The sequence below is a fragment of the Paenibacillus sp. SRL342 genome (assembly GCF_984798905.1).
Genome location: NZ_OZ481790.1, coordinates 3,343,265 through 3,573,950, shown reverse-complemented (window position 1 = coordinate 3,573,950; position 230,686 = coordinate 3,343,265). Strand labels below are relative to the sequence as shown.

At 44.7% G+C, this 230,686-nt stretch carries 198 protein-coding genes and 1 riboswitch (1 of these 199 only partly in view); of the genes, 42 read left to right on the top strand and 156 right to left on the bottom strand.

Features of this window, described 5'->3' with window-relative positions; genetic code table 11:
* Positions 1-124 precede the first annotated feature (124 nt).
* Entirely contained in the window at positions 125-1,519 is a 1,395-nt protein-coding gene (locus AC4E8D_RS15700) for an MFS transporter (RefSeq protein WP_221821131.1), read from the bottom strand.
* 109 nt (positions 1,520-1,628) lie between these two features.
* Here AC4E8D_RS15700 and AC4E8D_RS15695 point away from each other — a divergent pair, with 109 nt between their 5' ends.
* Positions 1,629-2,504 (top strand): LysR family transcriptional regulator, encoded by an 876-nt coding sequence (locus tag AC4E8D_RS15695; RefSeq protein WP_339185401.1) that lies wholly within the window; start codon positions 1,629-1,631, stop codon positions 2,502-2,504.
* 30 nt (positions 2,505-2,534) lie between these two features.
* On the top strand, positions 2,535-3,101 hold the full coding sequence (locus AC4E8D_RS15690; protein ID WP_490206449.1) for a GNAT family N-acetyltransferase: 567 nt from the start codon (positions 2,535-2,537) through the stop codon (positions 3,099-3,101).
* A gap of 88 nt (positions 3,102-3,189) precedes the next feature.
* Here the strand turns inward: AC4E8D_RS15690 and AC4E8D_RS15685 are convergent, their stop codons facing one another.
* From AC4E8D_RS15685 to AC4E8D_RS15670, 4 genes are all read right to left on the bottom strand, one after another.
* The gene (locus tag AC4E8D_RS15685) at positions 3,190-4,161 is read right to left on the bottom strand and encodes a hypothetical protein (RefSeq protein ID WP_221821129.1); all 972 of its coding nucleotides are present in this window, start codon (positions 4,159-4,161) and stop codon (positions 3,190-3,192) included.
* On the bottom strand, positions 4,161-4,652 hold the full coding sequence (locus tag AC4E8D_RS15680) for an RNA polymerase sigma factor (RefSeq protein WP_036615805.1): 492 nt from the start codon (positions 4,650-4,652) through the stop codon (positions 4,161-4,163). The genes AC4E8D_RS15685 and AC4E8D_RS15680 overlap by 1 nt, the downstream gene beginning before the upstream one ends.
* A gap of 170 nt (positions 4,653-4,822) precedes the next feature.
* A complete protein-coding gene (locus AC4E8D_RS15675) occupies positions 4,823-6,403 on the bottom strand; it encodes a histidine-type phosphatase (protein WP_490206448.1) in 1,581 nt (526 codons plus the stop codon).
* A gap of 241 nt (positions 6,404-6,644) precedes the next feature.
* A complete protein-coding gene (locus AC4E8D_RS15670; protein WP_237175352.1) occupies positions 6,645-7,067 on the bottom strand; it encodes a DUF3237 domain-containing protein in 423 nt (140 codons plus the stop codon).
* Positions 7,068-7,217: 150 nt separating this feature from the next.
* Here AC4E8D_RS15670 and AC4E8D_RS15665 point away from each other — a divergent pair, with 150 nt between their 5' ends.
* Both AC4E8D_RS15665 and AC4E8D_RS15660 read left to right on the top strand, forming a co-directional pair.
* Positions 7,218-8,420, top strand: coding sequence for an MFS transporter (locus AC4E8D_RS15665; RefSeq protein WP_405132337.1), 1,203 nt, complete (start codon positions 7,218-7,220; stop codon positions 8,418-8,420).
* A gap of 16 nt (positions 8,421-8,436) precedes the next feature.
* A complete protein-coding gene (locus AC4E8D_RS15660) occupies positions 8,437-9,057 on the top strand; it encodes a TetR/AcrR family transcriptional regulator (RefSeq protein WP_490206447.1) in 621 nt (206 codons plus the stop codon).
* Positions 9,058-9,230: 173 nt separating this feature from the next.
* Here AC4E8D_RS15660 and AC4E8D_RS15655 read toward each other — a convergent pair whose 3' ends face one another.
* The 17 genes from AC4E8D_RS15655 to AC4E8D_RS15575 all read right to left on the bottom strand — a co-directional run bounded on the left by AC4E8D_RS15655 (position 9,231) and on the right by AC4E8D_RS15575 (position 34,496).
* Positions 9,231-9,788, bottom strand: coding sequence for a PTS sugar transporter subunit IIA (locus AC4E8D_RS15655; RefSeq protein WP_076210790.1), 558 nt, complete (start codon positions 9,786-9,788; stop codon positions 9,231-9,233).
* Between the two features lie 264 nt (positions 9,789-10,052).
* Entirely contained in the window at positions 10,053-12,464 is a 2,412-nt protein-coding gene (locus AC4E8D_RS15650) for a helix-turn-helix domain-containing protein (protein WP_076210792.1), read from the bottom strand.
* 426 nt (positions 12,465-12,890) lie between these two features.
* Positions 12,891-14,306 carry a glycoside hydrolase family 1 protein gene (locus AC4E8D_RS15645; RefSeq protein ID WP_218639188.1) on the bottom strand — a complete coding sequence of 472 codons (1,416 nt, stop codon included), beginning with the start codon at positions 14,304-14,306 and terminating at the stop codon, positions 12,891-12,893.
* Between the two features lie 22 nt (positions 14,307-14,328).
* On the bottom strand, positions 14,329-15,795 hold the full coding sequence (locus tag AC4E8D_RS15640; protein WP_339308505.1) for a PTS transporter subunit EIIC: 1,467 nt from the start codon (positions 15,793-15,795) through the stop codon (positions 14,329-14,331).
* A 373-nt stretch (positions 15,796-16,168) separates the two neighbouring features.
* Positions 16,169-18,430 carry a glycoside hydrolase family 3 N-terminal domain-containing protein gene (locus tag AC4E8D_RS15635; RefSeq protein WP_490206446.1) on the bottom strand — a complete coding sequence of 754 codons (2,262 nt, stop codon included), beginning with the start codon at positions 18,428-18,430 and terminating at the stop codon, positions 16,169-16,171.
* Positions 18,431-18,528: 98 nt separating this feature from the next.
* A complete protein-coding gene (locus tag AC4E8D_RS15630) occupies positions 18,529-19,449 on the bottom strand; it encodes a carbohydrate ABC transporter permease (protein WP_076210798.1) in 921 nt (306 codons plus the stop codon).
* 15 nt (positions 19,450-19,464) lie between these two features.
* Entirely contained in the window at positions 19,465-20,406 is a 942-nt protein-coding gene (locus AC4E8D_RS15625) for an ABC transporter permease (protein ID WP_490206488.1), read from the bottom strand.
* 320 nt (positions 20,407-20,726) lie between these two features.
* The gene (locus AC4E8D_RS15620) at positions 20,727-22,403 is read right to left on the bottom strand and encodes an ABC transporter substrate-binding protein (RefSeq protein ID WP_490206445.1); all 1,677 of its coding nucleotides are present in this window, start codon (positions 22,401-22,403) and stop codon (positions 20,727-20,729) included.
* 42 nt (positions 22,404-22,445) lie between these two features.
* The gene (locus tag AC4E8D_RS15615; RefSeq protein ID WP_490206444.1) at positions 22,446-24,107 is read right to left on the bottom strand and encodes an ABC transporter substrate-binding protein; all 1,662 of its coding nucleotides are present in this window, start codon (positions 24,105-24,107) and stop codon (positions 22,446-22,448) included.
* Between the two features lie 121 nt (positions 24,108-24,228).
* Entirely contained in the window at positions 24,229-25,944 is a 1,716-nt protein-coding gene (locus tag AC4E8D_RS15610; RefSeq protein WP_490206443.1) for a sensor histidine kinase, read from the bottom strand.
* A 5-nt stretch (positions 25,945-25,949) separates the two neighbouring features.
* Positions 25,950-27,536 carry a response regulator gene (locus tag AC4E8D_RS15605; RefSeq protein WP_490206442.1) on the bottom strand — a complete coding sequence of 529 codons (1,587 nt, stop codon included), beginning with the start codon at positions 27,534-27,536 and terminating at the stop codon, positions 25,950-25,952.
* 51 nt (positions 27,537-27,587) lie between these two features.
* A complete protein-coding gene (locus tag AC4E8D_RS15600; RefSeq protein WP_490206441.1) occupies positions 27,588-27,713 on the bottom strand; it encodes a hypothetical protein in 126 nt (41 codons plus the stop codon).
* 293 nt (positions 27,714-28,006) lie between these two features.
* A complete protein-coding gene (locus AC4E8D_RS15595) occupies positions 28,007-30,325 on the bottom strand; it encodes a glycoside hydrolase family 95 protein (RefSeq protein WP_490206440.1) in 2,319 nt (772 codons plus the stop codon).
* Positions 30,326-30,607: 282 nt separating this feature from the next.
* Positions 30,608-31,033, bottom strand: a complete 426-nt coding sequence (locus AC4E8D_RS15590) for a MarR family winged helix-turn-helix transcriptional regulator (protein ID WP_221821121.1) — start codon at positions 31,031-31,033, stop codon at positions 30,608-30,610.
* Positions 31,034-31,177: 144 nt separating this feature from the next.
* Complete coding sequence (gene nfsA, locus AC4E8D_RS15585; RefSeq protein WP_221821120.1) at positions 31,178-31,918, bottom strand: oxygen-insensitive NADPH nitroreductase; 741 nt, start codon at positions 31,916-31,918, stop codon at positions 31,178-31,180.
* A 14-nt stretch (positions 31,919-31,932) separates the two neighbouring features.
* Entirely contained in the window at positions 31,933-33,279 is a 1,347-nt protein-coding gene (locus AC4E8D_RS15580; RefSeq protein ID WP_221821118.1) for an NtaA/DmoA family FMN-dependent monooxygenase, read from the bottom strand.
* A 113-nt stretch (positions 33,280-33,392) separates the two neighbouring features.
* Entirely contained in the window at positions 33,393-34,496 is a 1,104-nt protein-coding gene (locus AC4E8D_RS15575) for a Gfo/Idh/MocA family protein (protein ID WP_221821116.1), read from the bottom strand.
* Positions 34,497-34,762: 266 nt separating this feature from the next.
* On the opposite strand from AC4E8D_RS15575, the gene AC4E8D_RS15570 reads away from it, so the two are divergent.
* Positions 34,763-35,107: a winged helix-turn-helix transcriptional regulator gene (locus AC4E8D_RS15570; RefSeq protein WP_074095086.1), complete on the top strand. Its 345-nt coding sequence runs from the start codon at positions 34,763-34,765 to the stop codon at positions 35,105-35,107.
* Positions 35,108-35,283: 176 nt separating this feature from the next.
* On the opposite strand, the gene AC4E8D_RS15565 is transcribed toward AC4E8D_RS15570, so the two are convergent.
* The 13 genes from AC4E8D_RS15565 to AC4E8D_RS15505 form a co-directional block, all read right to left on the bottom strand.
* The gene (locus AC4E8D_RS15565) at positions 35,284-36,246 is read right to left on the bottom strand and encodes a sensor domain-containing diguanylate cyclase (protein WP_221821114.1); all 963 of its coding nucleotides are present in this window, start codon (positions 36,244-36,246) and stop codon (positions 35,284-35,286) included.
* Positions 36,239-36,874 carry a hypothetical protein gene (locus tag AC4E8D_RS15560; RefSeq protein ID WP_017688455.1) on the bottom strand — a complete coding sequence of 212 codons (636 nt, stop codon included), beginning with the start codon at positions 36,872-36,874 and terminating at the stop codon, positions 36,239-36,241. The genes AC4E8D_RS15565 and AC4E8D_RS15560 overlap by 8 nt, the downstream gene beginning before the upstream one ends.
* Positions 36,875-36,893: 19 nt before the next feature.
* Positions 36,894-37,238, bottom strand: coding sequence for a response regulator transcription factor (locus tag AC4E8D_RS15555; protein ID WP_490206439.1), 345 nt, complete (start codon positions 37,236-37,238; stop codon positions 36,894-36,896).
* Between the two features lie 282 nt (positions 37,239-37,520).
* On the bottom strand, positions 37,521-38,423 hold the full coding sequence (locus AC4E8D_RS15550) for a carbohydrate ABC transporter permease (RefSeq protein WP_017688457.1): 903 nt from the start codon (positions 38,421-38,423) through the stop codon (positions 37,521-37,523).
* Positions 38,424-38,435: 12 nt separating this feature from the next.
* Positions 38,436-39,401, bottom strand: coding sequence for an ABC transporter permease (locus AC4E8D_RS15545; protein ID WP_083657036.1), 966 nt, complete (start codon positions 39,399-39,401; stop codon positions 38,436-38,438).
* 110 nt (positions 39,402-39,511) lie between these two features.
* Positions 39,512-41,167 carry a type 2 periplasmic-binding domain-containing protein gene (locus AC4E8D_RS15540; RefSeq protein WP_237175372.1) on the bottom strand — a complete coding sequence of 552 codons (1,656 nt, stop codon included), beginning with the start codon at positions 41,165-41,167 and terminating at the stop codon, positions 39,512-39,514.
* Between the two features lie 139 nt (positions 41,168-41,306).
* Positions 41,307-42,848 (bottom strand): response regulator, encoded by a 1,542-nt coding sequence (locus tag AC4E8D_RS15535; RefSeq protein WP_221821111.1) that lies wholly within the window; start codon positions 42,846-42,848, stop codon positions 41,307-41,309.
* Between the two features lie 13 nt (positions 42,849-42,861).
* Positions 42,862-44,643, bottom strand: coding sequence for a sensor histidine kinase (locus tag AC4E8D_RS15530; RefSeq protein ID WP_221821110.1), 1,782 nt, complete (start codon positions 44,641-44,643; stop codon positions 42,862-42,864).
* Between the two features lie 4 nt (positions 44,644-44,647).
* Complete coding sequence (locus AC4E8D_RS15525) at positions 44,648-45,763, bottom strand: response regulator transcription factor (protein WP_221821109.1); 1,116 nt, start codon at positions 45,761-45,763, stop codon at positions 44,648-44,650.
* A 348-nt stretch (positions 45,764-46,111) separates the two neighbouring features.
* Positions 46,112-46,951, bottom strand: coding sequence for a formylglycine-generating enzyme family protein (locus tag AC4E8D_RS15520; protein ID WP_221821106.1), 840 nt, complete (start codon positions 46,949-46,951; stop codon positions 46,112-46,114).
* A 133-nt stretch (positions 46,952-47,084) separates the two neighbouring features.
* A complete protein-coding gene (locus tag AC4E8D_RS15515; RefSeq protein ID WP_221821105.1) occupies positions 47,085-47,720 on the bottom strand; it encodes a glycoside hydrolase family 11 protein in 636 nt (211 codons plus the stop codon).
* Between the two features lie 71 nt (positions 47,721-47,791).
* Positions 47,792-48,565, bottom strand: a complete 774-nt coding sequence (locus AC4E8D_RS15510) for an alpha/beta hydrolase (protein WP_221821103.1) — start codon at positions 48,563-48,565, stop codon at positions 47,792-47,794.
* A gap of 41 nt (positions 48,566-48,606) precedes the next feature.
* Entirely contained in the window at positions 48,607-49,890 is a 1,284-nt protein-coding gene (locus AC4E8D_RS15505; RefSeq protein WP_221821101.1) for an SGNH/GDSL hydrolase family protein, read from the bottom strand.
* Between the two features lie 290 nt (positions 49,891-50,180).
* Here AC4E8D_RS15505 and AC4E8D_RS15500 point away from each other — a divergent pair, with 290 nt between their 5' ends.
* Positions 50,181-51,323, top strand: coding sequence for a family 8 glycosyl hydrolase (locus AC4E8D_RS15500; protein WP_221821100.1), 1,143 nt, complete (start codon positions 50,181-50,183; stop codon positions 51,321-51,323).
* Positions 51,324-51,543: 220 nt separating this feature from the next.
* Here the strand turns inward: AC4E8D_RS15500 and AC4E8D_RS15495 are convergent, their stop codons facing one another.
* From AC4E8D_RS15495 to AC4E8D_RS15425, 15 genes are all read right to left on the bottom strand, one after another.
* Positions 51,544-53,202: an ABC transporter substrate-binding protein gene (locus AC4E8D_RS15495; protein WP_397376258.1), complete on the bottom strand. Its 1,659-nt coding sequence runs from the start codon at positions 53,200-53,202 to the stop codon at positions 51,544-51,546.
* A 20-nt stretch (positions 53,203-53,222) separates the two neighbouring features.
* Complete coding sequence (locus tag AC4E8D_RS15490) at positions 53,223-54,152, bottom strand: carbohydrate ABC transporter permease (RefSeq protein WP_221821098.1); 930 nt, start codon at positions 54,150-54,152, stop codon at positions 53,223-53,225.
* Between the two features lie 27 nt (positions 54,153-54,179).
* Positions 54,180-55,034, bottom strand: coding sequence for an ABC transporter permease (locus AC4E8D_RS15485; protein WP_339308695.1), 855 nt, complete (start codon positions 55,032-55,034; stop codon positions 54,180-54,182).
* A 275-nt stretch (positions 55,035-55,309) separates the two neighbouring features.
* On the bottom strand, positions 55,310-57,661 hold the full coding sequence (locus AC4E8D_RS15480; RefSeq protein ID WP_221821097.1) for a helix-turn-helix domain-containing protein: 2,352 nt from the start codon (positions 57,659-57,661) through the stop codon (positions 55,310-55,312).
* A 284-nt stretch (positions 57,662-57,945) separates the two neighbouring features.
* A complete protein-coding gene (locus AC4E8D_RS15475) occupies positions 57,946-59,652 on the bottom strand; it encodes an RICIN domain-containing protein (RefSeq protein ID WP_339308470.1) in 1,707 nt (568 codons plus the stop codon).
* Positions 59,649-59,819, bottom strand: coding sequence for a hypothetical protein (locus AC4E8D_RS15470; RefSeq protein ID WP_339308468.1), 171 nt, complete (start codon positions 59,817-59,819; stop codon positions 59,649-59,651). The genes AC4E8D_RS15475 and AC4E8D_RS15470 overlap by 4 nt, the downstream gene beginning before the upstream one ends.
* Positions 59,820-59,927: 108 nt before the next feature.
* A complete protein-coding gene (locus AC4E8D_RS15465; protein ID WP_036615897.1) occupies positions 59,928-60,875 on the bottom strand; it encodes a carbohydrate ABC transporter permease in 948 nt (315 codons plus the stop codon).
* A 17-nt stretch (positions 60,876-60,892) separates the two neighbouring features.
* The gene (locus tag AC4E8D_RS15460) at positions 60,893-61,738 is read right to left on the bottom strand and encodes a carbohydrate ABC transporter permease (RefSeq protein WP_082219083.1); all 846 of its coding nucleotides are present in this window, start codon (positions 61,736-61,738) and stop codon (positions 60,893-60,895) included.
* A 53-nt stretch (positions 61,739-61,791) separates the two neighbouring features.
* A complete protein-coding gene (locus AC4E8D_RS15455) occupies positions 61,792-64,368 on the bottom strand; it encodes a DUF5696 domain-containing protein (protein ID WP_221821093.1) in 2,577 nt (858 codons plus the stop codon).
* A gap of 17 nt (positions 64,369-64,385) precedes the next feature.
* On the bottom strand, positions 64,386-65,021 hold the full coding sequence (locus AC4E8D_RS15450; protein ID WP_036670948.1) for a YIP1 family protein: 636 nt from the start codon (positions 65,019-65,021) through the stop codon (positions 64,386-64,388).
* Positions 65,005-66,468: an NHL repeat-containing protein gene (locus AC4E8D_RS15445; RefSeq protein WP_076317895.1), complete on the bottom strand. Its 1,464-nt coding sequence runs from the start codon at positions 66,466-66,468 to the stop codon at positions 65,005-65,007. Before AC4E8D_RS15445 ends, AC4E8D_RS15450 begins: the two co-directional genes overlap by 17 nt.
* Before the next feature lie 15 nt (positions 66,469-66,483).
* A complete protein-coding gene (locus AC4E8D_RS15440) occupies positions 66,484-67,359 on the bottom strand; it encodes a carbohydrate ABC transporter permease (protein ID WP_026081082.1) in 876 nt (291 codons plus the stop codon).
* A 2-nt stretch (positions 67,360-67,361) separates the two neighbouring features.
* On the bottom strand, positions 67,362-68,318 hold the full coding sequence (locus AC4E8D_RS15435; RefSeq protein ID WP_036615906.1) for a carbohydrate ABC transporter permease: 957 nt from the start codon (positions 68,316-68,318) through the stop codon (positions 67,362-67,364).
* Between the two features lie 19 nt (positions 68,319-68,337).
* Positions 68,338-71,235 (bottom strand): extracellular solute-binding protein, encoded by a 2,898-nt coding sequence (locus AC4E8D_RS15430; protein ID WP_490206438.1) that lies wholly within the window; start codon positions 71,233-71,235, stop codon positions 68,338-68,340.
* 105 nt (positions 71,236-71,340) lie between these two features.
* Positions 71,341-72,696 (bottom strand): extracellular solute-binding protein, encoded by a 1,356-nt coding sequence (locus tag AC4E8D_RS15425; protein ID WP_076317898.1) that lies wholly within the window; start codon positions 72,694-72,696, stop codon positions 71,341-71,343.
* Positions 72,697-72,970: 274 nt separating this feature from the next.
* Between AC4E8D_RS15425 and AC4E8D_RS15420 the strand changes: the two genes are divergently transcribed.
* The gene (locus tag AC4E8D_RS15420) at positions 72,971-73,738 is read left to right on the top strand and encodes a helix-turn-helix domain-containing protein (RefSeq protein WP_047842955.1); all 768 of its coding nucleotides are present in this window, start codon (positions 72,971-72,973) and stop codon (positions 73,736-73,738) included.
* A 124-nt stretch (positions 73,739-73,862) separates the two neighbouring features.
* Here the strand turns inward: AC4E8D_RS15420 and AC4E8D_RS15415 are convergent, their stop codons facing one another.
* The 5 genes from AC4E8D_RS15415 to AC4E8D_RS15395 all read right to left on the bottom strand — a co-directional run bounded on the left by AC4E8D_RS15415 (position 73,863) and on the right by AC4E8D_RS15395 (position 82,176).
* A complete protein-coding gene (locus AC4E8D_RS15415; protein ID WP_490206437.1) occupies positions 73,863-75,488 on the bottom strand; it encodes a response regulator in 1,626 nt (541 codons plus the stop codon).
* Positions 75,473-77,239, bottom strand: coding sequence for a sensor histidine kinase (locus AC4E8D_RS15410; protein WP_445253572.1), 1,767 nt, complete (start codon positions 77,237-77,239; stop codon positions 75,473-75,475). Before AC4E8D_RS15410 ends, AC4E8D_RS15415 begins: the two co-directional genes overlap by 16 nt.
* A 48-nt stretch (positions 77,240-77,287) precedes the next feature.
* Positions 77,288-78,973 (bottom strand): extracellular solute-binding protein, encoded by a 1,686-nt coding sequence (locus AC4E8D_RS15405; protein WP_445253571.1) that lies wholly within the window; start codon positions 78,971-78,973, stop codon positions 77,288-77,290.
* Positions 78,974-79,100: 127 nt separating this feature from the next.
* A complete protein-coding gene (locus tag AC4E8D_RS15400; RefSeq protein WP_339185100.1) occupies positions 79,101-80,651 on the bottom strand; it encodes a glycoside hydrolase family 43 protein in 1,551 nt (516 codons plus the stop codon).
* 7 nt (positions 80,652-80,658) lie between these two features.
* Positions 80,659-82,176, bottom strand: coding sequence for a glycoside hydrolase family 43 protein (locus tag AC4E8D_RS15395; RefSeq protein WP_339185098.1), 1,518 nt, complete (start codon positions 82,174-82,176; stop codon positions 80,659-80,661).
* Positions 82,177-82,339: 163 nt separating this feature from the next.
* Here AC4E8D_RS15395 and AC4E8D_RS15390 point away from each other — a divergent pair, with 163 nt between their 5' ends.
* Positions 82,340-83,209: an AraC family transcriptional regulator gene (locus AC4E8D_RS15390; RefSeq protein ID WP_221821079.1), complete on the top strand. Its 870-nt coding sequence runs from the start codon at positions 82,340-82,342 to the stop codon at positions 83,207-83,209.
* Between the two features lie 118 nt (positions 83,210-83,327).
* Here the strand turns inward: AC4E8D_RS15390 and AC4E8D_RS15385 are convergent, their stop codons facing one another.
* From AC4E8D_RS15385 to AC4E8D_RS15370, 4 genes are all read right to left on the bottom strand, one after another.
* A complete protein-coding gene (locus AC4E8D_RS15385) occupies positions 83,328-85,022 on the bottom strand; it encodes an ABC transporter substrate-binding protein (protein WP_339185096.1) in 1,695 nt (564 codons plus the stop codon).
* Positions 85,023-85,296: 274 nt separating this feature from the next.
* Positions 85,297-85,572 (bottom strand): barstar family protein, encoded by a 276-nt coding sequence (locus AC4E8D_RS15380; RefSeq protein WP_221821074.1) that lies wholly within the window; start codon positions 85,570-85,572, stop codon positions 85,297-85,299.
* A gap of 14 nt (positions 85,573-85,586) precedes the next feature.
* Positions 85,587-86,021: a ribonuclease domain-containing protein gene (locus tag AC4E8D_RS15375; RefSeq protein WP_036615937.1), complete on the bottom strand. Its 435-nt coding sequence runs from the start codon at positions 86,019-86,021 to the stop codon at positions 85,587-85,589.
* Positions 86,022-86,281: 260 nt separating this feature from the next.
* Positions 86,282-87,043 carry an alpha/beta hydrolase gene (locus AC4E8D_RS15370; RefSeq protein ID WP_490206436.1) on the bottom strand — a complete coding sequence of 254 codons (762 nt, stop codon included), beginning with the start codon at positions 87,041-87,043 and terminating at the stop codon, positions 86,282-86,284.
* A 138-nt stretch (positions 87,044-87,181) separates the two neighbouring features.
* Here AC4E8D_RS15370 and AC4E8D_RS15365 point away from each other — a divergent pair, with 138 nt between their 5' ends.
* The 3 genes from AC4E8D_RS15365 to AC4E8D_RS15355 all read left to right on the top strand — a co-directional run bounded on the left by AC4E8D_RS15365 (position 87,182) and on the right by AC4E8D_RS15355 (position 90,091).
* Entirely contained in the window at positions 87,182-87,793 is a 612-nt protein-coding gene (locus tag AC4E8D_RS15365) for a TetR/AcrR family transcriptional regulator (protein ID WP_221821072.1), read from the top strand.
* A gap of 27 nt (positions 87,794-87,820) precedes the next feature.
* Positions 87,821-88,702 carry an AraC family transcriptional regulator gene (locus tag AC4E8D_RS15360; RefSeq protein ID WP_221821069.1) on the top strand — a complete coding sequence of 294 codons (882 nt, stop codon included), beginning with the start codon at positions 87,821-87,823 and terminating at the stop codon, positions 88,700-88,702.
* Positions 88,703-88,810: 108 nt separating this feature from the next.
* On the top strand, positions 88,811-90,091 hold the full coding sequence (locus AC4E8D_RS15355) for a glycoside hydrolase family 27 protein (RefSeq protein WP_339308452.1): 1,281 nt from the start codon (positions 88,811-88,813) through the stop codon (positions 90,089-90,091).
* An 87-nt stretch (positions 90,092-90,178) separates the two neighbouring features.
* Here AC4E8D_RS15355 and AC4E8D_RS15350 read toward each other — a convergent pair whose 3' ends face one another.
* The 4 genes from AC4E8D_RS15350 to AC4E8D_RS15335 form a co-directional block, all read right to left on the bottom strand.
* Positions 90,179-90,535, bottom strand: a complete 357-nt coding sequence (locus AC4E8D_RS15350) for a hypothetical protein (protein WP_490206435.1) — start codon at positions 90,533-90,535, stop codon at positions 90,179-90,181.
* A 121-nt stretch (positions 90,536-90,656) separates the two neighbouring features.
* Entirely contained in the window at positions 90,657-91,385 is a 729-nt protein-coding gene (locus AC4E8D_RS15345; RefSeq protein ID WP_221821066.1) for an amino acid ABC transporter ATP-binding protein, read from the bottom strand.
* Positions 91,378-92,823 carry an amino acid ABC transporter substrate-binding protein/permease gene (locus AC4E8D_RS15340; RefSeq protein ID WP_221821064.1) on the bottom strand — a complete coding sequence of 482 codons (1,446 nt, stop codon included), beginning with the start codon at positions 92,821-92,823 and terminating at the stop codon, positions 91,378-91,380. Before AC4E8D_RS15340 ends, AC4E8D_RS15345 begins: the two co-directional genes overlap by 8 nt.
* A 343-nt stretch (positions 92,824-93,166) precedes the next feature.
* On the bottom strand, positions 93,167-95,272 hold the full coding sequence (locus AC4E8D_RS15335) for a serine hydrolase domain-containing protein (RefSeq protein WP_221821062.1): 2,106 nt from the start codon (positions 95,270-95,272) through the stop codon (positions 93,167-93,169).
* A gap of 285 nt (positions 95,273-95,557) precedes the next feature.
* Here AC4E8D_RS15335 and pdxR point away from each other — a divergent pair, with 285 nt between their 5' ends.
* Entirely contained in the window at positions 95,558-96,988 is a 1,431-nt protein-coding gene (pdxR, locus tag AC4E8D_RS15330; RefSeq protein WP_221821060.1) for a MocR-like pyridoxine biosynthesis transcription factor PdxR, read from the top strand.
* Positions 96,989-97,033: 45 nt separating this feature from the next.
* On the top strand, positions 97,034-97,654 hold the full coding sequence (locus AC4E8D_RS15325; protein ID WP_449004743.1) for an NAD(P)-dependent oxidoreductase: 621 nt from the start codon (positions 97,034-97,036) through the stop codon (positions 97,652-97,654).
* A 136-nt stretch (positions 97,655-97,790) separates the two neighbouring features.
* Here the strand turns inward: AC4E8D_RS15325 and glyA are convergent, their stop codons facing one another.
* The 9 genes from glyA to AC4E8D_RS15280 all read right to left on the bottom strand — a co-directional run bounded on the left by glyA (position 97,791) and on the right by AC4E8D_RS15280 (position 107,030).
* Positions 97,791-99,035, bottom strand: coding sequence for a serine hydroxymethyltransferase (gene glyA, locus AC4E8D_RS15320; RefSeq protein WP_339308447.1), 1,245 nt, complete (start codon positions 99,033-99,035; stop codon positions 97,791-97,793).
* Positions 99,036-99,060: 25 nt separating this feature from the next.
* Entirely contained in the window at positions 99,061-100,266 is a 1,206-nt protein-coding gene (locus tag AC4E8D_RS15315) for a benzoate/H(+) symporter BenE family transporter (protein ID WP_101313745.1), read from the bottom strand.
* Positions 100,267-100,285: 19 nt separating this feature from the next.
* The gene (locus tag AC4E8D_RS15310) at positions 100,286-101,029 is read right to left on the bottom strand and encodes a YggS family pyridoxal phosphate-dependent enzyme (RefSeq protein WP_339308445.1); all 744 of its coding nucleotides are present in this window, start codon (positions 101,027-101,029) and stop codon (positions 100,286-100,288) included.
* Between the two features lie 323 nt (positions 101,030-101,352).
* On the bottom strand, positions 101,353-102,285 hold the full coding sequence (gene rbsB, locus AC4E8D_RS15305; protein ID WP_036615972.1) for a ribose ABC transporter substrate-binding protein RbsB: 933 nt from the start codon (positions 102,283-102,285) through the stop codon (positions 101,353-101,355).
* A 14-nt stretch (positions 102,286-102,299) separates the two neighbouring features.
* Positions 102,300-103,262, bottom strand: a complete 963-nt coding sequence (locus AC4E8D_RS15300; protein WP_370511443.1) for an ABC transporter permease subunit — start codon at positions 103,260-103,262, stop codon at positions 102,300-102,302.
* Between the two features lie 10 nt (positions 103,263-103,272).
* A complete protein-coding gene (locus AC4E8D_RS15295) occupies positions 103,273-104,754 on the bottom strand; it encodes a sugar ABC transporter ATP-binding protein (RefSeq protein ID WP_036615975.1) in 1,482 nt (493 codons plus the stop codon).
* A 14-nt stretch (positions 104,755-104,768) separates the two neighbouring features.
* Entirely contained in the window at positions 104,769-105,170 is a 402-nt protein-coding gene (rbsD, locus tag AC4E8D_RS15290; RefSeq protein WP_339308443.1) for a D-ribose pyranase, read from the bottom strand.
* Positions 105,170-106,048 carry a ribokinase gene (gene rbsK, locus AC4E8D_RS15285; RefSeq protein ID WP_339308441.1) on the bottom strand — a complete coding sequence of 293 codons (879 nt, stop codon included), beginning with the start codon at positions 106,046-106,048 and terminating at the stop codon, positions 105,170-105,172. Before rbsK ends, rbsD begins: the two co-directional genes overlap by 1 nt.
* Positions 106,041-107,030, bottom strand: coding sequence for a LacI family DNA-binding transcriptional regulator (locus tag AC4E8D_RS15280; RefSeq protein WP_221821046.1), 990 nt, complete (start codon positions 107,028-107,030; stop codon positions 106,041-106,043). Before AC4E8D_RS15280 ends, rbsK begins: the two co-directional genes overlap by 8 nt.
* A 393-nt stretch (positions 107,031-107,423) precedes the next feature.
* Between AC4E8D_RS15280 and AC4E8D_RS15275 the strand changes: the two genes are divergently transcribed.
* From AC4E8D_RS15275 to AC4E8D_RS15265, 3 genes are all read left to right on the top strand, one after another.
* On the top strand, positions 107,424-108,392 hold the full coding sequence (locus AC4E8D_RS15275) for a DMT family transporter (protein ID WP_339308439.1): 969 nt from the start codon (positions 107,424-107,426) through the stop codon (positions 108,390-108,392).
* A 126-nt stretch (positions 108,393-108,518) separates the two neighbouring features.
* Complete coding sequence (locus AC4E8D_RS15270; RefSeq protein WP_373865008.1) at positions 108,519-108,839, top strand: transposase; 321 nt, start codon at positions 108,519-108,521, stop codon at positions 108,837-108,839.
* Positions 108,836-109,699: an IS3 family transposase gene (locus AC4E8D_RS15265; protein WP_405132428.1), complete on the top strand. Its 864-nt coding sequence runs from the start codon at positions 108,836-108,838 to the stop codon at positions 109,697-109,699. The genes AC4E8D_RS15270 and AC4E8D_RS15265 overlap by 4 nt, the downstream gene beginning before the upstream one ends.
* Positions 109,700-109,795: 96 nt before the next feature.
* Here AC4E8D_RS15265 and AC4E8D_RS15260 read toward each other — a convergent pair whose 3' ends face one another.
* The 7 genes from AC4E8D_RS15260 to AC4E8D_RS15230 form a co-directional block, all read right to left on the bottom strand.
* On the bottom strand, positions 109,796-110,938 hold the full coding sequence (locus AC4E8D_RS15260; protein ID WP_490206434.1) for a DUF4309 domain-containing protein: 1,143 nt from the start codon (positions 110,936-110,938) through the stop codon (positions 109,796-109,798).
* A 301-nt stretch (positions 110,939-111,239) separates the two neighbouring features.
* On the bottom strand, positions 111,240-112,373 hold the full coding sequence (locus tag AC4E8D_RS15255; protein WP_490206433.1) for a serine hydrolase domain-containing protein: 1,134 nt from the start codon (positions 112,371-112,373) through the stop codon (positions 111,240-111,242).
* A gap of 216 nt (positions 112,374-112,589) precedes the next feature.
* Entirely contained in the window at positions 112,590-112,784 is a 195-nt protein-coding gene (locus AC4E8D_RS15250) for a hypothetical protein (protein WP_221819359.1), read from the bottom strand.
* Positions 112,785-112,917: 133 nt separating this feature from the next.
* Complete coding sequence (locus tag AC4E8D_RS15245; RefSeq protein WP_076212062.1) at positions 112,918-113,232, bottom strand: DMT family transporter; 315 nt, start codon at positions 113,230-113,232, stop codon at positions 112,918-112,920.
* Positions 113,233-113,234: 2 nt separating this feature from the next.
* Complete coding sequence (locus tag AC4E8D_RS15240; RefSeq protein WP_339308434.1) at positions 113,235-113,576, bottom strand: DMT family transporter; 342 nt, start codon at positions 113,574-113,576, stop codon at positions 113,235-113,237.
* Between the two features lie 248 nt (positions 113,577-113,824).
* Positions 113,825-114,697: a YitT family protein gene (locus tag AC4E8D_RS15235; RefSeq protein WP_221819361.1), complete on the bottom strand. Its 873-nt coding sequence runs from the start codon at positions 114,695-114,697 to the stop codon at positions 113,825-113,827.
* A gap of 89 nt (positions 114,698-114,786) precedes the next feature.
* Positions 114,787-115,143 (bottom strand): MerR family transcriptional regulator, encoded by a 357-nt coding sequence (locus tag AC4E8D_RS15230; RefSeq protein WP_339308432.1) that lies wholly within the window; start codon positions 115,141-115,143, stop codon positions 114,787-114,789.
* A gap of 112 nt (positions 115,144-115,255) precedes the next feature.
* Between AC4E8D_RS15230 and AC4E8D_RS15225 the strand changes: the two genes are divergently transcribed.
* On the top strand, positions 115,256-116,029 hold the full coding sequence (locus AC4E8D_RS15225; RefSeq protein WP_339308430.1) for an SDR family NAD(P)-dependent oxidoreductase: 774 nt from the start codon (positions 115,256-115,258) through the stop codon (positions 116,027-116,029).
* A 173-nt stretch (positions 116,030-116,202) separates the two neighbouring features.
* On the opposite strand, the gene nspC is transcribed toward AC4E8D_RS15225, so the two are convergent.
* The 4 genes from nspC to AC4E8D_RS15205 all read right to left on the bottom strand — a co-directional run bounded on the left by nspC (position 116,203) and on the right by AC4E8D_RS15205 (position 121,831).
* Positions 116,203-117,330, bottom strand: coding sequence for a carboxynorspermidine decarboxylase (nspC, locus tag AC4E8D_RS15220; RefSeq protein ID WP_221819364.1), 1,128 nt, complete (start codon positions 117,328-117,330; stop codon positions 116,203-116,205).
* A 1-nt stretch (position 117,331) separates the two neighbouring features.
* Positions 117,332-118,570, bottom strand: coding sequence for a saccharopine dehydrogenase family protein (locus tag AC4E8D_RS15215; RefSeq protein WP_211083176.1), 1,239 nt, complete (start codon positions 118,568-118,570; stop codon positions 117,332-117,334).
* Positions 118,571-119,462: 892 nt separating this feature from the next.
* Positions 119,463-120,722 (bottom strand): cytochrome P450 family protein, encoded by a 1,260-nt coding sequence (locus tag AC4E8D_RS15210; RefSeq protein WP_221819365.1) that lies wholly within the window; start codon positions 120,720-120,722, stop codon positions 119,463-119,465.
* 224 nt (positions 120,723-120,946) lie between these two features.
* Positions 120,947-121,831, bottom strand: a complete 885-nt coding sequence (locus AC4E8D_RS15205; RefSeq protein ID WP_221819366.1) for a TetR/AcrR family transcriptional regulator — start codon at positions 121,829-121,831, stop codon at positions 120,947-120,949.
* Positions 121,832-122,087: 256 nt separating this feature from the next.
* Here AC4E8D_RS15205 and AC4E8D_RS15200 point away from each other — a divergent pair, with 256 nt between their 5' ends.
* Both AC4E8D_RS15200 and AC4E8D_RS15195 read left to right on the top strand, forming a co-directional pair.
* On the top strand, positions 122,088-122,711 hold the full coding sequence (locus AC4E8D_RS15200) for a TetR/AcrR family transcriptional regulator (RefSeq protein WP_260632622.1): 624 nt from the start codon (positions 122,088-122,090) through the stop codon (positions 122,709-122,711).
* Positions 122,712-122,730: 19 nt separating this feature from the next.
* A complete protein-coding gene (locus AC4E8D_RS15195; RefSeq protein ID WP_221819368.1) occupies positions 122,731-125,055 on the top strand; it encodes an MMPL family transporter in 2,325 nt (774 codons plus the stop codon).
* Positions 125,056-125,166: 111 nt separating this feature from the next.
* Here AC4E8D_RS15195 and AC4E8D_RS15190 read toward each other — a convergent pair whose 3' ends face one another.
* Together AC4E8D_RS15190 and AC4E8D_RS15185 are read right to left on the bottom strand one after the other, a co-directional pair.
* A complete protein-coding gene (locus tag AC4E8D_RS15190; protein WP_221819369.1) occupies positions 125,167-125,922 on the bottom strand; it encodes a gamma-glutamyl-gamma-aminobutyrate hydrolase family protein in 756 nt (251 codons plus the stop codon).
* A 214-nt stretch (positions 125,923-126,136) separates the two neighbouring features.
* Positions 126,137-127,336, bottom strand: a complete 1,200-nt coding sequence (locus AC4E8D_RS15185; RefSeq protein WP_221819370.1) for an MFS transporter — start codon at positions 127,334-127,336, stop codon at positions 126,137-126,139.
* Positions 127,337-127,582: 246 nt separating this feature from the next.
* On the opposite strand from AC4E8D_RS15185, the gene AC4E8D_RS15180 reads away from it, so the two are divergent.
* Entirely contained in the window at positions 127,583-128,455 is an 873-nt protein-coding gene (locus tag AC4E8D_RS15180) for an AraC family transcriptional regulator (RefSeq protein WP_221819371.1), read from the top strand.
* A gap of 91 nt (positions 128,456-128,546) precedes the next feature.
* Here the strand turns inward: AC4E8D_RS15180 and AC4E8D_RS15175 are convergent, their stop codons facing one another.
* The 3 genes from AC4E8D_RS15175 to AC4E8D_RS15165 form a co-directional block, all read right to left on the bottom strand.
* Positions 128,547-130,532 (bottom strand): methyl-accepting chemotaxis protein, encoded by a 1,986-nt coding sequence (locus AC4E8D_RS15175; protein WP_339308426.1) that lies wholly within the window; start codon positions 130,530-130,532, stop codon positions 128,547-128,549.
* Between the two features lie 243 nt (positions 130,533-130,775).
* Entirely contained in the window at positions 130,776-132,302 is a 1,527-nt protein-coding gene (locus tag AC4E8D_RS15170) for a response regulator (RefSeq protein ID WP_221819372.1), read from the bottom strand.
* 16 nt (positions 132,303-132,318) lie between these two features.
* Positions 132,319-134,082, bottom strand: coding sequence for a sensor histidine kinase (locus AC4E8D_RS15165; RefSeq protein ID WP_221819373.1), 1,764 nt, complete (start codon positions 134,080-134,082; stop codon positions 132,319-132,321).
* A gap of 207 nt (positions 134,083-134,289) precedes the next feature.
* On the opposite strand from AC4E8D_RS15165, the gene AC4E8D_RS15160 reads away from it, so the two are divergent.
* From AC4E8D_RS15160 to AC4E8D_RS15150, 3 genes are all read left to right on the top strand, one after another.
* Complete coding sequence (locus tag AC4E8D_RS15160) at positions 134,290-135,603, top strand: ABC transporter substrate-binding protein (protein ID WP_221819374.1); 1,314 nt, start codon at positions 134,290-134,292, stop codon at positions 135,601-135,603.
* Positions 135,604-135,671: 68 nt separating this feature from the next.
* Complete coding sequence (locus AC4E8D_RS15155) at positions 135,672-136,544, top strand: carbohydrate ABC transporter permease (protein WP_036616033.1); 873 nt, start codon at positions 135,672-135,674, stop codon at positions 136,542-136,544.
* Between the two features lies 1 nt (position 136,545).
* A complete protein-coding gene (locus AC4E8D_RS15150; protein ID WP_221819375.1) occupies positions 136,546-137,376 on the top strand; it encodes a carbohydrate ABC transporter permease in 831 nt (276 codons plus the stop codon).
* Positions 137,377-137,494: 118 nt separating this feature from the next.
* On the opposite strand, the gene AC4E8D_RS15145 is transcribed toward AC4E8D_RS15150, so the two are convergent.
* Together AC4E8D_RS15145 and helD are read right to left on the bottom strand one after the other, a co-directional pair.
* On the bottom strand, positions 137,495-138,199 hold the full coding sequence (locus AC4E8D_RS15145; protein ID WP_221819376.1) for an SDR family oxidoreductase: 705 nt from the start codon (positions 138,197-138,199) through the stop codon (positions 137,495-137,497).
* A gap of 230 nt (positions 138,200-138,429) precedes the next feature.
* Entirely contained in the window at positions 138,430-140,844 is a 2,415-nt protein-coding gene (gene helD, locus AC4E8D_RS15140) for an RNA polymerase recycling motor HelD (protein ID WP_490206432.1), read from the bottom strand.
* Between the two features lie 365 nt (positions 140,845-141,209).
* Here helD and AC4E8D_RS15135 point away from each other — a divergent pair, with 365 nt between their 5' ends.
* The 3 genes from AC4E8D_RS15135 to AC4E8D_RS15125 all read left to right on the top strand — a co-directional run bounded on the left by AC4E8D_RS15135 (position 141,210) and on the right by AC4E8D_RS15125 (position 143,745).
* On the top strand, positions 141,210-141,527 hold the full coding sequence (locus AC4E8D_RS15135) for a winged helix-turn-helix transcriptional regulator (protein ID WP_017688544.1): 318 nt from the start codon (positions 141,210-141,212) through the stop codon (positions 141,525-141,527).
* Between the two features lie 146 nt (positions 141,528-141,673).
* Positions 141,674-142,555 carry an SDR family oxidoreductase gene (locus tag AC4E8D_RS15130; protein WP_339185021.1) on the top strand — a complete coding sequence of 294 codons (882 nt, stop codon included), beginning with the start codon at positions 141,674-141,676 and terminating at the stop codon, positions 142,553-142,555.
* A gap of 209 nt (positions 142,556-142,764) precedes the next feature.
* Complete coding sequence (locus AC4E8D_RS15125; RefSeq protein WP_221819379.1) at positions 142,765-143,745, top strand: aldo/keto reductase; 981 nt, start codon at positions 142,765-142,767, stop codon at positions 143,743-143,745.
* 75 nt (positions 143,746-143,820) lie between these two features.
* On the opposite strand, the gene AC4E8D_RS15120 is transcribed toward AC4E8D_RS15125, so the two are convergent.
* The 3 genes from AC4E8D_RS15120 to AC4E8D_RS15110 all read right to left on the bottom strand — a co-directional run bounded on the left by AC4E8D_RS15120 (position 143,821) and on the right by AC4E8D_RS15110 (position 146,081).
* On the bottom strand, positions 143,821-144,192 hold the full coding sequence (locus tag AC4E8D_RS15120; RefSeq protein ID WP_047842909.1) for an iron chaperone: 372 nt from the start codon (positions 144,190-144,192) through the stop codon (positions 143,821-143,823).
* Positions 144,193-144,373: 181 nt separating this feature from the next.
* Positions 144,374-144,847 carry an HIT family protein gene (locus AC4E8D_RS15115; protein WP_339185017.1) on the bottom strand — a complete coding sequence of 158 codons (474 nt, stop codon included), beginning with the start codon at positions 144,845-144,847 and terminating at the stop codon, positions 144,374-144,376.
* A 193-nt stretch (positions 144,848-145,040) separates the two neighbouring features.
* On the bottom strand, positions 145,041-146,081 hold the full coding sequence (locus AC4E8D_RS15110) for an NAD(P)-dependent alcohol dehydrogenase (protein WP_339185015.1): 1,041 nt from the start codon (positions 146,079-146,081) through the stop codon (positions 145,041-145,043).
* A gap of 192 nt (positions 146,082-146,273) precedes the next feature.
* Between AC4E8D_RS15110 and AC4E8D_RS15105 the strand changes: the two genes are divergently transcribed.
* Entirely contained in the window at positions 146,274-146,687 is a 414-nt protein-coding gene (locus AC4E8D_RS15105; RefSeq protein ID WP_339185013.1) for a MerR family transcriptional regulator, read from the top strand.
* Between the two features lie 99 nt (positions 146,688-146,786).
* On the opposite strand, the gene AC4E8D_RS15100 is transcribed toward AC4E8D_RS15105, so the two are convergent.
* Positions 146,787-147,365, bottom strand: a complete 579-nt coding sequence (locus tag AC4E8D_RS15100) for a TetR/AcrR family transcriptional regulator (RefSeq protein WP_339185011.1) — start codon at positions 147,363-147,365, stop codon at positions 146,787-146,789.
* A 289-nt stretch (positions 147,366-147,654) separates the two neighbouring features.
* Between AC4E8D_RS15100 and AC4E8D_RS15095 the strand changes: the two genes are divergently transcribed.
* Positions 147,655-148,572, top strand: a complete 918-nt coding sequence (locus AC4E8D_RS15095) for an AraC family transcriptional regulator (RefSeq protein ID WP_221819386.1) — start codon at positions 147,655-147,657, stop codon at positions 148,570-148,572.
* A 139-nt stretch (positions 148,573-148,711) separates the two neighbouring features.
* On the opposite strand, the gene AC4E8D_RS15090 is transcribed toward AC4E8D_RS15095, so the two are convergent.
* From AC4E8D_RS15090 to AC4E8D_RS15070, 5 genes are all read right to left on the bottom strand, one after another.
* Complete coding sequence (locus AC4E8D_RS15090) at positions 148,712-149,734, bottom strand: NADH:flavin oxidoreductase/NADH oxidase (RefSeq protein ID WP_339185009.1); 1,023 nt, start codon at positions 149,732-149,734, stop codon at positions 148,712-148,714.
* A gap of 121 nt (positions 149,735-149,855) precedes the next feature.
* Positions 149,856-150,200: a rhodanese-like domain-containing protein gene (locus AC4E8D_RS15085; RefSeq protein ID WP_145317423.1), complete on the bottom strand. Its 345-nt coding sequence runs from the start codon at positions 150,198-150,200 to the stop codon at positions 149,856-149,858.
* 51 nt (positions 150,201-150,251) lie between these two features.
* On the bottom strand, positions 150,252-150,896 hold the full coding sequence (locus AC4E8D_RS15080; protein WP_221819388.1) for an SDR family oxidoreductase: 645 nt from the start codon (positions 150,894-150,896) through the stop codon (positions 150,252-150,254).
* A gap of 138 nt (positions 150,897-151,034) precedes the next feature.
* The gene (locus AC4E8D_RS15075) at positions 151,035-151,460 is read right to left on the bottom strand and encodes a MarR family winged helix-turn-helix transcriptional regulator (RefSeq protein WP_237175444.1); all 426 of its coding nucleotides are present in this window, start codon (positions 151,458-151,460) and stop codon (positions 151,035-151,037) included.
* A 186-nt stretch (positions 151,461-151,646) separates the two neighbouring features.
* Positions 151,647-152,675, bottom strand: a complete 1,029-nt coding sequence (locus AC4E8D_RS15070; protein ID WP_339185004.1) for an ABC transporter substrate-binding protein — start codon at positions 152,673-152,675, stop codon at positions 151,647-151,649.
* A 206-nt stretch (positions 152,676-152,881) separates the two neighbouring features.
* On the opposite strand from AC4E8D_RS15070, the gene AC4E8D_RS15065 reads away from it, so the two are divergent.
* Positions 152,882-153,694 carry an undecaprenyl-diphosphate phosphatase gene (locus AC4E8D_RS15065; protein ID WP_221819389.1) on the top strand — a complete coding sequence of 271 codons (813 nt, stop codon included), beginning with the start codon at positions 152,882-152,884 and terminating at the stop codon, positions 153,692-153,694.
* An 86-nt stretch (positions 153,695-153,780) separates the two neighbouring features.
* Here the strand turns inward: AC4E8D_RS15065 and AC4E8D_RS15060 are convergent, their stop codons facing one another.
* Complete coding sequence (locus tag AC4E8D_RS15060; RefSeq protein WP_339185001.1) at positions 153,781-154,959, bottom strand: MFS transporter; 1,179 nt, start codon at positions 154,957-154,959, stop codon at positions 153,781-153,783.
* 145 nt (positions 154,960-155,104) lie between these two features.
* Complete coding sequence (locus AC4E8D_RS15055; protein WP_490206431.1) at positions 155,105-155,962, bottom strand: arginase family protein; 858 nt, start codon at positions 155,960-155,962, stop codon at positions 155,105-155,107.
* Between the two features lie 105 nt (positions 155,963-156,067).
* Between AC4E8D_RS15055 and AC4E8D_RS15050 the strand changes: the two genes are divergently transcribed.
* Positions 156,068-156,433 carry a winged helix-turn-helix transcriptional regulator gene (locus tag AC4E8D_RS15050; RefSeq protein WP_339184997.1) on the top strand — a complete coding sequence of 122 codons (366 nt, stop codon included), beginning with the start codon at positions 156,068-156,070 and terminating at the stop codon, positions 156,431-156,433.
* Between the two features lie 143 nt (positions 156,434-156,576).
* Here the strand turns inward: AC4E8D_RS15050 and AC4E8D_RS15045 are convergent, their stop codons facing one another.
* Complete coding sequence (locus AC4E8D_RS15045) at positions 156,577-157,047, bottom strand: GNAT family N-acetyltransferase (protein WP_339184994.1); 471 nt, start codon at positions 157,045-157,047, stop codon at positions 156,577-156,579.
* Between the two features lie 205 nt (positions 157,048-157,252).
* Here AC4E8D_RS15045 and AC4E8D_RS15040 point away from each other — a divergent pair, with 205 nt between their 5' ends.
* Entirely contained in the window at positions 157,253-157,918 is a 666-nt protein-coding gene (locus AC4E8D_RS15040; protein WP_339184992.1) for an MBL fold metallo-hydrolase, read from the top strand.
* A 73-nt stretch (positions 157,919-157,991) separates the two neighbouring features.
* Here the strand turns inward: AC4E8D_RS15040 and AC4E8D_RS15035 are convergent, their stop codons facing one another.
* Positions 157,992-158,639, bottom strand: a complete 648-nt coding sequence (locus AC4E8D_RS15035) for a hypothetical protein (protein ID WP_339308414.1) — start codon at positions 158,637-158,639, stop codon at positions 157,992-157,994.
* A 200-nt stretch (positions 158,640-158,839) separates the two neighbouring features.
* Between AC4E8D_RS15035 and metE the strand changes: the two genes are divergently transcribed.
* Positions 158,840-161,134 (top strand): 5-methyltetrahydropteroyltriglutamate--homocysteine S-methyltransferase, encoded by a 2,295-nt coding sequence (gene metE, locus AC4E8D_RS15030; protein WP_339308412.1) that lies wholly within the window; start codon positions 158,840-158,842, stop codon positions 161,132-161,134.
* A gap of 176 nt (positions 161,135-161,310) precedes the next feature.
* On the opposite strand, the gene AC4E8D_RS15025 is transcribed toward metE, so the two are convergent.
* From AC4E8D_RS15025 to AC4E8D_RS15000, 6 genes are all read right to left on the bottom strand, one after another.
* Positions 161,311-161,811 carry a TlpA family protein disulfide reductase gene (locus AC4E8D_RS15025; protein WP_490206430.1) on the bottom strand — a complete coding sequence of 167 codons (501 nt, stop codon included), beginning with the start codon at positions 161,809-161,811 and terminating at the stop codon, positions 161,311-161,313.
* A gap of 53 nt (positions 161,812-161,864) precedes the next feature.
* Positions 161,865-162,578 carry a heme ABC exporter ATP-binding protein CcmA gene (gene ccmA, locus AC4E8D_RS15020; protein ID WP_339184981.1) on the bottom strand — a complete coding sequence of 238 codons (714 nt, stop codon included), beginning with the start codon at positions 162,576-162,578 and terminating at the stop codon, positions 161,865-161,867.
* The gene (locus AC4E8D_RS15015; protein ID WP_339185400.1) at positions 162,571-163,392 is read right to left on the bottom strand and encodes an ABC transporter permease; all 822 of its coding nucleotides are present in this window, start codon (positions 163,390-163,392) and stop codon (positions 162,571-162,573) included. Before AC4E8D_RS15015 ends, ccmA begins: the two co-directional genes overlap by 8 nt.
* Positions 163,393-163,420: 28 nt before the next feature.
* Complete coding sequence (locus AC4E8D_RS15010; RefSeq protein ID WP_339184979.1) at positions 163,421-164,002, bottom strand: nitrous oxide reductase accessory protein NosL; 582 nt, start codon at positions 164,000-164,002, stop codon at positions 163,421-163,423.
* Complete coding sequence (locus tag AC4E8D_RS15005) at positions 163,999-165,387, bottom strand: right-handed parallel beta-helix repeat-containing protein (RefSeq protein ID WP_490206429.1); 1,389 nt, start codon at positions 165,385-165,387, stop codon at positions 163,999-164,001. Before AC4E8D_RS15005 ends, AC4E8D_RS15010 begins: the two co-directional genes overlap by 4 nt.
* Positions 165,388-165,718: 331 nt before the next feature.
* Positions 165,719-166,315, bottom strand: coding sequence for a TetR/AcrR family transcriptional regulator (locus AC4E8D_RS15000; protein WP_490206428.1), 597 nt, complete (start codon positions 166,313-166,315; stop codon positions 165,719-165,721).
* Between the two features lie 139 nt (positions 166,316-166,454).
* On the opposite strand from AC4E8D_RS15000, the gene AC4E8D_RS14995 reads away from it, so the two are divergent.
* Positions 166,455-167,336 carry an ABC transporter ATP-binding protein gene (locus AC4E8D_RS14995; RefSeq protein WP_490206427.1) on the top strand — a complete coding sequence of 294 codons (882 nt, stop codon included), beginning with the start codon at positions 166,455-166,457 and terminating at the stop codon, positions 167,334-167,336.
* Positions 167,337-167,424: 88 nt separating this feature from the next.
* Positions 167,425-168,135 carry a hypothetical protein gene (locus tag AC4E8D_RS14990; RefSeq protein ID WP_490206426.1) on the top strand — a complete coding sequence of 237 codons (711 nt, stop codon included), beginning with the start codon at positions 167,425-167,427 and terminating at the stop codon, positions 168,133-168,135.
* 122 nt (positions 168,136-168,257) lie between these two features.
* On the opposite strand, the gene bshB2 is transcribed toward AC4E8D_RS14990, so the two are convergent.
* Both bshB2 and AC4E8D_RS14980 read right to left on the bottom strand, forming a co-directional pair.
* Positions 168,258-168,932 (bottom strand): bacillithiol biosynthesis deacetylase BshB2, encoded by a 675-nt coding sequence (bshB2, locus tag AC4E8D_RS14985; RefSeq protein ID WP_339308403.1) that lies wholly within the window; start codon positions 168,930-168,932, stop codon positions 168,258-168,260.
* Between the two features lie 23 nt (positions 168,933-168,955).
* Positions 168,956-169,300 (bottom strand): YojF family protein, encoded by a 345-nt coding sequence (locus AC4E8D_RS14980; protein ID WP_017688572.1) that lies wholly within the window; start codon positions 169,298-169,300, stop codon positions 168,956-168,958.
* Between the two features lie 267 nt (positions 169,301-169,567).
* Here AC4E8D_RS14980 and AC4E8D_RS14975 point away from each other — a divergent pair, with 267 nt between their 5' ends.
* Entirely contained in the window at positions 169,568-170,353 is a 786-nt protein-coding gene (locus tag AC4E8D_RS14975; protein WP_221819403.1) for a DUF817 domain-containing protein, read from the top strand.
* 121 nt (positions 170,354-170,474) lie between these two features.
* On the opposite strand, the gene AC4E8D_RS14970 is transcribed toward AC4E8D_RS14975, so the two are convergent.
* The 13 genes from AC4E8D_RS14970 to AC4E8D_RS14910 form a co-directional block, all read right to left on the bottom strand.
* The gene (locus AC4E8D_RS14970) at positions 170,475-173,012 is read right to left on the bottom strand and encodes a glycosyl hydrolase family 95 catalytic domain-containing protein (protein WP_449004557.1); all 2,538 of its coding nucleotides are present in this window, start codon (positions 173,010-173,012) and stop codon (positions 170,475-170,477) included.
* Positions 173,009-174,154 carry a glycoside hydrolase family 88/105 protein gene (locus AC4E8D_RS14965; protein WP_339308400.1) on the bottom strand — a complete coding sequence of 382 codons (1,146 nt, stop codon included), beginning with the start codon at positions 174,152-174,154 and terminating at the stop codon, positions 173,009-173,011. Before AC4E8D_RS14965 ends, AC4E8D_RS14970 begins: the two co-directional genes overlap by 4 nt.
* A gap of 67 nt (positions 174,155-174,221) precedes the next feature.
* Positions 174,222-176,279 carry a glycoside hydrolase family 65 gene (locus AC4E8D_RS14960; protein ID WP_490206425.1) on the bottom strand — a complete coding sequence of 686 codons (2,058 nt, stop codon included), beginning with the start codon at positions 176,277-176,279 and terminating at the stop codon, positions 174,222-174,224.
* Between the two features lie 44 nt (positions 176,280-176,323).
* Entirely contained in the window at positions 176,324-178,618 is a 2,295-nt protein-coding gene (locus tag AC4E8D_RS14955; RefSeq protein WP_490206424.1) for a helix-turn-helix domain-containing protein, read from the bottom strand.
* Positions 178,619-178,705: 87 nt separating this feature from the next.
* Positions 178,706-180,937, bottom strand: a complete 2,232-nt coding sequence (locus AC4E8D_RS14950; RefSeq protein WP_490206423.1) for a glycoside hydrolase family 88/105 protein — start codon at positions 180,935-180,937, stop codon at positions 178,706-178,708.
* A gap of 1 nt (position 180,938) precedes the next feature.
* The gene (locus tag AC4E8D_RS14945; RefSeq protein ID WP_339308392.1) at positions 180,939-182,267 is read right to left on the bottom strand and encodes a Gfo/Idh/MocA family protein; all 1,329 of its coding nucleotides are present in this window, start codon (positions 182,265-182,267) and stop codon (positions 180,939-180,941) included.
* Positions 182,264-183,802: an extracellular solute-binding protein gene (locus tag AC4E8D_RS14940; protein ID WP_490206422.1), complete on the bottom strand. Its 1,539-nt coding sequence runs from the start codon at positions 183,800-183,802 to the stop codon at positions 182,264-182,266. The genes AC4E8D_RS14945 and AC4E8D_RS14940 overlap by 4 nt, the downstream gene beginning before the upstream one ends.
* Positions 183,803-183,825: 23 nt before the next feature.
* Positions 183,826-184,695: a carbohydrate ABC transporter permease gene (locus AC4E8D_RS14935; RefSeq protein WP_083679484.1), complete on the bottom strand. Its 870-nt coding sequence runs from the start codon at positions 184,693-184,695 to the stop codon at positions 183,826-183,828.
* Between the two features lie 2 nt (positions 184,696-184,697).
* A complete protein-coding gene (locus tag AC4E8D_RS14930) occupies positions 184,698-185,657 on the bottom strand; it encodes an ABC transporter permease (RefSeq protein ID WP_221819409.1) in 960 nt (319 codons plus the stop codon).
* Positions 185,658-185,924: 267 nt separating this feature from the next.
* On the bottom strand, positions 185,925-186,581 hold the full coding sequence (locus tag AC4E8D_RS14925) for a hypothetical protein (protein WP_339184952.1): 657 nt from the start codon (positions 186,579-186,581) through the stop codon (positions 185,925-185,927).
* A 186-nt stretch (positions 186,582-186,767) separates the two neighbouring features.
* On the bottom strand, positions 186,768-187,676 hold the full coding sequence (murB, locus tag AC4E8D_RS14920) for a UDP-N-acetylmuramate dehydrogenase (RefSeq protein WP_373888062.1): 909 nt from the start codon (positions 187,674-187,676) through the stop codon (positions 186,768-186,770).
* A gap of 185 nt (positions 187,677-187,861) precedes the next feature.
* The gene (locus AC4E8D_RS14915) at positions 187,862-188,842 is read right to left on the bottom strand and encodes an SDR family NAD(P)-dependent oxidoreductase (protein WP_339184950.1); all 981 of its coding nucleotides are present in this window, start codon (positions 188,840-188,842) and stop codon (positions 187,862-187,864) included.
* 165 nt (positions 188,843-189,007) lie between these two features.
* On the bottom strand, positions 189,008-189,619 hold the full coding sequence (locus tag AC4E8D_RS14910) for a DUF8580 domain-containing lipoprotein (protein WP_339308384.1): 612 nt from the start codon (positions 189,617-189,619) through the stop codon (positions 189,008-189,010).
* A 163-nt stretch (positions 189,620-189,782) separates the two neighbouring features.
* Here AC4E8D_RS14910 and AC4E8D_RS14905 point away from each other — a divergent pair, with 163 nt between their 5' ends.
* The gene (locus AC4E8D_RS14905; protein WP_490206421.1) at positions 189,783-190,457 is read left to right on the top strand and encodes a class I SAM-dependent methyltransferase; all 675 of its coding nucleotides are present in this window, start codon (positions 189,783-189,785) and stop codon (positions 190,455-190,457) included.
* Between the two features lie 68 nt (positions 190,458-190,525).
* On the opposite strand, the gene AC4E8D_RS14900 is transcribed toward AC4E8D_RS14905, so the two are convergent.
* The 5 genes from AC4E8D_RS14900 to AC4E8D_RS14880 form a co-directional block, all read right to left on the bottom strand.
* Positions 190,526-191,929, bottom strand: a complete 1,404-nt coding sequence (locus AC4E8D_RS14900; RefSeq protein ID WP_490206420.1) for an outer membrane protein assembly factor BamB family protein — start codon at positions 191,927-191,929, stop codon at positions 190,526-190,528.
* 198 nt (positions 191,930-192,127) lie between these two features.
* Positions 192,128-194,179: a serine hydrolase domain-containing protein gene (locus tag AC4E8D_RS14895; RefSeq protein ID WP_490206419.1), complete on the bottom strand. Its 2,052-nt coding sequence runs from the start codon at positions 194,177-194,179 to the stop codon at positions 192,128-192,130.
* Positions 194,180-194,289: 110 nt separating this feature from the next.
* A complete protein-coding gene (locus tag AC4E8D_RS14890) occupies positions 194,290-195,588 on the bottom strand; it encodes a sensor histidine kinase (RefSeq protein ID WP_339184941.1) in 1,299 nt (432 codons plus the stop codon).
* A 1-nt stretch (position 195,589) separates the two neighbouring features.
* Positions 195,590-196,330, bottom strand: a complete 741-nt coding sequence (locus AC4E8D_RS14885; protein WP_221819416.1) for a LytR/AlgR family response regulator transcription factor — start codon at positions 196,328-196,330, stop codon at positions 195,590-195,592.
* A 198-nt stretch (positions 196,331-196,528) separates the two neighbouring features.
* The gene (locus AC4E8D_RS14880; RefSeq protein ID WP_449004548.1) at positions 196,529-197,293 is read right to left on the bottom strand and encodes a YheC/YheD family protein; all 765 of its coding nucleotides are present in this window, start codon (positions 197,291-197,293) and stop codon (positions 196,529-196,531) included.
* Between the two features lie 202 nt (positions 197,294-197,495).
* Here AC4E8D_RS14880 and AC4E8D_RS14875 point away from each other — a divergent pair, with 202 nt between their 5' ends.
* Together AC4E8D_RS14875 and AC4E8D_RS14870 are read left to right on the top strand one after the other, a co-directional pair.
* Positions 197,496-198,311 carry a DUF6492 family protein gene (locus AC4E8D_RS14875; protein ID WP_490206418.1) on the top strand — a complete coding sequence of 272 codons (816 nt, stop codon included), beginning with the start codon at positions 197,496-197,498 and terminating at the stop codon, positions 198,309-198,311.
* Between the two features lie 11 nt (positions 198,312-198,322).
* On the top strand, positions 198,323-199,696 hold the full coding sequence (locus tag AC4E8D_RS14870; RefSeq protein WP_490206417.1) for a sugar phosphate nucleotidyltransferase: 1,374 nt from the start codon (positions 198,323-198,325) through the stop codon (positions 199,694-199,696).
* 106 nt (positions 199,697-199,802) lie between these two features.
* On the opposite strand, the gene AC4E8D_RS14865 is transcribed toward AC4E8D_RS14870, so the two are convergent.
* The 5 genes from AC4E8D_RS14865 to AC4E8D_RS14845 form a co-directional block, all read right to left on the bottom strand.
* A complete protein-coding gene (locus AC4E8D_RS14865; protein WP_490206416.1) occupies positions 199,803-202,622 on the bottom strand; it encodes a DUF8487 domain-containing protein in 2,820 nt (939 codons plus the stop codon).
* Positions 202,623-202,807: 185 nt separating this feature from the next.
* Positions 202,808-203,602, bottom strand: coding sequence for an SDR family NAD(P)-dependent oxidoreductase (locus tag AC4E8D_RS14860; RefSeq protein WP_449004544.1), 795 nt, complete (start codon positions 203,600-203,602; stop codon positions 202,808-202,810).
* 130 nt (positions 203,603-203,732) lie between these two features.
* The gene (locus AC4E8D_RS14855) at positions 203,733-204,731 is read right to left on the bottom strand and encodes an AraC family transcriptional regulator (RefSeq protein WP_490206415.1); all 999 of its coding nucleotides are present in this window, start codon (positions 204,729-204,731) and stop codon (positions 203,733-203,735) included.
* 192 nt (positions 204,732-204,923) lie between these two features.
* Positions 204,924-205,496, bottom strand: a complete 573-nt coding sequence (locus tag AC4E8D_RS14850; protein ID WP_223869139.1) for an esterase/lipase family protein — start codon at positions 205,494-205,496, stop codon at positions 204,924-204,926.
* A gap of 186 nt (positions 205,497-205,682) precedes the next feature.
* The gene (locus AC4E8D_RS14845) at positions 205,683-205,991 is read right to left on the bottom strand and encodes a hypothetical protein (RefSeq protein ID WP_221819423.1); all 309 of its coding nucleotides are present in this window, start codon (positions 205,989-205,991) and stop codon (positions 205,683-205,685) included.
* A 163-nt stretch (positions 205,992-206,154) separates the two neighbouring features.
* Between AC4E8D_RS14845 and AC4E8D_RS14840 the strand changes: the two genes are divergently transcribed.
* Together AC4E8D_RS14840 and AC4E8D_RS14835 are read left to right on the top strand one after the other, a co-directional pair.
* Positions 206,155-207,387 (top strand): GAF domain-containing sensor histidine kinase, encoded by a 1,233-nt coding sequence (locus AC4E8D_RS14840; protein ID WP_490206414.1) that lies wholly within the window; start codon positions 206,155-206,157, stop codon positions 207,385-207,387.
* A 42-nt stretch (positions 207,388-207,429) separates the two neighbouring features.
* Positions 207,430-207,858 (top strand): hypothetical protein, encoded by a 429-nt coding sequence (locus tag AC4E8D_RS14835; RefSeq protein ID WP_397376242.1) that lies wholly within the window; start codon positions 207,430-207,432, stop codon positions 207,856-207,858.
* A gap of 80 nt (positions 207,859-207,938) precedes the next feature.
* On the opposite strand, the gene AC4E8D_RS14830 is transcribed toward AC4E8D_RS14835, so the two are convergent.
* A complete protein-coding gene (locus AC4E8D_RS14830) occupies positions 207,939-209,171 on the bottom strand; it encodes a sialidase family protein (RefSeq protein ID WP_221819425.1) in 1,233 nt (410 codons plus the stop codon).
* 18 nt (positions 209,172-209,189) lie between these two features.
* Entirely contained in the window at positions 209,190-209,558 is a 369-nt protein-coding gene (locus tag AC4E8D_RS14825) for a hypothetical protein (protein ID WP_221819426.1), read from the bottom strand.
* A gap of 173 nt (positions 209,559-209,731) precedes the next feature.
* Between AC4E8D_RS14825 and AC4E8D_RS14820 the strand changes: the two genes are divergently transcribed.
* Positions 209,732-211,006: a stalk domain-containing protein gene (locus AC4E8D_RS14820; RefSeq protein WP_221819427.1), complete on the top strand. Its 1,275-nt coding sequence runs from the start codon at positions 209,732-209,734 to the stop codon at positions 211,004-211,006.
* An 86-nt stretch (positions 211,007-211,092) separates the two neighbouring features.
* Here the strand turns inward: AC4E8D_RS14820 and AC4E8D_RS14815 are convergent, their stop codons facing one another.
* The 9 genes from AC4E8D_RS14815 to AC4E8D_RS14775 all read right to left on the bottom strand — a co-directional run bounded on the left by AC4E8D_RS14815 (position 211,093) and on the right by AC4E8D_RS14775 (position 220,668).
* A complete protein-coding gene (locus AC4E8D_RS14815) occupies positions 211,093-211,311 on the bottom strand; it encodes a hypothetical protein (RefSeq protein ID WP_221819428.1) in 219 nt (72 codons plus the stop codon).
* Positions 211,312-211,355: 44 nt separating this feature from the next.
* Positions 211,356-212,531 (bottom strand): Ger(x)C family spore germination protein, encoded by a 1,176-nt coding sequence (locus AC4E8D_RS14810; protein WP_221819429.1) that lies wholly within the window; start codon positions 212,529-212,531, stop codon positions 211,356-211,358.
* Positions 212,532-212,550: 19 nt separating this feature from the next.
* Positions 212,551-213,666, bottom strand: coding sequence for a GerAB/ArcD/ProY family transporter (locus tag AC4E8D_RS14805; RefSeq protein ID WP_221819430.1), 1,116 nt, complete (start codon positions 213,664-213,666; stop codon positions 212,551-212,553).
* Between the two features lie 39 nt (positions 213,667-213,705).
* Complete coding sequence (locus AC4E8D_RS14800; RefSeq protein WP_339308368.1) at positions 213,706-215,115, bottom strand: spore germination protein; 1,410 nt, start codon at positions 215,113-215,115, stop codon at positions 213,706-213,708.
* A 199-nt stretch (positions 215,116-215,314) separates the two neighbouring features.
* The gene (locus AC4E8D_RS14795; RefSeq protein WP_083684212.1) at positions 215,315-216,196 is read right to left on the bottom strand and encodes a carbohydrate ABC transporter permease; all 882 of its coding nucleotides are present in this window, start codon (positions 216,194-216,196) and stop codon (positions 215,315-215,317) included.
* A gap of 14 nt (positions 216,197-216,210) precedes the next feature.
* On the bottom strand, positions 216,211-217,101 hold the full coding sequence (locus tag AC4E8D_RS14790) for a carbohydrate ABC transporter permease (RefSeq protein WP_036608160.1): 891 nt from the start codon (positions 217,099-217,101) through the stop codon (positions 216,211-216,213).
* A gap of 216 nt (positions 217,102-217,317) precedes the next feature.
* On the bottom strand, positions 217,318-218,583 hold the full coding sequence (locus tag AC4E8D_RS14785; protein ID WP_221819432.1) for an ABC transporter substrate-binding protein: 1,266 nt from the start codon (positions 218,581-218,583) through the stop codon (positions 217,318-217,320).
* A gap of 85 nt (positions 218,584-218,668) precedes the next feature.
* A complete protein-coding gene (locus AC4E8D_RS14780; RefSeq protein WP_221819433.1) occupies positions 218,669-219,553 on the bottom strand; it encodes an AraC family transcriptional regulator in 885 nt (294 codons plus the stop codon).
* Positions 219,554-219,669: 116 nt separating this feature from the next.
* Positions 219,670-220,668 (bottom strand): LacI family DNA-binding transcriptional regulator, encoded by a 999-nt coding sequence (locus AC4E8D_RS14775; RefSeq protein WP_339308365.1) that lies wholly within the window; start codon positions 220,666-220,668, stop codon positions 219,670-219,672.
* Between the two features lie 160 nt (positions 220,669-220,828).
* On the opposite strand from AC4E8D_RS14775, the gene AC4E8D_RS14770 reads away from it, so the two are divergent.
* Positions 220,829-221,254 carry a MaoC family dehydratase gene (locus tag AC4E8D_RS14770; protein WP_221819435.1) on the top strand — a complete coding sequence of 142 codons (426 nt, stop codon included), beginning with the start codon at positions 220,829-220,831 and terminating at the stop codon, positions 221,252-221,254.
* A gap of 67 nt (positions 221,255-221,321) precedes the next feature.
* Here the strand turns inward: AC4E8D_RS14770 and AC4E8D_RS14765 are convergent, their stop codons facing one another.
* From AC4E8D_RS14765 to AC4E8D_RS14715, 11 genes are all read right to left on the bottom strand, one after another.
* Positions 221,322-222,512, bottom strand: coding sequence for an aminotransferase-like domain-containing protein (locus AC4E8D_RS14765; protein ID WP_339308363.1), 1,191 nt, complete (start codon positions 222,510-222,512; stop codon positions 221,322-221,324).
* 179 nt (positions 222,513-222,691) lie between these two features.
* Complete coding sequence (locus tag AC4E8D_RS14760; RefSeq protein ID WP_339308361.1) at positions 222,692-223,840, bottom strand: NAD(P)/FAD-dependent oxidoreductase; 1,149 nt, start codon at positions 223,838-223,840, stop codon at positions 222,692-222,694.
* A gap of 6 nt (positions 223,841-223,846) precedes the next feature.
* Positions 223,847-224,566, bottom strand: coding sequence for a methyltransferase domain-containing protein (locus AC4E8D_RS14755; RefSeq protein WP_221819438.1), 720 nt, complete (start codon positions 224,564-224,566; stop codon positions 223,847-223,849).
* Positions 224,553-225,710 carry a type III polyketide synthase gene (locus tag AC4E8D_RS14750; protein ID WP_339308359.1) on the bottom strand — a complete coding sequence of 386 codons (1,158 nt, stop codon included), beginning with the start codon at positions 225,708-225,710 and terminating at the stop codon, positions 224,553-224,555. The genes AC4E8D_RS14755 and AC4E8D_RS14750 overlap by 14 nt, the downstream gene beginning before the upstream one ends.
* Before the next feature lie 230 nt (positions 225,711-225,940).
* The gene (locus tag AC4E8D_RS14745; protein ID WP_221819440.1) at positions 225,941-226,825 is read right to left on the bottom strand and encodes an alpha/beta hydrolase; all 885 of its coding nucleotides are present in this window, start codon (positions 226,823-226,825) and stop codon (positions 225,941-225,943) included.
* 41 nt (positions 226,826-226,866) lie between these two features.
* Entirely contained in the window at positions 226,867-227,559 is a 693-nt protein-coding gene (locus tag AC4E8D_RS14740; RefSeq protein WP_221819441.1) for a hypothetical protein, read from the bottom strand.
* 62 nt (positions 227,560-227,621) lie between these two features.
* Positions 227,622-227,981, bottom strand: a complete 360-nt coding sequence (locus AC4E8D_RS14735) for an MmcQ/YjbR family DNA-binding protein (protein ID WP_221819442.1) — start codon at positions 227,979-227,981, stop codon at positions 227,622-227,624.
* Positions 227,982-228,123: 142 nt separating this feature from the next.
* On the bottom strand, positions 228,124-229,530 hold the full coding sequence (locus AC4E8D_RS14730; protein ID WP_101314059.1) for a DEAD/DEAH box helicase: 1,407 nt from the start codon (positions 229,528-229,530) through the stop codon (positions 228,124-228,126).
* 117 nt (positions 229,531-229,647) lie between these two features.
* On the bottom strand, positions 229,648-229,962 hold the full coding sequence (locus AC4E8D_RS14725) for a DMT family transporter (RefSeq protein ID WP_221819443.1): 315 nt from the start codon (positions 229,960-229,962) through the stop codon (positions 229,648-229,650).
* Positions 229,962-230,300: a DMT family transporter gene (locus tag AC4E8D_RS14720; RefSeq protein ID WP_221819444.1), complete on the bottom strand. Its 339-nt coding sequence runs from the start codon at positions 230,298-230,300 to the stop codon at positions 229,962-229,964. The genes AC4E8D_RS14725 and AC4E8D_RS14720 overlap by 1 nt, the downstream gene beginning before the upstream one ends.
* 103 nt (positions 230,301-230,403) lie before the next feature.
* A riboswitch (guanidine-I (ykkC/yxkD leader) is annotated at positions 230,404-230,504 on the bottom strand.
* A gap of 67 nt (positions 230,505-230,571) precedes the next feature.
* Positions 230,572-230,686 carry the 3' portion of a pentapeptide repeat-containing protein gene (locus AC4E8D_RS14715; RefSeq protein ID WP_339308351.1) on the bottom strand. 515 nt of this gene lie beyond the right edge of the window, so the window shows 115 of its 630 coding nt (coding positions 516-630); the start codon falls outside the window, past its right edge — the gene reads right to left on this strand; its stop codon occupies positions 230,572-230,574.

Here is a 230,686-nt window from a genome sequence, read left to right as displayed (position 1 = left end):
TCTACCTTAAACGTTCAAGAAAGGATCAACTCTTTCTGACAACTTGGTGAAAAACAAAAAATACACCCAATGGAGCTATTGATTCATTGGGTGTAAACGTGCTATTGCACGGCAGATTCGCTATTTACTTGCTTACTTGCTCCGGACTCACCGGACCTGCCTCGCGACGTACGCTCATGATGATCAATGATGCAGCTAATACCGTAAGGATGATGCCAAGCATGTGAAATCCTGTCACATTAAATGTATCTCCCATAACAATTCCAATGAATAACGACGATAAGATGGTCCCCAGGTAGCGTGATGTATTAAAAATACCCGATGCGACTCCAATCATTTCTTTGGGTGTGCTTTTGAACAGTGCTGCTTGCATGCCAACCGCGTTTAGGCCGTTACTTATTCCAAATAAAGCTAAGGCAACAATGATTATGAAGATTGGAGAAGTTTCATTCATAACAACGATCAATATAGAGCCCAATGTCATTAAAGAAGCGGATAAGATCAGCGCTGGCCGTGATCCTGATCTGTCAATCCAGCGCCCTGCAATCGGAGCAATAATGACTGAACATAACCCCAAAGCTAGCATACTCATTCCTGTATGAACTTCATTGAGATGTCGTATCTGCTTCAAATACGTAGGAACTCCAAAAAATAGTGCGTAAAACAGGATATTTACCAGCATGTATTGCACATTCACCCAAGTCATCTCGGGATATGTGGCAAAGGTTCGCAGAGGGATGAAAGGCGTGTCTGCTTTTAATTCATGTCGAATGAACATAACGAGTGCGATTAACCCGATCGCTCCTGTCAGCAGATGCCATGTTGAAATATCTCCTGTGGAATTTACTGAAAGTAAACCGATGAGCAGAGTTACCAAGGCTACCGTAAACATCAGGATGCCTGGTGCGTCAATTAACGCAAGCCATTTCCGAATGGACATGTGACCAGAGATAGACGGGGATTGCTCGTCCTTCGGGATTGTTTTCCAGGCGAACCAAAAACTTGCCAAGACAAACGGAATATTAACGATGAATATGCTATGCCAATCCCACCAATGAATCAATACTCCACCAATAAAGGGCCCGATCGCAGCCGCTCCAGAAAGGAATATAGCCAAGGTGGACAAGGCGGAGGCTTGCTTGTCAGTCACGTTAATTCTGACAATCGCCATTCCGACGGCCACCATCATGCTTGTGCCAATCGATTGAATGATTCGGAATACGATGAGCCACGAAAAACTGGGAGACCACGGAGCTAGCATGGATGATACAAAAACAATAATAAGACCCATGAGGAATATCTTCCTGCGGCCAAACAAATCACTACATTTGCCCATGACGGGTTGAGCGACAGCACTGGCAATGTAAAATGATAAAATAATCCACGAAACGGCTGTAAAATTAAGTTGATACACTTGTTGTAGCCTTGAAATAGCCACCGAAATCATGGAGGAATTCAACGGATTCAACATAATTCCGAGTCCAACAGCTAACATCAATCCTTTATTTCGAACGTTCATTGGTGCACCTCTCCTTCTTCTGCTGTCATCTTACTTGAAAACATTCATTTATTCCAACGCATTATATGTTATGATTTGATGAACTAGAAGGAATGAAGGAATGGTGCAAATGGAACTTCTTCAACTAAAATATTTCCTGACGGTGGCCCGATGCGAACATGTTACGGAAGCTGCAGGAAAGCTGCATGTCACGCAATCCTCCCTGAGCAAAACGATACAACGATTAGAGGATGACCTGGGAGTCCCTTTATTTGATCGAATCGGGAGAAAGCTGCGATTAAACGACTTTGGAAGAACATTTCTTCAGCGAACTGAAAAAGCCTTATTTGAATTGGAACAAGGAAAGCGGGAAATTGCTGACCTCTCCAACCCGGATCAGGGTACACTGCAATTGGCGGTGACTACGGCGAGCACATTGCCAGGCATACTGCGGGAATTCCGGAAAAACAAACCGGATATTCAGTTCCATGTGCAAATGGTTTCGTTAGAAAACATGTCCAGACTTCTACATCGGGGCGAGGTGGACTTTTGTCTCTCCTCCCCTCCGATTCATGGTGACGATATCGAATGTCAGATCCTATATGACGATCCGATTGTAGTCGCTGTTCCTATGGGTCATCGATATGCAGATCGAAGCAGCATTCAATTAACCGAGCTTAAGGACGAGCGGATTGTTGGGGTGAAGCAAGGGTATGGGGTTCGTGATATGGTAGATTCCGTATGTCAATCCGCTGGTTTCCTACCGAAGTATGTATATGAAGGTGATGAGCCTGCAAGATTAACAGCCCTTGTGGAAGCGGAGATCGGTCTCGCGTTTATACCTAGCACAGCCAGAAACCCGCATGAGCGCATTAGATATCTTCAGGTAGAGGAACACAAGCTCGTTCGGGAAATCGCTCTACTTTCGCACAAAAACAGATATATTTCCAAAGCCGCTTTAGAGTTTCGCAGCGTGGTTATGGACTATTTCAGTGCTATGCCATGAGCATACATTCAATACAGAGGAGTTGTCATTTTGATATTAAAACCAGAAAAATTTGATCATATTTCAGAGACAGAACGGCTAGTCATCCGACCATTACAGAAAGACGACTATGAAAATTGGTTGAATGAGTTCGAAAACCGTCATCCCTCCCAACACCGTCATGATACAGGCAAAATGGATATGAGTGAATGCACACTGGATTGGTTTCGTGATCTGGTAGATCGACATCAAGAGTTAGCGCGTACAGATGCCGTTTATGTATTTGGTGTGTTTAGAAAGCATGATGGTACACATCTGGGTATGATTGATATTGCTACCTTGGCAAGAGATGATTTTCAATGGGGAAGCTTCGGATACACGATCCATAATCAGTATTGGCGAAAAGGTTATGGGAAAGAAGCAGTGAATGAAGGACTTCATATTGCATTCGAACATCTGAAATTCCACCGTATAGAGGCTCATATCAATGTGGATAACACCCCTTCCATGAAACTGGCAGAGAGTGTTGGTATGGAATTTGAATGTCTACGTAAAGGGTTTATTCACGAAAATAATGAATGGACCGATCACTTGGTGTATTACAAAAATTCTAATTAATCTAACCCCACCGATAATCAAAAGAGCGAACAAAGCACTTGCGTGCCATGTTCGCTCTTCTTCATGAATCCATATTACTGTCTTCGCGTTACTCACCCAAGCTGTTCCAGAATGATTGAAATGTGCCTTTCTCCACTTCCAGGAATGCCGGAACATTACCGTAACGAACCAGACCTTCACCGAATAGAACCAGTGGGACCTGCGTTTTATCTTCCAATGTGAGATAGATGATCTTGCGATCTTCCTTGCCGTAGAGGTTCTCTTCCAATTCCGGGCTCGTTGCGATTGGTTTGGCAGCAGATAACGCCGAGATAAAGCTGTCCAGTGCTTCATCCGCTGCTAACGGTTGAAGCTGCTGCAATCCGTTATTCCAGCTGTCAAACGTTTCCCATTGCGCAGAAGTGATGTTGCCTTCGAGATGTAGCTTGCCGATCAGATCGGCACCAGTACCAATGGTGATCCCGTTGTTCTTGTCAAATAGTTGAGCATACACCTGACCATCGATCTCGGTGTAAGACATGATGCGGAAGTCCTTATCGTAGCCATTGACCGCATAGATGTCAGCTTCGCCAATGTTGGAAGCAAGTTCCGAGTATTTATCCTGGCCGCTCAGCTCATCAATGCCGCCAGTGGTGGTCCCCAGTTTATCCCCCCGCAGGTTGAGTGCATTGGCGCCTTCAAGCAATGTTGGGGACTGTGTATAGACGTTTCCTCCATACACGACCAATTGCACCATATCAGCCATCGCGCCTTTGACCTGTGAATCCGGCAACTCCATCTTCGGAATCACGATCGGATCGAACGACGTGCCTGGAGTCACCGCTGCCACCTGTGGTGTTGGTGCGGCTGGTCCATTGAATTGTTGCCATACACTTGGCGCAGCCAAGCCAATACTGGCAGCGATAACGACACTTGCTGCAATGTATAATGGTTTACGTTGACGTTTTGGTCCCTGATGTTGCGTGTTTAAGGATTGCTCTACCCGTTTCTTCATTTGTTCGTTTGCTTTCATATTATCCACCGCTTTCTTATAGTTTTGTTTGAATTGTTCTTCGTTCATTACAGTTCCTCTCCTTCCAGCTCCAGTTTTAACAGCTGTCTGCCTCGTTTTAATCTCATTTTCACTGCTGATTCGCTAATCTCCAGGATCTCGCTGATTTCTCGGATCGGATAATCTTCGTAATAATACAGATGAACCACCGATCTATACTTGACGGGCAGTGACAGCACAAGTTCGATCAGCGCGTGATCTTCAGGGTTGTCTGTTGTAAGGGGATCGACTCCCTCCAGCTTAACCTCCCGTTTACGCCAGCCTCTGCCTAATAAGGATTTGCAATGATTGGTGATGACCCGAATCAACCATGCTTTCTGATGCTCCGCATCGTTGAATGTAGGTGCTTTTTCTATTAGTTTGATGAAGGTATCCTGAGTGGCTTCCTCCGCGTCTTCTCGTCTGCCGAGGTGCACCATGGCAATCCGGAACAGCGTATCCGCGTATGTCTCATAGACTTTCATCACATGATCGCCCAGCTGGGGCACTGATCGCTGCATGGTTGTATGCCCTCCTTTATACCTCTAACACTCTTACGGACGGCATTTGGTCACATTTTGTTTTAGGATTTTTTTGCGTTCATTCTTTTCGTTCCAAATAAAAAAAGAAAGCAGCCCCGTTTAGGAGTTGCTTTCTTCATGTTCATCCACATTTGATATGGGTTCACCAACTAGAATTCTTTCTGTAAAAGCTCGATATTGTCTTCCAAACTGCTGTCCAAGCTTACGCCTACCTTCTGCAGTTTGTTTTCGTAATATGTCTTCACATCTTCCCATTTATAGTACGGATAGGTCTTTGTTTCAATCGGGAAGGCAATCTCTTCTTCATTTCTAAGCATTTTTACGAGAATATCCTTACCATTGGAATACAGAATCCATTGGATATTTGCCCCCATCGGTGAGATAACCGAGCCATTCCAGTTTTGGATCACGTCCTGCGGTTTATCATTACTCACATTAGCTCCGGCGATATCCAGGAATGAAGATAGTGGAATGATGGTTTCTGCATGAGCAAAACGAAATATACCAGCCGTGTCTTTCTGCTGAATGGACTGTTCGGTAGACACGATCAACTCTTTGACCAGAGGTGCAATGATATTCTGCGGCAGATCTGTTGACGTTAAAGATGGACCTTTTTCATAAAAGTCATTGATATTATCAACGCTCTCGTACCAACTTAACTGATTGGTCGTAAAATACCGCCCGAATTCAAAGTCACCTTCTCCTTTAATATTCGAAGAGATGATGTAGAGTTCATATAGATTAGAAGCAGCCTCGGTTGGGTTGCTGAGCTTCACTTTTCCTTTCTCATCCTTCAATTCAAACTCTCCAGAATTCAATCTCTCATAAAAGTCTTCAGAGAAAAATTGCAGAAGGACCTCTTTTGCATAACGCGTTCCCGTGCTCTGTGTGACATAATCCTCGTATAACTTAACCCAGTCTCCATCTTCTACGTACTCGTTATACTTCGTAGCTAGGTCGTAGGGCCGTAGATAGGGGTCTTTCCCTTCTTCAAAGGCTGAAGCGAGAATGTCTACCTTGTTATCTCCCAAGCTTTCCTCTAACCCGTCAATAAACTGATCTCTGCTCTGGGGCGTTCGATCTTTGAAGGTCGCTTGAGCGATTACTTTTTTATCTGATGTAAATAGTTCTCTGAAATTCTGCCCAACTCTGGTTCCTATTCCTTTCAGTTCTTCTCCACCCGTAGTGGATAACAATCCATAATGGTCTTTTTCAACCTTCATCAGTTTGCCAATTTCCTTCTTCAACTCTTTGCCGAGATTGGTAGCCTGCCCATCCTTCTCAGCGATGTCAAGCAGTTCAAAGAGCGTCTTGTCGTATTTGGAACTGGATAGATGTCTGGAACCGTGTCTCCCTATGTAGTTAATAAATACGGGTTCATATCCATTAGGAGCTTTTGTATAACTTGTTGCCTTAAAAGGATATGGCGTTTTGGTGCCGCGGTATCCCTGCTGATCGTTCATTTTTGCTCCAACAAATACCGATTGGGTGTTGTTATCCCAGTCTACATCTTGCCCCAGGGCCTCTCCAACAGCTCTTGCCGGTACATAAGTAACTCCATTGTAGAGAAACGACTCTCCTTCCACCCTTTGTCCGTTCACGACCACATTAGCCGATTGTTCGGAAACTTCGATCATGCGTTTGGAGCCTGCACCATATACGTCAAACACACTTACAGACGTTAACATGGCGAGTGATGCTACTGAAATCCCGATTTTTTTGATCATCATATTGAATTTTTTTCTCCCTTGATATGCTCGTATTAGTTTTATTTTCGCTCATCATACTATAGGTGAGAAGTGTCTGCGCAGTATCCATCCTATGTTAATTGATTGTAAAAGAATACATATAAAAATTGACGTAAAGTCTCATACACAAAAAGAGCCGCATTATTTAGCGACTCTGACTTTTCATTATAAAAAGCTATCTTCTCTGCCATACAATAAACAAATAATTGCTATTTATCCCGCATTACAGCGGTTTTCTATATATTTTTATATCTACTCCGGACTCCGTCGGATGACCTTCTCCAACAAGTGTCTCACGATTCAAGAAGGATAAGGCTTTGCTGTCTGTAATCATCTTGGGGGAAGTACGAAATAAAGCAGTTTTCAGCGTTTTATCGATGATTCCGTTATTTTCGATATAAATTTTGCATGTATGCCCTGTGTAGTCCTTGCCTTGGAGCATGTATCTTGCCGATAGAGTATGCGGACCACCATTCTTCCCGATGATCTGCGTATCCACTCCTCCACCCAGCACGATTCCTTCAAAGTACTTTCCGGTTACGCTGCCTGTAAAAGTAATCATGACAACCGAATCATCTTCGCTATTCTGTAAATCAAATGACTTCTCAATGTTCACATGTACCGTAAACAATTCTTCTAAATTCACGTATTCTCACCTCCATATATGGACAATTATAACTCTACTCATTAGACTGCTTCACTAAAAAAAAGATTTACATATTTCCTTCAAATCATTTAAAATGGTTTACACGATGTAAAGGTTAACAAGTTGTAAATGAAGGGGTTAATGACGTACATGAGTACATTACCAAAATCAGTTCGATTTCCACTGTTCATTCTGATGTTAAATCTGTTTATCGCTTTATTGGGGCAAGGGATGCTCATCCCCATATTGCCTGAGTATTTGAAGCTTTTTCATGCGGGAGGCACAGTAGCAGGATTTTTAGTTGCCGCCTTCGGTGCCGCTCAATTCTTCTTTTCACCTCTCGGGGGACAACTGTCTGATCGATTTGGACGCAAAAAGTTGATCATCGCAGGTATGTTTCTGTCTGTCATTTCAGATATCATATTTGCGCTGTCGACGTCATTACCGTTCCTCTATGTCGCACGGTTTATCGGTGGAATCAGTCTTGGTTTAATGGTTCCTGCCAACCTCGCATATGTCGCCGATATTACAACGCCAGAGACACGTGCGAAAGGCATGGGTTATTTCGGTGCAGCTATGAACTTGGGAATGGTTCTGGGACCTGGTCTGGGCGGTCTCATCGCCGAGATGGGCATTCGCATGCCCTATTTCTTCGCAGCGGGTCTGGGACTGATTGCGGCCCTAATGACGCTGCTATTGCCCGAGACACTTCCCCCGGAGAAAAGAACGGTCTCCATCCGTCTTCAAAAAGGAGATCACTTGGGCAAAAAAATCTGGAGTTCTTTTAAAGTCCCCTATTTCAAATATTTGATTGTGTTGCTTGTCATGACCTTTGGCCTCATGAGTTATGAGACGGTATTCGCTCTTTTTGCAGAGCAAAAATACGGATTTGACGCTGCAACAATCTCCATCATTATTACCTTGGGCGCGATTATCGGTATCGTTGTGCAGATCTGGCTTTTGGATTGGTTCGTACAGAGAATCGGTGAAATTAAGTTGATCCGTCTCTCCTTGATAATCACACCTATAGCTTTATTGTTAATGTTAATTAAGGTCAACCTTGTGTTTCTGTTGTTCGCTTCTGCGTTATTCTTTGCCTTTAATTCGTTTTTGCGACCTTCGGTCAGCACGTTAATATCCAAGAATGCAGGAGATCGGCAAGGTTATGCATCCGGTCTGAACACCACATTTTCCAGTCTCGGAACGGTGATTGGGCCGCTGATCGCAGGACTATTGTTTGACAAAAACATAAACTTCCCGTATATTTTTGGTGCAATTATGCTGCTCGCTTCTCTCGGACTGACCTTGAACGCATTTCGTTCGAAGAAAGGACAATTGTATACAAGTGAATGAAAACTGGCATCAACAATTGGGAAATAAACATCGTGATGATTTGATTGCAGCAGGTAAGGAGCTTTTTTTGAAATATGGATTGCTCCAGGTGAAGATTACGGATGTATGTACGAAAGCTGAACTTAGTAGAGTGACCTTTTATAAACATTTTCAGTCTATGGATGAGCTTCTTCTAGCCATTCAGATGCAACTGATCGAACATTTAACAAATGAGATTAGTCGTACATCAACGAAGGACATGAACGGGCGAGAACAACTCAAGGTCATGTTGAATGCATGGGTTGTGTTTGCCCAGGATCATCCAGACTACATCCGATTTATTCAATTATTTGATATCAACTATGAGATGTATGATTTTAGTCCTGAATTAAGAGAAAAGTATGATAAGTTCAACCAGCACGGGAAAGAAGACCATTTCCTCTTGCATGCTTTAACTACAGGCGTTGCTGACGGCAGTATCAAGAATCCGTCCCCCCCACTCGAGCTTGCTCAATTCATCTTCACAACGATGATGGGTATGCTACAGAGGATCGTTAAGATCGATCCGTCCAAATCCGATGAAATGGATACACGGATCAGGGAGCAGTTTGTGAAGATGCTGCTCCATTTTGTCTGTAGCGAGGAAATACATGAGTGACGGCATATCCAGAAAGTGCAAAAGACTGATTCCAGCAGATGGATCAGTCTTTTGCATCTTTTCTGCCTTCGGGTTGGTGCACTCAAGAGTAAACGAACTTATGTACATACCAAAAAAACCGCTATGACAGCGGCTTTATATGGGATATGCTATTGCACTCTATATTAGTAAATTTAAACTTCGGCATGTAGTTGCAGGATTTGTTCGCCGATAATTACTTTTTTATATTCGTTTTTTTCAATCTGAGAGTAGTTCGAACTATTCGTAATAATTATCGGTGTAGTTACTTCATATCCACTCTGCTTTATCATGTTTAAATCAAATTCAATAAGTAAATCTCCAGCTTTTATCTGTTGTCCTACATGAACCAGAACATTGAAATGCTCTCCTTTAAGCTTAACCGTATCTATCCCAACATGAATTAATATTTCTGCGCCATTCTTACTATTGATAAATAATGAATGTTTGGATTTAGGCGTATTCATAATAACACCATCTACTGGTGATAAAACCTTTCCTTCCATGGGTTCAATAGCGATTCCATCCCCCATAGCCCCCATAGCAAAAGCAGGATCTTTTACATCACTCAATGGAATTAATTGCCCGATCATAGGACTAAGCAGTATTTCGTCAGAAATAGATGGTTGAACTTCATCTGCAACAACTGTTGTACTTTGTTGCTCTTGTGGTTGTTTCTCAGTTCTAAATAATGCACTCATTTTCTTAAACAAAAGCCATTCCTCCTGTTTCACTTCGTACCCCATGTTAATAATTTAATAACTTATACTTGTAATCTCAACATGGGGTTTATCCGATTTTTTGGACTGAAGTAACCGATTACATATCATATTTTAGTTACTTTTTCATAACAAAGATTGCATTTTACCTACTAATTACTCCTACAATCTTGATGATGTTAATTTCTCTAAGACTTGATGGTTAATTTAGAGCAATTACTTATATACATACAACCTAATGATTAGAAAATATAGTTCTCAATACATTCGCTCCAACGTAATACAGAGTATCTGTTGAGGCTCAATCTTAATATCCATTTCCAGAGTTCCCCCACGAGCCTGGATATGTCTCAAGTAAGTTACCGGGGTACTCCGGACTTTTAAGTAATCTATAGTCTCCATGTCGAATGAATTCAGACTGGTCATCTTTAAAGCCTCATCTAACGCATTTCCATCGTTGAAGCTTATTTTTTTTACGACAGCTCTGTAGTTACGGCAGTCTGCAGGCAGGTTATATAGTTGTAATATCATATTTTTGGATGCAGGATTGTGAAAGATGAATTTGTTACTGTTCATATCGTATTTTTCGAACGAGCTAAAATATGATGGGTCTACCGGAGCGTATAAATAAGCCAAAATTGTAATATCCTCATCTTCGTTTTTGGTGATGAACAAGGATGAATCCCGAAAAAGCAATGTATTTCCAAGTTTGTTCAGGAATTCATAGGCATAAAAGCCGATTTTGGGAATGCCACTCACGGTTAGAAGTCCGGGACCACCACTAAACTCAATGGTTTCCTCCGCAATTTCATTTGGGTAAGCAAAATCTGACACCAACCAATATCCAATGCCTTTGTAGAGGTCAGTGAGACCCAGATGTTGGTGAAATATATATAATCCTTTGAATGCCATATCGTTCAACTGATCGCGACTCGATGACGTAATGTTGAATTCGGTGAGATAGAGGTCTGGTACGTTCAGATTATCCTCCAGATACGTAATCAGGCTTTGGGTCATCATCAATAAATAGTTTTCTTTGGTTGACTTGACGATTGCAGATTTACCGTTAGTGGTACTGTTCTTTTTGGAATACGGCAGTGCGGAAATTCCACAGAAGTCTGGTTCGATACCCTCATGCACAAGATGAGCCAGAAAGCCATGCTGATGAGTCTCCTTATTCTCTAACACAATGCCTCCGATCCCAACCTGTAAACCGGGTTCCACCTTTTTGAGTAATTTCCGTACTTCATCGTAGTACTTAACAAATTCTTCATCCAGGGATAAGTCATAACTGCGAAGTTTTCCCTTGAAACGTTCACAACCATGATTAATACCCGTCTCATAATGCCATGGGCTAGGTCTGACCACTTCGATTTTCCATTGGACCAACGCTGATTTTCCGTATTGATTAAGTAACAGACGGAACAATTCTTGAATTTCCTTTAGCCAGTTTTCCAAGGAGTATGTTCTATGGTTATGACCAACACTCGTAACGACTTCGGCAGCTTCGGGAGGATTAAGCACAATAAACGGCTTCCAGCCTCTGGCCACAAGCTTTCCGATCGCTTTTGCAACCAGTGCGTAATCAGGAGTATTTCCTTCTACGCGAAGCATGTTTCTGTTCAGGAGTCCACTTACTCTTGAGAATTCAAATATCTTGTACTTTTCAAATACAGCAAGTTGATCGTTCAACTCAGTCATCAGCAGTTTTGAAGCTTGTCCTACATTCAAGATTGCGGACGAGATCCTTATATCTTCGCTATTCTGAGCTTCTATTCGAATTTTACGCTTCTTCTCCTGATTCACATGCTGCAGAACGGCTTCTAATTCTTTTTGATCGCATTCCTCTGATTCAATATTCCGAATAACCGGATTAGGCGTCTTCGTTTTACGGAATGTGCTCGGACTTATGCCATGTTTCTTTTTGAAAAGTCTGTTGAAGGAATTGATATTCGTAAACCCCGCCTCGTATCCAATAGAGGTTACCGGATCGTTTGTCTCGAGCAGTTGTCTTTCCACGTTGCGCATTCGATGCCCCAGCAGATAGTCGCTTAACGATTGTCCAACGATTTCAGAGAATATTCGTGACAAATACTGTTCTGATACGAAGAACTTCTTGGCGATTTCCTTCAACTTGATATCTTTCTCGAAGTTGTTACCCAGGTAGAATTTAATCTCTTCAATTCGGCTGCGCATATTTTTATTACTGCGAATGGGAACTTCCTTATAATACTTTCTCTCCAGCAAGCTCAACATTGAGAAGTAGAGGTTAAATACCTCGACGTCAGACATGCTGTTTTTCTCCAAGTAAAATCCGGACAGTAGCTTATTGGCAAGATGACTCATCTCCTCGTCACTACCATTCCCGCCTTTTCTCGAATCGCCACGAAACTCGAACTGGTATCCGTTGTCTCCCTGATTCTTATCATAGTTATAATAGAGTGCGATATCGTAGGAAAGAGTCTGTGTTGACGTCAACTGAAAGGAGTCGGATCTCGGTAAAATATAAAACCCTGGCGACTCGACCTTGATCGATTCCTCTTCACTTTCAACTTCGATAGAGCCCTTCAACACATAAAGGATATGAACTTTCCCATCAAAATTATGGATGCTGCTTCCAGGGATGATTTGTTGAATCGCGATATTTTCCCACGGGTTTACAAGTTTCATAACAAGCCTCCAAAAAAGCCATAAACGCAAAAACATTTCGCGTTCATGGCTACCTTTAATTCTTCTTTAGATTCATTTAGTAATTATACCCACCATACTCAAGTGGTTGTTTGTTATCTAACTACCAAGATGCCATGTTTCTAACAATACGTCAATTTTTCAGCGTTTCCATACCTATGCCAGGCGAAAACCATTCATTAGAATTGCTACAACAGGTTTGCCGGCGGCTTTCATCTTGCAAATCTGATACAGGATACGAGACTTTCGTCTAGTCTTTCCGATACTTTTCCCCGTCTGGCATCTCCTGATACATTCATCTTAGATGCAAAATATCGTTTGTTTCTTTTCTTTGGATCAGAGACCATACATCAAAGAGGCCACTCGTTAGACGAGCCGACCTCATGAGATTTAGTTACAGAACCTTACTTACAAGTTTTCACCGTTTGACCTAACAACCTCTTGGTACCAGTCGAAAGATTTCTTTTTGAAGCGGTCACCCGTTCCTTGCCCTTTATCATCCAGATCGACATAGACCAAGCCATATCGCTTGCTCATTTCTCCGCTGCTGGCACTAACGATATCTATCGTCCCCCACGTGGTATAGCCTATGATATCGACTCCGTCGGACATGGCGTCTTGCATTGCCTTGATATGGGAACGGAAATAGGCAATACGGTAATCGTCTTCCAGATAGTTATTCTCGTCCGGAGTTTCTCTAACTGCGAAACCATTCTCGACAATAAAGAGCGGCTGGTCATATCGGTCATACAGCTCATTCAACGTGATTCTAAATCCTGTCGGATCGATCTGCCAGCCCCATTCGTTAGCCTCCAGATATGGGTTTTTCAATGTACCATTAATGTTGCCGCCAGTCTTCTCTTTGTCTTCTTTATCCGAGGATACGAGCCGCGTAGAATAGTAGCTCAACGCTACGAAATCACTGGTATATTTACGCAGAATGTCCATTTCTTCTTCAGTAGCTTTCAAATCGATCTCGTTTCTTCTAAAGTAACTCAGCATATAGTCGGAATATTTCCCTTTGGCTTGTACGTCTACTAGTGAGAACTCATTCTGATCCGCTTGATAAGCTGCCCAGACATCCTCTGGGTTACATGTGTAGGCATAGTTCTTACCTGCTCCGATCATGCATCCGATCTCAAAATCAGGATTGATCTCATGTCCAACCTTTGTAGCGAGTGCTCCAGATACAAGCTGATTGTGAGCGGCTTGGAATTTGGCTTCCAGAATGTTCTCTTCCTTATTAGGATCGATCAAACCACCAACTGCTGGAATACCCAGGACCATATTGATTTCATTGAATGTGATCCAATACTTGACGTGATTTTTATATCTTCGGAATACCGTTTCACAATAGGTGACGAAGTAATCAATGACCTTCTTGTTTTTCCAACCGCCTTTGTGAATCAGAGCAAGCGGAGTATCGAAGTGGTTTAATGTAACTACAGGAGTGATTCCATACTTCGCACATTCTGCGAATAATCGATCGTAGAAAGCCAACCCTTCTTCATTTGGCTCAGGATCGTCCCCGTTCGGGAAAATTCTAGCCCAGTTAATTGAAGTACGAAGAAAATTAATCCCCAGCTCCGCCAGCAACTTGATATCTTCCGGGTAACGATGATAGAAATCGATCGCGTTATGACTTGGATAGTAATCGTATTTTGTGTTCATCGCCTTTTCGATATTATAGATCGCATCCCAACGACCTTCGCTGATTGCGGGGAAAAGATCAGCTAGCGTGAGACCCTTTCCACCTTCGAGATAGCCGCCCTCACTCTGAGTCGCACACATCGCTGCACCCCATAAAAAATCTTTTTTCATCATGGTTTCTCTCTCCCTATTGAATCTATTTGTTTGAAATATTATCTTTTTTACCACGATACATCAGTAATGTAAGAGCAAAAGGTATAACGAATGACAGGATCATAACAACCAGTACAACGATAAACCCTACCTGTGTTCCAGTGTTTTGAGTATCAATAAATCCTGGCAGAGCGAAGATTCCACTCGGCGTTAGTTGCAAAAGTTTGGCTCCGAAATATCCAATGGCTCCCCCACCAATACCGGAAACAATACAAACCATCGTTAAAATCTTTCTCTCAGCAAGCAGGAAGCCATACAAGGCTGGTTCAATGACTCCCATAAGCCCCGAGTTAAATCCGGCGGAATAAGCAAGTCCTTTTTGCTTTTTGTTGGTATTTTTCATGCCCATAGCCACAATTGCACCAGCAATCGCAAACGAATGACCTGTAATCATTGGGAAGATGACATCATAACCGTTAGTGAAGAAGTTCGTCAGGGCGATCGGTACAATAGCACCATGCAAACCCACAGCAACCATTGGAATCCACAATCCACCTAAAAGCGCGCTAATTAATGTTGGACTCAAGCCGTACACACTGAGAATACTTTTAGCGATCATCTGGCTTAACAGCATGGCTAGTGGTCCAATTACAATCAATGTAACTGGAATAGAGATTAACAGAACCACCAGTGGAACTCCGAAGCTTGAGATAACCGAAGGTATATATTTTTTAGCTACATGCTCGACCTTGGAAGCAAAATACACGGCCAGAATTGCAGGAATAATTGTCGCTGAATAACTGGCTAACAAAACAGGGATTCCCGCAAATGTCGTATAAACGGGGGCTTCCAGTAGAGAGCCTGACATTAGTACGCTGATCGGGTCAGCCTTAAGCAATTCTGCCAGTGTTGGATAGAATAATGCTGCACCGATCGCCATACCCACCAGTTCGTTCATTTTGAAACGTTTAGCTGCGGAGAAGCCAACAAAGACTGGCATAAAGTAGAAGATTACGTCCGCGACGACATAGAGTACTTTGTAAGTTCCACTCGAATCCATAATCCATCCTAGTGACAGGAACAACGCCAAGAATCCTTTGACAATACCAGTTGCTGCCATAACTCCAATCAAAGGTCCCATAATGCTGATGACCGTCTCCAGCAGTTTACTGATCGGATTTTTCCTTTTTGCAGGTTTAACTTCATCTGATTGCTTTTCCTGCGGCGTGGATGTTACTTCTTCGTCGTCTCCGGAATCACTGTTAAATGAATAAAGACGCTGTATGTCATCAAAGACCTTTGATACTTGACTACCGATGACGACGTGATACTGACCAGTTGCCTCCAAGGCCTGAATCACCCCGTCTAGCTCCATCAATTTGTTTTTGTTTGCCTTGTCCGGGTCCTTCAAAACGAATCTTAACCGTGTTGCACAGTGCATCAAAGAAGTTACATTCTTCTCTCCACCAATGTTTTTCACGATTTGTTTGGACAGTTCTTTATAATCCATATCACTTCACCTCTAGTCGGTTATTAACCACAGCATTTTTTGAACGTTCGTTTTCAAATAAGCGGTTACATTCGTTATTTTATTGACTTCTGGTGTATATAGATTGCTTAAATCATACCTCCTATACGTACAATTATGATGAGAATATGTATTCGCTTTCAATTGCGGTTAAAATTGAGCAATCTTTTTTTAACATCAGGGGTGCAATACGTTCTAGTATGCCATCTGAGATCGGGTCAAGTTCTTCTACCTAAGAATAATGACCTGTAAATCAAAAAAAAAGCCGCTATAAAAGCGACTTTAAGGGAGTTTTTTCGAGACAACCCAGTTTCTCTTTTTCACTGGGTTACATTAATGTTCTATAAAGTATCATTTAATCCGTTAGTACCGGCAACTGTCCTCCAGCTTTCAGTTGACCAAGCAATACTTTGATCCCGGCAGACGTATTTGGCTCCTGCTTTCCATACACAGCAAGCCCTGAGCGCACGTTCTGTAAATAGATCATCTCGTAAGGGTTACCGAGTGAGAACAGCGTATATCGCTGATTACTCTTGTTCATCGCATTAATCAAGGTTTGATAATCACCCCAACCGAACTGGCTGGCCACATTGCGGAACTGGTAAGAAGCAAGAATGACATAATTGGCTTTGCCAATTGCTTGGAGCGTTTCATTCATGTTGCCTTGACCAACAAGTACAATTTCAGTTTTTAACGACAGATTATTAGCGGCCTGCAACAGTTGCTTCTCAAGCTGTTTCGCCTGTTCCTGCTCGGCTGCGACAATAACGACCCGGTCGCCTTGCTTCATTGGATCAGGAAGCACACCTTCGCGACTGCTGAGTACAGTGACCGCCCGCTCTGCGATTGTCTGCTCCACTGCTCGGTGCGCCTTCGATCCGATGATACCGTTAAGTTTAGTTAGCTTTTGCGCGAGAGTTTGACTGCGTTCAAATAAACCATATTTCGCTTTCATCTCCAAGATTCGTTTCACAGATGCATGTATGGTTTCATCCTTGATCGTTCCATTGTTCACCGCGTTCACCAGCGTTTGATGGGCCGCTGCTGAATCTTTTGGCATAAGGATGATATCAACACCTGCGGAAACGGCGCGTTCTACTGATTGATTCTCCCCAAAATGCTCCGCAATTGCATTCATGGTAAAGGCATCCGACACGATGAGTCCTTTGTATTCCAACTCTCCTCGAAGAAGTCCTGTCAGTACCTTTTTCGATAAGGTGGCAGGAATCGGCACACGTTCACCGTCTTTGAGCGAAGTGACATGCTCGTTGTCTATGGCAGGGAAAGCAATATGCGCGGTCATAATCATCTCTACACCATCTTTGATTGCAGCCCGAAACGGTTTTAATTCTACCGCATCAAGCCGTTCTCGGTTATGGGCAAGCACAGGCATACCAAGATGGGAATCTACCGTTGTATCTCCATGTCCCGGAAAATGCTTAACTGCCGCCATCACCCCTGATTGCTGTAGCCCTTTTATCGTTGCCAGACCAAGCCTTGTCACCAAATCCGCATCCGAGCCAAACGAACGTATACCAATGATGGGGTTATCTGGATTACTGTTGATGTCCAGCACTGGCGCAAAATTGATCTGCAATCCAAATGCCTTCAGCTCCTCCCCTGTCAGCTGACCAGCTGCTTCGGCTAGCGTTGCATCTCCAGTTGCGCCAAGCGCCATCTGCCCGGGAAGGTTCGTGCCTCCTGGTATTCGCTTAATAACGCCTCCTTCTTGGTCGATGCTAAGAAATAGAGGAATGTCACCTGCTTCTCTTTGGATATCATGTGTGAACGTTGTAAGCTGCGTCATGTCTACAATATTTTTGTCAAAAAGAATAAGTCCGCCCAAGTCCTGATCATGGATCGTGCGTTTCAGCCCCTCATTAACGGTCGTTGTCGCTTTACCATTCCATTGCCTAATGTCGGGCATAAGCATCTGACCAACTTGCTCGCTTACCGTCATATAGGATATCAGCTTATCCCAATCTTGTGTCCGAATGGCCACTTCACGTTCGAAGCGAATTACTCTCGCCATAAATACGGCATATTCAGCGCGCGTGACAGCTTGATTCGGACGGAAGGTGGCATCTGAATAACCGCCGACCAAGCCGTTTGAACTCATAATAAGAATGGGTGCTGCTGCCCAATGCCTGTCCGTATCTGTCCATTCTGCGGGGTTCTTACCTTCCGCCAGTGAATAAGCCCGTGTAAGGAAGGCCGCAGTCTCTGCGCGGCTAAGCGGTGCATCCGGACGGAAAGTTCCGTTAGGAAAACCACTTGCAAGTCCATTTTTAGCAGCTATCATGATTTCTCGATGGAAAGGGTGTGTAGTTGGAACATCCGAATAGGTTGTGCCTTCCACTGCTCTTTGAAGCTGATCTGGATAAAGCTCGCGCATCATAAAAGTGACAGCTTGTGCCCTTGTCACAAGTGCCTCTGGCTTAAAGATCCCATTGCCATATCCGGCTACTGTTCCCCGTTTCGCCATATACGTGATGCCATCCTCTGCCCACTTTGAATACTTTAGATCAACAAACGTTTCTTCCGCAGCTGCCGTTCCCACCCCTATAAGCATAGAGCCGACAACGGCACCAATAATCGTCATCCATTTTACATGCATTTGTTTCACTCCTGTTGTATTCTATGGATGAATAGACGCTACTACGGTACAGTTTGTTGCGTTTTCATACTTCTATGAAATTATATTCAGGTAATTGACTATCCCTTCACGCCTCCAATTGTCATGCCCTGTACAAAGTATTTCTGTAAGAACGGATACACCATCAGAATAGGAACACTTGCAATAATGGTCATGGTCGCCCGAATCGAAGTTGGTGTGACCGCCGTTGCATTACTCTCGGCAGACTGATAAGCATCACTTGCTGATGATGTCGCTGAGGTCGTCGAAGTTTGTAGAATCTTCATCAACTCATATTGCAATGTGCTTAATTCTTTATTGGAAGAGTTGTACAAGAATACATCGAACCAGGAATTCCATTGTCCCACGGCTACAAAGAGTGATACGGTTGCCATTGCGGGAATCGTTAGCGGCAGGACAACGCGGATAAATGTCGTGAACTCCCCTGCCCCGTCAATACGGGCTGACTCCAGAATGCCTTCAGGAAGACCTTCAATAAATGAACGGATGACAATCATATTGAAGACACCGATTACACCCGGAATGATATATACCCAGAAGGAACCAATCAATCCAAGGTCTCGAATCAGCAGATAACCGGGGATCAACCCCCCGCTGAAGTACATGGTGAAGACAAAAAACATCGTAACAAACTTGCGAAGCACAAATTCCTGACGACTAACCGTATACGCGAGCATGGCTGTACAGAAGACGGACACCACGGTTCCAATGACCGTACGCAGCGCCGAGATCAGAGTTGCGTGATAGATATCGGATTCGCCAAAAATGTATTTGTAGTTGTCCAGTGTCCATACACGAGGCCATAGATATATTCCACCCCGAATGGCATCATTTGCATTATTGAAGGATACAGCAATCATATTAACAAAGGGATAAATCGTCACAATCATCAGACATACCATGAAGACGATGTTAATGGTGTCAAACGCTCGATCCCCGGTGCTGCTATTCCGAAAGCGGGATGTGTTTCCTTTACGCATGGCTTAGGCCTCCTTTTAGAATAGTCTGCTCTCTCCCATTTTTTTTGCTATATAGTTCGCGGAGAAAAGGAAGATGAAGCTGACCACAGTTTTGAATATGCCGGCTGCTGTACCTAAGGAAAAGTTCCCCATCCCTAATCCATATTTCAATACAAAGATGTCCAGATTCTCCGAATAGTCCATATTCATCCCGTTACCCAGCAGATATTGGGGTTCGAATCCGGATTCAAGAATACTTCCCATGTTCATGATCAACAAGATCACAATAACCGGTTTCAAGCCAGGCAGGGTGATATATAACATCCGTTTGAAGCGACTGGCTCCATCAATCTCGGCAGCCTCATATTGCGCCGGATCAATTGCCGTAATCGCTGCCAGATAGATAATGGTGTTCCAACCGACATCTTTCCAGACCTCAGTTGCCCCTAGAATACCCCAGAAGTATTCACCTTTCCCCATCCATAATACCGGACTGTCAATCAGGTGAAGCTTCATCAGCAGCAGATTGATAATTCCGTCTGGTGACAGGACTGTTAATACAATGCTGGAAGCAACAACCCACGAGATAAAGTGAGGCAGATAACTGACGGTTTGCACAAAACGCTTAAATATGACATTTTTCAGCTCATTCAACAAGAGGGCCAGTGTAATTGCTGTCACAAATCCCAACACCAGTTTAATGGAACTCATAACGAGTGTATTTCGCAGCACCCGGTAGAAGGTATTGTCCTCAAACAAGATACTAAAATGATGCCAGCCGACCCACTGCTGATCGGAGAAGGACCTCGCCGGTTTGAAATTCTGAAAAGCCATGGTCCATCCCCATAACGGCAGGTACTTGAAGATAAAAGCCCAGATGACAAAAGGAATACACATCCAGGCAAGTGTTCGTTGCTGCACAAGTCGCTTAAAGAACGAGTGTGCTCTGGTTCCCTTCGGACTCGAGACTGGAGGCATCGAGTTAAGGGAGACATTAGGTTTCTCCACGGTGAACCTGCTCCTTTCCTGTGCTGTTATTCATGCGAGGAGAAGCCGGAGTTATGCTCTTTCGTCTTCTCCTGCGCATGTAACAGTTTGTTTTAAAGAGGTTGTTCAAAAAGTCCGCTTTTGATTACGAAAGACGCCTTGCGGCATCATCAGCATCGAATATGGAATTCAGCCGAAATGTCCGTTGCTCACGTAGTTTTCCCTACGCTCCGCTACTCCATTTCTAGCTTCATCCCATCTTCTTGGTACTGAAAACCGGTCTTATTGAACATGCACTTAAAGTGTTCGTATTACCATTTTCCTGCTACACGATCCTTCACAACTTTGGTAATGGTCGCTTCATAACCAGCTTTGTCCAATTTGTTCAATTCAGCCATGTAGGCATCCCACAGCTTATCAAAATTCGATGGTGCTCCCAAGATTATTTCCGGTAAGTATTTACGTTGCAGATCATCCGATTTGGTGGTGAAGATCTGTTCAGGTGATCCTTGCTCAAGGGCGATGGACCATGCGGGGAACCATGGCCGCTCTTCCGGTTTGTTAAATAATTCACTAAAGGTTTGGATACCGTAGGCTTCAAGGAAATTGTTGTCTCCCTCGGTGTAAGATGCAGCGGCTACTTCTGGCTGGTTGCCAGGGCTATAAGCATTACCATCGGTAAGTGTAGATTCACCGCCATATCGCGGCCAGTCTGATCCGAAGTAAGTGAACCCGAATTTACGGCTCAGCTCCAGATCATCATGGGCTTTGCGTTGATCCTCATTTGCAAAATAAAATCTGCCCTTATCATCCACACTGTACGTCTCGTCCTTGATTCCCCATTGCACCAGAACCTGATTCTCTTCCTTCAGCAAATTATCGAAATATTTAATGATACGAACAGGGTCTTTGGCATTCACCGAGATGCCTGTTGCATAGTTGTTGACAAAGCCCGGAGGATCAACATACTGATCCTTAATTCCTTCATCAAACACAATCGGAAGTGGTGCATAACGTTTCTCATCAATGCCTGCCGAGAGCAGGTTTTTCGACGCGTCTCCAACCTGCCAGCCATAATTGAAGTATCCTAACACACGACCCGAAGTCAGCTTGGCCAAGTACTGGTCTTTGTTCATCGTAAAGGATTCCGGATCAAGCATGCCTTGAGCATTGATTTCATTTAACTTCTGAATCCATTTTTTCTGGGCATCTGTTCCGGCGACAACTTTTGCCTCATGGGTAGTCATGTCGACCATGACACTGCCATCGTTCGGATAACCGGCAAGATGCATCGCTGGATTTTGCAGTGTGAAGAAGTTATTAGCCACACCCGCAAGTGACACAAATCCGATTGTGTCTGCACCGTCGACAGTTGGATGTTTTTCCTTGTAATCCTGGATCAGATCAAAATATTCATCCAGTGTAGTGATCTTGGGATAATCAAACTCTTTGAGCACAGATCGTTGAATCCAGAAAGCTCCTCCGCCCACATTTGGACTACCTGAATACTCACCCTGATTAGCCGTATAAGGCAAAGCATAGATTTTTCCGTCTTCGGCATTTTTCATTTTATCGAAATATGGTCCATACACCCTTTTGATGTTAGGGCCGTATTCCTCAATCAGATCATCCAGCGGAATATAGGCCCCGGCATCCAGCAACTTGGACATCTCACCACTGGAGCTAATGACATCAGGATAGTCTCCACTGGCAATCATGACACCGGCTTTGGTAGCACTATCACCTACCAGATATTCCAACTTCCAGTCCACACCGGTCTGCTCTTGCAACGCTTTACCGATTGTTGTTTCGCTTGCCAGAGCATCCTTCTTGCCTGGAGAGAACATGTAATACGAGAACGTGACTGGACTGTTATCATCATCACCTGTGGCTGAAGGCGCTGATGACGAGTTGTTCTGACTGCACCCAGCCAGCAAAGCTGTTAGTAATATGGCTAAACCCGCTGTTCTAAATTTTGGTTTTAACATGTGAATATTCCCCCGTTCCGTGTGTTCTCTTATGGATTACACTCACCATTTGCCAGCTACACGATCCTTAACTGCCTGCGTTATCGTAGCTTCGTATGTTTTCTTGTCGAGTTGATTTAATTGACTCCTATATTCATTCCATGTGTTCTCGAAAATGGAAGGTGAGTCCATAATCATTTTGGGTAAATATTTCTTCTGGAGGTCTTCTGCCTTGGTGATAAAAATCTGTTCAGGAGAGCCCTGCTCCAGTGCAATAGACCAAGCAGGAGACCAAGGACGCTCATCCGGTGTGCTGAATAGTTCTGTGAATGTCTCCACACCATATTTCTCTAACAACAGCTTGTCACCGTCCGTGTAACTAAAGGTAGCCACTTCTGGTTGGTTGCCCGGTCCATAGGCGTTGCCATCCTCCAGCACGGAGTTATTCCCGTAACGAGGCCAGCTGTAATTAAAATAGTCAAAGCCGAATTTACGACTTAATTCCGGATCTTCATGTGCCTTGCGTTGGTCATCATTTTCAAAGTAAAAGCGGCCCTCATCATTCACACTATACGTCTCGTTCTCAATCCCCCATTGAACCAGAATCTGGTTTTCTTCCTTAAGCAAATTATCAAAATATTTAATAATTCGCACGGGATCTTTGGCATTTACGGTAATTCCGACACCATAGTTGTTCACAAAACCTGGCGGGTCCACATACTGGTCTTTGACACTGTCATCAAATACGATCGGTAGAGATACGTAACGTTTATCGTCTATACCAGCCTTCTTGAGATTGTTCGTTGCGTCTCCAACCTGCCAGGAGTAACTGAAATATCCCAGCACCCGACCGGATGTCAACTTGGCGAGATACTGATCCTGGTTCATTGTGAACGATTCTGGATCAAACATCCCCTGTGCGTTAACCTCGCTTAGCTTCTGAATCCATTGTTTCTGATAATCAGATCCGGCTACCAGTTTGGCTTCATGACTCTGCATATCCACCATCACACTGCCATCGTTTGGATAACCTGCGAGATGTATAGCTGGATTTAGCAGGGTGAAAAAGCTGCCCGATTCACCCGCAAGTGTAGCGAAGCCGATAGTTTCTTTTCCATCGATCTGCGGATGCTTTTGCTTGTATTGCTCAATCAAGTCAAAATATTCGTCCAGCGTTTTGATCTTGGGATAGTTAAACTCTTTTAACACAGCACGCTGAATATAGAAGCCGGTCTGAAAGTTAGGCTCTGACACATAACCGATGTTGGCAGTGTATGGCAAGAAATAGATCTTTCCATCCTCCTGTCTGAATTTGTCCATATAAGGCCCATATACCCGCTTAATGTTAGGCCCGTATTGATCGATCAGTTCATCCAGCGGGATAAAAGATCCTGCATCCATCAATTTAGCCATTTCACCACTGGAGTCGATGATGTCGGGGTAATCCCCACTCGCAATCATCACTCCTGCCTTGGTTGCACCGTCACCGACCAGATATTCCATCTTCCAGTCAACACCTGTTTGTTCCTGTAGCTTCTTGCCAATGGTCGTGCTGCTTGCCAGAATGTCCTTCTTGCCACCCCCAAACGTGAAATATTTAAAGGTGACCGGGGTGTTGTCATTACTGTCAGGATAAGAGGCTTCCGGGCTGGCTTTATTACACCCTGCCAGGGTTACAGCCAGTAAAATGGCCAGACCTGTTATAATGTTTTTTTTTCTAAACATGTAGTAAATGCCCCCTTGAAGTATTGTTTGTGTCTTTAAGCCTTCTCAATATATCAAGATAGCGCTTTCAAAGTTACCCATGAAAGTGTACCTCCTACTTTGAAAAGTATATCCCTCGTATTTAGTCACCTGGCATGGCTGATGGATCAAGTGGAAGCTTAATTTGGATACGCGTACCTTCTCCTTCCCATGTCTGGATGTCGAATGTAAAGTAATTTTTATAACAAAGTTTTAAGCGACTATACGCATTTTTCATGCCAACATGCTCTCCCATATCGGTGTTTTGATCCAGGTAACTTAGCAACTCTTCCAATTTTGCTTGTGACATCCCTATACCGTTATCCGTTAGTCTGATATGGAGCTTATCATTTTCCATTGAAACGAAGAGTTGAATGATACCTGCACCCGGAGATGACTCAATTCCATGAATACTTGCATTCTCAACAAAGGGAAGGATCACCATCTTGGGGATTCGGTACATCAGTACCGCTGGATCTGCCTCAATGGTATATTGGAGTTTTTCTCCAAAGCGGTATTTTTGAATTTGCAAAAAACTCTCGATGAGTTCCAATTCTTCCTTCACTGTCACATCATTCTGATTCCAACTAATCGACTTGCGAAACATCTTAGCCATGTTATGCACGATTTTGGCAGTCTCTTTCTCGCCTTTGATGAGGCTCCGCATACGTACCGACTCCAGGGTATTAAACAAAAAATGTGGGTTGATCTGACTATGAAGCGCATGAAGCTGTGCTTGCTGCTGCTTTAACTCCAGGTCTTTCTTTTGGATGTCAGCGAGATATACCTCATGAATCAGGTTATGGATCGTCTCGGTCATTCGATTAAATTCCATCGTGAGTTGACCTATTTCATCTCTTGCATCTTCAGGGGGAATCGTCTGGAAATTCTGTGTTTTTACTTTTTTCATATGTTTCAGAATGCGCACCAGCCTGACATGGATGGATCTGGACATAGCCGCAATGATAATAGAAGGCAGGACAAAATTAATACAAGCCAGCCATACGACGAAGGAACGGGACTTCCGCACCTCCTTCAACACAATTTCTTCATCCATCACTCCATGCAGGGACCACCCTTCCAGATAGTTAATACCTGTATACGTAATTTCAAAGGGAATCATTTTGTTCGGAAACTGGATCTCGCTGTAACGTTTCCCTGTCTGAGCTTCTTCTGCTGTAGGATCATTTGAAAATTGGATGTGTCCCCCCGGATCAAGAAGATACACTTTTCCATCAAATCCGCTGTTGTGAAAATACTGCTTGATCATATCCATATTCAGGTCAATTTTAAGTAACTGCTCTCTCCCCCCAGTGTCCAGATTGTCGAGCCTTTGAACCAGACTTAACATCTGATCCGATGAGATCAATGCCGGATAAGGGGCGGAGTATGCCTGAAATTGAACGTACCAGTCCGAGTTGCGGACATCGTCAGTTAAACGATCAATATAACCGGAAGATAAAATGGTAGAGTTATCGGTATACACTTGATACCAGCGAATTCCCTGATTCATTTGACCGGAGAATTGCCCTTTTAGATAGGAATTATAAGCGTCAATGTACTCAAAATGACTTTGAAATGAACGGGAGATGGTGTCATTGAATACAGGGTCAGTATATAACGAATAAGAGAGGCCGACGCCTTGATCAATGGTTACCCGCAGGTCATTCTTCAGATTGTTCAGTGCCATGCCGGCATCACGAGTTTTCTGACTGCGAATATTGGCGGATGTGACATTGTAGAACACCACATTGGTAACAACGATGGGGATAAACACGGACAGGACATACATCAGCAATAGCTTATCTCGAAGCTTCATGTAGTTCAGGTTCCATCTTGGCATTGTGCACCTCGCTGCTCATTTCCCATAAGGAGATTTCGATATTCTGTAGGCGATAACTTAACAAGTTTCTCAAACTGGGTTACAAAATAATCCGCATTCTGAAATCCTACGCGTGCAGCAACCTCGTACATTCTCAGATCCGTCTGGCGCAATAACTTCTTCGCCTCATGAATACGCAGGTTCAACAGATAGTCATTGAAATATTGATTGTAACTTTTGCGGAATAATCGCCCAAGATAAACGGGATTCATGTAGAAGAGTGCAGCAATGCTTTTGAGATTGATGTTCTCGGTATAATTTGCATCAATATATCGTTTGATCTTGCTGATATCTCCTTTGGATCGTTCCATCCGCAGATGAGAGACATAATCCTCGGCTTCCTCCAGCGCGGTGAGAAAAGCATTTTTCAATAGTCGTAAATTCCAACCTTCATGACTTTGTTGTGCCAGCTCCTTCAGCTGCTGCAACCCTTCATCATTACCACCCATTTCGTTGACTACAGCGAGAATACCCGTTATATAACGCAAAAGAGAACCCGATACAGCATGAGGAGAAAATCGATTCATATGAAACAATTTGAATTTCTCCTCTACAACCTTGTGATAAGCTGACCTATTCCCCTCTTCCAGGCTCAAGATTAAGTGATCCACCTCGTCCTGGTATACATTGAAAACAAACAGCGGTTTGTCCTTGATCTCCGTATAACGTACGACACCACCAGTTTCAGCATATTTATGCTTGGCTGCTTCTTCAGCCGCCATAAGGGATTGTGGGACATCACCAATTTCTTTGACGAGTGTTCCTGCGTAAAGACCGATATCCAGGTTAAACCTTTTGCTCAGTGTTATATGAATATTGTGCAGTTTATCCTGTAACGCCGGACCCCCTTGATGATGATCAGGCCACAACAGTAATAATGCAAACATGCCACGTTGTTGCTCACTGATGAACATTTTGCATAAATTACTCTCCAGAGAATGTACTGCTTCACGTAGCTGTTCAATGGTAATTTTAATTTCATCTAATCCGGTCTGAAGTTCAATCAAAGTCATGAGCAGACTGGAGTTACGATTGATCCCGATCATCTCGGCATATCGATGTTCATCTTCCTTCTGTACATGGCCTTTGATCACATCCTCCAGCATGATGTTACTGGCCTGTCCCTCAGCCAAAAGAATATGTTTTCTTTTATTGCAAATCAGATTAGCCGACTTCTGCAACGTCGCCGTCAGTTCTTCATCATCAATAGGCTTCAGGATATAGTCATGAACGCCGTACCGGATTGCCTGCTGTGCATATTTGAAGTCATGATAACCACTGATGATAATGAACACAGGTTCCAGATGTGGCACTTTCTCAACGGCACGTATCAGTTCCAATCCATCCAGGATTGGCATGCGGATATCTGTTATAATCACGTCTGGTTGCAGGCTTTCAATCAGATTTAATGCCTCTGCACCGTTCTCTGCCTCTCCGATAATCTCCATATTAAGATCCATCCAATCTATGAGTTCATACAGCCCCTTTCGTACATACATCTCGTCATCTACCAGTAATACTTTTAACATCCGTGTGTCCCCTCTCCTCCAACGAAAATAAACCGCCGGTAGCATCTCTCCCTATCGGCGGAATGAATCTAATATGGTGACTGTTGTAGTTCGATGATCGATCCATGACCAGTCCTTCCGAATGACAGAAGCGTTCAGATATCCATCCTTTTTTGCCATAGCCGAATTCTTGATCATAACGATTATAGGTCTGACAACCCCACCCGATGGTATCCATCATGTTAGGATGGTTACATTTTATAGGTTCACGTCTGCAATTTCATTGCACAAACGGCTATATTTATTGCGCGAAACGATAGGAGGTCATATATCTGATATGAATGAGACCTCAGAATACCTGTTTGATAAATCTTATTTGCATTGAGCAAAAACACGCCAACTTTTGCCTATATCTTATTTCAGCAAAAAAAAAGAGCGAATTCACCCGGCAATTTTGTCAGCCGGTATTCGCTCAGGTAATCGGTAAGTGCTTATTTATTATTCCATTTATCCCCTTTTAATTCAATCATGGCATTGGGGCCAGGGAAGGTTAATTCCATCTTTTGGTCCAGATAGGATAGGGTTACTCTTGATTCTGCAATAGAGCGAATTCTGGTATTGAACAGACGACCATTTTCCCATTCCAGATCTATTTCAAATCCGCCCCGAGCCCGAATACCATGAATATATCCTTTTGGCCACGCTGCCGGCAAAGCAGGTAACAATCTGATTACTTCGTTATGGCTCTGGAGAAGCATCTCTGCTATCCCTGCAGTACCTCCAAAGTTCCCATCAATTTGAAATGGAGGATGGTCACAAAACAGATTGGGTAACGTGGAGGAACGTAGAAGTTCCACGATGTTATCGTGTGCAAGTTCCGACTCCTCTAATCGTGCCCACATATTGAGAATCCACGCCCTGCTCCATCCTGTGTGTCCACCACCGTGTTCCAGTCTTCTGTCGAGTGTTACGCGAGCTGCCATCGCCAGATCAGGCGTTGATTGCAACGTAATTTGCGTTCCAGGATGCAAAGCGAATAAATGGGAAATATGTCTGTGGCCAGGTTCCAATTCATCATAATCGTTACTCCACTCTAGGATCTGGCCATGTTTGCCAATGGAGGTCTCCGGTATTTTGGTTAAAGCACTACGGAGTACTTCCCCGAATTCCTGATCTTCCTGCAATATCCGGGTACTTTCAATGCAACGCGTGAAGAGTTCTCTAATAATCTGATTGTCCATTGAAGCACCAAAACATAAAGCCCCCGACTCTCCATTATCTAATATATAGCGATTTTCCGGTGAGGACGAAGGACATATCACCCAATTGCCGGAAGGATCCTCTGTAAGATAATCCAGAATAAACATAGCCGCATCTTTCATCGTGGAGTAAACTTTTTTGAGAAATTGAACATCCTTATTGTATTCGTAGTGGTCCCATAGATGTAATGAAAGCCACGCTCCACCCATAGTCCAAAACGTCGATGTCATACATACATCCTGCGGAGCAGTGTCTGCCCAGATATCCGAATTGTGATGAGCAACGAACCCCTTGCATCCATACATGGTTCTAGCGGTTTCCTTTCCCCGGACTTGCAGTCGATCTATAAAATCAAACAATGGAATGTGACATTCAGACAGATTGCAGCTTTCTGCAGGCCAATAGTTCATCTGTGTATTAATATTAATCGTATATTTGCTATCCCATACAGGAAGCATGTCTTTATTCCATATCCCTTGAAGGTTTGCAGGTAAAGAACCTGGACGACTGCTTGAGATAAGCAGATAGCGACCAAATTGAAAGTATAGACTCAACAGTTCCGGATCATGCTTTCCAGCTCTAAGCCGCTCAAGGCGCTGATCGATTGAAAGTTCGGAACATATCACATCTTTATTTTCATCTTCGAGATGTATATCCATCTTTACGAATAAGGATTGATAGTCCGAGACATGATCGGTGAGCAGTTCGCTATATGGTTTTGCGGAAGCAGCTTCAATTCTTCGGAGGCACTCCGCTTCGAGTTGTTCCTTGGGTACTCGGAAATCCGTGCAAGCCGTGATTAGAATAGTTGCTGAATTACCATCCTTCAGAGAAAGCTGACCGCTTGAATAATGAACCTGCCCCCCTTCAGATATAAGGCGAATCGCACAACAAAATCGAATTCCTTCTTCTCCCCCACTTCTTCCTCGGATGATCAAGTCATTCGTTCCACGCTTCTCGATCCGGTCCAGATAGGATTGGAAACCAACAGGATGCTTAAGAATATCTGAATAGGATGTTGATTGCAGAACGGTTCCCCTGCCAAAAATAGTGGAGAAAGATAACTTTCCAGGTACGCTAGATTTGAGATGAGCAACGAGCACTTGATCCGGGTAGCTGGCAAAATAATCACGGCTGTAAATGGATTGATCTGCGGTATAATTCACGTTTACCTTGCCATGTTCCAGATCGAGATGTCTTTGATATTCATTCGGTTCATGTTCACTGTGGTCCATAGCGATATAGAAGTCCCCCAATGGCTCATAATGTCTTTGCCCGTCAGGAACACCTACCAGAGTATCTGCTGCGAGTTCTTCTGCTTCCCTAATCTTACCGTCAAAAATCAGGCTTCTGATCTGAGATAAAGATTCAAGTGCTTGAGGATTATTCCGCTGCATCGGACCACCATACCACAGACTATCTTCATTAAGCTGAATTCTCTCGATCTGTGTTTTGCCAAAAATCATGCCTCCAAGAGTTCCATTTCCGATAGGTAATGCCTCTTCCCATGTTCCAGCAGGTTGATTAAACCAGATATTTTTGGTCTTCACGTTAAAACCTCCAACGAATTATATTCCTCACATTTTTCTTGTTTAGTGTGTTCCGTTTGTATGTCCTTTCAGTGTACTGTAATCTCTTCAGCATCTAAATGAACAAAATTAACTTGAATTATCACAATCTTATCCCAGCATTAGAGGTATAATCCTAAATTCCGAAACGGACAGTACAAATTCTTGTTCTGGACAAGGAAGTATAGCTATTGGCAATAAAAAAAGCCGCTATAATTAGCGGCTCTGCTTCGTTCATTTGATTTAGCTTACGTGAAGCTTAAGTTATAAAATATTTCGCTCCATTTGTTGCATGAATTGCCTCAATATCAGCCGATCTTCCGAAGAAATGGATTGAAGTAGTTTCTCTTGCTGCTCTCTCCATTTATCCTCAACCGGTTTTTCTAATTCTTTCCCCTTATCGGTTAGAAAAATACGCATGATCCTTGCATCCTGTTCATCACGTTTGCGATATATAAATCCATTCTGCTCCAGTGATTTGACCATGTTTGTAACCGTTGGTGGTTCGCATTTCATATGTTCACTTAGTTGCATCTGTGTTACCCCATCACCCAACCACAGCCGATACAACAAATTATCTTGTCCTACATAGAGATTTAGTTCCCGGAGAGATTCACTATAGTTTCGACGCATTTGGGAGGAAATTCGATCTAAGGACTGTCGAATATCACAATCTACTGCATCTGTCATGAACGATCCCTCCCTAACATCCGAATTATATTTAGCAGACTAAATGTATCATGGGGATATTTAAGTGTCAATTCACCTTAGTGTCGTTATAAGGGCCTCTTCCTATCCAATTTTCACAACAAAGATTGCATTTTATCGTAAAGCTTATTTTTTGGCAAAACCTTGCTTGTTCAAATAGGTCATCATTTGCGGTTGAATACTTCTCTCGAGGTGATCTTGGATATGGTCACTCCATCCTTTTACTTTTTTTACGGTGAAAGGAGCTCTCGTCGGACGATTTTCATAATACTTCAGCATGGTCTCATCATAGATTGCTAATTTCTCTTGATCCATTGGTTGGTATTGATTATCAAGCAATATCATGGATTGAGGGAGCCGAGGTTTCAGTTCCGGCTTATCTCCAGCTGGATTACCGATACATAATCCCACCAGAGGGATAACATATTTTGGTAAATTCAATACGTCAGATAGTTCGCTAATATTGGCTCTGACCCCACCAATGAATACTCCGCCAAGTCCCAGCGATTCAGCCGCGGTTAACGCATTTTGTGCCATCAGGCCAGCATCGAATGAACCAATCAACAGAAATTCAATATATTCAATATCCACATCTGGAGCGATTTCATGATTTCGGTTGAAATCTGCACAGAAGATCCAGAATTCGGCCGCTTCTTCAATATAGGGTTGATCGACACAGAGATGTCTGAGTTTTTTTCGAAGTACTGGATCTGTGATGCGTATAATGGATACCGCCTGCAGAAGACTGAACGATGAAGTTTGATTTGCTGCCTGAAATATTGCATCTATTTGTTCCTCAGTTAGGGGTTGAGATGTGTAAGAACGAAACGATGTATGGTTATGAAGCAATTCGAGTGTGTTATTCATTAAAAAGCTCTCCTTTATTCGTTGATTCCATGTTCCTGCAATCCGTATTCGTAGGGAACGCCCATATTCTCGCGTAGTGTTTTTCCTTCATATTCCTTATGGAACAAACCGCGTTCCTGCAAGATAGGTACTACCTGATTCACAAAATCTGCAACGCCATCAAAAGATACATCGGGCACAACTGAGAATCCGTCACATGCTTCAGCCAAAAACCATTCTTCTAAGAAGTCAGCAACCTGTGTCGGGGTGCCTGCAACAACCGGATGATAGTTGATGACCCCGTGAGCGAGAACATCCCTTACAGAGAGTCCATCTTTTAATAACTTTAAAGCTCTCGGAGAACGGGGGTCCATGGGGTTGGCATAAGCATTTTTTAACAAGTCTGCCGCTAAAGGTTGATCTATATCTACTGAGTTTACCGACAATGGTAAACCAACCATGGATCCGAGGTAACTTACCCTGCTGGGGATTTCCTGAGGATTGAAGCTCATAAGCTGTTTCCGACGATCCAGAGCTTCTTCCTCCGTTGAAGCCAGAGAAAACATAAACCCTGCAAACATTTTGATATCATCGGGGTTTCGACCGAAACGGGCAGCACTTTGCCTTATGGCTTGTCTGTGTTCACGGGCAGACGTAATATCATAAGGATTGGCGTACACTCCGGAAGCATATTTCCCAGCTAATTCTAATCCTTCTCCTCCTCCCCCTGCCTGGAAAATCACTGGCTGCCCTTGCTCAGAGGGGGGAATGGGCAAAGGACCACGAGATGCATAATACTGACCCTGAAGGTTTATAGGCTGGATTTTGTCCATATCAGCAAATTCCCCTCCTTCTACATCTAACGTCCAAGCGTCTGGTTCCCAACTCCCCCACAAGGCCTGAACAATTTGTATGCTTTCATGTGCCTTGTCATAGCGTTCTTGGCGATTTTCAACCCGGGCACCGAAATTAGCCGCCGCTAGGGGGTCGGATGTGGTAACCGCATTCCAGCCCACACGTCCATGACTGATAACATCCAGTGCTTTGAACTGACGTGCAATGTTGTAGGGATAATTAAATGTTGTAGAGAGGGTAGCAACAAGCCCGATGTGTTGTGTCTCTCTTGCTACTGCCATAAGTGCCAACATGGGGTCCATAGGAAACATAGGCGTCTGTGGACCTAAATTATTGGATAATGCTGGAGTATCAGCAATGAAAATCATTTGAAATTTTCCTTGTTCAGCTAATTTAGCCCGTTCTACATAACTATCCATATTGGTGTAAGCTGCAGGATCCGTGCCAGGCATTCTCCATGCGCTAAATTCGGCTCCATAACCCGAAACCATCTGTAAAGCCAGTTGCATTTCACTTCTTTTTTTCATAACGATTTTCTCCTTCGTTCTGGAAAGGCACAATGTGTGCCCTTACTATAGCGCGAATATATTTAGCATGCTAAGTATATGGATGGATCCGATTTTGTTCCATTCAGGGAGGGTTATAGGTATTGACGTTCACCGGTCTGGGCTGATTTCTCGACGGCATCCAGTAACTGATGAAGTTTCACCGCATCCGCGAAAGTAGGTGCTAAGGTAGTGCCTTCTTGAATATCTTTGGCAAACTTGCGATAAGCCTGAGCCATGTTTAGAACAAATCCGGAGTCGTTATATAGAGAATTTGGAGCCGAGAAATAGACATCGGGAATGGTTAGTTCACGAAGCTCGTTGTCCGTAGATCCTGCACCGCGTAATTGGTGCGATCCGAATTGAATGGATGCAGGAGCGCTCAGCACAATTGTGCCGTTGTCTCCGAAGATTTCAAGTGTGAGTCCTGTCTGATGTTTAACTCCACCTTGAATATGGACACTGGCTGCTGCCCCATTAGTCAATTTTCCTGTAATCATGATCTGATCATCCGTTGTTTTCTTGATGACTTTCTGAATATCAACCAATTCAACTTCTGGAAACTGTTGAGCTGTGGTGGCAGACAATTCTGTAAAGTCCCCAAGCATGAAAGTGAAGGCATCCAGATTATGGCCCCCTACAATGGTCAGCAAGTTCCCTCCAACTTTCCGGTCATACAAGTACGCAGTCGACTTGTCACCTACGCCACCCATGCCATCTATAGCGATCTTCAGGTTGGCAGACAACACTTTACCCACATAACCGTCTGCCAATAAATCTTTTACGTATTGAACGGCCGGGGCTTGTCTAGCCTGTAATCCAATCGCATTTGGCAGTTGCGCGGACGCTACCCATTCCTGCATTTCAAGCGCTTCCTCTGTATTAGAACCCAGTGGCCATTCACAATAGATTGGTTTGCCAGCAGGAGCGATGGCTTTGACTGCATTATAATGTTCCTTGACGTTAATACTGACAACAACCATATCCACATCAGGGTGCTGAGCCAACTCCTCCATATTATCAAAGCCATGATCTGCCCGAAAAGCTTCTGCGCTTTTCTTTGCACTCACCATATTACTTGTCCCAACCGCTGTAAGCTCGAATTCATCCAAATGCTGAATAGCTGGAATATGTGTACCACTCGCCCACCCGTTATTAATGGATGCTCCTATGATACCTGTACGAATTTTTTTACTCATTGTTAAACATCTCCCTTGTTAATATTTACAGTATGATTGAATATTGATTTGTCTCCAGCCCTTATAAGTCACTCATTTCTATGATATATTTTATTTAGCTTGCTAACTATTCAATCGAGATAACATTATTATTCTTTCGCATTTTAGGTAAACTAAAATTGTTTTGGTGTTGACACCATCATAGGTGTATTTGTTTTGTTTGCAAAGAGGGCAATTTAAATGAACATAGTACATCTTTTTGTACCTTTGGATCAGGAGTGATATGAATGAGAGTTTGCAATGAAGGATTTGAACAAGAGTTTATAGATGGAAAAAGTGATATGTACGCCATAGCTTTTACTCAGAATGTCCTTTCTGGGCGTTGGAAATATTTCATTTTATGGTACCTAAAAGACGAAACACGTCGATATACGGATATCAAAAAATTCCTTGGAGATCTGTCTCAAGGCTCCCTCACAAAGCAGCTTAAAGAGTTGGAGAATGATGGTGTTATTCAACGTGATGTATATCCGGAAGTTCCTCCGCGAGTTGAGTATTCGTTAACAGACAAGGGAATGAAGTTACTACCGATCCTTGAAAAGATGGAGGACTTCGGCAAAGAATACGGCTAAGCAATTTAAACTAGGCTTCCATATTACATCTTTGTTAAAGGGGGGAGATATGTTTTTCTTCTTTTTTTTTCCCTTGCTTTTGGTACTGTTCTGACTATCGCCTCTTTCAGACTTCTCTTTATAGACAAATAAAGTTGCTATTGTAGCAACTTTATTAAAAGACATTTTTAGATTTCTTAAACATTTTCAGGCTCATAAATTCCGTAACCATTCTTGCCATTCTTTTTAATCTTGTACATGGCTCCATCCGCATGTCTCAGAAGTTCGGAAGGCTCCTGTCCATGCTTGGGAAATAGGCTGATACCAATACTCATCGAAAGGTTGATATAGTTTCCGGCAATTTTGAAATGGGTACTAAATGCAGCTTCCAATCTTTTGGCAATGACTTCAGCATCGTGATCATCTTTCAGATGGCTTAAAATGATGAATTCGTCCCCGCCAAGCCGAGCTACCGTGTCCGCACTTGGAATTGTTTCGCTTAATCGCTTTGCCATTTCCAGCAACACTTGATCGCCAACATGGTGTCCATATGTATCATTCACTTGTTTAAACCCATCAGCATCGACAAACATGACAGCTAGTTTGCTATGGTTTCTTTTGGCATTACTGATAGCCCAGGCAAGACGGTCATTATAAGCAAGACGATTAGGCAGACCTGTAAGTGGATCATGCAAAGACAAATGCTTGCTGATTTTTTCGGAGATTTTGATTTTGGCGTACTCCGTCTCCAGTTCTTTGATCAGATTTTTAAGTTTATATACCCTGGTATTGGTGTGTGTCATGTCAGTAATCTGAATGAGGGCATAACTCCGATCTTCATGATAGAGCGGTTCAACATGCATATTTTGTCTGAATAATTGTTCATCCTCTCCTTCATTAGGAAGAATGAATGCCTTATGTAACGCGCTTGAGCAAAATCTGCTCTGTCCATGATACAGCGCATTTTGCAAGATATTTAGATAGATATTTGACTTAAACCGCGGGCAGACCTCAAGCAGATTCAAGCCTAGTACCTCTTCTACATTCTTGCCAGTAAAGCGCTCCAACCAGGCATTCCACACAACAACTTTCAAATGCCTGTCCACGATCATTATTCCCATATGGGCTTTGTTCAAAGCTTGTGAAATAAGATTATCCATTGTCCGCCTCCAACAAAGCGTCCATTTTGGCCAGCAGGCTTGATATGGAGTTCATACTTAATGCTATGACAATGATACCTGTCACATCCGTATCGGCAAGTAAAAACGAGGTATGTAAAACCAGGACATAGACTTCATTCTGAAGCAATATTTGTTGATCGGAATTGGTGACATAGATCAGTTCAATATCAGGCAGGACGTATTCCAGTTTGATCTCCAGGAAATTACCGAATTCTCCAATAATGGCGTTAAGCAGGACATTGCTAACTTCCTTCAAAACGTCCAAATCCGTATCCATCAGGTTCGGATCGTTCGGTATAACGCTCTCACCCAGTTCTCCAAGACAGATGTTTGCCAATACTTTAGCCTGCTCAACAGGAAACATCAGAAATGCTTTTCCCTGAAATTCGTATCCAAACTGTAAGGATGACCTAAACAGGTGACCTTCACTAAAGAAAATGTTGTATCTTCGATCTCCAGGATCAACATCGGATATGGAGATTAGTTCCACTTCCGGAATATTCAAAACGATACGCTTGTCTACAATCTCTGACAACATGTTAGCCGCTTGTCCCACGTAAACGTTCACTAGTTCAGTAAGCAAATCCTTCTGTAAATCATTCAGCATGATAGGCCGCCTGAATCAGTTAAATCATGGTCGTTGCCTTCTCTGCGGTTAACGGTTTATTCAAAAAACCAGAAATGCCTAACATTTCAACTTCATCCCTAGTTGTCTTCTGAATATCTGCAGATAAGATAATAATTTTGACATTGCTATCCGTTTCTCGAATCATACGAAGCATTTCTTGTCCGTTCAAACCAGGCATCAGCAGGTCGGTGGTTATAAAATCAGGTTGAAATTCCTTAAATAGGTTGTATCCTTGCTCTCCATTGTTAGCAATCTGAATCTCACATTCTGGAATATGATCAACAATCAGCTTTGTAAGCAATTTCTGTACGAAAATGGAGTCTTCTACAATTAATACTTTCATTTTCTCTTCAGTCTCCTTGATAAAATGGTAAGAGCTCGGGATGGTCAGGCGCTGTGGACAGTTCTTGATATAGGGCTTTCGCGCGCAGTGGCACCCTGAAAAGAGACTGACAGGTGAATCAAGTAAATATAAATTATAGTAACTTTAATTTAATTGTCAACAACATTATTGAATAAGTTAGATTCGTGTGCAATTGACATACTACCGCCCGTCGTTAAAAAAACATAAAAAAAACGGTCACCTAGTGACCGTTTTGATCGGTTATCTGGAACTGCATTAAGTTTACTCTTTTACCCCTCCAAGCTGCAAGCCATGAACGAAATACTTCTGCAAAAATGGATATACGACTAAGATGGGTAATGCGGCAACAATCGTAATCGCTGCCCGAATAGATACAGGTGTGACCATGTTACGCGCAGCGCCAAGATCTGCACCATTGGCAACGGCTGCACTGCTGTTGGAATTCATAGAAGATGATAATAGTTTCATCAACTCATATTGCAGCGTGCTCAGGTTTTGTTTGGAAGATGCATACAAAAACGTATCAAACCAAGAGTTCCATTGACCGACTGCAATGAACAGTGCAACAGTAGCGAGAACAGGTTGGCACAGCGGTAGAATAATGGAAATGAATGTTCTGAAATCTCCAGCACCATCAATTTTGGCGGATTCGATCAATCCCTCGGGTAGTGTCTGGATATAGGTTCGAATAACAATCATATTAAAGGCACTGATCAGCCCAGGGATAATGTACACCAGGAAGTTGTTTAACAAATGCAAATCTTTCATTAGGAAGTAGGTTGGAATAAGACCTGCACTAAAATACATCGTAAGAACAACTGTAATGGTAATGGGCTTTCGTAATATATAATCTTTTCGGCTTAGTGTGTAAGCCAGCATGGAGGTTAAGAATAGACTTAAAACTGTCCCCAAAACCGTTCTCGCCACAGATATACCAAAGGCGCTGAAGATGGTCCCTCCTGCAAATACTGCTCTGTAGTTTTGATCTGTCCATACCCGAGGCCACAGATAAATCCCACCCCGGATGGTGTCATTACCGGCATTGAATGATACGGCGAGTGTATTCACAAACGGATACAGGGTAACAATCGCGATTGCGATCATCAGTATACCATTTAACGTATGGAAGACAATCGGTTCAAGCCGAGATTTATTGATTCCCATCTCTAGTCCCCCTTATATTAATCGGTCTTCCCCGAGCCGTTTGGAAATTGAATTCGCCGCAAAGATCAGCGTAATACTAACTACTGTTTTGAAGATACCTGCCGCAGTAGCCAAAGAATAATTTCCGATCTGTAGTCCGTATTTCAGGACAAATATATCTATCGTCTGTGACCAGTCGACAACCACACCATTACCTAACAGATACTGAACCTCGAATCCAGCTTCCAAAATCCAGCCCATATTCATGATCAGCAAAATGATAACAATGGATTTGATTCCGGGTAAGGTCACATACAGCATTTTCTTATATCGGTTCGCACCATCAATCTCTGCCGCTTCATAGAGGGAAGGATCGATAGACGTGATGGCCGCCAAATAAATAATGGCATTCCAGCCAACTTCTTTCCATACATGGGATGCGCCTACAATGCCCCAGAAGTATTCCGGAACGCTAAGCCACATGATAGGTTCTTGAATGATATGCAGCTTCATGAGCACCACATTCACAATCCCACCATCAACAGATAGTGAACTTGCAACGATACCTGTCACAATAATCCATGAGAGAAAGTGAGGTAAATACGAAATTGTTTGAATGGTTCGTTTATAAAACTTATGTTTGATCTCATTAAGTAATATGGCAAATATAATTGCTGTCGCAAATCCGAGCACCATATTGATGACGCTCATCGCAATGGTATTACGAAGCACGTTAAGAAATGCATCGTCTGTTAGCAAAAACTTAAAGTGTTTGAGCCCGACCCATTCCTGCTGCGTGAAACTCTTCGCAGGACTGTAATTCTGAAAGGCCATAACCCAGCCCCAAATGGGATAATACGAGAATACGAGAATGTACGCAACGATGGGCAATGACATAAACATGAGTTGTCTTTGTCCGCGCAATCGTTTTAACAGTGGTGCTTTGGGAACGACTGTACGGGTGGTTTGCTCTGGTATGGCTCCAGGCGTGTTCGCCATCTTTCACTCCTCCTATTGGCTTGCAGCGACTTTAACATGATGTCTCGGAAGGCACTCGCCTGAGTAATCCTTTGGTTGATACCTTCCGAGAGAATCATTGCCGCATTTTTTTATTTAACAGACCAGTTCTCGATTCTCCATTTCAGTTGTTCATTAATCCTGTCTTCATAGGATTTGACATCGATTTTCTTGTAAGCGTCTACATATTCAGTCCAAATGTTATCGAACTCATCCGGTTTTGACATGATCGCCTTAGGCAAGAATTTCAACGAAGTGTCTGTCATTTGTTTGTTCGCTACCGCAGCATCAGAGCCTTCTTTCAGATCGACCTGCCATGCTGGATAGTACACTGGATTTTCTGGTGCAGGAGAGAAGAAGTCACTCCACGTTTTGAAGCCATAAGCATCCAGAAGTTCTTTGTCTTCCGGTTTGAGGTTGTCATAGAATTCCTCAGGTTGGTTGATCGCTCCAATCGCATTGCCATCTTCAAATGTTCCTTCGAGCTTCGGTGCAGCAGCGTAGAAACCTTCAGCTTTGTTAACCAATCTCCATGCTGGATCATCCTGCTCTGTCCGTTGCTCTGGTGTACGATAGAATCTTCCCTCTTCATTCACTTGATAGTCTACACCCTCTTCACCCCATGACAAGAGCTTCTGGTACTTCTCGTCCATGAGCTTATCGAGGAATTTGATGAGTGCGACAGGGTCTTCGGCATCTTTACTGATACCAAAACCATTGTTCAAGTTAATGACCGGACGATCCAGATAATGATCTGTGATACTTGTATCATAGACAAGCGGGAAGCCTACGTATGTCTGGCCAATTTTCCCCTGTGCTACGAGTGGGTCTTCGCCGGCTTGGAAATTCCAGTGCTGGTCGAACATACTAAGCACACGTCCCGAAGAAATTTTGGCCAGATATTGATCGTAGTTCTGAACAAAGGCTTCTTTATCCAGCAATCCCTCGTTATACAGATTGTTTAGTTCCTTATAATACCGTTTGGAGATATCTTTGTCGGCAAAAACGGTTGCGACTCCACTATCATCTACGACTACGCCCCCGTCATTGGGGTGACCTGTAAGATGTTCAGGTGGGTTAAGCAAAGGGAACGTCCGCCAGTCTGAAGCCAATGTAGTGAAACCAATCGTCGGTTGACCATCAATCGTTGGATTCTTGGCTGCATAATCACGGACCAACTTTGTGAAATCATCCAACGTTTTAGGAGTTGGGTACCCAGCATCCTTCAGTATGGACTTTTGGATCCAGAATGCAGGACCAGAATAATAGTTACTAATGAACTCCCCTGTATACACTCCATAGTTAGGCAACCAGTAAATATGTCCGTCACTGGAATCTTTCATCCGGTTCCAGTCTTTACCGAAATGTTTCTTCAGATTAGGTGCATGCTCTTCAATGAGATCTTCGAGCGGAATAACCGCACCCGCTGAGACCAACTTGGTGTCTGCTGTGATCAGATCCGGGAAATCGCCTCCGGCAATCATAACGCCGAGCTTCTGTTGAAGATCACCCACAAGAAACTCCATCTCAAGATTAACGCCGAGTTCATCCTGGATCTTCTTGTAGATTCGGTTATCTTTAGCTGGCGCCTGATTTGGCGTTCCGATAAAGGCCGTGATGTTCAGTACCTCTTTCCCATCCTTTGTAGTCGCTTTCTCATTGTCACCGCTGCATCCTGCAAGTGCCAAACTCAAAGCCAGAACGAGTGATACGGAACCCCAAAGCTTCTTTTTCTTAAGTCCCCCCATGTACTTGCCCTCCTTGGAAGTGGTATGTCTTACTGTTTTTAGTATGAAGAAATGTATGCGGTTACAAAATATATACATTTAAGGTCTACCCCCCTGTAATTGTAGGTCTTATTCAGGAGGGGTTCTTCTTTTTCATCGATCAATTCGCATACTTTTGCCTGTATTCTACTGGTTTCATGGCTGTTCGTTTTTCGAAGTGTCTGAGAAAATGCTGGTAACTGCGGTACCCTACCTGCTCTGCAATCGCACTTGATGTTTGATTCGTCTGCTGGAGCAGACGCTTCGCTTCTTCCATTCTTAGATCATGTACTACCTCAATTACACCCTTACCATACTTTCGCAAAAAGGATTGCCCTAAATGGACAGGATTCACGTAGAATCGTTCTGCGAGCTCCTGGATCGTAAATGTCTCCCTGTAATGCATCTGCACATATTCAGCAACCGTCGCCTGGATGCCACCCATTTGTCTCTCCCGGAAAATAGCCAGTTCTGACTTGCATTGCAAACAGAAATGTTCCAGATTGTTAGCAACCTCTTCTATATTTCGATGGCCCTTCTCCAGAATTCCGCTCGCCAATTCATTCATTAGAGCATTAGGTTCTCCTCCTAATTCTCTACACAGGGACAGTCCGCGGAATATAATATGGGTAGAGAAAATATGTACAATCTCTGGCGCAGCCTTCATCTGTACAAACAGTTCAAAAGCACTCCGAATCGCAGACGAGAGTTCCTCTACAGAACCGTTTTCAAGCAAATCGCAAATGTGGTCCACTTCTGATAGCGTTTCAGGATCAAACTGCCAATTCTCCAGCTGAATATCTTCGGCAAACAAAAGACGCTCTTGATTAAAAAACAAATAACGCCCAACTTCCTGAGCAGAGCGGAAGGATTCAGATAAATGCTCCAGTTTGTTGACCGTTAATCCGACCGCGATATGGATATCTTCGCAATCGTTATGTTGCATGGTGTTCATCAAACGCTGGGTAAAAGCTTTAATTGCTTCAAATGTCTCTTTTCTATCATTCGTTTCCTCCCCCCATACAAGTCCCAATGAGTCTCTTGTTCTATCTATCACATAACAGGAAGTTGTTTCTTCAGCCGTTTGTTCAACTACTGAACAGACTTCCTGAATATCTCCCTGAAAGGCTATCCGCAGGTATGCCCAATGGGACTTGTTTAAACGAGGAAGGAACTCCGACATCTCCTCCTCCGATATATTTTGCTTATCCTTAATCAGTGCAGTCAAAAACGCTTTGATCCTTTGCTCGTTTGCATGTTCCCGTATACGCTCCTGGGTTTCACGTTCCTGTAATTGCATACGGAGACGGACCAACATATCCTCTGCTTCTGTACTGTCAACCGGTTTGGTTAAATAATTGGAGACACCTAATCGAATAGCTTGTCTGGCATAATTAAAGTCACTGTATCCACTCGTGATGACAAACAGCACAGACTCATGTTCCAATCGTCGTGCTTCTTCTACAAGTTCCAGCCCATTCATCACGGGCATACGAATGTCTGTCACCACGAGATCAGGTCGATCTTGTTCCATCATCCGAATGGCTTCCTCACCGTTGGCGCACACGCCTTTGATTTCAAAACCATACTTTTCCCAATTGATCAGAAGCTGTAAACCTTCAATGGCATATGGTTCATCATCGACTAACAGTACTTTGTACATGAGAGTTTACCTCCTATTTCCTCTGTTCCAGCTTGGAGATCGGTATACGGTACCCTGCAATGGTTTCCTTTCCAGGTACACTGCTTAGATCAAATATCGCATTTCCTTCATAAAAGAGTTCCAACCTTCGGTAGACATTACGGAGTCCTACATGCTCGCCGTTCCGGGGTCTTTCAGAACGAATATCTCGCAGGAGCTCGGTTAGTCTCCCTGCATCCATACCGATTCCATTATCGATTACCTGAATAACCAGTTCGGAAGCGTTTCGTCTCGCTGTTATCTTGATCTCTCTTCCATTTTTTCGCGCCTGCAAGCCGTGTTTGCAAGCATTCTCGACAAGAGGTTGAATACTCATACGGGGAATGAGCAACGAAGCTGCATCAGGATCAACCTCGAAGGTGTAATCGAACAGCTCTCCAAAGCGAAACTTCTCAATCTGGAGATAAAGATTCGTAAATTGCAGCTCTTCTTGCAAAGGAATCAGATTGTCAGAATGACTGAGCAACTGTCTCATCAGCTTGGACAGACTTTTAATAATCTCAATTACTTCCGTATATCCATTCTTCGTACTAACGACCAGCAAGGCATTCAATGTGTTAAATAAAAAATGGGGATTCATCTGACTCTGGAGCATGGACAATTCAGTCCTCACTTGATCCAGCTCCAGATCTTTTTGACGGATTTCCAGTTTATATACGTCATTAATCAGCGTATGAATTTTACCAATCATGATGTTAAATGTACGAATAAGCCCGCCAATTTCGTCGCGGCCTTCGTGAATTTCAATGAGATCGAATCGTTCGTTACGAACCTTCTCCATATGTCTGGATAACTTGCGAATCCGATAGTGGTAGGAACGCAAAATAATGTAGATCAATACAGAGGGGACCACGATACTTAATGCAAGCAACCCCAGAATTGACTTAAAGGCTTCTTGCAGCAGGTGGTCAAGGTGACGCGTATCGGCAACTCCAATCAATTTCCAACCCTTTAGGTAGGCTAGATTCCCCAACGATTTTTCGAGTGTGTAAGCAGAATCCCCAGATTCCTTGAGCATTAATTCATTATTAGGGGGAGATAAGTCGGTTTCGCTGAATTCCCCACTTGAAACGACAGTTCGATTGTTGCTGTCCACCAGACGCAGCTGAAGACTGTCTGATTCACGATTTAAGATGCTATACACCCGGCTAACTTCCAGATCAATCTTGGAATACTTCGCATAATTCGCATACGAGGTATACGTATCCATTTTGCCAATCACACTGATCCTTCTTCCCGCGTTAAATCCGGATGGCTCAATATAATCAACGACAAGAATGCCTCCACTGGTGGATTTCAGCTGTTTCAATCCAGGGAGTACATTCTTGTCTTTCATCACGATATAATGACTGCCCGTCTGAATGGTATCGTTATCCGTATAGATACGCACCTCCAGAATATTCGCTGACATATACCGTGTTAATTTATCTCGCAGGAATGCATGGTACACGTTGTAATAATCAACGGGGGAGTGATAGGTCCGATCCAGTGCCTCATAGAGCGAATCGTCTGCTGCAATAATTCGGCTCAGAGCAACGCTCTCATCTATCATGCCAAGCAGTTCCCCCGCAGCCCTGTCGATGGATTTACGCAGATTCTCCTGTTCTCTAATCTTGATATCCGCAGAGGTTCGTTGATAAAAGAAGATATTAATCGTTATTACAGGAAGGAGAATACTAAGTACATAAATAAGCAGAAATTTGGATCGGAGAGGAATATCATTAACCTTACGGAACATCCAGAATTTATGACGCATATGATCACCCTTGGTTTTTGTTTTTATAGACTGACGGAAGCTCCCCTGTATGCGCTCTGAACTTTTGGGTGAAATATTCAGCATCATGATATCCTAGCCTGAATGCAATGTCAGTGATCTTCATATTGGTACGTCGCAGGAGTTTACGGGCCTCCTCAACACGAAGCTGGTGCACATAGTCACTGAAACTGACCCCCATCTCCCGCTTGAACTGTTGACCCAGGTAGGCAGAATTCACGTGAATTCGATTAGCTACATCTTGTAATTTAATTTTACTTCGATAGTGCTGCTTCAATTCATTCACTGCTTCTGAAACCAGCACTCCCGTACCCGTCTTTTGCTTCAATTCAGACTGGGAAAGTTGCTTGGACAGTCGAGCACACAGGTCTTGCAATGTGCCGGAAGACCAGCTCGCAGCCGCATGCCATTCTTTTTCACATAGTATTTCTCTGCAACCCTCTCTTTTTCCATATTTTCGTAGCAACTCCCCATGGATATATCGGATGACATGATGTATCCATTCCAGCGATACCTCTGCTTTCTCACTCTTCTCTAGCAGTGCACTCACTGCAATATCGATGGAATAGGTGTTTTCTGCTTCAATCAACGCCAAGATCTCTTTGGAGATGTTCATCATTTGCTCTAAATTATATTCTTCGCTTATCCGATATTCATTAAGATGATTGTCATAGGCTTCATCTGTAACCATGACTCCATTTTGCTGTTTTTGCTCATTTCTGCGTTTGTCCAGAGGTTCAATCATTTCCATAAGGATTTGATGAATCTCCTCGGGAACAAGAGGTTTAAGCACGTACTGATCGACCTGATACCGTATGGCTTGCTTCGCGTAATTAAAATCGGAGTATCCTGTAACGATAACAATTTTAGAGGTATAGGCGAGATCTTCTCGCAAGGTGTGAATCAAACCAAGACCATCCATAACAGGCATTTGAATATCAGTGACGACAAGATCCGGTTCAACCGAGTTGAATAGAGCAAGTGCTTCCTCCCCATCCGTTGCCGTTCCGCAGAGTTCATATCCACAAGCTCGCCAGTCAATCATCGTTCTCCATCCTTCTAGCATAAACGGCTCATCATCCGCGACAATGACCTTGTACATTAGCTCACCTCACTTTTATCCTTGATCAGCTGCATGTATTTTATCTATATCAATAGGTAGATTCCAGTTGTTCTGAAAACGCTAAACAGCAGAACAACAGCAGGATTGTTGTCTGCTCGCACAACTTGGAGAACAAAATTTCTACCAGTCTCATCGTCATTAATCAATAACATAGAACATGGTTCCATCGGACCGTACTATAAGAACGCTCCGATTGTAGCGAAGCGCCGGGAGAACAATTCAAGTGTAACGCTTACATTTTGGTACAACAACCTGTTAAACTATAGGTTTTCACCCGACAAAGTATAGGTTTAGCTCAGAAGTAATCTTTGTCAGGAGAAAGATTTTTCATTCTCCACGCACAATACGGAATCCTTGATCGGGACCAAAACCATTTGCATCAAATTTGCCTCGAAATGATATTTCATTGTTATTGACACCGCCGATCCAGCCTCCGCCTTTCACAACTCGCCAAGTTTGATTTGGACTCTCCGAACCGCTGTACCAGTCCCAGCACCATTCTCTCACATTCCCAGACATATCATAGATGCCTAACTCATTCGCCTTCTGAGTACCGACTTTTTTGGTTTGATTACGATTGCTCTCAATAGCGGGCCAGCTCCAGTCACCCGTCAGAATGTTCTCGCCGGCATTTACCCAGTACCAAGCAACTTCATCAGGATTGTTACTTCCGCTGTATGTGTAATTTAAGCTCTTTTGACCTCCGCTTGCAGCGTATTCCCATTCTGCCTCTGTGGGTAAACGGTAACCGTTGGCGTCCTCGTTGATCGTTACATTCCATTTTATAGTGTCGTTTTCATTGTGATTATTCGTGTCCTGGTTGTCTTTGTCTATATTGTAATAAGGTTTCAGGTTTTCTTTTATACTTTTTTGATTACAGTATTCCACTGCGTCATACCAGCTGACCATTTCAACAGGCAGGTCGTCTCCCTTGAAGCCAGAAGGGTTTTCCCCCATAACCTCCATCCATTCTTTTTGAGTTACTTCGTATTTACCAATATAGAAGGAATCGAGCGTTTCATTCCTATCAATCTGACTTGGCTTACTGCTCTTGAAGGCTCCTCCTTCGACAAATACCAAGTCATCGTTTACTGTGGTATTACTTGTTGAACAAGCACTTAGACTAACAACTATGGCGATTAAAGTTAACCATACCAGTTTCCTCATTCCATTATTCTCCTTTACTAAGCTTAAATCCGGCAACGTCGAGGTCCGTTAGTCTGGAGAATAACGTTACTCAACGCTACCGGAAAATTGAATTCAAATACAGGTGCAGAAGTTAAACTGCATCACATCATTTTTACCAAACCGTCACGTTTGCGCTTCCGCTGCTTTGATAACCTTCCGTTGCCATCACCTGATAGGACCAGCTGTTACCTAAGTACATCCCTTTGCTCGCCCATGCATTCACATGATTACTGAACGTGATGGTAGAATTGACTCCGATTGGTTTCTTGGACTGTCTAACACTCCAATACTGAGGGAAAGTCTGAGTACCATCAATGGAAGGTGCATTGTATCTCATCGTTGTATAGATGTCATATGTGCCGCCATCACTAGTCATCGAGCCCTTATACGTTCCGGTAGGACGATACGTTCCCCAGCTATCCACCACGTAATATTCAATTAGAGCGTTTCTAGTCCAACCATAGAAGGTGAGATAGCCGTTACCTGAAGGAGAGAATACGCCGGCATTATAATTGACCACTCGATTAGGCGTACCGTATGTCCACCCTTTCCCGACAACAAAGTTCCCGGTATTTTGCCAATTCACGCTGTAATTCCCGCCCGATCCATTCACGGCGTTGACCGTTCCTCCTCCATCTGTCCAATTTTGCCAATAATCTGTTGCTGCGCTCGATGTGGCTGCGAAGACACCAAAACTCATGGCAGATGCGAGAACAACGGTTAACAATTTTTTGCTAAATTTAAACATAGATTATACCTCCTGATATTTTAATAGATTTGGTTGATGCTACAATCCGATATGAATGTTCTTCAGCAAATTCACTTGAAAAGACGTTGCGAAAACAGATACAGATCGTTCTTCCACACGGGCCAATCATGTCCTCCACTTTCCTCATTCCAAATGTGAGGTACTCCGTGTTGCGCCAAATATTGGTGAACCCCATGACTAATCTCTATAAGATTGTCCTGTTCACCGCAAGAGATCCATAACAGCGAGAGTAATGAAGGCGCTTTCGAAAGATCAGGGACAAGTAGCTCCGGACTTCTGGTGTTTGGGGCTGCGGAGAAAGCACCGATCCATGCAAAATGGTCTAGATTACTTAATCCGATATTTAAGGATTGACCTCCGCCCATGGATAAACCAGCAATCGCCCTTTTATCCCGGCTTTTATACAAAGGGTAGTTCGACTCCATGTAAGGTATCAAATCGTTGAGCAGATCGGATTCGAACCGTTTAAATGCTTTGATTTTCTCAGGTTCAAACAGGTCTCCTTCGGCTCGGTCATTCGACATTGCGCGACCATTGGGGAAAACAATAACCATCGGCTCAAGTAAGTTATCATTGTACAGATTATCTAGAATAATTTGCGGAGAACCATGAGTATGCCATTCGGTTTCGTCTCCACCAATACCATGCAAAAGAAAAAGTACAGGATACATCGTTGTCGAAGAAAATTCTGGTGGGGTGTACACCATCGCTTTACGGGAATTGCCAACCGTGGTGGAAGGATATTCTACCGTCTCCATGACTCCACGTGGTATATTCTCCCGATACTGGTCATATCCCATTACTGCTGATGAGATCAATTCCATTCTCTTTTCCTCCGAACATATGAGTGACTATCAGTCTTCAGTTAATCCACATAGCCAAAACCCAGAATGGTGAAGCATTTATGTTCATGGCCTTCCGCCATTTCAATCTCGATGGAGTGCTCCCCCACTTGCTCTTCGTTGAGCAGAAGTGTGGCATGGCAATGGGTCCAGTTCACTTGACGCGGATCGACTTTTTGGACGAATACCCCATCTACCCTGATATCTGCAGTTCCGAATTCGTCGTTACCCGAATCCTTGAAGATTAGAATGAGGCGTTTGCACTGCAAACTTATCCGAAAGCTGCTCTGATTCTCTTTTCCCTCTCCTGTACGCATCCAGTTGTTGGGGAATTGAGGTGTACCATAGTCATGAGCATCCATCTCAGCCATCTGCAGATCCGTGTCCGTTTTACAAAAAGAGCCTGCATCGATTCTGGCAATATGATTGCCGTTTTTCCGATCCAACAGCTTCACATTAACAAATTCATTTCCAATTAGCGGAGCTTTTTCAATATCATGATCTTTCTCATCCCACTCAGAACGATTCGTCACGTCGAACAAATATTCCAAACAATCGGCCATAATTCGATGCCCTATATTAGTTGGATGATATATATCATGGAAAAATTGCTTTTTGGAAATAACGTTTCCTTCACCTTTTGTCTTGTTGAACTGATCTACGACAGCATCTTTCACACTTACCATTGGCAGATCATAATGCCAGCCTACCGGAGCGAGACGATCCTGTAGATTCCAGTCATTTTCAAATACACTGAATAACAAGATGACCGCTGGCTTGTTATCGGCAGTAAGTGCTTTGAGCACCAGACTCTCGTAACATTTACCTTGGGTTTCATCATTTGCGTCATTGACTGCGAATTCGATTACGACAATATCCGGCTGAACGGCACCTCCCCTCAGCACATCACGATCATAACGTACAATCCCCAGTTCGGAAGGAGTTCCACCCACACCTGCTTTAATCAGATGAATGGGACTATCTTTTGAAAGCGCAAACATAAACTTGAACGACTCATACGATCGATAAGCGTAACTTTGGAGATGAATAGGTACTGCACCAGCACCATGGGTAATGGAGCCTCCAATATAAGCGATAACGACAGGTTCGCCGTTTTTTGCCTTCTCAATGGCTCGTTTTAATCTGACATTATTTCCTTTGTTCAGAAGAGATCGGCCAATCATGTCGCGATATCTATGTGACTCAAAATCAATTGCGGGTTTGACTGCCGACGCTGTCACTCCAACTGGATCGCGCGGTGCAGTGAATTCCGTGTTTTCACCTGCATCTCCTGAATCCTGGAGCATAAATCATCATCACATCCTTCCGGTTAGATTCTGACCATCCTCAAACAACATTTAAAGGATCACAGCTTGTATTATTATTAGATCAGATGTGATCCTTCTCCCAAAGTGTATCCCTTACATAATTTTACAACAACCTGACAAAGTATAGGATTTTAACCAATATATCATTTTAATTTGAGTAGAATTACATGCAGATCAGAACACCTATAATTTTTCATGTAAACGCTTTAATTTGTATACTATTTCCATGTTATAATTTTGAAAAACCGCATTGATGAAGGAGGATACTTATGAATAGCACGGGTCAAGGCGCGTGGGATACGGGTACATATACAAATCTGTTTCTGAAGTTAGGCTACGATGAGAATGAGATCACGAACAGATTGGAAGAAACATGGAACGAGCTGTTTTATGGCGATGATAATACTCGAATATATTACCCTTTGGGTGAGGACAAGGGTTATTTGCTGGACACTGGTAATCTCGATATTCGCTCCGAGGGCATGTCCTATGGCATGATGATGGCTGTTCAGATGAACAAAAAGGAAGAATTTGATCGACTCTGGAATTTCTCGCACACGTTTATGCAACATAAAGCGGGACGTTATAAAGATTATTTTGCCTGGCATTGCAAGCCTGACGGAACCCAACTCTCACAAGGTCCTGCTCCTGATGGTGAGGAGTTTTTTGCCATGGCACTTTTTTTTGCCTCCAACCGCTGGGGCGATGGCGCTGAACCTTATGATTACAAGGCACAAGCCCGCAAGATCCTTCGTGCATGTATACATCAGGGCGAAGACGGCGAAGGCGATCCCATGTGGGACCCGGAAACAAAACTGATCAAATTCATACCAGAAACACCGTTTAGCGACCCATCCTACCATCTGCCTCATTTTTATGAACTATTCTCGAAATATGCGAATGAAGAAGATCAGAGCTTCTGGAAAGAAGCGGCGGCCGCTAGTCGTGCTTACCTTCATACAGCCTGCCATCCCGTAACCGGACTATCACCTGAATATGCGAACTATGATGGCTCCCCGGCTCCAATACAGCCGCATGGTGATTTCAGACATTTCTACAGTGATGCCTACCGTGTTGCTGCGAATATAGCGCTGGACTGGGAATGGTTCCGCAAGGATCACTGGCAGATCGAACAATCCAATCGGATTCAGTCCTTCTTCAGTGATATTGAAATGTCCGATTATCGTCGTTATACAATAGAAGGTGAACCTTTCGACGAACATTCACTGCATCCTGTAGGTTTGCTGGCTACCAATGCCATGGCTTCACTGGCTGCAGACGGTCCACATGCTGACACATTCGTTCGCAAGTTCTGGAACACACCTTTGCGTCAGGGAGAGCGACGTTATTACGACAATTGCCTGTATTTTTTCAGCATGCTCGCTCTAAGCGGAAGATATCGCATGTACTAAACTAAGGGAATGTGCATGAGCCGTTATACCTGTCCTGTGAACGTTTGGCTTGCAGGACAGGTTCAATCTCAATTCTAAGTAGGATGCAATGATATTACGATTTAATCTATATCAATAAAAAACGTTCCCGGCTCGCATATGTTGACTGCGAACCGGGAACGTTTGGTTATGCAAATACAGGCAGTAACTTTTCCCGCTCTGTATGATTCAGATACTTTAATTATTTGGAAACAGAAGAAGTATCATAAGAAGACTGCATAATCTCCAGATAGCGATTAATGTTCAGTCCCTCCAGGCCTTTCACATATTCATCCCAATCCTTATCCAGACTTTTGGCGCCTGTAATAAATTGCAGGGCGTTCTGATCGATGTAATCCTTGAGATTGGTCTGCATCATGCTGGCTTCATCAGCTTGGGACGGATCTACCCACAATGCCCAATGAGGGAAAATCTCTTTCGGTTCCTTGCCTTCCATTAACAATGTCGCCTCATAGAGACGTCGCTCACCACCATCATTGGCATAGATGTCTGTCCCCTGTACTTCGGAGTCCCGATATGCCTGATAATGATTGTACTGACTCAATGCAGCCCAACTGTCATTACGAGGTTCTTCTCCAGAAGGAAGCGGAATGGCTTTATATAACGGCTCAATCTGATCATTGAGCGCCACTTCTCCTTCTTGTGGTTTGCGCCAGCTTACGCCCTCTTCTCCCAGATATGATGCCATGGTTCCTTCCTGGGTATAGAGATAATCCAGCAGCTTTATGGCCGCGATCTGTGTTTCCTCACTGGCTTTGTTTGTCAGTACAAAAGACGCTCCGGGATCAATCGGATAGTTGTACGTAGCATAAGCAGCATGGGGTCCCTTCAATGGAGGAATGGGATTGTAATCATTCCCGTAAGGAGAACCTTCGGCAGTTGTTACGAATAATGATGGATGCATCGCTGCTCCCGCACCGAGAAGCTGTGCATCAGCGTTATCTCCAATTTTTTTGAAGGCCCCGACGTTTTGGGTAAATGCCCCTGGATCAATCAACCCTTCATCGTACAGGGATTTAATATAGGCAAGCCCTTCTTTCCACTCCGGTTTGTTCACTACGGTCTCCACTTTCCCCTGATTGACAATGAGATAATTCCGATCGTCGTCATAGATAAAACCGTTCATCAAGTACGGAATAATGTGCACACCGAAATTTTCAGTCGAACCGCTTAGCGGTACTTCGTCGGCTTTGCCGTTCCCGTTTGGGTCTTTCGTTTTAAATGCCCGAAGCATTTCTTTAAATTCTTCTGTCGTCGTGGGTTCGGTCAGGCCCAGTTGTTCCATCCATTTGGTATTGACCCACATCTTGTTTGGGTATGAACAGTGAAAACATTCATTCAGACCCGTCAGACCATAGATATTTCCGTCGGGAGCAGTGTTCATGGCCCGATAATAGTCATTGCTCTCAAGCACTTTTTTAATATTGGGAGCATGCTGCTCAATCAGATCATTCAGCGGCAAAATAACCCCCTGTTGACCAAACTTCAACAAGTCTGTCTGGGAGAAACGATCTACCCAAGGGATGAGCAGATACAAGTCCGGATAATCACCAGAAGCCAGTGAAATCTGTCTTTTCTCCGCTGCACCGTCGAATGGAACCGTAGTCCAGTTGAACTGAATATCAAACTTTTCTTCCATTTTCTTCGTGAATTTGTTAGTGGACAGGCTGGTATCCGAACCCTGGTGAGCAAACACATTAATGGCCGTCTTGCCTGATGGATCGCTGCCTTCCCCGTTCCCCTTATCAGAGCTTGAACATCCGGCAAGTACCAACGAGGTAAACAGCATACAGGCAAGAATGATGAATCCCGCTTTTTTCAATATAATCCTCTCCTTCATGAATAATAGAAAAAATGAACTTATCCTTTAACTGAGCCAATCAACATACCTTGCACGAAATACCGTTGAACAAAAGGATAGATGATTAGCACCGGCAAGCTGGCCATCACAATTAACGAGTACTTCATGAGTTCAGCCATTTGCTGCTGTTTAATCATTTCCGATGCATCCATGCTCCCCGTACTGCTGTTCAGAATAAGAATACTGCGCAATATCAGCTGTAGCGGATAGAGCGACTGTGATTTCAGATAGATGAGGGCGTCAAAGTATGCATTCCACTGACCGACAGCGTACATAAGTGACAACACGGCGATAATCGGTTTGGCGAGTGGCAGGATAATACTGAAGATAAACCGGATGTCACTGCAGCCATCGATGTCTGCTGCTTCGGACAATTCTTCCGGTATCGAGTTCTGAAAAAAGGTACGGGCAATGATGACTTGCCATACCCAGACGGCATTGGGAATCAGCAACGCCCAGCGGGTATCAATCAGTCCCATGGTTTTGACCACCAGATAGGTAGGGATCAAACCGCCTGAGAACAGCATGGTGAAGGTAATAAACATCATTAACGAGCTGCGACCAACAAACGTTTTTTTGGATAATGGATAAGCAATCATAATGGTCAGTGCCACGCTGATGAAGGTGCCGCAGGCTGTATAAAAAAGGGAATTGGCATACCCGATAAGGACTTGATCATTCCGCAATACAGACTTGTAACCGTCAAACGTCAGGTCAATGGGCCACAACCAGACTTTTCCCGAGGAGACGGCAGCAGGGCTGCTGAGCGAAGAACTCACAATATATATCAAGGGATATAGCACGGCAATCAGCACCACAGTCAGCATGAAGTAAACAACCGTTATAAATACGCGGTCTCCCCAGGATTCACGAATCGTACTGCTGCTCTTGATCCGCGAACGACCTGCATTAATCTGTGTGTTAGGCATGAGTTGGTTCTCCTCCTTTCGCTCCCGTTACCATAAGCTTGTATTGGACAGTCGCTTGGCGACCGCGTTTACGATTAATAGCAGAATCAGGTTAATCACCGAGTTGAACAGGCCAACCGCAGTAGCGAAGCTATAATTGGCATTCAGCAATCCTATTTTATAGACATACGTGGAGATGATCTCCGAAGCAGACAGGTTGAGCGGATTTTGCAGCAAATATATTTTTTCGAACCCAACAGCCATGATATTCCCTACACTCAGGATCAGAATGATGACGGCTGCCGGAAGTAGTCCAGGCAGATCAACATTAATGATTTTCTGTATTCGGTTGGCTCCGTCCACTTTGGCGGCTTCATATAGGGATGGATCAACACCTGCCAGAGCAGCCAGATATATCACAGCGGAGTACCCCATTCCCTGCCACACATCGGAGAATACGTAGATGGATCGAAACAGTCCAGGCTCACCGAGAAAATTCACTGCTTCGAAACCAAGGGCGCCTGCAATCGTGTTGACAATACCCAGCCTAGGAGACAGAAAGAGCATAATGATGGAGACCATAACAACGGTAGAGATGAAATATGGAGCATACGTCACCATTTGTACTGTTTTTTTGAATCGTATGTTTTTGATTTCGTTCAGCGCGAGCGCCAGTAATATAGGAATCGGGAAACCAACGATCAGGCTGTAAAACGAAATGTAGAGTGTGTTCTTGATCAGCATGACAAACGCCGGATTTTTGAAAAGTAATTCGAAATACTTGGTTCCGGCCCACTGACTGCCCCAGATCCCCTTGATGACGTTGTAATCTTTAAATGCTAGGACCGCATTCACCATGGGTACATACTTGAAAATAATAAAGTAAGCAATCGGTGGCAGGATCAGCAGATATAACTGCCAATGTCGCCTCCAACTTCTGGATAATGCTTGCTTCAAGGCAAACGGTTTACTTGGTTTCTCCACGGACTTTGATTCACTGGTCACTGTGGTTCTCAGAATCATCCCCCCATTCTTGGCTCCAAATCGTGCTGAACTTCAGCCCAACTTGGTAGCGCTTACTTTTTGAGTAATCATAAGATTGCGCTGGGGATGCGTAAAGGTACAGTTGCGCTGAGAAAGTACAAAAAGCGAATATAGTTCCCGAGAAACAACCTACATTAACCGCTATGAACGTCCATTTTCCGAAACACACTCGGAGAAATGCCGCGTACCCGCTTGAAAGCTCGGCGGAATGAATGTGCACTGTTATACCCGGTGGCCTCCGCTATCTCGTCAATGGTCTGACCGGTAGAGTGCAACAAGTTCGAGGCAGCATCAATGCGTACCCTTTCTACATAATCGGAAAGATTCTCTCCCGTATGTTCTTTGAACAGTTGAGATATAAACTTCTCGGACTTGCTCATGTGCTCCGCAATCCGATAGATCGTCAAGTTTGCATCCCCATAATGTTGTTGGATAAAACAAATCATTTCGTTTACAGTATCCCCATGTGCTCCTGTTCTTCTTCTCTGGAAATCACCACAGATGTCTTCCGTTAACCGTTTGAATTTTGCACGCAGCGAAGTAATCGTTTCTGTCATCTGAATAGATGTCACACGAGTTTTATATTCCTCCAGCAGGGAGGCATCCAGCTTGAATTTGGGTTCGTCCAGCTTCAGAAAAGTCCCCTTCAGCTCCATGATGAACTGCTGTGTCATCTCGTAGGAAAGTTCCCGCTCCTCTAAATTACGAAGAAACAATTGCTCCAGAATACGTATCGCCTCTTCATGCTCACCGACTTTGATCGTGTTCAGCAGGCGCTGTTCAGACTCAATCGGATAATAGAACATTTCATTTTCCTTCATCGTATCTTCAAATCTCACCAGATGATCTGTTCCCATATGAATGGCATAATCCAGAGCTTGTTTGGCTTCGTCAAAGGAACGCCCTGCATCATTCCAAACCTCGTAAGCTGCACCTGTACCAATTGTTGTGGATATCCGATGCTCCCGGTAGATCACTTCCATCAAGGTGTTCAGCTCTTTTTCACATCTCCCTATAGCTTCATTCAGTTGGTTCTCATCCAATGGACAGGCAAAAGCGATCTGGTCTGTTCCCCAATCCGTGATCAGCAGCTGCGCATTCCACTCTGTAAGTACCTGTTTGATGAGCAGCCTTGCGACACCCAGTTCATGGATAGTTTCTTCACTGTCCGGATTGGCATATCCGTTTACCTTCACTAAGCCTGCCAAGCCCTTGCTGCTATGAAGGGAAATGTGCGCCTGGGATGAGATAACCTCCAACTCAAGTGAGGTATAGACTTCTCCGGTTAACAAACGTTTGATAAAACCGTCTCTCAATAACGGAATCTGCTCATTCATGGCGTTTTTAAGTGAGTCATTATTAGCAATAAGATTGTTAATATGGCTTGCCAAAAAATCATATTCATTGCCCCGTCTGCCTGGGGAATCGGTGATTTGTTCCCGAAAAGAGGCCAACAATCTGTAAACGGGTGCACTATTCCGATAGGCCAGAACCAGCCCGAATAACAGTCCTAGGGCAATGGTTGCCAAAGTAAAGACCAGCGTGACTTGTTTGATTTGGTCCGCTTTTGTCATGAGTGCTTTCTCCGGAATCCCTGCCATGTAATTCCATCCATTTTGACTGGACTGCATCGATATCAGCAGCCGACCATCACTTCCAGGCTGTACATTCTGCACGTTCAGCTCCGTTTCCGCAGCGTTACCTTCTCTCTGGCGACTCTGTGCCATTTGCTCAGCTTCGGCTTGTTCAATGCCATGGGAGAAAATGATCTGTCCTTCCGCATCGGTGACGAGAGTCCAGCCGCCATATTGATCCACAATATTTTGAGTAAGGCTGGCCATCTGATCCTGATCAATCATGACACCAATCGTCGCTTGCGGTTTGTTGAAGCTGTTCAAAGGCAGAGATTGCAGAAACGTAATGGCGGGAACGTCTGCAAGCACAGTGCCGAGTATTTCACGTTTATAGTTTCGAAGCGGTATGATTTCATTAAAGTGTGGTTGTTTGAGAATTTGGTCATGCCACTGTTCAAACGACATACCGTCCAGCTGATTGGCAGCATAATAATGCTCTGGACGATAATACACAGTTCTTGGTGTGATGATGGCATTGTAGTTTGGAATGTGAATGAAGAAATGGGACAAGTAATCATTGGTACTGCTGTACATGGAGAGGCTCCGCTGCATACGGTTCATACCGTAGACATTGTAGAGATCATGCGGCTTTGGCCCAGCAATTAAATTTTGCAAATCGGGATTGACGGCAAGCTGCCTGGTAAAGGCTTCAACTTGAAGAAGGTTACGCTCAATGATCTCTTTCCCGAGACTCAGCGACTTCAAGCTGTTTTCAATGGAGCTGGAACGGGCCGCTTCAATAGAAGCTCGGTAAGAGGCATATCCCGCAATTTGAGGAATCATCAGAATGACAAGATACGAAATGAGGAATCGGCGGAACACGGGTGAAAATTTGGACCATAGGAGCTGCATATGTACCCTCCCTTTTTTATCAAGCGCTTACATTTCTCTGTGATAAGGTAGCTGTTCAATGATACACCGGGCATTTCTTCCTGGTGAAGGTACAACTTCTTCCTTATGGTACATTTACATACTGCGGTGTACAATGCTTACATGAAAATAATTGTCGGTCTGCGGGTTAGCGCACAAATATAGTTGTATTTTACCTTCGCATGACATCCATCCCAAAGTATCAAAAATAAACACAAAAAACCTCCCCAAGACATGGATTGACTTGGGGAGGTTTTTTGTGTTTATTAATTGCTAACGGCAACAAATTTCCATTGTTGGTTTGTACCACCTGTGTAGGTGTTCTGCTGCAGCAAGGCTCCATCCGAAGTGGAAGCGTTTGCCACTTCAATGGCTTTATTGCTGTTCACGTTGATGATACTCCAGTACCCGTTACCAAGATCGTTGACCTTAAAATGCTGAGCGGTTGTGTTCAGATTGCTCATGAGTTGAACCGCTTCCCCATTGGTCAGGGTACCGTTGCGAATATCGATGACTTTGTCCGGTGAGTTCACACTTGTTAGTGTATAGTTGCCGCTGCCGATCGAGGTCAGAACCCACTTCTGAGGGTTACCGCCCAGATCACTCCACTGCTGGAGCTGAAGATTATTTTCATTTTGACCACCTGGCACATCAACAACTTTGTTGGAATGCCGGGCTACGATTTTATAAGTTGCACCGGATACAAGACCCGTTGTGGGTCCGCCGCCTTGTCCACTGCCCGGGTAAGTCTGAGCACGTTCATGGTACCAGTTGAACAGGAATCGTCCCATGGCACTCCGTGAAGCATCTCCATCCCATTTCAGTCCAGCCGTTGGGTCGGCAAAGGAGCTTCGTGGTCCTTCACTTAGAATGAATCCGTTCATATGAGCTGCAATGCTGACATTGCCTGATGCGTTGAAAATCGTTTTGGTATTGGTGCCAAAACCTTCATTGCTGCCATTAAACAAGTTCCAGTAGGCCGAATCGCCAGGTTTGTTTTTGAACCAGGTTACCTCGGTAATATTAATCGGATATTTGTCAGCAGCTGCCTTCACGTTGGTATTCCACTGGTCTTGCAGGATAGAGAAGTTGTCATATGCGCCATAACCAGGGTACCAGTGAACCGCATATCCATAGTTATTGAGCGGATCAGTCAATGGATGGCTTGCCGTCAAGCTGTAAAATTGGTTGTATCCCAGACCTGCCGCCCAGATGACGTTGTCCGCACCTTTGCTACGAATTGTTGAAATCATGGAATTTTGGAAATTACGCAAGTCATTCCAGTGATCCACAAAGTCATTCTCCCCGTTGTATCCACCCCAATGTCCATTGGCATAGGATTTCACCGGTTCGTTGATCAGCTCGAAGTGAACGTTGTCTGCACTTTTGATCTCCGGGCGTGAAGCGAGATAACCCCAGATTTCGTTGAATTTTTGCAGGTTGGCAGGTGTTGTTGCCTGATCATCCTTCAATGTGAAGTCCAGTCCCAGGACAACATAGACACCTTTTGTTTTGGCATATTGAATGTACGGAATAATTACATTTTGCGTAACGGTCTGCACACCGGCAAAGTTATATGTACCAGCAGCCACATCTCCCATGTCCTGACGATCGATGAACAGACGTACCTGATTCATATTCCAGCCATGATTGCTTCCGTACTTCGCGCTGGTGTCCGCAAAAGTATCGGTAATGTCTTTCAGATAAGCCAGTGTAGCTGCATGACGGTTATTGCCGTGCAGATTGAGATAATAATTGCTGTCCTGATATGTCCAGTAGGCACCTGAGGGTTGATGCCAACCGTTCAGTAGCACAGGCTGGTTGTTGCTGTTCACCAGGTTTTTGCCGTTTACGTGCAGCTTGCCCATCGGCATGCCCACCCATGCTTCGGCACGGCTGCCTCCCCATGGAGCAATTGTGATCAATAAAGCCAGAATGAGTACAAGTTTACAAGATGTCATGAACTTCTTCACTTTAATTCCTCCTGATCTGATATATTGCCTTGCAATAATGCGAGGTAAGCTCCGTCAGAGTATCTCTGATCAAACAGATCGCTCAGGTCGGCGCCCGCTCCCGCAGCCCATTCCACACCAGCAGGGGGATCCTGCGCAGGGAAGGATCGCGGTTCTGCTGTGAGCATACGTTCATGAGATCGTTACATGCCCCCTTTTCACAGATGGAATGTTGCATGAAGTTCCTCCTCCCTCTTCCAGTCTGATCCCACTCCAAACGTACAGAAGAACTTAACTTAACCGACGATTCCCGTACGCTCTACACTCTCTACGAAATATCGTTGCACAAACAAATAGATGATGATCAAAGGCAGAATGGCAAGAAGAATTCCTGTATCCTGGATCATACTCAGATAGAACGGATCGGCTTGGGAAGCTGCACCATCAGTAACCTGCTGGGCCAGATTATACGGAAGGGACGATAACTGGGTCGACATGACTTTACTTGAAGTCAGATAAGTCGTCGTATAGAAGCTGTCGTTCCACTGCCATACGAAGGAAAACAGCATGACTGTTACCATGGACGGAATGGCATTGGGCAGCATGATTCTTGAAAATGTTCGTCCGATGCCCGCGCCGTCCACATAGGCCGCCTCCTCCACTTCCTTCGGAATACCTCTGAAGAATTGCCGGAAGATAAAGATGTACAAACCGGCTTTAAGTGAATTGGCCGTAATTGCCGTCAGAATAAACGGCCAATAGGTATTAAGCAAATTAACAGGTTTGCCGGCTATAAGCGTCATAAGCCCCATCAGGTCAAAGCTTTTCAGATTCAGGTATACCGGAATGAGAATGGTCGTTGGTGGTACAAGAATCGTTAGAATTACACCAGCAAACAGCCAGTTGCTTCCCCTGAATTTCAGTCTGGCGAATCCGTATCCTGCAAGTGCACAGGATGCTGTAGTCAGCAGTGTAGTCGTTGCAGACAGGGCAAAGGTATTAAACAGCGTTGCCCAGTAATCCATTACGCGTATCGCCTCTTTGAAATTGTCAATGGAGAAGTTCTGTGGAATCCACACCACCACTGCCGAATACAGATCACCTTTAGCTTTGATGGATGTGGAAACCTTCTGAAATATGGGAAACAGGATAACGAAGGAAAGCCCGGTAATCAGAACGAATCGGATCATGGCCCACAGCCAGCCTTTCCAATGCTCCAGCGATAATAATCGTGATGTTGTCACGTGGGACACCCTCCTTTCTAATCTTGATAGAAGACTCGCTTCGAGAAAATGATGTTTACGATAACCAGAATGATGGCAATGGCCAGAAAGTAGACCCATGCCATGGCAGAACTTAATCCAAAGTCAAATTTGACGAAGCCGGTATCCCGGATCAGTTCCGTCATGGCGTTATTGGCAAACGAATCAATGATTGTATAGATCGCATTGACAAAAATAAGCGGGCTGACCATTGGGAACGTAATTTTCCAAAAGGCTTCATAACCCGTTGCCCCTTCCATCTTCGAAGCCTCATACAGTTGAGGGGAAATCGTCTGGATCCCTGCCAAAAAGATCAAAATCTGCACACCGGATTGACTGACGATCTGATAGATCCGATCTACGGCGCTGCTCAGATACGTAACGATCCAATCGCTCACTCCGGCGTTAACCATCAGATTTTCGAGTTCAAATGTCCCGAGTGAGCTTCCACCTGTGCTGCTCTGATTAACCGCTTCAATCAGGCTGGTGCTCTCCAGTGTCATAATCACTCCCGATGCCAGAATAACGGGCAGGAAAAAGATCGACCGCGCTACAGCCCGGCCCCTGAACTTCTGATTCAGGATGACGGCAAGGAACAGACTGAATATAACGATAAGCGGTACGTTGATGAGCACGTCTGTGATCGCCTCAATTAACGCACGGTTAAAGCTTGTATTGACGGTCAGCGCCTGAATATAATTGGCAACACCGTTGAACTGAATTGCTATGCCTTCCGCGTTAGCCTGAATTGTACTCATGCTGTATCGCAGAGAGGCTAACAGCGGAATGAAGAAAAACAACACAAAACCAATGAGCCAGGGAAGCACGTAGATTACGCCCCACATGGCTTTCTGCTGAGCATACGTACGACTTCCCCATTTCCATTTCAGGAGCGTCTTCAGAGCTGCTCACCACCAGTCACATAGCTTTGGGCTTCCACTGTATCGTTGTCAACTTCTACAGGGAAGTCGTTATAATTGACGATTACGAACCCGCCACCTTCATATGTTGTCCGGAAGACGCCCTCCTCCAGGGATTCATGGGACATCATGGAACGTCCGGCAAACGGTTGGTTCACCTGGTTCACCTCGTTGTAGATCTCGGCAGCCAGATCGATCCATTGTTCATAATTCGCCGCGTAGAGATCATCATAATCCGTTTCTTTCACAACATGGTTTGGCGCATTGAACCATGCAAAGTAAGGACTCGCTCCATATTCAATCAGCTTCAGCACATATTGCCTTGCATTGGTATATGTGGAGAGATTGTATGGCGTCCCCGTATAACCGATGCTACCGTGTACAACGAGCTGATAGAACGGAATCTCTTCATCCTCCAGCTTGAAACGACTGCTGGTCATCGGCGCATCTGTCAGACCAGTTACATACGGCAGGGCATAAGCGTTCCCGCCTTCAGCAACAAGCGAGCCAGCCTGCTGCCCGATCTGTTCAAGTGCCTTCTTTACGGAGCCAAGCGCTTGTGTTCGGTCCACCAGCTTTTTCGGATTCATATCGCTGTTTAACTGAGCTGCCAGATCATTCAGGCTTAGTGACAGTCCATCCTTTTGAAGGGACCTCAGCTCATCTAACATGTCTGCCGTCACGTCCTCGAGCATGTTGGGCGAAAGCACATAGGATGGTGAACGATCCCGGTCCCGCCGCTGGATGGCCTGGTTCATCGGATACAAGACCGCCGGTTCCTGAGTTAATGTGCGTGAAGCTTCTTTGGACGGTTTAAACCCTTTTTTGGATTGCACATTCAGCAGAGCGATATCGGGATAGAAACCGATGCCCGCTTCTTGTGTATATACGCTGAATTCCCGCAATCCCTTTTTCCCGCCTACCGCGCCGTCTACTTGGATGGAATCCGGCAGTCGATGATGAAGCCCGCCGTTAAGCCATCCTGCATAGCGCACCTGAATATTGGATACCTTCTTCTCCGTCAAGGCGGAAAGAATGGTTTTGGCTTCATCAAACGTGGTCAAAGCCTCCGTTGAATCATACGGTATGCCCAGCATATGCTGCCTTGTTGTCATGCCACCGAACAGTTGCAGATAAAAGGGAACGTTACTCTGCTCCTTGCTGGCATTCAGCTTGGGAAGCCCGCCGTTTTGCATCAGATAATCCCGATAGAGAGATGCAAGCCCTGAGTACGAGGCTTTATCCTTCCCGACAAAAGCATATCGAACGACGAAGTCGGACACAGTCGGTTTCTTCTGAAATTTCGGAAGTGTACGAACCATATCACTTGCCTGAAGCGTCACATCGCTCTTGTTCACCACATAGAAGCTGGGATATACGTTGTTGTAGCTGTTCAGCTTGCCGCTGATATCGGCATTCACAACTGCAACGGCATCCCCTTCTTCAATAATGCCCAGGAAAGCTCCCTCTTTCCGAATCAGTCCAAATACCGGCAACCTGGCTCTGGCTTCATTCGAACTTGCTTCCCGTAGTTTCATGGTCATATCCGGTCCATATATATCTTGTTGATAGGCAGGATACTGCAGCTTGCCATTGTTAAAATGGATCAGCGCTCCCGAACCGTCCGGCACCAGTATGGAGCCCTCTTCTTCTGAACCCCCAGCCCCGAAGTAATCCATTACAGATATGCTGTTGATCGGATATTCCTCCGGAAAATGAATGCCTGAGGACGGAACACGCACGAGCAGATCCTCTCCATCCAGCTCATATTCCATCGTAAGCATAAACAGCCGTGGTCCACTTCGTTCCTCTTCAATGCCAAACTCGGCATGATCCTGAGCCAGATCCTCCGATGTGTAACCGGCTGTGTCAAAAGCCTTCAAGGCCCGGGACAATTGCAATCCTTGCATCGCCTTATCAATCCGGACGTAAGCGCCTTCATCCTTGTCTTCCGCATAGCCGACCTTCAAGGCCCGTTGCCCGGCCTTGTCTAGCTGTGCAAGCAGCCTTTGTTCGAATCGCTCCTTGCTGATCTTCATCGGCAAGTCTTCTATGGATCGCTCAGTGCTTCCAAACTGGTAGTGGACCCGCACGCCGCTTGACTGCACCTCGTAGCTTATTTGCTTGTGTGCAACACTATCCGTGAAGGAATTCACGGTGCTGCTCTGTCCGAGGCTGTTGAAGAAGCTGAGCTTCGTTTGTGATGACAAAAGGTCTTTGTTTATCCCGGCTGCAACCCCATCCTGCTCACGATCTGCAGGATTGCTGCGCCAGATCTGGCCGCTCTGCGTGTGAATCACTGCAATCTCGGCAGTCTCTTCGTTAATGAACAACTGCAGCGCAGCATTCTGCGCAATGCCTACCATGCCGGGAAGGCGGACATCGCCGAACGATGATTTCAGTTTCTCTCCGGGAGGCAGGGAGGGAAAGTCCGTCGGATCAGCGGCAGTCACTGTCTCGTGAGCGAGCGGTGTTGGCGAGAATTGACAACCGCCAAGAAGCAGACTGCCCGCGAGCAGCATTCCTGTTATTTTTTTGGCTACGGTATAATTCATAACAATTTCCTCCTCCCTTAGCCCCGAAGCACTAATTCCTGATAGATGGTTACAACAAACGATACAATCTGCTGTACAAGACTGAAGAATAACAGGCACAGAAATGCCATAAACGCCATCGCTACAAGTGTCAGCAGCATCGTGAGCACCGTTTTGGCTGGTGTGTACTGATGAACCGTCATATTCCCCACAAATAACAGGTATACCGTCCATGCAACAGCGAGTGCATTGGAGAAATAATAAAAGGCAGTTTCCTGCGCAGAGATCACAAGACTCAGCCAGATCCATGGAAAATGAATGAGTAACAACGGTACCAGTGCAAAACACGTTGACATGAAAATCTCGGAGAACTTGCCTTCCCCGTCCATCAATGTGGTTAACGACCAGTTAGCCACACACCAAAACAGTACCGGTATAATGACATATAACATTTCGAGCAGACTGTTCAGGTACTTTGGATTACTGAGATTAATGAGAAAACCGCTGTACTGGGCATGCAAAATTTTGGTGATGACCAGAAGCACCAGGATCATGAAAGCAATCAGCAGTGAGTTTCTCTGGTTCCGTTCATACTTCAATTCCCAGTATCCGTCAAACGGATGAAAAATCAGATGCAGCGGGTACTGGTATAGTTGCTTACTTGATGCCTGCATTCGTAGTCCTCCTTTTCTGCCTGCGAACGATGATGACGGTGACAATCGCAGCGACAGCCAGGAATATACCGGACATCATCCATGAAAAATGCTCACGCATCAGCTCTTTGCGGTACAAAAGAAAAGCTTTGGAATACCCTTTGGGCTCCATGCTACGCTTGAAATATTTCGCAGACTCGGCGTATTCCTTCTGACGAAGCAATGCTTTGCCAATTCCCGCATACGCATATTCCAAGTTAGCGTTCATCTCGGCAGCTTGCGCAAACAGCACCGAAGATTGATCTTCATCACCGTTATAGTAGCTGCGCACCGCTTCGTGGAGTGTACGTCCGTATTCAGTTGTTTGAAAGACGGTGATTTCACCCAGCGCTTTATCCAGAACTAACATCCGGTCTCCCGCACGTTCCAGGGCAACAGGTGTATTAAATTGGCCCAGCCGGTTCCCGATGCCGCCATAAATATGGAGCAGGTATCCGTCTCCATTGTAGGTGAAGATTCGGCCCTTGCTGGAATCCAGTACGGAATACATGTCACTGTCACCCACATCCACATCAATCAGGCGGGATGGCCCTGCTTCCTGGGTATACAGCAAATCACCCTGTGGAGTCTGATAGCCTTCTCTGCGCAAAATATCTGTACCCTGGGCATTCAGCTTCTTGACCGGATCTTTGCCGCGGTCCCCGCTAGTGGCGTAGATAAAGCCCTCTTCATCCATATCCAGATTGGTAAATTCCGTTGGAGTGAACATCACCATCTGGCTCCGCTGCTCACGTGTTGCAAACCGTTTCCACAGATACTCCACCGGGTCCACCTGAACTCTGTTCGCTCCAATGAAGGAAGAGAACGTACCATCGGCGCTGAACTCCATGAATCCATCAAATACGCCTTCGGCCATGACGTAGATACGCTCCCCTTTGTCCATAACAATCCGCATCGGTTTAAACTGGAAGTCTGCTTTTAGCAGATCCGATTTTGGTTCAGACACGATCTTGACCAGCTTCCCTTGTTCATCCAAATGCACCACCCGGTGATTATCCGAATCAGCAACCAGCAGATGGCCTTTTTCCGTGACGTACAATCCCTGTGGATTTTTAAAATGATCTTCCTTGCCTTCCTGCTCAAATGAATCAATCGTCCGTACCAGCTTGAAGTTGCGATCCATCTCAATGATGCGGCCATTGCCCGAATCGAGCACAAAGACGTGCTGATTGGCGGTAACATGCATGTCGCTTGGCTCTTTCATAGGAGTTGTGTTCAGCTTCTTGCCGGTGATAATCGTTGTTGCCTCATATGCCGCCGGCGAAGGAACTGCGTCACCCCAGAAGGAATAATGGTACGCATCCGTTTTACCGTCTGCACTCACGTAGGGCGCCTCTTGAACGAACAACAGGAGGCAGATCATGCCCATGATGATCGATTTACGTTTTTTCCATGTGCTTCTCCGCACCTCGCTGCCTCCTTTCTACTCTTTCATGCCCGAAGTGGCCATCGTCTGCATAACACTGCTCTGAGAGATGATAAACAGAGTGATCGGTACGATCATCAGCAGCAAGGCAACAGCCGCACCTACACCCGCTCTTGCAATCCCTCCCTGCACAATCTGACTGAGCGCATAATGCAGCGTTTTGAGATTTTCACTGTAAATGAAACTCCCGCCATCCGTTCCCCATAACGCTGGAAACTGCAGGATCATGAGCGTGAGCCATGCCGGCTTCACATTGGGCATCACGATGCTCCAGAATATCCGGTATTCATTGGCTCCGTCGATTTTGGCTGCCTCTAGCAAAGCATCGGGAATCTGCTCCATGAACTGTTTCATCAGGAAAAGTCCCAGCGAGAACGCAAGTGATGGCACAATAATGGACGCATGAGTGTTAATCCAGCCAAGCCAGGACATGACCATGTAGTTCGGAATCGCCGTAACATGCGGCGAGAACATCAGGGACAGAATGACAATGGTGAACAACACTTTGGAACCCGGAAAACGATACTTCGCCAGCGGATAAGCCGCTGCAGATGCAAGAAGAATATGTCCCGCTGTGCCAAGTATCGTAATGAGCAATGTGTTGGCAATATAGCGAGATAACGGCACCCACGAATTGCCCATGAGATTGATCAGATCGGCAAAATTCTCCGTTGTCGGATTGTTCACCCAGAAGCGCGGCGGGAAAATAAACAGCTCATCCAGCGGCTTGAATGCATTGTTGACAGCATAGATGAGCGGAAGCACCATAAAGGAGCCAAACACGCCCAGCAATGCAAATAACATCAGGCTGACGGTAAATGACCGATTAAGCCTTTTTGGCATGCCAAACACGGCACGTACTTTGCTGGTCATCGTCATTCACCTATCTTTCTAAGCATTTTTTGCGTGAAAACGTTTGTACCGAGCATCAGGGCAAACAGGACCGTTGCGATGGCCGAGGCATACCCCATCTCGAAACGAATGGTTCCGAAGTCCATCAGATGCGTGACAACGGTGTGTGCCGCATAGTTTACGCTCGGGAAACCTGCCAGTGCGATGGATATCTCAGCTACGGCGAAGGAAGCGGTAATCTGCATTACCGCACCAAACATCAGCTGCGGTCTCATCGAAGGCAAGGTGATGTACCAGAGCTCCTGCCAGCGGTTTTTGATCCCGTCTACGGTTCCTGCTTCAACCAGAGAACGATCAATGGTCTGCAGTCCTGCAATAAAGGCCAGGAAGCTGGTTCCCAGGCTCAGCCACAGCTGTACAATAATGACGATTGCCAGTACATACTTCTCGTCTGCGAGCCATTGGATCGGTTCCAGTACGACGCCAAGGCGCATCAGGAAGCCGTTCATATACCCGTAGCTGTCACCCGAGAAGATGATCAGCCAGATGAAAAAGACGTTGCCCGATATGGATGGGGCATAGAAAACCAGCGTCATGACCGCCCGAATTTTAGGAGACAGCTCATTGATAATCCACGCAAACAAAAAGCAGGCAATATAACTGAGAGGGCCTGTAATTACGGCAAAAAGCAGCGTGTTTTTGAGCGCGATCAGAAATACGTCATCGTTCAGGAAAAGCCGGGAATAGTTCTGCCAGCCGACAAATCGCGGCAGTTCCAGCATATTGAAGTGAAAAAAGCTGAGCCCGAGTGAAATGCCGACCGGAATGACAGTAAACATGAAAAAAATCAGCATAAACGGTGCCATCAATACATAATAATGCCTGCTGAGATACAGATCCCGCTTCAATAGGGACCACCAGCCGACCTGGCGGGTATGGACGGCAGGAGCGGCGGCTGTCTTGGTAGTTTTAGCTTGCAACCGTTACCCTCCCTTTCCTCTATTTCAGATTAAATTCCTTGCGTTTCAACTCAATTTCATCATCAATGTACAACACATAGTCCGATAAGGCTTCACGCGGATTTTCATTTGCATTGACCACCTTGCGGAAGGCGTTGTCCAGATGTCGTCCCGTGAAGTAACCTCCAGGAAGCTGCGGGATTCCCTGTACCCATTCCCATTGTTTCTCGAGATTTTGATAATCCTTCACAGGCCAAGGCAATTGCTTCAAGGCTTCGATATTGGCCGTTGGGTAACGGGCAGCCGCTCCCATAAGACCTTCCATTTCTCTCCCGTATTCAATCTGGGTCTGATCATCAGTCCACCACTTCATGAACTTCCACGCCGCTTCCTTGTTGTCGGCATTTTCGAGCATCATTACCGCGCTCGTAGCGCTGGCCACTTCATGCCGTATGGACCCATCCGGAAGCTGTGTACCCGGAACAATCGTAAAGTCCCAGAGATTGCGGATTTCCGGAGCCATAACCGTCAGCATGTTATACGTGGTGTAATCAGCAATCCCGATCGGCATTTCCCCGGTACGGAAGCGGTTCGGAAAGTCGGCTTTGAGCGGAAACTTGTAATTGGTATAAAATTGCGTCCAGCGTTTGAATGCGTCCATTGAAATCTCCGAATCCAGTGCACTTTTCTTCTGGTCTTCGGTGTAGAACGTTCCGTCATTCTGATATAACAACATCGCAAAGGTTGAATTCGGAACCAGGTTGGCATTGTTCAGCGTATCCTCAATCGGCAGATAAAACTCCATGTTATGCTTCTGCAGCACGGCGATGGCGTTATATACGTCTTGCCACGTTTTCGGCGGTTCGAGGCCCAGTTCATTCAGAATATCTTTGCGGTAAAAGAGCATTGGAAAATGCTGCTGCTCCGGAAGGGCATATACCCCGCCGTTGTAGCGGTATGGCGTCAATCCGCTTTCACGGAACCTGCCCGAAATTTCCTCGAAATCAGGGAACTGGCTCAGATCCGCCGTTGCATTCCTCATCGCATAGTTCACCGGAATGTCTTCGCCCATCTGCATGGCTACATCTGGGCCTTCCCCCGAGAGTGTTGCGGGCAGCAAAATATTAGGCGGAACGAGACGTAACTGCACGGACACATCCGTATCCGGGGTAAACGAATCGTCGATCATGCCTTTCAGTACTTGGGCCTGATCTCGTCCGGTCGTGATCCATACAGTAATGGCATCCTTCTTTTGTTCCACGTTGCCAATGCTGTCGTAATCTTCGGTATACGAGGCAACATATGCGCCCAGTTCGTGCTTCACCTGCTGGACGGTGCTCGCTTCCGCTTTTGGCAGCGATTCACCCGGCGGAGATACGACAAGGTAATCCAACGTAATCGGCTGTTCACGTACCGATAGAATCCATGTGCCGAGACCACCTACGTTAATTTTGAACGTATCCAGCCGTTTGGGAACCGTCTCTGGTCTGGCGGCCATATCTTCAAGCTGCAATACCATGGCGTGAAGTACGGCCACTTTGTCACTTTGCTCACCCGTGGCCTTTTCCAGGTAATCTGCAACGGAACGCAAGGTGTCAGCTTGTCGTTCAAACACCTCCGTCATCTCCGGAATACGCCGTTCCAGTTGGTAATCCCGCAGTGGGTCCGGACTGTTGGAGGTGATCATTAATATTTTGCGATACATCTCATTCAGTTCCAGCACGCTGGATTCCACGGTCCGCAGCAGCGGAGCGATGTCGCCAAGTGTAACCGTCATTCGGATTCGGTGTTTCCCTTTTTCAAGATGAAACTGATATGGCTGATCCTCTCCCGAACCCAACACCTGAGTTTGCCAAGCCGGGCTGTAATTAAATCGAATGCGTTTCATTTCCTTAAACGGAACTTCGCCGTTAATCGTCAGACTGCGGGTGGCATAGATGCCACGCAATTGATCCTGCTTCACCTTAAGCGCGATTTGATACAATCCGTCTTCAGGCACGTCAATTTCCCATTCAATCCATTCGCCCGGCAGTTTCCAGTTAATTCCCCCGATAGCGTTCATCCGAATTTTCGATACATTATAAGGCTCGAGTGAAGGACTTGATCGGTCCGAGATTGGTGCCAGTGTAGGAGATGATTTGCTAACAGCTTCCTCCCCCTGAACTTTCAACATGACAGGAGCCGATTGTTTCAAGCCAAGTGAGGCATAGGTTTGCTCCAGCTCTGCATAGGAAGGAACTTCGCTTTCTTGATATAACTCGATATAATCGATCGCCATGCTTTCTCTTAATGAAGTGAGCGATAACTTCTGACTGCCTTTTTCAAAATAAAACTGAAACGGTTCCTCAAAGTACCCTGCGCTGTCCTTGAAGGAAGTCAGCTGCCATTCGGGCTGTTCCACTTGTCTGGGTCTAAGCTCGTTGCCACGATCGTCCTGCCGGACGTTGTCCTCGCGATTCCCCCATACCCTGTCAAACAGAAGAATATCGGCCCCTCTGAACGGGACCTTACCGTTAAGCTCAAGCCTGCGTTCGATCCCGGAGCTTTTACCTTCTACGGGATAATAGTGAATGCGAATGTTGTACAAACCGCTCACTTGAACGGGAACATCCCAGCGAATGGTTCCAGTTTCCGGCGTAATTACGGCATTTCCGTCTAATCCGGCGTACCCTTGCACAACCTCAAATTCCCCATCCTCTGCCTGAACATAAGATTCGCCTTCGATGCGTACAATTTCATCCGGTTTGGCCGTATTGTCATGAGCAGTCAGATAATGCTCATAACTGAATGAATCCTCGGTTCCCGATACCGCCTCAAAGTCCTCAAGCGCATGTACCGTTCCCGGATTACGATCCCGCGATGGATATAGTGTCCATATGGAGAGCACCAAGGCCAGGACAAGCACCAGGATTAGTCCCTTTTTCTTACGTGACCGCATGTTTGAATGTATCCCCTTTCCTGTAAGCGTTGAGAGAACTGGACGATTGACTAACCCGGACAGACCGCACCTTCACTGGTGCGTTCTGCCCGTGTAACGTGATACTTATTTGTAAACCTCATCAATCGCAGCCTGGAAAGGAGCCTTGTATTTCTCGATCAGCGTAGATACGGATACCCCTTCTTTGAGTTCCCCATCAAAATCCCAGAACGGCAATGACGGGAATGTGTTATGGTCGAGAACCAACATACCTTCCGCAACCTCTCTGGCGTTGTTGATATCTGCTTCATCGGTCAGATGTGTCTCCAGTGTGGATTGTCCTGGATACTCATAGATCGATTCGATCTCATTAATTTTCTCCCAGATGTACATCAGTTGTTCCGGATTCTCTACCGCTTTTGGAATTGTTATCGCTTGGTAACGTGACTCACCGGAGTGATACGCTGTTGCACTTGGACCTTTTGGAAACGGTACAAAACCAATATCGTAGTCTTGCATATCCGTCATAATACCTTCGACTTCGTACATGGCACCTGAATACATCAAGGTGTTCCCTTGACGGAAGAACGTGGATGGCTCTGTCCAATCGCCGCCCTCAGAAGCTCTGCCGACCTTCTCGGTAGCCAGTTTGGACAGGAAGTTCAACGCTTCTTTCGTTTTTGGATCTTCCAGGTTCTGTTTATCCTCTTTGGTCAGAGAAGCCTCGTTGGAATACAGAATCGGTTCCAGCAAGCCCGTTTGAGCGAGTCCCCATGTGTCCAGCTTGCCATCATTGTTTCGATCCTTGTTCGCTTGCTTGGCAACACTGATGAACGTATCCCAGTTCCATTCATCGGCATCTACATACTCTTGAAGTGGTTTCAAGCCGAGCTCTTGCATGAGTGTGCGATTATAGAAAATTCCGTTGATAAACGAGGACTGGTCCTCGGTAAAGCCGTAACCTTTGCCTTCATACTGCATGTATTCCTTGGTTGTTTTCTGGTTGAATACCTTGTCGTTTTTAATATAATCATCCACCGGCCATAACAGATCCTGTTTGGTCAATGCCGGAATGGCATAGTTTTTGCCCAGTCTCACCAGATCGCCAAGCGGTTCACCGGCCATCAGGGAAGCAACTACTTTTTCCTGATATTCACCGAAATCGATGGAAACATATTCAATATTAAAGTTGTGTTTTTTCTTCAGCGCTTCGAGATTCTCAAGGCGTTGAATGTTGTCCGGGTTGTTCCCCTGTATTTCCATGTCCCACCAAGCAACAACCTTGATGGTTCTGCCACCCATGTCAAAGTCCATTTCTGGCGTGGAGTTTTCATTCTTTGGCTCGGTTTCCGCGGGTTTTTGTTCCTCCTGTGGTGTTGTCTTTTCCGGCTCGGGTTGAGCGGTAGGTGCAGAACTGCATGCAGCAATCACCAACAAGACCGCAAATACCAGGCTCAGTAGCATGAACTTGTGTTTTCTCATCGTCTTCCCCCCTGATTGTCGTTTGCTATCACAGTGTATCGTTCAAATGAAAGCGCAAACAACCTGCCGAAATACAGATGTTTACCCGGGCTGAATATAGATTCACGTAATTTTGCACGAGCAAAGTGCATTATAGGTTTTAATTGGTAAAGAAATGCACTGTCTACAAAAATATGCACATTGTATGCGCTTTCTTTTATTACCATAATGAAATTAAGTCAAATTTCAGTTAATCTAGCGCATTACAATTCAGCAGAAGGTGAGGTATTGCTTCATGTATGATATTTTACTTGTGGATTTCAGCCGTCGTTTGTGCGGAGAGTTGCAACAGATGTTGCTACGGAGCAAAGCTCAATATACTATCGCAAATTGTGTGTTCTCATCGGCCGAGGCTTTGACCGCATTGTCAGAACGAGACTTTTCCCTTGTTATGGTACATACAGAGAGGTTTGATACCGCGGGGCTCTGGTTATGCAACGACATTCGAAAAAAAAGTCAGATACCTATCCTCCTTATGGGTGGAAGAGATCACTTCAGGTTCGTACGCAAAGCCCTGACGTATCAGGTAAATGATTATCTCCCGTATCCTGTTAGTCCTTCTTCTTTACTTAACAGTCTGCATGGACTTAGATCCCACCTTGAAACCGACCCGGCACACAAAACGTCGTCGTTCTTCAAAACACCCGTTCAAATGAACGGTAAACCCATGCACTCCAGTCATGTTATTCGTATCGTCAAGGCCTATGTACGGGATCATCTGAGTGATGAAATCACGCTGAAGAAGATCTCTGACATGCTTCATTTTAACTGTGCGTACCTTGGACAGAAGTTCAAGCTGGAAGAGAAGATGTCTTTCAATGATTATATGCTCCAGCAACGTATGGAAAAGGCCCAGCAGTTGTTGTCTTCCACGAATCTGCGCATATATGAGATTGCTATTGAGGTAGGCTATAAGGATATTGATTGGTTCTATAAAAAGTTCAAAGCGTATGCCGGATCGAGTCCCAATGCTTATAGAAGACAAAAAATCCACACGGCCTAAAGGTGGATTGCCGAATCGGTTTGTTTATCAATTAGATAACAACCACAAAAAAACGCAGGAAGAAGAATACATTCTGCGTTTTTTTGTGGTTATTTGGGTTTGGTCAATTCCAGAGGATTCACCATTAACGTACCAAAAGGGATTCCCGGTATTCTTGGGGAGTCATTCCCGTTATTTTCTTAAAAAGTCGGGTAAACGAATGTGTAGCCTCATACCCCACTTGAAGTGCGACCTCACGTACCATAAGATTTGTGTTCTGAAGCAATTCTTTGGCTTTCCGTATTCGGCAGTCGTCAATGAACTCTGACACGTTTATTCCCATTTCCTGCTTAAAGAATCGCGATAGATAGGATGGATTAAAATGATGGAGTTCTGCCAGTCTCACCAGAGAGAGATCTTTCTCCAGGTTCTCCTTGACGTAACTGCATAAGGAATGAATGACAACGTTAGCGCGTTCCTGTTCATTTGATCTTTTGTAGCGTACTAATTCATCGGCAGCACGATATAGAAATTGTACTGCATCCTTCATGCATGTATACTCCCCTAAGTGCAGCAAGCTTCGTTGATCCGGGATTTTCTGTTGAAGACCCCAACGATTGATCGTTGAATGCAATAATAAGGCCAGATTGTAGTAAGTCTCCATGGCACGTTCCATCGTAATTTCCTGTTGCAGCAGTTCGCCTGCAAGCTCCTCAAATATATCGTAAAATGGCTGAATTCGTCCCGTTTCCAAATATCCTGACATAATCTCGATCCGGTTTGAGATCCGCATGGATTCTTTGGGTACATCAGATGAGAGATCATTACGATGATCTGTGAGTACCATGGATACACCATCCCCAATTTTCATCCACTGGAGTAATCTCAGACGTTCATATTGTTTGGTTAACTCGGACCAATTGCAGCTGCGACTACTTAATGAAAATGCAATGGATACGCCCAGTGAGACCATGCATGCTTCCTGTACCAGTTCCAGTGTGCCTTCTAGAAATCGCACAAGTTTATCATTTGTCATCTCTTCCTGCTGCTTCGGCTGAAGCAGCCAGATCGTATCCCCATAATGGTCCGTTACACTTGCGCACACTGTACGTTCATTCATCAGAGAAGAGCCGATAATGCGAACAGATTCTTGAACTTGTGTGAGGTCCGAACCTTTTTCTGGCAGATTATTGAACCGACCCAGTATGAGATAAACAGGCGAGTTGATCTGTAATCTTATATCTCGTTTGGATAATTCGTCCTGCATATCCATAGTAGAATCTATAACCGCTGTACAGTCTTGAAGTAACTTCCGTAAATACTCTTTTTGCTGTATCAGAGCAAGCTGCGAATTGACTTTATGAGAATGTTCCAACAACTCAACCATGCTGTGACTTCGCCGGATCTCTTCCATCACATCTTCTACAACAGACATCACCTTGTCATAACCTTCCGTTTTGAGCAAGTAACGCACATTAGCCATCTGAAAAGCTTGATATGCATAATCAAAATCGCTATGTCCTGTCAGAAAAATGACGCGACAATTCGGCCAACTGGCTTGAATCCGCTCTGTCAGTTCCAAGCCACTCATGCCCGGCATGCGGATGTCCGTTAGAACAATGTCAATTCTCGAACGCTGCATCCAGGACAATGCTTCTGTTGCAGAGTAGGCCTTACATACATCAAGCTGGTCGGGTATATGTCTGGCGAACGTTTCATAGAGACTATCCGTAATAATCTCCTCGTCATCTACAATCAAAAGTCGATACATTCGTTTTCTCCCTCTTTCCACTGGATTCGAATTGTGACTTTTAACCCTTGCAGTTCACTTCTGGATAGGAAAAGGCCACTTCCTTCTCCATACGTCAGGACCAGACGTCGATGAATATTTATTAACGCGGTCATTTCGTCTGTACCTCCGTCCTTATGCAAGCGTTGTTGAAGAGTTTGGATGTGTTGCTCTTCCAACTCATTACCATTATCCTCTACGGTGATCTCGGCATATGAACCTTCCATAGTAAACCCAATAATTAGAAGTCCGGAGTCCGTGTTCTTTTCAAGGCTGTGTTCGTAGGCATTCTCAATAATAGGCTGAATAATGAGTCTGGGAACTTTAATGTGTTCCATTTCAGCAGGTAGTGACCCAAAATCAACTTTGATTCGTCTGGAGAATCGTAATTGTTGAATCTCTGTATAGATTCGTGAATGCTCAACTTCCACTTTCAACTTCACATGATCTGTTTCATTCCGGGTAATGAACCTGAAATACTCTCCGAGCATGTTCGTAAATTGCTCAATACGTTCGGTTTCTCCTGTCCTTGCCAGTGAATTCAGAATAAAGAAGCTATTGTACAGAAAATGAGGATTAATCTGCGATTGAAGCTGTTTCAACTCGGCCCGCTGCATCATCAATGTTTTCTTAAAATCTCGATCGATAAGGGATTGAAGATTTTCAATCATTAGATTGAAACGGGTGTAGAGGAAGCCAAATTCATCCTTTCGGTTATGCGCAATGGGGACATCAAGCATGCCTCCCTCCATTTTTTTGAATCTTTTCACCAACAACAGCAACGGGATATGAATCAACTTGTAACTTGAATAGAGATACGCCGTGATGGCAACAAATGATGTAATTGCAAACAGCCAAGCCCAATGATAGAACTTGCTAAGTGGCTTCGTAACAATTGCCTCGGGTAGATATGTAGCTACGGATAAGCCCAGGGAGTCCATATGCAACTGACTAACATGGTACATGGTGTCACCCACCTTCATCCGAAAGCCATCAAGTGTACCCTTTACACTGTGCTCACGGTAATTCGCGAGAATAACACTAGCTTGATGTTTATCTGTGATGGCATGCCCCGTTTTGTCCTCAATCAGAAAAGTTGAACTCTCCGGGTACAAATTAAGCCGTGTGAGTTCATTCTGAAAATGGTATGTATCCAGCTCCACTTGAATGACAAAAAGCGGGGGTTCTCCTCTCGTGCCTGTCAGCCTGACGGCACTTAAGTTCAAGGCGTCCTCTTTCACAGTGAAACGTGTACCTTTTCCTTGCATGCCTGAACTGAAATATAGGTAAGAACTTTTATCGAAATCATCGATGCCTTGGATCGCGGATATACTTTTGCCAACAGAAGGGATATGTACATGAACGTTTTTGATATAAGCAGTGCTATTCTTGAATGAAGCGAGTCGTTCAGTCAGGTAATTTAATGTATCACGCCGCTCAACCTGATCCATCATGTCCCAGAGAATGGCCAGACGATTGAGTTTTCGATCCTCAACGATATCAAACTGCTGTAATTCCATCCATTCTATCTCTCTGTTCAATTCCACCACATATTGATTCAACCGTCTCTCCGTTGACAACGATATTTCCTGGCTTGCATTGTCATAACTCCAATGATACAGATACACGCCAAGAAGAATAAGAGGAAGCACAAATACCAGATAGGTGATTATTAATCGCGCAAATATACTGTTAAACCATGATTTAGCAGGGATCTTGATCAATACATTCACCTCCAATGCCAAAGGCTGAGTGGGTTCCTTGTAAGAATAAAGTGAACATTAGTGCTCCTTTGGCTTGCTGGTGCGAAACCACGCGTTAACCTCCGATGTGATCTGATCTCCCCCCAGCTTGCGCCAGTTCTCAACGAATTGATCAAACTCATCTATCGACCTGCCTAGAATAATGTTCATATAGGCTTCAAGCTGAAGATCCCGAAGAATAATTTGTCGATCAACCATTGTGTCCGTAATTCCACCCGTGAATTGATCATAGAGAAGTTGGCCGTTCTTCTCGTAAGAATCTGCAATGCTAAAAGCACCCGAAGGCCCATAGGTTTGTTTCCAGCCCCAGCCGCTCTCTACATCTTCCAATTCATAGGCCACAATGCGTTTGTGAATGGCGAGAGCTTCATTCTGCAGAGCCGAGAAGTCTCCTGTACTTCTGGCATCCCGAATTTGTTTGTATGCATCTATATTTTTATTACCGGGAAAAGGAGTTACCGGTGAAAGCATCCACACAGCTCGGGAGTCGTCATTGTAGTATGTTTCATACTGTGCCTGATCCCCCCAGTTGATGTCCAGATGCAGATTCATGAGCTTTACAACAACTTCCGGATTAGAGAAGCCCTTTTTTACAGCAAAGTATTGCCCAGTGTTGGAACGTAGCGGTACGAACAGGCTCCGGTCTGACTTGGCAACAATCGGATATGCCTGCCATTCTACATCTATACCTGTATCTGTATCACGGGTGCTCTGAAGCATAAAGGATGTCCACTGTTCGCCGTAAAGCATTCCTATTTTTCCATCCTGAACCAGACGAAACGCCTTGTTTCCACTTTTATAACCAAAATCCGGATCAAGTTGGCCTTCACGATACAACGTTTGCAGTACTTTCAGAGCCTCCCGAACTTCAGGCTGAATACCTCCATAAGTGAGGTTTCCTTCTGCATCTTTAACCCATATATTAGGGTAGGCACCATAGCCGGACATCAACCCTGCAGCTCCCATAACTGGATCCCATAGATGGTTCGTTAGCGCAAGTCCGTACGTATCATGCTCTCCGTTCCCGTCGGGGTCTCCCTCTGTAAACGCTTTCGAAACCTGGAGAAGCTCTTCCATCGTTTCAGGCGGCCGTAGCCCCAGTTGCTCCAACCAATCGGTTCTAATCCACAGGTACTGCGCTGTCTCAATGGAGGAAGATGATTCGGGAATAGCCATGAGTTTGCCATCAATGGTTGCCGCATCAAATGCGCCTCTTCCCTCCGCCTCCAATATACTCTTTGTAAGTGGGGAAGCATGCTCTTGGTACACATGGGTTAAATCTTCGATCATTCCAGCGTTGCTCAGTTGTCTAAGTTGATATGGATTAACTTTCACTACATCTGGAAAACGTCCTGCAGCAAGGGATACACCCAACTTCTGATTGTATACATCTCCCTTAGCAGTCCAGTCATAGTGAATTTGAATACCTAGCTCTTTCTCGTACAAACGAGTCCAGCGATTATCCAGTATCGTCTCACCAGGTAACTGACTAATCATGCGCTCAAGGTCATCTCCAGTTTCCCTGACAAAAGAGACCACGATGGGAGGAGAATACCTCTCAAACGTAGCGGGAAGTTGAATCTGCTGCCCATCTTGCTGCGGATGATGTTGTTTGGTATTACCTTCGGTATGACCTGCTGGTATGGATACAGCAAGGAACAGAATGAAGGTCCATCTTGTTATGTCCAGACATCTCTTATACATGACGACATGCCCCCAGTTCGGTTTGAACAACTCTCTTCTCTCTGTCAACTTTAATCCATATCATTGTACAACAACTTGTACTCATTGAATACGAAAAGCCGCCGTTGGGGGCGGCTTTTACGTATTTTCATTGTTTCTCATCAGGATTAATCACACGATATTCAAAATTCGAAAAGTCAGCTGTTCCTCCAGCTATTTCAGTTGAATATACAAACAACCCCGTTCGGCAACCCATAAAATGATCCAGTTTATATATCATTTTGTGGACAATCCCTATATCTCTCCATTCAACCCCATCGAAATAGGCAAAAGAGCACTCATCCAGATTGTTCTCAAAATTTCCGAATGCTTTTAGTTTAACTACTGGATCTGATACCGGGATACGTTCATGTTCAGTGGCTGGCTTCTGGTCGATCAGATTGCCAAATATGGTGGAATCCTCACTATCTCTGGCATGCATGACCAAGTAAAACTTGCTATCCTGCTTCGTGAGAGCGATCATACCGTACGAACCGATCAAAAAGCACAACCCGGCATAATCCCCATCATTCAGACGACTGCCGTCAAGCGTAACTATTACTTCGCAAGCGGGCCCCATTGAACGCTGGGTTAGTGTGTTGACCGCAAACGTCAGATTTGGGCTGATCTGTCCCGTTCGAACACGATACACTCCCGGTTTCTCTGTAACGGACCAAAGTTCATGATTAGGTGTATGATTCCATTGCCAAAAATCACGGAGGCGGATGTTTCCATCTTCTTCGGGTTCATAATTGAAACTGTCGCTACCCACTAACGGGTTATAACGGTGCTCTGGTCTCGTGCTTGGGATATTAATCTGCTTCGGCGCTTTGCTTGCAAAGACCGGTATACCTTGATCAAAGTGTAGCGGAACCAAAACAGGAACCCGGCCAACAGCCCCATGATCCTGAAACAGCATTGCATACCAGTCTCCATCCGGCGTATCCACGATACCGCCCTGAGCAACACCTGAATTGAAATAATCCATATCGTCATTAAATACTTCTCCACCAGTGAAGACATCTTCCAGAGAGTCTGCCATATAAAACGCCTGTGTTCTCCGTCCGGAAGCTTTCGTGATATGAATCAGGAACACAATATATTTACCATTGATCTTGTAAAAATGTGCCCCTTCATAACCAAGGTGATGAGGCTGCTCGTCTTTTACAATCAAGCGATGCACTCCACCAGGTTTGGGCCCGGACAGATCAGAGCTTAATTCGGTCAGATAGATCTCGGTATTACCGTATACGAGATAGACTCGTTCATCATCGTCAAAAAATATGGAGCAATCATGATAAAACCCTTCCACGATCTGCTTCTTCCACACTCCCGAGATGGAGGTCGACGTATACAAGTATGTCTTACGGGTATCATTCGCAACAAAGATCACATAGAACATCCCTTGATGATAGCGGAGTGATGCAGCCCACATGCCTTTACTATAAACGTGATGACCATCCATCAGCCGTTGGGCAGGTGTATCGTCCAATGTGTCGTATACATATGTGGCTACTTCCCAATGGATCAGGTCATATGAGCGCAGGATGACACATCCCGGCATCATGTGCATGGTTGTACTGACCATATAATATGTGTCATCTACACGAATAACATCAAGATCCGGGTAATCGGCCCAAATAATCGGATTCGAATACATGCTTTAATTACACCTCATTTTGTCTATTAAACTTCCATTCTCTTAAAAGGATGGTTGGGCTGTCTGTTGAACTTTTAAGCTTAATATACAAGTCTTGCACACCTTTCGCACCCGTAACATTAGTTGTTAGTTCCATCCATTGAAGAGATTCGGTTGCAGGTGGAACAATGATTTCTCCAATTAACAGTCCGTCTGTACGATCAAGTCGAAGTTCTAACGTACCTTCGGTTCCTTGATTCGCAATCGTGGCTGTGAAGGTTGTAGGTCCTTCACTTTCAAAGTCGACCTTGGATATAGCTATCCAGCTGTCATTATGCAGCTTAGCGGAGATCATATTCGAATCTGATGCAGACATCTCACCAGAGTCAGGATATTGCTCTGTTGATACTCCGCTACTCCATCCAATCGTCGATCCGCTTACCCGCCCATAGGGATCAAAACACTTGATTTGATCTACGCCCTGATAATCTGCATGTACCTTCTGGATCTTACCGGTGGCCTCATCATGTTCGACTCGATTCAGATGTGTTGAACGGTAACCATCGGGAATATTCATGGCCTGGCTTAATGTCTGAGCATGATAGGCAATGTACCACTGATCGGCCAGTTGGAATATAGCATGATGGTTATTGCCGCCAACATCAAAAAAGTGGCCCGGATTCTGGAGCAACGTACCCTGATATGTCCATGGCCCCATTGGCTGAACACTGGTCATATATGCAATTTCACCAGCTGGTGGGCTGTCATCTGGCCGATCACCCTCAATAAAATTGGAACAATACGTAAAATAGTAACTATTATTATATTTATGTATCCCTGAATCTTCAAACATATAAGGCGCCTGAATAACCTTCGCTCTGCCAACAACGCTGATCATATCGTCTCCCAATCGCATCACTCTTGCCGTATCCGGTCTTTCTGCTTTCCCCTGGGGAATACCACCACCGAAATATATGTAGGCCTGATGATCATCATCTACAATGACAGCCGGATCGAATAGCCAGGTTACTTCCTCCACTCCCGGCGTCTCTCTTGTAATAAGTGCTTTTCCTATAGGGTCTATCCATGGACCTACAGGTGTTGGTGCAGACAATACACCAATTCCACTGGCATTGTTGGCGAAATAAAGAAAGAAACAGTCCTTGCCATCCAAGATTCGATGAGCAGCTGCCGGGGCCCAGGATTGCGAAGCCCATGTTGCTGCGCCTTGAGGTCCAGCAACTCTGATCTCTCCATGATCGGTCCAGTTGATTAAGTCATCCGAAGAAATGACCGTAATCCGGTTGATTGAACTGTAGCTGTTTTTCTGAGGAAGACCGTCCTTATCATATTCCAGCTTATCACTAGTCATATATAAGTAGACTCGATTGTTAAATACCAAAGCATAGGGATCGGCTCCAAATTTGTGGGCCACCAAAGGGTTACCGTTGGGACGAAGCTTTCCAATCTCCCCTGGAATACGCTCCAGATTGGCAGCTTGGTCTTGCTTTTGCTCACCAGCATGTGGTGTAGAATGATGATTCATCAAAAGAATCCCCCTATAATTGTTTTTAGTTATGCCTTTTTCCGAGAAAGCGTTTGCAATACAAAAGGTATCATGATAGGATGATTACATTTTAAGGTAAGCTGAGTACAATTTCATTGCGTTAACCGCTCTATTTATTGCGTGAAATGACGGGAGGTACTTCATGAGTGGATCCTCTGAGTGTTTTTATGATCCCATCCAGCCTGAGCTCTTATATCTACATAGCGTAACGACGTATAAGCTGGAAACGATCTATCATCGCCATAATGCATACGAGATCTACCTGTTTCTTCGTGGCAACGTTCACTTTTATGTAGAAAATCGATGCTACCATGTGCTACCTGGCGATCTGCTTGTGATGTCACCCGAGGAGATGCACCGAGCCTTTATTCTGGATGAATCTGAGTATGAGCGAATTACAATCAATCTCAAAAAAACATATCTATTTCAGCTTTCCACACCATCAACCAATCTATCGTCATGTTTTGATCATCGCCCCAAAGGAACAGGCAACATCGTACATTTAGACGACGATAACTTGAAGCAGATGCTGCAATGTACGAACGAACTGGAAGGATTGCTTGCTTCTGATGCTTATGGCACCGATATCAAAATAAATGCAGCCGTAGCCCAATTGTTGGTCATGATTAACATCTGGTTTCATAACAATTCCTTTGTTCCCAATGACATTATGCCTGAACTAGTTCGTGAAACCATGGATTATATTGAAACACATCTAAATCAAGATATTACGCTTCGCAAACTTGCCGAAGTGTTCTACATGAACAGTACTTATATCAGCCGCCAGTTCAAGAAACATACTGGATTAACCATCCGTTCCTACATTTTGGGTCGTCGTATTGAACGGGCCAAATTCCACTTGTCTGAAGGATTAAGTATTACGGATGCATGCTTTCAATCGGGCTTTAGTGACTATGCCAACTTTATTCGCAGTTTTACCAAAATGGTCGGCATCTCCCCCGGTAAATATATCAAACAAAGACGTGATGTAATTGAAGCTTTGCCAAAATAATGATGAGCTCATTCAATGTAAACTAAAAAACATCAAACCATCCAACATGGCTCGATGTTTTTTAGTTTTGGATATACTTCGGATCTGCAAACAATGCATTACTGTGATTATACGCCAGTTAATTGATCTCTTTACCCGTCCACAATCGAACGCGATCTTTAATCCACTCCGTATACTGCTGTTCCATGGCTACTGCACCTGCATTATCAAGTTCGGCAATCATATTGTCATATATGCCTTCAAAGGCACTTGGAGAGGATGTAATCGCTTCGGCGATCCGTTTCTGAATAATATCCTGCGTTTTCTGATACACAACGTTATAATCCCCGCTATCCGAAGGAATCGGCATATTGTAAGCCGCGCCCCACTCTTTCACCGGAAACTCCTCTTCGGAAGGGAACAAATCCTTCCATGTGGTGATGCCATAACCTTTCAAAGCTTCTTTTTCCTCATCAGAATAACTTTGCTGAATCTGTTCAGGATAATTGGTTGTATAGTAGTTATCCGTTGAATCTTTGACGCCATCCCCGTAGTGAGCACCAAAAATGTAATACAAGCCTACTCCGGTTTCTTTGGTGAATGTGTTATTGTCTTTGTTTTTACGTTCCTGTACATCGGCCGGGATGGTGCGAACACCGTCTTCCACATTATATTGCTCGCCTTCAACGCCCCAGTTTCTCAATACTTGCCCTTCTTCTGAAGACATCCAGTCCAAAAATTTAATAGCCCGGACAGGATCTTCACAATCGACTGTTATGCCAATGCCATAACCATCAAAGCCGATATTCTGGAAGTCTTTCCGCTGAAAACTGTCATCTAGCGTGACCGGATAGAATCCGTAGGTCATATCGTCTTTTCCTGCGCTTTTCAAAGCATTTTCCGCATCACTGAATCCCCAGCTTGGATCAAGCAAGGATAACACGCGACCACTGGCGATTTTGGACTTATACTGGTCATCCTTCTGAACAAAACTGTCCTTGTCCAGCAATCCTTCATTGTACATCTTGTTCAACCACCGGAAATATTCCTTCTCCTCGGGACGTTTGTAATGCAGAACAGCTTCGTAGGTATCCGGATTGATGAAATATTCACCATCTCCAGGTCCTCCAGTAGACATGACAGCGGGATCAGTAACAGTGATCATTCGCCGCCATCCATCTGCACTAAGCGTCAGCGGAATTGTGGGTTGCCCATCATCTGTGGTCGGATGTTTCTCGTAATATTCACGTAGCACATTTTCGAAATCGTTTAAGGTTTTGATCTCAGGATACCCGAGTTCCTTGACTACACGATGTTGAATGGCAGTACCATTCGTCGCATCAAAGCTGACCTGATCGATTGCACCATTCGTTGGAATCCAATAGATTGAAGGATCGTCATTGCTGTATTTCAACCGATTGAAGTGCTCACCGTAGATCTTTTTCAAGTTGGGGGCGTGTTCTTCGATCAGATCCGTCAAATCAATCATTGCCCCCGCATCAACGAGTCTGGTCAAGTTACCTTTGGGGAAAATCAAATCCGGATAATCACCGCTGGCAGCCATTAGGGAAATGCGGTCGTTTCCGCCTCCGCTCGAAATATCGAATTCTGCATCAATGCTTACACCGGTTTCTTCCGTAATTTTTTTCCCTACAGCATCCTGCATTTTGTTCCAGTTGGGACTTGCATCTGCGCCGAAGAAGGTAAATGTGATCGGGCTGTTGGGGTCACTCGTATTTGATTCGGAATTCTCTGCAGCATTTCCGCAACCGGCGGAAACTAACATAACACTTGTTACGAGACATGCTCCTAGCACTTTTGATACGGCTCTCATTATTTTTTTGCCCCCTAAATGATGTTAGTTGTAATAACCAATCCAGACAATACGATGGTTCGCTTTGAAATAGTATACGCTTACATATTCAACCGTTAGTAAACGATTACAACCCTGCCTACCCTATTCCATGTTTAAAGTATAAGGAAGTCTAATCACCCCAACCTTGATTATTAAGCCATGAAAATAGCATGATATAGACATGTGTCTCAGTAAAAATGTGAAGACCAAAAAAGCGATGGTTGCCCATCGCCTCATAAAGCCAAACTACTTTTCAATAATATAATTCCAACGTAAATCCTTGGATTTCTGCTTCAACTTCCCGCAACAATTCCATGACTTGATCAGCGTACTCTCCAAGAATTTCTTTACTTTTCTCGAACCCAATCCATTGAAAAGTAATCGGCATGCTTACAGCCCCAGTCAAGACATCCCATAGAGCGTCCAAATTGCCTCCATAGCTCTCGTCTAACTCCAACTGGTTCTGCAAAATTTGATGAAGCTCTTCCTTGCTATGAAAGTCGTTTCCGTTAATCTGAATGATGCTCATATCATTTCCTCCATTTATTTTAACTGTTCAAATGACTTGTAATGATCTGTCGTCTGGTAGATTAGACCGTCATTGGAGTATAGAATTCGGTCGCTTCCGCGCCGTCCTCCAGAGTAATTTATATCGGCTTCGTACCAGATCCGGCCTTTTTTGTTGGGGAGTAATCCTTCCCGGTTCCTGAACACGTCGCCGCCGATGCTTTTGCCTGGAGCAACTTCTCGCAGGTTACCTTCGCTTGGTTCCCATCCCAGATCTCTTGCCTCTTTCTTGGTAATGTAATTTGGTGGGAGTTCATTATGCTCCGAGATATAGTCGGCAACCTCATCAAATCCCATATCCTCCGAAACTTGAGGTGATCCAAGATCACGCAAAGACTCTGACGTACAACCCGAGAACAATAATGCAGCGAGGATGATCACTAACGTGTAAGCAAATTTTCTGAAAAACATAATCTTTTCTCCTTTTGATGTTCTTGCTCTTGCTGTCTTCCGTTTTGGTGCTATTTCGATGACAATGCTTCTAATGTTAACGATTTGTAGTAATTAAAGCAATTCTGTAAACCAATCATTGAGACAAATCCAATTGGTAAGAACAGCTAAGCCTGCTCTGCTCCATTGATGCATATGCTTATCATTCAACAAAAAAAGCCGCTAAAATAGCGACTTAAATCGTACCACGATCATTACCATTCCATACATTCATTAATACATTATTTTAATTTACCCATCCAGTTCTCTAGGGCTATAACTACCTCTTCCAACTGCTTTTCTTCTGTAATTGCAGGTTGATTATCTCCTTTTTGCATGCCATATGAGCCAAATTGACCGTGATTTCCACCCTCAATACTCACATATGTCGTGTCTTCCGGAAGATTTGCTTTGGCATTCTCCCAGTCTTCCCTGTTAAGCACTCCGTCATCCGAGCCTGTAATCTGTAAGATAGACAAGTCCGTATTCTTCAAGCTACCTCCTTCATCTGCATAAGAAGCCAGGAAAAAGACGCCTTCCAACTTCTCATTGTGCTCGGCCGCATACCGTGATGCAAATGACCCTCCCAACGAATGGCCACCAATAACAAACGCTTCGTCAGGATGTTCCTCGATAAAGGAATCAGCCTTGTTCTGACCGAAAATCGCCAAGTTTATTGGCATGTTCGCAATGTATACGCGGTGACCCTGTTCTGCCATTTCTCTGGCAAGCGGAGAATAACTTTCAGGTTTAACCAGACCGCCTGGATAAAAAATAATATTCGGTTGGGTTATCTCTGTACCCACGGGTTCAAATCGGTAACCGTCCTTAATCTTGGCTACATTAACCTGAGCATCACTTGTCATCGCAGTTTCAGCTCGCTCAGAGTGACTATACGTTACCGAATTAAGATATACGAAAACGCCGGCCACAATAATAACGATGGACAAGATAGTCCACATAATTATTTTTTTCCATTTGTTAGTACGTTGTGCAGTTTTCAACCTTAAAACCACCTTAGTATGAGGATAATGATATGTCTTTTTTAACTCTACATAATTATACTTACCGGTAAGTATAATTACAAGATGATTTTGCTAACTATCGTTATTTGTCATAATATATTCATGGAGGGAAATTCAATGACAGAAAAATCACCCAAACGATTGCCTGGAAGACCCAAACATGGCAACGACGATATCTCAATTCAGCAAACCATTATTCAAACTGCTTCACAGTTATTCATGGAGTATGGCTACGAAACAGTCACGCTTCAGCAAATTGGCAAAACATGTAGCGTGTCGAAACCAACCATTTATTATCATTTCACCAGCAAACCAGAGCTTTTTAAGGTTGCCTTTACAACAATGTTACAGAATGTGAGCCGGTTAACCTCGCATATCCTTGATCAAGCCGAGAATCTGGAGTCGGGGCTTGTTCGTCTGGCAGAGGCCAGACTGGGTAATCCACATGCGGAGATTGAAACCATGCTCAGAGAAGCTGAACCTTTTCTTGAACCAGCTCAAATTCAGGATATACGCAACGCCGAGCATCAGATTCACGAAGTGTTAGCCTCCCATTTCCAACGGGCAATGGATGAAAACAGAATACGGACGGACGATCCGTTTTTCCTGGCAGAGACCTTCTCGACATTGATGTTAATGGGTAATCGGGAAGATAACCTGCATAAATATGGTTCCAATCTTTCATTGGGCCAAAAGCTAGTAGATATTTTCATTCGCGGAGCGCAGTAAAACATCAGGGCAACAAGGAGAGCTGATATGAATATCCCTAGAGGAACCTATGGGTTTCGATTCGCGGAAGACAAGGAGCTCCAACTATGTGTACTGTATGCGGCTGGATGTGATTCAATAACCGATCCTTCTTATCATTGGGATGGACTCGAACGTTCGGACGGGCCCCTCCTGTTATTCCAATATACAATCTCGGGTGAAGGTGTGTTTGAGTCGAATAATCGCATTCATCATGTTAGCGCAGGACAAGCTTTTTTGGCCGAAATTCCGGGAGCTCATCGCTATTACTACCATTCAGCATCAAAAGAACCTTGGGAGTTTCTGTTCCTGCTGTTCAGGCCCACTCTTATTCTGCCCCATTGGCGAAAGTTCCTTCGGGAAGCTGGAGAAGTTCCCTATTTACCCGCTGATTGTACACCCATTCGACTGTTGCGGATGATCGTGACAGATGCGGCAACAGGCAGAATCACTGATCCTCTGATCGCATCATCCAGCGTATATCAGTTCATGACAGAGTTGACTCGATTACAGAAAACGACATTGCGCAACAGGGAGAATTGGTCTGAAAACATTCAAATAGCCGTTGAATACATAGAAAACAACTACTCCAAAATGATCAGTATCGATCACCTTGCGGAGCATGTTTCCCTTTCCAAATATCACTTTATACGTCGCTTTTCCTCCAGTACAGGTTTGACCCCAGGTGCTTATCTGACTCGTGTACGTACAGAAAAAGCAATGGAACTGCTGCGCGGAACTACGCTTAGCATTGAAGTCATCGCCGAGCAAGTCGGGTATTCCAGCGGAAGTTATTTTATCAAAGCCTTTCGCAGCATAACCGGCGTTACGCCAGGTGAATTTCGTAGTGGCGGAGAAAGCCTTGTGTACCGTAAATTGTTCTTCGACTAACCGCAATATTTTGCTATTCCACACTCAACATTACTGTAGATATTAATAAAATCCTTTATTATGATGAATTGAGCGAGAGCAATAATTAATCCATAAAGGAGCATTCCCATGAATCATACGCTTGCAGCATCAACTCCACCGCTTGGCTGGAACAGCTGGGATTGTTACGGCGCGGCCGTTACGGAAGACGAAATTCGTGGCAACGCCGAGTACATGGCAGAACATCTTAAAGACTTCGGCTGGAGTTACATTACGGTCGACATTCAATGGTACGAGCCTTTGGCCAATTCTTCGCAATATCGTCCGTTCGTTCCACTCATCATGGATGAATATTCGCGGCTTATGCCTGCCGAGAATCGGTTTCCCTCCGCTGCAGGTGGACAGGGATTTAAGCCATTAGCCGACTACGTTCATAGTCTTGGGCTGCAATTTGGCATTCACATCATGCGCGGTATTCCACGTCAAGCTGCACATGCCGCTACTCCGATCCTGGGCACAACCGCCACTGCGCGCGATATTGCTCATCCGAATTCCATCTGTCCGTGGAATACAGATATGTATGGTGTCGATAGCTCAAAAGAAGGTGCTCAGGACTACTACGATTCGCTGTTTGAACTGTATGCACAATGGGGCGTTGACTTGGTCAAGGTAGACGATATTGCTGCTTCAAGGCTCTATGACACCCATCAGCCAGAGATCGCAATGATATCCAAAGCGATTGAGCGCTCTGGTCGGCCCATGGTACTAAGTCTCTCTCCTGGCCCTGCTCCGGTGGAATACTCAGAATTCTTGGCTGAACATGCCAACATGTGGCGTGTCACGGACGATTTCTGGGATCTGTGGCCGCTGTTATTGGATATGTTCGACCGCTGCCGGACGTGGCAGGGCGTTCCCCAAGCAGGCTGCTGGCCAGACTGTGATATGTTGCCTTTGGGTCATATCGGTATCCGTTCTGTGGACGGTGGTGGAGCAGATCGCTGGACTCGGTTCACACCTGACGAGCAGTTGACGATGATGTCACTGTGGAGCATCTTCCGTTCCCCGCTCATCTTTGGTGGTGAACTGCGAGATAACGATGACTGGACACTATCCCTGTTGACCAATCGTGAGGTTCTGCGAATGCATCGCGAGAGTTACGGAGCCAGAGAAGCCTTACGCAAAGACGATCTTATTGTGTGGACTGCCCAGCATGCGGATGGCTCCTCTTACGTCGCTGTATTTAACATCGGTGAGAAAACTCTACCTGTGGATCTGTCCATTGATGAGGTTGGATTGTCCAGTATTACCGAAGGCACCGAATTGTGGAGCCAAGAAGCAGCTCAATTAACAGAGAATTCCTTAGTTACTACTGTACCTGCGCATGGTGTGCGTCTCTATCAGTTTTCCTAGGCTTGCCAAAGAAAAAGAGAGGTCTGTCGTTCATTAGACAGACCTCTCTCTCATTTCAAGTCATTAAAAATGCATTGCATAAGCATTTCAGTATGTATCCATGGCTTGAACGGCCATATGAAATGCTTTAATTCTTCTTTCCAGAAGAGTCTTTTGCGGGCTACCTTCTTTGGACTTGGCATACATGTTCTCAAGGGATGGAAACAATCCAATCAAGACAAGGCCGGCTTCTGTTATATCTTCCTTGGAGTATTGATGAGGCTTCTGGTTCCAGTGTTTTTCCAGAACTGCTAGGCCGATGTATAGAGCTTGGAGACGTTTCTGTAGCAATGTCGTGTTATTACTTTTCTGAGTCATATTCACTAAGGCATTTTCCGATTTTCGGATGGTTGATTGAAAAGCTTTGATGGATTGCAGTTGATCTTCTTGTGACACATTTCCCATGGAGTACTGACCTCGCTTTCTAGGCTTAGTTTGATCGGACTTTCTATTAAATCACCTCATAAATATAACAAAAAAAGCCGCTCAAATAGCGACTTTTAATGTGTTCATTCTCGATTCAGTTCTAGAGTACCTTCTCCAAAAAGCTGATCGTCCGTTCATTCTTCGGATTTCCAAATATCTCTTCAGGAGTGCCCTGCTCGACAATATAACCCCCGTCCATGAAGATCACACGATCAGCTACTTCACGGGCAAAACCCATCTCATGGGTAACAATGATCATCGTCATACCCTCGCTCGCAAGATCTTTCATTACACCCAGAACTTCGCCTACCATCTCTGGGTCAAGCGCCGAAGTCGGTTCATCAAATAACATCACATCCGGGTTCATAGCAAGCGCACGAGCGATAGCAACCCGTTGTTTTTGCCCCCCCGAGAGTTGACTGGGAAAACTAGCCGCTTTATCAGACAACCCGACACGATCCAGAAGGCTAAGACCTGTTTTTCGAGCCTCTTCTGCGTTTAAAACCCCTAATTCTCTTGGCGCAAACATTATATTTTTCAATACGTTAAAATGAGGGAATAAGTTAAAATGTTGAAATACCATGCCAATATTTTCACGCGCTTTATTAATGTTGGTTTTAGGATCATTGAGATCCTGATTATCTACAATAACTCGACCAGCTGTGATATCTTCCAATTGGTTGATACAGCGCAAGAATGTACTTTTTCCCGAACCGGAAGGCCCGATGACACAGACAACTTCTCCTTCGTTGACCGCCACATCAATTCCCTTTAGGACCTGATTCGAGCCGAAACTTTTCTTCAAACCTTCAACTTTTATTTTAGCCACGACGAACCTTCACCTCCAGATAATCAGCAATTTTGGTCAATGTGATGATAACAATCAGATACATAACCGCAACCGTTAACCAAATGTCAAAAGAGGAGAACGTTCTTGCAATAACAATTTTACCCGATTGTGTCAACTCTACGAGACCAATAACGGACAAGATTGACGTATCCTTCAACGTGATAACCATCTGGTTAATGAAAGAAGGAATCATAACACGTACCGCCTGCGGAATAACGATCTTTATCATCGCTTTGCGATAAGGAAGGCCCAATGAACGGGCAGCTTCCATCTGACCACGATCAATCGATTGAATCCCGCCTCGGATAATCTCGGTTACGTACGCCCCTGCATTCAGACTAAGTGTCAGAATGGCCGCCAGGAACAATGGCATCGTGAAGCCCATCGCCTGTGGAATCCCGAAATAGATAAAGAATGCCAGGACAATCAGCGGAATACCGCGGAAGATATCCACAAATACGGTGGCAACACCACGAAGGAATTTGTTCTGTCCCACCTTCATAAATCCGAAAATCAGACCGATGATAAACGCGAAGAACAGGGACACAATCGTGTATAAAAGTGTTTTTCCCAGACCTTTAAAAAGTGCAGGAAGAGATTTCTGAATTAGTTCCCAACGCCCCAGATTTGCGACTTGGGCATTCTCTCCAACATATTCTTCGATAATGCGCTTGTACTCACCGTTAGCTTTGATATTCACAAGACCAGCATTGAACATCTCCAGGAGTTCCTGATTTTTACCCTTACTTACCGCAAATCCGTAGGAAGCCCCGTCTTCTTTGGCAGTAACGATTTTTAAACCATTATTCTGCTTTACCCCATACCTTAGAACGGGTTCATCTTCAAAACAGGCCACCGAATTACCGGTCTTCACATCATCATACATTTGATATGATTCATCGAATGGGACAACGGTAAAGCCATATTTTGAGGCGATGGACTCAGCAAAGCTGTACCCTTCTGTTCCCGTTTTTACAGCCACCTTTTTACCACGAAGATCTTCGTAACTTTTAATGGTATCATTATTGGAACTAATCCCCATAACAACGCCTGAATCATAATATGGCTCTGAGAAGTCAAATTTTGCTTTTCGCTCATCCGTAATACTCATCCCTGCGATTACACCATCGACTTGATTCGCCTCAAGTGCCTGTACAGCTGCGTTAAATCCCAGGGATTTGATTTGATATTTGAAATTTTGATCTTTGGCGATGGCATCCAGCAAATCCATGTCGATACCAACAAAATCACCATTCTCATCTTCATATTCGAATGGAGCAAATGTGACATCAGTTCCGATAACATAGGTTTTACCGGAATCGGAGGCTGCAGCAGCGTTCCCTACCCATCCTGATAGACCGCTCACCAGGAGCAGCATCAGTGAAAGTATAAAAAATGAGATCTTCGTTGTTTTCATGTGTCCTCCCCGTCTCGGTATTGTCCGAATAATCATTATTTTCTTTGGAATCGGTATTACGGTTATGCTTTTTGTCGATCTTCTGCCCATTTGATTGTTATTATTTACTGTATATTAACAATCAATGCTTTGCCTCTCCACTTGCAACATTTTCCTCCATCATTTTTTCCAACCAGTAAAAGCCCTTTTAATACTTACCCTTTAGGTAAGCTTCGCGAAACCCAATATTACATTGTGAATCTGAAAAAAGGTACATTTACTTTAAAACGTATTATTTAAAATTTAAGACTCAAAAAAAGCCGCGATTTCCGCGACTTTTTATTGTACAGTTTTTTATAATCTATTAATTTGCTCTGGTTGTCAATACAATCTCGAACTTCGAACCAGCTTCACCCGCGAATACAATAGTTCCGTTCTCAGGCAACACAATTTCGTTTTGTCCACTGACCACTGTATGATTAATGCCTATGCCAGCTTGGTTATATACAGCAAATGCGCTGTTTGCAGACATCTTGACCTTCATTTTCTTACCTGCAGCTGATGCTGGAATCGAATACCATGTGGCATGACCATTTGCCTGAATCGTTGTCTTCGATTGTTTTCCTGCATAGATCGGTTTGATGACGTCTTGAGCAGCATAAACGTTGCCTCCAGCTGTAACATATTCCACGCCATTTTCCTCATAGAAATTAAACTCCATCGTGTCACGGCCTGCTAATCCAGGAATTTGCAATTGGTTCACAGCTTGGTTAGCTCCAACGATTTTATTCGTGTAGACATAACCCGGTAGCTCATTAAAAGTATGAATGGGAATCATCGGCATCGCTGCGTTGTACAGTGTTGATGTGTATTTTTCATTGACCAACACGTAGGCTTTGCCTTCCCGTTTCAGCCATGCGGCCTTTACTTCTTCCGACAATTCATTGGTTTCAAGCTTTTCTGCCTTATATTCAGAGGAAGCAACTTGCCCAAGCCCAGGAACAGACTGATACGAGCGAGACCACAAATATGTGTTCCCGTTGATTTCCTGAACGAACTTCAGCTTTTCCGTAGCCGCATCATTAACAAATGAGCCATCAGCGTTGTACGTATAGGTCTGATCAGGACTGTTAGGAGACGACAGATTAGATAGCGTTAATTGCCCATCATCTGTTACGTCCATCTTCATTAACATGTTTGCCCCACCCGCGTACATGCCTGTGTGCTGTGTAAGTTCCTTCGGCATGTTTGTTTTCACTGGTGCATCATGTGACTTCTCCGGTTTACGCTCAGGAATGATATTCTTCTCCTCAAGCGCACCAAGCAACAGCTCAGTTGCCAGCAATTGATCCGTTGAGCTATGACCACCCGAAGAGGTTACGGCAGCAGCCATATTATAATCCGGTAACACAATTAAGGAGGAATGATAGGTTATTGTATTGCCACCTTTGCTTACTGCCTGGATGCCGTAATCATTAAAAGGAAACAAGTTCACGCTGTCCCAGCCGAGGCCGTAACCAATAGACGAATCGCCTTCTTCCGGCCACATGCCTCTCTTGTATTCTTCTTGCTCCATGGCCTCTACGGACTCCTCCGAAAGAACACCTTCAACCTCACCTGTAAAGATTTTCGAGAACTGAACCAGATCTTCAGCGGTGGAATAGATGCCTCCCGAGGCAATCATATTTGTAGTCTCTAACGGGAGTTGTTCCTCATGCGAAGGGGCGTATGTTGCTGCCATCTGGCTAAAGTCCACAATATCTTGCGGTGTTTTGGTATGCGCCATACCAAGAGGTTCGGTTATGTACCGGTGCATGAAAGTTGTGAAGCTCATGCCGCTGACCCGCTCAACCAAAATTTCAGCTAATGTAAAACCGTCATTACTATACACCGAGTATGCGCCAGGATCGGCTTTCAGATGTTGCGTCGCCAATTGTTCCAGTAACGTATCATGCGCATAGGTATCATTATCTCCAAACAGTATTGCACTGTTACTTGACGTTCCGAGAAGTCCGGATGAATGATTCAGTAGCATACGTGGTGTAATCTGTTGGTAACGCTTGTCTTTCATTTTAAAATCTGAAATATACTTCACGACAGGCTCATCAAGATCGATTTTGCCTTGGTCCACTAGCTTCATTACGGCGGTTGTGAGCATCATCTTGCTGGTTGAACCTATGCCATACATGGTGTCTGAAGAAAGGGGAATATTGTTTTTCAGATCATTTTTGCCTGCCTGACCGGAGATCACAATCTCGCCCTCATCCATCAGTGCGTACTGCACACTTGTCGTAGCGTATGATTCAGTGAGTACCTTGGCCTTTGCGCTTACTGCCTTTTTAGTTAGATCATACGTAGGGCTACTACCGTTACTGGTAGCGGGTGTGGCCATCGCCGACATTGGGGACATCATTGCAAACACCAAAGTTATGGCGGCGATAGACGTTCGTTTCTTTCGTGTCAATCTCATCTTCTCCTGTCTAGTCTATGGATTAGGAATCTCTGTGTTCGTACTCCCGTAGTGTAACCGAAGAAGATGAACTGTCTGTGGCTTGAATATGAATCGAGTATGAACCAAGCAGGATCAACCCAAATAGGTTGGACACACAGTAAAAATCGCTGTAGTACAGCTTTGTTTTGTTTGCAAATTAAACTTTTGCTATAATGGTATATCAATCAATGGAGTGCCAATAACATGACTAAGTACATAAATAAATGCAAACCATAATTCAGCATGAGTAATGGAGTTGAAGCAATGCTAAAAGTTAATCGGAATGACCATCGCCCGATCTGGCAGCAACTTTTGGATCAAGCGATTCATAATATCACAACCGGGAAATGGCAACCAGGCGAATTGCTACTCCCCTCACGCGAACTTGCTCAATTAATTGGTGTTTCACGGTCAACCATACAGATTGTGTACGAGGAATTATTCAGTCGAGGGTATACGGTAACTTCCCGTCGGGCCGGGACAAGGGTTAGTGATTGGACATATGTACCTCGTTCATCAGAAGGCGTCACGATGCAAGGGCCTATTCCGCCCGAACTGCCTGCACTGAACGAATCGATTGGTCATCTGCATAGTTGGTTTGGCAATAGGGACAATCGCAAAATAGAAATTGATTTTAATCCCCACGAGCCTTATTTAGATGAGAGTTTTACAAAAGCCTGGAGGCAATCCTTTTTGCAAGCTTCCACTGAACCCAATCTGGATCTTTGGGCTTATGGCGATGCCAGAGGTTTACTGGCGTTAAGAGAACAGATTCAGCGTTATTTGTCACTTGAACGAGGCATTCATATCGATGTTGATCAAATCTTGTTAACCTCAGGTGCACAACATAGCATTGATTTAATTGCCCAGGCACTTTTAAGTGAGGGAGACAGAGTTTCCGTAGAAGATCCCGGCTTCCCTGCTGCTTGGATGGCGATGAAATACCGCCGGATGCAAGTCGATCCCGTTCCAGTCGATGAGTATGGATTATGTGTAGATCATATTCACCCACAGACAAAACTCGTATTTGTCACACCTTCTCATCAATGCGCAGTTGGCGTTATTATGTCGGAGCCTCGCAGGCAACAATTGATGCACTTGGCAGCTCATCATCGATATTGGATTGTTGAGGATGATTACGATAGCGAATTTAGGTACCGTGGAGATCCGCTTCCAACTATATTCAGTCAGCAACCTCAGAATACGCTTTATATGATGAGTTTTTCCAAAATGGTTGCACCTGGTATTCGTCTATCGGCTATCATCGGTCCCAAAATAGCCATCGATCGCCTTACCCAAGTTCATGAATTAACCTATCGTCATCTGCCGATTATGGAACAATTAACGCTAACTCATTTTATTGAGCGTGGTCATTTTATGCGCCATATGAGAAGAGTTCGGAACATATATCGACGCAGACACGAAGTCATGACCAAAGCCATTGTTGCTTCTGGGCTAGGCTCACGATTTACATTAAGTGGTGTGGAAACGGGATTACATATGCTTCTAGAATCTGAAACGTCATTTGACGAAGAAGCGCTGACGAATGCTGCCCTTGATCAAGGTGTACGCGTGTATCCGCTTAGTAGATATTGCTTGGAGAGTCATCGAAAAGGATGGATATTAGGTTTTGCAAAAGTGGATGAGGAGCAGATTGAGGAAGGCATACATCGGCTTGCAAAGATTGTATTATGATGGAGAACATGCTCTCCAATCGGATTCGAAAGGATGTTTTTTGTAATGAAAATTTTAGTGTTAGGAGCCACCGGACGGGTTGGAGGTCATTTCGTCTCCAATGCCCTACGTTCCAATCATCATGTAACTGCACTGGTTAGAAGCCTGGAAAAGGTACAAATCAACAATGACAATTTCGTTCTGCATCAAGGAAACGCTTTAGTCAAAGAGGATATTCATCATGCCATACAGGGTGTGGATCTCGTTGTTAGTTCCTTAAGTACCGATGGAACGACTACATTATCGCAATCCATGGGACATATCGTTGAGGCTATGGCTCAGGAGCGTATCAAAAGAATCATTACCATTGGTACCGCAGGAATATTGGAAAGTCGAACGGATCCTGGCTTGCTTCGTTTTCAATCCCCTGAGTCTAAACGTAAGTCCACGCGAGCAGCTGAAGAGCATCTGGAGATGTACAACATTCTCAAAGCTTCAAAGTTAGAATGGACCATCGTGTGTCCTACCTACTTATTTGATGGAGAATCTCTCGGTAAGTACCGGGTTGAGCGCGACTATTTGCCTGACGGTGGAACTTCTATATCTGTAATCGATACTGCGGAGTTTGCTTATCAGCAATTAATGTCTGATGAGTATGTACAGTCTCGTGTAGGTATAGCCTACTAGGGCGTCTCCTATATCTCAATTGAGGTATATCTCTTCGTCAAAAAAGTAAGTTTCAATATAGGCATGGAAAATCAAAGAGCCTGCAATTGTTAGCCATCAGGAACAATTGCAGGCTCTATTTGTGTCTGCTGTTGAGCTATTTAAGCCCTTCATATAGAGGAAATTGCGAAGTGATTTCACGGACACTACCTAATATTTGATTTTTCACATCCGAGTTTTTTGGATTTTTAAAAGCAAGCCCTATCAGCTGAGCGATTTCTTTCATTTCCCTGGCTCCAAGCCCTCTTGAAGTCATAGCCGGAGTTCCAAAACGAATACCGCTTGTAACCAAAGGACTTGCCGTATCGTGAGGGATTGCATTTTTATTCGCCGTAATCCCTACTTCATCCAGTAAAGCTTCGGCTTCTTTGCCTGTAAGGCCCATAGTTCGTAAGTCAACCAACACGATATGATTATCTGTTCCTCCCGATACAAGGGTAAGTCCTTCATTCATTAAAGTTTCTGCCAATACGTTGGCGTTATTCAGAACACCTTCAATATATGTTGTGAACTCGGACTGCAATGCCTCGCCTAATGCCACCGCTTTCCCCGCGATAACGTGCATGAATGGCCCGCCCTGAGTCCCCGGGAATACAGCTTTGTCTATCGCCTTTGCCCAGGACTCCCGGCACAAAATGGCTCCCCCTCGTGGTCCTCGTAAGGTCTTGTGTGTGGTGGTTGAAACAAAATGGGCATGTGGTACCGGGTTAGGATGCAAACCTGCCGCAACAATTCCTGCTATATGCGCCATATCTACAAAGAAAAGAGCTCCCACTTCGGCGGCAATCTGGGCAAATAATTCAAACTCAATGGTCCGCGGGTATGCACTTCCACCTGCAACAATCATGCGTGGACGATACTTATAAGCAAGTTTACGTACTTCGTCAAAGTCAATGCGGCCCGTCTGTGCATCGACACCATATGAAACAAAATTGTAAAACCTACCTGAAAAATTAACAGTACTTCCGTGGGTTAGATGACCACCCTGGGATAGATTCATGCCAAGTATTGTGTCCCCAACCTCAACCGAGGCAAAATATACTGCCATGTTGGCCTGAGAACCGGAGTGAGGCTGCACATTCGCATGTTCAGCGCCAAAAAGTGCTTTAAGGCGGCTATTTGCTATCTCTTCGACTGTATCGACATGCTCACACCCGCCATAATATCTTCTGCCCGGATACCCCTCCGCATATTTATTGGTCAATACCGAACCTGTTGCTTCCATCACAGCTTGACTTACAAAATTCTCTGATGCAATCAGTTCTATCTTATCCCGCTGCCTTCCAAGCTCTTGCTGGACAGCCATTCCTATTACTTTATCTTGCTTCTCCAAATGTTTCATGAACATCTTCCTCTCAATATTACGGTTATTTATTCGTTCCAAGTTGTTTTTTGGGAAATTTACTATTCATCAGTAGATGTGCCATCATTCCTGCAAACAGTCCCCAAAATGCACCACCCACACCAAGCAAAGTCACATTCGCTGCTGTCGCCAAAAACGTAATCAATGCAGTTTCACGTCCCTTAGGGTCCGTTAATGCATTGGCAAGACTGCCACCGATCGTTCCAAGTAAGGCTAATCCCGCTAATGTTGCAATAAAGGTAGCAGGAAGAATCAAAAACAGAGCAGCCAATGTTACGCCAAAAATGCCGACAAAAATATAAAAAACACCACAAGCAATACCTGCAATATAACGTTTGGTTGAATCCTCATGTGCATCCTTTCCTGTACAAATCGCTGCTGTAATAGCTGCCACATTAAAAGCATGTGATCCGAATGGGGCTGCAAGAAGCGAACCCAAACCTGTTACAGCTAAAATAGGATTGGCACTTGTCTTGAATCCATCATTACGCAGAACAAGCATTCCGGGCATATACTGCCCTGTCAAGGTAATAATGAACAGCGGTAGCGCAACGCCAAGTAAGGCGTTTAACGAAAACGCTGGAACAACAAATACAGGCGATGCTACAGCCAATTGGATTGTACTGAAGTCTGTTTTCCCCATGCATATCAAATAAATCAAACCGATTGCCAATATGCCAACAATGGCGTAACGGGAAGTAAACCTTCTTAGCACGATATAGCCTGCAAACAGTACAATCACAAGCAAAGGATCTACCTTCGCCCCTCCAAAGGCCGAAATACCAAACTGTAGCAAAATACCAGCTAACAATCCGGAGGCGATGCCTGGGGGAATAAGTCGAACGAAACGTTCAAACATGCCTGACAAACCTAAAATAATAAATCCGACTGCTGAAATCATGTAAGCGCCAATAGCTTCTGGATAAGGGGTTACCGCTAATGCTGAAACGAGAAACGCCACACCCGGTGTAGACCAGGCTGTAATAATCGGTTCCTTATATCGATAACTGAGCCAAATTCCTGTTACTCCTACCCCAATCGAGATGGACCAAATCCAGGAAGCGGTCATTTCCGGGCTTAAACCAGCGACTTTTGCAGCTTGAAAAACAAGGATAAACGTACCCCCGTAATTAACAATTACGGATATTAAAGCGGCGATCACCGGCGATATCAAATCACGGCCACGTAACGAAGGGGATGCTGTCTTCATATTTAACACTACCTCTCACTTAATCATCGATGCGTGTGTTTTCATTCCAGTAATACTCGTCCGGTAAATAGCGTTGACCAAATACACTTGTCCCTACACGTATCATTGTAGCTCCTTCTTCAATGGCGACTTGGAAGTCACCAGACATACCCATCGATAAAATATCCATTTCTACGCGTGGAATATTTTTCTCTTTAATCTGTGTACGGATCTGGTTTAACAATCGAAAACAATGTCGTGTTTCTTCGTTTGTCGCATTCAGTTTTCCAATGGTCATTAAACCTTTCACGTTTAATGTCTCGAATTGAGACAACTGTTCTACAAGCTCAACGGCTGTTTCTGGAGAGGCACCAAATTTACTTTCTTCGTAGGACGTATTAATTTGCACAAGAATGTCTAAGCTCTTATTCTCTTTGAGAAGCTGGTTATGTAACGCTTGACCCAGTTTCAGACGATCTACGGAATGGATGAGAGTAACATATTTAACTACGTCCTTTACTTTATTTGTTTGCAGATGTCCGATAAAATGCCATTCCACCTGCTTGCTTTGTTCCATGAGTGGGAATTTGTCTCGGAGTTCTTGAGCTTTGTTTTCTCCAAACAAGACCTCACCTGCTTGAATAGCTATTTGTAATTTCTCTAGCGGTACCGTTTTGGTCGCGAGCAACAACTTGATGTCCTCTATGTTGCGACCTGAAGCCTGGCAGGCCAATGCCATTTGCTGTCTTACAGCTTGAAGATTTTCTTCTACTAGATGTTTCATGTCAGCCACCTTCTTTCTATTCCGAACAGGAATGAATCAATGAGATTAGCTCCTCCTTATGTATTGTGAAGACTGTGTAGAACGTCATGCTAGTATAGCAACGGATGGATTGGATATACATATCCAAAAATGCTCTTTTGGAGCACTCCAAAAAGACAAAGTGGATATTAATACAATTGGGGCACCTTTAATATGCTTTTAAAAAGTCAATAATCTGATTGATGTGATGCCCGCACGCTTCTTCCAAAATGAAAAAGCCGCTAAATTAGCGGCTTGGTTTAGTTCTATGTTCATGTCCAAGAAGATACATGTTTTATGATGATTTACTCATTCACATTTTCCTTCGTTACCAGCTTCAATTCAGCGGGAATCGATGACTCCACCTGCTTGCCACTGAGCACATCCAGAGCTGCTTGCAGCGCCAGTTGGCCAATCAGTATAGGCTGCTGAGCGACTGTTGCCGTCAATTTCCCATCCTGAATGGATTTGATTGCATCATCATTACCATCGAATCCGATGACCGGAATGTCTTTACCTGAGCTTTGAATCGCTTCAATTGCACCAAGTGCCATCTCGTCATTATGGGCAAATACCGCTTGCACGTCAGGATTACCCTGTAGCAAGTTCTCCATGACATTTAATCCTTTGGACCGATCAAAATCAGCAGATTGTTTGGAAACCACATCAAGTTGCTTGTCAGCCACTTCATGGAAACCTTTACCCCGTTCTCTTGTTGCGGAAGCACCAGGCACACCTTCAAGTTCAATGACTTTTGCTCCCTCACCCAGTTGTTCCACAAAATATTCAGCTGCCATGCGTCCACCTTTAACGTTATCAGATGCCACTAGTGCCGCCACTTCGCCTTTATCTGCGGAGCGATCCAGCGTGATCACAGGAATGCCCACACTATTAGCGGATTGAACCGCTGTGGAGATCGCTGCAGAGTCCGCGGGGTTAATCAGAAGTGCACTAACACCTTGCTGAATGAGATCATCCACATCATTGGTTTGTTTGGCCGAATCGTTCTGCGCATCCACCACGATGACCTGTATTCCCTGTTTTTTGGCTTCAGCCATGACCCCATCCTTCAGTGATACAAAGAATGGATTGTTTAGTGTAGATATCGACAAACCTATTTTCTTCTGTCCGTTACTTTTGTTTGGGTTAGGTTTCGCCCATTCCGGTGGCTCCAGAGAGCACCCGGCCAGAACGATGATCATCAGCATACTTATGAGTGTTACAGTCCACTTTTTCATATTCGCTTCTCTCCTTATGCTGTTTTTTTGCGGTCCAGCAGGACGGCAATGGCAATGACGATACCTTTTACAACCATTTGATAAAATGAGTTTACTTCAAGCAAGTTCAATCCATTATTCAACACGCCGATAATCAGAACACCGATCAGTGTACCAACGATGCGTCCGCGTCCTCCAGCAAGACTTGTACCACCCAATACAACTGCTGCGATTGCATCCAGCTCGTAGGATGTACCTGCCGTTGGTTGCGCTGAATTCAAACGCGATGTCAGAATTGCACCTGCCAGAGCAGCGAGCATACCTGTCAGGGAGTAGATCATAATTTTCACGCGATTAACTTTGATACCCGAGATAATGGAAGCTTTCTCATTACCGCCGATGGCGTACGTTTTACGACCAAAAGCCGTTTTATGCAAAACAATCCACAGAATCATGAAGGTAATCAGCATCGTGATTGCAGGTACCGGAATGCCCAGCAGGTAACCGCGGCCAAACAGTTGGAACAACAGGTTATCCCCGAGCCCTGTAATTGGATTACCATTGGTGTACACCAATGTCAGTCCCCTGAATATGGTCATGGTAGCCAATGTAGCGATAAACGGAGCCATTTTACCTTTGGTAATCATCAGTCCGTTCACCATACCCATGACACCACCGAGTGCTACACCAATAATGATGGACAAGATCGGATCGAGACCAGACAACATCATGTTTGCTACAAAAGCACTGGATAAAGCCAGGATTGAGCCGACCGACAGATCAATTCCACCCGTCAGGATAACAAACGTCATACCAAAGGCAATCAGCGCATTAATCGAGACTTGACGCAATAAATTCAAGATATTGAGCGGTTCCAAGAAACTTGGATTCAACACCGATACGATGAGAATAAGAATGATTAAGCCAAGCAGCGGTCCCAATTTTTGTATCACGTTTGAGAAACGGAATCCGCTTTTAGCCGTTTTGTTTTCCTGCATTGTTGTCATATCACTGTCCCCCTGTGGCCAATGTCATAATGTGTTCTTGTGTTGCTACTTCCCTTGCAACCTCGCCACTGATGTGTCCCTCATGCACAACCGCGATCCGGTCGCTCATGCCAAGCACTTCAGGCAGCTCCGACGATACCATGATGATTGCAACGCCGCGGTCAGTCAGTTCATTCATCAATTCATAGATTTCGCGCTTCGCCCCGACATCCACTCCGCGGGTAGGTTCATCCAGGATAAGTACGCTTGGTCCGATACCAACCCATTTCGCGATAACCACCTTCTGCTGGTTACCCCCGGATAGATTCCTTGCCGCCGTCTCGGAGGATTGCGTTTTGATCTGTAGACGTTTAATCAGTGTATCTACGAAGTCTTGTTCTTTTGAAGTTGAGATGAAACCTTTGCTTGAGAAACTGAACAGATTTGGCAACGCCATATTCTCGCGAATAGAGAAGTCTAATACCAGCCCTTCATCCTTGCGGTCTTCTGTAATAAACCCGATTCCATGTTTCACTGCATCTGCCGGTTTACGAATGTTCGCTTTTTTGCCGCGGATGAAGATTTCACCGCTATCCAACGTATCCAAACCAAAGATGGTTCTCATGATCTCTGTTCGTCCAGAACCCATCAGTCCTGAAAAACCGAGTATTTCCCCCGCTCTCACGGTGAAGTTAATATTCTCGAATAGACCTTTGCTACTTGCATTCCTTACTTCGAGGACAACTTCACCATAAGAAGGATTCCGGACAGGATAACGCTCGGTAAGTTCACGACCTACCATTTTCCGCACCACTTCATCAAAGCTTGTCTGCGGAATAGCTTGTGTGTCTACCGTTCTTCCGTCACGCATGATGGTAATCCGGTCACAGATCGTGAATATCTCCTCCATTCGGTGAGAAATATAGACGATGGATACGCCTTCCTTCTTCAGCGAGCTGATTACACCAAACAGCTTCTGGATCTCACGCTCCGTAAGTGCTGCTGTTGGCTCATCCATAATGATGACCTTGGCATCTGTCATTAGCGCTTTGGCAATCTCGATCATCTGTTGCTGCCCGACAGAGCACTCTCCCGCAGGACGTTCCAGTGGTATGTCTACGGAAAGCTTGGCGAACTGTTCTTTGGCAAGCGCTTTCATTTGTCTTGTATTGAGCAATCCGAACGATGATGTCAGTTCCTTACCAATAAAGAGATTATCCAGCACCGTCATTTCAGGCCATACATTCAGCTCCTGATGTATGAATGTGAGACCCAGTTTCTCGGCTTCCTTCGGACTTGCAAAATAGTTTTCTTCTCCGTCTATGGTAATGGTTCCCTGATCACGCTGATGAAGACCAATCAGAATATTCATCAGTGTGGATTTGCCGGCTCCATTCTCCCCCATCAGGGCATGAACTTCACCATCCTTTAGTTCAAAATCCACTCCGCTCAGCACCTGATTCGTTCCAAACGCTTTATGAATGTCTTGCATCTGAATGTGCATTACGCAACCTCCTTTTAACCGAAATGGACTCCCGATTGTAAAATGCAATTGGCATAGGGTGTGGCTTCACCTGTGCGGATGACCGCTTTCACCTGCCGAGTTAATGCTTTGAATTGTTCATGGCTGACGGAAGCATCAATTGCTTCTACCCCGAATTTCTCTGTGATGAATTGCATAGCTACGGGATTGCCTTCGCAAATCTCTTCAGCCACAATGACTTTCTCAATGATCATATCTTCAGTGATCGCTTCCACCACTTCGCGAAAACTTGGTGTTCCCAGTTTGAGAGCCAGATCGATTTTGACTACCCCGTCCGGTACCGGCAGACCTGCATCCGCAATCGCAATCATGTCCGTATGGCCCAAGTCAGACAAAATCTTGGAAATGTGACTATTCAACATGCCATTTCTTTTCATTACAAGCTCTCCTCTACTTCATCACGCGTCGGCATGCCGCCCTGCGCTCCGAACTTGGTGACGGACAACGATGCAGCCCGATTGGCGAAGCGTATACTCTCTTGCAATGCTTTTCCTTCAGCCAAAGCAACTGCAAATGCGGCGTTGAACGTATCCCCTGCCCCAGTAGTATCGACAGCCTCAACTTTATAAGTTGGGACTAAAATTTCCTCAGTACCATCAAAGTAACGTACACCTTTACTGCCCTCCGTGATGAACAACTTGTTTGGATATTGACGCAACGCCTGTGCAGGACTCATACCCTGAAATAAAATCTCGCATTCATGCTCGTTCGGCGTGATATATGCTGCATTGTCGATCACTTCTTGCGGTAATGTTCTCGCCGGTGCGGGATTAAGCAGCAGCGGTGTTCCGAATTCTGCACATAATGTACTTACATGCACAACCGTTTCCTCCGGAATTTCCTGCTGAATTAGTACGATATCTGCATCGCGGATCACTTCAGCTGCTTCATCGACATATGCAGGAGTGACTTCTCGATTGGCCGCTTCAACCACTACGATACTATTATCACCTTCTGCCAGAATGATATGAGCCGTTCCACTTTCTAAATGTGTAACCGGTTTCACATTTTGCGTATTTACAGCATTTGTTCTAAAGTTCTCTAAAATATCTTTGCCAAAAACATCGTCGCCTACCCGGCCGATCATCGCAACCTCGGCACCCAGTCGTGCAGCAGCAACAGCCTGATTGGCTCCTTTGCCACCAGGAACCGTTTTGAAGCTATCGCCAAGAACGGTTTCCCCCGCTCCCGGCCGTCTTGACGAAGTAACAACCAGATCCATCGAACTGCTTCCTATTACACATATTTTAGCCATCTGATCTCACCTTTCTCGTAGTGCCCCGTTCGATGAAGCTTACGGGCAACTGTATGTTTTTATTCTCTATTGCAGCTTGTTCCACAAGCTGGATAAGTAATCCCGCCGCTTCTCTTCCCATCTCGTATGCTGGCTGATGGATGGTGGACAATGCCGGCGATAACAGTCTGCTCATCGGAATGTCATCGAAACCAATCACTTGTACGTCATCAGGAACCTTTCTTCCGATTCGTGATGCCTCATGCAGTACGGCCATGGCTGCGATGTCGTTGCTGGCAATGACCCCGTCTGTGTCCGCATACTTTCTGAATAATTCTTCAGCCCATACACCTGCCTCGTTAATTGAAAATGAGGTCGTCTGGATTACCTTGTAGTCTAACCCAGCATCACGGATGACTTCAATCGCTCCTTCAAAACGATCTTGAGCGGGTCTGATCTGTGACGGTCCCTGCATAACTGTGATCCGGCGACTGCCGCGTTTGATGATCTCCCTTGCAGCTAGTCTTCCACCTTCCCTGCCATCCGCATACACGGATGGACGATCCAATGATGTTCTATCCAGAAACACAACGGGAATCTTCAGTTTTTCATATATTGAAGAATGAGGATAGTTCGTTGAAGAGATCACACCGACCACGTTGTTCTGGATAAACGTCTGGATGTAATCCTGCTCCTTCCGTTCATCCTCATCACTATTTCCGAATATCAGTCTGTAATCCTGTTCCTGCATCCGGTCCTCTACGCCGCGGGCCAATTGTGGAAAGTAAGGGTTGGCGATATCCGGCAACAACAGGCCAATCAGTTTGGACTTGCGCTTATATAATGAGCGGGCCACTTCATTCGGCGAAAAGTTAAGTGCCTTCACGGCATCTTCCACTTTCTTGCGTGTGTCCGCATGAACATAACCTCTATCGTTAATGACCCTGGATACGGTGGCAACAGATACGCCAGCCAGTTGAGCTACATCTTTAATTGTTGTCATAAGTTGCTCTCCTCTATGTGTAACCGGTTACAGACATTAAAATTATCATATTCTTTTCTGTTTGACAAGCGTTTTCAATCTGGAAATTTCTCCAAGTATATATGAATGTGCAGTGGAATCCATCTATATCATAGATTTCACCTGTAAGGGAGGTCGATACTTCATAGACGTAAAGAAGCCACCACTCGATTAAAACTCAGAGCGATGGCACCCAGATCAACATAAAAATCAGCAATCTCCTATGAAATATTGCGCAAAGGCTTCATTTTTTTTTCCTACCGGGAATATCATTAATTTTCATTACAAAACATTGGCGATATGTGATATGGTCAGGGAGGATATTAATAGATTCATACATACATATGTGCATGAAATGTGAGGAGAAGATCGAAAGTGATAGAGAGAAATACCCTTGAGAAACCGAGTAAATTTAGTGATCCCATTTTTGTCATGCTCGTGGCAAGCCTGTGTTGCTTATTATGGGGAAGTGCGTACCCATCCATCAAACTTGGATATATCGCATTTAACATTCTGCCGGAAGATATTGCTTCCAAGTATGTATTTGCAGGATATCGATTTACACTGGCGGGCTTGCTGCTCTTGCTCCTGTCTCGTATCGTTAGAAAACAGAAGCTCCAATTAACCAGACCTCAGTGGACAGGTCTCATCATGTTAGGTATATTGCAAACCGGTTTGCAATATATGTTTTTCTACGTTGGCGTAGCCAATACGACGGGTGTCAAAGGCTCCATTATGAACGCAACGACAACCTTTTTCAGTGTTGTTCTGGCCCATTTCATCTATAAAAACGACAAATTAAGCAGAAATAAAATCGTTGGCTGCTTGCTCGGATTCGTTGGCGTAATCATCGTAAACTTCCATACGGATCTGCTTGCTTTTTCCTTTTCATTCACAGGTGAAGGGTTCGTGATTATAGCAGCACTTGTTTTTTCCGTTACAGCCCTCTATGCAAAACGTCTCACCGCTACGATCGATGTTCTGATCATAACAGGCGTCAGCCTGTTGGTTGGGGGACTGGTACTTACGCTGTTAGGTCTATCACTCGGCGGTCGGGTTACTCATTTCACCTTGGAATCCACCAGTAACTTGATCTACTTGGCCTTACTGTCATCCGTCGCATTTTGTCTATGGAATATGCTTCTCAAGTACAACAAGGTCGGAAGAGTGTCTGTTTATAACTTTCTAATCCCTGTGTTTGGAGCTTTATTATCAGCATTATTCCTGGGGGAAACGATTCTGGAACTGAAGAATCTGGCTGCATTGTTGTTTGTATCGGTCGGCATTTATTTGGTCAATCGTGTACGTTCTGTGCAAAGCTCTAATAACACTCCAATGAAATAGACTACGCGTCCACTTCCATGGATAACAAAAAGCCGCTAATCATGGTATTATCCCCTTTAAGTAGACACTTGAAAAAACCTTCATGTTATCATGAGGGTTCAAGTGACACTTGGAGGGGATATTTTTATGGCAAAAAAAGGACAAACATTTCAGACGTATACCGAAGAATTTAAATTGAATGCGGTTAGATCCTATGTCGAAGGGTCTTCAAGTTATAAAGTGGTAGCTGAACGCGAAGGAATTCGAAACTGTTCACAACTGAAGGTGTGGGTGAAAAAGTGGAAAAACGGGGAAGCGTTCGATGAGCGAAAAAACAATGTTCCGAATCCAATGAAAGGACGTCCCCGTACTGCCTTTAGCAGTGTAGAAGAAGAACGTGACTACCTTCAAGCACAGGTGGATTATTTAAAAAAGCGGTATCCAAATCTAGTAAAGGAGAAGCGCTGAGCCAACGGGAGAACTACGATATCATAGACGAATTGCGCTGCTCGCATAGCATTACACGCCTATTATCGATTACAGGAATACCCCGTTCCAGTTATTACAAATGGCGAGCAACACAGCCGCAGCGAGACGCAAGACAAGACCGTGATCGTGAGATCAAAGAACACATGATGGCTATTCATTTTGCAAACCGAGAGTTTGGTTATCCTCGCATGACAACGGCGCTCTGGGAGGCTGGTCTGAACGTTAATCACAAGAAAGTATGGCGAATCATGCGGGAACTATCGATCCAATCGGTCATTCGTAAGAAGCGGAAGAAGTCCAGCTATACGCCATCTGTGATTTATCCGAATCGCCTGAAGCGCAAATTTCATGCCACAGCCCCCCAGCAAAAAATGGTGACGGATATTACTTATATTTCGGATGGAAACACATTCGTTTATCTGTCTGTCATTCAAGACTTGTTCAACAACGAAATTGTAGCTTGGCAATTATCTAAACGGAACGATGTTCAGCTCGTATTGGATACGGTGGAACAATGGACACAAAAAAGAGACGTTTCGGAAGCCGTGCTCCATTCGGATCAAGGCTTCCAATACACGTCTCAGGCGTACAACACACGATTAGAAGCATTCGGCGTGAAGGGCAGCCACTCTCGCAAAGCAACCTGCCTGGATAACGCATGCATCGAATCCTTCTTTTCGCATCTCAAGACAGAGAAGCTGTACCTTAACCAGTGTAATTCAGAAGCAGAGATTCGACAAGCCGTGGAAGATTACATGTACCATTACAACTACCGACGATTTCAAGCCAAACTCAAACAGCGCGCACCGATTGAATATCGATGCGCGCTGGCAGCATAGCTTTTTTCATCTGTCTACTTGACAGGGGTAAGACCAATCAGCGGCTTTTTTTGTAAGTTCGTATACGATATACTTTTGTTTCTTCTGTGTCATACCTTAATATATACTCGTAAAGTCAATCAAGTCCTCTTCTTCCTCATAGTTAAATACAATGGCGTGATTACCTAATTGGTATACCATCTCATAACCACCAACGACTTCATTGTAGTATTCTGAGGAAGGTTTCCCCATCCATATTTTCACATTCCATGGTGAAAGATTTTGCTTTTCATTGTACAAATCAAAAACGGCAATACGTGATTTGTTGGTAAGCTCGTGCATGTATGAATCAAACCCGACGCCGAATTTAGAATAATAATAGAACGCTCCCCATTCCTCGTTTGAACGAGAGGTTGGTTTCCCAAGTTTTTTCTGCGCATTTTGAAGCGTCATGCCAATCTTAACGTCCGTTCGACCTGGCAACACGCCCTTTAAAGCGGCTTCCTTCAGGCTTTTCAGGTAAGCGCGATCACCAACACCCGAGTTCGGCCAAGCTTTTGAACGGAGGTTACGCGTATCTTCCAACCGCAATTCCAATTTGTTCACATTCAGCTTAAACGTATCAACTCCATAGACAAATTGAAGGTTGTTGTAATTTTTGAACTGTACTCGGGCACCTGAAAGAGTACGGATTCCATCATCTCTGCTTGCAGAGTAGGAATCGTCGATTTTTTTCCCCTTATTATCGACATATGTTACACGGCGCAATTCCCCGGAACGAACAATATACGTTTTCACCTCATTAAAATTAGAAGTTCCCCAATCGGTGATCATCAGCATGTCTGGTGTACTGGCCTCTTTGCTTTTCACAACGAAGTTCCAGGTTTGAGGCAAAATAATCGTATTCAGATCCAATTTTGCTGCCTGAACAGTTCCGTATGCTGCACCTTTTTTCAGCAAGGCTGCACGATACGTGCCTGAATAACTCTTGTCGCCTTTTTTATTGTTGGTCCAACCATTTTCTTCGGTCAGCGTGGTCTTCTGTTCATCATAAGCGAAAATATAAACGGTATAAGCCGTTTGCTTGGCATCACGAAGCGTAAATGAAAGCCGACTCATACTTTCGAGCTGTTTGGCTGAGATTTGCTCTCCTTTGGCAGCAGCATTGGGTGGTAGCAGAAGCAATGCGCTCAGAACATAGGCAATTAAGGTAAGTATGGCCAGAGAAGCCCATTTTGCGTTGTGTTTAGGGTGTATCATGATTGAATCTCCTTTGAGTAAAAAAATAAAAATCTAACAGTTCTTTTCTAATTTTAAGTCGTGCACAATCTCAACAATCAAACAGGTACTTGCTAGCGTGTAATCTTGATCAAACTATGTAATAAATATAGGTTCATGTTCAATAAGCATATCCTCCTACTAGTACTATTTTCCTAAGAATGATACCATATCCTTTCTAATAAAGAAATATATAACAATCTGAATCAATAGTTTTCGACTCATATAACATTAAAAAGCCGCTATTTAGCGGCTCTTCAAGTATCTTCGAATACGATATGATTTATAAACAGGAGTAAACCACATTACGTAAGCGTCGTTGAACGTATGGTTCCTGACTATTCAGCAGGTGCTGTGCATACATGACTGTAAGCTCTGAATCCGGATCAATAATAGCCATACAACCAGCAGCGCCGCTCCATCCAAATTCGCCAACTGGACTCAGTGAGCCGCTTCCTGCTTTGGAGATATGTGTGCGAACACCCAGTCCATAGCCGTATCCATACATATGATCCCACGAATAATCAGCACGAGTCATCTCGTTCAGGTGATCCGTTCGCATCAGTTCCACTGAAGCTTGTGACAGAATGCGCACGCCTTCGGGACTCGTACCATGCCCAGTAAGCGCGTTTAAGAAAAGTGCATAGTCACTAACGGTTGACAACAATCCTGCACCGCCGCTTTCCAGCTCCGTACCTACTCGGAATCCATTACCATCCATACGTACAGCCTTTTCAAGCTCATCATTGTAAGCATACTGCGGAATCAGGCGCTTCTGCTGCTCATCGTTCAGATTAAATGCTGTGTCGTTCATGCCAAGTGGTCCGGTGATTTCGTCCCGCAGATACGTACCAAAGCGTTTGCCACTTACCACTTCCACCAAGGCTCCCAGCACATCATGACACATGCTATAATTCCAGTGTGTTCCTGGTTCAAACAACAACGGTTCCTTGGCAAGCGCTCTCGCGAAATCACGTGTTGGCAATGTTCCATCGGTGCTTTTTACAGCTTCTTGAATGCTTGGACAACCAACGTCATACGAGAACCCCGCAGTCATGGTGAACAAATCACGTACTGTAATGGCTCTTGTCGCCTTTTCCAGTCGGATCTCCTCGTTCGGCATCGTTTTCTTTACCGTCATCTCAGCATACTCTGGCAGATAATCAGACAAGGGATCACTTAACAGGATTGCCCCTTTCTCCACCAGTTGCAGTCCTGCCACGCAGGTCATAATTTTGGTCATGGAATATAGATTGAAGATCGCTCCATCACCGATAGGTGTTTTCTCTTCCAGATTGGCGTATCCATTACGATAATGGAAAACGGTATCATTTCGATGCATCACCAGCACCTCTGCCCACGGTATACGCCAGGATGTAATGCGGTCGATAAATGAAGCAAGCGGTTTAAAATCCATTTTTTCCCGTCCTTCTATGTAAGATCGTTTATCATTTTGCGATGTGGTCCATATTCAATTCCACAATCGACATATTATTAATATACGACCTTTTCCAACGATTGACCACCATATATATACTCTCCTATGCGCAATTACAATACATATTCTTTGTTTATCACACTGCTGCGCACGAATAAGCCGATCCAGGAAAGGATCGGCTTATGTTGTAACGTTTTAGGCTTCGCCGCGTTTGTTCTCAACCGATTTCATACGGTTTTGATCATCTGATACCCGGTCAACACTGAACTCTTGACCAGCTTCAACCTCACCATGACCTGAAATATTCCGCGAAAAATTAGTGAACTGTCTTTTTTGTTCATCCAGTTCATGTTTTTGCTTCAAAAGCTCTTGCGGATCCTGTTTTGTCACTATGCTAACCTCCCATACATGAAATCATGCATTGTATTCGCACTATAGAAGTTTTCCACAAGAGAGCTGTACTTATGCATGAATATAGATGAGATGGATATCGTTCCGTTGTTAGTGTAGCTAATTTATACAGTTAAGAGACTAGTTTCAATCCCACAATACTGACGATGATCCCACTAACGATAGCCAATTTCTTAGCATTTTTGGGCTCTTTGAATACATACATTCCTAATAGTACACTGCCCGATGCCCCGATACCTGTCCAGATTCCATAACCAATGCTGATTGGTATCTCTCTCAAAGACAGGGAAAGAAAAATAAAACTTAATCCCAAAAACAGAGCGAACGTAAATGTATGTTTCAATTTGGTAAATCCATCTGAAAGTTTCAGAAATATTACACCGCCAACTTCAAATAAACCAGCCAAGATTAAGAAAAACCAACTCATATCTATACACCTGCCTTTTGTTTAGGTTCATTGGATACAAATTTCAGACCGATGATGCAACTGATTAATATCATGACCAGCGCGATTTTAACTGCACTTACGGAGTCCCCCAAAAAAATCATTCCCACAATTGCGGTTCCAAATGAACCAAGTCCGGTAAACACCGCATAAGCGGTTGATACAGGAAGTATTTTAGTGGATTTTGCAAAGAAGTAAAAGCTGCCAATCATTAAAATAACCGTGGGGATTACGATCTCGATTTTCGAAAAACCATCGGAGAATGACAAACCTAATGCCCAACCTATCTCTAAGATTCCTCCAAGAATAAGAAATAACCACGCCATAAAACATTCTCCTCTTCTGCATTCATGTTGTTGTTTTGTGATCAACACTTAATTTGAAATAATGATAGTTTATTGTATCATTTGATATAATAATAAACCATCTTTATTTCATTTGCAAATTTAAATATTCGTATTAAATTAACAAGGAAATCCGCTTTTTAAAACTCCAAGTTAGCTGTGAACAAACAAAAAAGCCAACCAGAAGTTCCTGGTTGACTAACACGTTTAAGTTCATTTTGTTTTTCGTATCAGTGAATATCTTTCTTTTTGAAATTGCCGCCTCTTACTTCAGCTACATCGTATACAACTACAAAGGCAGTTGGGTCAATTTCGTGAATGATATCTTTAATTTTACTCTCTTCCATCCGGTTAATGACACAAGTAATTTCCTTGAATTGCTCATTCGAGTAGCCACCGTAAGCCTCGGTATACGTTGCTCCACGGCCTAAGCGGTCCCGAATGGTTTCAACCATAATCTCAGGTTGATTCGTAATAATTTTAAACGTTTTGGAGCCGCTCAAGCCCTCTTCAACAATATGTATTACTTTAGAAGCAATAAAATACGCAAGTCCTGACAAGATCGCGCCTTGCAGGCCAAACACGGTAGAAACGACAATAAAGACAAACATGTTGAGGAACAGAATGAGATCACTGGTTCCAAAAGGTACTTTTCGCGAAAGAAGTACTGCCAGCATATCTATGCCATCCAATGCTCCGCCATTACGTAATGCAAGTCCCATACCAAAACCAATGATAATCCCGCCGACAACGGTAACGAGCAAGGTATCACCTTCAATGATGGTTGGTACATGGTGCATCAGACTGGTGCTGATTGCGAGTGAAGCAATACCGATGATCGAATATAACGCAAAACTTTTTCCGATTTGCTTGTACCCGAGCCACACAAATGGAATGTTAATAATCCCGATGAGCATCCCCAGTGGTAATCCGAACAGCTGTGATCCTACGATACTCAGACCTGTGACACCACCATCTGAGACATTATTCGGAATCAATATGGCTTCGAGACCATATGCCGTTATAAATCCCCCAATGATAATCAATAATACTTTGGAGAGGATCTTTAACTTGTTTGACTTTTGTTTTCTGATTTGATGCATTGCATTTCCCCCTTGATGAACAACCGATAAAAAATAGTCTATAATACAAATCACTGTTTTGGCAATAGACGTCATTGGTGTGTGTTACATCATTGTCCGATGAACGTTCGATACGACGAAATTTTATGCTCAAGCATCTCATCTGCTGTGTGAAGTATGTGCATCTGTTTTTGAATCGACTCCTTATGCTCCTCCAGCAGCTTCAAACGATCCGCCGCCGTATGCTCCCCTTCCTGAAACAAGGATGCATACTTCTTAATGGTAGCAATGGGCATCTGAGTCTCTTTTAATTTAATTACAAATTGCAGCCATTTCAGGTGTGACTCGTTGTATCGCCTGTCTCCACTCGCATCTCGGAGAGGGGTTACAATCTGTTCCTTCTCATAATAACGTAACGTATGTGCACTGATATGGAGTAATTCTGCCACTTCGCCAATGGTATGCATGGTTGACCCTCCCCTTCATTTTCACGCTTGACTTAGAGTAAGCTCTAATCAGTATAATCAACTCGTGGTCACACCACAATAAAAAATGAAATCAGATCCAGGAGGAATTCCCATGAAATACACAGTGATTACCGGTGCCAGTTCGGGCATTGGATATGAAGCAGCTTTAGCTTTTGCAGCCCGTGGCAAAAATATGATCCTGGCAGCACGCAGAACCGATGAATTGAACAAATTAAAAGCAAAAGTAGCTGAAATCAATCCTGATCTGGATGTTGTCATTCGTACAGTGGATCTGTCCATTGCCGCTAATGTACATGAATTCTATGAAAGTCTTCAGCCTTATGCCATTGAGACGTGGATTAACAACGCAGGATTCGGGAATTTCGCATCCGTTGGCGAACAACATCTACCCAAGATTGAACAGATGCTTCATCTTAATATAGAAGCTCTTACGATTCTTTCTTCCCTGTATGTACGTGATTATGCAGATGTTGATGGCACACAGATCATTAATATCTCCTCTGGTGGTGGATATACGATTGTAGCCGATGCAGTAACCTACTGTGCGACCAAGTTCTATGTAAGTGCCTTTACGGAAGGACTTGCGCAAGAGTTGAAAGGCAAGAACGCAGCAATGCAAGCCAAAGTTCTCGCCCCGGCTGCAACGGAGACGGAATTTGCGAAACATTCCTTTAATGTAGATGAGTTTGAATATGAAGGCAGAGTTACCAAATTCCATACGGCGGAACAAATGGCTGGATTTTTGCTGGAGTTGTATGACAGTGAGAGTGTAGTCGGCATTGTGGATGGGTTGACGTATGACTTTGAACTAAGAGAACCGATCTTTCCGTATGCTGCGAGAGCAGCCTCAAAACCACAAAATTAACCCGAAAACTGAAGTCGAAGCTAAGTCGGCTCATTACCGGTAAACATTCACCTAACCTCACTGATAAACATCATTAAATCTAATCGTTAAACTTCAGTTAACGTTAAAAAGGGAACCTGTCTCCAGGTTCCCTATTTTCAATTCTATATTAATGCTTACTATATAATGAAGTATTATGCCAGCCTCATTTTGAAATCCTGATATCCGAATTCGCGAACAACTTCGCAATCGCCGTCTTTTCTTTTAACAGCAATCGCTGGAAGCGGCATGCCGTTGAACGTATTGGTTTTCACCATGGAGTAAATCGCCATGTCCTCGAATACCAGACGGTCGCCTTCTTGTAGAGGCTGATCGAATGAATAATCCCCAATTACGTCACCAGACAGACATGTTTGTCCACCAAGACGATACAGATGGGCTTTCTCGCCTACTTCTCCCGAACCGATCAGCGGCGGACGATATGGCATTTCCAGCACATCCGGCATATGGCACGTAGCTGAAGTATCCAGAATAGCGATGTCCATACCGTTTTTATGGAAGTCCAGCACAGAGGTCACCAGATAACCTGCGTTCAGCGCAACAGCTTCTCCAGGCTCCAGATATACTTCCAGGCCATAGTCGTTCTGCATACGCTTGATGCATGCTTCCAGTCTTGGAATATCATAATCTTCACGTGTGATATGGTGTCCACCACCGAAGTTGATCCATTCCATTTGCGGCAACCATTGTCCAAACTTCTCGACAACTGCGTTCAACGTAGTCTCCAGATCGTCGGAATTTTGCTGACACAGCGTGTGGAAGTGTAATCCGGAGACACCTTCCAACATGTTTGCATCGAAATCCTCAAGTTTCGCGCCAAAACGTGAACCCGGAGAACACGGATCGTAGATCTCGTGTCCTTCTTGGGTAGAGCATTCTGGATTGACGCGCAAGCCGACCTTACGGCCAGCCTGAAGCGCCTTATCCTTGAATTTTGCAAGCTGTGAAAAAGAATTGAAAATAATATGGTCGCAGATGGAGAGAATCTCGTCGATCTCTTCTGCACGGTATGCTGGAGCAAAGACATGATTCTCTTTGCCCATTTCCTCATGGCCCAAACGCGCTTCATACAAACCACTCGCCGTTGCACCGCTCAGGTATTCTCCAATCAGCGGATACATCGCAGTCATGGAGAATGCTTTTTGAGCAAGTACGATTTTGGCACCTGTACGCTGCATAACACCGTTCAGGATTTTCAGGTTTCTCTCGATTAGCGCCTCGTCAACAACAAAACATGGTGTCGGTAATTGCTCGAACCGCATTTTAACGAACAAGCTCCGATTCTTTAACTTCTTCTGGCAGCTCATCAACGAGTACCGGGTTGAAGTCTTCTACCCATGGGAGGCCCCATTTGTTCAACTCTTCCATGAATGGATCTGGGTTGAACTCTTCTACATTGTATACGCCTGGTTTGTTCCATTTGCCTGTCATGACCATTGCTGCACCAATCATAGCTGGAACGCCTGTTGTGTAAGAGATCGCTTGGGAACCCACTTCTTTGTAACACTCTTGGTGATCACAGATATTGTATACATAATATGTTTTGTCTTGACCGTCTTTTTTACCTTTGAAGATACAACCAATGTTTGTTTTACCTACAGTACGTGGTCCAAGGGATGCCGGATCAGGCAGTACTGCTTTCAGGAATTGCAGTGGAATAATTTGTTTACCTTCATATTCAATAGGCTCGATTGAAGTCATGCCTACATTTTCAAGAGCTTTCAAGTGAGTCAGGTAGCTTTGACCAAATGTCATGAAGAAACGGATACGTTTCAGACCTGGCATATTTTTTGCCAAAGATTCCAGTTCCTCATGGTACAACAGGTACATGTCTTTCTCGCCAACTTCTTTGAAGTCGTAGACACGTTTGATTTCCATTGGCTTCGTCTCGATCCATTCACCATTCTCCCAATATTTTCCGTTCGCAGATACTTCGCGAATGTTGATCTCAGGGTTGAAGTTGGTTGCAAACGGATAGCCATGGTCGCCGCCATTGCAGTCCAGAATATCGATGTATTCAATTTCGTCAAAGTAGTGCTTCAGGGCATAAGCGGAGAATACGCCAGTTACGCCTGGGTCAAATCCACTACCGAGCAATGCAGTGATGCCTGCTTGTTCAAAACGCTCTTTGTAATCCCATTGCCAGCTGTATTCAAACTTCGCTGTATCATGTGGCTCATAGTTAGCGGTGTCCATGTAATTTGTTTTAGTTGCAAGACAAGCATCCATAATAGTCAGATCTTGATACGGCAAAGCAAGGTTCATAACGATATCCGGTTTAACTTCGTTGATCAAAGCGATCAGTTCGTCAACATTGTCAGCATCAACTTGTGCTGTAGTAATTTTTGTTTTTCCGCCGTCCAGCTTGGCTTTGAGTTCATCACATTTGGATTTTGTACGACTCGCGATGCAGATTTCCTCAAAAACTTCGCTGTTTTGAACGCATTTGTGTACTGCCACGGAAGCAACGCCGCCGGCGCCGATGATTAGTGCTTTTCCCATTTTACATTCTCCTATCCCAATATGTATTTTTTTTAATTGGTTTAATACGATGACAACAAGACAACAAAAAAAGCAAGGTGAAAAATGCCCGCAATCGCGCATCATCACACTTGCTTATCGATATACATCATAAAAAAGACGTGAAGTCTCCATGACCAAAAAAGTTCACAAGAACTCCTTTGGCGGAAAGCTCCTTCATGTATATCAATATTGGATCAGAGTCTATATAGCAAATAATTCGCCTTTACCACTCTTATTGACCGTTTCACAAGTTGATGTGCAATTGCACTGGTTGTAAAGTAACCAACTTATAAAATTTGAGCTTTGAACTCAATCAATAAAGCAACGTAAGTTGCCAATCGGCGTTTGACCCGGCTGTCCGTATGGCCTTAACTTCCTGGTGAAGTGGTCAAAATTATCTGCTGGAAAGCTCTAATTCATATTGATAAATAAACTTCCCAAAATCACAGGTCTTACACTATCAGACGTTGAAAAAAAAATCAAGCAATAATTAAAAATTTTATTTTTTTGTCCGAACGAGGACCAAGATTAAAAATGATATCCTTCGAATACTTTCACGCCTTCTGCGCCCAGTAATTCCCCCACTATTTCAGGCTTTTGAGGACTTTTCTCAATTACTTCTTCATACGTGATCATAATGTTGCTGCCAGCAATTCCCGCTAATTGATCATGTGCCGCTTATGCATTAAAAATTCATCTTTATTCATAATGTGTACCTCAACAACAAAATTTATGTACTCAATTTTATGTTTTGCATTAAGCATGTTCACGCCATTGGAATGCTTCTTGTTCATCCCATTCTATCATCATTATAAATAAAGAGTATGACGACAATTCGTCATACTCAAGTGAGTCACATTTATATAAACGATTAGAATTTTACGGGCAACGATGCCAATCCCTGTGAAGACAAAGCGGAGTGCCATTGAATCTCTTCCTGAGGAACACGGAGCTGAAGATCGGGTAGCCGACGTAAAAGCGTAGTAAACGCTACGTCCCCTTCCACCCGAGCAAGTGGAGCGCCAAGACACATATGGATGCCGTGTCCAAAGGCCAAATGCCGTTTTATTTTGCGTTCAATATCCAATTCTTCCGGATCGGTGAACTGCTGCTCGTCCCTATTCGCTGATTTCAGAAGGGGAATCACAACATCTCCCTTTTGAATCAATTGTCCATCCAACTCCGTGTCCTGTGTTGCATAACGAGGACCTGAAGAAGTCGCGGGGCCGTTATATCGTAGCAACTCCTCCACTGCAGAAGGAACCAGATTCAGATCTTGTTTCAGTTGTTCCAGTTGTTCAGGATGTGTCAGAAGAAGATAAGAACCGGTTGCAATTAGATTGGAAGTTGTCTCATGTCCAGCAAATATTAATAACGTAATCATGGATATTAATTCATCTTCATTCAGTCGATCTCCCTCCTCCTCAATCGCAATCAATTGACTGATGAGGTCATCTGAAGGTTCTATTCGTTTGTTCGCCACAAGCTGTGAGGTGTACTCTGCGAATGATCGCAAGTGCTGCGCTACTGCAGGGTCTTGTTTACCAAAACCAAGACCTTTTGCAATGGCTTCAGACCATACATGGATCTGAGGTCGGTCTTCCTGAGGTATACCCAACATCTCGGAAATAACGTTGATTGGGAAAGGATAGGCATAGTCTTTGACAAGATCCATCTCTCCTTTTCCTTCGAATTGGTCAATCAACTCATCGGCAATTTCCTGGACGCGTGGACGCAGGCTTTCCATATATCTTGGAGTGAACGCTTTGGAAACCAGGCTACGGAGTCTACGATGATCCGGTTCATCAACAAAGAGCATCGACTTTCCGGTAAAAAAAGTCTGGGGTTCCGATGAACCAAGCTCGTCTGAGAGATTCTTTCGAATATCATTGCCACGATCAATAGCGTTCATATCTACCGTAAATCGAGAGTGATCTTTCAGCACTTCCATGGCAACGTCCATCCGAGTTACAATCCAGGTTTGCCCTGCTCCACCCATTGGATTAGGAATAGGGACAACGGAACCTTTGGCACGCATCTGTGCAAACATGGCAAATGGATCTTTACTATTTTCTTCGCTAAACAAATTAAATTCTACTTTTTCTGAGGTCTGGTTATTCGAATTATTCATATAAATCTTCCTTTCGAAGTGAAGTGCTTCAAATCTATGGAAATATATGTTCATTCCGATTATATACTACTCGTATATTTAATTTCAAATATCATAGTTTAAACAGTACAAAACAACTGTTATAACAACAATTTATTAATATACTAATAGTATATTAATAATAACTACAAACAAAAAAAAACAAAAAAGAGGTCGGCTATGAGCCAACCCCCATATTAATTACGTTACTTCACCAGTTCCAAGTACCACCAACAGGCTTCGGTCAGTCTATTGGCTTCAGATTGAAACGCACTGGATTTGTACTCTTTGTGAAACGCTTGAAGCACCACTTCGATAACAGGAATATTTAGATCCTCTTGATCCTGTAATAGCGCTAAAAGCCCCTTCGAAAGTTGCTTCAATGATGCAGATTCCCTGGATTTTTGAACACGGTTGTTGAACTCATCCAATTCGATCAATACATTATCAATGTCCAGACCCATATCATGGTTACGCTGATCGGCATTCAGGAAATAGAGAGACTGAAAGTCGAAAATATGTTCATTTCTCTGGTGCATTGTTCTCAGGATCACTTCAATGTACGTTAGTACTTTTGGAACCACTTCGCTCCATACCGGTTTTTGCGTATTTAGACTTCTTGATGTGTTGGCAATCTGATGTAATATGCCGTAGCACAATATTGCCCCTTCGTTGGCATATAGGCTAATGTCGTTCCCGTATACCTGAATCAAGCGTGTGGACAGCCATTTTAGGTGAAATGTAGCCAGTTTGGCTGAGTTGATCTCCCCGGAATAAAAACCCGTCCAATATAATTCCCATACTCGCTCTTTATTAGGCACAGACATAGGAATCGCAATCTGATCTACGAGCAAATCATAATCCGATGTATAGTGGTTTTGTTCAAGTTCTTTACGAATGAAAACATCCTCTTGCATACGCTGATCAATAATCGAATATAAACAGTCTTCTTTGGAACTGAAAAATTTGTAGAATGTGCCTTTGGAAACACCTGATTGATCCAGGATCATCTGGATTGTTGTATTTGCATAGTTATGCTCTAAAAATAGTGCAAGTGCTGTTTCCAATAAACTTTGTTTACGACTACTCATGTCCCGTCATCGCCCCAAGTTTTTCTCTGATTTTAACATTCATTCCTCAGGAGTTGAAGTATTGATTCGCAGTATAGATGCGTTATAAAATTGCACAATGAGTAAATTTGCACAATGGGCAACTAATTGTTATGATAAACCTCACAAAGTGCATATTTAGTAAGTCTGCTCTTCTTAAAATGTATTAAACCATATTCATTGGTATTGGAGGTGAACGCATAAGCGGAGAATAATGATTAAACGAAACTTGCGACATTTGAAAAAAGAAGCGACTGAAAAAGCACTTGCTGGTACTGCTTTTGAACTGACTCTTGAACACGGACTCGATGGTTTTACGGTCGAAGATATCGTGCATCAGGTGGGTTGTTCACGTAGAACATTTGCAAACTACTTCACATGTAAAGAAGAAGCCGTAGCAAGAGGCGCCATATCCGTTCAGAATACAACCGAACTCGAAGAGTTACTTACCCAAATGCCCGACAATGCCTCTTTGCTTGACGTACTGTATAACCTGATCAAGATGCAGCTTACAACAGAACTCTTAGGAAGGCTTCATCAACTAGTATCACTATCTCAGACCTATCCCGTGTTAGAACCACATTATCTTGGAGCCATGCACCGGATGCAAACGCAGGCACAAGATACCTTATTAGACTTATCTAACGGGAAATATGACGAGATCTATACTTATCTTCTGATTAACGCACTATATGGATCGATACTGCCATTAATTGATGGAAGACTCAACGTGTTACTGCCCGGACAAGTCATTACTGAAGATACCAAGCCCGGTGCTTTAACCTTCGATCAATTTTTGGAAATTACGTTTAATCATTTGCGGGCAGGGTTCGAACATGCCAACCATCCACATTCATCATAGAGGAGTGTAAAATAGAGAAATGTCTACATTATTATACAAAATGGGGAAAACCGCTTTTAGCAAACCTGCAACATTCATCATTGGCTGGGTTTTAATTCTGGGAATTGTCATTTCCATGATCAGCATCAATGGTATTCACATCAGTTCTGAAATGAAGATTGAAGGCACCGAGTCACAGAAGGTTCTGGATCAATTGGCAAAAGAACTGCCAGCCGCTTCCGGCGGTCAAGGAAGTGTTGTGTTCAAGGCACCGGACAACGAGCGTTTGGATACGCCTGAAAATATGGCTGCCATGATGAAAGGTGTTACTGAAGTTTACGGATTAGACAAAGTCATTAATCCTGCGGACTATGCAGCTGAAGCAGGCAATTCGGGTGCTGCCGCTGAGATGGCTCAGAATGCACAGTCTACCGATATGGCGCAATCTGCAGCAACCACTCCTCCACCTTATGGACCTTTGATGGTGGATGGTGTTCCAGTGCCAGGCATGTTGATCTCTTCGGATGGAAGCATTGCACTGTTCCAATTCCAATTTACAGTTGAGCAATCTGCCATAACCCAAGATGTGTTTGATTCCGTTATTCAATCTGTTATGACGGTAGAGCAAGGAACCAACATTACGGTCTTGCCCGGCGAAACGCTCAAAACGGTATCCATTGGGGTCGGCTCGGCAGAGATTGTCGGATTGGTCATTGCTGTCATTGTATTACTGATCACCCTTGGCTCTGTTGTTGCAGCAGGTCTGCCTCTGATCACTGCACTGCTCGGAGTTGCCATTGGGGTTGGTGGTGCGTTCTCCATCTCCAAATTCATTGAAATGCCTAGTGTCACTTCCGTCCTGGCTCTCATGGTTGGATTGGCTGTTGGAATCGACTATGCTCTATTCATTGTTAATCGCCAGCGTCGAATGATTATTGATCAAGGCTTGAGCGCAAAAGAAGCAACAGCCAGAGCCATTGGTACATCGGGCAGCGCAGTATTTTTTGCCGGATTAACCGTCATTATTGCACTGTGCGGTATGCTTGTCATCGGTCTCACATTCTTGTCTACGATGGCTTTGGTCGCAGCTGCCACCGTACTCATCAACGTATTCGTTGCTTTAACCCTGTTGCCGGCTTTACTCGGATTGGTAGGAGAACGCATCTGTTCCGCCAAAGCTCGTGAGAAAAGCGCGAAACATCCTAAAGCCACTAACCACGGAGTCGCGGACAGATGGGTGAAACTCGTTATCAAGAATCGTTGGGCTTCCATTATTGCCATCATCGTCATTCTTGGTTTTGCCGCGACGCCGATCACCAAAATGGAAATGGGTATCCCTGGAGCTTCCTCAGCGAATCTGGATACAACTGCAAGACAAAGTTATGATGCCATCTCCGAAGGCTTCGGAGAAGGATTCAATGGACCCCTTATTCTGGTCGCAGAGCCTAATCAGTCTTCCGCAAAAGTTACACCGGAACTCTTGGGCGGTCTGGTGATGGAACTCCAAGGTCAGAATAACGTTGCACAAGTCACACCGCTTGGTATGACAGAAGATTTGGCTATTTTCAGTCTCATTCCAAAAACAGGTCCTAACGATAATCTCACTAAAACACTGGTCACTGATCTGCGCGCGGCTGATTCCAGCATCGCACAGACCTATGATGTGAAACTTGGAGTTACGGGACTTACAGCTGTTAACATTGATATGTCAGCCAAACTGGCGCAGGTATTCCCTATTTATGTAGGCATCATCATCCTGCTCTCGCTGATTATCCTGTTGCTCGTATTCCGTTCAATCATCGTTCCTATCAAAGCAACGATTGGCTTCCTGCTTAGTATCCTCGCTACATTCGGGATCACGACTGCTGTATTCCAATGGGGCTGGCTGCATTCGCTCTTTGGTTTCGATACCGGCGGTCCGCTGCTTAGCTTTATGCCGATCATCGTGACAGGTATTCTGTATGGCCTTGCGATGGACTATCAGGTCTTCCTGGTCAGCTCCATGCGGGAATCCTATGTTCATGGTCATCGCGGGACCGAATCCGTCGTTCATGGATACAATCAGGTAAGTCGCGTGGTTGTTGCCGCAGCAGTGATTATGGTCTCTGTATTTGCAGGATTTATCTTCACGGATGATGTCATGATCAAACAGATTGGTTTCACCTTGGCGGTAGGCATTCTGATTGATGCTTTCATCATCCGTATGGGCTTGGTTCCAGCCATCATGGCTATTTTCGGAGACAAAGCTTGGGCACTTCCGAAATGGCTAGATCGCATTCTGCCAAACCTGGATGTTGAAGGCGAGAAGCTGATTGCTTCCCTGAATGCTGAAGAGCATGCCAACACGAAGTCTGGATTAAAATAATCATTCCACAACAATCGTAATGGTAATACCATGATTACTATTACGACTACATTCACCAATACAAAGACCTCCTCTGTTTTTATAAATAGGAGGTCTTTTTTCTTTTTCATATTATGCGGTTATGTCTTCAATATGGGTACTATAGCGTGGGGATTTAGCAGCATTAACAAACGCCGCAAATAACTTCTGACTGTAGTCATCTACTTTGTAGCTGTACTCTGGATGCCACTGCACAGCCAAAACAAACGAGCGGTTCGGCATTACCGCGGATTCAACGAGTCCATCTTCAGCGACTGCCACAGCAGTTAACTTATCCGATAACATCTTGATTCCCTGATGGTGATAACTGTTCACTTTTATCGTATCTGTTTGCAAAATATCGTATAGGATATTATTTTCCTCAATATGTACATCATGTACAAGATTCGTATACGGCGGACTTTGCTTGTGATTAACGATCTTGTTCCCATGAAGTTGAAGGCTAGTCGGAATGTCTTGATATAACGTTCCACCCAACATAACGTTAAATAGTTGTAGTCCACGGCATATGCCAAAAGCAGGCTTATCAATCTCAATTACTTTTTGTAATAATATCGACTCCATCATATCGCGTTCAATACATAACTCTCCACAGGTAACCTCTGCAAGCTCATGATACAGCTCAGGATTGAGATCATGTCCCCCGGTGAACAGGAACCCATCGAACTGATTAGCCAGCGTTGCTATGATCTCGGTATCCGTTGTCAAAGGCAGCATAATTGGAATCCCACCTGCTCCTTCTATGGCGTTCATATATTCAGGAAGCATCCAGTAACTTTTTTTGTCCGTATCATACAAAGGCAGTACACCGATCATGGGCTTTTTCATGGCTTTACCTCCAAGCTTTTCATTCATTTTATCAGATCTCTTCATATATAAATTCACTGAATTATTGCATTATCCTACCTCTATTATCTGCGAACCCGTTTCATCCGGAATGCTGGAAAACTAAAAAAAACAAACAAAGCCGCATAACAGCGACTTTGTTTGTAGTTCCAATCCCATATATTCATTCATTCGTTTAGTTTAAACAGCATCTCATCTAAGCTGCTTTTACAGTGGTTACTTCGTCTGAATTCACTTGAATGGAACGCTGGCATATCAGGGTAATGACATAAGCCAGCAAGGCAAGCATCACAGCAACTGGAGGAACCCACTGGACACCACCCATATTAACAGCAATTCCTCCAACGCCGGAGCCTAACGCTATACCTACATTGGCCGCCACAGGCAGGAGTGTAGATGCAAATGCTTTGGACCCCGGTGAGATCGATCCTGACACATCAAACAAATATAACTGGGATGCCGCGCTCATGGAGGATGACAGACATCCAATCAGGAACAGAAACGCCAAGCCGAGCCACAGATTGGAAACGGCAAAACTCATGCCCAGGAAGAGGATCGCCTGGATGACGAAAAGCCGCTTTAGCTTGGGCAGGAAGTCACCCTTGGCTATTTTGGCACCAATCCAGTTACTCAGGATGCTGCAGGCCCCATAGATCAGGAGTACGGCACTAATCCATTTCACTGGCACACCCATAGTCTCACTGAGGAGTGGCGTAATGTACGTAAAAACGACGAAAATACAGCTGTTTCCAAGTACCGGGATCAGACAGGCCAGCAATATCCTTGGCTTCACAAATAGAGACATCTGATCACTGAACGAACCTGCAATCGTTGTTGTTTGGCGTGGCAGAATACGGAACATGAACATCAACGGCACAACACCTATGCATGCCGTAACAACAAACGTCATGGACCAGCTCAGATGTTGTCCGATAAATGTACCGAGCGGAACACCTAGCACATTTGCGATTGAAAATCCGCCCAAAATCCAGGCGATAGCTTCCCCTCTTCGCTCCCGGTTCACTGCGTCGCTTACAATCGAGATCGAAAGCGATATCGTAAGTCCACAAGCAACGGCTGACACGATGCGAATGGCCATCAACGAAGAGAACGTTGTTGAGAACACGGTCAATAGATTTAATGCCAACACGATTGCAAATCCAATCAATATGGAACTTCTTCTGGATATTTTGGCTAAGAAGGCCACAGCAAATGGTGTACCCACTGCGTATGCAATCGCAAAACCGGAGACAAGCATCCCCGCGGCAGCAAGGGATACTTTCATGTAACTTTCAATTTCCTTTAACACACCTACGATGACATACTCGGTTGTTCCCAGTACAAAACTAACGAGCGTAAGCGTTAAAATAAGTAGGTTCTCTCTATTTCTAGTCATAAAATCAATACTCACTAATCCTTTCTATTGTTGCAAGCGCTTCAATTCTTTTGACGATCCGTAATCATGTATTTTCTGCTTTCCCATCCCTTCACTTTCGATATATAGTTACATTTTGGATAGTGAAATTGTACTGTCAGATATGCCATGGCGACAATCAAGGTTGTTGTGGTTTTATTGCAAAACATTATATATGTTGTCATTTCAACACAGACTTTCATTACTAATTCTGAAGGGAAGACATAGATGAATACACACCACGAATTCGGCCAACTGCATCCAAATCGAGATTGCACCATTATTTATGTAGGAAAACTGGCCGACAATCCGCATTGGAGCTTTCCGACGCATAAACATGACGATCTGCATGAGATTATCTACGTAACTGAAGGCAAAGGATTGTTCACCATTGACGGCACCAAACACTGGGCTCAAAAAGGGGACATGCTCATTTATAACAAGGGTACTCTTCACGAGGAGAAGTCCAATCCTGAATTCCCGTTATCCACCTTTTATTGCGGCTTTCGTTTTACAGAAGGAACCCAGACCCTTGAGGATTGGGTCATTCCTCCCTCTAACAATCCGATCATTCGAGCAAACCGATATTCCGATGAGCTCCATTCGTTAATGCAGACTCTCTTCAATGAATTTTCAATCCGGGAACCTGGATACGAGTTGATCTCTGGGCATGTCCTGAAAGCAATACTTCTGATCATCGATCGGCAGTCCCGTCAACAGCTTCCTAGTGGGGAGATCGTTGGGAGTAATACCCTTGCTGAGAGCATTAAAGACTATTTGGATACCAACTATCGGCAAAATATTAAACTCAAAGAATTGGCAGATCAATTTCATATCGATTTTTATTACTTAATTCATATGTACAAAAATCACTATGGCACTTCTCCTTATCATTACCTGATCCAACGAAGAATGGGTGAAGCCACCCGATTATTAGTCTCAACCAACAAAAAAATATGGGAAATTGCCAAACTGGTCGGGTACGATAACCCCAATTACTTTACAATTTTATTTACCAAAACGGTTGGTGAATCACCTCGAAGTTTCCGGAAAAAGAATCAAAAGGATATGTTCGGGGATGAGGTGTCACATTCTTACTAATTTCACCAATCTCTCTAAACCCAAAAAGGCGCTCCAATTTGGGGAGCGCCTTGGCTATTTACGTTTCCTTATACACTTACATACATCTACTCTAGAGTTTAAACCGGCGAACCAGTTCTTGCATATTCTCAGCTGTTTTGGATAGCTGTGCAGATGATGCTGATATCTCCTGCATCGCCGCCATTTGCTGTTGGGCTGCTGCTGAAGTTGTCTGAGCACTATCAGCCGACACTTTAGAGATGTGACTCATCGCGGCAACGGTAGCCGAGACTTCTTCCGTACTGGCAGACAACTGTTCTGAGACAGCGGAAATGTCCTGAATTTGATCCACGATATGCGTTGTATATTGTTCGATGTTTGATATGGTTGCTGAAGCTTCTTGGCTGATCCGCATTCCTTCACCAACTTGATTACGAACTTTATCATTCATAAGAGACGTGGATTTGGCAATCAGATCAAGCATTTTGCCAATGGTAGCGCCAATCTCGTCCGCACTTTGTTTGGATTGCATCGATAGCGTTCGTACTTCGCCTGCAACAACAGCAAAACCTTTTCCGTGTTCTCCTGCTCTTGATGCTTCAATAGAGGCATTCAGTGATAGAAGATTGGTTTGCCGAGAGATATCCGCAATCGCTTCATTCATTCGATTGGCTTCAGCGGATAGACTGGACAGCTCATTAATCAATGCCGAGGTTTCTTCAACAGCTCCGAGAATATGTTCCATTTGTTCTCCGACCTGGTTTATCGTTTTCCCACCATTAGCAACAGCGCGCTCCGTCTCTTCAGCCGAATCCACAATCGCACTCGCAGATTCTGCAATTGTACTGATGCCTCTCGCCATCTCTTCTACGGCATTCGCGGTTTGTTCCGAATTCTCCGCCCCAACAATAGCTGATTCAGCAGTCTGGTGCATGGTTTCAGCTACATGTTGAACCGACTGGGTGGTTTGTTCTGTACTTTCCTGAATCATTTGGGAAGAGTGGCTTAACAACGATGACGTCTGATGAAGTTCAGCAACCACCGATTGAAGGGAGATGGTCATTTGGTCAAAATCATTTGCCAATATACCAAATTCGTTTTCGGTTTTCAGATTCACCCGTTCAGACAGATTCCCTTCGCTTACGCTACGGGTGGCCTTTCGCAGTTTTTGCATAGGTACGATAAAAGATCTCAGAATGAAGAAAATAATTACACTGGCAATCAATACAGATATAACAATGACCGTTAGACTCGATACCATAATGGGTTTCGCTGCGGCGATAAAATCTTCATGGCCCATCAAAGCAATGACATTCCAACCCGTCAAAGCGTTAATACCGTTATACACTTCCAGATCATACGCCAGATCCGTTCTAACAAATTGGGAAAATGCCATCGGTTCATCGGAACTTGAAGCCGTATTAGGATGGACTGGAATTCCCTCAATAAGTGCTCCGCCGAGCTCTCCTCCTCCACCTTTTGCAATCGCACCGGACCAAGCCGCAATCGTTCGATTGGAGTCAACCACAATCAGACTTCCATTCCCTCCGACATCCACAAGCGATATTTCATTTGCTAATCGCTCCAGATCAAGTTTAATACTTGCTACACCATGTTCATCTGAAAGAGCTTTTGAAATCTCTACGTAAATCTTCCCGGATGCCGGATCATTCATAATACTCGAAAAATAGAGTGATCCATTGTTACTTATACCATTGGTGTACCATTCTGTGCTGCGTGGATCATATGTTGCATCCTCAATTGCTGGAGAAGATATAACACTGCCTTGGTCGTTGCCTACGGTTATGGCAAGAATATCAGGATATGTATCAGCTAACTGGTCGATTCCTAATTGTACTGCTTCGTTGTTCGCCTGACTGGGATTGGAACCATACATGCTGTCTATGTAACTCAATAATGCTGCTTTTTCCCCCACCAGATTGTTAATATGTTGTCCTGTCATCGTTAATATTGTATTGATGGGCTCTGTCATTTTTTGTTGTACTTGATCTTTGGCACTATGATACGAGAAATATCCGATAAGTGCAGTGGGGATAATAAGTACCGCAAGGAAAGCTGCAATGAGTCGAGTACTCATTAATCGTAAAACGGCTCCTCCTTTCTTATAAAATGACCTTTTTTCACTTTCCTTTTTCAAGTTCAATCTTCCTCTCTTTATTCATTTTTGGTAGAACTAATCGGCCAGTAAACGCAAAAAAACCCATATATATGCACACCCAAAGAAACTTTGAGCATGTATATACATAGGTATTGCCTGAATGAATTCAGTAACAAGCCGTATTTGTTTAGTATTATAACATAAATAAAAAGGGTTTGTTAACTATGATTGGGTCTTTATACCAGACATCTGTTGTTTATAATCCGTAGGACTTAGCCCCGTATACTCTTTGAACACCTTCGAGAAATAGTGCTGGTCGCTAAATGACAACAAATCGGATACTTCCTTAAACTTCATGTCGGGTTGACTTTCCATCAGTCTGCAGGCCTCCTGAATGCGAAGCCGGGTGTAATACTGAACAAACGTAATTTGCGTTGCATTTTTGATCACTCTGCTGACATACGACGGGCTAACGTGAAACTTCAAAGCAATGTCGTTGATAGATAATTGAGAGTATTTATTTAGTTTTACGTAATCGTCGATCTGTTCGAACAGAATCGCCTTGCTTTTTCTAACGTGGGATTGCAGCATATCGAAGCACTGTTCCGTCCATTCCGTCAGTTCTCGGCAAAAATCGGCATAGGACTGTGCTTGGGCGAATTGTCTTGACCGAAGCTCCAGACCCAATCTCATGCCCGCCCCTTGTTCCTCGTACAGATGAGCAAACGTGTCTACGATCAATCCGATAAACCGCTCCACCTCGGTCATATGTACATTTTCCTCTGCCCATCGATTCAGTAATTCGGATAATTTAAGAGCAAACCGTTCTTTCTGCCGAGCCTGTATCATCTGTACAAAAGCAGATTCCTGCACCGGATCCAGACAACCTGTCTCGGATCTGGCCATCGACACCGGACTCCCGGTATCCAACACCATTCCTTGTTTCAACCGTTGCTGCTCCGACAAAATGGTCGACACGCGGTGATAGAGCTCAGGCAGATTACCAGACTCAGTGAATAGAAGTTGTCCTCCAATGATCGCATCGATGTCATGCGCAACCAAATGCCGTCGCAACGACTCAAGACATTCATGTACGGAAGAGTACACCTCAAGTGCACTCTTGTTGATAAAAGCAACAAATTGATATGGGGTTTGACTAGTGTAAACACGACAAGGATGGAATGCAAAAAAATCCTGCACTATACCCTCAAGTTTCACCTGCACCCATCGTTCATGCCCTGCGGTAAAAGGCTGTTTGCTCATAATGATCATCATCTGGCTGAATAAAGGCGGAAACGCCTCCCCCTGTTTCGGCGTAGTCTCACATTGGGGATGAATGATTTCCTGCAAATCCAGCAGTTCCTTGGACATCTGTTGATCAAGTTGGTCAATTACCCGACCCATGACTTCTTCAAGCGCCTCTCGCTCGACAGGTTTTAACAAATAGTCAAACACTTGCAGGTTCAATGCTTTTCTTGTGTATTCAAAATCGCTATAACCGCTAATCAAGATGACCTTCAGATCCGGGTTGGCAATTTTGGCTTGCTCAATCAGGGACAGCCCATCCATTTTCGGCATTCGTATATCGGTCAACAGCAGATCAATCGGTGACTGCTTGATCGCTGCCAAGGCTTCTTCTCCATTCGTTGCCGTAGCCGCTACACGAATCGGGAAGCTCAGCGTCTCCAAGAGCATTTTAATATTACGTAATATCGGTTTGCTATCCTCAACGATCATAACGTTATACATCGCCTGTCCCTCCTCGCTAGTAAAAATCTCTCGTCAGTGAGCCGATGATTTGAATCGTTGCTCCATGTTGCTCTTCCGCATGATTGTTAAATATATTAATAAAGAGCCGGTTGTTATACATTAGTTTGAGTCGATTGACACTGTTGATAATTCCCATGTTACCAAGGGCTGTCCCACCATCGGCAGTCTGGTTCATTCCAGAACCCGATGCCTGAATATTGGTTAAAATCTCCTGGATCTTATCCGGTGGAAAGCCCTCACCGTTATCTTTGATCTCCAAAGCCCATAATCCGTTATATTGCTTCACGGTAATCTGGATACGCCAAGGCGGCGCGGTGTTGGCAAAGGCATGTTCAATGCAGTTTTCCACAAATGGCTGAATGACCAAGCGCGGCAACCGGATTTCGTTCGCCAGCTCGTCTGCACGGATGTCCCACTCCAGATCCTCTTCGTACTTTTGTTGTACAAGGGACAGATAATGTCTCGTATGTTGAAGCTCCTCAGCCAAAGTCACATGCGCGTAGGGTGAAGAGACAATATAACGCAGACTGTCCGAAAGATGTTTGCACATATCCGATACAACTTTGGTCTTCCCCTCTTGGGCGGCAATACTGATCAGGTATAGAACATTATGAATAAAATGAGGTGCAATCTGGGCTTGCAGCGCCGAATTACGCGCCTTTACTTCTTCATGAAGCGCCGATTTTTCCCGGTCAATTGACTGTTGCAGCCTCTCCATCAGATCCTGAAAGGCTTCATTCAGCAATAAGAGATCGTTATTCTTCGGCGTTTCATCCACCTTCAGATTCATATTGCTGTAGTTCATGCGCCAGATCTGACCGCGCAGCTTGCGGATAGGCAGCAGCAGGTTACGTGTCGACAGGAAGATATACACAAATGAAACCAGCATCAGTGCCGTAATCAGCAGAATGGACATCGTCTGAACCGAATGGATCGAGCCAAGAACAGATTTTTTGGGCGTTATGATATACGTGATCCAACCTGTACTGGGTGAAGTGGAATGTGTGATATAATTGTCGTTTTTGTCCACATCCAGTCCCTCGTCTGATGCAGGCTTTGTCCAATTGGCAAATGTCACACCTGCTTCCGAGCCCGTCATCTGCTCCCCTTGCGTATTCAGAATATAGACATCACCAGCGGTAATGCCCTCCGTTAGGTTCTGTATATAGGCCTGTTCCATCTGGATGCTAAGGTAACCGTACACCTTGCCGTTCTGATCATTGATCGTGCGCACAAAGGAGATCGTATCATCTTGACGCAGCAGAACAAAACCACTTTCCGTCCAATCTCGTCCGATCTGACTACTCTCCATCATGGTGTTCAGGATTGCGGGAGGGTTGCCTGAGCCCAGATATGTTGTCAGGAGAATCCCGTGATTGTCGTAGATGGACATGTCTTTGATATTCATACTCGGCCCGATGGCCTGAAACATGATATCTTTGATGATCCGAATCTGTTTCAGCCTTTCATAATTACTATGCGCTGAGGAGCTCTTGTCCATGGCTGCAAATATATTTTTACTGGATAATATTCGCTGTGACATCTGGTTCTGTTGTTCTACGTAGAGATCAACTTGCTCTCTTACCTTCGTAGCTGTAACGAGCGTATCCTGCTCTGTTTTCAGTTTGAGCGGGCGGACAACGATCACATTGACATACACGATAAAACAGCCCAGCACGAACAAAAGTAGAGCCAGAAATGTCAAAAACACCTTTGTCTGCAAACTGAATTGAGTTGCCTTATGTATGAGCTTTGCCATTCTCAGAGTTACCCTCCTGTTCTGACATGATGTGAAATCCCTTAGATTTATGTCCTACTGTATCACGGTACTTCATGAAATGATAGCGATTTCAAGTTCAGGATTTTACACATCAACGTTCAAGCACAGACATGTACCGGGGCGATAAAAGAATCTATAATCGGATTTGTAAACGGATTCATCAAACGTTTTAGAGGGGGATTTGCATTGAAAACAATAAAAAGAAAAAAAGCGCTTTCTATTATTCTGGCCAGTTTATTATCGGTCTCGTTAACGGCTTGTGGATCAGGAGGTACCGATTCCGGCACAGCTGCTGGCGGGGACAGCAAGAGTGGCAAAGTCACATTGGAGCTGGCCATCTCTAAAAGTTCTCAGGACTCTGCTTTCATCCAGCAGGACATTCTCGATGCATTCGAAAAACAAACGAATATCCGCGTGAATTTGCAGCTGATTCCAGCGGAACAAACAACGACGGTACTGCAAACCAAACTGGCTGTAGATGAAACACCTGACATTATTCAATATAATCTGGCGAGCGCAGTCACGGACCTGAACCTTGAACGTAACTTCGAGATTCTCGATAACGAACCTTGGGCGAGCAGAATCGTGAACAAAGACGTCCTCTCATCTGGTGGTCACCTCTACAGTTTCCATGTTAGCCAAGATACGGGAATGCAAGGGGTCGTGTATAACAAACAAATCTTTGAAGAATTCGGGTTGTCGATTCCAACCAACTACGAAGAATTTCTGGCGCTCTGTGAAAAAATTAAAGCAAGTGGCATTACTCCCGTATTCATGCCTTACAAAGATGCCTGGGCTGCCAACATCTGGCCTGCTGCAGCTTTTGCCGATTTTGTAGCCAAAAATGAACCGACTTTTTTTGATGAGTTGAACAGCAATAAGAAAAAATGGTCTGATATCCCGGAATTCAAAACATTCCTGGAACAACAATATGAAATTTACACCAAAGGTTACACCAACACGGATGTGCTTAGCGACAGCTATGACATGGCCGTAGGTAAATTCCTGAACAAGGAAGTAGCCATGATGTTTATGGGCGATTGGTTAATTGAAGGCGTTGCTGAGCAAGATCCAAATATGGAACTGGGCGTGTTCCCGATTCCATCGTCAGACAATGCCAGTCTGGGTGCAAGTCCACTGGGTGGGCAATTGTTCATTCCGAAGAAATCCAAACATCTGGATGAAGCCAAACAGTTCCTTGATTACATCGCTTCCAAGGATGTCGCACAACAGATCGTGGACTCCAAAGGATACGTATCCAATTTCAGTGACGTTACTACACCGGAACTGCCAGCTTACAAACAGGATATTGTAGACAATTATATTACGCCGAAGAAAACCGTGCTGACAACGGATGCATATATGCTGGTTGATCGCAGCGAACTGTATCGGTTGTTACAGGATCAATTTGCAGGTGGATTGTCACCGGAAGAAGTACTGAAATTCTGGGATGAGAAGTTCAGTCAGCTAATGCAGGATAAAGGTGTAGAAGGTTTCTAAAGAGTGAAATATAAGGCAGCATAACAGGATCGATCGTTATGCTGCCTGGTTATAATGGAGTGTGAGACATGAAAAGGACTAAAAATCTGTACTCGTATTACATGATATTTCCCGCACTGATTATCTACTCCATCTTTTTTGTTGTGCCTGCTCTCGCCGCTTTCTATTATTCATTCACGGATTGGCGGCTGGATCGGCTGGAGCTGAAGTTCATCGGGTGGGATAATTTCAAGAAAATTTTCTCAGACAAAACGCTTATTCTGGCGCTGAAAAACACGGCAATATTTGCAATCGTCACCGTCGTTGGCAAAAATGTCATCGGCCTATTGCTGGCCGTAGGACTTAACATGCGTTTAAGAACGAAGAACCTGCTGCGCGCCATCTTCTACTCCCCTTCCATACTCAGCATTCTTGTGATCAGCATTCTGTTCACTCCCATGTTGCGTACCGAAGGTACAATCAACAATTTGTTGGAATCTGTAGGATTACATTCGTTAAGCCAAGCTTGGCTTACCAACCCATCGATTGTGATCTGGACGATTGCCATCGTCTCGATCTGGCAGAGTGCCGGGTTCCAGATGGCCATCTATCTGGCGGGCCTGCAGTCCATTTCTCAAGAGTATTACGAGGCAGCCAAGATTGATGGCGCAAGTTCGTGGAGAAGTTTTTTCAAAATCACACTACCACTCTTGCTGCCCGCGATTAACATTAACCTGATGCTGACATTGATCGGTGGACTCAAAGTATTCTCCGAAGTATATGTCATGACCGGTGGTGGCCCGGGTAACGCTTCCCAGGTCGTAGGTACGATCATTCTGCGATCTTTCGGCGAAGGCAACTGGGGACTTGGTACGGCGGTCAACACCCTTCTCTTCGTGGTCGTTACCATTATCGCTATACCGCTACTGATCTTCATGCGGCGTAAGGAGGTTACGGAATAACATGGGCTATACACGCAAACTCGCCATCCGCAACTATATCGTGGAAGGTTTCCTGATTCTGGCCTCTCTTATCGTTCTGTTGCCACTTGTCATTCTGATCTTTGGTTCATTCAAAACCAGCGCCGAGGTGCTTAGCTTCTCCCTGAGTTTTCCGGAAACATGGCAGTTCTCGAACTATGTTCGTGTCTTCCAAGAAGGCGGACTGTCGCGAGCGTTCCTCAACAGCATTTTGATTACTGGCGTATCTTCCATCATTAATATCGTCGCTTCTTCGGCAGCGGCATTCATTCTGGCACGTCGGGAAACCAAACTATCCGGCACGATCTACATGTATTTTTTCATGGGACTGATTGCGCCAATGTCGATTATTACAACCATACGGGTTGTACAGGGATTGGGATTCTACGGCAGCATCACAAGTGTTATCCTGATCTACGCTGCGTTAAATACAGCGTTCAGTGTATTCTTGTATAGTGGATTCATCAAAACCATTCCACGAGCACTGGACGAAGTGGCATTTCTGGAAGGGGCAAGTGTGTTCGGGGTGTTCTTCCGCATCGTCACACCGCTCATTCTGCCCGTTAACGCAACGGTAGCCATCATGGTGTTCATGTCCGTCTGGAATGACATCACGATTCCTGTGTACTTCCTGACAGACAGTTCCACATGGACGATGCCACTGTCGATCTACAATTTCTACGGCAAATATAGCCGGGACTGGAACCTGATCTTCGCTAATCTCGTGCTTACTTCCCTGCCTGTATTCATCCTGTATCTATTCGGGCAAAAATATATTGTCAGCGGCCTTACTGCCGGTGCAGTTAAAGGTTAAACCTCATATTCTCACCGTTCTTGAAGGAATGGAATTAGAGAATTCATGACAGACTTAACCCCCACCAGATCTGGCGGGGGTTGTTTTATTTTTAGCGAGAAAATGCATCTACGCCTCTTTATTTTTGAAACAATTGCGGGTAAAGGGCAGCAACACCACCAGCAAGACCCTGTTGTACATTCCGACTGGTATCATCAGCAATAATTTCGTAGAGATCCGCTTCGATGGAATCTATTGCAATTTTGGCAATATCCGTTGGGCTCGTTTTCGGTGCGTCAATACCTGCTGTCATATCCGTATCCATGAACGCTACGTGTAATCCGGCAACGCTAACGTTCTTAGGGGCTAATTCGAGACGTAATGCATTCGTAATTCCCCACTGAGCGGATTTTGCAGCTGAATATGCACCTGAGTTACCAAGGCTGAGCCAAGATAGAGCAGACAGGATATTCAGTATCGAACCTCCCCCATTCTTCTCTATTACCGGTGCAAACGCACGAATCATTGAAAGCGTACCGAATACATGTGTATTGAATTCCAAGTGAATATCGTTCAACTCACCTGTGAGCAGAGAAGCACCCGTAGCGGAGCCAGCATTATTAATTAGAAGGGTTACATCACTAGCTACCTCAGCTGCAGCCATGACAGATTGAGGATCCGTAATATCGAGTTGCAGTGGAATAGCCCCCGGCAGATCAATGGATTCAGGGTTTCGCGCGCCAGCATACACTTTGGCTCCTCTCGCCAGCAGTTCAAGAGCAAGTTCCTTGCCCAAGCCTCGATTAGCCCCACTTACAATAGCAACTTGTTTGGAAATATTCATTTATTATTACTCCCTCTCATTGAGAATTTATATGTTTTCGAGCTGTTATGGGAATGATCATTCTCATAACTCCCAATATCAATCTATCACATTGGGAACGATCAGTAAAGAATAACTTTTATGATTCATGTCATTATAAGTCTTTATAAAAAGAAGATGCCGATAACCTTTGAAAAAAGGTTCCGAGCATCTTTCTTTGGTCCTTCATTTAAAATGGATTTACTTATGGATTACGATCTTACGTCATATAGATTCGCAGGTACTGCCTGCACAAATGGTGACCAGTCACCCACTGTGTATAGATGAAGTCGGTGCATGGCCCGTGTGCATGCCGTATACAGAAGCTTGCGATCATATTCCTGGCTGTAAGCGACGGGTGAAGCATCATAGACCAGGACAGCATCGAACTCAACGCCTTTGGCGAGATACACAGGAATAACCATGATTCCTTTTTCGAAAATCTGTGTGTCCTTTGTTATGAGCTGTAACCCTTCGCCGCCTTGACTTTGCAACCTTTCATAGGCGTCACGGCTTTCAGCCGCGGTCTTCGTAATCACAGCGATGGAATCAAACCCCTCAGCCTTAAGCGAGGCGATGTCTGCGAGAATCTGCGCACCACGCATCTTTTCGTCCTTCACTCTTGTTAAAAGAGGCTTCTCATCTCCCCTTTCAAACGGTCTGATCTCTTCCCCCCCTGGTAGCATGCATTTCGTGAATTCAACAATCTCTCTGGTTGAACGATAACTGCGTACCAGCCGGATCAATGTAGTTTCGCCTTCTCCGTAAAGGTGAACCAGTGGCGAGTTGGATGCTGCCAAATCCGTAGCCTGCATAAAAATCGCCTGCCCGAAATCCCCCAGCACCGTCATGCGGGCACGAGGAAACAGTTTCTTGAGATATTCGTATTGAAACGCTGAATAATCCTGGCCTTCATCGACAAAGACATAACGAATCTCTGTGTTCGTCCGGACGCCTTCGATCATCTCTTTTACATATAAATACGGAGTAGCATCTTCATGGAAAAGCTTGTTCTGAAGGATCATGGCCTTGGTCTGTTTACAAATCTCAGGCCAGTGCTGTGGGGGGATTGCCCCATTCGTTTGTTCCCGATAAGCGGCTTCATCTACAAATAGTTGTTCGTATATCCCTTTCACATCCACGAACTGGAATTTCCGCACACTCTTTCTTAACGGTTTAAACATGTCTTTCACCAGTTTCTGACGAAGCAACTCCTCTTCCCGCACTCCAAAGTTAAAGGCACCCTCATCTTGCTCTGCGCTGTTATTACCGTTATCTCGAGCTGCGTATTTTTCCGCCACATCGAACACAGGCTTTTCTTTGTGCAACATGCGGAAAGCTTCCACATACTCATCCGTGTCCAGATAATTCAATTCCTCCTGAACCCAGTCTGCTTCCCGTTCCAGACGTTCCAACGAAACGAGTTCTCTCAGCAACCATTCCTGCAAAAGAAGAATACGGTTAGACAAGGTAAGATTTTGATCCAAACTGTAAAATTGAGTCTTAATTTGGTCCGCAGTGATGAATTCACGTCCCCGAAATTGAATACCGTTAAACCGCATGCCCTCCCGCCCCAGCCACTTACCGTAGTTTTGGAGCACTTGCAGGAATGTCTCGGAAGCTTTGTACTTAATCGCCTCCAGACGAGCTTCATAACCCGGATCTTCTTGGGCTGTCAGCACATATTCAATCTGATCAAAGGCATCCTCTGGTCGTAAGGAGGAATCCAGCCAATAATTCAGATATTCCTGGAAAGTTGTCTGCTGCATGTTCTCTTCGCCAAGTTCCGGAAGCACGGTGGAAATATAACTGGTAAACATCGGATTCGGCGAGAAAAGTACAATTTGATCTGCTTTGACGGTCTGGCGGTGTTTATATAGTAAGTAGGCCACTCGCTGTAACGCAGCGGACGTCTTGCCACTCCCAGCTGCCCCTTGAACGATAAGCATTCGGCTTCGGTCATCACGGATAATGGCGTTTTGTTCCTTCTGGATTGTTGCTACAATGCTCTTCATTTGTGAGTCTGCACCCTTGGCGAGCACTTGCTGCAACAATTCGTCACCAATCGTCTCAGTTGAATCAAACATGCTATGAAGCTGCCCATGTTGAATCTGGAACTGACGCTTGAGCTCCATCTTTCCGTCGATTCGTCCTGAAGGTGTGTCATAACTTGCTGGCCCGGGAGAGTGATCATAGTACAGACTCGCAATTGGCGTACGCCAGTCATAGATTAGAAAGTTCAATCCATCTTCATCCATGAAGGATGATACACCGATGTAGATCTGTTCAGTCCATGTCATGCCTTTTTCCTTATAGTCGAAACGGCCAAAATACGGCGTTGGAAGCAGTCTCTTTGTATTTTTCCATTGTTGTGTTAACAGCTTGTGTCCACGCTCCCTCTCGGCCAACACTCTGGACTGCTGATTAATGGTATAAAATGCATCTTCAAAATCCGTGTACGAACCCGTATTAATTGTCACTTCTTCCCAGAACCGTTTACGAATTTCGGCAGCCTGTTCATGCAGTCCGGCAACCTTCGGTTCTAACTCGTCGAGTCGTGCCTGAAGTTTGTTCCTCACCTGTACTAATCTTTCCTCTTCCAACTTCCATTCGTTTGTTTTATCCATGAATGAGTTCACTCCATTTTCCATTTATTAGGACCAAAAAAAGAGCATTGACAAATCGGAATGTCGGATGTAAAATTAAATTAGGAGAAATAATGATTCATCCTTTATATTCAATAGAAATGTCAATTGCGCTATAGATTATATCATGGCTTTTTTTCACGTTCAATGCTTTTTTTCTGTTCTGTCTGAATTGAAAAATAATTCATATTAACTAGATGTCTCTTGAGCTACACTGGGGGCATCTTTTTTGTGTCCTGGGCATGGTTCATACCCTGAATGCGGTAAGCTATACACCCCTTTATAAATTCGATAAAATGAACGAAACATGAAGCATAAGTTGATGCATTTGGGAGGGATACATAAACATGAATATAGAACCTGTGGAGGACCGTTGTCCTGTTGAGTTTGCAGTCAATATGATTGGTGGGAAATGGAAGCTATTAATTATAAATCGGCTCATCCGCCATTCAACAATTCGATTCAATGAATTGCAGAAAATGCTTGACCCCATTACGCATCGCACGTTAACCAGGCAATTACGAGAACTTGAAGAAGCTGGTTTGATAAACCGTGTTACCCACCCTGTAGTTCCGCCTAAAGTCGAATATTCTCTTACAGAAAAAGGACAAAGCCTGACTTCGATCTTGTTCCAGCTAGGTGATTGGGGATCGAAACATATGTAAAACGCCTTCTCATAGTATCCCAAGGGATACTTTATATCATTAATGTGCGTACTTACGCTCCTATTCTAAATCCGTTATGCTGAGGTCAATGCTGAGTGTTAACTCATCCATTCCAATGACATATTGAAAGGAAGTTATTGACCACTATGACACAGAATGATCGATTTTTAGTATATGGAGCATCGGGCTCTCAAGGCGGCGCTGTCGCTCAAATACTCGTTCAACACGGTTGTGAGGTTCGCACGATTACTCGAAATGAGGCAACAGCCAAAACACTAAAGGAACAAAACATTGAAGCTTTCATCGGGGATCTATCAGATGTGGAACAGCTCCATGCGGCGCATCAAGGTATAAGTAAAGTATTCCTGAACCTCCCGGTGGAGTTCAATCCGGATAAGATCAGACAATATACCAAAAATGCAATTGATGCTGCTATACAGGCAAACGTTAAATTGATTGTAGTTAACACGGGCACCTATGTTCCTGACCCTATCACGCATTCCAAAGGAATTGAATTGAAACGTGAAGTTATCCATGAATTGCAGCAAAGTGGTCTTCCATATATCATTGTGGAACCCATTGTATATTTGGAAAACTTCCTGATTCCTGGAATACTGAACAATGGTGTTTTGGCCTACCCGGTACCAGCAGACAAGCCGATCTCCTGGATTAGCTTAAACGATGCAGCTCAATTCCACTATTATGCCTTGACTCATTCGGAATTGGCAGGAAGTATTATCCCAGCACCCGGATTAGAAGCCCTGACAGGTGCACAATTAGCGGAACAATTCAGTGCTGTATTAGGTGAAAAGATCAGCTTCATGTCTCTACCTTTTGATCATTTTGAAGCAGCGATTCAGCCTTTGTTGGGAAGTGAGACAGCAGCAGGTCTTAAAGGATTGTACCAATGGATTGATGGGCATACAGATCTTCTTCCACGATATGAAGAGTTGGAGGATAACATCAAAGCAAATCTTAAATTAACCAAAATTAGTGATTGGATTCATCAAACAATCATTAAACAATAGTTTTCCTTGGAAATCCCCTCTCGCTGCTATTCATGAACAAGCCCTTTGAATCTCCAACGAGAGAAACGAATTCAGATATTCTGATAGGATTAGGCAAAACTTTGATAGTAATGTGGTACAGGTTGTTCCATTTGTTATGACATAATAATGTGTAAATAGGTCACCTTACAGGTGGCAATAATAAACATTAGAAAGGATTTGAACATAACATGGAATATACGAAACTTGGTAACACAGGCTTGGACGTATCTCGATTTTGCCTCGGATGTATGGGATTTGGGGACGCCAGTAAATGGGTTCATGAATGGGTACTGAATGAAGAAAATTCTCGCCCGGTGATCAAAAAAGCGTTGGATCTAGGCATTAATTTCTTCGATACAGCGAATATATACTCTTTGGGTACAAGTGAGGAATATCTTGGTCGGGCGTTAAAGGATTACGCAAATCGGGATGAAGTTGTCATTGCTACCAAAGTACACGGACAAATGCATCAAGGACCCAACGGTTCTGGCCTTTCCAGAAAAGCCATCCTGAGTGAGATCGATAAAAGCCTGAAACGATTGGAAACGGATTATGTAGATCTTTATATCATTCATCGTTGGGACTACAATACGCCTATTGAAGAAACCATGGAAGCCTTACATGATGTGGTGAAGTCCGGTAAAGTGAGATATATTGGGGCCTCAGCCATGTTCGCTTGGCAGTTCCAAAAAGCATTACATGTAGCAGAGAAACATGGTTGGACCAAGTTTGTCTCCATGCAAAACCACTTGAACCTCATCTACCGTGAAGAGGAACGAGAAATGTTGCCTTTATGCAAGGAAGAGAAGATTGGTGTAACTCCCTACAGTCCTCTTGCTTCAGGCAGATTAACTCGTGACTGGTCCGTATCGACACTCCGATCCGAGACAGACAAAATTCAGAAATCCAAGTACAATGCGACAAGTGATGCGGATCGGCTTGTTGTTGAACGAGTTGCATCCATTGCAGAAAAATACGGTGTCCCTCGCACACACATTGCACTTTCGTGGTTGCTGCAAAAAGACACTGTAGCGGCTCCAATTATCGGTGCCACCAAAATATCGCATCTGGAAGATGCGGTAGGTGCTCTTTCTGTTAAGTTGACCTCAGAAGACGTCTCATTCCTTGAAGAGCCCTATGTACCTCACCCTGTAGTAGGTGCTCAATAATCCCTTTTGCTTAAAATATAGAAGACCTCCTCTTTCCGTATCTGGAAGTTGGGGGTCTTCTTTTTATATCGCGATTTATTTGCGCCAGAATGTTGAACATTCTGCCTTATCCGCTATATTAAACTCAATCATTCTTTCAAGTAACGAAAAATCAATCTCCTGTTTCCACTTCATTCGCACCAACTCTTTGGTGTGATCATACCCCGCCTGAGTGATCTCTTCCGAAAAACGATTAATTCCTGCCTTCTCGGGAGCAACAGCCAAATGTTGCTTGGATACACTAAAGCCAATGATGAAGGTCTCATGGTCGGTAAACATCGGTTGATTCCAGGCTATTTTTTGTTTTAAATTCGGGAATTTTTCAGTGACCCAGTTCAAAACTTCTTCCGTTCGTGCCTGGTGTTCCGGGTTATCGATGCGTGCTATAAATTCTGCAAAGGTCTCCATTGGTTCCCCCTAATATCATGAAATATACTATTTAATTTGCCCCATACATACTCATTCTATCATGAATATCAAATTCAATACCCCTTATCGGTTGTTTTAATGCAAAAAAATTTGTAACAACAAAGTTCTCTTTAATAGGCCGATATCTATGATCATAGAGTAGTCCTTACCCGCAAAGACTTTAGATGTTTTCCTTTATCCAAGAACGCAACTGATCAGCATAGAGAGCGCGTTCATCTGGATCGGACGGAGAACCATTTGACAGATACAGTTGATCATTCACGTATCTAGGGTAAACATGGAGATGATAATGCCATACGTCTTGATTGCCAGCAGGTTCATTATGTTGTCGTGTCGAAATCCCATCACATCCATATGTACTTTTCATTGCAAATGCTATAAGCTGAGCCGCGCGGTGAATTTCAACAGCGTAATCCGCAGGGAGTTCAAAAATATTCTCGAAATGTTCATTCGGAACAATAAGAACATGTCCTTTATTGTTTGGCCACCATTTGCCCGCTATAAATGCGGTTACCTTTTCATTCTGATAGATGATATCCCTTTGTTTTGTTCCCTGATCAGGTCGCTCGATACCCCAAATACGACAAAATGGACATTCATACCCTTCAGGCTGATGTGAAAATGATACCGTCATCTTTCTCCTTACACTCCTTTCATATTTTTCTAACTAGTTACTAGTTATTAGACGCCGTTACCTTCTGTTCGTTGCGATGAGATGGCGGGTTATAGAACGATCAGCAATTAACAAACTGAAAAGCAAAAAGCAGCTGACCTTGGCGGCAGCTGCTTTCTTCTATCTTTAACTATCACTATTGCAAAGTTCACACTTACATAGTGCTGATATCAATAACAAAGCGATATTTCACGTCGGAAGCCAGTACACGTTTATATGCTTCGTCAATCTGATCGGCGGAGATGACCTCAATGTTAGGTGCAATATCATGTTCTGCACAGAAATCAAGCATTTCCTGCGTCTCACGGATACCACCAATCATGGAACCTGCGAATGAACGGCGATGACCGATAAGAGAGAATACGTTTACGGCTAGTGGCTCAGCAGGAGCACCCACGTTCACGAGTGTACCATCCAGTGTGAGCAGTGAGAAATAAGCGTTAATGTCAATATTCGCACTTACCGTGTTAATCATCAGATCAAATGTGCCTGCAAGTTTCTCGAATGTTTCCGGTTCGCTTGTGGCAAAGTAGTGATCTGCACCAAATTGCAGTCCATCTTCTTTTTTGCTCAAGGATTGGGAGAGAACCGTTACTTCGGCACCCATCGCATGTGCAATTTTGACAGCCATATGACCAAGACCACCCATACCTACAACGGCAACTTTCTTACCTGGGCCAGCTCCCCAGTGATGCAGTGGTGAATATGTCGTAATACCGGCACAGAGCAAAGGTGCAGCAGCATCAAGTCCAATGTTATCAGGGATGCGAACAATGAAATCCTCTACGACAACAATGTGAGTGGAATATCCACCCTGCGTAGGCTCACCGTATTTGTCTACCCCAGCGTACGTGGGAATATTTCCTTTAAGACAGTATTGCTCTTCACCTTTGCGGCAGTTATCACATTCACCACAAGAGTCAACCATACATCCAACCCCTACTCGGTCACCGACCTTGTATTTGGAGACTCCGGTTCCTACATCGGTCACAATTCCGGCAATTTCGTGTCCAGGAACGAGTGGATAATTCACAGGGCCCCATTCACCGTGGGCAGTATGGATGTCAGAATGGCAGATACCTGCATATTTAATCTCGATTAATACATCATTGGTATCCAGATCACGTCGTTTAATTTCAGCACTTCTGAATTGTTGATCTGGTCCGTCAACGGCTCTGGCTTTAGCTATAATCAATGGGATAACCTCCTAGTAATTTAAAGTTCAAAATAATCTTACCCCCTCTAGTTAACTCTAGGTCAAATGTTTATCTTATTTTTTTATCTCGAACTTACTTTGACATCCAGTAATCCAACATGTTAGAATTCACTCGGATCAATCCTAGAGTTAACTCGAAGTCTACCCCTAATAGAAAGGAATTCATTCTAAATGACCTATTCAATCGGTGAAGTTGCCAGAAAATTAGACCTTACGGTATATACATTGCGTTATTACGACAAGGAAGGACTCATGCCTTTTGTAGAACGAACCACAAGCGGAACACGCTTGTTCAAAGACTCCGACATTGACTTTCTAAAGATCATCCAATGTCTGAAGCTGACCGGCATGCCTATTAAAGACATTAAGGACTTTATTGAATGGTGCTCTGAAGGGGACTCCTCGCTGAAGCAAAGATATGACATGTTTACGGAGCGAAAAGCTATAGTGGAAGCACAAATGGAGGAACTAAGAAGAACCATGGAAGTCATTGAGCACAAACGCTCCTACTACGAAACAGCTTTGGAGGCTGGAACCGAAGAGATTCACAAAATTAAACCGATGGAAAATGCCATCATCAATTGATGGTTCATGCTTTCTATTTTCTAAAATTAGCGCACAAAAAAAGTAGCTTGAAGTCCTCTAACGGATTTCAAGCTACTTTTTTGGGTATGTCTCTACTCATCATTTTTCCAAAAGTTTCATCGTTACATGGATAATCCGGTTTAATTTTTCCTTATCCGTCGAGGTTCTTGCCATGGCTCTGATGCCGACAGAAATATTGTGTAGGTACTCTGCCATTTCCTTCGCATCATGATCAGAAGAGAATTCTCCCTCCCGCTGCCCCCATTGAATAATCTGCTCGAACATACGCTCAGCTTCATTAAACGATTCAAGAGATCGGTTGTCCACTTCCTGATCACGTGCGCCCAGCTCCACAGCCGAGTTCACAATCAAGCAACCCGATGGTGTCTCCTCTGCTTCACTGATCATAACATCGAAAATTTTATGCAGTGCTTCCACTGCCGTCTTGGATGCCTTGATTTCTGCAAGTAATGTGGTACTGACCTTTCCTCTGTAACGATCCATTGCCTGCAAAAACAGCGAATGTTTATCGTCAAATGTATCATATATACTTCTGCGATGAATTCCCATATGCTCAACCAGATCACTCATCGACGTCTTCTCGTAACCTTGTTCCCAGAAGATCTTCATTGCTTTATCCAATACTTCGTTCACTTCAAACTCTTTACTTCTAGCCATTCAACTTCCCTCCCAAAATCAATCTAACACATCGGGAACGATCAGTAAATAAAAGATGCAGATACCCTTTTCATTCTCTTCTGATCATGTATTAGCTGAACCATAAGTGTATATCTTCTGTACTTGTTGTATATCATGACCTGTGTACTTGTGAATATGCAACCAGCAATCAGAATGTCTTATCCATTCACATCAAATGTTTGCCTATTCCTATCCGTTTCTTACCGCCTTCGGTCAATATACGATAGAATGTGATTATTATGTTGTGAGGGAAAAAGGAGAACTTTGCATGTCTGATCAAATACACGAACAACAGAACGAATTAGCCACACTCATTGACCGTCATTCTGACAAGGATGGGGTGCACCTGACGGCGATCCCTTCATTATTTCTAATCCGTGAATCGGTCGTTACTGAACCTATATTTAGGGTGAATGAACCATCCTTCTGCATTATCGTTCAGGGTGAGAAAGAGGTCCTGCTGGGACAGGATCGTTTCCGGTATGGTCCAGGAAGTTATATCGTGGCAACCGTTGACTTGCCGGTTAGTGGACAAGTGATTCAAGCCTCGTCTGAGGCTCCCTATCTGGCCCTGAAACTTGAATTCACATCCAGTGAGATTCTCGAGGTATTGAACCATTCCGATTTTCCAGCAAGACCGCGGAAAACAACGAGGCGTGCGATGTTTGTCAGCCAAGCTGAGCCTTCTCTGCTGGATGCGGTTGTCAGGTTAGCCCGTTTGTTAGAAGATCATTCGGAAGATATCCCACTACTCGCTCCTTTGTTCAAAAAGGAAATTCTCTATAAAGTGCTGAAAGGTCCTCATGGGATTGCTCTGGAACAAGCTACCATGGAGGGCAGCCATACCTATCGCATCAGAGACGTTATTGAATATATTATGAATCATTCTGATCAGAATTTTCGGGTTGAGGAATTGGCGGATTTGGCAAATATGAGCACTGCCTCACTGCACAGACATTTTAAAGAAGTGACTGCCATGAGCCCGATTCAGTTTCAAAAACAACTTAGGCTGCAAGAAGCTCGCCGCTTGTTATTATCCAAGTCCACCGATGCAGCAGATGTAGCATTTCGGGTAGGTTATGAGAGCCCTTCCCAATTCAGTCGTGAATACTCTCGCATGTTCGGATTCCCACCCAGAGAAGACATTAAACGCCTGCGAGGTAAAACCGATGAGACGACTACTTGACTGGTTACTGGCTAGTATCGTTCCCTTACCTCTAGTTTAATCCCAAAAAGGACTCCTTCTGTTTTGTCAGTCGGAGTCCTTCCCTATATGCAAGGATTAATGAAGATCATTAAATCGTTAACATGAAGTCTTTAATACATTAAAAACCATTCGTATATTGTTTTGGAACGTCCGTTGTCTTGCGCAAAGCAGAAGCTGCTTCCAAAGCCCAGTAAGGATTTCTTAACAGCCCTCTGCCAACTGCAACGAGATCAGCTTCTTCATTGCCGATAACTGCATTCGCCAATTTCGGGTCGTCCAGTCTTCCAACAGCAATCACGGGTACATCAAGAGCTTCTTTGATTGCTTTAGCGAGAGGTACTTGATAAGCTGCGTGAGTTCCTGGTCTGCCCGATGCACCAATAGGTCCCTCGCCACCAGATGAGATGTCAAATACGTCAACGCCTGCCTCTTTATAAGCTTTGGCAAACTCGGAACTTTCGTTAATGCCATAGCCACCTTCGACATATTCTTTGGCTGAAATACGCATCATCAGGGGCATGTCTTTTGGTATCTCTGCCTTTGCAGCCTGAATGATCTCCCGTCCAAATAACGTTAAATCTTGACCATATTCATCTTCTCGCTTGTTTGATAGTGGAGAATGGAACTGATGAATCAAATATCCATGCGCGCCATGAAGCTCAATCGCATCAAAACCAGCTTTCACAGCACGGGCTACTGCACTACGGAATTTCTCAACCATTCCTTTTACTTCATCCGTTGTGAGCGCTCTTGGCTGCTTGGAATTCTCATCAAAGGCGATCGCCGATGGAGCTACTGGAACCTCGGCATCTTCTGCTTTGCGGCCCGCATGAGCGATCTGGATAGCGACCTTGGCACCATAACTGTGACACGCATCTACGATTCGTTTCAGAGCCGGGATCTGTTCATCTGACCATAACCCAAGATCATAATCTGAGATCCGGCCATCCGGCTCCACATCTGTCATTTCAATGATAATGAGACCTGTTCCTCCCACGGCACGACTAACGTAGTGCATATAATGCCAATCTGTTGCAATACCATCTTTTTGCTCAACTGAATATTGACACATTGGTGCCATTACGACACGGTTTTTAAGCTCCAGGCTTTTAAAAGAATATGGACTAAACAAATCTGTCATCAAAATAAAACTCCCCTTTTCATGAATCATGTATAATAAAAATGCATGCGCAAGCATCAAAAAAGTGCCTTCGCTAAATAATTCCTTATGATTAAGAACTCGCATGTATCTTTTAGTTCATTTACTTCATCACATAAAGACATTCAAACCCATGCTTTCGCAAAATACGTATAGCCTTTTTGGATTGAAGCATACCAGGTGACATTATAATTACGTTATCTTCTCGAAGAAGGTATTTTTCCCAGGTGAAAGCAAGGCGCCCCAATGAGATATTAATCGTATCCGGAGTAGGATTAGCCATATAATCCGTCGCATCTCGAATATCGATCACTTTATATTGCCGAAAATCACGCTCTTGTCTGAGAAATACTTGATAATCTATATATTCAAGATTGCGCAGTGGCCAAAATTGACGTACAACAATGAAGATACCTAAAATGAAGGTCAAAAGCATCAACATAATCATTGTATAGCCCTCTCTTAACTCATCTGATATCGTCGAAAATTTTGTTTTGGATCAGAGCCCACTCAATGCCTCAGATATTGTATCCTCACCAGCGATTAGATCAAATGAACACCTGTAGGTATTCTTCTCACTCAAACTGGCCAAAATCACATGAGCTACATCTTCACGAGTGATGTTACCGGATGTAATATTCTCAGCAGCAGAAACTTTACCTGTTCCCGGCTCATTCATTAGAATCCCTGGACGTATAATGGTATAAGTTAACCCACTGCTCTCTAACAATTTATCAGCATAGTGTTTCGCTACATAATATGGAAGGATGTTATCATGCCAGTTCTCACGATTATTGGCTTGGATCGCACTCACCATGATAAATCGATCAATACCCGCTTTTTGAGCCGCTTCAATGGTTTTCCCGGCACCATCCAGATCAATCAGGAGTGTTTTATCATATCCCGTTGTACCGCCAGAACCAGCTGCAAATACGATCGCATCACAACCCGTTGCAGCAGCTACAAGTGAGTCAACCGTACCTTCCAAGTCGGCAAGCACCGTTTCCACACCCTGTGCTGCAAATGAATCTGCCTGCTCTTGTTTTCGTACCATAGCAAGAACAGTGTGCTCTTCACTATTCTTCAAAAGATGAATAAGCTGTTGACCAATCTGTCCATTTGATCCTACGACGAATACCTTCATGTTCAATACCTCCTTAATAAATGAATCACCGCATCCATATTTAATTCATGCGCATGCATTTAATTTAAAGGATATATTAAGGAGTGTCAAGTCTTCTTATAGGGTAAATGACTACATTACCCTATATTCACCCTGGCCTTAGAACAATTCTTTAGTGAGATTCTCTAATCGAGTCTCAAATCCATCCTGTTCCAATTCAGTTTGCAAGACCTGATTAAACGTTTGAAGTGCTTTCTTGTATTTATTCTCTCCAAGCTCCGTAATACGAGTGTAAATGCCACGCCGGTCATCTTCACATGCATGTCTTTCCAGCGCCCCACAGTCTTTGGCTTCCATCCTAACGACGAGCCTGGAAGTAGCACTTTGGCTCAACCCCACCAGTTCTTGAAGCTGTTGTAGGCGTAATTCCTTACCCTCCGCATTATATATGAAATTTAACACATAAAATTCCTTCAAAGATAAGTCATATTGTTGAAGCAGAGCTTGTTCCAGCTTCTCGTTCAGATGGGTATGAATGTTAGAGAAAGCCAACCAAACATCCAAACGTTCACTCTTTTGCTGCAATCTAGATCACCCCGCTTGATATTTAATGTCCACCAGCTGTTATCCTATTGTATCAAGCTTAATTACATTGGTCAAAAACCATCCAAGATCAACGTATATAACATTCTAAGCTCATAAGAAGAGCATTTCCCCGTCTTGTAACGACGTTTGGAAATGCTCCAGTATTACCGTTTATGCAGTCTAATCTTACTTCGCGGTAAGCAGGCTATCGGAAATAAATTGCAGCTGACCTTCCAACGTTAACGGATCGTTGTACGAGTCTGAAGTCGGGTCAAGCTGGAACACATGATTTGCCTTCACCGCAGGCAAGTTCTTCCATAATGTATTATCATATACGATCTTGGGATCAGTCGTATCTCCCGACCACGGGCTGGTGAAGATGATATCACCTGCATACTCCGGCAATAGTTCCATGGAAATTGAAGCCCATCCGGTCCCGCTATCAATTGCTTCAGCTTGAGCCTTGGCTGGTGCCTTGAGACCAAACTCCCCGTAAATAATTTCACCGCCTCGACCATAGTTATGACCAAATACAAATAATCCTTTGGCGTACGGATTCAGTATGGACACGGTGCGATCGCCTACAGTTTCCTGAACCTTGGGCTTCAATTCGTTGATCTTCGCTTCCCAGTTAGCATTCCAGGCTATTGCGGCGTCTTCTCTATTGGTGAGCTTACCCATTTCAAGCATTAGATCCTTGAAATCACGCTTTCCAAATGTAATCTGTACGACAGGTGCAATCTGCTCCAGCTTGTCGATGCCTTCTGTTCCAGTGTACACAATAAATAAGTCAGGTTTTAAACTGATTAGTTTCTCTGGTGTAGGCTCTTCACCCAGATCACTGGTACCCGCTGCTGCAAGTTGATCCTTGATATATTTGTTGTTCATCGCTCCTGATAAAGCGCCGACTACCGGTGCATCAAGGGCTACAAAGTAGCCTGTCGAAAATGAGGTCAAATCAATAATGCGCTTAGGATTCTTCGGTACCTGTACTTCGCCTGCATCCGATTGATATGTAACCAGCTCCTCTTCAGTAGTGGCACTGGTTTCAGCGGAAGAAGCTGCATTCGAGTCCGTCTTGGTTTCTGTATCCGCAGCTGCATTGGTGCTGCCCGCGGTTGTACTATTGGTCTTGGCAGATTGTCCACATGCACTCAGTATTAGTAGCAAGATGAGTGACATCATGAACCATATTGGTGTTCTCTGTTTCAGCAAAATAAACCCACCTCTTCATTGATATTGATAATCGTTATCAACGATAACATGCTCTGAATGTTTTTACAAGACAAGTTTATTTCACTCACTCTATGAATTCTAACTTGCAAGTCACCACGTTAAACAGCTATCATCAATAGAGTAAATAATAATACAAATAAAGGAACACATTGGAAAGCCAATGAAACGTATTCAAGGAGGAAAACATGGAAGAGATTATATTGTGGTTAAAGTATTTGTTTTTAGGTATTGTTCAAGGTGCGACAGAACCAATCCCCGTCTCCTCAAGCGGTCACCTGATCATCGCTCAGAGACTTATGGGCATGAAGCAGAATGGATTGTCATTTGAGATTTTAACGAACACGGCATCACTTATCGCTATTATTTTTATATACCGGGAAGATATCAAAAAGTTGATCATTGGTGCACTAGGTTACCTGCGTACTCGTAAAGAAGAATATCGAGCAGACTTCATGTTTTGCTTATACATAATTATTGGTACGATCCCTGCTGCTGTCGTTGCAGTCCTGTTCAAGGACCGGATTGAAGAAATTTTCTCGTCCGTATATACCGTTTCCATCGCGCTATTGATCACCGGGGTTGCCTTATGGCTGATTCGTAATCTCCGTGGTCGCAAGCAAGACGGTGATCTGTCTACAAAAGATGCATTGTTGGTAGGTCTGGCTCAGGCGGTCGCTCTTATTCCGGGCATTAGCCGCTCAGGTGCAACTGTAATTGCGTCCATCGCTGTTGGCATGAAACAGGAAACAGCTTTGAAGTTCTCCTTCATGTTGTACATTCCCATAAGTATTGGCGGACTCATTATGGGGGTATCCGACATCGCCAATGATCCGAATCGATCACAGCTGGCTATCCCTTATCTGATCGCATTCATCACGACGCTTTTCGTCACGTATTTCTCCATGAGATGGTTTATGGGCATTATGGCCAAAGGCAACCTGAAATACTTTTCGTATTACTGTTTTGCCGCAGGTACTTTGTTGCTGATTTTCTTATAAAAAAAGTCCACACACCAAAAGGAACAACCAGCGATGGTTGTTCCTTTGTTGTATAGTGGCAGAGCCATAATGACCTATAGCAGGAGCTAAACGGTCAGGCGCGTAGCCTTGTTGCTTCTGTTAACCAGCTCTGTAGCCGCGAACATAACACTGAACAGAATCAGCAGGATCAGGGGTACCATTGACATTCCCCATTGGCTGGCTATAAGTCCCATACCTAACGGGATGAGTGTTGAACCTGTATAGGCACTGGCCATTTCAAGTCCAATTACACTTGGGGATGCCTTCTCACCGAAGCGTTCCGGTGTCGCATGAACAATACTCGGATAGATCGGTGCTCCGCCCAATCCCACGATAAATAAAGCCCCTGCAGCAATCCAGTAAGGAATCGGCATAACCAGGATAACCAATCCGAAGCATCCAACGATTCCACCATATCTGATGAGATTTTTGCTGGATACATGAGTCGAAAGAAAGCCTGAGATTACACGTCCCAAGATAATGCCAATGAAAAATAGGGAGGATAGTGCTGCGGCAGTACCTGGAGAAACTCCTTTGCTAACAATGAAGAAAGTAGCCATCCACAGACCGGCAGCAGTTTCGGAACCATTGTAACAGAGCATCGCAAGCATCGACATTTTCACGCCGGGGATACGTATGGCCTCACGGTTGCTCACGCGTTTCTTCTCATCACCTGAACCCTCTACTCTTCCCTTCTCAAAAATCCTCCATAGAGACAAAGTTGATAATAAGACCACCACGATCCCAAGCAAAATCAACCCCACAGTTACGTATCCTGCACGCCAGTTGTTTGCTTGATTCAGCCAATATGCCATAACGAGTGGGCCTGTCACTGCGCCAATTCCCCAGAAACAATGCAACCAGTTCATATGCTTGGCCTTGAAATGCAATGCTACATAATTACTTAGTGCCGCATCCACCGAACCTGCACCCAGACCGAGAGGGATCGCCAGAATCAGTAAAAACACAAAATTCTCAGAGAATGAGAATCCCAACAGCGCGATCGTTGTTGAGAGTATACTGAACAATGTGACTTTACCCGTTCCGAACCGGTGTAACAATCGGCTGGCAGACAGACTTGACACTACTGTACTAAATGAAATGATTAGAGATATATAACCAGCCATTTCTGTTGTCGCATGTATATCGTGTTTCATAACGGACCAGGCACTGCCAAGTAAAGCATCAGGTAATCCCAGCCCTATAAATGCGAGATAAATAATGATTAACAATAACGTGACCATCTGGGTGTAGTCTCCTCAGTTTGTTTGAATTCTGATTTGCATTGAACCACCCATATAATAATATTGATATTTGTATTGATGATCTTCCTTAATATTGACTTAATATATCAGTATCCTGATATATTCTGGCGACTTATAACCTATATCACTGGTTCAAAATAGGAATTTCTCCAAGCAAATGCTTCAAGTTAATGGCATCCCACGGCATATGCTCAGTTATTCCTAATCCAACTACATCTGTTTCTTCAGACAGTTCTTTGATCAGATGAAGCAAGTGAGGGATTTGCATGGTTCCCGCTGGTGAAAACACATAAGGTTCCCCTGGTTTGGCGAATAACAATGAACGGAACATGTTGGGATCAAGCACATCCAGATCAAGGTGAATTGCCAGATGTTTGAACCCAGTCTCTTTAATCCACTTCTTAATCGAATCCATGTCATGGGTTAATTCTTCAGTTCCAGCCGTTCGGATACCCAATCTTTGAATCACTTCGGTTTCCTGTTCCGTGGGGGTTGTCAACCCGGCCATGAAGACATGTTCAGGCTTCAAAGGGACTCTCACATGTTTGGCAAACTCCGGGTCTCCTTCCCCAAGAAGGTTCCCGAGCGGTAAAGTATGACCGTTGTCATAGCCTTCGTATCTAACCAAATCACCGTGAGCATCAATCCATATCAAACCCAGTTCTCCGCCATATCGTTCATTTAAATAAGCAAACGGGGCTTGTTCAACCAAACAGTCACCACCAAACATGACAATGCGATCAGGCTGGTGAGCTTGAATAATATGCTGGGCAGCCAGCAATTGCTGAAGCAGCTGTGTTCTGCTTTTAATTCCGTTCTCGCTTACCAGAGGTGTTCCATCATATGCTTCGACAGGGACATGAATGAGAGTTTGATTACTGTCAGGTGCGAGCCAAGCAAGCAGTTCCGCTCCAAAAGAGTAGTTCGGATTATCTCCACCTTGCCATTGTGGCATAAGCAGACGTATTGTTTTTTGAGTCATCGTAAATCTCCTTTACTTCAAAGTAAGGTTAGTATAAACTGAGCCCAAACAAATAAATAGTACGGTCTAATATGATAGGTACTACCCGAAAGGATAGTGTAAATGATGAGTATGGCTGAATATCACGGTAAAGTGAAAAACATTCAAGATACCCCTTTTGGATACACGTTGTCAGTCATTGGTGGCAAATGGAAAATGGTGATTATGTATCTCCTGGCAGAAAACCAGCCCGTCCGCTTTAATGAACTGAAAAGACAGATTGGCGCCATCACGTATAAAACGCTGAGTTCACAGCTCAAAGAATTGGAAGCAGATGGTATGGTCGAACGAAAAGAGTATCCCCAAGTCCCTCCTAAAGTCGAGTATCGTCTGACGGCCAAAGCTGAAACGTTATTGCCCGTTTTGGAAGGCCTATGTGAATGGGGTGTCCAACATCAAGAACCTTCGATCAATAATAGCGCAACGGATTGAACGCTTTTGTCTATATACTCAGATGAGATAATTTGACTAAATGGAGTATGTTAAAACGCAAAAAGTCGCCAATCGGCGACTTTTTTACTTTTATCTTGTGTTCCTCTGTCCGTTCAGCACAATAAAAGCTGTGATTCGTAGAATTATACTTTTTCGTGTACCAGATCTTTCTGATATGCCAACACTCTGTCCCAATTTCCGCTGAAAACAGGAATTCGATAATACCCTACACGCTCATACAGCGCTGCAGCTTCTGGTTGCAAGGGACCTGTTTGCAGTTTCAGATTGGTATAACCAAGTTCGTTCGCAAGACGCTCTGCCTCGGCCAATATAGCTTGGGCAATCCCCTTACGGCGGTAACCACTGCGTGTATACATGCGTTTAACTTCTACAGATGTTTCATCAAGGGGTCTAAGTGCTCCGCAACCAACCGGATACCCGTCGATCCTGGCAACGATAAAAGCCGCACGTGGCACCTCAACGTCTGACAGTTGAAATCTTGCAGTTCCATCACCGCCATATAACAACCCGAGTTCTTCACTCAGTTCCTTGATCAGTAACAGCGAATCTTCGCTTCGAATATCTTCAGCTGCTGCATGCACGATATGTGTCATCCCACATACCCCCTTTATCTTATTGGACTTATTGGTTTAAATGATATATCTAAATTATCATTCCCAACAGCAAGCGTCAATTCCCTCATTCATTGAATATTTCTATAAGCATCTGAACGTATCTTTTTGCCGTCTTTATTCGTTTACATAAGAAATATAACGAGTAACGATGTATATGAATTCCAACTCTCGGAGGTCTGATATTATGGAAATTTCAAAGGGAATAGCAATGCTTCAGCTTGATTTTGAGGGGAATATAATTCACCCTGTTCTGATATGGGATGAAGAAATGGCTGTGTTAATAGATACCGGTTTCCCTGGACAATATGACGATTTATGTATCGAACTCGAAAAGGTAGGTGTGCCGATCAGCCAACTTAAAGCAGTGATTTTCACACATCAGGATGTGGACCATATCGGGTGTCTTCCCGAGATTTTGAAAGAGTGTGGCTCACAAGTCAAGATATATGCACATGAGCTGGATAAGCCATATATTGAGGGACAGCTCCCTCTTCTCAAAGATGGTCACCTTGAGCATTCTCCAAAGGGCAAAGTAGATGAAACGGTGTCTGATGGTCAGGAACTGCCGTTTTGCGGTGGAATTCGCGTTATTCATACACCTGGTCATACGCCAGGTCATATCAGTCTATACTTGATGGACAGCAAGACGCTCATCGCCGGGGATTCAATGTTCAGTGTAGACGGCAGGCTTGGAGGCATTCATGAACCAACTACGCTGGATACAGAGACAGCTCGATTCTCTTTGAAAAAGTATATCGAACTCGACATTACATCTGTGATTTGTTATCACGGTGGACGAAGTCATGGGAATGTAAATGAACAGATCTCAGAACTTACTCAGGGGTTATAGTTATTAAAATTGCTGATCCGCGAATGGTTACCGTCTAAACCCAATAACCATTCTTAGTCTTAGCATAGTCTTCCTATTGCTTGGCATATTGCAAAATGGCTGTAGCCGCACGAATTCGCAGCTCTTCTTCTTCACTGTGTAACGCTTCTCTCAGCACCTGGAGAGCTGTTTGAATTGTGGCTTCATCTACCCCTGTTGAGAGAGAGTTGGTTGCTTCGGCTGTTATACTGACTGCAAGACCTCGATCCAGATGTGCTTGTGATATGGGATACTCAAACTTCGCAAGGATGGCTGAATCATTTTGCAGTGCCTGCACTTTGCCATTCAGCTCAGCGAGAGGAATACGACCCAACCATGTAACTCCCCGACGGTGACAGATCAAGTCGTTTTCTGTGCCAGCGGAATCGTCGTAATAATAATCCCCGATATCCCCAACATACGTCCATTCATCATCGCTAATTATTACATAATCTCCATCCTGCATGAGGTTAACAAACATATGTAGTGTCGCGAGTGTGCTCGCCAATTCTGCTTCATCCAAGCTATAGTATTGAACCAACTGTTCCTTCCATAGCTCCGGGGGCGTTTGCTCCAGATCCCCTGTACCTGACCAAGCAATACCAATATAATTGTCTTCCAAAAATGATGTTACTCTGTTGACTCCGTGCACGGTGGACTGGATGTGATACAGATTCATGCGTACCGCCTTCCTTTCACTCATTCGTATGAACATAGTTAACCATTGTAACATTAGTGGTGTCTATTTCAAACGTAATGATCTCTTCAAGTTCTATACTTCATACTAAATATTCTTTTTGGTATAGCCCTAGGCTATAACTAGGTATAATTTAATGGAATTACATTATAACTCCGGATCTGTGATAAATTTTGTGTAACATAAAAGCAGAGGGGTTTTAAACAATGACAAAAAGTAGTGTATTGGGATATCCGCGTATTGGTGCTGATCGGGAATGGAAGAAAGCGTTGGAAGCGTTCTGGGCAGGTAAGCTGGAGGAAACAGAGTTTCACGCACGTTTGCAGGAGATCCGTATCGAACATTTGCGCAAACAACAAGCGAAAGGCATCGACATTATTCCAGTTAATGACTTTAGCTATTATGATCATATCCTGGATACGGCCGTGATGTTTGGCATTATTCCTAAACGTTTTGCTTATGATGGTGGCTCTGTTCCGTTGTCCGTATATTATGGCATCGCTCGGGGAACAAAAGATGCCGCAGCAAGTGAAATGACAAAATGGTTTAACACTAACTATCACTACATAGTACCTGAGCTGGACGGGGCTTCCCCAACTCTGACGGAAAACAAACCACTTCTCGCTTATCGTGAAGCAAAAGAAAAACTCGGCATTGAAGGCAAACCGGTTATTGTTGGACCGTTAACCTTCCTGAAGCTCTCCAAAGGTTATGATAAATCCGAGACAGACGCTTGGTTGGACCGCTTGCTGCCACTTTACACTCAATTGCTTCAAGAACTTGCAAGCGAAGGCGTTCAGTGGGTGCAGATCGACGAACCTATCCTGGTAACCAAATTAAGCGATGAAGACGTACAGCGTCTGAATAAAATATATAAAACATTTGCCGCAGCCGTTCCAGGCCTGAATATCATGCTGCAAACGTACTTTGAATCTGTAGAAAACTACAACGAGATTGTTGCACTGCCAGTTCAAGGTGTAGGACTTGATTTTGTACACGGGCTCTCTGGTAACACACAATCTATTCGGACATCCGGTTTCCCGGCAGACAAAGTGCTCGGAGCAGGTATTATTGATGGACGTGGGATCTGGAAAGCTTCCCTTCAAGCAAAACTGAATTTGCTGAATGAATTGACTGAGTTCGTGACACCTGAACGTATCATCGTGCAATCATCTTGCAGCCTGCTGCATGTGCCAGTAACCACAGACCGCGAGGCAAAACTTACATCTGAACTGAAGAATGCACTCGCATTTGCAGATGAAAAGCTGGATGAGATTGTTCTTTTGACTACAGCCTTATCTTCACCAAGTGCAGAGATTACCGCTAAAATTAACGAAGCAGAGCTTCCTCTTCTGGCGCTTCAGCAATCCGAAGATCGGAACCGTACCGCTGTACAGAAAGCCGTTGCTTCCATCAGTGTTCAACAGCCAGAACGCTCGCGTCCTTTTGCAGAACGTCATGAAGCCCAACAGGCCAAATGGCAATTGCCACTCTTCCCGACAACAACGATTGGTAGTTTCCCACAATCTGCTGAAGTCAGAAAAGCACGTCAGTTGTGGCGCAAGGGTGAGTTGAACAACGAACAGTATGCTGCCTTCATCCGGGAGCAGATTGATATCTGGATTAAGATTCAGGAAGAGATCGGAATTGACGTACTGGTGCATGGTGAGTTTGAGCGTACCGACATGGTTGAATTCTTTGGCGAGAAACTGGCCGGTTTTGCCTTTACACAGTTCGGCTGGGTACAATCATATGGTTCACGTTGCGTGAAGCCACCTATTATCTTCGGCGATGTTGCATTTACGGGTGAAATGACGGTGGAAGAAACGAAATATGCCCAATCGCAGACTGAGCGTCCTGTCAAAGGCATGCTGACTGGCCCGATTACCATCATGAACTGGTCATTCGTACGCGAAGACATTGCTCGTGAGCAGATTGCCTATCAATTAGCGTATGCGTTGAGACAGGAAGTCGAAGCACTTGAACAGGCAGGCATTGGTATGATCCAGGTTGACGAGCCGGCTGTTCGTGAAGGACTTCCGCTGAAAGAAAATGAACAAGCCGATTACCTGGCTTGGGCTGTCAAAGCGTTCCGTATCTCTACGTGCACAGTGCATGAAACGACTCAAATTCATACGCATATGTGCTATTGCGAATTCCATGACATGATTGATTCCATTGAAGCTATGGATGCAGATGTTATCTCCATTGAGACATCCCGTAGTCACGGTGAACTGATTCATAGTTTTGAAGAAAATACGTATGAGCTCGGTATCGGTCTTGGCGTATATGACATCCATAGTCCACGTGTTCCGAGCGTAGATGAAATGAGCAGCATGATTGAACGTGCCCTGCGTGTTCTTGATCCGAAGTTGTTCTGGATTAACCCGGACTGCGGATTAAAAACCCGTGGACAGGAAGAAACGGTAGCTTCCCTGCGTAACATGGTTGACGCAACCAGAATCGCTCGCACCAATCACGCTTCAGCTGCTGTATTGTAATCAGCTGCGAAGCAGCATAGCTTCAAAAGTAAAGCCGGACACCCCTTCGTTAAATGGGTGTCCGGCTTTTTATATGGTTACTTTTTGTAGTTACTTTTAACGTACATTCATTTCACTTGTAACATGGCGATCTCTGGCGTTCCTGCCCTTTTCTCACCACCATCCAAAGCTTACGACTAGATACTCTCTTCCAGCCATTGCTGCAACGGCATATCTTCGGTCAGTTCACCGAGCAGTATGTGACGGAACTCCCCATCCCCATCAATAACCATCGTTGCGGGCAAACCTGTAATACGATACATACCTGATATGTTGCCCGTCACATCAATAATCACTGGAAAATCAAACGCCTGCTTATCCATAAACTCACGGATCGTGCCCTTCGATTCCCCCACGTTAACAAACAGGGTTTCCACATCGTTCTGATAGTCCTGAGCAATCTGGTGAACGAGCGGCATCTCCCTTACGCAAGGTGTGCACCATGAAGCCCAGAAGTTAATCATGACGGCTTTGCCCTGATAATCGGACAGGCTGACTTGTTCCCCTGCTGAATTAACCGCTGTGAACTCAGGGGCTTTTGCACCTGCTTCAATAGCGTTGCCTCGCTGAGATTCGGGTGTCGATACATTTTCGAAAATGGCCCATGTACCTGCGAGCAATGCAACTACACCAATCAAAATTGTAAGTGTACGTCTGCTTTTAAAACTCTTTTTCTGCAATAAACTCACCTTCACTTTAAACCAAGACTTTGATGAAATGCTGCATGGAGCGAACCGAATTGATCACAAAAGTCGTGAGTCGAGCCCTCTCCAACATTACGTCCATGGTTCATGAATATCACCTGATCCGCAATGTCGTCTGCAATCTCCAACTGATGGGTCGAGAACACGACCATGTGACCATCCTGTTTGATTCCCTTGAGCAGCTGAGTTAATTCCTGCATCCAGAATGGGTCCAATCCATTTGTTGGCTCATCCATGATGAGCAGTGGAGGTTTGGACAGCACAGCTTGAGCGAATAACACACGCTGGCGCATGCCTTTGGAGAAGGTCGTAACCCGTTTGTTCTTTTGATCCGCCAACCCTACCATGGTCAGTACTTCCTGCACTCTCTCCTTGGGAACTTTCCTTAGAGAAGCCCAGAACAGAAGTACTTCCTCTGCGGTCAGTCCCTGATTAAATTGATAATCGTCCGGCATATATCCGATCTGCTGTGAATAACGGTTGCGCTCCTTCAACCATCGCACATTGTTCACCACAACCTCACCGGAGGTAGGCCGAAGAATTCCGGCGATCATACGCAGCACTGTGCTCTTCCCTGCGCCATTCCCTCCACAGAGGGCAAGAACTTGGCCTGAAGTTATGCGAAAGGAGATATCCTGAACAATTTGTTGCTTTTTAATGGATTTACACAATTCCATCACTTCGAGTCCCACTTTATCCATGAGAACGCCCCCTCTCCCAGATTGCATATACCGCTACGACAGAGAAGGCAATCCAGAACAGGCATATCCCGATGAAGATCCAACTGCCACTGGGTTGCTGCACCCACTCCACCCATCGATAATATTCTGGTCCCAGAATAGAGCCGCCCCCAAGTTTGATCACGACATACAAGCGCACCAGCTCGGCCGGATTGATGAGCGTTAGCATAACCAGCAGCGGTTTCACCCACAGATAAGGCATCAGTCCCAGCACAGAGAGCAATAAGGTCGGCCACCCAATGACTGCGAAAAACCATACGGTCACGGAGATCGTCAACGACTGCCACCGATTACGCGACAACGAACCGATAAAGAGAGCCAGTGTCAGGAATAACAACACCAGTCCACAGGAAAATGCCAGAAAGAGAAGATATGTCATGACATCCATTGGATTCCCGATTACTCCGCTAATGACCCCCATCAGGCCGTATCCAAACGCAACAATGGTGATTAAAACAATCGAGAGCCCGAGATACTTGCCCACAATAAAAGACATCGTGCCGATGGGATACGTGGATAGCAGTTGCCAGCTACCGTCTTCCTTTTCGGATGTTAGTGAGAAGGAACCGAGGAATAGCGTCATTAATGGCAAAAGGTAGAGAATGAGATTCAACATGGAACCTGTGGTTCCCGAATATCCTTCAACCAGATTCTGTGAATTCAGAAGTAACAAGCTTAAACTAAAGGTACAAAAAAGGATCAGAAACGAATACGCCCAAGGATTGCGAAATCCCATTTTCACTTCTCGTCTTGCAATCTGTATCATATCTGACATCATTGATCACCATTTTCTATTGTCATTCCTAGTGGCCTGACTCTTCTTTCTTCTCACCTTCCTGGTGCATCTCATTACTGTCTCCTTCATCATCATGTCCGTGCTTACCATGCCCATGTTCACCCATCATGTCCATATTCTCCGTGTTCTGCTTCCAGTCATGAGAAGCAAGATCCTCAGCGGTCATAATGGTTCCCACACCTTGCTCTGCAATGAAAGCTTCAGCCGAGGGCTTGTCCTTAAAGTTAAGAATGCCATAGGCCATAGGCGTGCGTAATGAAGCGTCGTATACATACGTGGCTTTGCTGTATTCAATCCATTCCTTATCATTATAATCACGTACATAGTCCATGCCGATGTTATCGGTGCCATTTTCTGTTTTCCACTGGTTCATGCAACCGATATCATCGAACTTGTAATTTTGGCCGTCTTTCGTAGTGAGCTGTGTTGCATATGCGTCGTCCTTCACCTGCATTTTACAGATCGCACAGATATCCACGTCCTCATTGATCGGCAATGCCGCGTATTTTGTTCCGCAAGCGGTTAACAATACCATGCCAAACATAAGTACCATGACCAATGTCCATCTTCTATTCAAGCCTTTGTTCATTTTCGTAATACCCCCATATAGATGATTATAAAAGTTGCCATACCCAACAGAACTAACCCGAACATCCACACCATCTTGGAACCTGTAGCACTTTCCACTGACATGTTCAGATCAGATTTCGTATCCATGCTCATTCGTGGCGATTTGTCGGTAGTCCATTGTTCTCTGCCTTCTGTAAACAAGTCACTCAGAAAGACCATACCCGGTGATTGGAAAAAGAGCTGATACGCAGAATTTCGACTGACCAGTTGCTCATAAAAAGGATTGATGGCATAGGGAATTTCACTGATTCCATCCTGATTCAGATCGAGCCCCTGAAAAGAGTCCCAGTAGTTCTCCATCAGGACATTATTCGGGCTATCCAGCGCGGAAGCCTCAATGACATTGGATACCAATCGATTACGTGTAAACTCATTACCTTCTGCCAGGACCAGCTGGATTCCAACAAAATTCCGAAGCACCGCATTGCCACGGATCTCATTGCCTGAGGATTCTGCAATATTCATGCCGACACGATTACCCTCCACTACATTGTTGTGAACAGAAGATTGATGTACGTCATACAACAGAATCCCTTGGGAGTGAACATTGGTACTTTGTTTGCGAAAGGAATTCCCCGATATGACCGTATTCTTGACACCCATAATCATGGCACCTGTCATATTCTCCTCTCCGGTATTGTCCATGACAGAAGAGCCGTCAATGTACATACAGTGGATGCCATACCTTGTATGTAACAGCCTGTTATTTTGCACGGTAGACTTTCGACTGTTCTCCAGATAGATTCCATCCCTCATGCCAGTGATCTCATTGGCCTCAATGTAGCTATCATGGGAGTTGTACAGATCAATGCCATTGTCCTTCTGGCCACTGGAAGCAGAATCAGCCCCCAACCAAGTAATGTTGTTCCGTTGAATCGTTGCATGACTCGAATTCCGGATGATCATCCCATACCCTTGGGTCTGAATATGCATATCCGTAATTTCACTGTTTTTCCCTTCAACCTGAATCGCTGCAGTCTGTTCATTCGTATCATGTTCAATTGTAAAACCGCTCAATTTCACCCCATCCGAGCGAATCATTATCGTAGAGGTGGCTTCCGCATTAACAACTACGACCGTAGGATCACCCTGAATGGTGATGTTTTTGTCAATCGTCACCGGTCCAGAATAACGACCTGATGCAAGTTTAATGACTTCTCCAGGTGTAGAACGGTCAATCATAGGCTGAAGGGGAATGAGCTCACGATGTCCGGAGGAGGCCATGATTGCACCTTGCGGAAGAGATAGTAGGAGCATCATCATTCCGATTAGAAAAATTACACCCGTAACCCGACTCTTCTTACAACTGTCGAATGCACCCAATCCTTCCCGAGGATTACCCATGAATCTTCACGCGCAATTCTGGCTTCTTGTTACAGTTACTTATTGCTGTGGCAATGCATTCAACGAGTCTTACGTTAATCCCATGTATACGTTGGTTGTACACACCATCCCTCCATTCCACTTAAAATCCAACATTTCATGTCTCTCATTCATTGAAGCAACGTAATAAATGAAGCGTTATCACAATCCTGATCACAGTGTACTTAAAATGATATTTATTCCATATAGCTCAATTAGGCTATAGACGCTACATTTTTGTGTCGATATTGTGATGTAAATCAAAAAAAGCCGCCATATTGGCGACTTCCTGATTGAGAGTGTATTTTAATCATTAATTTCCTTCTTCCCTCTTACCCAGAATTCCGTAAAGAAACAGCTTGCCCAAGTCTTTTCGCACATTTACATTAAGTTTTTCTGCAAAAGATGGTTCGCTCAACATGGTCATGATCCCATTCATAAAAATCATGATGGCTTCTGCCGATACGCCTCCTTTTATTTTTCCCTCGGCTTTGCCTTGTTCGATCAGCTTCATAAGCTCAGGGATGACAACGTTTCTGGCATAATCCTCAACATGCTCTTTGAATGCTGGATCTTCGAACATAAAATTCTTAATGCCCTCACTATTCAACGTCTCTTGATTGTTTACGGATACCTCATACATTTTACTCATCTTATCTTCAAAAGGAATATCGGAGTTCATTACAAGGCTGAATTCCTTTCCCGATTCCTCAATTTGATGGTAAAAAATCTCCTTAGCCAATTCTTCTTTGCTTCCAAAAAAGTTATATATGGATGCAGGAGAAACACCAGCATGTTGCGCGATCTCCCTTACACCGATTTCTTTAAAATTTCGAGTCATGATCATATCGATTAGTGATTGCAGGATTTGCTTTTTTTTCTGTTCTCTGCGTTTTTCGAAGCCATTCATGGAATCTACCGTCCTATCCTCCGCGAATTATGTAACAAGATATCTCTATGTTATATTTTTATTGACATCTATTCAAGCTAGTAATATTATGTAACTGAAAAGAATATTGTTACATAATTATCCGTGGAGGTTGAGGTCAATGATCAAGGTCCACTCTTTAACCAAGATCTATTCAAACGGTAAGGGAATTAGGGATGTGAGTTTTGACGTTGAAGAAGGAGAGGTCTTTGGATTTCTTGGGCCCAATGGAGCCGGAAAAACAACTACTCTACGTCATCTGATGGGATTTGTGAATCCCTCCAGCGGGATGTCTAGTATCAACGGCTTAGACTGCAGAAAGGAAGCAGCACAAATACAGAAGAATTTGGGTTATGTGCCTGGTGAGATCGCATTTTACGATAACATGACAGGCATGCATTTTCTGGAATTTATTGATGATTTAAGAGGGCGTAAGGGCAAATCGCTCCGCGATCAATTAATCAACCGATTCGAGTTGGATTCGGGTCAGAAGATCCGCAAAATGTCCAAGGGGATGAAACAAAAAGTAGGGTTGATCGCCGCTTTTATGCACGACCCTGCGGTGCTTATCCTTGATGAACCTACAAGCGGGTTGGATCCGCTGATGCAGAGAAGATTTGTCGAATTGATTATTGAAGAAAAAAACCGGGGCAAAACGATACTCATGTCTTCCCATCTCTTTGATGAAGTCGATCACACTTGTGAACGTGTGGGCATCATACGAGAAGGGTCAATCGTAACCGTGGAGAACATAAACTCGCTAAAAACGACACTGCCGAAGAGCGTTGTAGTCGCTCTGGCGCATGCGGAGGATATGAAGGTCCTTCAAAATAACGGCCTCCTTTATACTGAATTGGGTCCCTTACGTGTGGAGATTAAGATTACGGATGGATATGACCAAGTGCTCAGGGTACTCTCCCAATGTAAGGTTATTGATATGGAGTGTCCTCCCCAAACGCTTGAGCAAATTTTCATGGACTTTTATGGGAAGGAGCAAATTTAATATGTCTTAGGCATTATTTAAAGCAAACATGCGGGCCAATCGGTTCATTTGGTTTCTTATTGTAGCCATTTATTCTTTTTACTCCATTATGCTGATAGGTATGTTCGATCCTGATAGTGTCGATGCACTAAAAGAAATGTTGAACATGCTTCCTCCTGAGCTCATCAATGCTATGGGAATGAACGTTGGAACCACTTTGCTCACCTTTCTTTCCGGAACACTTTACAGTCTTCTTCTCTATTTGTTCCCCATGATTGTTTCCATCATTACGAACCACCGAATAATGGCCGCTCATGTTGATAAAGGAAGTATGTCCTATCTGCTTTCAACGTCCAACTCAAGAAAACGTATTGCTGTTACCCAAGCGGTTTACAGTCTGATTTCAATAACAGCGATCTTTTGCTGGATTACGGTACTAACTCTTGTTGTATCATCTATCATGTTTCCGGGGCTTATGGATATTAACAATTTCATTTGGCTTAATCTTTACGCCCTTCTGATGTATTACGCCATCAATGGCATCTGTTTTTTCGCATCTTGTTTGGCAAATGAAAGCAAGTATAGCCTTGGATTCGGGGCCGGTGTTCCTGTAGCGTTTGTACTACTGCAAATGCTGGGCGATTCAGGAGAAACGTTAAGCTGGATTAGCAATATGTCATTATATTCCTTGTTCGATCCGGTGCGATTGTTCGCAGGTGACAGCTACGCGTATGTGGGAATGGCTGTGTTCGCAGGACTTGCAGCACTTCTGTATGCTGCAGGAATTATTATTTTTGATAGAAAAGATTTGCCTATATAATCCGGGTATAGTTTGATCTACTCCCGCAAAGGGCAGCAATGATGGATTAACGTAAACGGGACGAAGCATGGATAAACCTCTGCTTCGTCCCGTTTGAACGTGTGCGACTTCCGTTGAATCATTTATTCAAATGGATAGGTCCAAAATGTTTCTCTGCCAAAACGTTTCTTGATTTCTTCGTTATTCAGCTCACGATTTCCTACAAGCTCTGCTGCTTGGAATTGTGAACGGTGGGCACGAATCGACGCCATTTTCCGATCCAAAAATTCGGATACGTCAACGAATACATCCGGTTTGCCAATGTACTGTTCCTGATTATTAGCGAACGCAACGCAGTGAACCATCGGACGTTCATCCACAGGAAGTTTAGCGATTGTACGTATAACAGCGGCTCCCGTTGCATCATGATCGGGATGAACACTGTACCCTGGATAGAACGTAATGACCAGCGTGGGGTTCAACTCTTTAAGTAGCGACGTAATGGTATCTTCCAATAACTGTGGGTCTTCGAACTCCAGCATTTTATCGTGGAAACCCAGCATTCTCAGGTCCTGAATACCAATCGCTTCAGAAGCTTCGATGAGTTCCTTTTTACGGATGGCAGGCAACGTCACTCGGTTGGCAAATGGAGGAATCCCCATATTGCGCCCCATCTCGCCAAGTGTTAGACAAGCATAGGTTACATGGGCACCGCCATCTATGTATTTGGCTAACGTTCCCGATACAGAGAAAGCTTCATCATCTGGATGTGGATATACCACCAAGATGCGCTCATGCTCGTTGTGTGTAGTATTCATGGTTATTCAATCCTCCGCTTTCATCAGAACATCTCTCGGCTTAATTGTAACGCCACAACTAGTTTACCTTGGCTGTCGTGACCGGCGAGAATCAGTCTTTCTTGTTCCTGCTCATCAATATGTGTAAGTCCTTCGGCGTAAAGCCATCCCTGCGTTGTTTTCAGACCAACACGGTATGGACCTGTACCTGAAATGGACCCCTGCGTATATCGTATGGCCGCATTGGTAATGAATGCCGATGCTGGATGTTTTGTACTGTCCATGTGTTGTGCGTAAGCACCTGACGTAAGTTCTAGATGTACGTATAAGTCCTGATCAGCAAGATTATTGATCCGGAGCTGAATGTCTTGAGGTTTAATCGGTTGCATAGCGGCCTCCTTGTCTAATGTAATTGTACGAATTTCATTTTAACATAACCACAAGAGAATATACATGGAGTGACCCTGTCGACCTCTCATAGAGCCCTCTCATGATGATTCCAGTTTGAAAACAAGAACAGATTTGCGTGGTTTTTTCTCTTTTTATTCATGGATCATATCTATATTATGAAGTGTAGGTAAAAACGACCGTGATGAAGAACCTTGAATTCTAAATGAATCTTGCTCCAACATGTTTGGAAAGGAGTTTAACTCGACTTGAAATCTCTAATACAACTACTTCATTTTGGCTATCATCAGGCCATGAGCTGCATATTTCCCGTAGCGATCTTTGGAACACTGGCCCTGTCCAGTGTAATTCCTATTCCTTTCCTTCATCGGTATGATGCCATTCTGCTCGTATTACTTGCTGTGCAGTACCTGATGTATCGAAGCGGCTTGGAAACCCGGGATGAAATCAAGGTCATCTGTGTATTTCACATTATTGGCCTGGTGCTGGAGATTTATAAAGTATGGATGGGATCTTGGTCTTACCCTGAGCCAGCATACACCAAAATCCTGGGTGTCCCTCTTTATAGTGGATTCATGTATGCAAGTGTAGCCAGTTTTATGTGTCAGGTGTGGCGAAGACTGCGAATGGACATGACCGGATGGCCTGGTTTTGCACCTTCGATGCTGCTCGGAGCAGCCATCTATATTAACTTTTTCACTCATCATTTTATGCCCGATTTTCGCTGGTGGCTGACGGCGCTTGTATTCATTGTCTTCTGGAAAACCTGGATTATTTACCGGGTACGAGCAACGACCTATCGAATGCCCTTATCGCTTGCTTTTATCATTGTTGGTTTCTTCATTTGGACTGCTGAGAATATCGCTACATTCTTCAATGCCTGGAAATACCCTGATCAGCATGATGCCTGGCAACTGGTTAGTTTTAGTAAGATCAGTTCGTGGTTCCTGCTGGTCATCATCAGCGTTATCATCGTTGCGCAGCTCAAATATGTAAAGGCCAATCGAACCGCAGGTGATTCAAAGTCCAGTTAATTATTCATTCTCTAACCGTAAAACAGCAGCAATCTTAGACTCGTACCTAAAGTCTTCGAATGCCGCTGTTTTTTTGCTGTATTAATGCATTTCTCACCTAAATGGTAATTCTGTATACGTCTTAAGCATCAAATACTGTTGTCTGCTTCAGCACCAGTTTCCCTCCAGCTTCAATTTCAAGCTCATAGATGCCATTCTCATCCAGTTCACATAGACAGGCACTTCTGCTGAGCATCTCGCTTCCTTTCACCCATTCAGGAATATGAAGTTTCGTATGGATCCGCCGGTCCGCGACAAGTTCTGCCCGGAAGAAGCCCGTGCTCCGATTCCATGTACAGGACATTCTACCTCCTGGTATGCACCAGTCATGAATGGAACCTCGTACCCACCGTTCTGGCAATGCCGGCAGCAGCTTGATGCGATGTTCTGACACATAGAGCAGCATTTCCTGTACTGCATTAACCCAGCCCATATTGGCATCCAGCTGAATCGGAGCTGCGGGCATGGACATACATATTCCCATATTGCGCCAGTCATTATGCAAGGTATACCCATTACTCAGAACACAGGAGCGCGCAAGAATATCGAGACTTTCCAGCGCCCGCTCACCATTGCCAAGTCGAGCATATATGGATGACATATGTGCAAGGGACCAACCACTCTGAGCACCAAGCCTTCGCTGATCAACTGCTGTCTCGAACGCTTGGAACAGTTCTGGCTGTTCTTCATGGGTGAGCTCCTGTCCTGGAAAAACAGGATACAGGTGTGAAAGATGACGATGATCACGTCGATCTTCAAACGCAGGATGCAGCCATTCTTTCACAGCTCCCTCCGTATCAATTAGATAGTCGGGCATATGCTCCAGCATGGCTTCCCAGCACGGAATCTTAGTCGTATGCACTCCAGTTAGTCGACTGGCTGCAATGACATGCTGTAGCAGTTCTTTAATAATAGCAATGTCCATGGTGGCATTAATGGCTGTAGGCATAGGATGCGCCAGTGGCTGTCCATGCTTAGGCATAAAATTCTCAGGTGTATTCTCTGGCGAAACAGACGGGTATATCTTGTATTTTCCGTCTTCACCCAGCACCAGAAAATCTTCATAGAACTGAAGAGCCTCCTTCATGAAGGGCAAGGCTTCCTCCAGCAGAAACTGCTTATTCCCAGTGAACTGATAATGTGCATAATAATGTCTGGCGATCCATCCTGCTGCTCCCGTCCAATTCATGATTACTGGAACAATCTGGTTAGGCACGCCGATACCCGGTGTTGTTCCAGCGGGAATGTAAATCCCTCGGCAGCCGTATAACTTACGAGCATTGTCCCGAAAATCATCTATTAATCCGTTGTAATAGCGGAACAACGAACGATTCAGATTGGATAAACCACCTACGTCAGTGTGCCAATACATCATTTGTACATTCTCATTCGCCATATTGTGGCCCCAGATCAAGCGATAATCTCCACCCCACAAGCCGTATAATCCAAATGGCAATCCGCTATGTTCAGAGGTTCCACTGATAAATAGATATCGACCATAGGCCCACATTTTGCGCACGAACCCTTTAGGTGCTTCACCTTCATAGGATTCCAGAAGCAAGTCTTCATTACAGCGCCCGTCATCCGTTTTATCATCCAGATCTAGCTCAGCGGACCGAATCAACGGTTGATGCAGTGAGATATGCCGATCCAGCAACGTATTGTAGTCGCTCTCAAGCGATGCGAGTTCCTGCTTCAACCGTGTCCATTCCTGCGCTCGTCTGCCCGTAGCAAACATTTTAACAAGCACAAGCACTTTTCCAGAGGTATGGAAATGAAGTTGCCTGCTAAGCATGTCTTCGTTAGTTTCGCTTTCCTTTTGTTGATCATGACTCGCACCAGGGATTTCGTTCAATTGGATCAGTCGCAGCACCGCTCCGTAGTCCTGTCCATCGTCATTTTGCCCGCCATAGCACAGGTAGTCTCCACTATGATCCCGATCGATTCTTATCGTTATAGACGACTTTAGTACGTTGAACTCATCGTCTTCTCTTACCCGGTCGCCCTGCGGGAATTGCAGACCTATCGTCCCCGACAGCAATGAATGCTCAGCCGAACCTGTTCCCTGCGCACTTGCTCCATCATTCCCTCTATGAGTCCGGATCTCATAGACAATACAATCGTCTGCACGCGAGACGAACAGACTTCTTGTATAGTTGTGACTTCCGTCCTGCCAGCACACCAGAACTTCCCCTGTGTCCATATCCAGTTCCCGCCGATATTTGCGAAAAGCGTTATTACACGTCATGCCCACCGTCATGGTAGCCAGTGGATATCGGGAGGACAGCCTGGACGCGTAACCTTCTGCTTGCAGTGTACGGGTCAGATGCCAGCTTGCTTCTAAATATCGTTCCTCATCCATTAACTTACGGGTTTCTGATAAGGTATGACTGACATCGGGCAGCTCATCTTTGCGCCCCCAATGCCATAATTCACTGTGCTGCAAGAGCACAGTTTCCGCCTGAATTCCGCCTTGCACTGAAGCACCAAGTTTACCGTTTCCAGAAGGTAGCGCTTCTCGCCACATCCCTTGCCACCAAGAAGAGGGATATTTCATCAACAACTTGTTCCTGTCCGGCCGTATGCCTGTAGTGTCTGTCTGGTCCTTGTGTTGGTTCACGCTTCTTCCGCCCCAAGTCTCTCCATCTCAATACTGGCTAGCAAGAACGGGGCTACGCCCATTTGCACATCGCTAACGACCTGTTCACTGATGTAATATTCATAAGAACCGTCTCGATACTTCTTCCCACCGAGTCCGGCACCGTGACAGATGTGGTGCAAGTGCACCCCTTTTTCATCTTCAGTGACTAACCGCTTCAATATTCCTGCATAGGCATGATCAACGACTTCACGGTCCAGTTCAGCCAGATAATGTAACCGGATGCCTTTTGCGAGTGCATAGGTCAGCATACAGGAAGCAGAGGCTTCCAGATAATTGCCCGCTCTTCCGTTCTGATCCATCACTTGGTACCAGAGTCCACTATCATGATCCTGAACATGAGCAATCGCGTATGCCATTCGTTCAAATATGCCCATAATCTGTCCGCGCTGTGGGTGATCCACGGGAAAGTGCTCCAGTGCATCCACAACGGCCATTGCATACCATCCCATGGCCCGGCCCCAAACATGAACGGATCGACCAGTATCTTGAGCGCACCAGCGTTGTTCCCTGCTCTCATCCCAGGCATGGTGGAGTAAGCCATTACGCGGATTACGGGTCTTTCGCTCGATCAACAAAATCTGTCGTGCCACTTCATCGAAGCTCTCGGGATGATCGAAGGTGCTCGCATATTCCGCCAGAAAGGGTGAAGACATATAAATACCATCCAGCCACATCTGAAACGGATATATTTTTTTATGCCAGAATCCACCTTCACTTGTCCGTGGCTGTCCTTTAAGCTGGTCAACCAGGTGCTGAATCGCCTTAACATATTTGTCATTGCCTGAGTTCTTCCACTGGCTGAACAGATTTTTGCCTTCATTGATCATGTCCAGATTGTAATCATTCAACTGGTAGGTCCGAATGGTACCGTCATTCTCGATGAGGTCATCCATGTGACGCTGGACAAGTTCCGCGTAGCGGGTTTCTTGATTCCATTCGGCGGCGCGTTCCAGTGCCATCAGCGTCATCCCGCCAACGTAGCCCCATTTGCCTGCAATCTTGGGATGATTGCCATTCTGGCATTCGGAAAGCAAGGTATCTGCTATTTTGACAGACATTCTGCGTTCCTGTGTCACTGCCTTTGTCGAAGTTCCAACCATATCGAAATCCTCCTTCTGATGGATTATGTCATCTGTACCGTTCATTCGGGGTTTAACGTTCTGACGATTACATCAAAGGATGAAGACCTTCCCACTTCACAGTCCAGCTTCCATCCCGTGGAAATCCCGGATTCGCTTGTTCTCCTGCCCCTGTCCAGCCGGCGGCCATCATGGCGACAGCGGTTAGGAGACCACCGTTCCCGGGAAGATATGCCCACAACCCTGCTCTCTGATAGTTGTGTCCATTAGGCAAATACGTGTTCTTCGTGGCATCCATCATCAGGAAATCCACTGCAAGCTCTGGTTCATTCAATCTGGCTGCGGTCATCGCGCACATCGGAAAATCCCAACCCCAGGCGGTTTCCCAGTCCCAGCATTCCTTGACCTTGAGCAACGTATTTCTCATGATCTCCGGATCTATTAATGAACCTGGCAATAGTCCAAGTGCTCCAACCATCGAGGGATGATCATGGTTTTTAACGGTGTAAGTGTCCGGACAATTCTCGTGTGCGAGATAAACTCCTTTCTCATGTCGAGGTTTAGCCATGTGTGAAGCCACTCTTCGCCAGTCTGGATTGGCTGGATGATTCAAACGCTCTGCCCACAGGATGGCTATCTCCAAACCGAATTTCCAGTACTCCAGTTCATAGGGCGGATTCAAACTATCGCTCATGGCGTGATTCTCCTGCGCAGGGATAAGCGGCGGACCTAGCAGATACACTTGCCTTTTCCCATCCCAATGGGCATAGGAAACCATAAATTCAGCCGCTTCAAATACGATATCCTTATACCTTGTTAACATGGCAGGGTCAGGCCGGGACAGATAACACATCTCAGCTAGTGCCATGGGATGTGGTTGCTGCCAGATCAATCCCGGAGCTACCGGCGACGGAGTCTGACGCCCGTTATAACCCACCATTTTGGGCCATCGCGCGCCGACATAACCTTGAGAGCTTGCCAGTTCTCGGGCTTCTGGCAGGATGGTCAGGTACCAGTCCATACTCTTGCACAACAGATCGGTCCGATTCCAGAGCGGAAAATGCGCTGCATGCCACCAATGCATCTCCAGATGCATTTTGCCGAACCAGCTGTTATACATATATCCGGTCTCTTGCGGTGGCATGGACCCACCACTGTGCACCGCACTCAGGAACTGGGATAGGACCACTCTGCGCTCCAGTTCAGCGGCACGCGGATCCGTACTGCCTTCAAAATCAATTACTCCGCCATCATTCCAGAACTGATTCCAGTGGACCGAGCTTGATCGCAACACTGTATCTGCTGGCAAGGTTTCCGGCTTATGTGCAGCAAAAGATACACTGCACGACCAGATGTCCGAGTCTGGTACGGCCTTGGGAGATAGTGTGAATTCATGATTTCCTGTCTGTTCCAGTTGGCCTGCGTCCCAGATCCATTCCAATGCATACTCATCTTCATCCAGCACACGTTTCAATGATGCGGAAGTCGAAGTGACCGATGTCAGCACAGTAGAATGTCTGTCATGTTGCTTCCAGTCGGGGAATACTGATTTTGACCAGCTCCGGTCTGTCATATCAGGCGATGGAAATACAACAAACAGTTGCAGACGCTGCTTACGGATTAATTCGGATTGTACACGAATGGCTATACAATCGAGCCGTGGGTCACAGGCTGTCTCTACTCGCACTTCTTCCCCCTGCACGGTAAATTCACTGTGCAGAATTCCGGTCCATAGAATCAATTCCTGACGTACCGGGACGACATGGGTGACGTCCGTCTCCTGACCATCTTCTCCTAGCAAACGAAATGAAATGCGTCCAAGCTGAAGTCGATGCGGGTTCTGCCTAAGCCAGTGATAGGCTTCTTCCTTGTCTTCGGGCTTCATGGGGTATGGCACTTTGCGGCCATATGTCTCAAATGCCTGATAGACAATATCCTCATCTCCGAATACATGATGACCGCCCGTATAATGCCAACCCCAGTTGGATTGTGTACCAAGAGGTATTTCATACAGATCTGGATATGTCTGTAGTCCCGTAAAATCAGCACTGAATGCAAATTCTCCATTACCTACAGATAAAGGCGATCTGGGCTCAAGCTGCGTTAATACCGGATGATTCCTGGTGACGACTGATTGTCGATCCATCAATGGGTCTGCCTCCTTATCATTCTATGGGGTTCAACTATGGATCAAGATTCCCGTCCTACACCCTTGCGGCTTCGCATTATCTCCCTGTACTTGCCCGGTGTAATGTCTTTGTATTTTCGATACACACGAATAAAGCTGTTCTCATGCTGATAACCCACCATCGTTGCGATCTCGGAAATTCTGTAATCCGTATCCAGCAATAGTTCACAGGCACGTTCCATCCGAAGCTTAGTGAAATATCCGTGGATGGTATCACCCATTTCCTGTTTGAACAACTGGCTTGCCAAACTGCTTCCGATCCCGGCATGCTCGGCAATCTCCTGAATGCTTACCGGGTCTTCCAGGTGCTTGTTCATAAACGTAATCATCTGTTGACACAGTATGAAATCCTTGCTGAGCATAAGACTACCGAACCAATCAGCCAAACCTTCGATCTGGCTTCGCAGCACTTCACAGACAGCCTCTAGATGCATGGTCCGCATATCGACCATTTCGAATCCACAGCCTTCTGTCTCGCGCTTCAGGCGAATACGTTCAAGTGTAGCTGCAACAGCTTCAAGAAAGGCCAGCGCTGATGAAGGATGCCACTGCTCGTGGGTCATTCGACCGACTATCTTGTCAAAAGTTCTCAGGGCTTCTTCACCCCTGCCTGCTTCGACGGTCTCCGTCAGTTGAGTCATGAATTCATGTTCTTCCAATGTGTTCTCGGTCGGTTGCAGACCCGAGATCTCGTCAAATGAAATAACTCGTTCATACCCCTGGTAGAATCTGTAATCCAGCGCACTCTCCGCCTCATGCATGGCTCGCTGAAGTCGCATGAATCCGTCGTGCCCCCCGCTTACGCCGCTCGACACCTGAAACTTGAGTAAACGAGGAATCATGCCAATGGTCTCTCTTATTGCTGTCGTTATGCTCTTGCTACCGCCAGAATGAAGCGGTTGCAGCATCACGAGCATCCGGTCTCTGCCCAGATCGGCTGATAACACTCGCCATTGTCCAGACAACAGTTCAGCTATGATATTACCAATGGCAAATTTCAGCAGGGAGTGATCTGACTTCCTAAAGCGCTCACACCAGGCCTTATAATTGTCAATCGACAACATGGCAATAGAGAGTGGCTCATCGCTCCAATCCTTGAAATAACGGCACCATTTCTCGCTAATTTCCCGACTTCCTGTCATATGTCCGTTATAGATATCCGTCAGAAATTTGGATGAAGCTTCCGGAAGGGTCTGCCTGAGATTGATGGCCTGCTGAGCATGATCCGTTAGCAGTTGACCCGTTATTTTCTCCAGATCAATCTGCTCCGGATGGATTCTCTCCTGGTCGTACCCGCTGAGCAGTTGTCTCATGCGTCTTACCGGTCTAAAAGCAGCTGCATTGTAAACTGTGATCGTAACCGCTCCTGCTATAAGAGCCAACAAAGATACGATAAAAACAATATTGCGGATCTTCTGTGCATTAGCCAGGAGACTGTCTTGTGATATCACGGACAGATAGCGCCATCCGGTGTACGGTGAAATGGTCTGTGAAGCCAGTAAAAGCTTACCTTCATGTTTAAACTCACCAAGCTTTTCACCATCCAGTTGGGTGAGTACATGACTGACCGCTTCCTCTCCGACGGCATAATTGCCGAGATCATATAAAGGCTGGTTGTTGGTGTCGAGGATGAACCGATGGCTGTCAAGGTCGGAGACGGATGAGAGCAGCATGTGCTCGAACATCTTCTCTGTCTTGAAATTAACTGCGATAATCCCTTTCAACTCGCCAGCGATCATTATTTTTCGGTAAAGTGTAATTTGCGGCATGGACGCACCAGAAGATGTGGAAATCTCACGTTGTTTGACCAGCATGGGACGCTCTTCAAGTTCATCGGCAACGCTAACCCAATCCGAATCCGGGAAATTAACCTTGCTGGAGCTGTAGCCTTGTGGGAAGGCAACAATGCTCTCCCGATTCATGTCAAAGATGTAAGCGCTCTTAATAAATGACGTACTACTGATTAATGTTTCCAGAAATTGTACCAGTTCCGTAATATTGCGGTATGATCCCTGTACTTCATTGGTGAGAAATCGGTATACATTACTGTTCAGTGCAATTTTCACCGCAATCTGATCACTTTCCCGAATCACTTCATCAATATCATTCATGCTGATACGCAGCATCTGGTGTTGCGGCTCACTTAATTCCTGCTGTAACACCGATTTGGAAGAATAATACGTCGTCATCCCCACCGCAATAATAATCATGAAGACAACAACAGTCAGAATCAGCAGCAGCCGGGTCTGGGTATTGGTGACATTGAATTTTAGCCACTTTAAGAAGGAAAGGGTCACAATTATCCCACCTCATATGCAATATACCGATATTATACCGTTCCCATATGCCCAATACGACCCGGTCCAACAGCCTATTTTCTCCCTCTAAAAAGATGATTTCTCCAATTTCTCCGGTGTTCCAACCCTTTCCATAGCGAAAACCGGCGTGTTTATCTGCCATTCTTGCATGGAAATAGTTTCAAGCCCAGCAAGAAGTACAATGCCGATCCCATGGGTATCATTCAGATTCCAACCCAGTTCATGCTTGTAATAGTGATTCGTGAAGGAGTAGCTGGAGCCACGACATACACCGTATACATTGCCTCTTTTATCAATTGTGCGCTCCGAAATCCCCTTCCACCCTTGATACGCCGCTTGTGCATAGGGTTTCGGATCCAAAAGCCAGCCCTTTCGCACCCCTCGGGCATACGCATAGATGAACATGGAGGTACAGGATGTTTCCTCATACGACTCCGGGTCCGTTAATACCTGATGCCACAGTCCGTTTCTGCCCTGCAATGCCAAGTACCCTTCACACAATTCCCTGTAGAACTGAATGAGAACTGTATAGGATGGATGCTCTTGAGGAAGGGCCGTCAGCAGCTCCGATATAGAGAACAACACCCAGCCGTTGCCCCGACCCCACGGGGTCCGTGTTGGCTCACCTCGCTCCACATCGAATACATGGGACATGATTTGACGCTCTGGAATATACAGATACTTTTTATACAAAAGAACCTGTCTTGCCGCTTCATCCAGCAGCTTATCGTCACCCGACCATTCGGCGTATCTACACAGGAACGGGATGCTCATATACAGATCATCACACCACATCGTGTTATCCATTGATCTGGAGACACCAATCTTGCGGTATAAAGTGCCATCTTCCAGACGGGACTGTTGATGCAAAATATAGTCAGCGATATGAGCTGCCGTCTCTGAAACGCCGTCCAACTTGCGTTCCCGATCGGCAAGCAGCATGGTGGCGCCGAAAGATCCACAGTCGTCCAGGCTGTCGATATGGGAGAGCTGATTATTCAGCCCAGCTGCACCATAACGCTCTCTGTCCCATAAGGAGTAGCTGAAACGTGAAGAGGCAAATTCAATGTGATTCAGCACGTAATCTCGAATATCCGATCGCTGACCTGCTTTGCCGAGCTGAAGCAATCCGTATAATGTGACGCCTAGGGGATAGTTCCATCGGCCGAACCATTCATTTTCCAGAAATGGACGTACCTCTCCGTCTGGCAACTCTGTTCGCCAGTATACGTCTTCACCTGTTCCGCTACGAGCAGTCCGCTTCATCTTCTGGCAGGAAGCCAGATCAATCTCCTGTTCCGCTTGAAAAGAACCCAGGTACAGCCACTTGCCTCTGTGCCCTTTCACATCCAGTGCGGGTGTCAACATCTCATCTGTAGTTGCATCCATACGGAATCCCCAATCCCGGTCTCCACATACACAGTTCGCTGTCAGATCTTGCGCGGCAGCAGACAATGGCAGTTCCAAGCAAAAGCGTCCGGCCTGCTCTTGGTGGAATACCACCTTACCCTCCACCGAGAATTCAATCGGGCTGTAAGCCTCACCAGAGATTAGCACAGTCTCCTTGCCACATTTCGTACCACTTATCTTCGTCCATGCATACGCAGACATGCCACGGGTCAGTCCATACATCCGTGCCAACTGTCCATAAGGCGATGCCTTCTCGGGGGCTTCCTCCCGTGGCAACCAGTTAACGCCAGTGGCCTTCTCTCGCATGGGGCCAGAAGGAATTTCCGACAACGGAAAATCCAACGGCTCGCTGTAGAGCCAGCCTTCTTCCCCATCTCGTTCGAGCGAAGGCACAATGAAGTGGAGTGGTTTGTTCTTCCGGGAGCCAGTGCCAAACTGGCCACCTACCCCCTTTTCCCCTAATTTGAATTCAAGAACGAAATGATTCCAGCCTCTGACCATTCCACATTTCAGTTTCAGAACAGGTATAGCTGGATATTCCTCTTCAGGTGCAGAACCGTAGATCAGCACACCATTATGATATAGCCTAACAGGTCCGAAGCAGGTGATATGAAAAATAAATTCCTGATCACTGTCACTCCACAGTTTGGCCCATGCATAGACCTGTTGTCCTCTCTGCATGTCGGGGAATAGATCCTCCAATGGAAAATCATAGCGGTGATCATTGGACTTGCGCACAAGTCCTGGCCTACTCACTCTGTAGACCGGGGGATGCGGAGGATTGGCTCCAATATATCTTCCCGCAATGCTCATCAGGGCGTGCATAACGTCTTCACCACTCTGATAAGCCATGCTCTCCTCCGGTTCAAAATACACAGCTCTGCTCATGTCACTTCTCCCTCCCTTTGTGCGTGGGCACTCTGCTGTTCCAACCACCAAGCACTTCGTCTATGGAAATAGGCCGATGCTCTTCCACAGATCGCCACACTGCTTCTCCAGCGGCAACGGAATAAGCGCCGTCTTCAGCGCCAGACAGAATTCGGTAAGGGCGTCTCTTATCTTCGCCGAGGAAAATATCCTCCAGCAGCAGTGGATCTCCTCCTCCATGTCCGCCTTCACGATGAACAACATGGATCGTTTCTTTTGAACCAAAGAGCGGAAAGTAATCGATCGTCTGGACGGGTGTGGGAAAAGGCGTCCGGGCCGGCATGTGATACTCCAATGTTTCTAGCCTGCCCTTCGTGCCATTTACCGCCAAACGGTACCCTTCGTATGGAAGTGAGAAATTGACCGAATAACTCATCAGCGCGCCGCCGCTATATTTCACGGTTGCGGCATACGTGTCTTCAATCTCAATGGTGGAATCGAAGATACACTGGTCGGGACGGTATGAAGTGTAGGGAAACTCCTGCTGGCTTGCTGTACCGAGTTGGTTCAGATGGTCATCCGGTACCCGAATCTGACGACTCCGGGACGTCCAGCGGGAATAATAGGCGCAATCTTCTGAGACATGGCATGTACGGCAATGTCTTCCGTCCTCCTGTGCCGGATTCCATTCGCCTTCAGCCCCGTAATAGTTCAGTGCTCCATAGGCAAAAACTTCAACTGGCTTTTGATTGATCCACCACTGGACCAGATCAAAATGGTGAGTACTTTTATGGACCGACAGACCGCCCGAGAATGCCCGTTCACGGTTCCACCGTTTAAAATAACTGGAGCCGTGATGGGTATCGATATACCAGTTAAGATCGATGGAAGTGACGCGACCGAGTTTCCCCTCCTGAATCAATTCCTTGATGCGCATGTGGATCGGCATGTACCGATAATTGAACGTTACGATGACGCTGCCCTTACTCCTTGCTTCTGCTTCAAGAATGCGTCTGGCATCAGCGCCTGTAGTCGTCATCGGCTTTTCGGTGATAACATCGAGATCCCGCTCCAACGCGGCAACAATATAGTGGGCATGAGTATCGTCCCTGCCAGCCACGATGATACAGTCAGGCCGAGTCTCATCGACCATGACCCCGAAATCCGAAGCGCCATATACCGATACTTCTGTGTGCTCAGGAAAACGGGTACGATAGACTTCAAACCGTGCAGGATCTCTATCCAGCAGGGCGACAACCTCTGAATTATGAGAGAACAGCTCATGAATTGGTTTTGCAAATTGTCCCAATGCTCTGCCGCTGACCCCACATAGGGCATATCTCTTTTTCATTTTCTCACCTTCTCATACCATTCCTGTACACGCTGGGTGACCACTTCGCCCCCGGAAGCATTCCATTTCTTCACATATTCATCATAAGCCTCGATTGGCAGCTCGCCGATGACAATCTTGGTCAATACCTCTTGAAACAACTTGTGAGACTGGATATCAGGAAAACCTTCATACACAGAGGCTGGCAGACCGTCACCCGCAATTTGCCGTGCATCGGCAGTACTGACTTCGAACATGTCTTTGACCATTTGCTGCTGATCTTCCGGATATGTCTCTTCAATTCGCTTATTCATGTCTTCTGCTGTAGTGAGATTCTTCATACCCAAGGCAAGCGGTTTGTTGTCAGCAGGTGGGAGAATGACTTTGCGTCCATCCTTGACTTCATGCTGCTCACCTTCAAGACCAAAGCGACCGAACTCATCATTTTCAGGATTATAGAAGAAGTCCAGCAGCTTCAGCGCATTTGGCGCATTATCCTGTTTGGTGGCTGGGATCATCCATTCCGGTTCACCCATGCTCTTCTGGGTGACAAAAGCTTCAAACCCTGCGGCTTTGGGTAACGGCATCGCTGCAATGTAGGCATCTGGTGCCTGGGTCAGCATCGCATTGTACCGATCTCGCACATTTGCAGGCAAATGGTACCAGCTGCCTACGAGGTTATTATTGATTTTGGCCTGCCACACTTCCCCTTTGTTCAGGAAGGTTTCATTGTCCAGCAGTTTTTCCACATATAACATGCGAATGAACTTGATTGCTTCCCGCATATTGTCGGTAGTTCCTGCGTACTGGATCTTTCCATCGTATTCATCCCATTCGGGATAACCTTCCCACATCGCTACCCCGTACATCGCAAACAAATGGTCCATCCATCTGCCGAATTCCCTGCCGCTTGTTGGCAGTTCATCCGGTTTGCCGTTGCCATTCGGGTCCTTGTCACGGAAAGCTGTAAGCAGCTCGACATAATCATCAGTGGTCTTTGGCATCTCCATGCCCACCTTATCCACCCAATCCCGACGAATTAACGGTGCACGTTCAGGCACAAGGAATACCTTGGGTACATAATAGATTTTGCCATCAGGGGAAGCAGAGCGAACGATATCCCAAGCTTCCTGAGGAATACTCTCCCACACATGGGGTGCATATTCAGGCAGGAGTTCATCCAGTGGTAACGCGCCTCCCTGCTGAATCAGTGTCTGCTCAATGCCTCCAATCGGACGCAGGATATCTGGCAGTTCATCGGAGGCAATCATCAGGTTCAAGTATTCGGATGGCTCCGAACCGGGAGGCGTTGTAATGAGCTCATACTGGACCCCCGTCTGTTCAGCAATGTATTTCACATGCGGATTATCCGCAGTTGGCAAGCTGCCAACGCCCATATGGCTTTTGAATACTTTGACTTTTACAGCTCCACCACTGCCTTCGCCGTTACCAACGTCATTTCCGGAACTTGTAGTAGCAGAGCCACAACCAGCGACCAACAGCATGGCTAGACTGAGCATTAGCGGCATCATCTTGCGACTCAGTTGTTTTCTCATGGAATCATCCCCCTGAACATGGTTTATTCTTTCAGTGATCCGAGCAATGAACCTTTCACAAAATACTTCTGTAGATAAGGATACACCAAAATAATGGGAACGCTTGCAAAAAGTATCGTCGCTGCCTTTAACGTGGTTGTATTGAAGTTGTAATCCCCAAGAAACATATTTACCTGGGCCAGTTCCTCCGGGCTGGTTAAATACGCTCGCAGCTTCATCTGCAAAGGCCAGAGCCCTGGATCACGTAGAAACAGTACCGCCCGCTGGAACGTGTTCCAGTATCCCACCGCATAGAACAGACTGACCGTAGCCAGAACCGGCTTGGATAGCGGCAAATAAATCTGAAACAGAATTCGGAAGTCATGGCAACCGTCGATTCGGGCCGTGTCATCAAGTTCTTTGGGCAAGCTCATGAAAAATGTACGCAGAATGACCATATTAAATGTGCCAATTACACCAGGAATAATCAGGGACCAGATGGAATTCATCATGCCCAGCTCCCTCACCGTCAGAAAGAACGGAATCATCGGTGCATTGAAAATCATCGTAATTACGATGCCCAGCATCACTTGTTTGCGGATCATGAATTCTCTGCGCGATAACGGAAAAGCGGTCAACACTGAAAATAACATACTAAGCGCAGTACCCACTACCGTAATAAATACGGTTACACCAAACGATTGCCATAAGCCCGAGCTTTGTAGAATGTGTTTCCATGACGCGAAAGTAAAGCCAACGGGCCACAGAAATACTTCTTTGGAGTCTGCCGCAACCGGCGAACTCAGGGAAACCGCAAGCAGATGTAGCAATGGAAGGAGCATCGTAAAGGCCGCAAGTGTCAGGAAAATGTAGTTGGCGGTTTGGAACAGCTTTTCTCCAATCGTCTGCTTGATCATTACCACAACCCCTCTCCTGATTTTCTCGCAAGCCGATTGAAGACCCAGAGCAGAATGAAGCCAATCACCGACTGAAATAGACCAATCGCTGTTGTTACGCTATATTGCCCTTGCAGGACACCAGAGCGGTATACATACGTTTCAATGATATCCCCTACCGAGTAGGTCATCGGTGTCAGCAGGTTGTAGATCTGATCAAAGCCAAGTTCCAGGAAATTTCCGATATTCAGCAGGAACAGGGTTAAGATCGTCGGGAACAACGCAGGCAATGTAATGTAGATCGTTTGCTTCCAGCGATTTGCTCCATCCATCACAGCCGCTTCATATTGCGTGGGGTCAATGCCACTTACCGCAGCGAGGTATATAATCGTTCCCCAACCTACCTCTTTCCAGATGGAGGACAGGACAACAATAGGTCGGAAATATTGCTCCTGCTGCATATACAGGATCGGCTCGAACCCGAACCATCCACGGACAGCATTTACAAAACCACCCGAGGCTAGCACCTCAAACACGATCCCCCCGACAACAACCCAGGAGAGAAAATGAGGCAGATAAAACAGACTCTGCAAAAAGCGTTTGGCAAGCATTTTTCTCACTTCGTTGAACAATAGCGCTAGCAGAATGGGAGCAGGAAATCCGATCACCAGTTTGTATAAGGCAATCAGAGCTGTATTCCGAAGCACATGATAGAAATCCTGATACGTAAAAATAAACTTGAAGTTATCCAGGCCAACCCATGGGCTGCTCCATATGCCTTTCATAATCTGAAAGTTCTGAAATGCAATCACGCTTCCGCCAAGTGGAATGTACTTGAAAATAATATAGAACAAAATGCCGGGCAGGATCATGACATACAACATCCAGTGTTTTCGAATGTTACGCAGATAACTTGGTTTGACGGGTTTGTTGACTGTAACCCTGGGTTGCAACGTTGATGTTTCCGACAGCTCAGCCATACGATCGCGGGCCCCCTTTGACAGAATGATGGTGAATGACGAGCAGGCTCCTCTGTTCACATGTTAAGGGAGAGCGGGGTCAGCAACAATCGTTCAATCAGCCATAGCATGAGCCAATCGCTTGCGTGATGCGGGTTTGCAGGATCGGTTCATTCACTGGCGGAATAGTTGGTACTACTTTGGCAACAAAAAAAGCCGCCATAGGCGACCTCTGAAGCGATTATGGTGTTGTTTACTTTTCACATTATGTCCTTAATAGTCCATATCTCATTTCCCCAGAGTGAACGATCCGCTATCATTGGCATCTTTAATTTGTTCATGGGTAATGAGTTTCCCTTCTTCGTTAAATCCCTCAATTACATATGGAATAGCCGCTGACGGAGGAAGGAAAACATACCAAATTAGATGTCCCGGACTCACCTCAATCAGTTTCGCTTCGGTCGCGATTACTGTTCCATTTTCCTGTGTCTCTACGGATATACGTTTAATGGAAGAGTCCTCAATATTACCAAATAACATGGGAAAAGGAGTGGAGACTTGCTCCAGTTTCGGTATGCTCATATAATGCAGTGCAAACTTGGATTCAACTGATTCATTAATGGAATATCCTCCACCCCATACCCATTTCCATCCGAATATGTTCTTGCGGGTATACTCCATCTGCAGATTACTGTTGTTTTCCCGACCCTTTTTGTGCGTAAACAAAATCATGCCCCCGTCCACAGCCTCCTGATGAATGAATTGGGGGGTATAAAACTCACCTCTAAATTCCTGAACTGCCCTCTCAGGACTGTTCGCTATAGGAATATGTATAGGTTCACTTAATCCCCAAACCTTGGATATCCGTTGATCGGCTAGGCCGCCAGCACGTTCATTCATATACATATATGCCAAGATTGACAGGGGCGATAGTAAAATTACCATTGCAGTGATTAGCAGTATTCTCCTGTTACGCTTGAACATCTCCATGTACACTCCTTATGATAACGATGAAATATTAAATACAATCACTCTGATATTACCATAATTAGCATGTGGATACTTGTTTCAGTACCACTCCCACATGCAAAAAAGGCCGCCAAAGGCGACCTCCTAATGATTCCAATGAAGTTACTCTCCCAGAAAGATTACTTCGGTTTCCAATTCAACTTGGAACGTATCATATACTTTCTTCTGAATAAATTGGATCAGATCCATATAATCCTGGGCAGTAGCGTGATCCACATTTACGATAAAACCTGCATGCTTCATGGAGATTTCAGCACCTCCAATGCGAGTGCCCTGCAAGTTGCAATCCTGAATCAGTTTCCCTGCAAAATGTCCCTCGGGTCGTTTAAATACACTTCCACAAGAGGGGAATTCAAGCGGCTGCTTGGATTCTCTCAGGAACGTTAATTCCTTCATTTTGCTCGCAATATCTTCCTTGTTTCCTTTTTTGAGCCCGAATTCGGCCTCCAGTATGATATAGTGATCCATTTTGAAGAGACTATTTCGATAACCAAACTTCATCTCCTCTCGCGGGATCTCCAACACTGTACCGTCTTTGGTGATCACAGTCGCACGTTCAACAACATCGGCGATCTGACCGCCATAAGCACCGGCATTCATGTAAAGTGCGCCCCCCGTGCTGCCGGGAATACCGCAAGCAAACTCCAAACCGGTCAAGCTATGCTCCAAAGCAAGCCTGGAGACATCAATGATATCAACGCCGCTCTGCGCAATCATGCTGTCCTCACTCACTTTAATTTGATCGAAGTGGCTAAGAGAAATCGTTACTCCCCGGATGCCCCCGTCTTTAATAATGACGTTTGAGCCTTTCCCAATAACCGTCAGAGGTAACTGATGTAAGTTGGCAATTTCCACGATTTTAGTGATTTCGTCTATCGTTGTTGGATGGATGAGAATATCTGCGTTGCCACCTATTTTAATAAACGTATGATTTTTTAGCGGTTCATTGAATTTCACTTTTTCCAAAGGTATCTGATGCTCAAAAATATTCATGATTTTCTCTCCCTGAATTCATAAAGAAATGATTGCACCATCGCGAAAATGAGATGCTCCTTCTTTATTATATGCTAAATAGGAGATTTTGTTTGAAATTATGTTGTTTTCATTATAATTAATCGTATTCTCTTTAGATTTTGAACTTTTCCGTGAGCTCCTGCATGGAAGCAAGCCGTTGCTTTGTTGCCGCAACTACATGATTATGAGAGTTCTATGTCTGTTTGAGTCAGCTTGGCCGATAGCTCCCATAAACGAATAGCTTGCTCAGGGTCGATAGCATACTTCTTGACCCCGTAGAAACCTCCATCCTCTGGAGCCATTTCACTGATGTCACAATCCTCGCAGTAGACACCGCCTTTTCCCTCAAGCTGAGGTGAAGTTGCTGCCCAGACTTGCGTTGCTGCCCCCTGCTCAGGTGTTTTGAACGCAGGGTTGGCCACTTGTCCAGATTCATCAATCCAGCCCAGAGCAATCATTTCCTCTTTTGGCATATGACGCTGTAGTGGTGTCATAATTCCGCCTGGATGAACGGAGAAAGCCCGTACTCCGTGCTCCGCACCTCGACGATCAAGCTCAACGCTGAATAAAATCGTTGCTGTTTTGGACTGTCCATAGGCAGGGAATTTCTCATAGCCATGTTCATATTGGATGTCATCCCAACGAATCGGTGAGAAATGATGTCCCGCTGATGCCAAGGAAACAACACGTGCTCCCCCCTGACTTGCAAGTGCTGGCCATAACAGATTAGTCAGGGCAAAGTGGCCCAGATGATTGGTTGCAAATTGAGCTTCCCAGCCAGGACCAACCCGCGTCTCCGGGCAAGCCATGATGCCCGCATTAAGAATCAGCATGTCAATGTTCCGATCACTCGCCAGAAACCGCTCGGCAAAAGCACGAACGCTGGATAAATCAGCGAGGTCCAATGCATCTATTTCAACACCTTCCAGACCAGAAAGTGCTTCCTTCGCAACCGCTGGACGACGCGCAGTCACCACTACACGGGCTCCCGCGTTAACAAGCGCACGTGTCGTCTCCAACCCGAGGCCGGAATATCCACCCGTTACAATAGCAAGCTGTCCTGACAAGTCCAGATCCCTCAATACATCCTCCGCTGTACTGTTATGGTTGAAGCCAGAGCCCATTTTATGTTGTAAAGTTCTAGTATTATTTTCCTGTGTCATTCTGTTCATCTCCTTTGGGATCGTTGCTGATGTTAGTCTACACCTTAGAGTGTGCTCTAAGTCAAATGGAAGTGAATATTTCATCTCGCAACTTCTCCATGCAATCTGCAAAAGTAAAAAAGCCGCCAGTTGGCGACTTTCGTTGAAAATATTATGGTCATCTAGTTACGAATCACCCTGAACGGTGGATAACGAAACAAGGACCGGGCTGGCGAAATCAGAGGCCTCTTCTCCTTTTGGATTATGAAGACGGAATAAAAACGCGTTCCCTTCTTCTGATTTCCAGACCATATAATCACTAATTCCTTCTTCACCTGAGGCCTGAAGATAGAGCTCGGCATAACCAAGCGGGTGTTCTACCAGTTCTCCACTATAATCGGATACCTTACCGGTTTTTTCTAATTCTTCTTTACCCGCTGTCTCCAATTCTGCCAGATTATAATCCGAAGGCAGTGGTTCAATATCCACATAATAGTCACCGTTACTAGTCAGTGACAGACGGCCTTGAGCAGCATCAAATGTGAATTTCTCGAATACGTACAAGGAAAATTCTCCTCCTTGTTGTAAGGTCGCCTCTAGTGATTGATTGCCATCTGCGGTCAACATTTCAAAACTTTCGGTCTGTGGACGCTTCGTTTCATTCGCTTCTTCTGTTCCACCTACTGGCATTGATGGTTCCGGGATAGCCGAAGGTTCATTACTACCAGAGCAAGCTGCAAGTGTTAGAACTATAACGATTAACGAGATGCTCATCATAATAGAACGTGGTTGAATCATCAGGTTCATTCCTCCCTGTCTATATTCTGCGCTTACATGTTATTACCCATGGCAAAGACTCGGAACCCATAGGTCCAACCTATGAGTTTATCCATAATCAGTATTTCCCTTGATCCCTTCCAGTTTGTAAAATATGGAGAAAACCTCAAGGAGTGATGAGCACATGGAATTCTCAGTAAAGCAGCTGTTTGATAAAGTAGCCCAAGATTATGATGTGCAGCGAAAGCAGCTTATCCCTTGTTTTGATGATTTTTATGGAATGGCTCTGGATCTAATGGAAAGCCCGCTCGATTCTCCACGTATTCTTGATCTGGGTGCAGGAACGGGACTGCTCTCCGGATTGGTCCTGCAAAAGTATCCCAACGCGCGATTAACCCTGATCGATATTAGTGATCAAATGCTCGAAGGGGCACGTCGAAGGTTTGCTGATGCTACACAAGTGCAGTATGTGGTCGGGGATTACTCCAAGTACGATTTCACCAGTTCCTACGATATGATTATCTCCTCCCTGTCTATTCACCATCTGACCCACGCTGACAAAAAAAAGGCGTTTGACTCTGTACATAAGCTGTTAGAACCAGGCGGATGCTTCATCAACGCAGATCAGGTTCAGGGAAGAACCCCCGATACGGACACCTATTACCGCCAGCGCTGGTTAGAAGCGATTCAACAAAGTGGTTTGTCTGAGGAAGCCATCTTGGCTTCGATCGAAAGACGCAAGGTGGATATCAATGCCACGCTGGAGGATCAATTGATGTGGTTGGAGGAGGCGGGGTTTCGCGTGGCAGATTGCATGTACATATACTTGGACTTTGCAGTGTTTTATGCGCAAAAATAAAAAAGACCGGATTATGAGCAAGCCATGACGTAATCCGGTCTTCTCCCATATTTTTCATTCTGAATCACTTATTTCAGCGACGCTGGCAGCTTAACGCCGAGAAGTTTGCCTTCGGCTTGGATGATGATCATTCCGTTTGTCTTCAATGTCGTGTTATGCAGATCTCCCCCGGTAGCGACTCGAAAAGCTGACTGACCCGTCATCATGTTGAGGGCAAGCAGGGTGCCGTTACGTTGCGCTCGATACATTCCTTTACCGTAAACATCGATCTGAGAAACAGGAGCATCACCATGCCACTGAACCTCCTGACCATTAGCCAGCTTAATGCCTGTGAGTTCTCCCGTGTTGTCGTTTTTGAAGATCAACCTTTCCAGTGTAATGCCAAGCCACAACATATTTTCTCCGTAAGGGCGCTGAAACGTTCGAAGTGGCGCGGGACCCGGCTTGGTTGAAGTTAACGAATACTCCGCTATCTTATCCCCTTGTAAAATGTATAGTTTGTCTTTATTGGAAAATATCCCTCCATACCCATTCACATACGGTGGATCCCCCGGCATGGTCCACTTATACTCCTGACTTCCTTTCAACACACCGGTCTTCAAGTTGTACGCATTAACTTTCCATTTGCGTTCTGGTGAAGACTCGTCATTTTCCAACATCGAAGAATAGTAGTCCGCTGAGTATACAAGACCGTCTTTGATCTGAATAGCTTCCCCCTGACCAAAATGACCCCATAACTTCTTACCCGTTTTCTTGTCATATGCATTAAGCTGTAAGGATGTAAGTGCCCCTTGGACAAAAAAGGTTCTCAGCACCACACCATTAGATTCTCTCAGATACTCAGTACCTTGACCTTCGCCTAATGGTTCATCTGCTTCCCAGCGCAGTTTGCCTGACTGGATATCCAGTGCAAACGTTGTACTCCCCTTAATCACGTAGAGGGTATCTACCGTTGGAATCAGAGCTTCCGTACGGTTATACGTATCAATCCAGGTGGATGTGCCTGACTGCCATTTTGCTTTGCCTGTCTTCGCATTCAAGGCATATGGCTTGTGATCAATGGTCAATCCGTAGAGAATCCCGCTTTGATAGGTAATATAAGGAGTCAGTTCTTTGCCGTAAGTCCACAACCGTTTACCTGTTGTCGCATCAAATGCAATCAGCTTTGATCCAGCAAACGTGAATACTTTTCCTTCTTCTGCGATGGCATTAACTCCAACATACGTCTCGTTCATATTCAGATAGTTATCTACTTTTGCTGTCCAAGAAGGTTTCAGTTCAGGTACAGTGATTCGTTGATACGAATACCAGTTACGGATGGATACATCCGATGCTTCAGCATGTGCCTGCGATGGCAACACGCCGATAACGCCGTGAACCATCAGCATTCCGGCAGTAAGGCCTGCAATGATGGGTCTTCCTGCTCTTTTTTTCCATTGCATAGTCGTTTGACGTTTATGTCTATTGATCATAGATAGTGATTCCTCCAGTTGAAAAATTAGCCTGATATATAACTACATAAACATAACGCATGGTGGGGCCAAATAGTTACCAGATTGTTAAATTATTCTAAAACTGAAATCAAAAAAAGCCGCCATACGGCGACTTTCTGAATACGACATTATTTATGTGACAAGTTACAAATGTGATTTTGTAACGCAGTCCCTACTTTACTTTAGTTGGATCTGGAAGACATCACCGGCATCCCCACCAAAAACGATAAAACCACTTTTCGGGAGCTTCGTCGATTCCTGATTGGTTGCTACAGAGAAGTCAACCATTTCCCCTTTATCATTATACACTGCATAACCTCCGGTCTTCGGAGAATCCACCGTGATGGATTTGTTATCCGATCGGGCATCGATCGCATACCACCGGGCTTGACCGTTTGCCGGAATAGTTGTAATTCCTTTCTTTCCACCAAAGATTGGAGTAATCGCATCCTCGGCAATGTATTCCTGCCCATCCTGGAGCATAATCTCGGCGCCATTCTTCGTGTAAAATTTCAGATCAAACGCGTCTCTTCCATTCATCACAGGAATCTCGGCGATATTCTCTGCGTTGTTCGCATCCATAATTTGCGTGCCATTAGCATAGCCATTTTTGGCATCAACGGAAAGGTTCTTGATCAGCATCGATGGAAGCAGATAAAAGATCGATGTTATTTTTTCATCCAACGCGTAATATTTCGAGCCGTCACGGGCTGTCCATTTCTCTTTTGTTGTTGCGTCCAGTGCATTATGATCCAGTTTTTGATAATCATACGTGTTCATTACCGTTTGGCCTATGCCGGGTAACGTAATCATGCCCTGAACTTTAACATACACCTTGTCATTACGTTCCTTCACAAAGCTAGCTTTTACACTGCCATCCGCACTTGTAAAATGTTCGTCGCCTGTGTACACATAGGTCTGCTCAGGAATAATTCCTCCCAGCAAGGCAGGCAGTTGCATCTCACCATCATTGATCTTTATGTCCAGCGTTGCACCTACCGTACCATACAGACCTGAGTAAGCATTCAACTTCGTCGGCATCTTCACTTTGACAGGTGGTGAGAATTTCTGATCAGGCTGAACATCGTCGATGATGCCCTGATCCTCCAGAACGTCCAGCAGCACTTTGCTGGCAAACATCTGATTGTAGACGGAAGATCCGCCAGAGGATAGAACCGCCATTGAAATATCATGTTCCGGTATGGTGATTAACACGGCATGATATAGCATGGTGTCTCCGCCCTTGGCAAGCGCGGTAATCCCATAATCGCTGAACGGTGCAAGGTCAACCGCGTCCCAGCCCAAGCCATAATTGATCGTATTTTGTTCATCTGATACCCATATGCCATTACGATATTCATGAGATTGCATGGCCTTCACAGCAGATTCGGACAGAATATCCGGTCTGTTCCCCATTAAAACCTCTCCGAATTGACTCAATTCTTCTGCGGTAGAGTACACTCCGCCGGTGCCGATAATGTTAGCATTTTCGGTAGGCATCTTCATCTCAAGTGTAGGCCAATAGGTTTCGGATAACTGTGCTCTGTCAAAGGAATCTAGTGGTGTCTTCGTTGATTCCAACTTCAACGGCTCGCTGATATACTTGGCGATATATTCGCTGTAGCTCAAACCACTCACCCGTTCAACCAGGATTTCAAGCAATTGAAAACCGTCATTGGCGTAGACGGAGTATGCGCCAGGTTTGGATTTCAGTTTTTCGGACTGAAGCTTGAGCAATAACTCATCATGATTGCGGGTGTCGTTATCGTCAAACAACATGCTGTTTCCATAATGTGTACCGTAAAGACCGGATGAATGATTCATCAACATGCGTGGTGTGATTTGAGTATATCGCGCATCTGCCATTTTAAATTCTTTGATATACGAAGTAAGCGGCTCATCAAGATCTACTTTACCGGAATCGACCAGCTTCATAGCGGCTGCTGTAACAACCATTTTGCTAACCGAGCCTATGCCATACATGCTATCCGTGTCTATTGGCTTCTGTGATGCCTTATCGTGCAATCCGACACTATCTGATAAAATATATTCCCCTTCATCCATGATCGCATATTGCACACTGGTGACACCGTAGGTTTGCACCATCTCCTTGGCGATCTGCTCCGCCCGTGCCTCAATCGTTGCACTGTTATTCACCTCTGCGCTGACAGATGTCAGCGGCGTAATTACAAGCACCGCTGTACATAAAAGACTAATTAATTTCTTCATCCTATGTCCTCCCTCAAATGTTCTTATGAATGAATTCATCATATCCGGGAAGAGACTGTTCGAACGCAAACGGACCCTGAATGGAAAAAAACAACCCCTGAATGGTAGATTCAGGGGTTGTCGGTGTGGAACGGAAGTACGACCATGTTGTTAAATTTCCGATGCTGATGCTCAATACTCATATGTCCACCATATTTCTCGCACATTCTCGATATATTGGTTAGACCGATCCCATGGTACTCCGGATTGGGCTTGTCACTTTTCAAGTCAACTATCGGTTGCTCCACATGATTCATAATCTGGATGACAAGTGCAGATGATGTGGAGTGAATGGCAATCAGGATATATCGATCCTCGGCTTGTCTGACCTTCTTGGAAGCCTCGATCGCATTATCGAGCATGTTACCGAGCACCACGCACAGATCATATCGATCAATCTGCACATGTTGCGAGTGAAGCTGGATTTTGGTGTCGATTTTGATCCCGTTTGCCTGCCCCATAGCCAAGGTATTTGTAACGAGTGCATCAATGACTAGATTGCCGGAGTTCACCCGCTGGTAAGCACCTTCAATCGTATTCAGTGTAGACTTGATATGGTCACCTGCCGCCGCCAGTTCGTTACGTTGGATACATTCATCAATATACAGAAACTGCTGGTTAATATCATGGATGATGCTTTTAATGTTTTTGAAACTGTGAACGGTCTTCTCATAGTTGGCATCCTGATGATCCATCTGACGCTGTAACTGGGCATTTGCATGCACAAGCTGTACCTTTTCCACCATATTATCGAACACATAGACTATGAACACATTGAGAAAAAGAGAGCCCAGTACAGAAAAGACGTAAAATATGTTCTTTTCACTGTATATGGAGGCCACATTGATCTGATAGATCGTAATGATCGGTACGATGAGAAACAGCAAATAATACCGATAGTGAACGGCAAAACTTCTACGTTTGGCGACGAGACGGACAACTTGAATGACAACGAACATGATGCTGCAACCAAGCAGCATAACCTTGGAGAGAACCCAGTGGTCTTCTCCGTTAAACTGATCCATTGAACTGTAATCCGCGGATTCCAGAACACCGAGAATATATACAGCGATGGCATTTGCCATAGTAATTAGAACCCCATACAGGATGGTAAAAACAAGCTTGATTTTAAACTCTACTTCATAGGATTGTGCCAGACTGAAGATTAATAGCAGAGCAACCGCAGTGGAACCAATATCAGAGAAGGAAGAAACCCAATAAAAATAACCCAACATGACAAATACCAAGAAATAGATCGCTCTACGCGGTTTACGGTTGGACTTGCCCAACACAGAATCAAAATAAAAATTCGCCTGAAATGCCATAAGTAAAGTCACGAAGAAGATAGAAAATATCATATACGTATCCATGTCATTGAATCCTCATAATCATGTATTTGGTATAGGCATCCTTGACTTCCTTGACCTTGGAGCGACCTATGGGCAGTTCCGTTCCATTCAACATGACGACTTGGGTGCCGGAAAACTTCTGAACATGCATCAGGTTAATGATAATTGAGCGATGAATCTGCAAGAAACCATGGTCTTTCAAACCGGTAGCGTAGCTGGATAAAATGCCTTTGGTCTCATATACATTTTCCTGAGTCACAAAATTCAACTTGTTCTTGATCGTTAAACTTTTGACGACCTCAATCCAGAGAATATCATCATATTTCAAAAGCAGTTCATCATAATCTGATTTGATTAATATATACTTTTTGTCCAATGCCTGAAAATATTGACACAGCTTAATCATCTTTTCCTCGAAAACTTGCGGCTGGATTGGCTTGATCAGATATTGAAAGGTGATGACATCAAAGCTCTCCACCATATATTCCGGGTAACTGGTCAGAAACATAATCTGTACATCCAGAAACTTCATGTTCCTGATCTCTTTAGCGGTCTGAATCCCGTTCATTCCGCCCATCTCCACATCCAAGATGAGAATATTGAATGTATCCCCAACCTCTCTGTAGTGTGAGAGCAGTTGTTCACCAGATGTGAATAGGCTAATTTGAAAATCAAAATTGGTTTTTAGAGATAAGGAGACCAGCATGGATTTCACACGTTCTCGTTGCTGCTCCTCATCATCACAGATTGCAATATTGAACATGGGGGAACATCCGCCTTTCATCGACATCGACTCTGAATTTCACTCTCGAATATACTATTTTAGCATAGGTTTGGGAGTCGAATTGGGATGAAATGCATTATTCCGACCCTCAAACGCAGATCAACAAAAAAAGTCGCCACATTGGCGACTCTTGAACTTGAAACCTTCTCCAGCCATTTCTATGAAAAGTGCGGTCTGTTATTCTGATTTTTTGGGCACAGCGTGGCGGTAATATCGTATTACCTTGCGATACATCGTCTTGTCCTTTAATTGATTGAATATATATGGGTCAGGTTTGACATTCACCTCAATAATCCAGGGTTTCAGACTGTGGTCAAGGCCGATATCTACACCAATTTGCTTAAGATGCGGGTACTTTTTTTTCATATGACGAGCTATGCGAAGGCTAAGCTCATTCATCTCCTGAACCAGTTCATTCCTGCGTTTAGTGGATGCATGTGATTGTAGCAGCTTGTGAATATCCATCGGTGTACCACCACTATGATAATTGGTTACGATTTTCTTTGGATGACCCAGTCGGCCGATGATTCCGGTAGCTTCCCACTGTTTGGTCGGGCTTAGCTGTATCATGACTCGGATGTCAAAACGTCTGTTATTATGCTTAAGCAGATGGATTCCTCTCTGAATCAGATAACTTCTTTTATGCACCAAACGAGTCAGACTGCTATAAAACGATTCAAAGCTGTCAAACGTCAGGCGTTTTTGCTCTATCTGATAGACAAAATGTTGCTGACTTTCCATCTCTGCCTTAATAACACCCATCCCGAAAGTACCTCTCTCGGGTTTGACATAGACCATTCCATATTTACTGATCATGGATTTCAGATTCGATTTGTTATATTTCTGTGTGTCGGGGATAAACGGTTTAATTGATTCATTATTAATGATCAATTTTGTTTTTAACCACTTGCTTCTTAACGGCTGCAATTTATCAACTCCCATGTCGTAAACTCTCCCTTCAGCAACCGCATCAAAGCCTGCTGATTGATCAAGATCCTGCAAGCATTATATGTAATACCGATAAAGGAACCCTCAACAAAAGCCCCTATTCGTAAAAATGTATATTTGCACATGCCCTGACCAAAACACTTTTGCACACATAACATATAATGAGTCATCACGATTTGTGCAAGGAGTTGAGAAGATGTCCGTCCAGCCTGGAATCCGATTGAATAATGCGCCTAAGATTGATGTTCTTATACCCGCGATCGAGAAAGATTTGGCTACCCTTCCCCTCGTCATTGATAACATTCGCCGTTATGTAAAACATCCCATTGGAAGCATATATATTGTTTCTCCGGTCAGCACCAAAATCAGAAAACTTTGTTCCCTTAAAAACTGCATTTTTGTTAATGAGCGATCCGTCCTGCCTATAACCAAAAACGAGATACACTACCAGTCCTCCCGATGGAATCGGTCAGGCTGGTTATATCAGCAGCTGCTCAAAATGAACGGAGATTCCATTGTAAAGGCAAAGCACTTTCTAGTCATGGATGCGGATACTGTACTGATTAAACCTCATACATTTATTGTAGAAGGCAAAACAGCCTTTTACTGCCGTGACTGGAGCCAGCCGGAATATTTCAATACCTACCGCAAGTTGTTAGGCATGAAAGCTCCACGTCCCCGCTCTTTTGTCACCCATTATATGCTGTTCGACAAATCGAAACTCGCTGCCTTAAAACAGAAAATTGAAGCGGTTCATAAGCTGCCATGGTACAAAGCGATCATCTCCAATATTAATAAGAAAAAGCAGTTTGGTTTCTCCGAATATGAAACGTATGCCAATTTTATGTATACGAAAAACCCAGGCAGCATGGTCCTTAGAAGTTCCAAGAATAAAAGTCTGAATGTGAACGCTTCTTCGTTAAAAGAGCAACAAATCCGTAATCTGGCTCTTAAATACCGATCTCTTTCCTTTCATAAACGGAAAATCTATAGTAAAGCTCCCCGAGCTTAAGGAGGAAGCCCATGCATATCGTACTGCTGTGCGGCGGCTCTGGCAAAAGGCTCTGGCCGTTATCCAATGAGCTTCGCTCCAAGCTGTTCATAGATATACTTCCATCACCCGCTGGAGGTAGGGAATCCATGATCAGCAGAGTATGCCGCCAGCTTGACAGTTCATGCCTAACGGATTCAACACTCATTATTTCACATCAGGACCAGGCTAATATTACGGCTCGACATACTCAAGGCAAAATACCAGTCATCGGGGAACCTTATAAACGAGGCACTTTTACTGCGGCGGCCTTAGCGACCTTATATCTGCAATCCTTCCGAATGGCCAAAGATGACGATGTGATCTGTATCGCGCCAGCTGATGTGTTCGCAGGTGAAGATTTTTTCAGCAACTTCCAATTACTGCCGGACATATTGAAACATTCTCAAGCCGATATCGCTTTAATTGGGACAAGGCCTACACATGCTTCAGAACAGTATGGATACATCCTGCCGGGTGGGCAAGAACGTAATGTTTATGCGCCCATAACACAATTTATAGAAAAACCCGAAGCCACCATTGCTGAAACTCTGCTACAACGTGGGGCACTATGGAACTGCGGTGTGTACGCATTCACCGTCGCGTTTATGATATCCCATATTAAAAAAATGGGGCTTCCGGTTCATTATGATCAATTGTCGTCCCTGTATGAAGCGTTGCCTGAACGAAGTTTTGACAAGCATGTTGCAGAGAAGGCAAAGCGGGCCGTAGTCCTGCCTTATAAGGGATTATGGCAGGATATCGGAAGCTGGGATACGCTGTGCGCACAGTTAGATACACATGTAATCGGACACGGTGGAATCTCGGGTTCTTCCTCCAATTCCTATATTATTAACGAGCTTCCCTACCCCATCCAAGTCATTGGCGTGCCAGGTATTATCGCTGCCGCAAGTCCGGATGGCATTCTCATTACCAACAAAAATAATTCAAATGAAATTAAAGCGCAATTGGGTAGCTTGCCATTAAAACCGATGTATGGTGAAGCAACCTGGGGCAGTTATCGTGTCATTGAGAGTTCGTTAGAAGATGAGAATACAACTGTAACCACATTAAACATAACGGTTCTACCGGGCAAACATATCGGGTTGAACTGGCATAGAACTGGGTGTAGAGCATGGACCGTGCTTGCAGGCAGTGGGCAAGTGCTTGTCAACGGAAAGGTCATGCAAGTGAATATGGGCAATCAGTTCGCGATTACCAAGGAGAGTCTCTTTTCTATTCTGGCTGAAGCCAGGATGGTGATCCTTGAGGTCCGGATCGGAGTAACAGAGGATAAAGACAACATACTTTTTGAAGAAGAAGATTGGAATGTAATCCTAAAAAGTGCAGGTTCATCTAACGCTTAATGGGAAAATGAACCGATTCATTCTGCATGTCTTATAGCCCCTTCCATTCGCGGAAGGGGCTCATTGGCATAATTAAGGGAAACCTGACACTTCTTCTCCCTATATCTTAGTTAAACAACTTGCGAAGTTCCTCTACTTCCAGACGTGCAACTGGCTGGTAAGCGGAACTTTGTACATAACGCTGGAAGCTGTATAACAACTGTCTGCCCTCCAATGTAGTCATCAGACGCTCCAGATTCAGCGCTCCCATCAGCACTCTCCCCTTCCGGACCCGACACTCCATCAACAGGCCGAGCTTGTGGTTTCGCTCAAAATTGTCAATGGTCTGCACGATCGGCGTAATTTCTGGCCCAAGTTCATCCAAAATCATCGAGGACGAGTTGGATACGATATTCCACCACGGATAGGTCGAGTAATCTTCCGTGACAAAATGTTCGAATGCTGGATGATCCCTCTGAATCAACAAGCCCATTGTGCCCACAGGAACTTCTCTTTTCATATTCTCCGAGATGGAACGAAACATAGGGTAAGACCAGAAATCGGTGCTATAGAAACCTTGAATCGCATGTTGAATCTGGTCGGGATTTGGGAAAAGCATGATATCCTCTCCCTGCTCTAGCAACACCAGCGCTGCTTCGGAGAGTTCGGTAAAGAGATTTAATCCGGTGAATTCCACGTCCAGTTGGCTCGGGTAGATCCACAGGTCGTAAGACTTACGGATATCCGTGCCCGGAATGGATAGTCTAAGCTCCACTTTGGTCATATTGGAGACTTCAGGAATGCGAATGCTGAGATCCGCGATATTCACATAATGTTCTCCATGGGTCGCTGGCAGGTCTGCTTTCCCTTCCAATAGGACGCTTCCTTCGATCTGCTCGCTTTGAATTTCCCACTTCAATTGAAGTCCATCCAATGCTTGTCTCCGGAAGTAACTTAGTTCAATGCGTGCTTCGAACAATTCACCCGCTTGATAATTATATTTGGGGAATCTCGCCAACAACACAGCGTCGGAACAAAACGTTCTCCACTCCTCAGGTGTAATCATGCCTTTGGAATCCATGAATGCGTCCAGTACACCCACAAGCGCTGTTCCCTGACCACTGAAATCCTGAAGATCCAGCAGCTGGAACCCGGCTAGTTGCTGCGAACGAAAAGCAGCTTCCAGTTCTTCCTTGTAACATGCGACCGCGAGTTTACCAGAAGCTCTGAAGTATGCTTCCGCCAGATGTCCCAGTCCTTTGGCATTCAGGCGCTCTCGAAATACTTCGAAATTCTTGGCTTTGAGAGAACCCGTATACTTGTTGATCTCCTCGAAATTAGGAAACGTGGCGTACTGTCCAATTTCATGCGAGATGATTGGTACGTGTGAGACAAGTTGGTCACTTCCAGCTTCGGCCTGCACTGTTTTGGAACCTGTCCCATACTGAATCTGAATCTCTTTGTCCCCAGTCTGACCAGAAGGGTCAGCATCGCTGCCTTGCTCAGGTACAATGTTTGAATCGTAATCTTTCAATGTATTTGGCAGGTCGGTCTGCACGTGACCGAGCGGAGCATCACACATCGCATACGAACCTCTGAACAGGCGCTCTTTGGAGAAACGAACCCCGCAGAAGAATTCACTTTCCTCCAGAATGTCCGGCACAAACTGAAAGTTATTCGAACCCTCGGTGTATAGATGACGATGATCATATGCTTTGTATGCCTTCAGGATCGAATTCAATCTGTCCTTGCTTCCCCATAGTTCATTCCCCATGGACATCATGACAAACGAAGGATGATTACCAAAAGCACGCAGCATCGCAAATCCTTCGCTAATCAAGTAATCCTGCTCGGCTTGATTATGTCCATCCGAAGATTCATCCGTAATGGTTCCCCAGAACGGAAGTTCAGGCTCCATGTAGATGCCGAGCAGATCCGCTGCAATAAAAGCAGCCTCCGGAGGACAACAGGTATGGAAACGGTAGTGATTGATACCGTAGGACTTGGAGATAGCGAGGATACGAACCCATTCATCCACATCTGTTGGCGCGTATCCCGTGAGCGGAAAGATCAGCCCGTCATGTTTGCCTCGAAGAAAAGTTTTGCGACCATTAATGGTGAATTTGTCTCCGGCAGCCCGGAATTCCCTTAATCCCGTCCATACTTCGGTGGAATCCAGCACTTCGCCGTCCTGATCTTGCAGATGAATATGAAGTTGGTACAGGTTAGGTTCATCATCACTCCATAACATCGCATCTTCGCCAATCTTGTACGTCAGCTGGATTTCCTGCGAATCCGGGGCGAAAATCTGTTCCTCGGTCGTATACACCGGATCTGCACTGACTGCAACAGCCGAAACCACGATTCGTACTTCTTGCAGGTCACCAACAAGTGCTGCCTTGATCTCGAAAGATCGAGTCGCAAGATCGGGATAGACCTGGACATTATCCAGGAAAACACGCTCGAAAAATTGAAGTTCCAATTTCCCGGTGATGCCGTTCCAATTCGTCTGCGTGTCTTCGGATGTAAGGTGACCACCTTTGGTTGGATAATTGGTATTGTCCACTCGTATGGTAATTGTATGAGTCCCAGCGGTTAGCCCTGCCTCAATCTCGTAACGGTGAGGTGTGTTCAGACTGTTTTGTGTTCCGCATTCCACCCCATCAATCCAGACTGTGGTAACTCTTGTTCGTTCCAGATGCAAGAAGCAACATTTGCCAGCCAACTGTTCGGGAATTTCAATCTCTCGTGAAAACCAGGCATAACCCTCAAATAAGTACTCATCCGTCAGCGCACCGATTAACACATTCTCGTTTTTCTTGCCCTTGGCCGCATGAGATGTAGTATTTGGCAATGTAATAACGTCTGAGAAATTCAGACCACGTTCCACCTTATGTTCATCGAGTTGGAGTTTCCATATGCCTTCCAGATTTATTGCAGCTATCATGATAGTGTCCCCTTTTAGATTCATATAATCGATAAAAGTAATCGCTTCCAATGAACAGAAATCGTTTTCGAAAAACATACCTGTATTATAAACTTGATTGACGCCCTCGCATAGATCATTTACAAATAAAAAAGCCGCCAATGCTGGCGACATCTTATGGATACTATCCTGTATCCTGAACAATTTTAAAATATGGTGGGAACCATGCCCCCGTCCATCCGGATGGGAGAGCCTCTGAAGGCTGAAGCATATGGGCTGCATACAAATGCAGCGAGTCTGCCTATTTCACTTGGCTTGATGAATCGCTGTAATTCGGACTGTGGCAGATTACTCTTCATAAAATCTTTCTCTTTTTCCTCGAAAGTCAACGTCTCATCAGGGTATATGCCCTCAATGATTTCTTGTACATTTTCGGAAAGTGTCGGCCCTGGCAGGATCGTATTGATCGTAACCTCGGTCCCTGCTGTCAGTTTGGACAAACTTTTGGATAATGACAACAGCATTGACTTGGTCATGCAATACTGGGGCATCTGGCCTGAAGGCATAAGGGCTTCTTCACTTGCGATGAAAATAATACGCCCGTCATTGTTCTTCACCATTTTAGGTAAATAAAATTGAGACAAGCCATTGGCAGCAAGTACATTAGTACGGAAATATTTTTCCCACACTTCATCATTTATGTCTTCATAACTCATGATTTCATATATCCCCATGTTATTGATTAATATATCAACTTCAGGAAATTTCTCGAATAAAGCTTGGCGTTGCGCCAGATCCACAAGATCAGCGGTAGCCTTTTGCGGAGAGATCTCTGGAAAAGTGGACTTGATTTCGCGAACTGTTCGTTCCACCTCTTCATCATTACGTCCATTAATCAGTACATTTACCCCTTCTCGGGCGAGTTCTATAGCAATCGCTTTACCAATCCCTTTTGTTGATCCTGTAACTAAGGCTGTTTTCTCTTTTAGTCCCATATCCATCCTGCATTTCTCCTTCTTGATTACAACTATCCGGCAGCTGTTTCTTGACCATTGCCGACAGCTTCATACACCGGATAGATATAATATTAAGCAGTCTGAAGAGTCTAGTAACTAGCACTTTGCGCCAGAATTATTGCCTTACACGCCAATTGGAAGGTGTATCCCCTTCCCAGGTCTTGAACGCACGATAGAACGAATTCTGATCTTCATATCCAACCAGAAATGCCACTTCTTTGATATCGAGCGAAGGATCTGCAAGGTACTCTCGGGCCTGCTCACGTCTGGCCTCTGTTAATAATTGCTTGAAGTTTGTGTTCTCCTCCGTCAGTCGCCGCTGCAAAGTACGATCACTCATGCGAAGCTCTTTGGCAACTGTTTGGATGTCAGGGCGCTTTCCTGTGAGGCTGCGTTTCATAATCCATTTGACCACTTCAGTAACGGAACGATTGCTCTCTTGTTCGTCCAGCGACCGATCCAGAGCCGGGGTCAGAATCTCCAGTAACTCCTCGTTATACGATAGAAATGGAAGAGCCAGATCTTTCCGTTCTAACGTCAGCCGATTATAGTTGGAATTCGTATCGACTCGGCAGCCGAAGTAAGCCTCAAGGGTGGCTACATCACCCATCGGTTGGGAGAACTCAACCCGTTTTGCAGTCAAAGGTTGCCCTGTACCCCTCCGTCCAAGTTCGATCAGAAATGCCAGCGTAATACCCACCAGTAATGGCGGACCTTGTTGCTCCTTACGTAACCATTCGAGTTCAATGAACCATTCCTCACCTGCTTCGGTAATCTGCAAACTCTCGGGAGGACACATTTGCTTGTAACGCACCATGCGATTCAACGCATCACGATAATCACGAGCATGGTACATCGCCAGTACAGGCGGAGGATACTTCGATATTTCATATCCGGTTGCAAGTTTGATGATGCCCTCGGCGGTGTCCCCATTGAGATCAGAGTAGGCCTGCCAGATTGCGAAGTATTGAGATTGGGTCACTACAGATTGATTTATTGTCTCAAGAGATAGTTGTGCTGTGCGAGCGATGTCATCGGCACCAATCCCTAATTGGTGTAATCCAGCCCAAAAGCCTGGATGAACTTTAATTCGATCATTCGGTTGAAGTTGCATGTATACATACTCCTTTAACTTGTTCTATTTTTATTCTGATTTCTAATTATAGAATGGATGTACCTATTTTTGAATCTTATCTCAGCGAGCCATTTCCGGATAATACGCAAACACGACTGCCCATGAATGGTCAGTCGTGTTCAAGTCAATCATTCACTATATTATGAAAGAATGCACATTTTGTATGTTCAGCTACTCATTCAATGCAGTTTTGATCAGGGCATTCACCCGTGAGTTAAACAGCAGACCGATATGGGATACGAGGGAAACCGAAACGTTGTTCGCCCCGTTCAACCGGGAAAGTACCGGGGACACAATCGTGTCACTGGTGGAATAGATCGAAGTCACCTTTATTCCACTCGGAGCTGTCGTTGTGGTCAATCGATTAGCCCCGCCAAGGGTAATCAACTTATCCACTTTGGAAGCGCCTCCACGGTTAAGTATGTAATAGAGACTATTAGCTCCACCCATGCTATGAGCTATAATATTGACTTTTGTATGACCCGTTTCGCGCAGAACATCATCTACGAATCGACTAATTGCTGCGGAGTTCAACAGCTGGTTTCCTTGTTTGCTAGGAAGGTCAATCGCAAATAATTCGTCTCTTGTCCACCCTTGGCTACGTAAATAACTCTCAATTGCTGTAAAATTGCTATCTGAACCAGTCAATCCATGTACCAATACAATGGGTGTACGTGCCGTAGCCGCAGAAGCCTTTGAACTCGATCCTATTCCAGTTATTGATAAGGCAAGGATCATACTCATGAATACAACAAGTATTAATTTGGTCTTTTTCACTTCATTACCCTCCTGTAAAATGTTTTATATTCCATATATTACAATCTAACATATGGAATATAAATGAACCTTTAGTCTCATTTTTACAGGAGTGTCTAAAGCAGACTACAACCAACATGGTTACGCTATTATCAAACTCTAGTTCTGTACTTCTTATCCTTCAACGATATCTGCACGTAGATCCGTTGCAATCTCAATCATTTTGGGAACAATAGCTTCGTTAGAAATAGCTACATACAGATCCCCCATGTACAAACGAAAAGCAATCTGTGCACCCTCAAGGTCCCACATAAAAAAGTCCCCCTCGATGGTCATGGTGCTCTCAGCTCCTACAATGTTAAGAACCGGTGAATAGGTAAAATCGGGTTGGGATTCGAAGTAGAGTTTGCACTCTTCCAGCGAGATGGATTGTTCCGCATTGCTTTCTTGCATGGATCGGGTAATTCGAAAACGCTGATTCATTGATTTGCCTCCAAAACTTTATTAATATATACATGTTCCACAGCAATATATTTTCTCATTTCCGTCTTCCACTGTCAAAACCAACCATGCTCTCTTCTTACAATTCATATATACTGAATACAGTGCACAACGAATTTCTACAATCAGGAGGAGTCAAATCAATATGTTGAAAACAGAATTCATTGATGTACTATCCATTGTCTCACATAAATTATATGATTCGGCTGCTAACGTCATGGACACGGCAAGCAGGTTAATTCCTGCAAATACGTTTTGTATTGCCCAGTTGGATCATCTATCTACCAAAGTTCTGAACGTATATAATCGTGACAAACTAATTCTGGGTGAGGGGCTGGTCGTTGATAACGCCGAGTCATACTGTGCACTTGTGACTGAACATTCCCAAGGCCCGTTAGTAATCAATAATAATCTAACCCATCCACTAACCAGACATATGGACGCAACCGAATTCGTAGGTGGATGCTCATTTGTCGGTGTGCCCATACATAATGAGAACGGAGAAATTTACGGCTCCCTCTGCTCATTTGATCAGGATTTCTATTCCTATCAACAAAAGGACGTGGATCTGCTTCTGGCCTTGTCTTCATTTTTCACGAGTCTTCTTGAGATGGAAACAACTCTGCAACAGTTAAAACAGGCGGAAGAGACCGCTGCAAAAGTGCTTGAAGAAAAGAAAAATTTGCTGGCCGTTCTCAGCCACGAAATCCGGACGCCAATGAATGGTGTTCTTGCAATGGCCAATCTGTTGCAATCGACCAGGCTGAGTGAGGATCAATCGTTATATGTTAATGTCATTGAGTCAAGTGGTACCAGCCTTCTGTCGATGATGGATCAAATTCTAGACTACTCCAAAGCAGAAGCTGGTGCGATCTCTCTGGAGATCAAATCTTATAGTGTCACTGAAACAGTTGAACATGTATTACAATTATTCTCTTCTGAAGCACAGAAAAAAGGAATTAGGTTGTACGCAGAATACAATATTACTGATCATCTGATGCTTATGGGTGATCAGCACAAAGTTCGTCAGATTCTAATCAATCTCGTTGGGAATGCGCTTAAATTCACTGAAAAAGGGGAAGTATGCATCTCTACTGAGGTATCTGCTGATAAAAAAGGTACTCTCCATGCATCCTACGAGATAAGAGATACGGGCATCGGTATCCCGCAGGATCGTCAGGATCTGTTGTTCAAATCCTATTCCCAGATTCATGGTAATTCAGGAAAATATGGCGGAGCCGGGCTGGGCTTGTCCATCTGTAAACAACTCGCTGAATTAATGGGTGGCGTTGTATGGCTTAAAGAGTCCAGTCCTATGGGCAGTCGGTTTGTCTTTAATATCTCCAGCGCTGCACCCTCCGTCCATGCGAAAATCTGAATGATGAATATATTATTCTATCTGAACGGATAGGAGGTATATATGTTGACACAATTTCTGGATGCAAGATCATCGCAAAATGCTGCGTTGTTTAATTCTATTTCCATACCGATTCCAGTGATTAACACGCCTCAGTTATTCGGCCAGATTGGTCTGCAGACTGCCGGAGCGGGACCCAACCTAAGAGTCTCCCTAAAAGGAACCATAACGGTACAATTACCACTTGCCCTATTTCAAGTGAGGATTATTATTGTAAGAGGTACAGTTGCAACCGATCCGATTGTTTACTCCGGAAACTACACGTACGGTCTGAACGGTCTGCTTAACCCTGAAGTGATCGTTTTCTCTGCCAATGACTTTAACACACCGATCGTGCCACAATTAACCTACAGCGCATTTATCAGTACCAACCTGCTCGGAACGGTTCGAGTTGGCCCAGAGAGTTTCGACGGATTTGTCGTTTCGGATTAAAATGAACACCTCCACCCCCATACTCTTAATCTGTTTGTTCATAAAGATTAAGGTGTGGGGGTGTTCCAGTTTACATTGAATCAGTTACCAAAATAAACATCCAGCTTACCCGTGGGCGGCGTTGTGGCCATCCACACTGCTGCGAGATTATCCGGACTAACTGTAGCCGCAGTAATATAATCTCCAATGAGTACTGTGGGCATCGGAGAGTTGCCGTTTGGATTAAAAGATGTAGTTGTGATACGTCGATTGGAGAAGCTGGTCCCGCCATCAAATGATTCCGCAACAAAAACGTCCAGCAGGAATCCGTCAATTCGATTGGAGTAATAAATAACCCTGATCGTCCCTGCAAAAGGTGATACGGTTATCGACGGGAAAAAATTCTGTGTACCCGGTGGCGCGCCTGTGATACTGATGGGGTCTGACCATAAAAGGCCATCCGGAGATTCACAGAGTAAAACATCGGTATATCCGGCACGTGCATCATTCCAAACGGCATACACAGTTCCACTGTTAGGTCCAACGGAAATATCTGCTCCCAGACTTAGGTTGGTCTGCACTCGAAAAGCATAATTTGGCACAGGTAAAGGCGAAGGTGCCGGTACTACGGATGAAATAAACGTTGCCTGTCTTTCCAGAAGAGGTTGATAGGTAATGCCCCCATCGTACGAAATACGTAATAAAGCGGACGGACTGGCAGGACCCGTAATGATATATCCTGCATAGACTTGACCCGAGAATCCAACAGCCAACGCTGCCCGGTCATGAATTCCTCGCGGATTCGACTGTCGGTCAGGTGGCTCCCAGGTTATCCCCTGAGTGAGCGATCTTTGCGTAAATATAGCGGAAGATGCGGTAGCAAGCGGAGTATATCCGACATATGCATGGCCTCGATAAGGGCTACCTGGAGAACGATCAACAGCTATTAAAGGCTCATCATTATGAACAATAGTACCGAACCCCGCTTGGACGATAACCGGTGGCTGCCACGTAAGTCCATCATCAAAAGAAGTATAACTCGCAATCGTCCCATCATTGATCCCGTTAAACAAATGTACGGTAACGATAAAGGTATTCGGAAACGTATAGTCTATCGTAGGCGCCTCTGCTCCTGCATACCCTGCCGGTTGAGGAAGCACAGTGGTGGTCCAGGTACTGCCTCCATTAATGGAACGATAGAAACCAGTCAATGTTGGCCCGGTACTGGTATCCACAGCTACCACGCACATAATATTCGGGTTCAGCGTATTAACTGCAATTGAGGGTTCGAATTGACTGCCTGCCAAAGCCCCGGTAATATTCACAACTACCATCTGCTCACCTCGATTCCTTTAAGGGATATTTGTGAACCGGTCAATTAATGTCATCTCCGATTGAAGTACACGTTGGATGATCTGACCTGTAGAATTAACACCGTATACATGAATGATCGTACTTGTAGCACTAAAATAATCGCTTTGCACCTCGTAAAAAGCAGCATTGATCAATGGATAGATTAAGCTTCGGGTCGCTTGAGGTAGTAATTCAAACAGATCATGACCTATAGGTATGCGCGCAGTTTGAGTGGTGTCCCATCTGAAAATTTCCAACTCAATACTGACTGGAGCATTAAGGGAATCATTAATGCACGTTACAATGAGTTGAGTGGATTGGGTTTCACCCGATGTTGGATTGTAAATAAAACCCGTAGAGTTTGGCAAAAAGCACACTCCTTCCGCAATATATAGTAAAGTATATTCGTTTTTCTGCTACCGTTATGACTAGGATCTCAATTGAATATTGGATCTACTTGCAAATTTTGTTATGCTAGATTACTAGATTACTGTTCATAACAAAATTCTACTATCATGTTCGGAGTTGGAGGACACAAATCATGCTTATTAAACGTGTAGGAAAAATCGCCGCGGTTACTGTAATTGCTCTCTCTATCCTTGGAAGTACACCCAATATCGGTGGAGCCTATGCTGCCCCAGCCATTTCAGTACACTTGGATGATGTTCCCCTGAAGTTTGATGCAGCTCCACGAGTTGATAAAGGTGTCACTTACGTCCCGTTTCGGACGGTCGGGGAAGCCCTAGGTATCGATATTACCTGGAACAGCAGATCACAGACTGTAAAAGCAACGAACACTGTGAAAGGACAAACTACTGAGGTACTATTACAAGTTGGCAGCACCACAGCGACCGTAAATGGAAAAAAAGTTACACTTGCTGCAGCACCCGTTCAGCGCGAAGGACGCGTGCTTATTCCACTCAGTTCTTTTAGTAATCAATTCGGTGTAAGTGCAAACTGGAATCAGGCAACCAAGACGGTCTCCCTTATCTCCCCACAACGCGAGATGCACCTGAGAGCCTTCTATGCATTGCAATCCTTTCAAGAAAAGGACCTTATTACTTCCATGAATTCCGTGGCCTTTGGCTGGAGCCGCATTGATCGTGAAGGTCAGTTCACGCTCCAAGGGGATGAGTACCGTCTCCCTGCTGCTGCGGGTGATGTTACACCGCAGTCTATCGTTGCTGACGCAGCAGATCAACAGATCCAACCACAGCTCATGGTGTATGCATTGGATGGAAACGGCGAACTGACCAAAGTTCTGAGCGACAGCAGTCTGCGGCAGAAATCGATTGAAGGTATAACTGCTGCTGTAGCAGAGCATGGTTTTGGCGGAGTTGTTCTGGATTTTGAAGGACTGGGCTTCAAACTGGATGCGGTAGAACAACAGAGGCTGCTCAATGCTTACGTGAAGCAATTAAGAAGCTCCTTGCCCCTGGACACAGCTTTATCTCTGGCGGTACCGCCGCTAAATAGTGCTTATAAAGGGTATGATTACAAAACACTTGCCTCCATCGCAGATGATCTGATCATTATGGCCTATCAGTATAATCCGGTTGGCACCAAATCTCAGGTACCTGAGCCAAATAGTCTTGTGGATCAGGCGATCCAATTAGCCATACAGGCCGGTGTCCCAAAGAACAAGCTTTTGCTCGGAATCAGTCTAAGCAGTGAAACGCCGTCCTCTGTTGATGATAAGCTCGGTCTCGCCAAACGTTATAACCTCAAAGGAGCCGCGTTCTGGCGTCTGGGTCTGTTCCGTTCCTACAATACGAAAATGGAAGATGCCGTGAATGCTTCTGTGATCAAAGAGTAAACATTCTGACTGGGTGCAACTCACCTTAAAGTAAAAAAAGGACCACGCCTCTGGTACGCAGAGACTTGGTCCTCTTCCCCATTATTTCACTTCAAAAATTTATCCACACTTCCAAATATAAGCTTCACAAACTGGGTAGGACCAGGCAAACGGGGCTGAAAGAGAAGAATGATCCCAAGTACTGCCCCCACAGCGGTAATTCCCGCGCTCACTATTCTGGCTCGCTTCTCTTTGCTGCTCTTCCACTCTCCATACACTATCGCAGTCGCCAGCATCAAAATCCCAAGGATTGAGCCTAGTTTCATGCAATCACCTCTATTCTCAGGCTTGTAACAGGAGCCATTTGTGTTCAACTTTCGTCCTCATCAGGTATCCCCTGTGGTCCTGTTGATTTTCCGGTACGTTCTACGTGTGCATCTACGTTGACTTCCACGTCCAATTCAGGATAAATGGTTTCCCAGTTCTTCTCCTGCGCCTTCCATTGATGCGGATAATATCTGCGGAATTCAACTGCGAATTTGAAGAAATCGGAGCGCAGCTCTTTCTGGGACATGGCTAAAGCATCATGAGCCAAAGATGTGAGCTTAGCCGACCATTCCTTTTCCAGTTTCGTTAATACAGCGGGATCCGTCAGATTGGCATCCGTCGTATTTAACACCACTTCTCCCCTGGTTTGGATGTCGACCTTCATACTCCACTGTTGGTTTACAATTCGCGGCTTCAAGGAGGTTTTATTTTCAAGGAGTCTTATCGAGAAAGAACCCTCTAACGGCTCAAACTCAACGGGCATGATAATGTTGTTCAGTTCTTTTGCAAGTAGTAATACACCTACGCTTAGTGGTTCTTTGATCGTCTTGACATAGCGATCCTTCTTATACATACTCAGGCCTTTCACATATGGCGTTGTCGTCAGTTTATCCTGATCGGGCTCCGGAGGTAAGATTAACATGCGAGACAAAATAGCGGAACAGCTCGGACCTTCAATAGATTTAGCCAGTTCAAGGGCAGTGACACGTGTACCTAACTTCAGATTGGCCATCTCACGTAGCGATTCAGCAGAACTTCGCTCCAGTGGATCAAGTAACGCAAGGATATCTTTCGCAGCCTTTTCGCTGGAAAAGACATATGCATGCTCCCTGAACTGAGGGTAACGCAGGAAAAAATCGATATACTCGCGGATACCGCGTTTGCCGGCTTGCTCACTAATGATGATGACTTCGCAATGGCCCCAGAACATATTCCGTGGAACTTTACGTTGTAACCGATTCAATGCCTCGGCAATTGTACGTCCTTCCGCTGTTCGAATCATTGTTACCCCGCTTGGACTGCCTCCACTCCCACTGCTATCTCCTGCACTCGCCTTTCGCGGAATAAAAATCTGTGAAGTCAATTGTACTTTGCCATCTTCATAATCTATCCCTGTAGCCAGCACGATAGCCAAATCGTTAATCTCGATACGATCCCAACATCCACTTAAAAGCACACAACACAATATTGGCATTAGTAGTACTCTATATATTCGCAAGTGCTCCTCCCCCCATCAATCAGGTGTTCGCTCGATTCTTCCGAAAATGTGCCCACCCTTTCTTCAGCCATGCAACACCATAGATCATAGCCGGAAGGATTAATAAAATACTGATCGTATACAAATTGGCTGAAGCACTAACCAAACTGGAAACACCAGATCCACCGGACACAACCCAGTAAGCAAATACCATGCACAGAAACGAAAGTGGACCAACCACAGGTTTGTAGTCCCGCAAACCAAACCATTCCGCGGTTGATGTAGCAAAGATATATAGAAAAACGGAAATTTTAACGAAAATACCGAAAATCCAGATGGCAATAATAAGGGATTCGATATGCTGCAGAAAGTCTGCAATGGTTATGTATCTTGCTGCGATCATGACTGGAAATACAAATGTATCCGTCAAATCACCAATTAAAAACAGGCAAAACAGATTGGTAACTGTCATTGCAGTTGTTGTAAATACAAGGGAACCCAGCATGACCCGGGTTATTCGTTTTTTTTCATTCACATAAGGTAGCAGAAAAGCCAACACAATATACTCACTAAACCATGCAGCAGGTGCAGCAGCCCCGGTAATAATGGGAATTGGACCTTTCTCCATAAAAGGAAACAGCTCGGCAGGATTCAATTCACCAATCAACAATATAAAGATCAAAGCCAGCAGCACGATCAGCAGGGTAACAAACACCTGAGAGGTTCGTCCGACAACTTCAATTCCGAGTCTAACATTAATCGCACATACAACAACCATCGTACCCATCACAACAAACAAAGGTGTACGCGGAAGTGCATTATTGACAATGAATTCACCGTATTCCCGAATAATCAAGCCCGTCAGGTGGGGCAAGAAAGCGATATAGATCAGACCGAATAACTTGCCCGGAATCCGACCGACGATCAATACACTGGATTGAATGAGCGTTTTTCCTGGGTACAGACGATCAAGTCCAACGGAAATACCAATAGCAGCCAAACCAACGATAGAACCTATGATTGGAGTCATCCACATGTCATGTCCCGCATAGTGCATTGTAATTCCAGGCACAGATAAGATAGCCGTCGCGATAATGGCGGGAAAGACCATAAATGCCAATTGAGTCACCGATATTTTCCCTTTGTCCGTCAACATATGTAATCCCGCTCCCTGTTTGCTCGAATGTAGATTGTTCTAGTGTGGTTTGTTCCTTGGGGATGGACGCCACCATACATCCTTAAGTTCCTTAGCCATCGTAGGTGCTACCGGTGAGAGATAAGGTGTTCCAAATGAACGAAGACTGCTTAGATGAATGACAACCAAGATGACTCCCAGCATGACACCCGTGAGGCCCAGCGTTCCTGCCAGAAACATCATGGGAAAACGTAGCAGACGGGTCGCGATGCTGGCAGCATAGCGAGGGATCATGAAAGAAGCGATACCAGTAATCGCGACAATGATAATCATGGGGGCTGAGACAATTCCGGCACTCGTCGCCGCTTGCCCAATAATTAAGGCTCCCACGATACTGACCGCTGATCCGACCTGCTTTGGCAATCGGACGCCAGCCTCACGCAGTGCTTCAAAGGCAATTTCCATAATGAGCGCTTCCACCAGTGCGGGAAAAGGGATCTCTTCTCTCGCCCGAGCAATACTGAGAAGCAATACGGTAGGAATCATCTCCTGATGAAACGTAGTAATCGCTACATAAGCCGATGGAAGCAGCATGGATAAAACAAAAAAAATGTATCGCAGCCAGCGTACAAAAACACTCATGAACACATTTTGATAATAATCTTCAGGGGATTGTAACATGGAAAAAATGGTTACTGGCGCGATAAGGGTAAACGGCGTTCCGTCAACGAGAATAGCAAACCGACCTTCCAGCAAGTTGGAAGCAACGACATCCGGACGCTCCGTCGCAATCATCTGTGGAAATGGTGAATATCGCTCATCGACAATCCCTTCTTCAATGTATTGACTCTCCAGTACGTCTTGGAGCTTTAAATCGGCAAGTCGTGTCTGCACTTCCTTAACAAGTTTGGGGTCAATAATCCCCTCCATGTATACAAGTGAAATACTGGTGTTTGTACGTTCTCCCATGTTACGTGTATGAATCTTCAATGCAGGTGTCTTGAGGCGTTTGCGCAGTAAAGACATATTCATGGTCAACGACTCTGTGAACCCATCCCGTGCACCACGCACGGTCGATTCAGCTAACGGTTCCTCCGTTGAACGATTTGCAGCTTGGTATAGAGGATATGTAGTTCCGCCTATTGAACCGTCCAGCAGTAACAGAGCTTCTCCTTCTAATATGGCCTGTACTGCCTGAGTAGTCGTTTCAACATGCTTAACTGAAGCTAGAGGAACTTGCGCAGCTTCGATCCCTGTTTCCTGAAGGGGCGTTAGTACCTGGCGTTCCAGCCGCTCCGTATCGCATACACCAACACAATATACGCATAATGCTGATGTAAGACACGCGGTTTGGAATGTATGAAATACAACGTCCGAGCAACCCGCAAAAACGGAGCGTAACATTTCTTGATCAATAGCAAGATTTCCGGTTAATGGCAGGTCCTGTTGTGTTATCTCTGATGTGTCCATGACGCCTCTCCTTTCCGTAAACACTCCGTCCAGATATTCTCAGTTAAAGGTATCCTTTACTTATCAGATGGGATATATACGCAAAATATAGAATGCCAAAAAAGCCGCCCTCATGAGCGACTCTGATGATATAAAACGTTAATCATTTCTGCGAATCCGTTGATCTTGCTCTTTGCAATTCCCTATTTTCTATTAATCACTATCCTTTCACAGCACCCAAAGCAACACTCCCAATAATCTGTTTGGAAAATATAGAGAATACAATAATAATAGGCAGGATTGAGATCGCTACCCCCAAATACAAGAGCCCATAATCCATCCCGTAGTACCCCTGCACTAGCGCAACCAATACTGGAAGCGGATATTTATCCAGGGAGAAAAACAGCACAAGCGGTGTCAGGAAATTATTCCATGATCCGATAAACGTGAATATGCCAAGGGCGGCGATTGCCGGCCCCAGAATAGGCAGTACAATCTGATTGAACGTCCGGAACTCACCGGCACTGTCCACCCGAGCAGATTCAATAATCTCATCCGGGATGCTGCTCTCCATGAACTGCTTGATAAAAAATACATTAAACGCATTAGCCGCAGCAGGCAAAATAATTGCGGCATAACTATCCAGAAGTCCCATCATGCTGAATAGTCGATATACGCCAATCAAAGCCAGTTGACCCGGTACCATCATGGTTGCTAACAGAAACAGGAACAATCCGTTTCGTCCTTTGAATTTAAATTTGGCAAATCCATACGCAGTTAAGGCCCCAATATACAGAGACAATACGGTCGATGTTCCGGCAATAAATATGCTGTTGGCAAACCCACGCCATATGTTGATTTTGGATACCATGTTCATATAGTTATCAATCAAGAATGATCCGGGAAGAAAGGTGAACGTTGAAGCAATCGTTGCATTATTGTGTGTGGAATAGATAAGCATCAGATAAAATGGAATAATGCATAGCACGGCAAGACCTGTCAGCAACAGATAGATGATGATTTTGCCTGCCGTCAGCCCCCTTGTATTGGCATATTGCTGAATCGCCGCATTTGGTTGTTCAACTGATTTTGCAGTTTGCATAAGAACTCCCCTCCCTATGAACGGCTCTTCCGCTTGGTCATGATGAAGGATGCAACGGACAACAATATGATGATAATAAACAGGCAAAATGCGATGGCAGCACCGTAACCAAATCGTGTGCTCTGAAATGCTACATTATAGAGATACATAATGCTCGTCATGGCTGCCCGGTCAGGACCGCCATTGCCGTTGGTTAGTGTAAATGGCTGATCGAAAATCTGGATGCCCCCAATAATGGATGTAATCATCTGAAACAGAATAATTGGACGGAGCATCGGCACGATTATATGAATGAAAATATGTTTCTTTTTCGCGCCATCCATCTGGGCAGCCTCCAGCAGAGAAGGGTCAATGCCCTGAAGACCAGCTAAGTAGATGACCATCGAATAGCCAAAGTATTGAAAAAACAAAATGGATGATACAATCAGACGCATAAACCAGGGATCATTTTTCCAGTTAATTGGATCTTGTATTATGCCGGTCTGCACCAAAAAATGATTCAGTCCGCCAGACTGCCAGTCAAAAATCAAGCTGACAAGCAATCCAAGTGATGCCGCCGTAACGATGTTGGGAAAAAAGTATACGGCTCTGAAAAAGTCCCGTCCTTTGAGCAGCTTATCATTCAAGATAAAAGCCAACACAAGTGAGATTGTCAGCTGCGGAACCACGGAGACTCCCCAGATGAATAACGTATTAAACAAGGTTTTGTAGAACAACGGATCTTGTAATACGGCAACGTAGTTACCGATCCCTACAAAATCAGGTGTCGTGATCCCATCAAAGTTGGTGAAACTGATGTAGAGGGAATATAAAATGGGATACAGCCCAAAAGTGGTGAAAATAATAAAAAACGGAGCAATGAAGTAGTAGCCGTAATGGTCCTTGCGAATCGTTTTGGCAAACATGTTCTATCCCCCCAGTTATCATCGGATGTGTATATTCATTCGCTTACTTCTAGGGCGTGTCTGAAAACTCCGAAGGAAGCAGATTTTGCCGAATTTTCGTTCCAAGCAAGGAAGTTTTCCGCAGGCGTGCCGGGGCACGTCAAGGGAAAGTGACACAGCATGGGGCGAAAAGGCGGTAAAAGATGCACTTCAGCGAGTTTTGAGACACGTCCTAAGCTAATCCACTTCCAGTTCCGGAAATCTCAAGGTAACATCACGTTTGATTCGCTTTACGACTTCATCTTTGGTCTGAATGTCCTTATTGAGATATAACTGGAGTACAATCTTGTAGATATCATTGTTAATCGTGGCATCATATTTGGTGCGTTCGTATACAGGTACCCGTTTTGCAGCCTCCGAGAAAAACTCGAAATGCTTCTGTCCTCCCAAATAGGACGATGAGAGAGACGGGGCAAGTTCATCATTCACAACCATGTTGCTGGTGAAATAATCCTGTTCTTTTGCTAACTCGGACAGAAAATCGTGGTCAAAATTATAAAACTCAATAAACTTCCAGGCCAAATCCTTTTTCTCACTTTTACTGTACATCGCGATATAGGTTCCACCTGAACTAAAGGCTGAAGGTCCCTGGGCTAAGCCCCACATGCCTTCGGTATCCGGAGCGTTTGCCTTGAACGTATATTGCAAACCCCAGGTTGCCCCGGGATAGAACATGACCTCTCCTTTTTGCATGGATGCAGCGTAACCGGCACTTCCATCTTCATACTCGGCAAGTACATTCCGCTCACGTGCTTCACGTACAAGATCGAGCACTTCCAAGTACGTTGGATCGATGACAAGTTTGCCGTCCTTCACCCAAGGTATACCATCATATGAATTCGATATAGCATTCCAATTCGCCAATGCATGTACTTTATTCCCGCTAAGTTGCTGTACCTTCTCTCCAATCTCGAAGATCTTCTCCCATGTATCGATCTGTGAACCCACCTGCTCAGGATCATCGGTGCCCAGATATTTCTTGGCCAAATCCCGACGATAGTAGATGCCCCCTGGTGTTCCCTGATAACCTATCGCTCTGACATTTCCATCACTGTCCTGTTCATTGGCCTGAACAAAAGCATATTGTTCCTGGATAAGTTCATTGGCGTTATACGGCGAAGCTGATAAATTCTCCAGATATGGAACGTCAATCAGCTCTCGAATATTCGCATTTTCAATCATAAATACATCTGGAGCCTTCGAGGTTGTCTGTAGCGCAGATTTCAGCTTGGTGATATAGAAATTACCAGGGATGTTGACAAAGTTCACTTTGATGTCAGGATATTTCTGTTCGAATTTCTCGATGGCGTACCCTGCTTCATCCGTAAAACTCCACACGGTAATCTCCTGTTGCTTGGTTTGATTCGATGGACTGAACTGACAACCAGCTAACAACATCACTGCACATACAAATACAATAGTTGGCTTAAACCACTTCTTCATAGGCCCCCTCCTTCAAAAAGGAAACGCTTACAATTTATTAGAGTATATTGATTTTGGAGAGGGCTTTCTCCATAAATATTGTGCATTACCCTTCATATTTTGTGATATTCGTCCGATGTTTCTTACGAAATTCGGAGGGTGTACAGCCATTATATTTTTTGAAAAGACGATTATAGGAGTTAACATTGTTAAATCCATGTCCAATCGCAATCTCCAGAATCGTATCCTGACGGAACAATAAGGCCCACTCTGACTTGATAATTCGAAAATGATTCAAGTATTCCATCAGTGTTACTCCCTTGATCTCTTTGAACAGCTTGCAGACATGGAACTTGCTAAATTTAATATGTTCCGCCACCTGTTCCAGCTTAATGGACTCAGCATAGTGCTCCTCCAGGTATTCACAGACCGATTCAAGGAATTCAAATTTTTTGGATGAAGTACATGCCCATCCTGAAGATGAAGATTCATCGGTGGTAACCGGTACTTTTGTACGCAATAAAAGTATGATGAGATCATACAACCTGGATACCATTAACCATCGGTATCCGGGCTTCTGATTTTTCTTCTCGGTAATGATATCATCTATATATTGAGTCAGATTGTTCTGACTTCCCGTATTCGAAGGAATAACTGTTGTTTTGTTGAAAAGTTGTCCGAGATCCTGAATTTCGGCTTCGGTCGTGAAACTCCCGGTTAACAATTCGAGTCGGAACAAGATAATGGTCAAATGTTCGGTCCCCGGCAAAAAGCAGTGCACATCCCCTGGTTTGATCAGCAGCACATCCCCTTTTTCCAACTCACACACGTGGTCGTTCACACCAATTCTGGCGCTTTTACCATTGACGAGAACCAGCTCAACCTCATCATGCCAGTGTGCAGCATAATTGAACTGATTTCCTGTATGAATTACCCGAATGGGAAAACCTTCTTGCATATGGCCTGTCTCCAAAAAAGTGGGTACGCCCATCGTATCACCCTCCATTTATTTCCAATGAAAATAACTCCTCGTCTTTATATTATGCATTAATGGCTACTCTCCTTTCTTTTTAAGTATTTAAAATTTCTATAGAATGAAAAAACTCCTCAACTCAGGTTGAGGAGCCGAACAGAATCACGTTCCACGCATTGGATGTCCAGTGTATATAACGTCTCTACGTTCTCTCCATTCAGCAGTTGGAAGAGAACATGACCTGCAAGCTGGCCTGCATCCCTCTTCGGCTGACGAAATGTGGTTAGAGGTGGATTCATGTACTGAGATGCAGGTATATTGTCAAAACCAATTACGGATAACTGCTCAGGTATTGAGATATCATGCTCCCTGAAGGCTTCCAAGCCGCCGATCGCCATTTCATCATTGGCAAAAAATACAGCGGATGGCAACTCTCCTTCAAGCAGTTTCTTGGCTGCATTGTAGCCATCTTGCTTCATGTATTGTCCGCCAATTTTCCATTCGGGGTTCTCTTCAATGCCTGCCTCCTTCAAGGCTTTCAAATAACCTCGATAACGATGGAGATTACATTCCGATTGTGACGGGCCACTAATATAAGCTATTGTCCGATGCCCTTTATCGATCAGATAACGGGTAGCCAAGTAACCGCCTTGCGTATCACTCATCAAAACCTTTACAATATGTTGAGCATCCAGATCCCGATCCATGACAACAATTGGAAACCCTGCTTCAGATGCTTCAATCAGCAATTGATCTTGAATATTCTGAGCAATAACAATAGCTCCGTCAATTCTTCTTTCACGAATGTAACGATGGGCTGTCGATTTCTCTCCACCCAACGAACTACATACGATCATATCGTATCCATGACTCATGACGACGGTTTCTATTCCGTTTACCAAATCCGAGAAATACGGGCTGGACATGTCATGGACAATAATACCAATGGTTTGTGTACTATTTCGTTTTAATTCCGATGCAGGACCATGCCTAACGTAATTGAGTTGGCTCGCTGCCTCAAGTACTCGGAGTCTTGTCGGCTCACTTACATTCCCTTTATCGTTGAGTACGCAAGATACGGTGGAACTGGCTACACCAGCCATCTTGGCTACATCTTTAATCGTTGTCATCATATATACTCCTCAAAGACAGTTTCATCTGTTTAATCCATTATGGCGTAACACAGCAATACACACGGGATAGTTCACTAGCATTTTAACACGTCAGTTCGGTCATGTCTCTTAGCAAAACATCAACTACGAAAAAACATATTAAAGAAACCGAGGTGCCTTCATGAGATTTAGTGAATATGTAATAGGTCAGCGCTATGAAACCACATCCTTGGCATTATCCAAGAGTGATATTATTGAGTTTGCCACAATCTATGATCCACAGTACATGCATTTGGATGAGGAAAGGGCCAAGCAAGGCCGCTTCGGCAGTTTAATTGCTTCTGGCATGCAAACGATGAATATCTCCTTTAAATTATGGATTGAGGTCGGGGTCTATGGAGAGCATGTCGTGGCGGGCACCGGAATGAATAACATTCAATTCCTGAAACCGGTCTTTCCGGAAGATGAACTTCACGTCATTGCAGAAGTTATTGGACTGTCTCCCAGACGCAAAGGAAATGGGATTGTTACGGTGCTGCTGAGTACTTTCAATCAGAAGAATCAAAAGGTATTTCAGGCAGAATTAAGTGCATTAATCGATAATTAAGACTGAGAAAAAGCCCAAAAAGCCGCCAATTGGCGGCTTTTCGTAGATATATCACATTGAAGCATTTTTAAGCGTTATACCCTTTCAATACCTGCCCCAAAATCTCTACACCCTTGACAATCTGTTCGTCTGACGGGGTTGAGAAATTAAGTCTGATGGCATTACAAGGGTCTTGTTCGTTCACCAGGAATGCATTTCCCGGTACAACCGCAACCCCTTGAGCTGCCGCTGTCTTAGCATAATCAAGCATTGGCACATGTGCTGGCAGATCACACCAGAGGAACAGTCCACCGTCCGGTTGGGTATAGGTAATGGACTCACCCATATGCTCTTGCAGCTTGTCCATCATCAATGTTGCTTTTCTCCGATATACCTCACGGATGCTGTTAATGTGCCCTGCGTAGTCATACTCTCTCATGAACTTGTATGCCAGAATCTGTGGAAGCATGGCCGTATGTACGTCTTCTCCCTGTTTGGCAACAACCATCTTCTCCACGACTTCATGTGGCGCTTGTACAAAACCAACGCGCAGTCCAGCCGACAAAATTTTGGAGAATGATCCAACATAGATAACCAGACCCTCATCATCCATAGATTTAATGGTTGGCACATCGTCTCCATTGAATCGAAGTTCTCCGTACGGGTTATCTTCCAAAATCATAACGCCATACTTCTTAGCCAACTCGTATATGGCCTTACGTTTCGAAAGACTCGTTGTTACACCTGTCGGATTCTGAAAACTCGGGATCACGTAGATCAGTTTCACATTAGGCTCCGTTTGCAGCGCCTGTTCCAGCTTCTCGATATCCATACCGTCCATCTCCATCGGAACACCGGCAAGCTTTGCACCGGATGCCCGGAAGGAGTTCAGGGAACCGATAAAGCTCGGACTCTCGCAGATAATCGTGTCCCCTTCATTACAGAATACTTTACAGGCCAGTTCAATCCCCTGCTGCGCTCCAGATACAATGAACAATTGATCGGATGGTTTACCGGTATCAAAACCTGTCTTCAAATGTTGAGTCAATGCTTCCCTGAGGGGAACATATCCTTCCGTAATCCCATATTGCAGAGCTGTGACTGGGTCATGCTCCAGAATGGATTGAGTGAATGTGCGAATCGCCTCAATAGGGAAGGTTTCCGGAGCAGGATTTCCCGCGGAGAATGGAATCACATTTTGTCCCGAAGAAGCCTTCAGAATCTCACGAATAATGGATGGTTGCAGTGCTGCGATACGATTGGAAAATGAATAGTTCATCTTAAATAGTGCCTCCCGACATTTCATCTGAATTAACTCTCTATCATTACATTAGATTCTATTATACGAGCATTTCCCGAATTTCCAAACTGTCTCCACAAAATTAATGTTTGTACGCCAAAAAAGAGGCCGCCGTTAGCAACCTCTTTCGCAAAAGTATTGAGCAAAATTTCAGCCTATTAGCGCACTGCGTTCATCTCAGATAACCGTGTGGCCTTCACAACATAAGCGGCTAGACCGGGGATCATCCGAGCCAGACCAGGATAGAACTTATTGGTCTTGGCAAAAGCCAGCTTTTGAATTCTTCTTGCACGTCTGAGCAATTGGGTGAATTCCCGGCTTGCTTCCAGCGTGTAATTACTCTGCCAATCGGCATGTTCAATATCGCCTTGCAGGTACTTGTCAGTCCACCTTGCACACAGGAGTGAGGAGCGAAGGGCAATGGACATTCCGTCTCCACATAAGGGCGGTATCATCAGCATGGCATCCCCGATATGCGGATATTGAGACCACGGCTCAGGAACGTTGGACAGATGCAGCGGCGCAATCGACACTTGTGTTCCATCTACAGGCTTTCCTTCAGCTAAACGGGCCGCCAAACTCACGTTTGTCAGCGATGCCGCCTGTAAAATATCGTTTACAGACTTGCCACTTCCCTGAACGGTATCCAGTGTTAACAATGCGGCGACATTCACAATGCCATCCTCAATCGGAGAAATGCCCACGTAACCACCCTCGCAAAAATATAACTCTACCCGTGCGGGAATCTCTATCCCGCTGAAGTGGGACTTAACGCCAACATATATGGTTTGGTCCCGCAGATCAGGTGAGGAAGCCATCCCCCGCGGCTTTTTGGTCCCATGTGCTCCGATAACGGCTTTGGCTCTGTAGCTGATCCGCTCATCTCCCTGTTTCACCTGAACCTCATAACTGGCATCCTCAAGCTGCTCGATGCTCGTTATGGTCGCTTTGGTCACAATCTGGGCTCCGGCCTCCAGAGCCTTCTGATGCAAAATCTGGTCCAGCTCATATCGACTTATGCCATATGCGAATCCCGGCAGCGGTGCTTCGATCACTCCGCCATGTGGCATAACGATTTTGGCATGATCCATGGTGCTGGGTTTCTTCGACTGGTCCAGAAGGTGAATGTCCAGAACTTCTAACATCTCTTTGGTTTCGGGTGACATGAACTCACCGCAGGTTTTGTGCCGCGGGAACTCCTGGCGATCCAGCAAAAGGGTCCGATGTCCTTTCCCTGCCAGTTGCATTGCACATGTACTGCCGGCAATTCCGGCTCCGATGACAATCACATCTATCGATTTCGACACGTAAGATCACCTGCCTTTCGTGGGAATAACAACAGAGTAACGGAATAAGGGCTTCCATTCATAGGTCATCGTATCATGATTGAGACGTTGTTTAAGTTCCTTCCAATCCCTCCCTGTAAAACCTTTGGCTACGGAAAGAGGCCCATCATGACGAATGTACCGATTGCGCGAGATCATCCGTGTAGTAATCCAGACCGCCTTATAGGATACGGGATGGCGGTGAATATCATTAATAACGACACCGTATCTGGATGCTCGCAGCATATGAGAAACCATATCAACCAGTTGATCTCCGTCAAAATGATGTACAAACTGGGAACCTGTCACGATATCTGCTGAAGCATCCGGCAGTTGTGTAAGATCGGCACGTTGTACCTGGACTCGGGGTTCGTGACGGAATAGTTGTCTCGCTTCCTCACACGCCTCTTCCGTCAGATCAACCAGTGTAATCTCCAGCTGAACACCCTGACGATCCGCCCATTGTAGTAGTTTCTGGTTCACATCTCCTGAACCTGCGCCCACATCCAGCAGGGTAAGCTTATTCGGCTTACCGACGGAGTTCCATAACTTCTCTACACCAGCCAGAGTTGGGCCAGGTGCTGCAAATATTTTGTTAAGACGTCTCAGATGTCTAAGCGCTTCACGCAGCTCCTCCCCTCCCAGAGAGAAGTCATCCATCAGTTCATCTTCCTTGGCCCGAATGGACAATGTTCTAAAAAAGGACATGATCGTGCTCCTCCATCACTGAAGATAATGAGGGTACATAAGTGAATTGCATCAACTCTGCGGTGAGTCCCGGTCCAAATGCCATGGCTACACCATCTGTAGAGGATTGACCCTGTACCTTCATGTCCTCACGCATCGCGTTCAGTACAAACAGAATGGTATTGGAGGATAAGTTACCAAACATTCTGAGGACATCCCTGCTATACTTTGTTTGCTCGTCTCGAAGCTTCATTACATTCTGCACAGAGTCCACAATCCCACGTCCTCCCGGATGAATGGCCCACAGTTCAGGCAGCTGTTCACTTTGCAATAAGAGACGCAGTTCCTCTTCCAAGTGAACACCTAACAGTTTCGGAATACGTGGGGATAGATACAGGTCATACCCCAGATTCCCCACCTCCCAGGTCATATCTTCAGTCGAATCCGGAAGAAGCACAGAATAACCCGTTCCCAGACTCAGATAATGCTTGTGCCGAGATTCTGGTGTACCCACTACACAAGAAGAAGCAGCGTCTCCGAAGAATGAAGCTGCAAACAGCGCTTCCCGATCTTGTACGGGCTGAAAATGAAGGGTGCACAACTCTACACAGACAACAAGGACCTGTGCTCCCGGAGCACCCTGCACGACATCTCGTGCCATCTGAATGGCTTTCAACCCTGCGGCACACCCCTGAAAGATCAGCGGCAGTCGATTAACTCGGGCAGACAAACCCAAATGACGGATGAGCATAACATCAAGACCCGGCAGATATTGACCGGTGCAGCTGACCGTGATGATATGCGTGATGCTCTTAGGAGATACGCCTGAATCCTCCAGGGCTTTCTCTGCAGCCTCAATCCCGAGCGGAAGCGCCTCTCGCTTGTATGTATTCATTCGTTCTTCGGTTGTCGGGATGTCTGATCGCTCACCAGAGGGCAGATAACGGCATTCTTCCAGTGAACCCAGATAGCTCGGTTCCACAGTATATCGTGTTTCAACACCACAGGACTTGAATATTCGTCTGGCAAAACGGGCCAAATCTGGCCGATCCTGAAGAGAAGAAGCGATTAATTCTGCAATATCTGACTGTGCTACAGGGTGAGCAGGTAGAGCCGTTCCCATGCCAAGAATCGCAATATCGGATGGACTGTTATATTGGTTCATAATAAACCTCCTGTATTGGTCATTATTTCCTCTAATTTAACAACTCTTACCCTTAACGATATCGTTATAATCTCAATAAGGCTCCTAATCTAGTTTATTAACACATTCGCAAGCTCAGAAGCTTGGTTTCACCAAGCCATTGAAGCAATCACACCAATGAACGAAAAAAAGCCGCCATTAGGCGACTTCAAGTTAACCATATTCCTTTTAAGCATCACTTTTGATACACGTTATTTGGAAAATGCTTCTCTGATCTTGTCACTCATCCGGTACCAGGCATCCTCAGCCATCTGGAGATCCCCAGAATGCGTAAATCCATGAGCAGCTCCCTCGTACTCCTTAAGCGTCACCTTCACACCGCTTGCTTCCAGCCTTGCTGCATATGTTCTTGCTTCTTGGGCTAGTGAATCTTTCTCCGCGGTAATAATTAATGCTTCCGGAAGTCCCTCGACTGATGTTGCGAGCACAGGTGAAGCCAACGGGTCATGCGCATCTTCTGGCGTTTCAAGGTACATGGCATTGAACGTTCTGGCGATATCGGCTGGAATGGCTTCTTCAAAACCCGGTTTCTCGGCCGGATCTGTAGCCACATCCAACACGGCATAATCGATAACCTGAAGTACAATAGGCAGCTTGCTTCCACGTTGCTGGTTCAATAAACATACTGCTGCAGCTAGATTACCACCAGCACTATGCCCCCCGATAGCGAATAGAGACGGGTTAACCGAGAAGGATTCCGGATTGGCGTGCACCCACTGTATAACGTCGTAACATTCATGGACCGCCGTTGGGAACTTGTGCTCTGGTGCAAGACTGTAATCGATATTAACGACCACACAATCAGATCGATCAGCGATCAAGCGACACCATGGATCATCCATCTCTGCTTGTCCCAAGATGAAACCACCCCCATGCATATTAAAGAAGACCGGCAGAGGCGCGGAATGATCCCTATCCGGTGTATACACAAGTACACGTGTATCACCTTTAGTCGTAGGCATCATGACTTCTTTTACTGTGACAGCATACATGGAACTGGGTTGAAGAGCTGCTCCTGTACCGACGACATTTTGACGCATACGTTGTACCATTGCCAATTGTTGTTGTTGATCCATAGATATCACTCCTTTAATGGATTGCCAATAATGCTTCAATGTTAACATTCAGTGCCAGGAGATCGGTTTGGATCCGTGCTTGTTTCCCTTTTTTTGTGGAACATCATCCAGATACCCATCATACAAAATAAAACGCTGCACCCCATGCCAAACAAGCTACTGGTTTTTAATGCAAGAGGTGAGCCTTGCATGGTAAGTAATGTCGCTTGGGTCACCACGATGGATACCATCGCATCGGTGAAGTTAATCATTTTCAATGTAGATATGATCGGGTTATGGAGATGACGGTTAGCCCAGGTTCCATACACGGCAAAAACCAACTTGGTAAAAGCAACTGCAGAAACGATATACACGATAATACCCTCATATATGAAAGCATCGCCGATTAGATACATTCGCAGGCAGACCATCGAATAGGACGCACCCAGTAAACACAGGAACAGACCTCCGCGCTTATATACCGTAAGCTCTAATCTATATCTTTCTTCGGGAGAGTCCATCCTTTTGGTAACTGTATATTTATGGAGCACTTGGCCTTTCGCTACACACAGAATCAGATAATATACAGCATTTGTAATGAACCATCCCGAAAGCAGATATATGCCCAAGATTAACTTGCCTATCCCTGTTACAGCATTGATAACAAGGGATGCCACATTAAACAAGGCCGTTCGATCTTGTTTATTTCCAAGGTAATGGAACCAAATGGACTTCAAACATGTCTTCATTTTCATAGGATATTCATTCTGTTAGTGAAGCAGACCATTAGCCTTTTACCTACCTCATTTATTTCTTCTTATCTCTTACCGTTCAGAGAATCCCGAATCCTTTTCGGAAGGGATTGGACAACCCTATCATAGGAGTGATCAATCATGACGTAGACATCTTCATCGGACAATGAACCATCCAGCGTAATGGTATTCCAGTGTTTTTTGTTCATATGATATCCTGGTCGAACCGCTTCATGCTGCTCTCTCAGGTTCTCTGCAATTATAGGATCACATTTTAAGTTTAATAGACCATTTTCTTCTTTGTCTTCGAAAAGTAATGCAAATATTTTCCCTCCGACCTTAATGGTTACAGGATCAGGCCCAAATGGATAATCCTTGGTCGCACCTTTCTTCTTCAAACTGTATTCAATCATCGTATCCTTCAAGTCAGTACCTCCCTTTCACCAGTGGACGATATAATGATACCGAATGTAAGTTCGTATGTAAATAAGCTCGTTGCACATAAAAGCACATAATAAAACCTCCTCCAAATGAATGGAGAAGGTTTTATCTGGATTTATTTAGATCTTAATTGGCTCTATCATTCCTAGTTTTGCTGCTGCGGCTGAATGAGCCATGGTTAGATTTACTGCTACTACTGTTTGATCTACTGCTATTGGGTCTACCGTCGTTTGAACGACTACTGTTTGATTTACCACTCTTGGCAAACCATTCGGATTTGGGCTTGCGTGCCGGGTTAGCTTTGGACTTCGCCGGTTTGCCTGCAGCCGATTTGTTGAACGAAGGTTTACTGCCTGATGCTTTGCTGGTTTTATCAAACACAGGTACACCTGTCATTGGATACGGATGACCTTTTACTTCAGGAATCGTCTTTTTGATTACTTTCTCGATATCCTTCAGGAATGGAAGTTCATCCTTCTCACAGAACGAAATTGCCATCCCGCTTTTGCCAGCTCGCCCTGTACGTCCAATACGGTGAACATACGTTTCCGGAATGTTAGGCAGGTTAAAGTTAATGACATGTGAAAGTTCCTCTACGTCAATTCCTCTTGCCGCGATATCCGTCGCAACTAATACACGTGTTGCACCACTCTTGAAGTTGTTCAGTGCCCGTTGTCTCTCGTTCTGAGACTTGTTGCCATGAATAGCCTGTGCCGTAACATTCGCTTTGGCCAAATCACGTGTAACCCGGTCAGCGCCGCGCTTCGTGCGTGTGAACACCAATGCCGTGACGATGGATTTATCCTCCAAAATTTGGTTCAACATATGTTGCTTCTTGCCGTTCTCCAGCAAATAAATAGACTGCTCAATGCGGTCTACCGTTGAAGATACCGGTGTGATTTCTACTTTGACTGGATCAACCAGCAGGGTTTTAACCATTTTGGTGATTTCAGGAGGCATCGTAGCTGAGAAGAACAGCGTCTGCTTTTTGTTCGGCATTTTGGCAATGATTCTTTTCACATCATGAATGAAGCCCATGTCCAACATCCGGTCTGCTTCATCCAAAACGAGAATCTCAACCATCTTCAGATCAATACGTTTCTGGTTAATCAGATCGTTTAATCTACCAGGCGTTGCGATAATAATATCTGCACCTTGATTCAGCGCACGCTCTTGCACTTTTTGCGAAACGCCGCCAACGATTGCCGTACAACGAATGTCCGTATACCGGCTATATACCTTGATGTTATCCGCGATCTGAATAGCTAGCTCTCGTGTTGGTGTCAAAATTAATGAGCGAATATGTCGTACGGACTTTGATCCTTGTCCTTTGGATCTTTCGCTTAATAATTGAATGATCGGCACTGAAAATGCTGCCGTCTTGCCTGTTCCTGTCTGTGCACATCCCAGCAGATCTCTGCCAGCTAATACAGCTGGTATGGCCTGTTCCTGTATAGGGGTAGGATTAGTATAGTTTGCTTTGCTTAACCCTTCCATAATAGAGGGGATAATATTCAAGTCCTTAAATGTCATGTTGTCTCCTTCATTTACGCACATCTATCAATAAGACGCATCTTTTATTTCACACGTAACGTATAAGGATACCATTAAAAACGTAATCTGTACATTATCTTTTTAATATCACTTTGTTTAACTGACCAATTTAAGGCCGACTGCTGATCCCAGCACCATAGCGATAAACAGAATTCTTAGGGCATTTCGAGGTTCTCCATAAAACACCATGCCCAGAATGGCACCACCGGAAGCCCCGATTCCCGTCCATACGGCATATGCTGTTCCCATCGGAAGAGTTTCCATTGCAATGGATAGGAACAGGAAGCTTAAACCAAACCCGGCTACCAATAGAACCAGTGAAATGAGATTACGGTCTTTGTGCAACTTGTTTATCATCAGCACTCCGATCATCTCAAATACCCCTGCCAAGATAAGAAATACCCAGTTCATTATAGCTGCACCTCCTTATTCTTCTCTTTGCTCAGCATTTTAAGACCGATTACGCCGAGTAAAAGTACACCAATGAGTACCATTTTTCCGGTTTGGACAGGTGCATTAAACAGAACAATCTCTGAAAGTACTGTACCTGCGGTACCCAGGCCAACAAATACTGCATACACGGTTCCCACAGGCAATGTCCGCGAAGCTGCAATCATCAAGGAGAAACTAATGATAATTGCAACCAACGTAACCCCCCATTCCAGCAGACCGCTGGCATGTTTCAACCCAATGACCCAACCCACTTCAAACAACGCAGCAATCACAACCGACATCCACGTTTTATTCATTCATGTAACACTCCTTCTCTACTACATTTTTTTGTACAACCTGTAAAGGTTCATTAGCGAAAAAACAAAAAAAGCCCGGGAAACAAACTGCATGTAGCAGTTCATCTCCCAGGCTTTTATCCCTCCGTGGCACAACCAACAGGTTGCGGGTTTTCTCTCGGACCAGACCGACACATCCATCGCGGAACCCTAGAAAACCTGTTTTTATTCTAATGTGTCTCCAATTATACACACTTCCACTATCTTGGCAACTTATATGTGATCATGCCATTTATTTGATAATCAAACCCATTAATCCTACAAATGTGGCGGCTTGATGTGGTGAAATCACACAACCGTTGAGATCTTCCATGGTCAGCACCAAGGAGTCAAATTCGCAATCGCTA

Bases quoted from the DNA above. Each gene is read 5' to 3' on its own strand.
- AC4E8D_RS15460 (WP_082219083.1), bottom strand. From the start codon at position 61,738: ATGTGGGGCGTAATCTACGTGCTTCCCTGGCTCATTGGTTTTGTGTTG.
- AC4E8D_RS14850 (WP_223869139.1), bottom strand. From the start codon at position 205,496: ATGAGTATGATCCTTGCCTTATCAATAACTGGAATAGGATCGAGTTCA.
- AC4E8D_RS15375 (WP_036615937.1), bottom strand. From the start codon at position 86,021: ATGTTTTTCAGAAAATTTGCTTACACGTTAGTGATCATCCTCGCTGCA.
- AC4E8D_RS15180 (WP_221819371.1), top strand. From the start codon at position 127,583: ATGAATACACACCACGAATTCGGCCAACTGCATCCAAATCGAGATTGC.
- AC4E8D_RS15495 (WP_397376258.1), bottom strand. From the start codon at position 53,202: ATGAAGGAGAGGATTATATTGAAAAAAGCGGGATTCATCATTCTTGCC.
- AC4E8D_RS14915 (WP_339184950.1), bottom strand. From the start codon at position 188,842: ATGACACAGGAAAATAATACTAGAACTTTACAACATAAAATGGGCTCT.
- AC4E8D_RS15000 (WP_490206428.1), bottom strand. From the start codon at position 166,315: ATGAATGGCTTCGAAAAACGCAGAGAACAGAAAAAAAAGCAAATCCTG.
- AC4E8D_RS14805 (WP_221819430.1), bottom strand. From the start codon at position 213,666: ATGTTGACGGACAAAGGGAAAATATCGGTGACTCAATTGGCATTTATG.
- AC4E8D_RS15005 (WP_490206429.1), bottom strand. From the start codon at position 165,387: ATGGGTAATCCTCGGGAAGGATTGGGTGCATTCGACAGTTGTAAGAAG.
- AC4E8D_RS15580 (WP_221821118.1), bottom strand. From the start codon at position 33,279: ATGAAAAAAAGAAGTGAAATGCAACTGGCTTTACAGATGGTTTCGGGT.
- AC4E8D_RS15215 (WP_211083176.1), bottom strand. From the start codon at position 118,570: ATGGGAAAAGCACTAATCATCGGCGCCGGCGGCGTTGCTTCCGTGGCA.
- AC4E8D_RS15380 (WP_221821074.1), bottom strand. From the start codon at position 85,572: ATGAGCATCATTCAGATTAACGGAAACGACTTTCATAGCAAGGAAGAG.
- AC4E8D_RS15635 (WP_490206446.1), bottom strand. From the start codon at position 18,430: ATGCATGTAAAATGGATGACGATTATTGGTGCCGTTGTCGGCTCTATG.
- AC4E8D_RS15080 (WP_221819388.1), bottom strand. From the start codon at position 150,896: ATGAAGGTATTCGTCGTAGGATCAAATGGACAGATTGGTCAACAGCTT.
- AC4E8D_RS15685 (WP_221821129.1), bottom strand. From the start codon at position 4,161: ATGAACGAAGAACAATTCAAACAAAACTATAAGAAAGCGGTGGATAAT.
- AC4E8D_RS15255 (WP_490206433.1), bottom strand. From the start codon at position 112,373: ATGGATTTTAAACCGCTTGCTTCATTTATCGACCGCATTACATCCTGG.
- AC4E8D_RS15405 (WP_445253571.1), bottom strand. From the start codon at position 78,973: ATGTATAAGAGATGTCTGGACATAACAAGATGGACCTTCATTCTGTTC.
- AC4E8D_RS15695 (WP_339185401.1), top strand. From the start codon at position 1,629: ATGGAACTTCTTCAACTAAAATATTTCCTGACGGTGGCCCGATGCGAA.
- nfsA (WP_221821120.1), bottom strand. From the start codon at position 31,918: ATGAATAACACACTCGAATTGCTTCATAACCATACATCGTTTCGTTCT.
- AC4E8D_RS15115 (WP_339185017.1), bottom strand. From the start codon at position 144,847: ATGACGGTATCATTTTCACATCAGCCTGAAGGGTATGAATGTCCATTT.
- AC4E8D_RS14745 (WP_221819440.1), bottom strand. From the start codon at position 226,825: ATGGATCAACAACAACAATTGGCAATGGTACAACGTATGCGTCAAAAT.
- AC4E8D_RS14725 (WP_221819443.1), bottom strand. From the start codon at position 229,962: ATGAACTGGGTATTTCTTATCTTGGCAGGGGTATTTGAGATGATCGGA.
- AC4E8D_RS14720 (WP_221819444.1), bottom strand. From the start codon at position 230,300: ATGAATAAAACGTGGATGTCGGTTGTGATTGCTGCGTTGTTTGAAGTG.
- AC4E8D_RS14880 (WP_449004548.1), bottom strand. From the start codon at position 197,293: ATGGGAGTTGATAAATTGCAGCCGTTAAGAAGCAAGTGGTTAAAAACA.
- AC4E8D_RS14840 (WP_490206414.1), top strand. From the start codon at position 206,155: ATGTTGAAAACAGAATTCATTGATGTACTATCCATTGTCTCACATAAA.
- AC4E8D_RS14765 (WP_339308363.1), bottom strand. From the start codon at position 222,512: ATGAACTATTCATTTTCCAATCGTATCGCAGCACTGCAACCATCCATT.
- metE (WP_339308412.1), top strand. From the start codon at position 158,840: ATGACAAAAAGTAGTGTATTGGGATATCCGCGTATTGGTGCTGATCGG.
- AC4E8D_RS15295 (WP_036615975.1), bottom strand. From the start codon at position 104,754: ATGCACATTCAGATGCAAGACATTCATAAAGCGTTTGGAACGAATCAG.
- AC4E8D_RS14965 (WP_339308400.1), bottom strand. From the start codon at position 174,154: ATGGTTGGAACTTCGACAAAGGCAGTGACACAGGAACGCAGAATGTCT.
- AC4E8D_RS15415 (WP_490206437.1), bottom strand. From the start codon at position 75,488: ATGTATCGACTTTTGATTGTAGATGACGAGGAGATTATTACGGATAGT.
- AC4E8D_RS15440 (WP_026081082.1), bottom strand. From the start codon at position 67,359: ATGACCAGCAAAGTACGTGCCGTGTTTGGCATGCCAAAAAGGCTTAAT.
- AC4E8D_RS15085 (WP_145317423.1), bottom strand. From the start codon at position 150,200: ATGATTATGTTGATGCTTTTGACCTTCATTTTAGGTATCTTCATTGTT.
- AC4E8D_RS14845 (WP_221819423.1), bottom strand. From the start codon at position 205,991: ATGAATCAGCGTTTTCGAATTACCCGATCCATGCAAGAAAGCAATGCG.
- AC4E8D_RS14875 (WP_490206418.1), top strand. From the start codon at position 197,496: ATGTCCGTCCAGCCTGGAATCCGATTGAATAATGCGCCTAAGATTGAT.
- AC4E8D_RS15300 (WP_370511443.1), bottom strand. From the start codon at position 103,262: ATGCAGGAAAACAAAACGGCTAAAAGCGGATTCCGTTTCTCAAACGTG.
- AC4E8D_RS15565 (WP_221821114.1), bottom strand. From the start codon at position 36,246: ATGGATAATCTTATTTCACAAGCTTTGAACAAAGCCCATATGGGAATA.
- AC4E8D_RS14980 (WP_017688572.1), bottom strand. From the start codon at position 169,300: ATGCAACCGATTAAACCTCAAGACATTCAGCTCCGGATCAATAATCTT.
- AC4E8D_RS15230 (WP_339308432.1), bottom strand. From the start codon at position 115,143: ATGCATACCATTGGCGAAGTGGCAGAATTACTCCATATCAGTGCACAT.
- AC4E8D_RS15590 (WP_221821121.1), bottom strand. From the start codon at position 31,033: ATGACAGATGCAGTAGATTGTGATATTCGACAGTCCTTAGATCGAATT.
- AC4E8D_RS14950 (WP_490206423.1), bottom strand. From the start codon at position 180,937: ATGAGCAGAGCTGTGTATTTTGAACCGGAGGAGAGCATGGCTTATCAG.
- AC4E8D_RS15385 (WP_339185096.1), bottom strand. From the start codon at position 85,022: ATGAGAGCCGTATCAAAAGTGCTAGGAGCATGTCTCGTAACAAGTGTT.
- AC4E8D_RS14795 (WP_083684212.1), bottom strand. From the start codon at position 216,196: ATGCAAACTGCAAAATCAGTTGAACAACCAAATGCGGCGATTCAGCAA.
- ccmA (WP_339184981.1), bottom strand. From the start codon at position 162,578: ATGGATAAAGTGGGACTCGAAGTGATGGAATTGTGTAAATCCATTAAA.
- AC4E8D_RS14730 (WP_101314059.1), bottom strand. From the start codon at position 229,530: ATGACATTTAAGGACTTGAATATTATCCCCTCTATTATGGAAGGGTTA.
- AC4E8D_RS14860 (WP_449004544.1), bottom strand. From the start codon at position 203,602: ATGGATATGGGACTAAAAGAGAAAACAGCCTTAGTTACAGGATCAACA.
- AC4E8D_RS15195 (WP_221819368.1), top strand. From the start codon at position 122,731: ATGTCTACATTATTATACAAAATGGGGAAAACCGCTTTTAGCAAACCT.
- AC4E8D_RS15665 (WP_405132337.1), top strand. From the start codon at position 7,218: ATGAGTACATTACCAAAATCAGTTCGATTTCCACTGTTCATTCTGATG.
- AC4E8D_RS14960 (WP_490206425.1), bottom strand. From the start codon at position 176,279: ATGGATCGACAATCAGTCGTCACCAGGAATCATCCGGTATTAACGCAG.
- AC4E8D_RS14820 (WP_221819427.1), top strand. From the start codon at position 209,732: ATGCTTATTAAACGTGTAGGAAAAATCGCCGCGGTTACTGTAATTGCT.
- AC4E8D_RS15010 (WP_339184979.1), bottom strand. From the start codon at position 164,002: ATGAACAAAGGCTTGAATAGAAGATGGACATTGGTCATGGTACTTATG.
- AC4E8D_RS15395 (WP_339185098.1), bottom strand. From the start codon at position 82,176: ATGAATCATCATTCTACACCACATGCTGGTGAGCAAAAGCAAGACCAA.
- AC4E8D_RS15315 (WP_101313745.1), bottom strand. From the start codon at position 100,266: ATGAAGACAGCATCCCCTTCGTTACGTGGCCGTGATTTGATATCGCCG.
- AC4E8D_RS14790 (WP_036608160.1), bottom strand. From the start codon at position 217,101: ATGTTTGCCAAAACGATTCGCAAGGACCATTACGGCTACTACTTCATT.
- AC4E8D_RS14830 (WP_221819425.1), bottom strand. From the start codon at position 209,171: ATGGTAGTTGTGAATATTACCGGGGCTTTGGCAGGCAGTCAATTCGAA.
- AC4E8D_RS14900 (WP_490206420.1), bottom strand. From the start codon at position 191,929: ATGATCAATAGACATAAACGTCAAACGACTATGCAATGGAAAAAAAGA.
- AC4E8D_RS15350 (WP_490206435.1), bottom strand. From the start codon at position 90,535: ATGGGAAATGTGTCACAAGAAGATCAACTGCAATCCATCAAAGCTTTT.
- AC4E8D_RS15120 (WP_047842909.1), bottom strand. From the start codon at position 144,192: ATGGAGACCTTTGCAGAATTTATAGCACGCATCGATAACCCGGAACAC.
- AC4E8D_RS15135 (WP_017688544.1), top strand. From the start codon at position 141,210: ATGAATATAGAACCTGTGGAGGACCGTTGTCCTGTTGAGTTTGCAGTC.
- AC4E8D_RS15050 (WP_339184997.1), top strand. From the start codon at position 156,068: ATGAGTATGGCTGAATATCACGGTAAAGTGAAAAACATTCAAGATACC.
- AC4E8D_RS15540 (WP_237175372.1), bottom strand. From the start codon at position 41,167: ATGGGGGGACTTAAGAAAAAGAAGCTTTGGGGTTCCGTATCACTCGTT.
- AC4E8D_RS15145 (WP_221819376.1), bottom strand. From the start codon at position 138,199: ATGAATATTTCCAAACAAGTTGCTATTGTAAGTGGGGCTAATCGAGGC.
- AC4E8D_RS15645 (WP_218639188.1), bottom strand. From the start codon at position 14,306: ATGATGAAAAAAGATTTTTTATGGGGTGCAGCGATGTGTGCGACTCAG.
- AC4E8D_RS14990 (WP_490206426.1), top strand. From the start codon at position 167,425: ATGCTGATAGGTATGTTCGATCCTGATAGTGTCGATGCACTAAAAGAA.
- AC4E8D_RS15100 (WP_339185011.1), bottom strand. From the start codon at position 147,365: ATGGCTAGAAGTAAAGAGTTTGAAGTGAACGAAGTATTGGATAAAGCA.
- AC4E8D_RS15425 (WP_076317898.1), bottom strand. From the start codon at position 72,696: ATGAGAAAACACAAGTTCATGCTACTGAGCCTGGTATTTGCGGTCTTG.
- AC4E8D_RS15150 (WP_221819375.1), top strand. From the start codon at position 136,546: ATGGGCTATACACGCAAACTCGCCATCCGCAACTATATCGTGGAAGGT.
- AC4E8D_RS14885 (WP_221819416.1), bottom strand. From the start codon at position 196,330: ATGTTCAATATTGCAATCTGTGATGATGAGGAGCAGCAACGAGAACGT.
- AC4E8D_RS14775 (WP_339308365.1), bottom strand. From the start codon at position 220,668: ATGATGACAACGATTAAAGATGTAGCCAAGATGGCTGGTGTAGCCAGT.
- AC4E8D_RS15490 (WP_221821098.1), bottom strand. From the start codon at position 54,152: ATGCCTAACACACAGATTAATGCAGGTCGTTCGCGGATCAAGAGCAGC.
- nspC (WP_221819364.1), bottom strand. From the start codon at position 117,330: ATGCGGTTCGAGCAATTACCGACACCATGTTTTGTTGTTGACGAGGCG.
- AC4E8D_RS15105 (WP_339185013.1), top strand. From the start codon at position 146,274: ATGACCTATTCAATCGGTGAAGTTGCCAGAAAATTAGACCTTACGGTA.
- AC4E8D_RS14755 (WP_221819438.1), bottom strand. From the start codon at position 224,566: ATGTCCTTTTTTAGAACATTGTCCATTCGGGCCAAGGAAGATGAACTG.
- AC4E8D_RS15420 (WP_047842955.1), top strand. From the start codon at position 72,971: ATGTATGATATTTTACTTGTGGATTTCAGCCGTCGTTTGTGCGGAGAG.
- AC4E8D_RS15270 (WP_373865008.1), top strand. From the start codon at position 108,519: ATGGCAAAAAAAGGACAAACATTTCAGACGTATACCGAAGAATTTAAA.
- AC4E8D_RS15155 (WP_036616033.1), top strand. From the start codon at position 135,672: ATGAAAAGGACTAAAAATCTGTACTCGTATTACATGATATTTCCCGCA.
- AC4E8D_RS15400 (WP_339185100.1), bottom strand. From the start codon at position 80,651: ATGTATTCGAATCCGATTATTTGGGCCGATTACCCGGATCTTGATGTT.
- AC4E8D_RS15450 (WP_036670948.1), bottom strand. From the start codon at position 65,021: ATGCAGGCATCAAGTAAGCAACTATACCAGTACCCGCTGCATCTGATT.
- AC4E8D_RS15545 (WP_083657036.1), bottom strand. From the start codon at position 39,401: ATGGCGAACACGCCTGGAGCCATACCAGAGCAAACCACCCGTACAGTC.
- AC4E8D_RS15625 (WP_490206488.1), bottom strand. From the start codon at position 20,406: ATGCCTCCAGTCTCGAGTCCGAAGGGAACCAGAGCACACTCGTTCTTT.
- AC4E8D_RS15570 (WP_074095086.1), top strand. From the start codon at position 34,763: ATGAGAGTTTGCAATGAAGGATTTGAACAAGAGTTTATAGATGGAAAA.
- AC4E8D_RS15045 (WP_339184994.1), bottom strand. From the start codon at position 157,047: ATGACACATATCGTGCATGCAGCAGCTGAAGATATTCGAAGCGAAGAT.
- AC4E8D_RS15095 (WP_221819386.1), top strand. From the start codon at position 147,655: ATGTCTGATCAAATACACGAACAACAGAACGAATTAGCCACACTCATT.
- AC4E8D_RS15125 (WP_221819379.1), top strand. From the start codon at position 142,765: ATGGAATATACGAAACTTGGTAACACAGGCTTGGACGTATCTCGATTT.
- AC4E8D_RS15205 (WP_221819366.1), bottom strand. From the start codon at position 121,831: ATGAGTAGTCGTAAACAAAGTTTATTGGAAACAGCACTTGCACTATTT.
- AC4E8D_RS14740 (WP_221819441.1), bottom strand. From the start codon at position 227,559: ATGAAAATGAAGACATGTTTGAAGTCCATTTGGTTCCATTACCTTGGA.
- AC4E8D_RS15035 (WP_339308414.1), bottom strand. From the start codon at position 158,639: ATGAGTGAAAGGAAGGCGGTACGCATGAATCTGTATCACATCCAGTCC.
- AC4E8D_RS15620 (WP_490206445.1), bottom strand. From the start codon at position 22,403: ATGTTAAAACCAAAATTTAGAACAGCGGGTTTAGCCATATTACTAACA.
- AC4E8D_RS14865 (WP_490206416.1), bottom strand. From the start codon at position 202,622: ATGATAGCTGCAATAAATCTGGAAGGCATATGGAAACTCCAACTCGAT.
- AC4E8D_RS14785 (WP_221819432.1), bottom strand. From the start codon at position 218,583: ATGAAGAAGTGGTTTAAGCCAACTATTGTATTTGTATGTGCAGTGATG.
- AC4E8D_RS14835 (WP_397376242.1), top strand. From the start codon at position 207,430: ATGTTGACACAATTTCTGGATGCAAGATCATCGCAAAATGCTGCGTTG.
- AC4E8D_RS14995 (WP_490206427.1), top strand. From the start codon at position 166,455: ATGATCAAGGTCCACTCTTTAACCAAGATCTATTCAAACGGTAAGGGA.
- AC4E8D_RS15340 (WP_221821064.1), bottom strand. From the start codon at position 92,823: ATGAAAACAACGAAGATCTCATTTTTTATACTTTCACTGATGCTGCTC.
- AC4E8D_RS15555 (WP_490206439.1), bottom strand. From the start codon at position 37,238: ATGAAAGTATTAATTGTAGAAGACTCCATTTTCGTACAGAAATTGCTT.
- AC4E8D_RS15520 (WP_221821106.1), bottom strand. From the start codon at position 46,951: ATGAGGAAACTGGTATGGTTAACTTTAATCGCCATAGTTGTTAGTCTA.
- AC4E8D_RS15560 (WP_017688455.1), bottom strand. From the start codon at position 36,874: ATGCTGAATGATTTACAGAAGGATTTGCTTACTGAACTAGTGAACGTT.
- AC4E8D_RS15335 (WP_221821062.1), bottom strand. From the start codon at position 95,272: ATGAGATTGACACGAAAGAAACGAACGTCTATCGCCGCCATAACTTTG.
- rbsK (WP_339308441.1), bottom strand. From the start codon at position 106,048: ATGGCTAAAATATGTGTAATAGGAAGCAGTTCGATGGATCTGGTTGTT.
- AC4E8D_RS15245 (WP_076212062.1), bottom strand. From the start codon at position 113,232: ATGAGTTGGTTTTTCTTAATCTTGGCTGGTTTATTTGAAGTTGGCGGT.
- AC4E8D_RS15280 (WP_221821046.1), bottom strand. From the start codon at position 107,030: ATGACAACAATTAAAGATGTAGCTCAACTGGCTGGCGTATCTGTTGCC.
- AC4E8D_RS15260 (WP_490206434.1), bottom strand. From the start codon at position 110,938: ATGATACACCCTAAACACAACGCAAAATGGGCTTCTCTGGCCATACTT.
- AC4E8D_RS15310 (WP_339308445.1), bottom strand. From the start codon at position 101,029: ATGAAACATCTAGTAGAAGAAAATCTTCAAGCTGTAAGACAGCAAATG.
- AC4E8D_RS15130 (WP_339185021.1), top strand. From the start codon at position 141,674: ATGACACAGAATGATCGATTTTTAGTATATGGAGCATCGGGCTCTCAA.
- AC4E8D_RS15675 (WP_490206448.1), bottom strand. From the start codon at position 6,403: ATGATGATCAAAAAAATCGGGATTTCAGTAGCATCACTCGCCATGTTA.
- AC4E8D_RS15060 (WP_339185001.1), bottom strand. From the start codon at position 154,959: ATGGTCACGTTATTGTTAATCATTATTTATCTCGCATTTATAGGGCTG.
- AC4E8D_RS15530 (WP_221821110.1), bottom strand. From the start codon at position 44,643: ATGCGTCATAAATTCTGGATGTTCCGTAAGGTTAATGATATTCCTCTC.
- AC4E8D_RS15680 (WP_036615805.1), bottom strand. From the start codon at position 4,652: ATGCAGCGATCAGTGCCCCAGCTGGGCGATCATGTGATGAAAGTCTAT.
- AC4E8D_RS15700 (WP_221821131.1), bottom strand. From the start codon at position 1,519: ATGAACGTTCGAAATAAAGGATTGATGTTAGCTGTTGGACTCGGAATT.
- AC4E8D_RS15055 (WP_490206431.1), bottom strand. From the start codon at position 155,962: ATGACTCAAAAAACAATACGTCTGCTTATGCCACAATGGCAAGGTGGA.
- AC4E8D_RS15015 (WP_339185400.1), bottom strand. From the start codon at position 163,392: ATGTCAGATATGATACAGATTGCAAGACGAGAAGTGAAAATGGGATTT.
- AC4E8D_RS15505 (WP_221821101.1), bottom strand. From the start codon at position 49,890: ATGCTCCAGGATTCAGGAGATGCAGGTGAAAACACGGAATTCACTGCA.
- AC4E8D_RS15600 (WP_490206441.1), bottom strand. From the start codon at position 27,713: ATGATCAAGAATTCGGCTATGGCAAAAAAGGATGGATATCTGAACGCT.
- AC4E8D_RS15430 (WP_490206438.1), bottom strand. From the start codon at position 71,235: ATGCGGTCACGTAAGAAAAAGGGACTAATCCTGGTGCTTGTCCTGGCC.
- AC4E8D_RS15065 (WP_221819389.1), top strand. From the start codon at position 152,882: ATGGAAGAGATTATATTGTGGTTAAAGTATTTGTTTTTAGGTATTGTT.
- AC4E8D_RS15210 (WP_221819365.1), bottom strand. From the start codon at position 120,722: ATGAATAATTCGAATAACCAGACCTCAGAAAAAGTAGAATTTAATTTG.
- AC4E8D_RS14910 (WP_339308384.1), bottom strand. From the start codon at position 189,619: ATGATTCAACCACGTTCTATTATGATGAGCATCTCGTTAATCGTTATA.
- AC4E8D_RS15390 (WP_221821079.1), top strand. From the start codon at position 82,340: ATGAGTGGATCCTCTGAGTGTTTTTATGATCCCATCCAGCCTGAGCTC.
- AC4E8D_RS15225 (WP_339308430.1), top strand. From the start codon at position 115,256: ATGAAATACACAGTGATTACCGGTGCCAGTTCGGGCATTGGATATGAA.
- AC4E8D_RS15165 (WP_221819373.1), bottom strand. From the start codon at position 134,082: ATGGCAAAGCTCATACATAAGGCAACTCAATTCAGTTTGCAGACAAAG.
- AC4E8D_RS14890 (WP_339184941.1), bottom strand. From the start codon at position 195,588: ATGGATACGTATATGATATTTTCTATCTTCTTCGTGACTTTACTTATG.
- AC4E8D_RS14925 (WP_339184952.1), bottom strand. From the start codon at position 186,581: ATGGTAATTTTACTATCGCCCCTGTCAATCTTGGCATATATGTATATG.
- AC4E8D_RS15365 (WP_221821072.1), top strand. From the start codon at position 87,182: ATGACAGAAAAATCACCCAAACGATTGCCTGGAAGACCCAAACATGGC.
- AC4E8D_RS15525 (WP_221821109.1), bottom strand. From the start codon at position 45,763: ATGTACAAGGTCATTGTCGCGGATGATGAGCCGTTTATGCTAGAAGGA.
- AC4E8D_RS14895 (WP_490206419.1), bottom strand. From the start codon at position 194,179: ATGAAGAAATTAATTAGTCTTTTATGTACAGCGGTGCTTGTAATTACG.
- AC4E8D_RS15605 (WP_490206442.1), bottom strand. From the start codon at position 27,536: ATGTTAAAAGTATTACTGGTAGATGACGAGATGTATGTACGAAAGGGG.
- AC4E8D_RS15550 (WP_017688457.1), bottom strand. From the start codon at position 38,423: ATGGGAATCAATAAATCTCGGCTTGAACCGATTGTCTTCCATACGTTA.
- AC4E8D_RS15325 (WP_449004743.1), top strand. From the start codon at position 97,034: ATGAAAATTTTAGTGTTAGGAGCCACCGGACGGGTTGGAGGTCATTTC.
- AC4E8D_RS15170 (WP_221819372.1), bottom strand. From the start codon at position 132,302: ATGTATAACGTTATGATCGTTGAGGATAGCAAACCGATATTACGTAAT.
- glyA (WP_339308447.1), bottom strand. From the start codon at position 99,035: ATGAAACATTTGGAGAAGCAAGATAAAGTAATAGGAATGGCTGTCCAG.
- AC4E8D_RS15455 (WP_221821093.1), bottom strand. From the start codon at position 64,368: ATGAATTATACCGTAGCCAAAAAAATAACAGGAATGCTGCTCGCGGGC.
- AC4E8D_RS15235 (WP_221819361.1), bottom strand. From the start codon at position 114,697: ATGCATCAAATCAGAAAACAAAAGTCAAACAAGTTAAAGATCCTCTCC.
- helD (WP_490206432.1), bottom strand. From the start codon at position 140,844: ATGGATAAAACAAACGAATGGAAGTTGGAAGAGGAAAGATTAGTACAG.
- AC4E8D_RS15640 (WP_339308505.1), bottom strand. From the start codon at position 15,795: ATGGATTATAAAGAACTGTCCAAACAAATCGTGAAAAACATTGGTGGA.
- AC4E8D_RS14855 (WP_490206415.1), bottom strand. From the start codon at position 204,731: ATGCAACTTCAACCGAATGATCGAATTAAAGTTCATCCAGGCTTTTGG.
- AC4E8D_RS15090 (WP_339185009.1), bottom strand. From the start codon at position 149,734: ATGACAGATTTGTTTAGTCCATATTCTTTTAAAAGCCTGGAGCTTAAA.
- AC4E8D_RS14750 (WP_339308359.1), bottom strand. From the start codon at position 225,710: ATGAACCAATATAACAGTCCATCCGATATTGCGATTCTTGGCATGGGA.
- AC4E8D_RS14770 (WP_221819435.1), top strand. From the start codon at position 220,829: ATGAGATTTAGTGAATATGTAATAGGTCAGCGCTATGAAACCACATCC.
- pdxR (WP_221821060.1), top strand. From the start codon at position 95,558: ATGCTAAAAGTTAATCGGAATGACCATCGCCCGATCTGGCAGCAACTT.
- AC4E8D_RS15240 (WP_339308434.1), bottom strand. From the start codon at position 113,576: ATGGCGTGGTTATTTCTTATTCTTGGAGGAATCTTAGAGATAGGTTGG.
- AC4E8D_RS15175 (WP_339308426.1), bottom strand. From the start codon at position 130,532: ATGAGTACTCGACTCATTGCAGCTTTCCTTGCGGTACTTATTATCCCC.
- AC4E8D_RS15500 (WP_221821100.1), top strand. From the start codon at position 50,181: ATGAATAGCACGGGTCAAGGCGCGTGGGATACGGGTACATATACAAAT.
- AC4E8D_RS15355 (WP_339308452.1), top strand. From the start codon at position 88,811: ATGAATCATACGCTTGCAGCATCAACTCCACCGCTTGGCTGGAACAGC.
- rbsB (WP_036615972.1), bottom strand. From the start codon at position 102,285: ATGAAAAAGTGGACTGTAACACTCATAAGTATGCTGATGATCATCGTT.
- AC4E8D_RS15040 (WP_339184992.1), top strand. From the start codon at position 157,253: ATGGAAATTTCAAAGGGAATAGCAATGCTTCAGCTTGATTTTGAGGGG.
- AC4E8D_RS15190 (WP_221819369.1), bottom strand. From the start codon at position 125,922: ATGAAAAAGCCCATGATCGGTGTACTGCCTTTGTATGATACGGACAAA.
- AC4E8D_RS14930 (WP_221819409.1), bottom strand. From the start codon at position 185,657: ATGGCTGAGCTGTCGGAAACATCAACGTTGCAACCCAGGGTTACAGTC.
- AC4E8D_RS15480 (WP_221821097.1), bottom strand. From the start codon at position 57,661: ATGCAGCTCCTATGGTCCAAATTTTCACCCGTGTTCCGCCGATTCCTC.
- AC4E8D_RS14945 (WP_339308392.1), bottom strand. From the start codon at position 182,267: ATGAAAAAGAGATATGCCCTATGTGGGGTCAGCGGCAGAGCATTGGGA.
- AC4E8D_RS15575 (WP_221821116.1), bottom strand. From the start codon at position 34,496: ATGAGTAAAAAAATTCGTACAGGTATCATAGGAGCATCCATTAATAAC.
- AC4E8D_RS15470 (WP_339308468.1), bottom strand. From the start codon at position 59,819: ATGCTCACAGCAGAACCGCGATCCTTCCCTGCGCAGGATCCCCCTGCT.
- rbsD (WP_339308443.1), bottom strand. From the start codon at position 105,170: ATGAAAAGAAATGGCATGTTGAATAGTCACATTTCCAAGATTTTGTCT.
- AC4E8D_RS14780 (WP_221819433.1), bottom strand. From the start codon at position 219,553: ATGGGCGTACCCACTTTTTTGGAGACAGGCCATATGCAAGAAGGTTTT.
- AC4E8D_RS15630 (WP_076210798.1), bottom strand. From the start codon at position 19,449: ATGCGTAAAGGAAACACATCCCGCTTTCGGAATAGCAGCACCGGGGAT.
- AC4E8D_RS15615 (WP_490206444.1), bottom strand. From the start codon at position 24,107: ATGTTTAGAAAAAAAAACATTATAACAGGTCTGGCCATTTTACTGGCT.
- AC4E8D_RS15535 (WP_221821111.1), bottom strand. From the start codon at position 42,848: ATGTACAAAGTACTGTTAGTCGATGATGAACCATATGCCATTGAAGGT.
- AC4E8D_RS15360 (WP_221821069.1), top strand. From the start codon at position 87,821: ATGAATATCCCTAGAGGAACCTATGGGTTTCGATTCGCGGAAGACAAG.
- AC4E8D_RS15510 (WP_221821103.1), bottom strand. From the start codon at position 48,565: ATGGAATTGATCTCATCAGCAGTAATGGGATATGACCAGTATCGGGAG.
- bshB2 (WP_339308403.1), bottom strand. From the start codon at position 168,932: ATGAATACTACACACAACGAGCATGAGCGCATCTTGGTGGTATATCCA.
- AC4E8D_RS14940 (WP_490206422.1), bottom strand. From the start codon at position 183,802: ATGAGAAAACAACTGAGTCGCAAGATGATGCCGCTAATGCTCAGTCTA.
- AC4E8D_RS14905 (WP_490206421.1), top strand. From the start codon at position 189,783: ATGGAATTCTCAGTAAAGCAGCTGTTTGATAAAGTAGCCCAAGATTAT.
- AC4E8D_RS15515 (WP_221821105.1), bottom strand. From the start codon at position 47,720: ATGTTTAAATTTAGCAAAAAATTGTTAACCGTTGTTCTCGCATCTGCC.
- AC4E8D_RS14815 (WP_221819428.1), bottom strand. From the start codon at position 211,311: ATGAAACTAGGCTCAATCCTTGGGATTTTGATGCTGGCGACTGCGATA.
- AC4E8D_RS15185 (WP_221819370.1), bottom strand. From the start codon at position 127,336: ATGACTAGAAATAGAGAGAACCTACTTATTTTAACGCTTACGCTCGTT.
- AC4E8D_RS14870 (WP_490206417.1), top strand. From the start codon at position 198,323: ATGCATATCGTACTGCTGTGCGGCGGCTCTGGCAAAAGGCTCTGGCCG.
- AC4E8D_RS15610 (WP_490206443.1), bottom strand. From the start codon at position 25,944: ATGAAGCTTCGAGATAAGCTATTGCTGATGTATGTCCTGTCCGTGTTT.
- AC4E8D_RS14800 (WP_339308368.1), bottom strand. From the start codon at position 215,115: ATGGACACATCAGAGATAACACAACAGGACCTGCCATTAACCGGAAAT.
- AC4E8D_RS15650 (WP_076210792.1), bottom strand. From the start codon at position 12,464: ATGAAACTTGTAAACCCGTGGGAAAATATCGCGATTCAACAAATCATC.